Annotated in this window: 174 protein-coding genes, 2 tRNA genes and 4 pseudogenes (2 of these 180 cut by a window edge); 98 read left to right on the top strand and 82 right to left on the bottom strand. The window is 37.0% G+C overall.

The features are described from left to right. On the top strand, window positions 1-1166 hold the 3' portion of the coding sequence (locus tag IPK35_15675; GenBank protein ID MBK8054658.1) for a D-aminoacylase. 412 nt of this gene lie to the left of the window's left edge; 1166 of the gene's 1578 nt are visible here — the last part of the coding sequence; the start codon falls outside the window, past its left edge; it ends in the stop codon at window positions 1164-1166. Window positions 1167-1315: 149 nt separating this feature from the next. Here the strand turns inward: IPK35_15675 and IPK35_15680 are convergent. Continuing rightward, window positions 1316-3598: pseudogene (locus IPK35_15680) on the bottom strand (GH92 family glycosyl hydrolase). 500 nt (window positions 3599-4098) lie between these two features. Between IPK35_15680 and IPK35_15685 the strand changes: the two are divergent. The 3 genes from IPK35_15685 to IPK35_15695 are packed head-to-tail and all read left to right on the top strand — an operon-like array spanning window position 4099 to window position 6308. Next, the gene (locus IPK35_15685; GenBank protein MBK8054659.1) at window positions 4099-4920 is read left to right on the top strand and encodes a hypothetical protein; all 822 of its coding nucleotides are present in this window, start codon (window positions 4099-4101) and stop codon (window positions 4918-4920) included. Beyond that, on the top strand, window positions 4887-5177 hold the full coding sequence (locus tag IPK35_15690) for a hypothetical protein (GenBank protein ID MBK8054660.1): 291 nt from the start codon (window positions 4887-4889) through the stop codon (window positions 5175-5177). Before IPK35_15685 ends, IPK35_15690 begins: the two co-directional genes overlap by 34 nt. Before the next feature lie 9 nt (window positions 5178-5186). Continuing rightward, window positions 5187-6308: a hypothetical protein gene (locus tag IPK35_15695; protein MBK8054661.1), complete on the top strand. Its 1122-nt coding sequence runs from the start codon at window positions 5187-5189 to the stop codon at window positions 6306-6308. 283 nt (window positions 6309-6591) lie between these two features. Here IPK35_15695 and IPK35_15700 read toward each other — a convergent pair whose 3' ends face one another. The 11 genes and pseudogenes from IPK35_15700 to IPK35_15750 form a co-directional block, all read right to left on the bottom strand. Beyond that, window positions 6592-7437 (bottom strand): sterol desaturase family protein, encoded by an 846-nt coding sequence (locus IPK35_15700; protein ID MBK8054662.1) that lies wholly within the window; start codon window positions 7435-7437, stop codon window positions 6592-6594. A 565-nt stretch (window positions 7438-8002) separates the two neighbouring features. Beyond that, on the bottom strand, window positions 8003-9022 hold the full coding sequence (locus IPK35_15705; protein MBK8054663.1) for an acyl-CoA reductase: 1020 nt from the start codon (window positions 9020-9022) through the stop codon (window positions 8003-8005). Between the two features lie 16 nt (window positions 9023-9038). Then, window positions 9039-11902 (bottom strand): annotated as a pseudogene (uvrA, locus tag IPK35_15710) (excinuclease ABC subunit UvrA). Next, window positions 11877-12728: a purine-nucleoside phosphorylase gene (locus tag IPK35_15715; protein MBK8054664.1), complete on the bottom strand. Its 852-nt coding sequence runs from the start codon at window positions 12726-12728 to the stop codon at window positions 11877-11879. Before IPK35_15715 ends, uvrA begins: the two are co-directional and overlap by 26 nt. Window positions 12729-13548: 820 nt before the next feature. Continuing rightward, the gene (locus IPK35_15720; GenBank protein ID MBK8054665.1) at window positions 13549-19476 is read right to left on the bottom strand and encodes an HYR domain-containing protein; all 5928 of its coding nucleotides are present in this window, start codon (window positions 19474-19476) and stop codon (window positions 13549-13551) included. Window positions 19477-20124: 648 nt separating this feature from the next. Further along, entirely contained in the window at window positions 20125-20952 is an 828-nt protein-coding gene (prmA, locus tag IPK35_15725) for a 50S ribosomal protein L11 methyltransferase (protein MBK8054666.1), read from the bottom strand. Window positions 20953-20962: 10 nt separating this feature from the next. Then, the gene (locus IPK35_15730) at window positions 20963-21844 is read right to left on the bottom strand and encodes a bifunctional 5,10-methylene-tetrahydrofolate dehydrogenase/5,10-methylene-tetrahydrofolate cyclohydrolase (GenBank protein MBK8054667.1); all 882 of its coding nucleotides are present in this window, start codon (window positions 21842-21844) and stop codon (window positions 20963-20965) included. Between the two features lie 92 nt (window positions 21845-21936). After that, complete coding sequence (locus IPK35_15735) at window positions 21937-22083, bottom strand: hypothetical protein (GenBank protein MBK8054668.1); 147 nt, start codon at window positions 22081-22083, stop codon at window positions 21937-21939. Between the two features lie 91 nt (window positions 22084-22174). Further along, on the bottom strand, window positions 22175-22933 hold the full coding sequence (truB, locus tag IPK35_15740) for a tRNA pseudouridine(55) synthase TruB (GenBank protein MBK8054669.1): 759 nt from the start codon (window positions 22931-22933) through the stop codon (window positions 22175-22177). Beyond that, entirely contained in the window at window positions 22917-23714 is a 798-nt protein-coding gene (locus IPK35_15745; GenBank protein MBK8054670.1) for an undecaprenyl-diphosphate phosphatase, read from the bottom strand. The genes truB and IPK35_15745 overlap by 17 nt, the downstream gene beginning before the upstream one ends. A 36-nt stretch (window positions 23715-23750) precedes the next feature. Further along, window positions 23751-24059 carry a DUF3098 domain-containing protein gene (locus tag IPK35_15750; protein MBK8054671.1) on the bottom strand — a complete coding sequence of 103 codons (309 nt, stop codon included), beginning with the start codon at window positions 24057-24059 and terminating at the stop codon, window positions 23751-23753. 834 nt (window positions 24060-24893) lie between these two features. Between IPK35_15750 and IPK35_15755 the strand changes: the two genes are divergently transcribed. Beyond that, a complete protein-coding gene (locus IPK35_15755; protein MBK8054672.1) occupies window positions 24894-26429 on the top strand; it encodes a VCBS repeat-containing protein in 1536 nt (511 codons plus the stop codon). Between the two features lie 36 nt (window positions 26430-26465). Here the strand turns inward: IPK35_15755 and IPK35_15760 are convergent, their stop codons facing one another. Continuing rightward, a complete protein-coding gene (locus IPK35_15760; GenBank protein MBK8054673.1) occupies window positions 26466-27305 on the bottom strand; it encodes a hypothetical protein in 840 nt (279 codons plus the stop codon). A 196-nt stretch (window positions 27306-27501) separates the two neighbouring features. Beyond that, window positions 27502-30636 carry a hypothetical protein gene (locus tag IPK35_15765; protein MBK8054674.1) on the bottom strand — a complete coding sequence of 1045 codons (3135 nt, stop codon included), beginning with the start codon at window positions 30634-30636 and terminating at the stop codon, window positions 27502-27504. Window positions 30637-30899: 263 nt separating this feature from the next. Here IPK35_15765 and IPK35_15770 point away from each other — a divergent pair, with 263 nt between their 5' ends. Further along, window positions 30900-32252, top strand: coding sequence for a cytochrome-c peroxidase (locus IPK35_15770; protein ID MBK8054675.1), 1353 nt, complete (start codon window positions 30900-30902; stop codon window positions 32250-32252). A 123-nt stretch (window positions 32253-32375) separates the two neighbouring features. On the opposite strand, the gene IPK35_15775 is transcribed toward IPK35_15770, so the two are convergent. Together IPK35_15775 and IPK35_15780 are read right to left on the bottom strand one after the other, a co-directional pair. Then, on the bottom strand, window positions 32376-32840 hold the full coding sequence (locus IPK35_15775; protein ID MBK8054676.1) for a DUF1572 domain-containing protein: 465 nt from the start codon (window positions 32838-32840) through the stop codon (window positions 32376-32378). 28 nt (window positions 32841-32868) lie between these two features. Further along, the gene (locus IPK35_15780) at window positions 32869-36042 is read right to left on the bottom strand and encodes a glycosyl hydrolase (protein MBK8054677.1); all 3174 of its coding nucleotides are present in this window, start codon (window positions 36040-36042) and stop codon (window positions 32869-32871) included. 160 nt (window positions 36043-36202) lie between these two features. Here IPK35_15780 and IPK35_15785 point away from each other — a divergent pair, with 160 nt between their 5' ends. The 19 genes from IPK35_15785 (at window position 36203) to IPK35_15875 (ending at window position 52571) form a co-directional block, all read left to right on the top strand. Then, window positions 36203-37432, top strand: a complete 1230-nt coding sequence (locus IPK35_15785) for a DUF4403 family protein (protein ID MBK8054678.1) — start codon at window positions 36203-36205, stop codon at window positions 37430-37432. 154 nt (window positions 37433-37586) lie between these two features. Continuing rightward, on the top strand, window positions 37587-37916 hold the full coding sequence (locus IPK35_15790; GenBank protein MBK8054679.1) for a carboxymuconolactone decarboxylase family protein: 330 nt from the start codon (window positions 37587-37589) through the stop codon (window positions 37914-37916). 152 nt (window positions 37917-38068) lie between these two features. Further along, complete coding sequence (gene arsS, locus IPK35_15795; protein MBK8054680.1) at window positions 38069-39124, top strand: arsenosugar biosynthesis radical SAM protein ArsS; 1056 nt, start codon at window positions 38069-38071, stop codon at window positions 39122-39124. Between the two features lie 75 nt (window positions 39125-39199). After that, window positions 39200-39961, top strand: coding sequence for a TIGR02206 family membrane protein (locus IPK35_15800; GenBank protein MBK8054681.1), 762 nt, complete (start codon window positions 39200-39202; stop codon window positions 39959-39961). Between the two features lie 39 nt (window positions 39962-40000). Next, window positions 40001-40528, top strand: a complete 528-nt coding sequence (locus tag IPK35_15805) for a GNAT family N-acetyltransferase (GenBank protein MBK8054682.1) — start codon at window positions 40001-40003, stop codon at window positions 40526-40528. 157 nt (window positions 40529-40685) lie between these two features. Next, the gene (locus IPK35_15810; GenBank protein ID MBK8054683.1) at window positions 40686-42665 is read left to right on the top strand and encodes a tetratricopeptide repeat protein; all 1980 of its coding nucleotides are present in this window, start codon (window positions 40686-40688) and stop codon (window positions 42663-42665) included. Beyond that, entirely contained in the window at window positions 42662-43303 is a 642-nt protein-coding gene (locus IPK35_15815) for a hemolysin III family protein (protein ID MBK8054684.1), read from the top strand. Before IPK35_15810 ends, IPK35_15815 begins: the two co-directional genes overlap by 4 nt. A gap of 147 nt (window positions 43304-43450) precedes the next feature. Further along, complete coding sequence (locus IPK35_15820; GenBank protein ID MBK8054685.1) at window positions 43451-44116, top strand: FAD:protein FMN transferase; 666 nt, start codon at window positions 43451-43453, stop codon at window positions 44114-44116. Continuing rightward, window positions 44113-44502: an FAD:protein FMN transferase gene (locus IPK35_15825; protein ID MBK8054686.1), complete on the top strand. Its 390-nt coding sequence runs from the start codon at window positions 44113-44115 to the stop codon at window positions 44500-44502. The genes IPK35_15820 and IPK35_15825 overlap by 4 nt, the downstream gene beginning before the upstream one ends. A 281-nt stretch (window positions 44503-44783) precedes the next feature. Next, on the top strand, window positions 44784-45596 hold the full coding sequence (locus IPK35_15830; protein MBK8054687.1) for a 3'-5' exonuclease: 813 nt from the start codon (window positions 44784-44786) through the stop codon (window positions 45594-45596). Then, entirely contained in the window at window positions 45593-46390 is a 798-nt protein-coding gene (locus IPK35_15835; GenBank protein ID MBK8054688.1) for a hypothetical protein, read from the top strand. The genes IPK35_15830 and IPK35_15835 overlap by 4 nt, the downstream gene beginning before the upstream one ends. A 26-nt stretch (window positions 46391-46416) precedes the next feature. Beyond that, window positions 46417-47511, top strand: a complete 1095-nt coding sequence (locus IPK35_15840) for a cytochrome C peroxidase (protein ID MBK8054689.1) — start codon at window positions 46417-46419, stop codon at window positions 47509-47511. A gap of 92 nt (window positions 47512-47603) precedes the next feature. Then, window positions 47604-47676 (top strand) — tRNA-Met (locus IPK35_15845). An 873-nt stretch (window positions 47677-48549) separates the two neighbouring features. After that, window positions 48550-48626 (top strand) — tRNA-Arg (locus IPK35_15850). 61 nt (window positions 48627-48687) lie between these two features. Further along, on the top strand, window positions 48688-48936 hold the full coding sequence (gene rpmB / locus IPK35_15855; protein ID MBK8054690.1) for a 50S ribosomal protein L28: 249 nt from the start codon (window positions 48688-48690) through the stop codon (window positions 48934-48936). Window positions 48937-48971: 35 nt separating this feature from the next. Next, on the top strand, window positions 48972-49160 hold the full coding sequence (gene rpmG, locus IPK35_15860) for a 50S ribosomal protein L33 (GenBank protein MBK8054691.1): 189 nt from the start codon (window positions 48972-48974) through the stop codon (window positions 49158-49160). A gap of 2 nt (window positions 49161-49162) precedes the next feature. After that, window positions 49163-49339: a DUF4295 family protein gene (locus IPK35_15865; GenBank protein ID MBK8054692.1), complete on the top strand. Its 177-nt coding sequence runs from the start codon at window positions 49163-49165 to the stop codon at window positions 49337-49339. A gap of 309 nt (window positions 49340-49648) precedes the next feature. Then, window positions 49649-50602 (top strand): signal recognition particle-docking protein FtsY, encoded by a 954-nt coding sequence (ftsY, locus tag IPK35_15870; protein MBK8054693.1) that lies wholly within the window; start codon window positions 49649-49651, stop codon window positions 50600-50602. A gap of 43 nt (window positions 50603-50645) precedes the next feature. Next, window positions 50646-52571 carry a hypothetical protein gene (locus IPK35_15875; GenBank protein MBK8054694.1) on the top strand — a complete coding sequence of 642 codons (1926 nt, stop codon included), beginning with the start codon at window positions 50646-50648 and terminating at the stop codon, window positions 52569-52571. Window positions 52572-52576: 5 nt separating this feature from the next. On the opposite strand, the gene IPK35_15880 is transcribed toward IPK35_15875, so the two are convergent. After that, window positions 52577-53119 (bottom strand): hypothetical protein, encoded by a 543-nt coding sequence (locus IPK35_15880; protein MBK8054695.1) that lies wholly within the window; start codon window positions 53117-53119, stop codon window positions 52577-52579. Between the two features lie 121 nt (window positions 53120-53240). Here IPK35_15880 and IPK35_15885 point away from each other — a divergent pair, with 121 nt between their 5' ends. Together IPK35_15885 and IPK35_15890 are read left to right on the top strand one after the other, a co-directional pair. Further along, window positions 53241-53789, top strand: coding sequence for a GNAT family N-acetyltransferase (locus tag IPK35_15885; GenBank protein ID MBK8054696.1), 549 nt, complete (start codon window positions 53241-53243; stop codon window positions 53787-53789). A 68-nt stretch (window positions 53790-53857) separates the two neighbouring features. Beyond that, window positions 53858-55075: a dipeptidase gene (locus IPK35_15890; protein ID MBK8054697.1), complete on the top strand. Its 1218-nt coding sequence runs from the start codon at window positions 53858-53860 to the stop codon at window positions 55073-55075. 253 nt (window positions 55076-55328) lie between these two features. On the opposite strand, the gene IPK35_15895 is transcribed toward IPK35_15890, so the two are convergent. Beyond that, entirely contained in the window at window positions 55329-56618 is a 1290-nt protein-coding gene (locus IPK35_15895) for a paraquat-inducible protein A (GenBank protein MBK8054698.1), read from the bottom strand. Window positions 56619-57123: 505 nt separating this feature from the next. Between IPK35_15895 and IPK35_15900 the strand changes: the two genes are divergently transcribed. From IPK35_15900 to IPK35_15935, 8 genes are all read left to right on the top strand, one after another. Continuing rightward, on the top strand, window positions 57124-57912 hold the full coding sequence (locus IPK35_15900; GenBank protein ID MBK8054699.1) for a T9SS type A sorting domain-containing protein: 789 nt from the start codon (window positions 57124-57126) through the stop codon (window positions 57910-57912). After that, window positions 57909-59753, top strand: a complete 1845-nt coding sequence (locus IPK35_15905; GenBank protein ID MBK8054700.1) for a DUF1800 domain-containing protein — start codon at window positions 57909-57911, stop codon at window positions 59751-59753. Before IPK35_15900 ends, IPK35_15905 begins: the two co-directional genes overlap by 4 nt. Before the next feature lie 44 nt (window positions 59754-59797). Then, complete coding sequence (locus IPK35_15910) at window positions 59798-61216, top strand: DUF1501 domain-containing protein (protein MBK8054701.1); 1419 nt, start codon at window positions 59798-59800, stop codon at window positions 61214-61216. Window positions 61217-61488: 272 nt separating this feature from the next. Continuing rightward, a complete protein-coding gene (locus IPK35_15915) occupies window positions 61489-62901 on the top strand; it encodes an IS66 family transposase (protein ID MBK8054702.1) in 1413 nt (470 codons plus the stop codon). 139 nt (window positions 62902-63040) lie between these two features. Then, window positions 63041-64426: an alpha-amylase gene (locus IPK35_15920; GenBank protein ID MBK8054703.1), complete on the top strand. Its 1386-nt coding sequence runs from the start codon at window positions 63041-63043 to the stop codon at window positions 64424-64426. 21 nt (window positions 64427-64447) lie between these two features. Continuing rightward, the gene (locus IPK35_15925; protein MBK8054704.1) at window positions 64448-65797 is read left to right on the top strand and encodes an MFS transporter; all 1350 of its coding nucleotides are present in this window, start codon (window positions 64448-64450) and stop codon (window positions 65795-65797) included. Window positions 65798-65874: 77 nt separating this feature from the next. Further along, on the top strand, window positions 65875-67224 hold the full coding sequence (locus tag IPK35_15930; GenBank protein ID MBK8054705.1) for an IS4 family transposase: 1350 nt from the start codon (window positions 65875-65877) through the stop codon (window positions 67222-67224). A gap of 429 nt (window positions 67225-67653) precedes the next feature. After that, the gene (locus tag IPK35_15935) at window positions 67654-67998 is read left to right on the top strand and encodes a hypothetical protein (GenBank protein ID MBK8054706.1); all 345 of its coding nucleotides are present in this window, start codon (window positions 67654-67656) and stop codon (window positions 67996-67998) included. 44 nt (window positions 67999-68042) lie between these two features. Here the strand turns inward: IPK35_15935 and IPK35_15940 are convergent, their stop codons facing one another. The 3 genes from IPK35_15940 to IPK35_15950 all read right to left on the bottom strand — a co-directional run bounded on the left by IPK35_15940 (window position 68043) and on the right by IPK35_15950 (window position 71537). After that, on the bottom strand, window positions 68043-69716 hold the full coding sequence (locus IPK35_15940) for a formate--tetrahydrofolate ligase (GenBank protein MBK8054707.1): 1674 nt from the start codon (window positions 69714-69716) through the stop codon (window positions 68043-68045). A gap of 547 nt (window positions 69717-70263) precedes the next feature. Continuing rightward, entirely contained in the window at window positions 70264-70590 is a 327-nt protein-coding gene (locus IPK35_15945) for a multidrug efflux SMR transporter (protein MBK8054708.1), read from the bottom strand. Window positions 70591-70658: 68 nt separating this feature from the next. Next, on the bottom strand, window positions 70659-71537 hold the full coding sequence (locus tag IPK35_15950) for a thioredoxin family protein (GenBank protein ID MBK8054709.1): 879 nt from the start codon (window positions 71535-71537) through the stop codon (window positions 70659-70661). Window positions 71538-71840: 303 nt separating this feature from the next. Between IPK35_15950 and IPK35_15955 the strand changes: the two genes are divergently transcribed. From IPK35_15955 to IPK35_15970, 4 genes are all read left to right on the top strand, one after another. Further along, on the top strand, window positions 71841-73625 hold the full coding sequence (locus IPK35_15955) for a tetratricopeptide repeat protein (protein ID MBK8054710.1): 1785 nt from the start codon (window positions 71841-71843) through the stop codon (window positions 73623-73625). Window positions 73626-73739: 114 nt separating this feature from the next. Further along, window positions 73740-75596, top strand: coding sequence for a DUF3857 domain-containing protein (locus IPK35_15960; GenBank protein ID MBK8054711.1), 1857 nt, complete (start codon window positions 73740-73742; stop codon window positions 75594-75596). A gap of 6 nt (window positions 75597-75602) precedes the next feature. Continuing rightward, window positions 75603-77594 (top strand): DUF3857 domain-containing protein, encoded by a 1992-nt coding sequence (locus tag IPK35_15965; GenBank protein ID MBK8054712.1) that lies wholly within the window; start codon window positions 75603-75605, stop codon window positions 77592-77594. Window positions 77595-77812: 218 nt separating this feature from the next. Further along, window positions 77813-78778: an IS30 family transposase gene (locus IPK35_15970; protein ID MBK8054713.1), complete on the top strand. Its 966-nt coding sequence runs from the start codon at window positions 77813-77815 to the stop codon at window positions 78776-78778. A gap of 115 nt (window positions 78779-78893) precedes the next feature. Here the strand turns inward: IPK35_15970 and IPK35_15975 are convergent. Both IPK35_15975 and IPK35_15980 read right to left on the bottom strand, forming a co-directional pair. Then, window positions 78894-80104: pseudogene (locus IPK35_15975) on the bottom strand (IS256 family transposase). A 299-nt stretch (window positions 80105-80403) separates the two neighbouring features. After that, on the bottom strand, window positions 80404-81126 hold the full coding sequence (locus tag IPK35_15980; protein ID MBK8054714.1) for a T9SS type A sorting domain-containing protein: 723 nt from the start codon (window positions 81124-81126) through the stop codon (window positions 80404-80406). 210 nt (window positions 81127-81336) lie between these two features. On the opposite strand from IPK35_15980, the gene IPK35_15985 reads away from it, so the two are divergent. Both IPK35_15985 and IPK35_15990 read left to right on the top strand, forming a co-directional pair. Beyond that, window positions 81337-83940, top strand: coding sequence for a M1 family metallopeptidase (locus IPK35_15985; GenBank protein MBK8054715.1), 2604 nt, complete (start codon window positions 81337-81339; stop codon window positions 83938-83940). A 34-nt stretch (window positions 83941-83974) separates the two neighbouring features. Continuing rightward, complete coding sequence (locus tag IPK35_15990; protein MBK8054716.1) at window positions 83975-85045, top strand: DUF3810 domain-containing protein; 1071 nt, start codon at window positions 83975-83977, stop codon at window positions 85043-85045. Between the two features lie 461 nt (window positions 85046-85506). On the opposite strand, the gene IPK35_15995 is transcribed toward IPK35_15990, so the two are convergent. The 9 genes from IPK35_15995 to gyrA form a co-directional block, all read right to left on the bottom strand. After that, complete coding sequence (locus IPK35_15995) at window positions 85507-88545, bottom strand: T9SS type A sorting domain-containing protein (protein MBK8054717.1); 3039 nt, start codon at window positions 88543-88545, stop codon at window positions 85507-85509. Then, on the bottom strand, window positions 88542-90845 hold the full coding sequence (locus IPK35_16000) for a hypothetical protein (protein ID MBK8054718.1): 2304 nt from the start codon (window positions 90843-90845) through the stop codon (window positions 88542-88544). The genes IPK35_15995 and IPK35_16000 overlap by 4 nt, the downstream gene beginning before the upstream one ends. A gap of 86 nt (window positions 90846-90931) precedes the next feature. Then, window positions 90932-93100: a hypothetical protein gene (locus IPK35_16005; GenBank protein MBK8054719.1), complete on the bottom strand. Its 2169-nt coding sequence runs from the start codon at window positions 93098-93100 to the stop codon at window positions 90932-90934. 135 nt (window positions 93101-93235) lie between these two features. Next, window positions 93236-94144 (bottom strand): hypothetical protein, encoded by a 909-nt coding sequence (locus IPK35_16010; protein ID MBK8054720.1) that lies wholly within the window; start codon window positions 94142-94144, stop codon window positions 93236-93238. 57 nt (window positions 94145-94201) lie between these two features. Beyond that, window positions 94202-94876 (bottom strand): hypothetical protein, encoded by a 675-nt coding sequence (locus tag IPK35_16015; GenBank protein MBK8054721.1) that lies wholly within the window; start codon window positions 94874-94876, stop codon window positions 94202-94204. A gap of 1001 nt (window positions 94877-95877) precedes the next feature. Beyond that, window positions 95878-97059, bottom strand: a complete 1182-nt coding sequence (locus IPK35_16020; GenBank protein MBK8054722.1) for a glutamate-5-semialdehyde dehydrogenase — start codon at window positions 97057-97059, stop codon at window positions 95878-95880. Window positions 97060-97359: 300 nt separating this feature from the next. Continuing rightward, window positions 97360-98595, bottom strand: coding sequence for a group II intron reverse transcriptase/maturase (gene ltrA / locus IPK35_16025; GenBank protein MBK8054723.1), 1236 nt, complete (start codon window positions 98593-98595; stop codon window positions 97360-97362). A gap of 922 nt (window positions 98596-99517) precedes the next feature. After that, complete coding sequence (locus tag IPK35_16030) at window positions 99518-100807, bottom strand: hypothetical protein (GenBank protein MBK8054724.1); 1290 nt, start codon at window positions 100805-100807, stop codon at window positions 99518-99520. Between the two features lie 207 nt (window positions 100808-101014). Then, entirely contained in the window at window positions 101015-103486 is a 2472-nt protein-coding gene (gyrA, locus tag IPK35_16035; GenBank protein MBK8054725.1) for a DNA gyrase subunit A, read from the bottom strand. Between the two features lie 532 nt (window positions 103487-104018). Here gyrA and IPK35_16040 point away from each other — a divergent pair. The 4 genes from IPK35_16040 (at window position 104019) to murB (ending at window position 111977) form a co-directional block, all read left to right on the top strand. Continuing rightward, window positions 104019-107999 carry a fibronectin type III domain-containing protein gene (locus IPK35_16040; protein MBK8054726.1) on the top strand — a complete coding sequence of 1327 codons (3981 nt, stop codon included), beginning with the start codon at window positions 104019-104021 and terminating at the stop codon, window positions 107997-107999. Window positions 108000-108157: 158 nt separating this feature from the next. Continuing rightward, a complete protein-coding gene (locus IPK35_16045) occupies window positions 108158-109957 on the top strand; it encodes an ABC transporter ATP-binding protein (GenBank protein ID MBK8054727.1) in 1800 nt (599 codons plus the stop codon). A 366-nt stretch (window positions 109958-110323) separates the two neighbouring features. Beyond that, complete coding sequence (locus IPK35_16050; GenBank protein MBK8054728.1) at window positions 110324-110944, top strand: hypothetical protein; 621 nt, start codon at window positions 110324-110326, stop codon at window positions 110942-110944. A 22-nt stretch (window positions 110945-110966) separates the two neighbouring features. After that, window positions 110967-111977: a UDP-N-acetylmuramate dehydrogenase gene (murB, locus tag IPK35_16055; protein ID MBK8054729.1), complete on the top strand. Its 1011-nt coding sequence runs from the start codon at window positions 110967-110969 to the stop codon at window positions 111975-111977. Window positions 111978-112162: 185 nt separating this feature from the next. On the opposite strand, the gene IPK35_16060 is transcribed toward murB, so the two are convergent. Together IPK35_16060 and yidC are read right to left on the bottom strand one after the other, a co-directional pair. Next, on the bottom strand, window positions 112163-113209 hold the full coding sequence (locus tag IPK35_16060; GenBank protein ID MBK8054730.1) for an NAD(P)H-dependent glycerol-3-phosphate dehydrogenase: 1047 nt from the start codon (window positions 113207-113209) through the stop codon (window positions 112163-112165). 16 nt (window positions 113210-113225) lie between these two features. Further along, window positions 113226-115112, bottom strand: coding sequence for a membrane protein insertase YidC (gene yidC / locus IPK35_16065; GenBank protein ID MBK8054731.1), 1887 nt, complete (start codon window positions 115110-115112; stop codon window positions 113226-113228). A gap of 530 nt (window positions 115113-115642) precedes the next feature. Between yidC and IPK35_16070 the strand changes: the two genes are divergently transcribed. Continuing rightward, on the top strand, window positions 115643-116179 hold the full coding sequence (locus tag IPK35_16070) for a YdeI/OmpD-associated family protein (GenBank protein ID MBK8054732.1): 537 nt from the start codon (window positions 115643-115645) through the stop codon (window positions 116177-116179). Between the two features lie 15 nt (window positions 116180-116194). Here IPK35_16070 and IPK35_16075 read toward each other — a convergent pair whose 3' ends face one another. The 5 genes and pseudogenes from IPK35_16075 to IPK35_16095 form a co-directional block, all read right to left on the bottom strand. Next, window positions 116195-116998 (bottom strand): class I SAM-dependent methyltransferase, encoded by an 804-nt coding sequence (locus tag IPK35_16075; GenBank protein ID MBK8054733.1) that lies wholly within the window; start codon window positions 116996-116998, stop codon window positions 116195-116197. Window positions 116999-117001: 3 nt separating this feature from the next. Next, window positions 117002-117661, bottom strand: coding sequence for a CoA transferase subunit B (locus IPK35_16080; GenBank protein MBK8054734.1), 660 nt, complete (start codon window positions 117659-117661; stop codon window positions 117002-117004). 128 nt (window positions 117662-117789) lie between these two features. After that, entirely contained in the window at window positions 117790-119373 is a 1584-nt protein-coding gene (locus tag IPK35_16085; GenBank protein MBK8054735.1) for a SusD/RagB family nutrient-binding outer membrane lipoprotein, read from the bottom strand. Window positions 119374-119400: 27 nt separating this feature from the next. Continuing rightward, a pseudogene (locus IPK35_16090) lies at window positions 119401-122741 on the bottom strand (SusC/RagA family TonB-linked outer membrane protein). A 925-nt stretch (window positions 122742-123666) separates the two neighbouring features. Then, window positions 123667-123822 (bottom strand): hypothetical protein, encoded by a 156-nt coding sequence (locus IPK35_16095; GenBank protein ID MBK8054736.1) that lies wholly within the window; start codon window positions 123820-123822, stop codon window positions 123667-123669. 881 nt (window positions 123823-124703) lie between these two features. On the opposite strand from IPK35_16095, the gene IPK35_16100 reads away from it, so the two are divergent. Both IPK35_16100 and IPK35_16105 read left to right on the top strand, forming a co-directional pair. Next, window positions 124704-126884: a peptidase S41 gene (locus IPK35_16100; GenBank protein MBK8054737.1), complete on the top strand. Its 2181-nt coding sequence runs from the start codon at window positions 124704-124706 to the stop codon at window positions 126882-126884. Between the two features lie 96 nt (window positions 126885-126980). Continuing rightward, window positions 126981-129362, top strand: coding sequence for a TonB-dependent receptor (locus tag IPK35_16105; GenBank protein ID MBK8054738.1), 2382 nt, complete (start codon window positions 126981-126983; stop codon window positions 129360-129362). A 249-nt stretch (window positions 129363-129611) separates the two neighbouring features. Here IPK35_16105 and rny read toward each other — a convergent pair whose 3' ends face one another. The 4 genes from rny to IPK35_16125 all read right to left on the bottom strand — a co-directional run bounded on the left by rny (window position 129612) and on the right by IPK35_16125 (window position 134820). After that, the gene (gene rny / locus IPK35_16110; GenBank protein MBK8054739.1) at window positions 129612-131261 is read right to left on the bottom strand and encodes a ribonuclease Y; all 1650 of its coding nucleotides are present in this window, start codon (window positions 131259-131261) and stop codon (window positions 129612-129614) included. Window positions 131262-131702: 441 nt separating this feature from the next. Further along, window positions 131703-131999, bottom strand: a complete 297-nt coding sequence (locus IPK35_16115; GenBank protein MBK8054740.1) for a cell division protein ZapA — start codon at window positions 131997-131999, stop codon at window positions 131703-131705. Then, entirely contained in the window at window positions 131996-132349 is a 354-nt protein-coding gene (locus IPK35_16120) for a hypothetical protein (protein ID MBK8054741.1), read from the bottom strand. Before IPK35_16120 ends, IPK35_16115 begins: the two co-directional genes overlap by 4 nt. 26 nt (window positions 132350-132375) lie before the next feature. Then, the gene (locus IPK35_16125; protein ID MBK8054742.1) at window positions 132376-134820 is read right to left on the bottom strand and encodes a phenylalanine--tRNA ligase subunit beta; all 2445 of its coding nucleotides are present in this window, start codon (window positions 134818-134820) and stop codon (window positions 132376-132378) included. Window positions 134821-135078: 258 nt separating this feature from the next. On the opposite strand from IPK35_16125, the gene IPK35_16130 reads away from it, so the two are divergent. Further along, entirely contained in the window at window positions 135079-135771 is a 693-nt protein-coding gene (locus tag IPK35_16130) for an HAD family hydrolase (protein ID MBK8054743.1), read from the top strand. A gap of 269 nt (window positions 135772-136040) precedes the next feature. Here IPK35_16130 and IPK35_16135 read toward each other — a convergent pair whose 3' ends face one another. From IPK35_16135 to IPK35_16145, 3 genes are read right to left on the bottom strand one after another with little or no spacing between them, the layout of a single operon-like run. Continuing rightward, window positions 136041-136919 carry a hypothetical protein gene (locus IPK35_16135; protein ID MBK8054744.1) on the bottom strand — a complete coding sequence of 293 codons (879 nt, stop codon included), beginning with the start codon at window positions 136917-136919 and terminating at the stop codon, window positions 136041-136043. 33 nt (window positions 136920-136952) lie between these two features. Beyond that, window positions 136953-138182 (bottom strand): OmpA family protein, encoded by a 1230-nt coding sequence (locus IPK35_16140; GenBank protein ID MBK8054745.1) that lies wholly within the window; start codon window positions 138180-138182, stop codon window positions 136953-136955. Continuing rightward, window positions 138122-139510: a hypothetical protein gene (locus tag IPK35_16145; GenBank protein MBK8054746.1), complete on the bottom strand. Its 1389-nt coding sequence runs from the start codon at window positions 139508-139510 to the stop codon at window positions 138122-138124. Before IPK35_16145 ends, IPK35_16140 begins: the two co-directional genes overlap by 61 nt. A 290-nt stretch (window positions 139511-139800) precedes the next feature. Here IPK35_16145 and IPK35_16150 point away from each other — a divergent pair, with 290 nt between their 5' ends. The 4 genes from IPK35_16150 to IPK35_16165 all read left to right on the top strand — a co-directional run bounded on the left by IPK35_16150 (window position 139801) and on the right by IPK35_16165 (window position 144629). Next, window positions 139801-142698, top strand: a complete 2898-nt coding sequence (locus tag IPK35_16150) for an FAD-binding protein (GenBank protein MBK8054747.1) — start codon at window positions 139801-139803, stop codon at window positions 142696-142698. 363 nt (window positions 142699-143061) lie between these two features. Then, a complete protein-coding gene (locus tag IPK35_16155) occupies window positions 143062-143325 on the top strand; it encodes a hypothetical protein (protein ID MBK8054748.1) in 264 nt (87 codons plus the stop codon). A 9-nt stretch (window positions 143326-143334) separates the two neighbouring features. Continuing rightward, the gene (locus tag IPK35_16160) at window positions 143335-143766 is read left to right on the top strand and encodes a PIN domain-containing protein (GenBank protein ID MBK8054749.1); all 432 of its coding nucleotides are present in this window, start codon (window positions 143335-143337) and stop codon (window positions 143764-143766) included. A 59-nt stretch (window positions 143767-143825) separates the two neighbouring features. Next, on the top strand, window positions 143826-144629 hold the full coding sequence (locus IPK35_16165; GenBank protein ID MBK8054750.1) for a tryptophan-rich sensory protein: 804 nt from the start codon (window positions 143826-143828) through the stop codon (window positions 144627-144629). Between the two features lie 12 nt (window positions 144630-144641). Here IPK35_16165 and IPK35_16170 read toward each other — a convergent pair whose 3' ends face one another. The 3 genes from IPK35_16170 to IPK35_16180 form a co-directional block, all read right to left on the bottom strand. Further along, window positions 144642-145283 carry a hypothetical protein gene (locus IPK35_16170; protein ID MBK8054751.1) on the bottom strand — a complete coding sequence of 214 codons (642 nt, stop codon included), beginning with the start codon at window positions 145281-145283 and terminating at the stop codon, window positions 144642-144644. Then, entirely contained in the window at window positions 145280-145627 is a 348-nt protein-coding gene (locus IPK35_16175) for a PadR family transcriptional regulator (GenBank protein MBK8054752.1), read from the bottom strand. The genes IPK35_16170 and IPK35_16175 overlap by 4 nt, the downstream gene beginning before the upstream one ends. A gap of 81 nt (window positions 145628-145708) precedes the next feature. Further along, on the bottom strand, window positions 145709-146968 hold the full coding sequence (locus tag IPK35_16180; GenBank protein ID MBK8054753.1) for a cystathionine gamma-synthase family protein: 1260 nt from the start codon (window positions 146966-146968) through the stop codon (window positions 145709-145711). 155 nt (window positions 146969-147123) lie between these two features. Here IPK35_16180 and IPK35_16185 point away from each other — a divergent pair, with 155 nt between their 5' ends. Next, window positions 147124-147579, top strand: a complete 456-nt coding sequence (locus IPK35_16185) for an Lrp/AsnC family transcriptional regulator (protein ID MBK8054754.1) — start codon at window positions 147124-147126, stop codon at window positions 147577-147579. A gap of 10 nt (window positions 147580-147589) precedes the next feature. Here the strand turns inward: IPK35_16185 and IPK35_16190 are convergent, their stop codons facing one another. The 3 genes from IPK35_16190 to IPK35_16200 all read right to left on the bottom strand — a co-directional run bounded on the left by IPK35_16190 (window position 147590) and on the right by IPK35_16200 (window position 149873). After that, window positions 147590-148273 (bottom strand): HNH endonuclease, encoded by a 684-nt coding sequence (locus tag IPK35_16190; GenBank protein MBK8054755.1) that lies wholly within the window; start codon window positions 148271-148273, stop codon window positions 147590-147592. Next, window positions 148270-149373 (bottom strand): AAA family ATPase, encoded by a 1104-nt coding sequence (locus tag IPK35_16195; protein ID MBK8054756.1) that lies wholly within the window; start codon window positions 149371-149373, stop codon window positions 148270-148272. The genes IPK35_16190 and IPK35_16195 overlap by 4 nt, the downstream gene beginning before the upstream one ends. 209 nt (window positions 149374-149582) lie before the next feature. Beyond that, complete coding sequence (locus IPK35_16200) at window positions 149583-149873, bottom strand: thioredoxin family protein (GenBank protein ID MBK8054757.1); 291 nt, start codon at window positions 149871-149873, stop codon at window positions 149583-149585. A 234-nt stretch (window positions 149874-150107) separates the two neighbouring features. Between IPK35_16200 and IPK35_16205 the strand changes: the two genes are divergently transcribed. The 5 genes from IPK35_16205 (at window position 150108) to IPK35_16225 (ending at window position 152561) form a co-directional block, all read left to right on the top strand. Beyond that, window positions 150108-150431 carry a hypothetical protein gene (locus tag IPK35_16205; GenBank protein MBK8054758.1) on the top strand — a complete coding sequence of 108 codons (324 nt, stop codon included), beginning with the start codon at window positions 150108-150110 and terminating at the stop codon, window positions 150429-150431. A gap of 3 nt (window positions 150432-150434) precedes the next feature. Continuing rightward, window positions 150435-150824: a hypothetical protein gene (locus IPK35_16210; protein ID MBK8054759.1), complete on the top strand. Its 390-nt coding sequence runs from the start codon at window positions 150435-150437 to the stop codon at window positions 150822-150824. Window positions 150825-150832: 8 nt separating this feature from the next. Continuing rightward, window positions 150833-151084: a BPTI/Kunitz domain-containing protein gene (locus IPK35_16215; GenBank protein ID MBK8054760.1), complete on the top strand. Its 252-nt coding sequence runs from the start codon at window positions 150833-150835 to the stop codon at window positions 151082-151084. 121 nt (window positions 151085-151205) lie between these two features. Continuing rightward, window positions 151206-152066: a carboxylating nicotinate-nucleotide diphosphorylase gene (nadC, locus tag IPK35_16220; protein ID MBK8054761.1), complete on the top strand. Its 861-nt coding sequence runs from the start codon at window positions 151206-151208 to the stop codon at window positions 152064-152066. A 3-nt stretch (window positions 152067-152069) separates the two neighbouring features. Further along, window positions 152070-152561, top strand: coding sequence for a hypothetical protein (locus IPK35_16225; GenBank protein ID MBK8054762.1), 492 nt, complete (start codon window positions 152070-152072; stop codon window positions 152559-152561). Between the two features lie 725 nt (window positions 152562-153286). Here the strand turns inward: IPK35_16225 and IPK35_16230 are convergent. The 4 genes from IPK35_16230 to IPK35_16245 all read right to left on the bottom strand — a co-directional run bounded on the left by IPK35_16230 (window position 153287) and on the right by IPK35_16245 (window position 157488). Then, a complete protein-coding gene (locus IPK35_16230; GenBank protein MBK8054763.1) occupies window positions 153287-154789 on the bottom strand; it encodes a PH domain-containing protein in 1503 nt (500 codons plus the stop codon). Then, window positions 154773-155303: a PH domain-containing protein gene (locus IPK35_16235; protein ID MBK8054764.1), complete on the bottom strand. Its 531-nt coding sequence runs from the start codon at window positions 155301-155303 to the stop codon at window positions 154773-154775. Before IPK35_16235 ends, IPK35_16230 begins: the two co-directional genes overlap by 17 nt. A 938-nt stretch (window positions 155304-156241) precedes the next feature. After that, the gene (locus tag IPK35_16240) at window positions 156242-157138 is read right to left on the bottom strand and encodes an OmpA family protein (GenBank protein ID MBK8054765.1); all 897 of its coding nucleotides are present in this window, start codon (window positions 157136-157138) and stop codon (window positions 156242-156244) included. A 92-nt stretch (window positions 157139-157230) separates the two neighbouring features. Continuing rightward, window positions 157231-157488 (bottom strand): DUF937 domain-containing protein, encoded by a 258-nt coding sequence (locus IPK35_16245; GenBank protein ID MBK8054766.1) that lies wholly within the window; start codon window positions 157486-157488, stop codon window positions 157231-157233. Window positions 157489-157962: 474 nt separating this feature from the next. Here IPK35_16245 and IPK35_16250 point away from each other — a divergent pair, with 474 nt between their 5' ends. The 6 genes from IPK35_16250 to IPK35_16275 all read left to right on the top strand — a co-directional run bounded on the left by IPK35_16250 (window position 157963) and on the right by IPK35_16275 (window position 163176). Next, window positions 157963-158796, top strand: coding sequence for a LexA family transcriptional regulator (locus IPK35_16250; protein ID MBK8054767.1), 834 nt, complete (start codon window positions 157963-157965; stop codon window positions 158794-158796). Between the two features lie 241 nt (window positions 158797-159037). Then, window positions 159038-160546, top strand: a complete 1509-nt coding sequence (locus IPK35_16255; GenBank protein MBK8054768.1) for a GH3 auxin-responsive promoter family protein — start codon at window positions 159038-159040, stop codon at window positions 160544-160546. 57 nt (window positions 160547-160603) lie between these two features. Beyond that, complete coding sequence (locus tag IPK35_16260; protein ID MBK8054769.1) at window positions 160604-160909, top strand: hypothetical protein; 306 nt, start codon at window positions 160604-160606, stop codon at window positions 160907-160909. 17 nt (window positions 160910-160926) lie between these two features. Beyond that, window positions 160927-161658, top strand: coding sequence for a DNA repair protein RecO (recO, locus tag IPK35_16265; protein MBK8054770.1), 732 nt, complete (start codon window positions 160927-160929; stop codon window positions 161656-161658). 103 nt (window positions 161659-161761) lie between these two features. After that, complete coding sequence (locus IPK35_16270) at window positions 161762-162442, top strand: DUF5103 domain-containing protein (protein ID MBK8054771.1); 681 nt, start codon at window positions 161762-161764, stop codon at window positions 162440-162442. Then, the gene (locus tag IPK35_16275) at window positions 162391-163176 is read left to right on the top strand and encodes a DUF5103 domain-containing protein (protein MBK8054772.1); all 786 of its coding nucleotides are present in this window, start codon (window positions 162391-162393) and stop codon (window positions 163174-163176) included. Before IPK35_16270 ends, IPK35_16275 begins: the two co-directional genes overlap by 52 nt. Window positions 163177-163215: 39 nt before the next feature. Here IPK35_16275 and IPK35_16280 read toward each other — a convergent pair whose 3' ends face one another. Further along, window positions 163216-163353 (bottom strand): hypothetical protein, encoded by a 138-nt coding sequence (locus tag IPK35_16280; GenBank protein ID MBK8054773.1) that lies wholly within the window; start codon window positions 163351-163353, stop codon window positions 163216-163218. A 206-nt stretch (window positions 163354-163559) separates the two neighbouring features. Then, on the bottom strand, window positions 163560-166403 hold the full coding sequence (locus IPK35_16285; GenBank protein ID MBK8054774.1) for a leucine--tRNA ligase: 2844 nt from the start codon (window positions 166401-166403) through the stop codon (window positions 163560-163562). Window positions 166404-166572: 169 nt separating this feature from the next. Between IPK35_16285 and IPK35_16290 the strand changes: the two genes are divergently transcribed. Further along, entirely contained in the window at window positions 166573-167187 is a 615-nt protein-coding gene (locus IPK35_16290) for a threonylcarbamoyl-AMP synthase (protein ID MBK8054775.1), read from the top strand. Window positions 167188-167246: 59 nt separating this feature from the next. After that, a complete protein-coding gene (locus tag IPK35_16295) occupies window positions 167247-168074 on the top strand; it encodes an alpha/beta hydrolase (GenBank protein ID MBK8054776.1) in 828 nt (275 codons plus the stop codon). A gap of 12 nt (window positions 168075-168086) precedes the next feature. Here IPK35_16295 and IPK35_16300 read toward each other — a convergent pair whose 3' ends face one another. From IPK35_16300 to IPK35_16315, 4 genes are all read right to left on the bottom strand, one after another. Further along, complete coding sequence (locus tag IPK35_16300; GenBank protein MBK8054777.1) at window positions 168087-170363, bottom strand: DUF4091 domain-containing protein; 2277 nt, start codon at window positions 170361-170363, stop codon at window positions 168087-168089. 64 nt (window positions 170364-170427) lie between these two features. Then, on the bottom strand, window positions 170428-172671 hold the full coding sequence (locus IPK35_16305) for a hypothetical protein (protein ID MBK8054778.1): 2244 nt from the start codon (window positions 172669-172671) through the stop codon (window positions 170428-170430). Window positions 172672-172681: 10 nt separating this feature from the next. Further along, window positions 172682-173059, bottom strand: a complete 378-nt coding sequence (locus tag IPK35_16310) for a RidA family protein (GenBank protein ID MBK8054779.1) — start codon at window positions 173057-173059, stop codon at window positions 172682-172684. A gap of 16 nt (window positions 173060-173075) precedes the next feature. Beyond that, window positions 173076-174197, bottom strand: coding sequence for an alanine racemase (locus IPK35_16315; protein ID MBK8054780.1), 1122 nt, complete (start codon window positions 174195-174197; stop codon window positions 173076-173078). 137 nt (window positions 174198-174334) lie between these two features. Here IPK35_16315 and IPK35_16320 point away from each other — a divergent pair, with 137 nt between their 5' ends. Together IPK35_16320 and IPK35_16325 are read left to right on the top strand one after the other, a co-directional pair. Beyond that, entirely contained in the window at window positions 174335-175297 is a 963-nt protein-coding gene (locus IPK35_16320) for an Rpn family recombination-promoting nuclease/putative transposase (protein MBK8054781.1), read from the top strand. A 15-nt stretch (window positions 175298-175312) separates the two neighbouring features. Further along, window positions 175313-175501, top strand: a complete 189-nt coding sequence (locus tag IPK35_16325) for a hypothetical protein (GenBank protein ID MBK8054782.1) — start codon at window positions 175313-175315, stop codon at window positions 175499-175501. A 109-nt stretch (window positions 175502-175610) separates the two neighbouring features. Here IPK35_16325 and IPK35_16330 read toward each other — a convergent pair whose 3' ends face one another. Continuing rightward, complete coding sequence (locus IPK35_16330) at window positions 175611-177299, bottom strand: caspase family protein (GenBank protein ID MBK8054783.1); 1689 nt, start codon at window positions 177297-177299, stop codon at window positions 175611-175613. Between the two features lie 108 nt (window positions 177300-177407). Between IPK35_16330 and IPK35_16335 the strand changes: the two genes are divergently transcribed. Continuing rightward, complete coding sequence (locus tag IPK35_16335; GenBank protein ID MBK8054784.1) at window positions 177408-177896, top strand: DUF4920 domain-containing protein; 489 nt, start codon at window positions 177408-177410, stop codon at window positions 177894-177896. Here IPK35_16335 and IPK35_16340 read toward each other — a convergent pair whose 3' ends face one another. Further along, window positions 177897-178949, bottom strand: coding sequence for a galactose mutarotase (locus IPK35_16340; GenBank protein ID MBK8054785.1), 1053 nt, complete (start codon window positions 178947-178949; stop codon window positions 177897-177899). Between the two features lie 188 nt (window positions 178950-179137). On the opposite strand from IPK35_16340, the gene IPK35_16345 reads away from it, so the two are divergent. From IPK35_16345 to IPK35_16370, 6 genes are all read left to right on the top strand, one after another. Next, window positions 179138-179479, top strand: coding sequence for a T9SS type A sorting domain-containing protein (locus IPK35_16345; protein MBK8054786.1), 342 nt, complete (start codon window positions 179138-179140; stop codon window positions 179477-179479). A gap of 91 nt (window positions 179480-179570) precedes the next feature. After that, on the top strand, window positions 179571-180620 hold the full coding sequence (locus IPK35_16350) for a T9SS type A sorting domain-containing protein (protein MBK8054787.1): 1050 nt from the start codon (window positions 179571-179573) through the stop codon (window positions 180618-180620). Window positions 180621-181003: 383 nt separating this feature from the next. Continuing rightward, complete coding sequence (locus tag IPK35_16355; GenBank protein MBK8054788.1) at window positions 181004-182116, top strand: endonuclease/exonuclease/phosphatase family protein; 1113 nt, start codon at window positions 181004-181006, stop codon at window positions 182114-182116. A 4-nt stretch (window positions 182117-182120) separates the two neighbouring features. Continuing rightward, a complete protein-coding gene (locus tag IPK35_16360) occupies window positions 182121-182927 on the top strand; it encodes a hypothetical protein (GenBank protein ID MBK8054789.1) in 807 nt (268 codons plus the stop codon). Between the two features lie 402 nt (window positions 182928-183329). Further along, window positions 183330-184520, top strand: coding sequence for an aspartate aminotransferase family protein (locus IPK35_16365; GenBank protein MBK8054790.1), 1191 nt, complete (start codon window positions 183330-183332; stop codon window positions 184518-184520). Further along, window positions 184517-185197 carry a fused MFS/spermidine synthase gene (locus IPK35_16370; GenBank protein MBK8054791.1) on the top strand — a complete coding sequence of 227 codons (681 nt, stop codon included), beginning with the start codon at window positions 184517-184519 and terminating at the stop codon, window positions 185195-185197. The genes IPK35_16365 and IPK35_16370 overlap by 4 nt, the downstream gene beginning before the upstream one ends. A gap of 128 nt (window positions 185198-185325) precedes the next feature. Here the strand turns inward: IPK35_16370 and IPK35_16375 are convergent, their stop codons facing one another. After that, window positions 185326-186555, bottom strand: coding sequence for an IS4 family transposase (locus tag IPK35_16375; protein MBK8054792.1), 1230 nt, complete (start codon window positions 186553-186555; stop codon window positions 185326-185328). 176 nt (window positions 186556-186731) lie between these two features. Between IPK35_16375 and IPK35_16380 the strand changes: the two genes are divergently transcribed. The 4 genes from IPK35_16380 to IPK35_16395 all read left to right on the top strand — a co-directional run bounded on the left by IPK35_16380 (window position 186732) and on the right by IPK35_16395 (window position 191761). Continuing rightward, entirely contained in the window at window positions 186732-187550 is an 819-nt protein-coding gene (locus tag IPK35_16380) for a mechanosensitive ion channel family protein (GenBank protein ID MBK8054793.1), read from the top strand. 87 nt (window positions 187551-187637) lie between these two features. Continuing rightward, complete coding sequence (locus IPK35_16385; GenBank protein ID MBK8054794.1) at window positions 187638-189707, top strand: S46 family peptidase; 2070 nt, start codon at window positions 187638-187640, stop codon at window positions 189705-189707. Between the two features lie 567 nt (window positions 189708-190274). Then, window positions 190275-190706, top strand: a complete 432-nt coding sequence (locus tag IPK35_16390; GenBank protein MBK8054795.1) for a rhodanese-like domain-containing protein — start codon at window positions 190275-190277, stop codon at window positions 190704-190706. A gap of 35 nt (window positions 190707-190741) precedes the next feature. Next, entirely contained in the window at window positions 190742-191761 is a 1020-nt protein-coding gene (locus tag IPK35_16395; GenBank protein MBK8054796.1) for a sterol desaturase family protein, read from the top strand. Between the two features lie 102 nt (window positions 191762-191863). Here the strand turns inward: IPK35_16395 and IPK35_16400 are convergent, their stop codons facing one another. Next, the gene (locus IPK35_16400; GenBank protein ID MBK8054797.1) at window positions 191864-192931 is read right to left on the bottom strand and encodes a hypothetical protein; all 1068 of its coding nucleotides are present in this window, start codon (window positions 192929-192931) and stop codon (window positions 191864-191866) included. A gap of 105 nt (window positions 192932-193036) precedes the next feature. Further along, the gene (gene pdhA / locus IPK35_16405) at window positions 193037-194071 is read right to left on the bottom strand and encodes a pyruvate dehydrogenase (acetyl-transferring) E1 component subunit alpha (protein MBK8054798.1); all 1035 of its coding nucleotides are present in this window, start codon (window positions 194069-194071) and stop codon (window positions 193037-193039) included. A 455-nt stretch (window positions 194072-194526) separates the two neighbouring features. Between pdhA and IPK35_16410 the strand changes: the two genes are divergently transcribed. The 4 genes from IPK35_16410 to IPK35_16425 all read left to right on the top strand — a co-directional run bounded on the left by IPK35_16410 (window position 194527) and on the right by IPK35_16425 (window position 199586). Then, window positions 194527-195060 (top strand): hypothetical protein, encoded by a 534-nt coding sequence (locus IPK35_16410; protein MBK8054799.1) that lies wholly within the window; start codon window positions 194527-194529, stop codon window positions 195058-195060. A gap of 700 nt (window positions 195061-195760) precedes the next feature. Then, on the top strand, window positions 195761-195925 hold the full coding sequence (locus IPK35_16415) for a hypothetical protein (protein MBK8054800.1): 165 nt from the start codon (window positions 195761-195763) through the stop codon (window positions 195923-195925). Then, a complete protein-coding gene (locus tag IPK35_16420) occupies window positions 195912-196994 on the top strand; it encodes a transposase (GenBank protein MBK8054801.1) in 1083 nt (360 codons plus the stop codon). The genes IPK35_16415 and IPK35_16420 overlap by 14 nt, the downstream gene beginning before the upstream one ends. A 51-nt stretch (window positions 196995-197045) precedes the next feature. Next, complete coding sequence (locus tag IPK35_16425) at window positions 197046-199586, top strand: CHAT domain-containing protein (GenBank protein ID MBK8054802.1); 2541 nt, start codon at window positions 197046-197048, stop codon at window positions 199584-199586. A gap of 20 nt (window positions 199587-199606) precedes the next feature. On the opposite strand, the gene IPK35_16430 is transcribed toward IPK35_16425, so the two are convergent. Beyond that, complete coding sequence (locus tag IPK35_16430; protein ID MBK8054803.1) at window positions 199607-200533, bottom strand: hypothetical protein; 927 nt, start codon at window positions 200531-200533, stop codon at window positions 199607-199609. An 11-nt stretch (window positions 200534-200544) separates the two neighbouring features. Continuing rightward, window positions 200545-201087, bottom strand: a complete 543-nt coding sequence (locus IPK35_16435) for a sigma-70 family RNA polymerase sigma factor (protein ID MBK8054804.1) — start codon at window positions 201085-201087, stop codon at window positions 200545-200547. Window positions 201088-201200: 113 nt separating this feature from the next. Here IPK35_16435 and IPK35_16440 point away from each other — a divergent pair, with 113 nt between their 5' ends. The 6 genes from IPK35_16440 (at window position 201201) to IPK35_16465 (ending at window position 208161) form a co-directional block, all read left to right on the top strand. After that, window positions 201201-203033, top strand: a complete 1833-nt coding sequence (locus tag IPK35_16440; protein ID MBK8054805.1) for a DUF1800 family protein — start codon at window positions 201201-201203, stop codon at window positions 203031-203033. An 18-nt stretch (window positions 203034-203051) separates the two neighbouring features. Beyond that, on the top strand, window positions 203052-204731 hold the full coding sequence (locus IPK35_16445; protein MBK8054806.1) for a DUF1501 domain-containing protein: 1680 nt from the start codon (window positions 203052-203054) through the stop codon (window positions 204729-204731). A gap of 186 nt (window positions 204732-204917) precedes the next feature. After that, window positions 204918-205592 carry a hypothetical protein gene (locus IPK35_16450; protein MBK8054807.1) on the top strand — a complete coding sequence of 225 codons (675 nt, stop codon included), beginning with the start codon at window positions 204918-204920 and terminating at the stop codon, window positions 205590-205592. An 18-nt stretch (window positions 205593-205610) separates the two neighbouring features. Continuing rightward, the gene (locus IPK35_16455; GenBank protein MBK8054808.1) at window positions 205611-205754 is read left to right on the top strand and encodes a hypothetical protein; all 144 of its coding nucleotides are present in this window, start codon (window positions 205611-205613) and stop codon (window positions 205752-205754) included. Window positions 205755-205896: 142 nt separating this feature from the next. After that, window positions 205897-206754 carry a DUF2911 domain-containing protein gene (locus IPK35_16460; GenBank protein MBK8054809.1) on the top strand — a complete coding sequence of 286 codons (858 nt, stop codon included), beginning with the start codon at window positions 205897-205899 and terminating at the stop codon, window positions 206752-206754. 375 nt (window positions 206755-207129) lie between these two features. After that, window positions 207130-208161 carry a formylglycine-generating enzyme family protein gene (locus tag IPK35_16465; protein ID MBK8054810.1) on the top strand — a complete coding sequence of 344 codons (1032 nt, stop codon included), beginning with the start codon at window positions 207130-207132 and terminating at the stop codon, window positions 208159-208161. A gap of 255 nt (window positions 208162-208416) precedes the next feature. Here IPK35_16465 and IPK35_16470 read toward each other — a convergent pair whose 3' ends face one another. From IPK35_16470 to IPK35_16485, 4 genes are all read right to left on the bottom strand, one after another. Beyond that, a complete protein-coding gene (locus IPK35_16470) occupies window positions 208417-209007 on the bottom strand; it encodes a transferase hexapeptide repeat family protein (GenBank protein MBK8054811.1) in 591 nt (196 codons plus the stop codon). Beyond that, entirely contained in the window at window positions 209004-209504 is a 501-nt protein-coding gene (locus IPK35_16475; protein ID MBK8054812.1) for a YkgJ family cysteine cluster protein, read from the bottom strand. Before IPK35_16475 ends, IPK35_16470 begins: the two co-directional genes overlap by 4 nt. Window positions 209505-209527: 23 nt before the next feature. Beyond that, window positions 209528-210133, bottom strand: coding sequence for a hypothetical protein (locus IPK35_16480; protein MBK8054813.1), 606 nt, complete (start codon window positions 210131-210133; stop codon window positions 209528-209530). An 864-nt stretch (window positions 210134-210997) separates the two neighbouring features. After that, window positions 210998-213709: a TonB-dependent receptor gene (locus IPK35_16485; GenBank protein MBK8054814.1), complete on the bottom strand. Its 2712-nt coding sequence runs from the start codon at window positions 213707-213709 to the stop codon at window positions 210998-211000. Window positions 213710-213999: 290 nt separating this feature from the next. On the opposite strand from IPK35_16485, the gene IPK35_16490 reads away from it, so the two are divergent. Further along, entirely contained in the window at window positions 214000-214275 is a 276-nt protein-coding gene (locus IPK35_16490) for a hypothetical protein (GenBank protein MBK8054815.1), read from the top strand. Between the two features lie 196 nt (window positions 214276-214471). Here IPK35_16490 and IPK35_16495 read toward each other — a convergent pair whose 3' ends face one another. From IPK35_16495 to IPK35_16505, 3 genes are all read right to left on the bottom strand, one after another. Next, window positions 214472-215704, bottom strand: a complete 1233-nt coding sequence (locus IPK35_16495; GenBank protein MBK8054816.1) for a vanadium-dependent haloperoxidase — start codon at window positions 215702-215704, stop codon at window positions 214472-214474. Further along, a complete protein-coding gene (locus tag IPK35_16500) occupies window positions 215632-215955 on the bottom strand; it encodes a hypothetical protein (protein MBK8054817.1) in 324 nt (107 codons plus the stop codon). Before IPK35_16500 ends, IPK35_16495 begins: the two co-directional genes overlap by 73 nt. A gap of 324 nt (window positions 215956-216279) precedes the next feature. Further along, window positions 216280-216462 carry a hypothetical protein gene (locus IPK35_16505; protein MBK8054818.1) on the bottom strand — a complete coding sequence of 61 codons (183 nt, stop codon included), beginning with the start codon at window positions 216460-216462 and terminating at the stop codon, window positions 216280-216282. A 448-nt stretch (window positions 216463-216910) separates the two neighbouring features. Here IPK35_16505 and IPK35_16510 point away from each other — a divergent pair, with 448 nt between their 5' ends. Together IPK35_16510 and IPK35_16515 are read left to right on the top strand one after the other, a co-directional pair. Further along, a complete protein-coding gene (locus IPK35_16510; GenBank protein ID MBK8054819.1) occupies window positions 216911-218020 on the top strand; it encodes a 7TM-DISM domain-containing protein in 1110 nt (369 codons plus the stop codon). Window positions 218021-218058: 38 nt separating this feature from the next. After that, window positions 218059-218658, top strand: a complete 600-nt coding sequence (locus IPK35_16515; GenBank protein MBK8054820.1) for a histidine kinase — start codon at window positions 218059-218061, stop codon at window positions 218656-218658. Between the two features lie 16 nt (window positions 218659-218674). Here the strand turns inward: IPK35_16515 and IPK35_16520 are convergent, their stop codons facing one another. The 3 genes from IPK35_16520 to IPK35_16530 form a co-directional block, all read right to left on the bottom strand. Further along, the gene (locus tag IPK35_16520; protein ID MBK8054821.1) at window positions 218675-219448 is read right to left on the bottom strand and encodes a response regulator transcription factor; all 774 of its coding nucleotides are present in this window, start codon (window positions 219446-219448) and stop codon (window positions 218675-218677) included. Window positions 219449-219848: 400 nt separating this feature from the next. Further along, window positions 219849-220934, bottom strand: coding sequence for a histidine kinase (locus tag IPK35_16525; protein MBK8054822.1), 1086 nt, complete (start codon window positions 220932-220934; stop codon window positions 219849-219851). Beyond that, complete coding sequence (locus IPK35_16530) at window positions 220931-222523, bottom strand: hypothetical protein (GenBank protein MBK8054823.1); 1593 nt, start codon at window positions 222521-222523, stop codon at window positions 220931-220933. Before IPK35_16530 ends, IPK35_16525 begins: the two co-directional genes overlap by 4 nt. A 592-nt stretch (window positions 222524-223115) precedes the next feature. On the opposite strand from IPK35_16530, the gene IPK35_16535 reads away from it, so the two are divergent. The 4 genes from IPK35_16535 to IPK35_16550 all read left to right on the top strand — a co-directional run bounded on the left by IPK35_16535 (window position 223116) and on the right by IPK35_16550 (window position 226302). After that, window positions 223116-223454 (top strand): hypothetical protein, encoded by a 339-nt coding sequence (locus IPK35_16535; protein MBK8054824.1) that lies wholly within the window; start codon window positions 223116-223118, stop codon window positions 223452-223454. Next, on the top strand, window positions 223412-224362 hold the full coding sequence (locus tag IPK35_16540; GenBank protein MBK8054825.1) for a transposase: 951 nt from the start codon (window positions 223412-223414) through the stop codon (window positions 224360-224362). The genes IPK35_16535 and IPK35_16540 overlap by 43 nt, the downstream gene beginning before the upstream one ends. Before the next feature lie 830 nt (window positions 224363-225192). After that, window positions 225193-225438: a hypothetical protein gene (locus tag IPK35_16545; GenBank protein MBK8054826.1), complete on the top strand. Its 246-nt coding sequence runs from the start codon at window positions 225193-225195 to the stop codon at window positions 225436-225438. Window positions 225439-225453: 15 nt separating this feature from the next. After that, window positions 225454-226302, top strand: a complete 849-nt coding sequence (locus IPK35_16550; protein ID MBK8054827.1) for a hypothetical protein — start codon at window positions 225454-225456, stop codon at window positions 226300-226302. 178 nt (window positions 226303-226480) lie between these two features. Here IPK35_16550 and IPK35_16555 read toward each other — a convergent pair whose 3' ends face one another. The 3 genes from IPK35_16555 to IPK35_16565 all read right to left on the bottom strand — a co-directional run bounded on the left by IPK35_16555 (window position 226481) and on the right by IPK35_16565 (window position 230183). Continuing rightward, a complete protein-coding gene (locus IPK35_16555; protein ID MBK8054828.1) occupies window positions 226481-227416 on the bottom strand; it encodes a 1-aminocyclopropane-1-carboxylate deaminase/D-cysteine desulfhydrase in 936 nt (311 codons plus the stop codon). Next, window positions 227416-229185: a sensor histidine kinase gene (locus tag IPK35_16560; GenBank protein ID MBK8054829.1), complete on the bottom strand. Its 1770-nt coding sequence runs from the start codon at window positions 229183-229185 to the stop codon at window positions 227416-227418. The genes IPK35_16555 and IPK35_16560 overlap by 1 nt, the downstream gene beginning before the upstream one ends. An 836-nt stretch (window positions 229186-230021) precedes the next feature. Next, window positions 230022-230183, bottom strand: coding sequence for a hypothetical protein (locus IPK35_16565; GenBank protein ID MBK8054830.1), 162 nt, complete (start codon window positions 230181-230183; stop codon window positions 230022-230024). Window positions 230184-230364: 181 nt separating this feature from the next. Between IPK35_16565 and IPK35_16570 the strand changes: the two genes are divergently transcribed. Next, on the top strand, window positions 230365-230686 hold the start of the coding sequence (locus IPK35_16570; protein MBK8054831.1) for a response regulator transcription factor. Its footprint extends 326 nt past the window's final position; only the first 322 of its 648 coding nucleotides appear in the window; the start codon lies at window positions 230365-230367; its stop codon lies off the right edge, out of view.

Raw genomic sequence — 230686 nt, forward strand, 5'->3', positions numbered from 1 at the left:
GCCACAACACCATCAGAACCAATGTCATGAAGCTGGACAACAGGGAACCAAGTAAAGCTGAGCTATCAAAAATGAAAAATCAGGTAGCCCAAGCGATGGAAGAAGGTGCATTTGGACTTTCTACGGGTTTAAAATATTTGCCCGGTACTTTTTCAAAGGTGGATGAAGTCATTGAACTTTCCAAAGTTGCAGCTTCCTATGGAGGATTTTATACTTCACATTTGAGAGAAGAAGGACTGGGTCTGATCGATGCAGTAAAAGAAGCTATTCTGATAGGCAAAGAAGCAAAAATTCCGGTCGTACTTACACATCACAAGGCTATAGGAAAACCTTCCTGGGGAAAAAGTATCGAAACACTCAAAATGGTGGATGCTGCCAATGATTCTGGACTTGATATTCAGATAGATCAATATCCTTATACGGCCAGCTATACCAGTTTATCCGTACTTATACCATCATGGGCTCTGGAAGGAGGGTTGGAAGATTTCAGAAGCAGGATAAATGCACCATTTTATAGAGATAGCATCAAGCAAGGTATCATATTTAATATTCTGAATGATCGTGGTTCCGGTGAACTGAAAAGAATTCAATTTGGAAAAGTGGACTGGTATAAAGCCCTGGAAGGAAAGACACTCGAAGACTGGTGTCAAGAAAAAAAATTAGCACCAACACCGGAAAACGGTGCTGATCTTATCATCGAAGCACAGATGAAAGGTGGTGCAGGTGCGATTTTTCATGCGATAGATGACGGCGATGTGGACAGAATCATGCAACATCCCAAAACGATGATCGCTTCTGACGGAAGGTTATCAGTACCTGGCTTTGGTCATCCGCACCCACGCGCCTATGGCACATTTCCAAGGGTATTGGGCCATTATGTCAGAGACAGGAAACTGCTATCCTTGGAGAATGCCATCCAAAAAATGACTTCCATGCCGGCAAAACGGATGGGTCTGACTGATCGAGGTACTATTGAATCAGGTTATTATGCTGACATTGTCATTTTTGACCCTGTAACTATCAGGGACAAATCTACCTTTGAGAAACCTCATCAATATCCTGAGGGCATCAGATTTGTCATCGTAAATGGAGTAATCACCGTCGATGACAGTGTCTTTACTGAAAACAGGGCCGGCAAAGTGTTGTTCAAACCGGTTAAAAAATGATGATAATATTCTTAAAAAATTGCCATAGTTCTGCAAATCAAACTATTTTTTTAGAAATTATTGCAACATTCCAGAAAGAATGGTAATAGTAAACTTAGAGTATGTTTAAAGATTTAAGTAGAAGTAATGTAACTTTTAGCTCTACTCAATTATCTTCTTCCATTACTCATAGAGTATGGATAATCTTCCTGTTTGACCCCCTTCTGTTTGTTTGGCTCTGCAGACATTAACAATTCAAAAACTCCGCCCTTTGTGATGTCTTCGTGGTTAAGAAAATTTTTGGTATATGCTCTGTTTTTCAATTTTGCCTGTGAAACATACAAATTCTTCGCACTATTGTTTTTAGCATGGATTACAAAGGATTTTCCGTTTTCAAGGCGGAGTGTCATCTTTTTGAAAAGCGGAGCTCCAAGTACATACTGATTTGTCCCCGATGTCACAGGATACATACCCATTGCAGAAAAAACATACCAGGCTGAAGTCTGGCCATTGTCCTCATCTCCACAGAGACCATCCGGAGCCGGCGAGTACAATTTATTCATGATCTCTCTGACATGATATTGGGTTTTCCAGGGTTCGCCGGCGTAGTTGTACATATATGGCATGTGTTGTATCGGTTGATTTCCGTGAGCATATTGTCCCATATTCATGACCAGCATTTCGGTGATTTCATGGATCTGTGCGCCATAGTAGGAATAATCAAAAGTAGGAGCCACCACAAAAACTGAATCCATCTTATTGATAAATTGATCTTTGCCACCCATCAGGTTGATCAATCCCTGCACATCGTGAAATACACACCAGGTCCAATGCCATGAACATCCTTCCGTAAATGCATCACCCCATTTATCAGGGCGGAAAGGTGACTGAAATGTACCGTTGTTGTTTCTGCCTCGCATAAAATTGACAGTAGGATCAAAAACGTTTTTATAATAGGATGCCCGCTTCTCAAACGTATCTACTTCTGATTGGGGTCTTTTTAATGTTTTGGCAAGTTTCGAGATAGTAAAATCTGCAAAAGCATATTCTAATGTTCTGGCTACATTTTCATTTTTTCTGACATCATAGGGCACATAGCCCAATGTATTGTAATACTCCACACCATATCTGCCTACCGAACTTAATGGACCCTCATTTTTACTGTTTTTTAAGATGGCTTCATACAAGGTATTTATCTCTTTATTAGGTATGCCCTTTAAATAAGAATCTGCAATCAGTATGGCAGAATTGGACCCTACCATACAGTCTCTGTGCCCGGGACTTGCCCACTCAGGAAGCCAACCGCTTTCTTTATATGCATTGGCCAATCCTTCCATCATTTGGCTGTTGAGTTCTGGATACATAAGGGTAAAAAACGGAAACACTGCCCTGAAAGTATCCCAGAATCCATTGTCAGTAAACATGTAGCCATCCACGATCTTCCCATCCTAAGGTCCGTAATGAATGATTTTGTTTTCCTTACCGTATTCATAAAACTTTCTTGGAAAAAGCAGTGTGCCATACAAAGCAGTATAAAAGGTAGTGAGCTGTGCATCGGTACCACCTTCGATATTGATTCTATTCAATTGTTTGTTCCATTCAGATCGCCCTTTGGAGACTATCTGATCGAAAGTATATTGTCCGATTTCTCTTTGCAAATTCAACTCTGCCTGTTCGGGACTTATAAATGAAGATGCGATTTTCAAATGAACTTTTTCATTGGATTGGGTTTTAAAGCGGATGATGGCTCCGGAGTGTTTGCTCAGGGACTCCATTTTCCCTTCGGTAATGATACTGTCAGCTACTGTGTAGACTTGTTCAAAATCTTTATCTGCATATATGACAAAGTAGTTTTTGAAGTTATCAGGAACTCCTCCGGAATTATTGCTGGCATATCCGATGATTTTTCTTTCTTTCGGAAATACTTTGATATATGAGTTCTTAAAAAAACCATCAACAATCAAATAAGCTTTGTCTGTCTGAGGATAAGTGATCCTAAAAGATGCAGCCCTTTCGGTCGGAGCCAACTCAACGGTAGTGTTGTAATCCGCCAGATAAGCTTTATAATAAAACGGGGTGGCTGTTTCTGCTTTATGTGAATACCAGGATGCGCGTTTGTTTTCATCAAAAACCAATTTTTCTGTAGTAGCAAAAATCGAGAAAGCCCCATAATCATTGATCCAGGGAGATGGTTGATGAGTTTGTTTAAATCCCCTGATTTTATTTGATGCATATTGGTAACACCAACCATCGCCCATACGATTGGTCTGCGGTGTCCAAAAATTCATACCCCAGGGCATGGCGATCGCAGGATAGGTATTGCCGTTAGAAAATTCAAATTTTGAATCCGTACCCACCAAAGGATTTACATATTTTGTAAGATCCTGGAGACCCTGGCCTTTGACAAAGAGACTGGTTATCAGGATCATCAATGTGGAAAAAGTTGATTTCATGATGGATGATTCATTTTATGGTATAGTGAAGTTGCATGCTACGAGAAACAAAAATATGTATTTTATTAAGATAAATTGGTACTGTTGTGGGAAAATGTGCGGATATTTAATTATTGCATCTGTTAAAATTTAGGGCAAAATCACTTAAGCTCTTTATTTGCCCGGTATCGTATGTTTGGCTTGTTGCTCAAGCGGCGACTCGCTTTTACTTTATTTTTGCAATTTATTACACTACCAATAAAATCCAATTGTTCATAGATATTTTATGATTTTATAACTTTAAACCTAAAATAAGATGAAAAGAGAAACTTTCTAAAAAGCCTAAGCCGCGACGGTGGAATCATAACTTTAGCCTTGAAATTTAAGGTAGTAATGAAATATCATTTGAGATTTTTTAGTTATATATAAACAAATACTAATTCTGGATATTATTATCTGTATACAAAAAAAATATGACGCGGTGATTATTGACAATTGGTGTTTTTTTTCTTTTCAAAATATTGGTATCGGGGCAGGATTTAAACTATCTGAAAGATACACTGGTTGTAGGAAAACTGACAAGTCCTGTCATCTTCGATGGATTCAGTAATGAGGTTGCCTGGGACAATGCTTACAAAATGGATTTTATTACATCTCGTCCCGTTTGGGGAGCAGAACCTTCCGAAAAAACGGAGATGTTGGTTGGGTATGATGACCATTATTTTTATGTAGCTGGAAGATGTTATACCAAAGACAGTACAAGCCTCGTCATAAGAAACTTGGTTCGTGATGGCTGGAGAGGAGACGATTGGACTACTTTTCATATTGATAATACTTTTGACAAACAAAATGCATTGATTTTTTCAATATATCCTATGGGAAGCCGATATGATGCTGCCATTGGCAATGATGGTATAGATCTTGGCGTTTCGTCATTCAATCAGGATTTCAATATGTTTTGGGATGCACGTTCAGTGGTCAATCATAAGGGATGGTTTTTTGAAATGAAGATCCCATTGTACAATCTCAGACTCAGAAAAAATGAGAAAGGACAGGTGATAGTAGGCATCAGTGCTGCGCGGACTTTGCAAAACCCTCAGGAAATGCATATCTTCCCGGCTATCCCACAAAATATTCTGGACGGCATGAGCAAACCTTCTGTAAAAAAGCCAGTTGTACTTTCAGGTATTACTCCACGAAAATTGTTTTTAGCAACACCATACCTGGCAGCAGCTACTTCCAGATTTAATTCAGTCAATGCTGAAGAAAAAAAATTTTCCACCACATCTGATCAAAAGCACAATTGGGTATGGATATCAAAGCAGGTCTCAACCCATACCTGACCCTGGACGTGTCGTTAAACCCGGATTTTGCTCAGGTGGAAGCCGATGATCAATTACTGAATCTGACCCGGTTTTCTTTGTTTTTCCCTGAGAAGAGACAGTTTTTCCAGGAAGCAGCAGGACTCTTTGATTTCAATCTCGGTGGTAGGACACAAATGTTTTACAGCAGACGGATCGGCATCAATGACGGACAATTGACTTCTGTATATGGCGGCGCCAGAATGACAGGAAAACTTAATGCTGATACAGATATATGATTTCTAAGCATGCAGACCGCCCCTCTAATGGATGATGATGAAAACAGGCTAAGATCGAGTGAAAATTTTACCACATTGCGATTGCGACGCAAATTTTTCAATCAGCAATCTTTTGTAGGTCTGATGGCTACCAATCGTTGGGTGGAGCAAAAAATCAACACTGGCATAGGTCTGGATGTGCTCATCAATCCATCAGGAGATCACTACTTTGTGGGAGCTATGGCCACCACTTTTGATAGCGGCAAGCCGGTCAATCCGGAAGCATCCCGAATCAATCTGAGATATGAATTGCGTAAAACAGACGGGATCTTCAGCCAGTTTTCCTATACATATTCCGGTCGTGATTTTAATCCTGCATCCGGATTTTTGGACAGGTCCGATTTTCATCTTTTCAGAGGAAGGGTAAGCTGGGGAAAATTTGCTCAGGACAAAAACAGGAAATATCAATATGTCAGATGGCGGATACTGGATCTGGATGCTTATAGTGGTGCTACTCAACACAATTGGGAATCCATAGAACTGAAGTCCACGCTGCAACTCAATACTTTCAAAGGTGTGGAAACAACTATGGAAGCGACATACAATTACGAGTTTTTGGCATCACCGCTGACTTTTAGCAGCAAGACTACTGTATCACCCGGTACATACCGGTTCGGGCAGGTGTCTTTTGAATACCTTGAGCCGCGAGCCAAAAATTTCAGAAACTTTTTCAGTACGGCAGCCGGTACTTTTTTTGGCGGCCAACGGGTAAATATGACCTATAGTCCTATCTGGAATCTCGGTAAAAACTGGGAGATCCAGGGGCAGTACAGTCTCAACCAACTGCGCTTCGGACAAAACATCGAAACCATCCACATAGGTCGACTGAGATTGAATTATGCTATGAATCTGCATCTTTCTGTCAATTATGTGATTCAATTCAACAGTACCAACCGTCAGATATTCAATAATTTCAGACTAAGGTACAACTTCAACGACGGCCATGATTTATTTCTGGTTTGGAATGAAAATTTCTTTACCGAAAGAAGTACATCCTGGGGAGAGCTCAGACCCATATCCGGCAATCAAAACTTCATCCTGAAGTACAATGTTACCCTGGATTTGCTCAGGAGAAAGGGGAAGGTGTCGTGAGGGAAGGCTTTTCTTCAAATAATTTGATGGCTGTTTCTTTGGTCATTAGTAATTTTGCTTTGCTTTTTCAATAATTTTTATTTCTTCTTGCGTCAACTCGTGAAGGCCATAAACCAATTGGTCGATGACTCTTAAAGTCCAATGATTAAGGATTTTATGAGGTAATAGACAAAAATAATGTTAATTTTTTCTATTACTCTTAATTTTACTTGAAAGTAAAGTTAGCAACTACTAATGTCGCAAAAATTGCGTAAGCCCTTTTATTATCCCCCAAAATCATTTCTTATCTGTCAAAAGCTTTATAATCTATGGATGGATCATAATCGTTTTTGGTAGTCAGAGAGTGTAATTCGCTTTCAGGTCTTGAGTACCTAATGATAGGAAACAATAATTGGACATACCAGGGTTCTTTGATCTGATTCCAGGCCCCAAACTTCGTAGGATACTGCCTTGTGATCTTTGCAGTACCAAAAATAACATCCCATATAAAAAGTAAATTGCCGTAGTTACCGTTGGGATGTGATACCCCATCATCTGCGGTGAGTCCATGATGCGCAAAATGAGTACTTGGAGTTGAAATCAACCTTTCTATCACCCATGCTACAGGATGGAGCAATTTATACTTGTATAAAAACCTGTCCCATTTAGTTTCGCTATGCGCAAGCAAAATGACAGCCAATTTTATAGGAAGGTAAAAGAGATATGCATAACCCATACCCATATAAATCAAAATTGCAGAAAACCAAATACCGGGCATCAAAGCATAATATAGAATAGCGTTTCTGTATGTGACAAGAACGCCCATTTCTTCAACCACATGATGTGGTCGGTGTAGTTTCCACATCATACGATTGGAGTGTGATAATCTATGCCACCAATATTGTGTCATATCATCCAGCATCAGAAACGCCAAAATGTGCCAGCCGAAAGCAGCATTGACAAAATAGTCTTCATACTGATGAAACCAAGTATTACATATCCAAAAACTGAGTACAAATATCGTAGGTTGTACCAAAGTAGGCAATGTGAACAGGCTGATCAACTCTATAGTCCAGTCATTTTTTGACCTCCTGTCATCAAAATACAATCCTCCCATAGCTTCAAGAATACCTAAAACTAAAAGCATCATGACTGGAATTCCTTTACTGATCAACTCGTTTTCCATTATTACAGAGATCTTAACTTTATTAAAATAAACCGAAAAATTCGATATAAAAATAGCAAAAATAATATAACGGTCAGAAAATATTCTGCAAAAATTTTAAAATATTAATCATAATGTATTGTAAATTAAATAATTATGATTATAAATATGTGCAATCAATTTTCTGTTTGGTATAAAAACATCAGAAAAAATGCAAATATATTTTTGATTTCCAAAAACAGATGTAATAAATCAATTAATACTCAAAAAAAACTCGTCGGTATAACCTTGAATTTGCACTTGATCTGGAATGATTTTAATTGGGTGCTTCCATTTTTTTTTTCATTCAATCGCTACAAAATTATTTTTATCCCCCTTTAGTCCTGCCTTCCGATTAGGCATGGGATTTGGTAAAAAATACTTGATTATCATAAAATATTTGTATTCAGGGTGGGTTCACCGTTAGAATTATAACTCCAAATTACTGATACTTGTACAGAGTACACTATTAGAAATTTTTTATCAAATCAGGCTAAAGGCTCCCAATAGATTACAGTCTCAACAAAAAATTGACCGTATCCACCCCATCAGCAAAATCGTCAATTGCCGGGCATTGAGCCATCCCCAATCCAACAGTTTTTATTTGCGGCAAATTCATATCTGTCGCTATACATTGGATTTCGTTCTCTTTTGATCTCAGCCACCAGATAAGATCAGCCTGATTTTTGTAATACTGATAATGTAGTGATGCAATCCTGGATATAATCTGATCAGATTGCTTTAGGATCAGAAATTCACTCTGCAAAAATGTTTCTTTATTCAGCAGCATCAGGGCTTGATTATAGTCATAATTATTTTTGTACTTATTATGATACATCAGTTCTTTGAATGGTTCAAAAGCATCAATCACCAATGTGATATCATACCCTTCCGGAACAAGGATAAGGCTCACATTCCTGCATCCAAGACCAAAATAAGAAAAAACATCAACCCCAAGTCTTCTTAGCTGTTCCGGTGATTCATTTCCTGACAATACCGCAATGCTATTTCGGTTTCGTCTTATTATATATGGTACATGTCGGAAATAATATTCAAAGTGTACAGCTGATGCATTACTTCCCGTGGCAATAGCAGCATCGTAGTCCCTAAGTCTATCGACTTCAATGATATAAGCGGCAGTATCCTGATCAATTCGTATCATTTCTTCTGTAAACCATTTCATTAAGGTTTTATCCTTATCACTGTATTTGATCAATGAAATATGGCCGCAAAGGAAACAACATATCAGATCATGCACCCCTACCAATGGTATATTGCCAGCCAAAATTAAACCTATCCTTTTAGATTTTATATTGTCATCGAGATGATATTTACTAATGATTTTTTGCAAAGCAGAAACTGTAAGAAACTGATCCCTTACAGCTGCGAGTGACTTTCGAATATTTTCAGAAGTAAACCATGGATTTTCAATTTCAGCCTTATGTATCAACGCTTGAAATGCATCAGTTTCTAATGATTTCATTTGCTCTCCAAGCTTAGAAAGTACCTCTACCCTTTTAATTAAATTCATAACAAATGTATCGTAACTATATTTCAAACTCTTTTCTTAAGTAAAAAGACGTATGGCTTGTACACTTTTTTATCATATTTTCGGGTGTTCCTGAAAACAGCACCTTGCCTCCTTCTTTGCCTCCTTCAGGTCCCAGGTCTATGATATGATCAGCCACTTTAATGACATCCATGTTGTGTTCAATGACTATGACAGTATTGCCTTTCTCAACCAACTTGTCTATCACGCCCAATAGCTGTCTTATATCATCAAAATGTAATCCGGTGGTTGGTTCATCCAGGATGTATATTGTATTTCCGGTATCCTTTTTTGAAAGTTCTTCTGAGAGCTTGACCCTTTGAGCTTCACCACCAGACAAAGTAGTAGCCTGCTGTCCCAGCGTAATATAGCCCAAACCAACACTATCCAACGTTTTCAACTTGTGATGTATTGATGGAATATTTTCAAAAAAATGGACTGCTTCTTCTACAGCCATGTCTAATACATCAGAGATAGATTTTCCTTTATAAATGATTTCCAGTGTCTCCCTATTGTATCTTTTTCCCTGACACTGTTCACAATCTACCAATACATCAGGGAGAAAGTTCATTTCTATGAGTCTCTTTCCTGCACCTTCGCAAGTTTCACATCTGCCGCCCTGCACATTAAATGAAAATCTACCCGGTTGATAACCTCTGATCTTAGCTTCAGGCAAATCAGAAAATAGTTTTCTGATATCTGTAAATACACCTATGTATGTTGCAGGATTGGACCTGGGTGTTCTCCCGATAGGTGACTGGTCAATTTCTATCACCTTATCCAAATGTTCCAGACCGGAGACTTCTATATAAGGCAATGGTTTTTGTATACTATTATAAAAATGTTGTCTGAGTATCGGGTACACCGTTTCATTGATCAATGACGATTTACCACTACCTGAGACACCGGTGACACATACTAAAGTACCCAAAGGAATTTTTATTGCCTCATTCTTAAGATTATTTCCCGATGCACCTTTGATTTCCAGAAAATTTCCATTACCCTTTCTTCGTTTGGCAGGTATATCTATTTTCAGCCTGTTGCTAAGGTAGGAAGCAGTGGTCCCTCCGAGTTGCAGGAATTTTTCAGGAGTGCCTTGAGTGACAATTTCACCACCATGAATTCCGGCACCGGGTCCAAGATCTATGATATAATCTGAAGCAAGCATAATGTCTTTATCATGCTCTACCACTATAACAGAATTGCCGATTTCTGTAAGGTCTTTCAATGCATTGATCAATCGGTGATTATCACGCTGATGCAAGCCTATACTCGGTTCATCCATGATATACGTGATACCTGTAAGTTGACTTCCGATCTGACTTGCCAATCTGGTTCGTTGAGACTCGCCACCTGATAGCGTTCTCGTGGTACGATGGAGACTTAGATATCCAAGACCCACTTCAAGTAAAAATCCAAGCCTGAGCTTAATTTCTTTTAGTATTTCCTGGGCTACAGTATTTTGTTTCGTATCCAAATATTGCGGTAACTGCTGTATCCAGTCATAAAGCTCATCGATATTCATTTCACTGAGTTCACCGATGTGTTTTTCTCCCAATTTAAAATGCAGTGACTCTTTTTTCAGTCTAAAACCGTCACATGAAGGACAGGTCACTATACTTAAGAATTCTTCGGCCCAGGATCGAATTTTTTCAGATGAAGAATCCTTGTACCACCGTTCGACCATATTGATGATACCTTCGACAGCAAGATCATATACATAATCATTGGCCACTGTTCCATACTTAACACCATAGGATTTATTGCCACCGTTAAGTATGGTATCCAATGCTTCTGCAGGAATATCTTTGACCGGTGTATCAAAAGTAAAATGAAAGTCCTCGGCAATTTTTTTCAGTTGTTTAAATGTAGAATTATCCCTGACAGCACCAAATGGTTTGATACCTTCCTCGTTGATACTCTTGCTGTTATCAGGTATAATTTTGTTCATATCTGCTTTATGAATTTCACCCAATCCCGTGCAAGCCGGACACGATCCATACGGACTGTTGAACGAAAAATTATTGGGTGATGGTTCTTCATAAGAAATACCGGACACAGCATCCATTAGGCTTTTTGAATATGCCTTTACTTCTCCTCATCAGTATCCTGAATCATGATAAAGTCATCTCCCATTTTTAACGCCAACTGCAATGATGTCGAAAGTCTGTCTTTTTTATCCTGCTCCACTTTTAGCCTGTCAATGACGATTTCTATATCGTGGACTTTGTATCTGTCTAATTGCATACCCTTAGTGATGTCCACAATCTCACCATCCACTCGCACTTTTGTAAAACCCTTCTTCTGTGTCTGATCAAAGAGTTCACGATAATGTCCCTTTCGTCCACGAATGACAGGAGATAGTATGGCGATCCTTCTTCCGGCGAAATAGGTCAATACATGATCTATGATTTGATCTTCTGTATATTTTACCATTTTTTCACCAGTGATGTAGGAGTAGGCCTCTCCTACCCGAGCATAGAGTAATCTCAGAAAGTCATAAATTTCTGTCGTAGTGCCTACGGTTGATCTTGGATTCCAGCCTGTTGTCTTTTGCTCTATGGAAATGACGGGGCTTAGTCCGTCGATTTTTTCTACATCAGGTCTATCCATAGAACCAATAAATTGACGCGCATATGCAGAAAATGTTTCCATATAGCGGCGTTGGCCTTCTGCATACAATGTGTCAAAAGCAAGAGACGACTTTCCACTGCCGCTGAGACCCGTGATGACCACTAGTTTATTTCTTGGTATTCGGACACTTACATCTTTAAGGTTGTTTTCTCCCGCCCCTATGATATCGATAGAGCCATCTGCGAAAATAGCTTCTTCAGTTTCAGGATGGGTGGTTTGTTCGGTCATTCAAAAGTTTTTCAAAGTATTTATTAAATATTTTCTGGAGGTTGACTGCTGACTTATTGACCACTGCGATGACGTCCTCTACCGTAGTCACACTGATGTTTGATGACGGAAAACACACATTGGACACTATAGAAAACGCTGTTACAGTCATACCTTCATGCCGTGCCACTATCACTTCCGGCACTGACGACATACCTACCAGGTCTGCTCCCAGAATATGTGCCATCCTATACTCTGCGGGTGTCTCCAAACTTGGACCCTGCAGCCCAAGATAAACCCCATTTTTGATACTAATGTTTGCTTTTTTTCCAATATCCTGAAATTTTTTAATTTCTTCAGCATCATAGGCATTTAGCATATCCGGAAATCGCAAACCCAATCTGTCATCATTGGCACCACGTAAGGGGTGATCAGGCATCAGATTGATATGATCATTGATGATCACGATATCTCCTTCGGCGAAGTGAGGATTGATGCCTCCTGCGGCATTGGTAATGATCAGATGCTTTATCCCCAATGCTTTTAAGACCCTTACCGGGAAAGTCAATTCTTTGGCAGAATAGCCCTCGTAATAATGGAATCTGCCGGACATGATGACCAAAGGTATACCTGATTTGTACCCAAATATCAATTTTCCTGTATGGCTTTGGACTGTAGACACAGGAAAATTAGGAATATCCTTATATGGTATCTCCACCTGATCAGTCAATGAATCGGCATAGTCACCTAATCCGGTACCTAAGACAATGGCATGGTCAGCTCCTGTTTTTACCAAAGACCGGATATACTCTATACTCTCTGCCACACGATCATACAAATTTTCCATCATTCATATCTTTGTGACAAATGTAATAAGAAATAATAAGGCACGAAATAATAGTGAACAGAAAATATTGTGCGGAGAATTTAAATCACAAGTTATTAATTTTCAAATAATTGTGATTTTGCAATTTTGCAAATCATATTCTGTTGGGTATAATTCTACAAATGTCACAAGTTTTAAACTGTACAAATTACTAAAAGTCAATTACACTTTCATCAAAATGTAAATGACCTGTAACCTGATATTTTTACATAGTTAAGATACATGTATGGGTTAATTTGGGTCATAACTGTTGGGTTAACCTAACAGTTTCCAATAAATCTGAAAGTCCTTATTGTTTGACAAAGTACAATTTGTCTGCTTACCATATTTAATTGGATCATTTTTTTGACAATTGCGGTTATTTCAAGCGGTTTAAATCCTTTGGGAACTGAACTTTTCCCTTTAAACGTAGGTCACGCCACATTAATTCTACTTTGTCACCTTCAAAAATCTAAGTCAATTACACTTTCATTAAAATGTAATCAACCAGAAACCTTTATAGTTAAAGATAAATGTATGGGTAAATTAAGATCAAAACTTTGGGGTTAACCCCAAAGTTTTCCAACCAAACAGAAAGTCTAGCCAATTTGACTAAGAAGAATTAAATACCATAACTTTTTAATTTACAATGGATTATGATTTATAATTGTTCAGAATATTTTTCGTTCAGTATTCATAGATGGACCCGGCACTTTAAGGACAAGAAAGCTAAACCAGCATAAAACCAAAAAAGGCTTCCCATAACTGAGAAGCCTTTTATTAAAATTTCTTTTTGTATTAATTAATCTATTACTATCATCTTACCACTTAGGACTTTATCATTGTGACGCAATTCATAGAGATATACTCCAGTATTGCCTAAGTCTGATCGGTTGATGGTGATTGTATTGCTGCCAGCCTGATAATCGTTTGAAGAAGATAGGATGACACGACCTGTATAATCCATAATTCTCATTTTAACCTGACCAGCTGCAGGGAGTTGGAATGAAAGAACTGCCTGAGTATTCCATGGATTAGGAACCATACCAGACAAAACAAATTCCTGATTACCTTTGTCTCTCCACTGAAGGGTCAATTTCTTATTCTCAAGTCCTTCAGTATACATTTCAGATTTCATATTAGGATCCAGGGCCAACATTGTACTTAATAGGCCATCTTGCGTTGCTTCACCACGAAGTACAAGTAACGTTTCGCCTGATTGCACACGAAGCCCGTCTGCCGACACACTATTGAATCTGATGTCAGAACCTATTGCATCTGTATAGTTCCACTTGTGCCCACCATCAGCAATCTGCGTTATTTTAAGACCCGTAGCTACGAATTTTGTTTGTGTACCATGCAGTAATCCTGCATCATTGATCTTAACAGGAATATTCAGTTTATCACCTTTTTTGACAGCTATATCATCTATCACGACAGCATATGAAGATCTGGACTCAATTTCGTCAGAGAAGTTGGATCCTTTTGCATTGCCATTGACGTCTCCGATTTTGATTCCAACAAAATTTATGTTCATATCACGATCCAAATTATCAATATTGTATCTTTCAGCTATTACAGAATGCCATGGATTTGATGGAACAGGAAACTTATACGCCGCATCAACGAATCGCCAACTTGTATTATTCTGGAATGATGCATTGACTCCAAGCAACAGTTTTCTCAACTCTGTAATATCTGCTGCAGAAACAGAACCACTACCATTGGCATCAGCAGCTATCATTTGGTAAGGAGTCTTAAGTGTTTCAATGCCTAAGATATGTCTTTGAATCATTACTGCATCCAAAGTACTCACACCATTGATATCATCACCATCTTTGCCTAGAACTACCTGATATTTCCCACCACCAGGCATAGAACCAAACTTGAACACTCCACTCTTATCTGTACTGATCGGAGGCAACTCAGATCCATTAAGTGAAACAACTACACCTTCTATAGTTTCATTGTCTTCTTTTACAGCTCTTCCACTCACTGTAGCCGTAATTGTGCTGGTTCTTAATGTATCCTGTATATCAATAAAGGTTGAACAGTATGCTTGATTGTTGTATCTATCTGTTACATACATTGTAACTCTTCGTGTGCCAATACTATCGCGGTTGTAAGTTCTGATAGTATCATTTACACTCGGTGAAAAACTATATTTCAATATCATAGTACTGTCACATGGATGAACACTCTTATTATCAAAAAATTTGGCTGAAATTCTTGTCATATATGTGTCTCCTGAACCGTTACCATCTGTATCCATCAAGGTCACTCGCGATGCAAGACCATTTTTGCAAACCACTGATGCTGCTTTGATGGTCTTAATACTAAACTCCGTTGAATCAACAGATAAATTACCGCATCTGTCTTCAACACGCCAAATCAATTTGTAATCGCCTATAGCAAACTTAGCACTTAACACATTGGTACTACCAGTTCTAACTACTACTGAGCCCCTTCTAACTGCATAATTCCACTTTAACTCGTCCTGCGGAGTACAATCGTCAGCATTCGCAATGATTTCTACAAGGCTACTGTCACAATTAGAAGTTGTATAAGCAAGAGCTGCCGGTAAATCCAATTCAGGTGCGTCGGTATCCATCACTTTTATCTCTTGTTCATATTCCCAGGTTTTGGGACCTGCTACCGGAGAAGTAACTCTTTGACACCAGTCAATCACTTTCCAAGTCCTGATGATTTTGTAACACGCTCCATTGGTTGTAAATGGAAACACTGCATCTTTATAATTAACACCTATCATAGAGCATAATCCATCTCTCAATCTTGGTGCTTTGGTTCTGGTGGTGTCCAAACCCAGAAATGAACATTGACCACTAAGGATTGTGTCTCTTGGCCAGGAAATGATGGGATCAAAATCCGGAGCGGAATTTGTAAAATCTATTCTTTGAGTACAAGTACCTCCTGCATTTGGCAATGAAATCCTTCTTATGATGTGCCCGATTCCGCATTGATTCCTACCAGGTGTCTCCACAACATCGATCAGAGCTGAAGGCTCAACACATGAACTTCCTGTAATAATAGCAGGCCCAAAATAATCCTTCAAATTGGCTGGATCAAACGTAAAGTCACATGCTTTTGTCTGAGGGGCTGGACAAGTTATGGTAGGTGTCACTTTATTTTGTATCCTAACACTGACCATACAGAAATTTTCATTGCCTTTTAGGTCTCTGACTCTCAACTCAACCATGCGTGTCTGATCACCATCAAGGCAGCAGAATCCTACTTTGTCAAACCATGAAACATTCTGACCAAGTCCGCAAAGATTATCCATCCGTCTGATCTGAACAGTGACAGGACCACACTCATCGTAACTTCCATCATTGACTGCTGCAGCTGTGATTTCAGTATAACCATTGGCTTTAAGGCTAATAGTAGCAAGCTCATCACATAGTGCTACAGGGTCCGTCTTATCTTCTACCAATACTCTGAATCGCATAGTAGAATCATTGCCACATTTGTCAAGCGCTTTGTAAGTCACTATATGCCAACCAGTATCAAGTAACATAGTACCTCCATTGCCATTGATCACTCCGGTAGGTAATAGACTTCCTTCTCTGACGGCATTGATGATTACATTTTGTGATGGATTGCAATTGTCAGTAATATTTAGCGCATCGAGTACCAACCTTCCCTTGCAACTCTTACTTTCAGTAGAAATAGTCATATCAGAAAGTTGTGGTATAGATGGTTTGATATCGTCGATGATATCGATGATCTGCATACCTACAGGAATTTTGACAGAAGTATTGCACCACCACTCTGTGATGGTCCAAACCCTGAGTATTCTCTTTTTACAATCTGTCCAAAGAGCCTCCTGGTCTTCATAATCAATGATAGCACTGCAATAAAGCATATTCAATTGTGACGTAGGCCATATAGGTATTGTACCTAACTTAGGTACACCTGTCACATTTGGGTGTGGGTAGCCCTTGCCACGACCATCATCCTGATATGTGTCATTACATCTCAATGTAGCATTTGGTGCAGGAGTGATGCCCACAAACGTTGATCTTCTTAAATAAATGCTATCTGTACACAATGTATCTCCTACCAGGCCTCTGGAGTCAACAGCTCTCCAGGTACGCAATACTCTACCGATGTAATTTGGATCACATGAAAATGTTGTGTGTCTCAAATCTACCAATTCCACTCTTGCACCCGGGCAATTATCCCAAACCTGAGGTTTCTGTATCGTATCTATTTTGGCGAGGCAACTCACCTTGATGGAGTCAGTGCGACAAATCACCCTTGGCTTGATTTTGTCTTCTACTTTAACAGTCGAAGAACATGAAAATCCACTAGGGTGCGTGATGGTATATGTTAATGTTTTGTCTAATTCATTACTGGATACTACAGGTCCCAAGTTCTGACCATTGCTGGTTTTCACATTGATTTTATACAATGTATCGCATCCCAATAAATCCGGCAATGCGCCAGGCTGATCCCATCCTACCAGCACATCCCGTACAGTAAGTGTATCACGGCAGTCTCCTCCTAAAGAGGACTGGATAGGTTGGCAGGCGAGGGAATTGTTAATGAATTCATTAATCGTAATTCTAAATGAGCATGTATCTGTATTTGTGGCATTATCAGTAGCCAATAAAGTTACTATGTGGGTGCCAATGGGGAAAATGTCTCCTGATTGTAATGGAGTTAAATAGCTCAATGTCACTCCCGGGCAATTATCAGTAATTGTTGGAGTAAAATTTACAACCCTCCCACACTCAGTAGGATCGAGATTAATGATGATATCAGTCGGGCAGACGATCACAGGATCCTCATCATCTGTTACTACTACATCAAAGGTACACTCATCCGAATTTCCTCCTGAGTCTGTGGCCCTATACCTAACGGGTGTTGTGCCAACTGGAAAATTGGATCCACTCGGAAGACCGGAGACCAAAGTGACAGGAAAACCTTCAAATTCGACTATATATCTTCTATTTATAAGTCCCGGGCCATCAAACCATCCCAAATCCAAAGCGGCAATTTCCCAGGAATATACGTAGTCACCATTTAAAACACCTGGTTGACCTAATCCCCAATTAGTATATGATAATGGTTCACCTGATGTCCATTTAAATTGCTCCAGTGAAGGCGAATATCTCAATCCTATCCAATACCAATTGTTAGGTGTGTTTGCAAGAAGCCAATTCTTTTCAGCTAAACTATTGACACTTACCAAATGTCCACCTGCATTGACGGCATTTTGATTGGCTGTTTCCCAAGAAAAAGTACTATTAGATCTAAAATATGTGTGTCCATTAAAGGTACCTATAAATGTATGACCTGCTAAAGTATTTGGTAAATTTACAGGACATAAATCCATAGCTGATACAGGAAAACAAACTACAGCTGTGCATCTGTCAGTGTCTGCAGTCATAGTTACAGGAGATGTCGGACAGGTAATATCTGGTAATCCAACATCACGCAAATTGATGATGATCTCGTCCGTACCTGTACATCCAATGTTGTCTGTAACTGTATACCTTAAGGTGTACATGCCAATCGTATTATGGTTAAAAATAGGATTGACAATATTATTATTATTTAAAAAAGTCGAACCGACGCCAACTCTGGTCCATAAGTGGGTGGAATAAATACCAGATCCTCCTGCTGGATTACCATTCAACTGTAAATTTGTAAGAATACAAGCTTCCGCAGGGTCAGGTGTGATCGATGCTGTGGGATGATTAATGTTTACAGTGTATACAGCCCAGTCCCCTGGACATTCACCATCATCAAAAGTGCTATCACCATCCGCATCTACAAATGAGCGGAATCGAAGTATTACTGATCCAGGTAAAGCAGAATTTATTAAACTGAATGTGTTTGTAACTCCAGTAAATGCTGCTGCTGTTGCAACACAAGATGGTCCGGCAGTACACCAAGCTCCTGATTGCACGGTATTGGAAAATACTATTTCCTGTTGCACCTTTACTAATGGTCCACCAGTGATATTGAAAGAAGTTACATTGATGTTTGGAAGAGGTGTACCGTTGCAAACTGAAAATGACCCTAAATCATTATTACCATCATTATTTGTTGTAATAGAAATACCATTGATTAATGTAGTAAGCGTGGGTTGAACAGCCCGATAGCTAAATGTGGCCGAATGATATCTGCCTGTTGGACCACCATCAAGTGTACCAGGAACTCCCAAGGTTAAGGTACCATCATATCTATTTGTTCCGAATGTTATCAAGCCACCTCCTGTATTGGCAACAGCTGCCCCGGTAGGTAAACCATTGGTATTTCCATTTTGGTCATTGCTATTATATCCGTGTGCAACAATAAAGTAATTGGTTCCTGCGGTAAGTGTTACCGGAGAACCAAGTATCTTTGATCTGAAATTGCCACGAAGTGTACCCGGTGCTGCATTTGTGAAAGTCAGTGGCCCAGCTACTACAAGTCCAGTCACGCCATCTACAATACCCACAGTAATCGTGGTGCCAACAGCAAAACCAGGAGCTCCGGAATCAAAAGCACCTAAGCTATCAATAACTATGGGTGATGAAGGAGTAAAACCCAAACCCAACCTTCCATTCCATGACTGAAGGTCGATGGTAGCTGTACTTGATGTATAAGCGGGAAAACTTGTACATTGAGACCAAGCTGATGCTGCAGTTAGAACAACAAAGGCCCAAATAGAAAGATATCTGGTGATACCTTTTTCATTAAACTTGTGTAAAATCGACATAATTAACAATTTTTTACTTTGAGAAAAAAATAAACTATTAATTACTGCATTTGGGAATGCATGACACAGCAAATACCGAATCATCAGGCAAAGATATAACACTTAATACATATTACAAAATATTTTAATGCATAATTTACATTTTTTCTGCATTTTATTTATATTTATTTATTATAATATGTTTTGTCTTGTTATTTTGTTGTTTATAAATTTGATTTTTCAGGGTATAAAGATAGGTCCTTATGTCATGAACGAAAGGCTCTGACTATGAGCCTTGGACTTTGTATTTAAAGATGTATCTCTGAATATTAAAATAACGGAATTTGTACCCCCAACTTATTACTGTACCCCATTGTTCTATTCAATCGATGTTATTTTCGTTTAGTCTCACTATAGTACCTTCTAAAATCTAAGTCAATTACACTTTCATCAAATGTAATTAAACGGAAACCTGATATTTTTCATAGTTAAAGATACCTAATAATGGCGACAGAATTATTTTTATAATAAAGACATGTGTATCATCGTCTTTAGAAAAATAAATTCTCGTCGGTATAAATGTATGGGTAAATGAGGGTCACAACTGTTGGGTTAACCCAACAGTTTCCAATCAATCGGAAAGTCGGTATAATTTGACAAAGAATTAATCTATATACTGAGTGCGTTATAAAACGAAATACACACCCAACCATCTTTAAGGGACTGATTGATTGGGGTAAGATTTTCAGAAGTGAAGGTGTTGATAATTTGAGCGGCATCTTCTTCAAGGATACCGGAAAGCAAAAGGTAACTTCCTGCATTCATCATACTACAGATATTTGTGGCGTACCTCTGAAGGATATTGCGATTGATGTTGGCAAGTACTATGTCATAATGGTGCGATGGAGCTGCACTTAATTCTCCTTCTATTGATAAGATATTGTCTACATTATTTATATCGGCATTCTCCATAGTATTAAGGTAGGATTCATGTTCGATATCGATGGCATCAATTTCTGCTGCTCCTGATTTGGAAGCGAGGATCGCGAGGATTCCTGTACCACAACCGAAATCAAGTACTTTTTTCCCCGTGAAGTCTATGGTGGACATATGCTCTATCATCATATAAGTAGTGGCATGATGACCCGTGCCAAAAGCCATCTTAGGATTGATGATCAGGTCATACTTAATGTTGGGATCAGCAGGATGAAAATCCGCTCTGACCTGACAGTAGTCGCCAACTATCACGGGCTGAAAAGAAGCTTCCCAGATGGCATTCCAATTTTGTGGTACAATCTCCTGAATATTATATTTGGCGTTGTATGTTCTAATCAGTTTTTCAATCTCAGATTTGACATCATCAGTCAGAAAGGACGACTTTATATATATGACAAAGTGGTCATCATTTTCTTCGATTGAATCCAGATCAAATCGTGTAAGCAATGCCATCAAAATTTCATCAGTGCTGTACACTGTGATGCTGTGATATATCTCCATAATTGTAGGCTTATGGATAAATTTCTTTATTGGCTGATTTAAATGTGTTGAGCAATAGGCCCATGACTGTCATAGGGCCTACACCACCGGGAACTGGTGTGATAAAGCTACTGCGCCCTCTTACTCTATCGAAATCTACATCTCCGACTAATCTCGAGCCTTTTTGTGTCGACTCGTCCTCTACCCTATTTATACCTACATCAATGACTACAGCACCTTCCTTGACCATATCTTCAGTGATAAATCCCGGAACACCTATAGCAGCAACAATAATATCAGCCTGTGATACGATCTGTGTCAGATTTTTTGTACGACTATGTGTGAGCGTCACAGTGGCATCTCCTGTTTTTGACTTTCTGGACATGAGGATGCTCATCGGTGTTCCGACAATCTTCCTCCTGCCTAACATTACCACATGTTTGCCAGCTGTTTCGATATTGTATCTTTCTAAAAGTAACGTAATACCATACGGGGTAGCTGGGAGATAACATGGCAGCCCTTGTGCCATTCTGCCGAAATTGACAGGATGAAAGCCATCCACATCTTTTTTATAATCGATGGTCAATGTGACTTTTATATCATCTATGTGTTTTGGAAGAGGTAGTTGGACAATGAATCCATCAATATCAGGGTTTTCATTTAGTTCTCTTATATGCGTGAGAAGCTGTACTTCTGAGATGTCTTCATCCAGCTTGATAAGAGTTGAATTAAACCCAACTTGCTCACAGGACTTGACTTTATTGCTGACATAAGCCTTGCTCGCCGGATTATCACCTACCAGTATAGCTGCCAAGTGAGGAACACGTCCTGTTCTGTTCTTATAATCAATTACATCCTGTTTAAGCGTATTTTTAATCTCTTCTGATACAGCTTTTCCATCTATCAACTTCATAATTTCGGGGGGATTTTGTGGCTGCAAGATATGTATAAAACGGGAGAAAAACCACAATTAAATATAATTATTTTTATAAAATATTATTTAACCTAAAAGTCTATAATGACTTTCCTATTACAGCCCAAAAGCACTTCATTCTGACCTATGAAACAAGATGACCATGCCGTCAGGTGTACTGACGGTTCCTTCACTAAATTGAGCTCCCACTCAATTTTGCTATCGCACCGTTCAGTCATGCACCATAGCGATGCTATGATTTGTCGTCAAAAATGCTGATTTTATGGTGCTTTTGACCTTCATTACGGAACTCATTATAGATATTTAGGTTTAAATCTTTTCACTCCCGACACCGCACACCGTATCTATATAGGCAGAAGCATCTTCGACAGTAAGGGCGTCATCTACACTGAATTCCCCAATGGAGACACGTCTGAGACCATTCAGGTAAGCCCCGGAATTAAGTAATTCCCCAAAATCATAAACTAAAGATCTGATATATGTACCCTTGCTGCAGGATGCATAAAATGACATCGATTGCCGATCTTTGTTGAGAATATCAAATTTATAAATTTCAACCGGCCTTGGCTTCATTTCTACTTCTTTGCCCCTTCTGGCAAGTTCGTAGCTCGCTTTTCCCTCAATCTTTATGGCTGAGTAAACCGGCGGAATTTGCTGTAAAGGACCTGTAAGTGCAGCAACAGCTTTCTCTATATCATTGATTGAAATATGATCAGTCTGAAAAAATGCATCGGGCTCACTTTCAGCATCATAGGTGGGTGTGGTGGCTCCAAGAAACATGGTGCCGGTATATCCTTTGATTTCAGCCTGAAGCAAGTCTATTTCTTTTGTCAGTTTACCAGTACACACAAGCAAAAGACCTGTAGCCATAGGGTCGAGAGTGCCTGCATGGCCTACTTTAATTTTTTTGACCTTAAGTCCATGCTTGAGTTTAAACCTGAGCTTATTGACTACGTCAAAGGACGTCCATCCTTTGGGTTTATCGATCAGCATCACCACTCCTGAAATAAAATCCACTAAAGGCGGTTGATGCAACCTTGTGATGATCTGATTACTTAAAAATGGCATACAGTACTCCAATGACGCCTACAATAACACAATACCAGGCAAAATAACTCAATTGGCTCTTCCTGACTATCTTTATCATCCATGTACATGCAAAAACTCCGGTAATGAATGAAACCACAAATCCTATCAACAAAGGTCCTAATGATATATGAGATGCTGTAAAATCTCCTTCCAGAAGATCTTTGGCAATCTTACCAAAAATAAGGGGGACAACCATGAGAAATGAAAACTCTGCGGCTTTCGATCTGTCGATACCCAAAATTACCGAAGTAGCTATGGTGGCACCAGACCTGCTGATACCAGGAGTGATGGCGATGGCTTGGGCGATCCCTATTTTCAGTGCATTTCCATAGGTGACTTCTTTGTCAGTGTATGTTGCTTTATCGGCAATGAATAATAAGATACCTGTCAAAACAAGCATAGCACACACTAAAAGGATATTCTGAGTAAAAAGCGCCTCTAATTGCTTTTCAAAAAGTACTCCGATAATTGCTGCCGGAATCATAGAAATGATGATCTTCCATACAAATGATTTCTCTTCATGCCCGTCTTTTGCAAAAAACTTCCGGATGATGTTTAAAATTTCTTTTCTGAAGACATATACTGTAGCTAAAGCCGTTCCAAAGTGAAGCACCACCGTCATCATTAAGCTCTCAGATGGTATTTTGTCGTCTCCCAGAATGTATTTTGCCAATTCGAGATGACCACTGCTACTCACAGGTAAAAACTCAGTCAAACCCTGAATAATTCCAAGGATGATAGCACTTAAAATTTCATTCATAAATGAAGATGAAAGGATGTAAAGAGAATGGAATGGTTACTTTTTTACAAATATAGCATAAATATTGATCACCAATCCAATAAGGATAAGTATGGGCGCCAGTGTGATACGTCTGTGACTATATATCAGAGATTCATCCCAGACGTCTGGTGAAGGCATATGCCCGCCGGTCATTAGTATCATACCCAGAAAAATAAAACCAACCCCAATCAAAATAAATTTATAATTGTTTTTTCCAAAAAGTAAATCAGCTTTTAAAGCCGAGCTGGTGCTTGTAGAAGTTTTAGCTGTGGAAATGGTATTTTCTTCCGTGACTTTGCGAGTATATGCTTTTTCTTTAGCCATGATATTTTGAATATTATGAATTGATGGTACAAAATTACACTTAAAACGTAATTTTCATATTATTTATTAGATATATATTTGCTTTTATACTCAAAATAAATTGGTTTGAGAAAAACTCCTAAATCTTATTACTGATTTTGTGAAAAAACGAAGTTTATGGATACCCAAAGCGGTAAAACGAAGTTTATCTGTAGATGGATTGAAAATCAGGACATTTATCGTCATGAACATATACCGTATTTATAATGAAATCATAATTTTTCTTAAAGAAAATTATCTAAATCATAAGCATACGAAAGCGATTTAAACTACATTTGAGCAATTCTAAAATTAGAGATCTTACAACAAATTTAACGATAGTTGACTTTTGGTAAGAGAAGGATGAACAAATTTCTACCAGAAAGTTACACCAATTTGCACAAATTCGTATTTTCTTCCCCACTACCCCTATCTGACTACGTAGGCAGGCAGGCTCGTTCCCTAAAGAGCTTGTCAAGCTACGCTTGAGATGAGCCACCCAATCCAACCACGTTTTTACCGTATATTAAGATTAATACCTAAATATCTAAAATGAGTTCCGTAATGAAGATCAAAAGTACAATAAAATAAGCATTTTTGACGACAAATCATAGCATCGCTATGGTGCGAAGTCAAAAATGATCCGCCGCGGCGGAGACTTATTTTGCAGTAATTTTGGTCTGGAATAGGAAATTCATTTAAGATTTTTAGGTAATATTGAAAACGTGCAATTTGTATACACACCATTTGCCATTAAATAATAACTGAAAACCAAATTTAACGTATCTTTGAAGGTCAAATCAGCATAAATACTTAATGGTTATCAAATCAACATGTTTTATTGCTTTATTTTTTACTTCAGTGCTGATATACTCTTTCAAAACTATTGATGGAGAATATCAATCATTGACAACTCAAGTATCTGATACTACTTCTTTGGGTCGGACGCTGGCATTAAAATATTGTGAAGGATGTCATTTATTTACAGAACCGTATTTGCTGGACAAATCAACGTGGGTTGAAAATGTCCTGCCAAATATGGGCATGCGATTGGGCCAAAGAGATGTAGGAAATGATCCCTTTCAGGATTTAGCGCCCATTGATGCTGCTATTCTGAAAGAACTCAACATTTTTCCTGATTCTCCCTTGATAAAGCGGACAGACTGGGACGAAATTGTAAAATATTATGAGAAAAATGCTCCGGAAACTCCATTGATTCAAAAAAATGTACCAACAGCTTCATCTTTGACTCAATTTAGAGCATCTTTTGAGACTTTTACAAAAAAAACTTCACCCAAAACATCATTATTGAAATACAATCCAGCCACTTCTCAACTTTATATTGGCGATGCACATAATGAACTATTTATCTTAGACAGTACTTTTCAGTTGAAGGCCAATATCAGAACTCCATCACCACCGGTAGATATTGATTTTACAAAAAACGGCGGAGCACGACTTTTGACAATAGGTTCCATCACTCCTAATGACCAAAAACAAGGTCAGTTGATCCCATTAAATAAATCCGACACTTATTTTAAAGGCTTACCTCGCCCTGTTCACTTAGCTGTAAGTGACATCAACGGTGATAAAAAAGAAGATATTGTGATATGTGGATTTGGAAATCATACAGGAAAACTGGCATGGTATGATAATAGTGACCAATCTAAAGAGTATATCTTAAAAGCATTACCGGGGGCGAGAAAGGTAGAAATTAAAGACTTCAACAAAGATAATAAACCCGATATCATGGTACTGATGGCTCAGGCATATGAAGGAATATCGATTTTCTTTAATTTGGGAAATGGGAAGTTCAGAGAACGAAAAGTGGTGGATTTGCCTCCAGTCTATGGTGTCAGTTATTTTGAGCTGGCAGATTTCAATAATGATGGTCATGAAGACATATTACTAACCACAGGTGATAATTGGGACCTTTCATCCATTAGAAAAAACTATCACGGTATACGTATTTACCTGAATGATGGTAAAAACAAGTTTAATGAATCATGGTTTTATCCGTTTTACGGTACCAGTAAAGCTATGGCGCGTGATTTTGATAATGACGGACACATAGATATTGCTGCTATTTCCTTTTATGCTGATCTTGGCAATCCAGAAGAAAGTTTCATTTATCTGTCCGGAAGAGGCAACCTTACGTTTAAATCATTTTCTACTCCTGAAGCTGCCCATGGCAAATGGCTAACTATGGAAACGGGAGATTTTGATCAGGATGGTGATCTTGATATCGTCCTTGGGTCATACTTTCATAATATGACTGAAATGACAAAATTGATGTTTAATGGTATCACGACATTCCCCCAATTATTGGTTTTGACCAACAACTACAAATAAATTGCCCGATTTAGAATATCAGGATTCTTCTGAATATTAATTTATTTGCCGCAAATAATTATTGATAATGGAATTGGTAGCACCAAACTGAATAATAAAAGCAGAGATAAAGCTAATGACTATTGTGAGGGCCACAAATTCCCATTGTATGATTTCAGCAAAAACTGAGTTACTCTGTATAAGGATGGCACACAATGCTACTATAAAAATTAGAACTGCCAGACTTGCCTTAAGCACAATATTAAGTGCTGATCTTAAATATGGTTTTTTGATAAAGGATTTTTCCGCACCTACCATCTGCATGGTTTTTACGATCTTTGCGTCCGCGTGTAAGGTGAGTTTTACAGTATTAAATATAATGGCTAAGGCAAGAACAACAAAACATATTGCTAAAATAAGAATACCCAGTGAAATTTTTTCAAGATTTGCCTTTACTGCATTGATGCTTTCATTTTCATAATATAAGCCAGAAACTCCTTTTTCAAGTTCGATTTGTGTTTTGATGTCTTTGATGTTCTGATCAGAATAGGCATCATGGCGTAAATTAAATTTAATGATATCCCTGAAAGGGTTTTCGTCATCCGGAGATGATAACACCATATCTCCTGTCATCATTTTTTGGGCTTCATCCTTATCCACAAATACTACTGACTCTGCAATAACACCCTGCTGACTGATGAGTACTTTCTTGAGTTGATCTATCTGGCCGGCAGGAAGCTTATCCTCGAGTTCTACCAGTATATTGATATTTTCTGTGACGATGTTTGTAATATTGGAAGAGTGGAAAAACATCAGTAGAAACAATGAAATCAATACCAATACTATCGATGTGGAAATAGTAGCGTAAAAATGTGATGGTCTTGAATTTTTTGACATTTATACAAATAATGAAGAACAAAGATACAAATAAATCAGAAAATATATAAAAATATATTATATGAAATTCATGATTTTTTCCATTAAGTTAAATTATTTGGAAACAAAACAGGAATGGGTCACTTCCCATTCCTGCCATCAAATATTACATCATGTTGTGTCATATGAAAAAAATTCACATCGCACTCTTAAGTCGTTATTCCTTAAATATCTTTACTTCCAGGCTTTTGGCCTTTTCTTTATAGCTCTTCCAATCCTTATCATAAAATGCATTGACTTTAGCTGTCACAGATTCAGTCATAACTTTGGCTTTTTCCATAGCTAACATTGCGTTTGCTTTAGGAGCAGTCCATGACGATCTGATATAACTTAAAGCACCAAATAGGACACTGGAAAGTTGATCCGGATTCCTCTGGATACCTTTGACATTTTCAGGTTCCATAAATAGATTTGAAAGAGAATCTAACTTTCCATTAAGATTTTTATGCAAGTCCTTGAATTGCTTTTTGATTGTATCAGGCTGATTTTCAAGCAATTTTTCTACAATGGCTATGGACTTTCTGGCATCTAAGATTTTGTCATATGATGATTTGGCCTTTTTGACAAGGTCAGCATGTTCTTTATTGATATTTTCTTTGGCTTCCATGTCAGATTTTGATGTCATTGTCCTTGGATCGTCTTTGACTTCCACAGTAACTGAATCCTTTTTGCCATTAAATTCAATTACCGCTTTATACATTCCCGGCATTACACTTCCACCACCTGGCAGATCATCATCTTCTTTAGGTTCCATTCTGGAAGGAAATCTCTGTCCTTCATATTCAAGGCCCCAACTAAGTCTGTTGAGACCATCTTCCATCTTCCTTCTCAAGGTACGAATCACCTTGCCGTTGTTATCATATATGCTAATCTTAGCTCTGCTTGGTTTTTCATCCTTGGTTTCACTTTTTTCAGCATCTTTTTTCTCAGCAGGTTTTTTCCATACATTAAATCCTATACGATCATATGCCCTGTTATCACCCTTAAATTCGCCCTGACCAACAAATCTTACTCCATCTACCGATCTGTAACTCACCAAATACCCTGGAGCTGTAGCCATCACATCAAATTCTGAATTAAGCAATTCCGTACCTTTTGAAGCTATTTCTCTGAGTGGATTGATATCATCGAGCACGTAAAAGGCGCGGCCAAAAGTACCCACAACAAGATCATCCTCAATGGGATGAATTTTCATGTCATTCACCTGAACTTGCGGAAGTCCCTTGTTCCAGTGATGCCACTTTTTGCCTTTATCAAAAGACACATAAAGTCCCACATCTGTACCTAAAAACATAAGATTGGGCTCCTTATGGTCCTGAACAATACTCAGCACAAATCCCTTGATCTGACTATCATCAACTATACGTGTCCAGGATTTACCAAAGTCCAAAGTGTGATAAGCATACGCACTAAAATCATTCCTTCTGTAATTATTGGCCACAACCCAAGCTTCGCCTTCATTTTTTTCTGATACTTGAATTTGTGGGATCCAACTTGCCAAAGGCAACCCTTTCAAATTTTTATTATGATTGATCCAGCTCTTACCACCATCTGTTGTCAACTGCACGTTACCATCATCTGTACCAACCCAAATCACATTTTTATTGACAGGACTAGGGGCTATGGTCAGAATGGTCGTATGGTTTTCAGCATTGGTGGCGTCCATTGTTAGTCCACCGCTTATATCCGCTTTTTGTTTTGAAGTATCATTAGTTGTGAGGTCCGGAGATTTGATCACCCATGTTTCACCGCAATCATCAGAAAAATGCAGAAATTGACTACCAAAATAAACACCACAATCTGAAAATGGATCCTGTGCTATTCCGGCATTCCAATTGAACCTGAGTTCTGTTTTAAGGTCAGGATGATTAGGTTTTACAAAACGCGTTCTTCCTGTTTTTCTGTCATAAAAACCCACATTCCCACCTTGGGACATCGCGTATCCGTATCTGCTGTCTTTAGGATAAGGTACTACATCAAAACCATCACCAAAATACAACTCCTGATAATCATTATTTCTGATACCACCTCGCTTAAGAACGGAAGAAGGACCTACCCAACTTCCATTGTCCTGCATGCCACCATACACATTGTAAGGAAAATCCTTATCAATATTGACATGATAAAATTGTCCTACTGGTATATTTCCGGCAAAATACCAGTTGGCACCACCATCACGGGAGATTGCCAATCCACCATCATTGCCATCGATGATATAGTTGGGATCATCGGGATGAATCCATAATGCGTGATGATCCGGATGCACATCATTGCCATAGTCAGCAATGCTTCTGAATGTTTTGCCCCCATCTTCACTCATAGTGAGATAAGTGAAGACATTGATGATTCTGTTTTCATTTTTAGGATCTACGTAGAGTTCAGAGTAATAGAATGGTCTCTCCCCTATATTTTTTGTAGAAACCAGCGTCCATTTTTTTCCACCGTCTGTTGATTTATACAGTCCATTTTCTTTAGCCTCCACCAAGGCATATACAATATTTGGTTTGTTAGTTGCGCTGGCAAGACCTATCCTGCCAAGGTCGCCTTTGGGAAGTCCATCTTCCGTAGTCACTTTTTTAAAATTGTCCCCACCATCATAGGTTATGTACAATCCTGAACCCTTGCCACCTGAATTAAAATACCAGGGATCCCGTTTGTGCTCCCACATGGCCACATATAGTTTATTTGGGTTGGTCGGGTCAGCCACCATATCAGCAGCCCCAGTGAGATCATTGACAAAAAGAACATTTCTCCATGTTTTACCTCCATCAGTAGTTTTAAATACGCCTCTTTCTTTGTTTGGTCCCCAGGGAGAGCCCAATGATGCCACAAATACCACATCAGGATTGTCTCTGTGGATAATGATACGATGTATGGTTTTGGTATTTTCGAGTCCCATTTTGTTCCATGTTTTACCACCATCCAGAGATTTGTAGATACCATTACCTGTATTAAGAGAATTTCTGGGATTGCCTTCACCTGTTCCTACCCAAATTTCTGAAGTATTCTTTTGATTGATTTTGATAGAGCCTATCGCCAGCGTGGACTGTTCGTCAAAAACAGGTTTCCAGCTCGTTCCGCCATCTTCGGATAGCCACACACCTCCTGAAGCAGCTCCAGCGTATATCCGGTTTGGATTGGATAAGTCCACATCGATTGCCGTTATTCTGCCACTCATCCCAGCAGGACCGATGCTTCGGAATTTCATGCTTTTAAAGTGGTCGGGATTAAATTGACCATAAGAAACTTGAAGAAAAAATGATAAAAAGATAAAAATTAAAAAACGATTCATTGGTTAATTAGATTTAGAAAGTAAGGTATAAATTATTTGGTCATGATGTAAACAAAAATAAATAAAAAATAAATGATAAAGTTCATATTTAAACACAAATTCCCTCTGTATATGAGGCTATTGATGACTTAAAAAACCCACATTTTATATTCGATTTGTCAAATATAAGACATTATTATAATATCATAAATTTTATTTATTCATTTGGAACAATAATTGATTTATGAAAAATTAATTCCTAAATGTCTAAATAAAAACAATCAATGAAAACCAGTCTTCAACAACTAATTTTTGTAGCACTTGCAACTTTACTGTTTTCTTGTGCCCAAGATCAGCAGTCTCAGGAAAATCTTAACAAAATAGATTCTGACCTTATTGCAATTTTGAAAAGTCAATCTCCAGACTTAAATCTCAGTTATTTTGAACTCCCTGGTTCTCAGGAGTTTTCAAAAATACCCCAAGATCCAAAAAATCCCATTACAAAAGAAAAAGTGGCGTTGGGAGGATTTTTATTTCATGAAACAGCACTCGGTACAGATGGCAAAGACCAAACTTTGAAAGGTACATTTTCCTGTGCCTCTTGTCACCATGCAGGTGCTGGTTTTCAGGCTGGAACTTTTCAAGGCATTGGAGAAGGAGGTTTAGGATTTGGTGTAAGAGGTGAGATGCGCAAATCAAAGACAGGTTTTAATGAAGCCGACGTCCAACCATTAAGGTCCCCTACTGCCATGAATGGTGCATATCAGAAAAATCAATTGTGGAATGGTCAGTTTGGAGCAACACATCTCAATAATGGAACAGAAAAAAACTGGGGTAAAGGAACACCTATCGAAACCAACTTTCTGGGATTTGAAGGACTGGAAACACAAGCTATAGCTGGTATGGGGGTACATAGATTGAATATTAATAAGCAGATATTGGAAATGAAAGCTTATATTCAATTGTTTGATCTTGCTTTTCCAAATGTACCCGCAGCAGACAGATATAATAGAACTACAGCAGGTTTGGCTATTGCAGCCTATGAGAGGACAGTCATGTCAAGCGAGGCACCATTTCAGCAATATCTTAAAGGTGATATCAATGCCATGTCCAATATTGAAAAAGAAGGAGCAAAATTATTTTTCACCAAGGCTGAATGCGGAACTTGTCACACAGGACCTGCATTGAACAGTATGCAATTCAATGCAATTGGATTGAAAGATATGTTTGACTGCCCGGAGCCTACTTTAAACACAAAAGAAAATGACCCTGCCAATCTAGGTCGTGGAGGATTTACAAAAAATTCAGCCGATAATTATAAATTTAAGGTACCACAATTGTACAATCTCAAAGACTCACCATTTTATGGACATGGTTCAACTTTCAGAAAAATCAGGGATATCATTGTTTATAAAAATAATGCGGTAGCAGAAAACAAAAGAGTACCAACATCACAACTTGATCCTAATTTCAGACCACTCGGATTGACAAATGAAGAAATTAATGCAATTGAAGCTTTTATCACCAATGCGCTTTATGATAAAAACCTCAAAAGGTTTGTACCTCAGAGTCTTCCATCAGGACAATGTTTTCCAAATGCTGATATTCAGTCCAAAATCGATATGAACTGTTTTTAAAATCAACTACAAGCAAAGTACAACTCTATTCTCTCTTCAGTGATGAGGATAGAGTTTTTCATTTCATCATAAATGCCTGAATTGGAACAATTCAACTTTACAAGGCGCTATATTTTGAAAATTTTAGTCTAAAATTTTCTTAAGCAGTACGATTTGACCCATGTGGTAATAACTATGCTCAATCATGGCGTCAATATTCCTCTGATAACTTCCGTATTTTTCATCCACAAAAAAACTGTTCAATTGCTCATCAGACAACTTCTCGACATGTGATGCAAATTTTTCAGCATCAGCCCAAAGTTTTTGTTTCATATTTTCCCACTGGTTTTCTTCCGTAAGGTCCGGCATATCAAAGCTGTATTTATCTCTGATATCAAGTGTCCCACCTTCAAAAACCTGAAGTATCCCGGCAATATAATAATGTAAATGAAAAGTCAGCAAAGCTATTGAATTGCACCCTTGTACACGCTTTAATGCTTGCGAAAGCGGTAAATCTGATATTTGTTCATATATATTGGTATTGGCGATCCACTTTCCGGAAAGCAATACTTCTCTGAATCTGTTTGCCGTTTTTTGGGCTGTATTCATAATCGCTTAATTTGATGTTCAGACTCCCCTACTCCTTTTTCAAAATGATGACATCCAGTGCTTTGGCCTTTATCATTTTGTTCAACTCTGCCAGCATACTTCCTTTGACATCATACCATTTTTTCAATTCAATATCTATCAGGCTTGTCAATTCATCCCTGACTTCATACATTGATGCGGTAGGTGGAAAGTCATTGACACCCATACCCATCAGAGAATTCAGGTGTGCCAGTTTATTAGTAAGTCTGATAGGAAAATTGAGTGGATCCTGACCACTTTTATTTTTAGTCTGGTAAAGATTCTTCTCCACATCAGATGATATAGAATCCATTTTGGCTGCATAATCCTTTATGTCTTTATCAGTGATTTTATCTGTGTATGATTTGACCTGTGCCTTCATAGATCTGATATCTGTAATAGCCTGATGGGCTTCAGAAACTTTATCGTTCACTGATTTGATAAATTCAAACTGTTTTGCTATATCAGCTGCAGTTCCTTCTGAAACCGGGTTTGGAATAATCTTAAAGTTCTGGGACTGACCTTTTCCGTTGATATTTAATGCCACTTTGTACTCGCCTGTTTTTGCGATGGCACCATTGAGTGATCCCCACCACAAAATCATGCCATCAAATCTTTTAGCGGCAGGATAGTCCATGCGCCAGGTGAAGATGTTTCCACCTTTCTTGACCTTGATTTTGTCTCTGTCTTCTTTCGCATGGGTGGAATATGTCCTGATGGTATCACCATTTACGGTCAAATAGACTAATGCCACGGTATCTTTTTTCTCATCATAGGAAGGAAGATAAAAATGTGTCATCACTCCGCCGGGATGATTGGTTCCTTCTGTTTTACTACCTTTGCGCTGACCACCACCGATTCGATAGCTATCCATAGGTTTAAAAAGATAAGGTTCTGCAGATGATTTTTTAACCTTTGCCTGGTGCAGATGTGTAAGATCATCGATGATCCAAAGGCTTCTGCCCTGGGTAGCAGCTATCAGATTATTGTTTTTCAGAGCGAGATCAGTGATGGGAACAATAGGTAGATTCAACTGGAAAGATGACCAGCTTTCACCATCGTCATATGAGATAAACATCCCTTTTTCTGTACCGGCATACAACAATCCTCTGATTGTTTCATCTTCTCTTACTACCCTTGTAAAGTATTCATCGGGTATGCCATTGACTATTTTTTTCCAGGTTTTACCGTAATCATTGGTTTTATAAAGATAAGGCATATAGTCGCCCGACTTGTACATTGTGCCAGCTATGTAACACACTGCCGGATCATGTCTGCTTGGTTCGACACTATTGATCATGAGATATTTTGGCATTAATGGTGAAGTAACATCTGTCCAGTTTTGTCCTCCGTCCTGGGTTAGGTGTATCCTTCCATCATCACTCCCTGCCCAGATAAGTCCTTCTTTGACTGGTGACTCATTTACTGCAAAAATAGTAGCATAATACTCTACACTGGTATTGTCTTTGGTGATCGGACCTCCGGATGACACCAGTTTTTCTTTTTCATTTCTTGTAAGGTCGGGACTGACAATCTTCCAGGTTTGTCCCTCATCTTCAGTCACATGCAACTGGTTGGATGCCGCATATAGTCTTTTGGGATTATGTCTGGAAAAGAAAATCGGAAAATTCCATTGAAAACGATATTTTGCACCTTCAGCACCATGTCCCATAGGATTATCCGGCCATACATTGATCCCTCTCACGGAATTGATTTTATGATTGACCCGAGTTAAAAAACCATCATAACTACCTCCATAAACAATATCAGGATTCATAGGATCTACTGCAATGTGAGCGGATTCACCACCAGCTGTTTCTTCCCAGTCATCTTCAGTAATTGCTCCACCTGTTGTCCTGTGGGCAATCCGAAGTGTACTGTTATCCTGTTGCGCAACATAAATTCTGTATGGAAAATGATTATCAGTGACCACTCTGTAAAACTGCGCTGTAGGCTGGTTATGATAGGTACTCCATGTTTCTCCGCCATCATATGTCACCTGTGCACCACCATCATCTCCTATGATCATACGCTGAGGATTTTCAGGTGCTACCCACAGATCATGATGGTCACCATGTGGTGCGTCAAAATTCTTAAATGTTTTGCCTCCATCGGTTGACTTGTGATAATCTACATTGAGTATATAGAGTGAATTGTCATCCTTTGTGTCAGTGTATATCCTTGTGTAGTACCACGCTCTCTGTCGAAGCGAACGATCATCATTTTGCTTTTTCCAGGTTTTTCCGCCATCATCAGAACGGAATACACCTCCGTTTTCATTTTCAATGATCGCATATACTATTTGATTATTGTTATATGCTACAGCCACTCCGGCAATGCCCCATGCACCTTTTGGAAGTCCTTCTGCAGATGAAATATTGGTCCACGTCTCTCCGCTATCTGTACTCTTCCATAGTGCTGAACCATCCCCACCGCTGGAAAGACTATACGGTGTCCTTCGTACATTCCAGGTAGTGGCATATATGATTCGATGATTGGAAGGGTCAATACACAAGTCTACAGCGCCTGCTGCTGCATTAGCAAAAAGTGTTTTTTTCCATGTTCGACCACCGTCTATACTCTTGTACACACCTCTTTCGTCACTATCTTTAAAAAGATCACCCATGACAGCTACATAGACAATATCATGATTGGTCGGGTGCACCCTTACTCTTCCGATATGTCTTGAATTTTTAAGACCACACGATACCCAAGTTTTACCTGCATCTTCAGACTTATACACTCCTGAGCCTGATGAAACGTTGCCTCTGACTGTCTTTTCGCCGCCACCTACGTATATGACGTTATGATCCGATGGTGCCACAGTGATACTTCCTATAGAACCACCAAAAAATCCATCAGAGACATTTTCCCAGGTCCTGCCTCCGTCATACGTCTTCCAAACTCCACCGCCTGTAGCTCCGAAATAAAAAAGATTGGGTTTGCCCGCAACTCCTGCGACGGCACATGATCTCCCTCCTCTGAATGGCCCCAGATGTCGCCATTCCATCGAGCCTAAAAGCGCAGAGTCAGGGCCTGCATGAATTACAGAATTTGATGAAACGATAGTATTGTCTTGTTTTTTATTAGTTGTAGATTTCTTTTGTGCAATTAAGGTTTCTGTCCCTGTCAGCATCAAAAAAACTAATAAAAATTGGCTGAGTGAATAAAAGATAGATTTCATGTGTGGCTTAAAATACATTATTGAGTCAAATAATAAAACGCTAAAGTAAGGAGTCAACAATTATGATAATAGCATGTTGTAATATTAATATCTAAAAATTATTGTATTATAAAAATTATACATACGTTTGTCTCACAATAGCAGTTACTAATAAATAAAAATGAAAATACACGACAGCCACATTTTTATAGATATGAAGGTATCAAAACTGGGCTTAATCAGTTTGCTTACTCAATTTTTACAAAAATGGCCCGACAGGACAATTCATATTGATGGTTATGAATTAAAAATTACAGACCCTAATCCTCAGGAATTTAAGATCTCGGTTGCTGAAAGAACAATCAAAGCTGGTATTCCGGTAGATTTCGATTTCCTGAAAAAAGCAGGGTTATTTAGCATTGAAGGAGAAGGTCATATTTTTGCGGAATTGGATATTGATTTTGACATTTTACCGGACTTTACTATTCGTACAGACACAAAACTCATTGGACACAAGTGGAAAGAGGGCCCTGTATTAAAAATAGGAGTACTTGACATCCCTATAGAAACTCTGAGCAATTGTATCATACATTACATGAAAGAAAAATTGCTTGATAAGCTAGATGCTTTTCTGGTTGAAAATATCGATGTTACAAAATTGATCACTGATCAAGTAAGATCTTACGGGTACAACTATTGCATTTCTAAAAAACCACCTTTATATTTTAATCTTACAATTGATCAAATATTGGGTGGAAAAATCAAAGAAGACTCCGATGATCTGCATATAGATATATGGATAGATCTGACCGCCAGAATTTCTGACTCGCATCAACAATTTGAACCTGTGATCAAACCTCATTTCTCATGGATTGTAGATCTCCCGCACACTCACAGTCTGAATGGAGATATAGTATTGTCTTACTATGGGCTTTCCAAAATGATTATGGAATCTTTGAATGGCTCAGACATCGGCGGCAAAACATTTGACACAGAAAGTATTAATATAAGAAATACTTCGTTTATGGAGATCACTGCTATCATACGTGAGCCGGTCAAAGGTACCATTATTATCACAGGACACCCATATCTTGATAAGTCGGATAGTAAAATTCATGTTGATAACCTCAAAGTTGACATCGAAGCAAAAAATTTAATTTACAAATTATCGTCGCCGATAATTGAAAAAATTGTTTTCAATAAACTGGAAGCATTGTTTCCTTATGATATCGCATCGTTTTTCTTAAAGTATTTCGAAAATATACCTGCATTTACATTTTTTGACGAACGTGTTTCATTAAAACCTGAAATAGAAAGTACTCAATTGAGTGATGTAATTTTTGAAGAGCAGCAAATAATAATCACCATACAATTAGAAAACGCTGAAATAGGTGTTGTTTTAAGTAGCTAATGAAGTCAGCCACAATTTTTTATAATTTGTGACAGATGTGCTTACATCGCTTTGTCTGGCATATCATTTATAAAAAACTACTCTAATTTTTCACTCTAAATACAGAACAAATTCCTTATCATTGCCGTTCACTTTAAAAAAAATAAATATCATCATGAGTTATTTTAATCAGGAAGACCTAAAAAAGTTTGGAAACATTGTTGATCTGCAACCCGAAATGGGTAAAAAATTTTTTGAATGGTATGGAGAAGTATTTAAGGAAGGCGCTCTGACAGTTAGGGAAAAAAATTTGATAGCTCTTGCCGTTGCGCATACGGTGCAATGTCCTTATTGTATGGATGCGTACACACAAGGATGTCTCTCCGAAGGGGCTGATGAAGAGCAGATGATGGAAGCGGTACATGTAGCCGCAGCGATAAAAGGAGGAGCGACTTTAGTCAATGCCGTCCCTATGATGAATACTATCAAGGCAAAGCTGATGTAATAATCTTACTTCATAGTCGTAGCAATAACAAAAAAACAAGACAAAATCAGAGCAAGCTATTAAAGCTGTTTTCAGGTGATATACCAACTGAACATAGTTATGTTTGGTTTGTTAGTCCAAAATCAAACAATTAATCAGTCAATCTCTATTTTATGGGGGTAAAACAACGATCAAAGTCACTGAGTGTGACCCACAACAAACTGTCAGATACCTTCTTTCAGCTCAAGGTGTTGAATGGTGACGAAATCATGCATGATCATTTTGAACCATTTGCCAATAAAGTCGGGGCTCCTCTGCAACCTGTCAAACCGGAAATCTTTCAGGTCAACATAGGCAAACTGTGCAATCAAACCTGTGCACACTGTCATGTAGATGCCGGGCCGGATAAAAAAGTGGAGAATATGGATAAAGCAACACTCGAAAAATGCCTTGAAATATTGTCCAATCATGATATTACTACCGTGGACATCACTGGCGGAGCGCCTGAGATGAACCCTCACTTTCGCTGGTTTGTAGAAGAATGCCGTAAATTGGGCAAAAAAGTGATGAACAGGTGCAACCTAACGATCATCATGGCCAATCCTTCTTATCATGATTTACCGGAATTTTTTGCAAGGAATCAGGTAGAGGTGATTTCGTCGTTACCTTATTTCACCAAGTCAAGGACAGACAGTCAGAGAGGGGACGGAGTTTTTGAAGATAGTATAGAAGCACTTAAACGATTGAACGCTGTCGGCTATGGGATAGAAGGTTCCGGACTGATGCTTGATCTGGTATACAATCCGTCAGGTGCATTTTTACCCGGTCATCAGACTTCTTTGGAGCATGAGTTCAAACTTCAATTGAAACGTAGGTATGATATCTCCTTCAATAAACTGTTTGTGATCACCAATCTGCCCATCAGCCGGTTTCTCGACTATCTCATCGAATCCGGCAATTACACAGAATATATGACATCACTGGTCGAAGCTTTCAACCCCTCTACCGTTTCAGGCCTGATGTGCAGATATACCCTTTCGGTGAGCTGGGACGGATATATCTATGATTGCGATTTTAATCAGATGCTAGATTTGAAAGTAGATTCGTCATCCAGACATATCAATGATTTCGACCTGAACAGCCTGATGCAGCGCAACATTGTACTCAACCAACATTGTTATGGATGTACAGCAGGAGCCGGAAGCAGCTGTGGTGGTGAAATTGCCTGAAATTATGATTGAGATTTTTTTGATTTTATTTTGATCAAAATTAAAATATCGTACATTTGTCTTGTATAAATCGTCATGATGCTGGACCTTTTCTTAAAAGATAATGGCAATTTTATTAATTACAGGGTGGAGCATGCCATATGCTTTGTTGCATGTATAGCACTAATAGTTTTTATACCATTTTGGGCCAAAAAATATTGGAATACATCTCAGCAGCAATTATTTATAACACTTATTTGTGTTGCCGGAGCGTTTACACAATTATTTAAAGTATTATACAGATACTATGCCGGTGTTTTTGACCAAACAACTGATGTACCTTTGCATCTTTGCAATATCATGACCCTGGTCATGCCATTCATTATGTGGTTTAAATGGCGTAAACTCTGGGGAATCACATTTTTTCTTATCATAGCCGGATGTGCACAATCTATATTCACACCGACGCTGACCGAATCTTTGCCGCACTACGAAGCTATCAGATATTGGCTTGTTCATGCCGTGATCATTCTGGGAGCTTTTTATGGCTGGTATGTGTATGGTTACATACCTACCGTGAGTGATGCTATCAGGTCCGCAGTGGGTATCAATTTGCTTGCCGCTGTATTATACCCGATCAATGTTATGCTGGGAGCCAACTACATGTACCTCAATGCAAAACCACCCGGAGCTACTTTCTACGATTTATTGGGACCTTGGCCTGATTACATCCTGATGCTGGAGTTTATCCTTATTTTGTTTTTTGGAATGATTTTAATTCCTTTTCATTGGGAAAAGATTAAACCTTCATTAGTAAACATACGGATTCCAGGTCTCGGTCAAAAAGATGAGCACTGAAAGTTTCAAATATCACTTACTTCTCTACAAACATCACCGATGAAATTTTCAATCCAACCCAATTTAAAAAATGCAAAAGCTACTTTAAGACCATTGGAAGAAGATGATTTTGAAGCGCTTTATCAGACTGCATCAGACCCCCTTATCTGGTCACAACATCCCAATAAAACCCGGTATCAACGTGATGTATTTAAGGTTTTTTTTGAAGGTGCTATGAAAAGCAAAGGTGCTTTCATCATCAAAGATGCACATACACATGAAATAGCAGGTAGTACAAGATATTACGACTATGATCCTGTCAAAAAATTGATACTGATAGGTTATACCTTTTATGCCACAAAATATTGGGGTACCGGATTGAATCTATCTGTCAAAAAGACAATGCTGGATTATATTTTTCAGTTTGTAAACATAGTTCACTTCCATATAGGAGCCAATAATGTACGCTCTCAAATAGCCATAACAAAATTGGGTGCAAAAAAAATCGGGGAAATTAATGTTGCCTATTTTGGTGAGACGCCTGCAATCAACAATATATACCAAATAGAAAAAGGTGAATGGAAATAAAAAATTTTGGATGAGATATGATTATGAAAAGATATCATCCTTATCCCACATAAATTACCTTTTTAATTTTATAATGAGCGTTATATAAAAATAGAGAAGTTTATAAATATTTCTACTTATCTTTGCTGCAACAATTTACATATACAGATAAACCATTATGTCAAAGAAGAGAGTCAGGCAGGCTTCCCAACAAACCGCACCAAACAAACCAAAACAAAAGGAGTTATCAGTTGTATCATCGACACAAAATTCCTTTTCTTCATGGTGGCCGGCATTGATAGCAATTGTGATCACATTTTTATGTTTCTCCACAGCCATCAATAATGAATTTGTCAACTGGGATGATGACAGAAACTTTTATGAAAATCCACTCATTCAAAATATCAATAAAGAAAACTTTTGGGATAATACAAAACAGATATTTACTTCTGACGTCATAGGCAACTATAATCCATTGACAATCTGGACATTTGCATTAGAGAAAATTTATTTGGGGTTTGAAAAGACCCACCTCTGGCATCTGAATAATGTACTCCTGCACCTACTTTGTGTGTTTTTGGTATTCAGAATTTCAACTTTTCTGGGTATTGGCTGGCGTGGAGCGTTTTTCATAGCTTTATTGTTTGGCATTCATCCTTTGCGGGTTGAGTCTGTAGCCTGGGTGACTGAGCGCAAAGATGTTTTGTTTGGCGCATTTTATTTTGGTGCATTACTCCAATATGTAAAATACAAGCATGATGCATCATCTGTTAGGTGGGTATGGATTACCATATTTTTTATACTATCACTTTTTTCAAAGATTCAGGCCGTATCACTCCCATTGAGTTTGCTGGCAGTAGATTATTATCTGGATCAGAAGTTCTCATTTAAGGCGATATTCAATAAGATTCCATTTTTTCTGATGTCTCTGGGATTTGGCATTCTGGGCATCCTGATGCTGAAAGAGCAAGGATCTTTGGCTACCGTTGAAGATAATACTGATTTTAATTTTATTCAGAGGCTTTTTGTTGGATCATATAGCTTTGTAATATATCTGATCAAGCTTGTTTTACCATTCAGAATGTCTCCGTTATATCCATATCCCAATTATTTTCCATGGTATTTTTACCCAAGCATGCTGATAGCACCCTTGACCTTATATGTACTTTACAAAAGCCATATGAGTGGAAAAAAGGCCATATTTTTTGGTATAATATTTTTTATTGTCAACATCATATTTCTTCTTCAGATTCTTGGTGCCGGCCAGGGATTTATAGCAGACCGGTTTACATACATTGCATATTTTGGATTGTTTTTCACTGCAGGGTATTATTTTGACAAATGGACTTCACCAGGTTCAAACCACTCCGCTTATGCTTATGGACTCGCCGGTATATTTATGTTGGCATTTGCTTTCATGACATTTCAGCAAAATAAAGTATGGAAAAACAGTGCTACCCTTTGGACACATGTTTTGAAGTATTATCAGGCCACTACCCTACCATATGGCAACAGAGCCAATTACTACAGAGATAAAAAAATGTTTCGTGAAGCCCTCACAGATTATAATGCAACCATCAGCATGAAAGACAATCAGCCTCAGGCATACAACAGTCGGGCCAGATTGTTTTTTGAAATTGCAAAGGGCCCTGATACACTGCTATTGGCTTTGAATGATTACACTAAAGCCATAAGTTATGACAGTACCGATGGTGAGTTTTGGGTCAACAGAGGAGCCACTTATGCCAGACTCGGCAATATTGAAAAAGCAATAGAAGATCTGAATAAAGGTCTCAAACTAAAGCCTGACCATGCTGTGGGATATCTCAATCGCTCCATCATGTATCACAATATCAACAGAACTGATCTCGCACTGGCTGATATTGAGTCCTATCTCAAACTCAATCCATACAATGCTGACCTTTGGTTCGAAAAAGGACGTGCTTTGAGATTGTTAAACAGACCACAGGATGCAATATCTGCATACTCAGAAGCGTTGAAGTATCAAAGTAATAATACAGCTTTGTACTACCATGAAAGAGCCAGGACATATGCTGATCTGAAAATGCTGACAGAAGCAAAAAATGATCTGCAACAGGCCATAAATATGCAATACAAGGCTGTGGATCCGGCATTAAGATCTCAACTTGGATTATGACAGACGGACTAAATATAAAAGTTTTATTTCAAAACCTTCCCATCAATGAAAAGGTCAATGTAATCACACATGGGACAGGTCTTTTGCTTTCCTTACTGCTATGCCCTTTATTGCTATTTTCAGAAAGTCTGTCATTACAGTTTTTAGGGCTTTGTGTGTTTACTTTTGGGTTAATATTTATGTTCTTTAGTTCGACCTTTTATCATCTTGCCAATAAGGATGTGAGAAAAAACCGATGGAGGGTGGTAGATCATATTTCTATTTTTTTCCTGATAGGTGGTACATATACACCTTTTATACTTTTCTATTACAATACTAAGGAAGGACTCGCATTCTTATTGTTGCATTGGATGATTATTGCAGGTGGTGTTATATTTAAGCTTATTTTCAAAACCAAATATGAAATTATATCCTTAGTTCTATATCTGGTATTGGGATGGATGGTATTGTTTATATATGATGAAATCAGTAAAAACATGACCGGAGCAGTAAAATTCTGGCTTTTGGCTGGTGGGATAAGTTATACCATCGGCGTGTTCTTCTACGTAAAAACAAGCATCCAGTGGAATCATGCCATCTGGCACATTTTGGTAATTCTGGGTGGTGCCGGACATTTTATAGCTTTACTTTTGTCCTGATTACTTTGCATATTCTGTATCGATTCCTTGTTTTCTTATCAATACCTATTTTTTCATTTGATATTTAAAGCTACATTTGCGGTTTGAATGCATCATCAACCAAAAACATCTTAGAGTATGTTTAAATGAATAAAATTAAACACCAAAATGAAATACCTTCAATATATATTCTTTATCATATCATTTTCAGTATTATTTTCATGTAAAGAGCCGACAAAATCTTTTTTTAAGCTAACCGGCCCAAGCATGGGAACCAGATACAACATTACCGTACAAACTGATGAGCCTGCAAAAATTCAGAAAGCTGTTGACTCTATCCTGCAAAATTTTAATCTTTCCATGTCGTTGTATATAGACAACAGTACTTTGGTCAACTACAACAATGCCTCAGATACTTTTTGCTACGACCCTGTGGTGGATCCATATTTTGAACCCGTATTCACCAAAGCCAAAGAGATTTATACTTTGAGTGGTGGAGCCTTTAATCCTTCTATCGGACCTTTGGTCAACTACTATGGTTTCGGTTATAAAGAAAAGAAAAAACTGACCAATACTGACAGTTCTAAAGTAGCTGAACTACTGAAATTACTGGTATTTGATAGTATTTTTTTGAATAAAAATGCTCAAGGCCTCATTTGTATCAATAAGCCTGACAAAAATGTTGTCCTGGATTTCAACTCCCTTTCACCCGGATATGCTGTAGATATTATTTCAAAATATTTTGATAAACAGAAGATTCTCAACTACATGATAGAGTTGGGTGGAGAAATCAGCGCCAGAGGTGTCAACGATAAAGGAAAAATTGGGTCATAGGCATCAATAAACCCTCTGAAAACGTCACAGAAACAGAGATTGAATTACCCTTGATTATTTCAAACAAAGCATTGGCTACAAGTGGCAATTACCGTAATTCCTATGAATCCAAAGGTCAGAAATTCGCCCATATTATCAATCCTTTTACGGGCATCAGCGAACCTACTGACATATTGAGTGCTACTGTTATTGCAGATGATTGTATCACAGCAGATGCCTTTGCTACTGCATTTATGGTTTTAGGTCTCGAAAAAGCACTACGATTAGTAGAAGAAATCAATGGAGTGGACGCTTGTTTCATTTACGATCTCGAAGGAGATGGTATTTTTGAATTCAGAGCAAGCGAAGGATTTTCAAAATACTATTTAGATAACGAACAAAAATAATGACTTAGACACCAATAAACAAACTTAGAGTATGTGTAAATTTTTATTGCCTTAAAATCAATATATTATGAACCTGACTTCAAAATAATCGCCAGAACCATAATCTATTGATTTACAACTAAGAAAAATTTTAAACATACCCTTAAATCTTGCATTCACTTATCGGATGTAGCCTTTATGAGTTGTCTGTTTTCGGACCGAGCAGCGAGGTTCCGTTTAAAAAAAGTAGTAATCAAATTTAGTCAAATCATAAATAAAATAAAAATATAAAGATGTCTGATATAAAACTTAACATCGAAAAGGATATCATCTTTTTTGATATAGAATCTACCGGATTAAACATACTCAAAGACAGAATCCTTCAGATAGCATTGATAAAATACACCAGCCATGAAGACGATCCAAAGGAAATGTTCCTTTTGATCAATCCGGGCGTGCCCATCTCTGATGAAGCATATGCCGTTCATGGTATCAGCAACGAAATGGTGAGAAATAAACCAACATTTGCTCAGATCGGCAAAGAGATTTATGATTTTATTGGCCAGTCTGATCTGGCAGGCTATAACTCAGACAGATTTGACGTACCGATGCTTATGGAAGAATTTGACAGAATAGGTCTGAATTTTGATATCTCAAAAAGAAGGCTCATCGATGTGCAAAAGATATTTTACAAAATGGAGCCGAGGACACTAAAAGCCGCATACAGGCTGTATTGCAATAAAGATCTGTCGGATGCACACGATGCTTTGGCAGATGCAAGAGCCACAGTGGAAGTATTCAAAGGTCAGATCAAAAAATATGAAAATGTAGACTATATAGATGGTGATGGTTTCAATCACGGCGCACCCATAAAAAATGATATTGCGGCAATATCAAGCTTCATTTCTGATGATACTATGCTTGACGTAACCCAAAGGCTGAAGTATAATGCAAAAGGAGAAGTGATCTTCAATTTCGGTAAATACAGTGGCCAGACGGTAGCATCTGTGTTCAGGACTGAACCGAATTACTACCACTGGATCATAGAAAAAGACTTTTCAGCTCAGGTCAAACAAATGGTCAAAAAGATCTTTGATGAAATCAAAAAAACATGATGTTAACATTAAAGCTTTTATCGTTAGCATTCCTCGTGACATTACTTCTGTCAGGCTGTTATTCCAGAAAAGAAGCCTGTTTGGATAACTTTGCTGCCAATTTTGATGTGACAGCAGATGATCCGTGTATTGATGATTGTTGTACCTATCCGCCACTCATCATCGATATGACTATAAAAGCCGGAGATTCTCTCTTCAGAAGTGAAGATACCCTGACTAACAAAATGGGACAAAAATTTAGAATTATAGACCTGAGGTGCTATTTTTCAGAATTTACACTTTATCAGAACAATGGCAGTAAAATTAAAAACATAGAATTTCTCACCAGTGCAGACAACACCACCACCATAAATGATGACATCATACTTTGGAAATGGGCAGAAGCTAGTTTTAAGCCTGGTACCTACAAAAATTATGGCACATTTGACAGCCTTACTTTCCACTTGGGATTAAACTCAACAGTAAAGAGTACAACGTACAGCAATATTTCTTCTACTCACGGTCTGTCAGAGACATCGCGACTGAAAGGAAAAGATGGATCCATCACAGATATGACCATCAGGTGTATCCGTATGATCAATAAAGCAGATACTATCAGTCTGACTATCAATCTTGACAAAACCGTTAAAATCAAAACCACCCGACCCCTGAGCACCACACCGGGAAAAGAAATCAGATATGGTTTTACTGCAGACTTCCTTGCTTTGATGAACAGTACAGACCTCAGTAAATCCGTTTCAGATATTGAAAATCAAGTCAAAAGCAACATATCAACATCAGATTTCGTTAGATAAGTTATAAGCAATATTTCCATAGTCATATGAGCTTTAGATTTATATTGGTTTTTTTCATTTGGGGTCTTGTCATTTTTTTACCATCCTGCAATGATGATGAGGAGGATCAAGATTTGATGGCCATACAATACAGACCGGAACCTTACCCTGTCGTATTACCAAAACACTTTCCTCCATTAAATACAAATGCCGGTAATCCTTTGACAAAACAAGGAGTTCAGTTGGGCCGCCACCTTTTTTACGATCCGATTTTATCTGCAGACAGTTCTATGTCATGTGCTTCATGCCATTTGCCCCAACATGCATTTACAGATGCAAAAGCTGTCAGTACGGGTATAGATGGTATCGCAGGTACGAGAAGTTCTATGAGCCTCATCAATATTGGATTTGTTCAGTCAGGGTTGTTCTGGGATGGCAGATCAAAAACACTGGAAGAACAAGCCCTCCTGCCGGTAGAAGATCCTATAGAAATGCACAATACCTGGCCCAATGTCATAAAAAAATTAAAGTCACACTCTGTCTACCCCAAGCTCTTTCGGGCAGCATTTGGTATAGAAAAGAGCTCACAAATCACCAAAGAACTTGCAGCAAGAGCCATTGCACAGTTTGAGAGAATCATCATCTCCAAAGACTCTAAATGGGACAAGATACAAGAAGGTAAAGCTTTGTTTACAGACTTAGAGCTCATAGGTCAGGGATTATTTTTTGATGAAGATCCTGATTTGCCGGATGCTGAGTGTGGACATTGTCACAACACACCATTGGCTACATCTGATGACTTTTTCAATAATGGCCTGCAACAAACTTCCACACTCGACGGATTTCCTGATCCTGGCAGAGGCAAGGTCACGGGATCAAGAGCTGATAATGGAAAATTCCGTGCTCCTACATTGCGAAATATCAGTGCCACAGCACCATACATGCACGATGGCAGGTTCAAGACACTGGATGAAGTCCTCGCTCACTACAATTCCGGAGGTAAAAGTTCACCCAATGCTGACCCTTTGTTACATCCGCTGAAGTTGGATGCATTTTACCTGAAGGCCCTGAAAGCATACATTGAAACCTTCAATGATACGCTGATCTACCAAAACCCCGATCTCAAAAATCCATTTAAATAAAAAATAATCAGCTATACATTTGGTAGGTTAATAAAAAACAACTACCTTTGCAGTCCGTTATAAAAAACACAATTTTTTTATGATGTCATGGACGCGGGATGGAGCAGTTGGTAGCTCGTTGGGCTCATAACCCAAAGGTCGTAGGTTCGAGTCCTGCTCCCGCTACAAATAGAAAGGTAACTGATTGTTTTTCAGTTACCTTTTTTTATTGGTTGCCGTTTTGGTTGTCGTTTAAGAGTAGATAAATGATCACTCTTTATCAAAAAATCTTCTGAAGAAGTTTAATTTTCCCTAATTTTTGAACTTTGATTAAATCTAATTCGTTGTAGAAATTAATAAAAGTGTTAGATTTGATATTAATAAACGACTCATGTAGAATAAATTTCTATGATGAACAAGATGAAATTGTAAAAATTGTTAAAATAGATGATATAAAAGGAAAAATACATATTCCTAGAGCTTTGACTAATGACAGTATATTATTAATAAAAAGAAAATTGTCTCAAAGCAATAAAGCAAAAATACTCTAATATTCCTTATAGATGGTCTTGATATTGCAACCTTCACATAAAAAACTCTGAGATCTGCCCCGTTTGAGTTTAACGGCAATTTTGAACAGGTCGAAGTCATATTGACCTAAACTTTTAAACGGGCTGCATTGTGATTTACATTTTCGTCTTTCTTATCTTCATAAATATCAATTTCCCAAGTTACTAAGTTACTAAAATATCGCGACATGCGTTCGTTTTTCGAAATAAACATTAAAACGCGTTTATATTTTATCCACATCGTCTGTTTTTTATAAAAAAGAATTAGCTTGATCTTGAAGAGCAGCTTATTATTGTTATTCCGGACATTCCTGCCATATTCACAAAAGTCATATACTAAAAATATAAATATTTATTTTTGTCAAAAACTATTGTTTAAATTTAAAAATCCATTATCTTTGCAGCCTGTTAGGAAAGAGAAGATGACGATCTTCCTGTATACTTTTTGTAAAGTATTGACTTACAGAGATATAAGAAGGTTCAACCATTTGGCTTCGTAGCTTAATTGGATAGAGTCCCTGACTACGGATCAGGAGGTTGAAGGTTCGAATCCTTCCGAAGTCACCATAAACCAAATTCAAAAAATACGGAAATTCCGTAAGTTTTTAAGATTTTAAAATAGATCACAATGTCAAGAGTTTGCCAATTAACAGGTAAAAGACCCATGAAAGGTCACAAAGTTTCTCACTCAAATGTCAAAACCAACAGGAGGTTTTTACCAAATCTGTTCAAAAAGCGTTTTTTTATGCCTGAAACAGGTGAGTGGGTGACACTTAAAGTATGTTCTACAGCATTGCGTACCATAGACAAAAAAGGTCTGTATGCATACCTTAAAGAACTGAAGTATTCAGGTGTAAACACAGGTGTAAAAATCTGATTTTAATTGAAAAAATAAAGTAATCAAGGAGAGTCATGGCAAAAAAAGCAAAAGGAAACAGAATTCAGATCATTCTGGAATGCACAGAGCACAAAACTAGTGGTATGCCTGGTACATCAAGGTATGTCACTGAAAAAAACAGAAAAAACAATCCTGACAGATTGGAAATCAAAAAATTTAATCCGGTATTAAAGAAATATACACTTCACAAAGAAATTAAATAATCATGGCAAAAGTATCTAAAAACGCAAGAGTTGCTCAAAGGGCTGCCAATGCAGGCTCGGGTAGAGATCACGTGAAGGTGGTAAAATCTATCAAAGACCCTGTTTCCGGTAAGTATTCTTACAAAGAGTCCATCATACACAAGGACAAGGTTAAAGAGTTTTTTGAAGAAAGTAAATAATCAGCCAGGCTGATATAAAGTAATAAGGGTTTTTCTTTTTATACAGAAGGGAAACCCTTTTTGTATTTTGTCACTTTTGTAACTATTTAGGTATGATCAATTTCAATCAAAAAATGTTAATTTTCCGTGATATTTCAGCTCTTTTTGAGTTAATCCGCCATGGCGGATTAACTCAAAAAGTAGCTTCATCTGACGAAAAATTAACTGATTTTTGTGATTTGAAAGCATATACCTATATAATTACATAAAAACAATAATTTATAATGACCAGCTTTGCAAATTTTATTATGACACCGTAAATGATTTTTAATGAGTTTTTTTAGCAAGTTTTTTTCTAAAGATAAAGAGCAGGACCTTAATAAAGGCCTTGAGAAAACAAAAGAGAGTTTTTTCTCCCAAATAACAAAGGCTGTAGCCGGCAAATCTAAAGTTGACTTAGAGTTTTTGGATGAACTGGAAAGAATCCTGATATCTGCGGATGTAGGTCTGGAGACCACAGTCAAAATTATCGACAGGCTGGAACAGAAAGTAGCTGTCGACAAATACCTCAACACTGAACAGCACAATTCGATCCTAAACAATGTCATAGTCAGTATTCTGGACGAAAACAACACGAAAGATATCGAAGACTATGACCTTCCAGTAGACACAATGCCATTTGTCATCATGGTAGTCGGGGTCAATGGTGTAGGCAAAACTACAACCATCGGTAAACTATCACACCAGTACAAAAAACGCGGAAAAAATGTCGTACTCGGTGCAGGAGACACTTTCAGGGCTGCCGCAGTGGACCAACTCAAGATATGGGCAGAACGAAGTGGTGCTCAGTTTTTTTCAAAGGGCATGAACACTGATCCTGCTGCTGTGGCATATGAGACCACCCAATATGCTGTAAATAATAATTCGGATGTAGCCATCATAGATACAGCAGGAAGGCTACATACTAAAAAACAACTGATGGAGGAATTGACCAAAATCAAAAAATCTATAGAAAAAAAATTGCCAGGGGCACCACATGAAGTACTTTTGGTCCTGGATGCTACTACCGGCCAGAATGCCATAGAACAAGCCAAACACTTTACTGCCGCCACCAATGTAACAGCCATTGCGCTTACTAAACTGGATGGATCGGCAAAAGGTGGTGTTGTCCTCGGCATTTCTGATCAATTTAAGATTCCTATCAAATACATTGGAGTTGGTGAAGGTGTCGAACAACTGCAGGTTTTCAATAGAAAAGCATTTGTTGACATGCTTTTTGCCTGATTTTCGAAAATTTCATTTATCTTTAAGCTAGAAAGATTGCATTTTGGCATCAAAGGACAAATTAAAAATTTCTTTAAAATATGCAAAGTATCAAGGTACCTTACTTACCCTGATGTTTTTATATTGTACTATTTGTATGCAGCTTCATGCTCAAAGGTTGCCTGATTTTGGCCGAAGCGGTGGCCAACGTTCAGGATCCCCGCAGCCGCAAACTCAGGATACCGGTCCGGACAGCACTGTTTATAATTATGTCTATTTAGCAGATGTCTATACAACATTTAAGCGAACTGATACTATGGCAGATGTGACATTTATGCACAGTAATATGCTTTTAAACAGATCCGGAGATTACATCAACACAGGAAATTTCGGATCTTCGGCTTATCCGCTTTTGTTCAGCCCAAATACCAATACCAACTTCTATACAGGATACAATCAATACAAAATATATCACATCACTGCTGACAATTTCAGATTTTATGAGCAAAACCGCCCACTTTCAGATTTATACTTTTCGCAGGTAGGTAATCAGGAAAACATCAATGTGCGTGCAGATTTCTCCCGCAACTTCAGTGATGGTCTATCTTTGAGTCTCAATTATGCACGGATATCTCAAAAGGGATTTTTTGCCGGCCAAGAGGTCAAAAATACAGCTTTTGGTATAGGATTAAGATATAAATCAACATCCGGAAAATACAATGCCATCGCACTTATCACCCACAATGCCAACGAAGAATCACACATAGGAGGGATAACCAAGCCAGAAGAATTAAAAAATGAATTTAACAAAGACCTGACGGTAATCCTCTCACAGGCACGGACAAGAAACCAGGAAAAAGAATATGCCTTCATACAATTCCTGAAACTGACCGGAAAACACAAATCGGGCTTTAATCTTTATCTAAAAAATGATCTGATATTCAGACCTTCCTACTATAAATATTCAGACACCGGTATCAGTGATGCCAATGATACTCTATTCTATAAAGGTATCAACATCGATGACAGAGGATTGCGAAGATATCTTGATATAAATCATGTTTCCAATGGTTTTTCGATCAATGGTGAAAAAATCGGTGGTATCAAGGGAAGGTTAGGTCTGCTGACTGACTATTTCAAAATCAATGATGGAACCACATCCTTCGGACGTCTGGATCTGACAGCTACTTTCAATGGCATAGTACCTTTGTGGCGTACTATCTTTATTGAAACAAACGGAAGATTAGGTTTGGGAAAAAACATCGGTAACTTTGATTTTGGTGGTAAGCTCAAAATAAATGTAAAAAAAATAGGAACATTAAATGGTAAACTCAGATTTTTCAGATCCGAAAATCCATATAATATCAACAGATTAGCCATCAATAATGTACTACAATTTGAAAACAATTTTTCAAAACCCTTTGGTACAGAATTTGGTGGCGATATGTTTATAAAATCTCTGAATCTCAAAGTTGATGTTTCGCAAACTGTGATCAACAATCCGGTATACTTTAATAAGGATGGAAAGCCTGCTCAGTCAAGTGAAGTATTTTCGGCATCCAGATTGTCCCTCACCCATCGGTTAAGAGTTGGGCATTTTCATCTGGATAATGCGGGACATGCTCAACTATTCAGTACTGATCTGTATGGACTTCCTACTTTATACTCTACACATCAGCTATATTATAGTGGCGCCTGGTTTAAAAAAGAAATGCATGTCAACACTGGTTTTGATGTAAGGCTGATTCCTGATTACAATGGGCCTGGGTTCCATCCACTGTATGGAAATTTTCATGTTACTGATAAAAATCTTGGATTTTTTCCTGCTGCCCATTTCTTTTTTCTGGCCAGAATCAGCACTTTCAGAGTGATGCTGCTGATGGAAAATATATCACAACCTATCATCGATGACCATAACTTTGATGTAATAGGGCACCCACAAAATGAAATGAAACTCAGATTTGGGATACAATGGTTGCTGAAGGATTAAACCGTCTATTTCTTGCGTTTAATTTCAAAAGAATTCAGAAATTTATCCATATCCTGATTCAGACTCTTTTCTGATATAGTATATACCTGGAGGGCATAAAATCTGTCACCGGCCAATATCATCCTTGATTTGGCTACAGCCTTATTTTTATTGTATGAAACCCGATACATCATGCCCGGATAAGAATAATAACCCGCAGTAGTTTTGTAGACCAATTCGCCCTTGAGATCCTGGATGTGGGTATCCATACTGACTTTAAAAAACTCGTCAATCAATGCTGTGCTGTCAGGATGAAAAGATCCATCAGGATAGTCCACATAAGAGATAGAATATATGTAATTGGACTCCTTTTCAGCACCTTGGTACACCCACGTTACCGGATGCATCTCCCCTACTTCCGTCAATAGTTTTTTCTCTCCTTGTTTCATTATGCCGGGACATGCAATTTCGAATGGCTGTCCCGGAGGAGAAAATTTCACCCATGCCTGTGCATCAAGTGTTACCGACACAAAAGGAATCAATAAAAAAAAGCATACTAATTGCTTCATGATTTGAAATCAGAATTTTTAAGAATAACGTACAAATGTGCTGAGTTGTCTATAAAAAACTGAATTTTATGATTTAATTAGCTATCAAATTAATTATTATTGCACTTCAATAGAAGTATTAATGACTATGACATTTCAATTGTGCAAAAGTGAGGATGACTTGCGGCAGATTTTGGCTCTACAGCTCTTAAACCTGAGACACACTCAAAGTGATGAGGTGGAAGCCGAACAGGGTTTTGTCACTGTACAACATAATTTGCCTCTACTCGCTGAGATGAATTCAAAAGCAGCACATGTCATAGCAAAAGATGGCGATAAAGTGGTGGGCTATGCGCTTGCAATGACTCGGGAATTCCATCACAAAATCCCTTTATTGGAGCCTATGTTTGACTTACTCGACAGTCTTATAGTAGATGGATCAAAAGTGGGAGATGGAAATTATATCGTTATGGGTCAGATATGTATCGACTATCACTACAGAGGCAAAGGTGTTTTTCAGGGTATGTATGAGAAATACTTTGAAGTCTATAAACCATTATATCAAAATGTGATTACAGAGATAGCTGCGAGAAATACCAGATCGCTACGAGCGCATCTTAATGTTGGTTTCAGAGAGATTTATCGGTATGACGAACCTGGTATGGAGGATTGGATTGTAGTGATTTATTGACGTGATGTACATAATGTCTTAACGCCTTCATTATAGCGAATTTAACATCTTAACAAAAATTAGATTTTATGAAATACTGGATAGTTTTATTATTACTAACATCAGGAAACATATATAGCCAATCGATCAAAAATGATGATGCTCTTTTAATAAAAGCTAATAAACTGGCGCAAAAATTTATTATCGCAGATGGACATGTAGACCTGCCTTACAGACTCAAAGTGACCAACTTTAAACTTCAAAAAGAATATCTTGGTATTCCCTATCAGTCAAATTCGGGAGATTTTGACTATCTAAGGGCAAAAAAAGGCGGTCTTGATGCGCCATTTATGTCGATATACATACCAGCCAGTACTCAATTAGATGGCGGAGCAAAAGAGCTTGCAGATAGTCTCATCAATATGGTCAACTATATAGCTCAAAATCAGCCACAGTATTTCAGTATTGCATTTAGCCCCAAAGATGTTAAAAAAGCTAAAAAACAAGGAAAAATAGCCTTGCCTATGGGTATGGAAAATGGTGCTCCTGTAGAAAATGACTTAACACTCATACCCTATTTCAAAAAAAGGGGCATTTCATACATCACACTTACACACTCAAAAGACAATAAGATATGTGATTCGTCCTACGACACTACCAGAACCTGGAGAGGCCTCAGTCCTTATGGGTATAAGGTGCTCGACGAAATGCAAAAATCAGGTATCATGGTAGATATTTCTCATGTATCGGACAGTACATTCTATCAGACCTTAAGATATGTCAAAGTGCCCGTGATTGCGTCACACTCCAGTTGCAGGAAATTTACCCCGGGATTTGAAAGAAATATGGATGATGATATGATCAAAATGTTGCCAAAGAATGGCGGAGTCATTATGGTCAATTTCGGTACATCTTTTTTCGATAACAACATTGGGAAACGGAATGACAGCCTGCGGAACATCTATTTGACTCAACTCTCAGAAAAAGGTTGGAAAGATGGCTCAGAAGAAGCAAAAATGTTTGCTGAAACGTTTCAGAAACAACATCCAAAACTATATGCTGATGTCGAAACAGTAGCAGATCATATAGACCACATAGTAGCTCTTGCCGGTGTAGATTATGTTGGATTCGGGTCGGATTTTGATGGTGTGGGTGATTCCTTACCCACGGGATTGAAAGATGTGAGTCAATACCCAAATCTGATATATGTGCTCCTGAAAAGAGGATACTCAGAAAAAGATATCAAAAAAATGTGTAGCGGAAACTTGTTCAGAGTGTGGAGTAAAGTACTTAAAAGTAAAGGATAAGATACAAGTAGTTTTTTAAAAAAAATGAGACCGGTCTAATTCCCCTTGAACCGGTCTCGAGTAACAATTTGCTTAAGTATTCCTTAAATAAATCTGAACTGGACTATATAGAACCAATACCGTGCCAAAAATCAGATAAAATGAAATAAATTCCACTATTTTAATATTAATTTTATACTTTATGTATATCTAATTGACTATTATAAAATTACATTTTATAATATTGTTTAATGTATAAAAGGACCGAAATAGTTTATTCAATTTTAGAAATCCTCTTATTGACTACTATACCCAGGATGATAGACATAATGCAATAAGAAGTAAAAAATAAGGCACCCGGAGATAGTGATGAATTATTGATAGTTTCTACAGCAAAACCTCCCTTATTGTTTTCAATAGCTTGTAATTGAGAATTAAGGATACCATAAAATCCTATATATGCCATAAACAATGCGACCACAAATACGTCTGCCATACTCCATTTGCCCAAGTAAAAAATAATATTTTGTACCCATCTGTTATCACGTATTTGGGAGCTGAAAAGATATAAAACAGTAAGTATCAGTTTGACGAATGGAAATAACACGCTGAAACAAAGCACCATATACCCTACTATTTTCAGATCTATGCCACCACTACTTATCAGGGTTTCTGTCACATCAAGGATAGATTTACTTTGGTAATAGATATATTGTTTGTCAAAACCTATTGTTGTCCCGATAATGTTGATTTCAAAAGCATTCAGCAAAGCTTCAAGATCTATCATAGGCAATGACACACCCAATATCAGCATCACTACCGAAATAAATGTCATGGATGTGATATTAGAAAGGTAACCGTTATACATGAACAATGCCCAGAATAACAGAAAACCTGCAATTCCAATCCAAAAAACAAACTGAACATCTTTTTCGATATCACTTTTTATCACACTGATTTTTTCGTTCAATAATTCAGTTGCTGCTTTCTGTTCAGTCACACCATACTTTGAATATATCATTTCTCTAGGGTCATTTATAGTAGTGGAATCCGTATCAGTCAATATCTTTTTGAGTTCATTTCGCATGATATCCCTCAATTGTGGCTCTTGTTTTTTCAATTCGTCAGCAAGCTGAACAGCCATGCCCGGGATGTATCGTTTTATTTCCAGATTTTTAATCTGCGGAGCTGTATTATCCTTTATCAGTTTCAGAAATACTTTATTTACACTAGGATTTTTTTCTGCATCGGCAAAAATGTTGGTGAATATTTTACCACTTTCGATATATTCTTTATTGATTCCGTGCAGATATTTTTCAAGTTCTTTTTCTACCTGACTGTAAGCTTTTTCTGAAATTTCGAATTGCCCAATTCTGTTTTCAAATACCCGCATTGCTTCTTTTTTCCATAATTGCATATTAAAAAGCCCATAATTGACCCTATTGATTTCAGCCAGATCTTCCTTGAGTATGTGCAAAGCAGCATATGAACGAATCAAAGAGCCGCCATTTCGGAAAGCTAACATACCCAAAATTGCTAATAAAAAATAAACAAAATATTTCATAAAGGAGCGAATTGTCAAAGATTGTTATCTGTAATATTGAAATTGTCTTGATTTTCTGGCAGAATTTAATACCGAATTTATGTAGTATACTTAACTCAATATAAAGAAAAATGTTACACTCATCGTGGATTATTGCCGGATGAATATTTGTTTTCTATCGAAAAAGGTACTTCCATCCAGCAATAACCTGCGCATTAAATAAAATTAGAGAAACAGTACCACAATATGTAACCAAACAAATTTGTAATAAAAATTAGACATGACGATGACACTTGGAACATTTTGATGTTTTAAAGGGTAAATCATCAAATATTATTATACAATTGCAAATGTAATAACCCTAAGTAATAAATCGTTTATGATAAGGAGTAAACGTATCCAGCTTCAGTAAACATTGTTTTAAATAAATGCACTTAGGGTGAAATTAATTCAAATCGTTATAAGAATATATAAATCTGTTATATATCAGAAAAATTTTTAAATAAGTTGCGATAAATTCGGTTTTATGAGATACATTCTGTTAATTATATCCTTACAGTGGAATATTCCTATCTTTTCACAGGCATTTCCTGAAAGGCATTCAACCAACCTGTCTGATAGTTGGCTATCATGCCAGACAACAGCAAATCCAAATCCTGCAAGAAGCACCAGTCATTGGATCATGTACAATTTAGGTGATACATATAGCCTGAACAAATCTACCATCTGGAACCTGAATGTTCCTGAAAGAATCAATTCGTATGATAATCAGGCATGGAGCATTTCCAGATTGCCTGGCAGGACAGAGGACGGAATGAAAGACATCATAATTGCTATTTCTATCAATGGTACTACCTGGACAGAATGGGGAAGATTTACGATTCCCAAGGCTCCTGCTTCGGGATTTTACCAGGGAGTTTCGGGTCCGGATTTCCTTGGAAAAATAGCAAAATATATTTTAATTACCGGGGTTTCCAATCACGGGGGATCTTGTTATGGACTTAGTGAGATAAAATTTAATGGCACTGTAGCGACTGTCAATAGTATCCCTGATATTTTGGAAGGAGTGACTATGTCAGCATCTCCAAATCCATTTACCCAACAGACTGTGATCCTCCTTACCGGCCTTCCACCCGGAGAAATCTCAGTAGATATTTCAGACATTACCGGAAGACAAGTCAAAAGTTTTTTACATCAGGTTAAAAACATTACTGAGGAACTTATAGTACAAAGAGATGGACTACCATCTGGGCTATACACATTCAAAGTAATAAAAAATGATAGGGTAAAAACCATCAAAATACAAATACTATGATTTATAATATTTCAATATTTAATACAAAATTTTCTGTCAGGGTGGCTCCTGAAATTCAAAAAGGGGGGATAACCTTTATGCTGATAACTGCACTTACAGCTTTGCAAGGGCAGCAATACAAAGACTATATAGGCGCTGGCCACAATGTAGGAGTAAAAATCACAGCCAGTAGTCAATCAAACGGAACTACTGCGGCAAAAACAATGGATGCTTCAGGTCTTGAAGCAAAAATATTGGACGCATCAAGATTTCTCGGTCAGGCTACCTTTGGTGCCACAAATGGTCTCATAGATAGTGTTGCTTCTATGGGATATGAAGCCTGGATAGACAACCAATTTACCAAACCACCTCAGAGAATACTTCCTGAACTAACCAATATATGGAGACAAATTCATTCACTTGATAGTACTGCCTTTGGACCATATTCTTTGCATTTTAATTATGCCTGGTGGCAGACAAATATGACTAATCAGGATCTCCTGAGACAAAAAGTAGCTTATGCTCTCAGCCAGATTCTGGTCACATCTATCAATAGTGAATTGGGAACTTGGGGGGAGAGTGTTGCTTCGTATTATGATATTTTTATAAATCATGCTTTTGGCAATTACAAGGATATTCTACTTGCAGTAACAAAACATCCGGCAATGGGTTATTACCTCAGTCACCTCAATAACCACCCAGAAGACCCGGCAAACAATATACATCCTGATGAAAATTTTGCCAGAGAAATCATGCAACTGTTTACTATCGGCTTGTATCAACTCCGTCAGGATGGCACCAGAATGCTTGATGGCAATGGAAAACCTATTCCCACTTATAACAATAATGATATCAAACAGTTAGCAAGGGTTTTTACCGGATTGGGAGGCAGTCAGGTACTGAATATGATGTTTTGTCCAACTCAACCTGAATTTGGAACAGACATGTATTGCCTCGAAAAAACAAGCCCTATGAGAATGTTTGGATGGGCGCATCAGTCCGGATCCAAGTCCTTTTTAGGACATAATATAGCAGGTAGCAGTAGTTATACAGATGCTACAGCTATGGCGGAAGTAGACAATGCAGTTACCTTTCTTTTTAACCACCCTAATACAGCTCCTTTTGTATCCTACAGACTTATCCAAAGACTTGTCAAATCCAATCCTTCACCAGCTTATATAGGAAGAGTTTCTGCAATATTCGCCAATAACGGTACGGGTGTCAGAGGTGATATGAAGGCAATCCTTAAGGCCATTTTATTGGACCCGGAGGCATCATCTTTGTCTGCGTACAGCGTACCATATGCATCCAAACTAAGAGAACCATTTACAAGATACACTCATATATCCAGGGCTTTTCAAACCCAATCTGATAAAAATCGGTATTGGAATAATGGTTTCAGCTATTTGAATGAAACCAGGCAGCATGTGATGGCATCTCCCACCGTATTTAATTTTTATCTACCTGACTTCGAGCCTGTAGGAGAGATGGATGAGTTAAATCTGGTAGCACCGGAATTTAAATTACACAATACTGCAACTGCTGTCGGATACATAAATTCAGTCCATGCCTGGATGTTTTGGAATTCTCTAATGTACAGCTGGGAAGGCTCAGATGAAAATCCTGATGGGGTCAGATTAGTCACCAATGATTTGCAGGCAATTTGTGATGATACTGAAGTATTGATCAACAGATTGGATAAGCTTTTGACTCATGGTCAACTTACAGATCAGACCCGCCAACTTATGAGAAATGCCCTTAATCCTATGTATTGGACCTGGGACACTGAATGGAGATATTGGCGCACCAGACTGGCTTTATACTTATTTATGATATCTCCGGATTACAATTGTGTAAAATAAAATGATCAACCATTAATTATCAGCATCTTATGGATAATACAAAAATGACAGCACAATCGATTACACGAAGAAAATTTATCGGACAGGCCAGTTGTGTGGCTATAGGTGCAACTACTGTTTTCTCTACTCTATTCAATTTAAAAACAATGAATGCAGCTGCTTCATTCAATTCTGCAGTGGCAGGATCGAATGATTATAAAGCTTTGGTTTGCTTGCTGAATGCTGGAGGTATGGACTCATATAACATGTTGGTACCCAGAAACAATGCTGCCTATAATGTATACAAAGCATCACGATCCAATATGGCTCTTAATCAAAATGTATTAAGGCCTATCAATCCTATCATAAGTGATGGAAATCAATATGGATTACATCCATCAATGGTCAGGATGCAAGCAATGTTTGAAGCCGGAAAACTTGCATTTATTTCCAATGTGGGTACACTTATCCACCCCATCACAAAGCAACAGTTTTATGCAGGATCCGTAGAGGTTCCTTTAGGCTTGTATTCTCACTCAGACCAGGTGATGCATTGGCAGACTGGTGTACCTCAGGCACGCGTAGCCAAAGGCTGGGGTGGCAAGATGGCGGACCTGATGATTTCTGCCAATCAAAATCAAAATGTATCTATGAATATTTCACTCTCCGGTACAAATATATTTCAGACCGGAGAAAATTCTGTAGAATATTCTCTACACCCGGAGTATGGAAGTGTTGGCATCCTTGATTACGATAATCAGGATTGGGTTTTTAATAAAATGAAAAGAGCGTCCATAGACGGTATGGTCAACCCATCGTATCAGGATGTATTCAAGAACACTTATAAGAAGACAATAAAGACTTCTATCGATGGAAATACCATCCTGTCAAAAGTGCTCGAAAGTTCACCTACATTTACTGTACCCTTCACGCAGGATAGTGACTTAGCCAGAAGTTTTGAAATGATAGCCAAAACCATTGCAGGACGCGTACCACTCCAAATGAAAAGACAAATTTTCTTTATAGAATACGGAGGCTGGGATCACCATGACGAATTACTTCAAAATCAGGCAGGTATGCTGGCTGAAGTAGATAATGCACTCTACCAGTTTAACGCTGCGCTCGAACAGTTAGGTGTGGCTGATAAAGTGACAACATTTTCACTATCAGAATTTTCAAGAACACTAACATCAAACGGAAATGGAACAGATCATGCATGGGGAGGCAATGTATTTATCATGGGAGGCGCTGTGAATGGAAAAAAAATCTACGGCCAATATCCTTCTTTGGCATTAGGAAATGCAAATCCGCTTGAAATTGGTGGCGGATCACTCATACCAACTACATCTGCAGATAAATATTTTGCCGAATTGGCACTTTGGTATGGTGTACCATCATCAGAACTTGTGACTTTATTTCCAAATATCGGAAATTTTTACAACCCCATGTCCGGGCAATATCCTATTGGATTTTTAAATTCATAGTTGATATCTAGTGAATTATTTTCTATCAAAACAACTTTTATGTTGAAGTTAATACACACTGATCTAGCTGCCATCAAATTTTTTTATTCAATTTGATTGGTAATTCTTTGCTTTATTTTTTGCATTTAGTCTTAAAAGTACTAATTTAGGTGAGAAATCAGCAGGTTTTTTAATTTGATTTATTAAACTTGATTTGTAACTATTCAGGTGTAAAAAGTATAAAAAATCATATGTAATAAATAGAAATATGTATATTTGTGCTTCACTTGAGAATGATAACAAAGAATTTCACTATAAAATTCAAAGTTATCGCAACCTTAGAGGACATATTAAAAGAATTGGAGCGGCTTCAATTGCGAGTTGCTTATCTTGAGAAAGAGTTAGCATTGCGTGATGAGAAGATCAAAAGTTTAGAGAATAGATTAAACTTAAATAGTACCAATAGTCATGTGGCACCATCCAAAGATCCCGTACAGATAAAGGCTTCAAAGCAAAGGAAGAAAGGTGGTAAAATAGGCGGACAAGATAATCACACTGGTAGTACCTTACACAAAAGTGATTTTGTTGACTATGTTAAGACGCATGTTCCTGATGAATGTGTATGCGGTCAAACCCTCCAAAATGTTTGCTCTGAGATCTTTGACACAAGACAGGAATACGATATAGAGATAAGGCATATAATAACAGAACATCAGCGCCATATCAAAGTCTGTCCTTGTTGCAAGCAAACCAATATTGGTAACTACCCGATGCATATAAAGAGTGAGACCCAATATGGCCCTGCGATCAAAGCATTTTGTACGATGTTAAATGTAGAGTATAAAGTTCCTTATGAGAAGGTAGCAAATTTAACAAACGATTTATTTGGTCTGCCGATATCTAAAGGTAGTGTGTGTAATTTCATCACAAAAGGTTCGACATACTTAAAGGACTTTGAAGAAGAAATTAAACAAGCCTTACTTAAATCATCCGTATTGCACGCGGACGAGACTGGCATAATAGTAGATGTTTTATTGCATTGGATGCATGTATTGAGCACAGATAAATATACCTATTTGAGAGTGCACGCAAAGAGGGGAAGTCAGTCATTTGATGAAGTGATTGAAAAATATAGAGGGAACCTAATACATGATTTTTTTAAGAGCTATTTTGGCCTAAGTTCATCAAAACACAATCCGTGTGGAGCACACATAACAAGAGAATTAGATTCATTAGTTGATTACCAATCACGATGGGCTCACAAATTTAAGGAACTTTACTATGAATTATTACACCAAGACCATCATCACAATCAGTCGATAAAGCAACAAATATTCCAGAGATATAAAACTATACTAAATGAAGGGAAATTAGAAGAGCCCGAACCTAAAAGATCAGGTAAAAGAGGTCGGATGAAAAAATCAAAAGGACTAAATTTAATCCTAAGGCTAGAAGAATATATGCACCAAGTACTGGAATTTGCGTTTAATCCAATGATTCCATTTACAAACAACCAAGCTGAGAGAGATTTAAGACATTGTAAGATAAAGCAAAAAGTATCCGGATGTTTTAGATCACTAAATGGCGCACAATGTTATGCAACTATCATGTCTGCAATCTCAACAATGAAAAAACAATCTTGCGATGTTTTTCAGTCATTAATCACACTATTCACATATGAAAATTTGACCTTAAGTCCTGAATAGTTACCTTGATTTTTTATTTTTTTCAAGCTAATTGTCCTAAAGACACCTTATTTTATTTCAATCTTTTTGTACTTTCGAAAAATGTATTAGTTTTAGGCAAAATTTGTTTCAAATCATCAGTTGTCCTAAAAATATGTATATGAGAGCTTCGTGGTTTTTTCCCTTGGTCGTTATGTCATTATTTCTTATTACGTCATGTAAATCAGGATCAGAAAAGGCAACAAATATCACCAAAACAGAAAATATGTCAAATTTCGAATTGCCTGAATGGGCTAAAAATGCCAATATTTACGAAGTCAATGTCAGGCAATACACACCTGAAGGCACTTTTAATTCATTTAAAAATCATCTGCCACGACTTAAAGAAATGGGTGTGGATATTTTGTGGTTTATGCCTATATTCCCGATAAGTGAGACCAAAAAGAAAGGGAGTCTTGGTAGCTATTATGCAGTATCAGATTTTAGAACAACCAACCCCAAGTTTGGAACTATAACTGAATTTAAGGCCGTAATCGATGAAGCACACCAGCTTGGTATGAAGGTGATCCTGGATTGGGTGCCCAATCATACAGGTTGGGATCATGTATGGATAAAAAATCATCCCGACTACTATACCAAAGACTCTACGGGTAACATCATAGATCCGCTCAATGAACATGGTCAATCTATGGGATGGACTGACGTTGCGGATCTGGATTATAATAATCAAAACATGAGAAAAAATGCTGTAGAAGACATGTTATTCTGGATCAGGGACTATAAAATCGATGGATTTCGGCATGATATGGCACTTTTAGTACCTTTGGATTTCTGGTTGGAAACAACTCATCAGCTCAAAGCAGCCAAACCGGACTTGTTTATGCTTGCTGAATCAGAAGTACATGACCATCTCAATCGAGACTGTTTTCATGCTATATATGGATGGAGTTTACATCACACACTCAATGATATAGCAAAAGGCAAAAAGAGAGCTTCGGCTATCGATGAGTGGTATCAACATGAAAGACCAAAAGCTCAGAAAGGATTGTATATGCATTTTATATCCAATCATGATGAGAATTCTTGGTCGGGCTCTGAGATAGAAAGAATGGGTGAAGCGCATAAAGCCTTTGCTGTCTTGGTCAATACCATTGATGGCATCCCGCTTACCTATAGCGGTCAGGAAGAACCGATGCCCAAGAGACTTGAATTTTTTGAAAAAGATGATATAGGTTTTAAGGATTATGCTTATGCTGATTTTTATAAAACCCTTAATAAACTCAAGCACGATAATCCTGCATTGTGGAATGCGGCGTATGGCGGCAAGTTACAGCGAATTATGCATGATGAAGATGTGTATGCATTTTTGAGAGAGAAAGATGGAAATAAAATATTCGTCATCATCAATCTCAGTAAACATAAACAATTTGTTATTTCTGATGTAAACATATCAGGTACTGAAGTTTTCAGCAATAGTAAAAAAGAAATCAAGGCCGGAGATAAAGTCGAACTTGCACCTTGGTCATATCTGGTAGTCAAATCATAATAATAAATAAAAACAAGCCACATGAAGAAGCCATTATTATCCAGTGCTGCCATATGGAATATGTCCGTTGGTTTTCTTGGTATACAGGCAGGTTTTGCGCTGCAAAATGCCAACGCATCCAGAATTTTACAAACTCTTGGTGCCGATACCCACCAATTAGGTTGGTTCTGGTTGGTTGCTCCCATTACTGGTATGTTGGTCCAACCCCTGATCGGGCATTATTCAGATAAAACCTGGACAAAATTGGGCCGCAGGAAGCCTTATTTCCTGGTAGGTGCGATCATGGCATCTATTGGTCTCATGCTTATGCCAAATGCCGGCTTATTTACTGCATTCCTACCTGCCTTATGGGTAGGAGCAGGTATGCTCATGATCATGGATGCATCATTTAATGTTGCCATGGAGCCATTCAGAGCATTGGTGGCAGATAAATTATCAACAGATCAAAGAACGGCAGGCTTTGCCATTCAAACAGTATTGATTGGTCTTGGAGCTGTGATAGGTTCATGGTTGCCAACTATACTGGTGGATTGGTTCGGAGTTTCAGGTACTGCTCCTGATGGTTCTGTTCCGGCTAATGTTATATATGCATTTGTAGCCGGAGCTTTGGTACTCTTAGCAGCTATACTCTGGACTATTTTTACGACATCAGAATACAGCCCGGAAGAGTTGGCGAATTTTGATGATGCCGGCGAAGAGCATGATAATATTTCTACTTCAAATGTCATCACAGCGATAGTGAATGATTTTAGCAAGATGCCTGAGGCGATGAAGCAATTGGGTTTAGTGCAGTTTTGCTCCTGGTTTGCACTTTTTGGTATGTGGGTATATAGTACCCCAGCCATCGCCGAGCATGTTTATGGACTTGCAGCCAATGATACGACTTCCCCTCTATATCAGGAGGCTGGTAATAAAGTAGGTTATATTTTTGGTATTTATAACTTAGTATCTGCCATTTATGCATTTTTACTCCCGTCCATAGCTGCAAAAATTGGAAGGAAATATACCCATTCTCTATCCTTGGTTGCTGGTGGTTTAGGACTCATTTCAATTTATTTTATTGGAAATCCCGATCATCTGGTATATTCGATGATAGGTGTTGGAATGGCTTGGGCAAGTATTCTGGCTATGCCTTATGCTATGTTGGCAGGATCAATTCCTGCTCACAAAATGGGAATATACATGGGGATTTTCAACTTTTTCATCACGATACCGCAAATTACTAATGGATTGTTTGGAGGCCCTATATTACACAATTTGTATGGAGATCATGCCATCTTTGCATTAGTGATGTCCGGTGTATTTATGATATTAGGTGCTTTAGCGTCCACATTTGTTAAGGATCACGATGACCCTGCATTGAAGAGATAATCAAAATTTTATACATTAAAAGTCAATGTCATTAACTTAAGAGAAATAATAGGCAAAGATATAGAAAAGTAATATATTTGCACTATCCTATAGTAATAGGGGAAGTATTAAATGTAACACCATTAATTGACAACCTTGACATAACTTTAAAACATATAGATCATGAGCACTTTAAATGCGAACATAAGGGCGACAAAACGTCCTTTACAAGGGATAGAGTGTTCACTATCAAGAACTTAATAATATTTTTCTTGACACAACTGCAACGATCGATACGGAGAGAGCTCTTGGATTTTATAGAAGCGATAAGAGAAAACCGGGCAGATTTGGCAGGAGTCAGTGCCGCAGCTTTTAGTAAAGCCCGAAAAAAGTTAAAATATACCGCGTTTGTTGAGTTGAACGACGTTTACGTAACTAATCACTATAGGCTATCTGAAAACGTCTTGATTTGGAAAGATCATCGTTTATTTGCAGTAGATGGCTCAACAGCTGAGGTACCCAACTCTAAGGAGATGATCAATCTATGGGGCACATTTAAGCAAAGAGAAGATGGGAAGAAGATATGTATGTCACGAGCAATTCAAGTTTTTGATGTGCTTAATAAATTGACTATAAAGAGTGATATCGATAGCATTAATAAATCAGAGAGTGAATTATTTTGGAAAATGTTGCCACAATTAGCCAACTATCCCAAGCTAGAAACTCATGTAGATTTATATATATTTGACAGATATTACGCTTCACATGAACTGATATTCTATCTAGATTCGATCAATAAAGAATTTTGTTTTCGCATGAAGAAAAACTGGTGGAAAGTATCGGAATCATTTTATAACAGTGGGGAAAAGAGTAGGATTGTAACATTAACATTGCCAGCAAAATATAAGGAAAGAGCCAATGAATTGGGTATCATTCATAGGTCCATCAAAGTTAGATTGGTAAGAATTGAGCTTGAAAGTGGAGAAACAGAAATACTACTTACCAGCTTAGTAGATGAGCAGGATGTGACCATAGAAGATCTTAAGGAGCTGTATGGGCTAAGGTGGCCTGTAGAAACCACTTATCGCCATTTAAAACATAAAGTCAAATTAGAAAACTTCAGCGGAAAATCAGAGAATGGTATAAAACAAGACTTCTTTGTCAAAATAATGATACTAAATATTGCCGTTTCAGTTGCCAATCCAGTAGATGATCTATTAAGGCAACAACCCAAAGAAAAATTTACTCATCAAGTAAATCTCACAAACGTCATAGGTGCATTAAAAAAGGGTGTCGTTGATTGGTTTATAAGAGGTAGAATAAAAGAATCAATCAATTCAATCATAGAATTCTTGCTTAAAACAACTGAACCTATAAGAAAAGGGCGAAAATTTCCACGACCTAAAATCCCCAAAACAAAATATCATAGAATTTATGCCCAGGTTTAGCCTTAAGTTAATGACATTGAATTAAAAGTAAGCTATTCAAATTTTTCTGATGCTCAAATTACTTCAAAAAACAAAAGGTTTATTTTTTAAATGGATGCTGCATACCCTCTTTTCTCTTTTAGAAAGACCCATGGCTACGTTTTCAAATATTATAAGGCTATCTAAATGGGTGCACCAGCATCATAATTTATCATTTAATGATTTCTATAGTTCGGAGCGGGTATGAGCTAAAAGGAATGAATTGTACAAATACATTATTACAAAGGAACAATTGCAAAAGATGGTTTTCGTTACCTGGAGTTTGGAGTTGCCAATGGAGGTTCTTTCCGATGGTGGGTTGACCAAATAAAATCTCAGGATGTAATATTTTATGGCTTTGATACATTCACAGGATTGCCTGAAGATGGGGGACATTTCAAAAAAGGAGATATGTCTAATGGAAATAATCCTCCTATTATCGACAATGATCAGCGTCATCATTTTTTTCAAGGACTTTTCCAACAAACTTTACCGGGATTTATATCTACTCATAGACATGATTTGAATAAAAGGCTTGTAATACACATGGACGCAGATCTGTTTTCGTCCACATTGTATGTACTGACATCTCTGGCACCATTTCTGAAATCAGGAGACATCATCATCTTCGATGAGTTTAATGTGCCAAATCACGAATTCCTTGCATTCGAATCTTTTATAAATTCATATTATTTCGAATATGAAGTATTAGGGGCAGTAAATAATTACTATAATCTGGCGGTAAAAATCAAATAAACTGATTTTAGGTAATTTTTGAAAGAAAATGGAAGAACTTTTCCTTAAAACAAACCGGTAACCTTTCCATCTATACTTATATCAATATGTTCCGCACTTGGTATGGATGGCAATCCCGGCATACGCATCACATCTCCCAGCAATGGTACCACAAATCCGGCTCCTGCAGCGTATTCAAATTCTCGCACTGTCACTTTAAATCCTGTGGGTCTTCCTGTTTTTTTCTCATCATCAGAAAAACTCAAAGGTGTTTTTGCCATACAAACCGGAAACTCATTAAAGCCAAGTTTGTTGATCAATGCCAGCTGAGTCCTGGCTTTTGAAGCATATTCCACTCCTTCTGCTCCATATATTTTTGTGGCGACTGTTTTTAGTTTATGTTCGATGGTATCACTCAGTTGGTAAAGTGGATGATAGTGGTTGACTCCCGCATCGATAAGGCGGACAACTGCTTCTGCAAGTGCGGCAGAACCTTTACCACCATCAGAAAAAGCAGTACTCACTACAGCATCGGATCCTTTTTCTGAACATAGATCTTTGACCAATTGCAATTCTGCCGCTGTGTCAGAAGGAAAGGCATTGATACACACTATAGGATTGATGCCAAAATGTTGGATATTTTCAATATGTTTTTCAAGATTACAAAATCCCTTTCGTACTGCTGTCAAATCTTCCTTTGCAAGACTATCTTTACTCGCTCCGCCATGATGTTTTAAGGCACGTACAGTTGCCACCACAATTACAGCATTGGGTTTTAGTCCTGATTTGGTGCACTTAATATGGAAAAACTTTTCAGCACCCAGATCAGCGCCAAATCCTGCTTCAGTGACTACATAATCACCCAGTGATAAACCCATACGTGTAGCTATGACCGTATTGGTTCCCTGAGCTATACTGGCAAAAGGTCCGCCGTGAAGTATTGCAGGGTTAGCTTCCAGAGTTTGGACAAGATTCGGTTTGATGGCATCTTTTAATAGAACTGTCATAGCTCCTACCGCTTTGATGTCTCTTGCAAAAACCGGATTGCCGTCATATGTCTGGCCAACATAGATATTTCCTATCCTCTTTTTAAGGTCTTCCAGATCAGAAGAAAGGCACAGAATGGCCATGATTTCAGAGGCCGGTGTGATATTGAATCCGTCCTCGCGCATGATGCCATTGGCTTTTCCACCTATACCGATGATGATTTGCCGGAGTGCTCTGTCATTCATATCCATCACTCTCTTCCATAGTATGGTGCGAGGATCCAGATTAAGTGAAAATTGTTTGTTCTGAATATTGTTATCGATCATGGCAGATAATAGATTATTTGCTTTTTCGACGGCGGAAAAATCACCTGTAAAATGCAAATTGATATCTTCCATAGGTATGACTTGTGCATAACCACCTCCTGCGGCACCTCCTTTCACACCGAATACAGGACCTAAAGATGGCTCCCTGAGTACTGCAATGGCTTTTTTTCCTATGTGATTTAATCCATCAGCAAGGCCGATAGCCATCGTGGTTTTGCCTTCACCATATTTTGTCGGCGACATGGCAGTGACCAAAATGAGCTTACCTTCGGGATTTTTTTTCTGTAAGGAGAGTGGTAATTTTGCCTTATATTTTCCATAATACTCTAGATCATCTTCTGCGATCTGAAGTTTGGAAGCTATCTCACGGATGTGACTGATGTGTGCGGATTGTGCGATCTGGATATCGCTGGGAAATGTGGACATATGTGTTCAATGATTAGATGGTGCAAATATGGTACATATCAAATGACTAAAATATGATTTTGGTTGGTGTGATGTTGATTTTCAGATGATGTTAATCAGTCTCCTTGCGTCCTCTTAATTGGGTGTATCCCATTTTTGCACTAAAATTGTTTAAACTGCCCACTACCCTCATTCCCAAGCATAGCTTGGCAGGCACTGAAGAGCTTGTCAAGCTTCGCTTGAGACGACCCACCCTTTAACTCTTAACTACTATGATAAAACACTAAATTGGAAACTTAAAATAAATTATACCTAAATATCTAAAATGAGATTCGTAGTGAGAGCTTCAAATACAAGAAAATAAGCACTTTTAGCGACAAATCATAGTCACCACTATGGTGCGAAGCTAAAGTGATCCCTCAGGAGGCTGATTTTGAAGTATTTGGAGGTCGTAATAGATTATCATTTTAGATTTTTAGGTTATATAATATAGTGCAATTTTGGGGTACACCCTTTTAATTTAACACCTCGTCTCCTTTTATTTTTTTTACTTACTGGTAACTCTACGTTATTTTCCTTTTTGCAAATAGTTTAAGCCCACGATACCTGTGATGATACATGCCACAAAAAACATCTCTGTGAAGGAAGTTTTGTCCTTAAACCAGATTATGCCAGCCATATAAACTAAAAAAGTACTGGTGCCAGCCCAAACTGCATTGGTATAACCCATAGGCAGATATTTTAAGGCCATAGCAAGAAGGAAAAACGTCGCAGCATAACACACTCCACCGGTCATTAAGTACCATTTGTGGGTGACGCCATCCGCCTTTTTCATGAGTATGATGGCTATGGTTTCAAAGATGATGGTCAGGATAAGAAATATATACCCTTTCATTTTTTTTGTTTCATTATTTTATGTAAGCAGTTAGTTTTCTCAACAATTCTCATTGATTTAAGTAATTTTTAATTAGACAATTTCTGGAAACAATCTATTCCTTTTGATTTCAACTGTTTCAGTTTTTTATCCATTTCAGATTTTGGGTATGATTGGGAAGACACTAATTTAAACAGAGTTTTTATATTCCCTTCATTTATAATGGTAGTTTCTTCCAAACATTTTTTTGCAACGTTGTTTTTGTGTTCCTTCGCTTTATTTAATGTTGCAAATGCACCAAATTGAATATAATACTCTCCTTTGATATGGGAAGTGCTGTTTTTTATGACTTCAGCATCTGATTTTTCTGAATGAACGATTTTATCGGCTACAGGAACTGGCTGGTTTACGGTTGTGGATGTAGTGTTGCCAGGTGCAGAAGTAGTGACTACAGGTGGTTCGGGTTTTACAACTTCTTCCGGGCTGGGAGATACTTCTACAGTTTTTTGCTGCTTACCTGAAGCGCTGACATCTATAGCACTATTTATAAACTCTTTGAACAGTGCGGTACCCATACCACCTTCATAACGACTGACTTCGTCGCCGTCATCATCCAGGATCAGGCAAGTAGGCAAGCTTTTGATATAATATTCACTTTTCCATTCTTTTGCAATAGATTTATCCATGCTGACAATGACGGCAATCAGGTTTTTGTCTACCATTTCAGAAACCAACTCATCCCTGAAAACTCCATTTTTCATCATTGTACAAGCCATACAGTTGTCAGATGAAAAAAAGACATACACTTTTTTGTTTTGTTCTCTGGCTCTTTTAAGAGATTCGGTAACTGTCAAACTGCTAAAATTGATACCGAACATCTGGATATATGAAAATGTCAAAAATGCTGACAAAACAATCACTTTCACTGCTTTCTGATTTTTAAACACTATTAAATATGATATGCTCATTTCTAAAGTTAATAAACTCTTTGGATACAAATTTTATTTTAACGGATACTAACTTCAAAGTTATGAGATTTTTATGAATTGTAAAAGATAGTATAGGACTTTTTCTTTTTCCTCAAGTCGGTGTTAAATATTTTAAGGTAATTTTCTATAAAATTTGTACTAAATATTATATTTGTTCATCATTTGTAAATATAGATATAATGAGTAAATCCAAAGTTAAACAGCAAGTTTCGGAAAAGGCTTCGGTAAAGCTTTGGGATAGTGCACTTATCAAGGGATCAATGTTTTGTTTTCTAATAACTATTGTCACTTTTTTTCATATATAAAGAGTCCTTTGGAAATGAGTTTGTCAACTGGGACGATCAGGTTTATGTTGAAGAACAACCATTGGTACTGAAAAAAGAATATTCGAAGCTTTGGAAAACACCGGTTTCACTCAACTATCATCCCGTAACGATGACAACCCTCACATGGCAAGTTCCTAAAGATATTAAAAAACTGAAGCCTGCTCCATTTATTAAAATGAATGTTTGGCTTCATATCATCAATAGTTTACTTGTATTCGCTTTTATAGTACTGATAAGCAATAGTAGATGGCTTGTAGCTTTTTTCACAGCCATGGTTTTCGCATTGCACCCGATGCATGTAGAGTCGGTAGTGTGGATTTCGGAAAGGAAGGATGTGCTGTATACTTTTTTCCTTCTATTGTCATGTATCGCGTATTGGAAATATTTGGATAAGTTTACGATGAAATGGCTGGTTCTGGCCGGATTGTTTTTTATCTTAAGTGTGCTGTCCAAAGCTATGGCGGTCATCATTCCTGTTATATGGATATTGCTGGATATTTTGAAAGAAAGATCATTAAAAGAGTATAAGCCTTGGCTTGAGAAATTACCATTTTTCGTGGTATCCCTATTTTTTGGTCTGATGACTATCAGTGTTCAGAGTGGTGGAGATTTTGGTGGAATGCTGACATTAGCAGGGGAAAAATCAGTTGCGGTGGCTGAAGCTGATGTGTTTACTTTATGGCAGAGATTTCAGTTTGCCTCATATGGTTTTGTGCAATATATCATTAAGTTTTTTTATCCGCTGGAGATTTGTGCTTTCTATCCCTATCCAGATGACGATAAACTTTCTGGGGCAGGAAGCCTATTGTATCCTTTGGCTTTTATTTCGGTGATGGCAGTTGCTATATATAGCTTTATGAAAAGGAAAGTGGTCACTTTTGGGGTAGGATTTTACTTCGTTACAGTGGCTTTGGTCCTTCAGTTTATGTCTGTAGGTCTGGCTATCATGGCTGACAGGTATTCTTATGTTCCTTACATAGGCCTGGCATTTATGCTTTTTTCTTTGGTAGATGAGAGGATAAAGGAAAAAGGGAACTTATATATTTATGGATTTACGGCTATGGCAGGGGTATTTGTCATTTTTCTAACTTTCAAAACAAAATCCCAAATCGAAGTATGGAAGAATAGCGAAAATCTCTGGACTCAGGTTTTGCAATATTATCCTAAAGAAGATCTGGTACTTGCCAACCGTGGAAATAACAGGGGTAAAACAGGCAATATACCCGGAGCGATGGAAGATTTTGAAATAGCTATAGCTGATGGATGTCAACGTGCCGATGTGTACGAAGGTCTGGGAAACAGCTATGGTACCATGAGTGACCAGCAACCTGAAAAAAAACAGGAATTTGTCAATAAAGCCATCTCCATGTACAAAAAAGCACTCGAAATTGATCCGACAAAAGGCAATATCTTTTATAATCTGGGTATTGCGCAACTCCAAACCAATCCAGCAGAGAGTATGAAAGCTTTCACAGATGCATTAAAAATCATGCCCTACAAGGAAGGAGATATTCTGCCGGTCCTGGGCATGAGTCAACTCAATGCCGGTAGGTATCAGGATGCCATCACCACTTTGACAAAAGCCATTGAAATAGGAGTGGGTACGGACAACATTTATTATCACCGAGGCTTATCTTTCATCGGCGCAGGAGATAATACTAAAGCTATCGCCGATATTAAGAAGGCACTTGAAATCAATCCAAATAATGCAGATGCAAGGAAGCGACTGCTTGAGTTATGATGTATCCTAAACAGAAAAATTGAATGCGAAAATTATAACGCTGACCTGGCTGGGGACAAGGCAGGCTGGCTAAACTTTGTCATGAAAAATGTAAATTACTAATATCTGCCAACGATGAAAAAAATAAATGCCGTAAAACTGTACAATTTCATATTAAAAACAATTTTGATTATCATTCATCCCTTTTTGTTGGAAGGGCAGGTGCTATCTGATGATACTTACATAAAAATTGTAAAGAATCAAAAAATTAAAACGCAAAAAGCAGAAATAAGGATTAATAACAAAACTGAGGCTAAATTAGGACTCATCAGAGTGTATTTTCAAAAAGATGATAAAGTAGATATCTCTGAAGTCATCATTACAGATACATTGGGACATCTGCTTAGAAAAATTAGCAAAGACGAAATAATTACAAAACATGAAATTAGTGATGGAAGCTTCTATGAGGATAATTTTGTAAAAGAAATAATGATGGTCTGGAATAAGTACCCATATCATGTTAAATTTAGCTATACGATTGTAAAAAAAGAATTTATACAAATAGCAAATTGGTATCCGATACTGTTCTATAACGTACCAACTTTATCTGCTTCTTTGAGAGTGGAAACACCAGTAGACTTTAATATAATGTATTACAATGATCCCGACATTGAACACCGGGTAGAGGAAAAAAAAGATACTAAAGTATACACTTGGCATGCCAAAAACAAAGTTATATTTAGCGACGAAATCCTGGGTCAGCCCATTGATGGAATAGGGTCATCAGTTGTAGTCAACCCTGAATTATTTCATTACTATAAGGATGGCTCCAATGTATCATGGAAAGATTACGGCGCATGGGTACATTCACTTAATACTGGTTTGGATCAACTTACTGTAAATGAAAAGTCCACCGTAAGTGAACTGGTCGGGAGTACAAAGGATACATTAAAAATAATTGAGCTACTGCATGAACACAGACAAAAAAGTACCAGATATGTCAATGTGTCCGTTAAAGAAGGGAATCTCAAACCCTACCCTCCCGGATATGTATGTACTAACAGGTACGGGGACTGCAAAGCACTCACCATGTATATGAAAGCACTACTTAAGTATTTTGGTATTGAGTCATATTATACATTGGTTTACGCAGGAGTAAGCCCACCAAATCTTAATACCAGTATGCCGGGACATCAATTTAATCATGTCATATTGGGCATTCCTTTATCACATGACACGATTTGGTTGGAAAATACAGCAGAAAGTTTTCCTCCAAATTATTTAGGAACTTTCACTCAAGGTAGGAAAGCATTATGGGTGGACGGCGTTAACAGTAAACTCATTGATCTCCCGGAACTTAACTATTACAATACCGGAGAAATAACCAATCACAAATACACAATCGATACATCCCAAACTACTAAATTTGAAATTTCATCCATATTCAAAGGTGCAGAATTTGAAAAATTAACTGGTATTGAAAGACAACATAATGATGAAAAAAATGATTTAATATTAGACTTATTAAAGTTAAATAAATTGAAAACATTTGATTTGAAATACGAAATTTCACGATCAGGTATACCTTCGTATCATGTTAAAGCCTCCGGATACATACACAATTTAGTAAGAAAGATAAATAAAAACTTCTATTTCAAAGTGATGGAAACCGATCTCCCAAACCTTGAAAAACCCGAAAAAAGAAAAACTGACGTATGTCTCTCTTCTCCGTTGTATTCTCTCGACAGTATAGTTATTCATCCAATCATATCCGATAATATTGACATAAAATTTCCAAAAAATATTAATATTAGTTCTAAATTTGGTCAATTTAGTGAGGGTTATCAAGTGTTGGAAAATAGCGACATACTTTGCGTAAGGAAATTAATGATCCTTAAAAACAAAATCCCGTTGTCAGAATACCAAAGTTTTTTTACATTTGTAGAAGAAATACGAGAATCTATGAAAAAGTCAATTATACATATAAAATAATATTATATGAAGCACTTATTCATACTATTTATTACTACTTTATTGGTTGAAAACTCTCATTGTCAGCTTTATATTCCAGACTATGGAAAAATTGATGATAATGAATTGCTTATGACAATATATGATAATGATCCTGAAGCAGATGCAGTTGTACTTTATGATATAGGCAAATCAGAATTTGAGGAGTCAGCCTTAGGGAATTATTTTATTAGATTTACCAGAAAGACCCGTATTAAAATTCTAACAAAAGAAGGCATATCAGCATCAATCATAGAAATCCCCTTGTATAAAGAACATGAAAAAAACAAAGAAGAATTATTAAAGATCGAGGGCAATACTTATAATTTGACTAATGGCACTAAGACAATAAGACCAATAGATAAAAGTAAAATATTTGAAGAGATAATCAATGATAATTGGAGTGTTAAAAAAATTGCAATGCCTGACGTTCGTATAGGTTCGGTCATTGAGTACAGTTATACATTGGATATTCCGTTTATTTTCAATCTTCCTGATTGGAGGTTTCAAAGTTCAATCCCAACTGTCTATTCAGAATATACAGTATCCATGATCCCAACTTTCGAATATATATATCTCCTCAAAGGAGCAGATAAATTTGATTTTCAAAACTCATTTATTGAAAAATCCCCTGTTGGAAAATATAGAGAGTCAAATGCTATCGATAGAATCACAGGGCAGAATGTTATAATTAAGGTGATGGTGCATAATTATGTTATGAAAAACATTCCAGCGTTTAAAGACGAAGGCTACCTTTACAATAAAAAAGACCACATTGTCACGATAGATTTCCAACTGGCCAAGATAAATTCAAGTTCAGGTATGACCCGAAACATCATGTCCACATGGCTTGAGTTATCCTCCGATTTATTGAAAAATGACAATTTTGGCGATTATATTAAAGGAGCAAAAAATCAGGCAAAAAAAATACTTGAAACAGAGCTTATAATTGCAAGTCAATCAGAAACTGAAAAGTTAAAAACTATAATACAGTATATAAAAGAAAATTTCACTTGGGACGGATTTAATGGTATTTATGCTGATAAATCGGCCAAAGATTTCTTTAAAACTAAAATCGGAAATGCTGCGAATATCAATCTTTTTTTATTGGCCCTATTGAGAGAAGCAGGTTTTGATGCACAGCCCGTGATACTCAGTACAAGAAGGCATGGCAAGATTCATCTTGATTATCCATTTATAAATTCATTTAATTATGTGGCGGTCCTTGTAAACAGTACTAAGCCATTCTTGACTGATGGAACCAACCAATACCTGCCATATAATCGTATCCCATTGCAGTGTCAACACGAAAGTGGTTTAATAGTAAATGACAAGAACGAATGGGTTACTCTTGAAAATAAAATTTTATCAGACATCACCTATTTAATAAATATGCAAATTGATGTTGAAAAAAATATACTTCAACTAAGACTTGATATCAGCTGTACAGAATTGGAAGCCCAAAAACTGAAATCCTTATTCAAAGATGATACATTGGCCATTAAAGAGCATTTCGAAAAAGCAAATTTCAAAGGTATTAGCCAGCTAGGAACTAAAAATTTTGCAGTTATCGGAAAACCTTATAGTATTTCTTTTACTTGCTATACAGACCCCGATTATCTCGGAGATAGCTACATTTTGAATCCATTCAACCATTTACACCCTAAAGAAAATAGTCTTAAACAAAAAACCAGAAATTACCCAATAGATTTTGAATTTCCTAAGTCTGAAAAATATCAGATTAAAATTAATATTCCGCAAGGGTATAAAATTGATTCTACCCCTGAAGATTACATAGTATCAGATGACCTGGCTGAGATTAAAATAAAATATAAAATAGACGAATCAACTTTGTCAATCACTGGAAATTACATCATCAAAAAGCAACGGTACCAACCCAATGAATATAGCACTATAAAATCATATCTGGACATCCTGGCGACAAAATTGAACGATCAGTTGGTACTTGTCAAAAATTAAGGTAAAGCAATATAAAAATTTATACCAAAGATAACTCCGATATTTGTCATTTCGATGTTTAAAGAAATACAAATTAAACAAAACATAGATTCAAGTCGTAAATGCAACTTTTTGGGAGCATAAAAAGACATTATTAATTTTTTTCAAAGGAAAGGAGCAAAACTCCTTCCCCCTGAATGGTAAAGTCTTTATATTGTCTCCCGTCCAAAGTTGCCAATATGAAACACTTAACACAAGAACAAAGATACACAATAAGTGTAATGAATGAGCATGGTTATAGCCAAAAAGATATAGCCAAAGCTATAGAAAAAGACAAGCCGACCATTAGTCGCGAGTTACGTCGAAATTGCGACCAGCGAGGCGGGAAGTATACATTCGATTTAGCCCAACGCAAATATGAGAAAAGGCAGAAAACCAAGCCCAGAGCTATCAAGTTTACAGAAGATGTTAGAAAATATGTTGATTCAAAACTTGAACAAAAGTGGAGTCCAGAACAAATTAGTAAAACTCCGATAAGTAGTAAACTTCGCATGGTAAGCCACGAGCGTATCTATCAATACATCATCGAAGATAAGAAAAATGGTGGTGATAAATACAAACATTTGAGGCGTAAGAAGAAGTATAAAAAGCGTTGTATAGTTGAAGATCGGCGTGGGAAATTAGTGAATACCAAAAGTATACATGAGAGACCACAGGAAGTTGACCGTAGGTCGCGATATGGCGACTATGAAGTAGATTTAATAATTGGAGCCAATCATAAAGGAGGGCTATTAAGCATGAATGACCGAACAACTGGCAGAGTCAAAATCCGAAAGATTGAAGGTAAAAATTCAAAGCAAATCGCAAAGTTGATTGTGTCTGCCTTGCGAAAAGAAAAGGGTCGAATCCATACGATCACATCAGATAATGGACGTGAATTTGCAGACCATGAATATGTGAGTGAAAAATTAGGAATAGATTTTTATTTTGCAGACCCATACAGTTCATGGCAGAGAGGCTCAAATGAAAATTTAAATGGGCTAATAAGGCAATATTTTCTAAAGAAAACTAACTTTGACCAAGTAACAAAAGATCAAGTAAAAAAAGTAGAAAATCAACTTAATAAAAGACCAAGAAAACGATATGGGTTTAGATCACCAATTGAAGAATTTAATTTATTAACTAAAGTTGCATTTGCGGCTTGAATTCAGGAAATTTAATAAATTGGCTCATCCAATTACTTAAAATTATGAAAAAGTACTGCAAATGCCTATATATTCGAGGCTGTAAAATATTTTGTGTAAACAAAACTTCAAAGAATTATGGCTGAATCAAATTATCCTCAAAGATAATTAAAATTTCATTATGAGTAATATGCCAGTTATGAATTGGCATTGTCCATTTAACTTGAATTTGCTGAATAGCAAGATATACAGATTTCAAGGCTGCCTGATCATTTGGAAAAAGTGTTTTGGTTTTGGTAAATTTTCTGATGGCTCTGTTGAGGCCTTCAATGGTATTAGTGGTATACATAATTTTACGAATGTTAGTAGGATACTGAAACATGGGAGATAGATTTGACCAGTTTGCTTCCCAACTTTTAATGGCATAGGCATATTTAGACCCCCATTTTGCTTTAAAAGCTTCAAAAGCAATGAGAGCAGTTTCCATATTTAAAGCGGCATAAACAGTTTTTAAATCAGCCAGGAAGGCCCTTCTATCTTTCCATGGGACAAACTTCATAGAGTTTCTGATTTGATGAACGATACAAAGCTGGGATACGGTATCGGGGAAAGCAGTTTGAATGGCCTGAGTGAATCCTGTAAGATTGTCAGTGCATGCAATGAGCATCTTTTTAACGCCCCTGTCTTTGAGCTCATTTAAGACAGAAAGCCAAAACGCGGCAGACTCGTTGGCGCTCATCCAGATGCCCAAAACTTCTTTGATCCCATTGGTTTTCAGTCCTATAACGATATAAATACTCTTGTTGATGATTTTATTATCCTGCCGGATTTTAAAACAAATACAATCCATCCAAACGATGTAATAAGTATTATCCAAAGGTCTGTTTTGCCATTCCTGGATAGCCGGAATCATTTTGTTTGTAATATCTGAAACAAAGGTTTTAGAAACGTCTAAGCCATAAATTTCCTGAATTTGAGCTGTTATGTCATCGGTGCTCATACCTCTGCTGTAAAGAGATGTAATGACAGATTCTACTTTCTCAGTGGTAGTTTGGCCCTTGGGAACAATGATAGGCTCAAATTCACCGTTACGATCCCGTGGAATATCCAACTCTACCTGTCCTTGTGTAGTGCGTATCTTTTCTTATAAGACCCATTCCGGGAATTACCTGAATTAATCCCATCGGGCGAGTGTTTTGAATAGCCTAAATGATGACTTAGTTCAGCTTTTAAAAGTTCTTGAATGCCATCTTTGTAAAGGCCATTCATAACATTGTCAAAATCATTAAGAGACTTGACATCCTGAAGAAATTCAGAGAGATTAAGATTAAATTTGTTACTTTGCATAACTATTAAATTTGTTAGGTTAAAAAATGTGTCTGTACTTGGTCGCACAAACATATTAAAAAATTTTCCATCTGTGGGGGGTACCCCCCACAGATGGAAGCCTAACTCCTTGATACTAGTTTACACAATCTTTCTTACACTCCCATATATTCTACTTGTAAAGGATTAGTAATAGTCAAGGTTTCTGATGATAACTCCATATAACACAAAATTTCGTTCTCTTTTTTTTTTGCCCTTGCTACACACAGGATATTCTGCAGTATCCTTGAAGGCTATTCTAATTACTCCCGGATTGATTTCTACAACTTTACAAATCTTTTGATTATTTTTTTATGATCTGTCCATAGTACAATGATGTACACCCCTGGAAGAAAATCTTTTAATGGTATTGATAAAAAATTTGATTTACTGTCAATAGGTATGCTGACCACTTGATTCCCATATGAAATCAATCTGGCATCTAGCAAGTCGTGATCGGGACAAAATACATTCAATACATCATCTGCGGGATTGGGAAATACTATCAGGTTACTTCCTCTTGATATATCATCCGTACCGGTTATAAGACTTCTTATTTTGATTTTTATTTGTTCTATGGTGGTACCATCAGGTCCCTGTGTATTGAACAGTTGTAAGTGAGCACCACAACCGTGGAGATAAAAAGTATCCGGACCATATGTATAATACATTCTTTTTTCCACTGCAACCACTATATTTCTTGTGATCCACTGAGATGACATTGATTCTCCGCAATTTAATCCGTCCTGACCAGTGATGACTATTGTCTTTCCTGGGGCTGATTCGCATCCGGCTAGTGTATCGGTGACTTTGAGGTACATCGTATATGCTTTCAAGCCCTTATAGGAGTAGCTAAAATCTACATTTTCTACTGTTCCAAAATATACCTGATGGCTCTTTTTGACAACTTTGAAAAAATCTCTTTCATAAGGGCCGAAACAGCTGCATGACCAAAGATGGTGTGCAGAACTTAAAATCGCTATTAAAAAAACTGTCGTTTTCATATGTGTTACAATTTTAAAATCGGTCATGTCCTAAATTTATGGTTCAATCAGACTTCAAATATACGAAATTTACACAAATCGACCATTTTGTAATTATAAATAATAACATCTTTTCCAAGGAGGTTTAAGGTGTGCAAATTCAGAGAATTTTTTTTAAAATTAAACATCAAATATTCCATACATTTGCAGGTTTTATTACAAATAGTTTAAATGAGATCGTTTATTTTTAAAAATATTTGGCCGCTGGCTATGTTATTATTTGTATCCTGCGCCGCAAAAAAGGAGATCACATACACCGGGCAGGATGATGATCTGCTTCAGCAGGAGCTGTTAGATACCCTTGTCATCACGGATACAAAAGGGATCATTGACTCGCTTCCCAAAGAGTTCAGAGCTACAAAAACCATGTATTATGACATTTTGCACACAAAGTTGGATCTCAGATTTAATTGGGCAAAAAGACATGTACTCGGTGTCGCTGACCTCACCATAAAACCTTATTTTAAACCAATAAATAATATCGTTTTGGACGCTGTCGGCTTTGATATACACTCCGTCAGCAATGCCACAGATGGAAAAGCATACATCTATCAATATGATGGTGTCTCACTGAATATAGATCTTGGAAAAGAAATTAAAAGCTCTGAAAAAATCCAGGTAAGGATTCACTATACAGCAAAACCTGACGAAAATCAAGCATCAGGTAGTGATGCCATCACATCTGACAAAGGATTGTTTTTCATCGATCCGGATGAATCAGACCCAGACTTGCCGACACAAATCTGGACCCAGGGCGAAACCGAAAATAACAGCAGGTGGTTTCCTACATTTGACAAACCCACCGAAAGATTTTCACAGGAAATCATCCTCACTGTGGATAAAAAATTCAGCACTTTATCCAATGGTAAAAAAATATCTTCAAAACTGAATACTGATGGTACCAGAACCGATCACTGGAAACAGGACAGAGAGCACACACCCTATCTTGCTATGATAGCCATTGGCGAGTTTGATGAGGAGACTGATACATGGAATTCCATACCTCTTCATTATTACGTTGATAAAGGATTTGGCCGGCATGCCAAAAAAATATTTAACCATACTCCCGAAATGTTATCATTTTTTACAGAAAAGCTCAAATATCCATATCCTTGGGACAAATATAGTCAGGTAGTAGTAAGGGAATTTGTTTCGGGAGCAATGGAAAATACCGGAGCTGTAGTGTTTGGTGATTTTGTACAAAAAACAGACCGCGAACTCATAGATAATGACAATGACTACATCGTAGCGCACGAAATGATGCATCATTGGTTTGGCAATCTGGTCACTTGCGAAGATTGGTCCAACCTCACACTCAATGAAGGTTTTGCCAACTATGCTGAATACTTATGGTTTGAGCATAAATATGGTAAGGAGAGAGCAGAGTACCACAGAATGAATGAGCTGAACGGTTACTATGGCCAGGTGATGAGTGGTGGCGCGCACCCTTTGGTAGATTACTACTATCAGGACAAAGAAAATATGTTTGATGCCCATAGTTACAATAAAGGAGGCTTGGTCCTCCATATGCTTAGAAATTATCTTGGGGATGATGTTTTTTTTGCATCTCTCAATTATTATCTCAAAAAAAATGAAAACACAGCTGTAGAAGTAGATGAGTTGAGAATGGCTTTTGAGGATGTAAGTGGCGAAGATCTCAACTGGTTTTTTGACCAATGGTTTCTCTCAACCGGTCATCCGTATCTTGATGTCAAATACACCTATAATGACGAAAACAAAGTCCTGCTTGTAGAAGTGGATCAGTCTGGAACACCCAAAGGCTTTCATCAGAATTTCAAACTACCGGTAGATATTGCTATATACTATCCTGATGGAAGTGTACAGTTTCACCCTGTGGTCATCAACGAAAAAAAACAAAGAATCCTGATAGAAGACCTTAAAATGAAGCCGGCCACTTATGTATTTGACGGAAGAAATGTGCTTCTGGCGATGATCAATGAAAACAAAACAAATGAGCAGTATAAGGCGCAGTATAAGTTTTCGCCCAACTATATGGACAAGATGGTGGCTTTTTCAAGTGCGTCCGATGGCAATTACGATCTGATCGATCAGGGCCTTAACGAAAAACACCATACTTTACGATCGCTTGCTATAAATGCGATTCCGGATAGTCTGCTTTTTCAATATTTACCCATACTTCAGGAAAAAACACTCAGCGATCCTCATTCAGAAGTAAGACGTGATGCTTTGATGAGATTATCAGGCAGTGAGGATTTTGAGCCTGGAGCCTTGTGCAAATTGATCCTTGATACAGAAAAATCTTACCCAGTCATCTCACTGGCTTTGGAGTTGTTGTACTCTGTTCAACCTGATAAAGTGACTCCCTATGTCGTAAAATTAAAAAGTGAAGACGCAGACCAGCTGGCAGGAACCTTAGTCTCAATCATATCAGAAGATAGCCCTGAAAACTCAGAATACATCAGGAGAAAAGCAAAAAATATCAACATCTACCAATTATTTGATTTCTATGAACGCTTGCAAGAGTATTTTCAAGGCAAAAGTATGAAGACACTGACCGACGCATCAGAGTACCTTACGGAAATAGCCTCCAATAAAAACGGCAATATGTACAGAAAGTATATAGCCATGGTGACTCTCAATAAGATAGCTGAAGACATCAGTGCAAGATATGAAACATCAGCCAATGAAGATGAAAGAAAAACATTGGTCAATATCATCGATAAAATTAACTTCATCGCAAAGAATGAAACCAATCCTGTACTAAAAGAAAAGTACGAAGGGATGGAAAAGTAATCCTATCAACTTGAGATGTCCAAAAATACCTCTGATGAAAAGTCTGATGGAATACAAAGGTCTCTTAGCACTGGGAATCCTTATCTTGATTCACCTTGTCTCTGCATGGGGTCTGGCACATTGGGTCTATCAAATCTATGGAACATATATATTTCCACTGATACGTACCATATATGACTATACACTGGGCATGATACCCTTTGCTTCTATTTATATTTTGATTGTGGTGCTTCTTCTATTATTTTTTTTCAGGAAGTATAAAAAAGCAGGTAGTAAATCCAAAACCTGGGTATACCACATCTTAAGCACTTTCAATTTTTTGGGATGGGTAATTTTCCTTTTTTACTTTTTGTGGGGATTCAACTATTACAGACCATCGTGGATAGAAAAACATGGTCACACAGCTGTAAACCCTGATTCTGCAATGATAATACAAGAAATACAGACAGTCTCTGCAAGAGTAAACGAACTTAGAATCAAAATATCAGAGGATACATCAGCACTTTCATACCATCCTGATTGGTCGATCATGGAAAATGACATCCGTATAGAACAAAAACGATTTCTGACTTCCTATGGTGACAAAGCAATAGGAAGAGTAAGGATCAGACAATTGTATCCTAAAGGCGTTTTATTGTCATTATCTACTGCTGGCATATACATTCCATTAGTTTGTGAAGGTCATATAGATCCGGGTTTGAACCCCATTCAATGGCCATTTACTTTGGCTCACGAGATGGCTCATGGGTATGGATATACTGATGAAGGTGAGTGCAATTTTATAGGTTTTGTTACTTGTATCCTATCTGAAGATCCTCATATCCAGTATTCAGGCTGGTTGGGTTACTGGAGATATTTGTACCGTGAAGTGGATTATCTTTCTGAAGAAAAGGCCGACAGAGTGTATGCATCAATGTCTCCCGGAGTAAAAGCAGATCTTAAGGCAATCAGAAAAGACATCAACAGATACCCTGACATTCTGCCATGGTTTAGGGACGTCATTTATGATTTCTATCTTAAATCACATGGCATGTCAGATGGATTGGCGAGTTATGATGGGATTGTTTCACTGGTTTTGACGTGGAAAAAAGAAACAGCTTTTTAAGTCTGCTTTGCCACCTTCAAAAATTTAAATCAATTCCACTTTCATCAAAATTTAATCGCTTTAAAAGCTGTTATATTTTCATAGTTAAAGATAAATGTATGGGGAAATTAGGGTCACTGCTGTTGGGTTAACCCAACAGTTTCTAATAAATCATAAAGTCTGTATAATTTGACAAAGTTGAATTTAGTTATTAGATTATGCCTGAAGGATTTTTCATTGATTTCGTTCCATTGAGTTCTAAATCTATGGATCAAAAAAAAGGTGTATCCCAAAATTCCACTAAACCTAAATGATTTGAAGTCTGTGTTCAGTGGATTATCATACAAGTAAGGAAATTAAGGGTGGGCTGTTTAAAGCGTAGCTTGACAAACTCTTCTGGGATTGAGCCTGTCTGCCTACGTTATAAGTGACGAGTTCATATTTTTGCAAATCAATTTCTGGCTATTATATACAAAAAATAATCACTCAATTTTTACCATCTTCTTAGTCGCATTGAATGTACTGCCGTTCAATGTAAAGAAGTAGATACCTGCATACGGTATATCTTTTGCTTCCAAAGTAATGGTGTTCAGACCTTTGACAGATTTTACACTTCTCAACAGAACGATCTTCCCTTGGTCGTCTGTGATCACAAGTTTTACATTTTCTGATTTTGTACCCAACCATCGGATATTGGTTGTAGAAATGTATGGGTTGGGCTCGTTTTGTTGTAGTGCCATATTATTGACATCATTTCTAAATGACAGACTTAAGCCACTAACTTTCAAGTCGCTTGTATAGGATTCAGTCCTAGTGATCTCAGAGCTGAGTTTTAAGATATCTTCGAGTAGCACAGAGTTTTTAGGATCAATCACCAGAGTGAAAAGCTTTTTCTCTCTATCAATAGTTAGTGGTTGCTTTGCAGCAAAACTAAGAGTATAAGTGTCATCGCCCAGCTTACCAATATTGGTAGCGTCGATATCCAGTCCTTCCGGTATCAAATCAACAAATACTGCATCTTGGAGCTGGAATGTAGTCTGGAATCCAAAGATATCTTTGAAATTGGATGCATATACGGGTACATGTATGCGCTCATGTGGTTCCAATACTACATTGACCACTTCAAGATTAAGTTTTTTATTGGATCTTGGTTCTACGATGTTTTGTTGTATGACAGAAGCGTTGCCATTAATATCCCCTATTTTGACAGCTACAAAGTCCACTTTTTGCATAGGTGCTTTCAGTGGGTTTTCATGATAAGTTTCCGTATATGGGAATGGATACTTTAAGTCAAGATTTTGAAGCTTTTTGGGTAGTCTCCAGCTTTTATTATTAAATGCATTGGTCACACCAAGGATCAATTTTCTCAACTCCACAAGATCTGAAGCAGTGATCTTGCCGTCATCATTGGCATCGGATGCGATCATCTTATATACATTCTCATGACACTGCAGATCGATAATATGTCTTTGTATCAGCACTAAATCAAGTGTAGAAACTCCCTCAAGATAGTCACCTACATACTCCGATGATACTGTATAGTCCGCATTCAGTGGTACTTCAAAAAGGTATTCGCCCCGATCATCCGTAAGGGTAGTCTTCGAATGATCTTCCAGGCTGGAGATTAGGTTTACCTTTGTTCCTTTTTTGGCTACACCACTGATAGTCTCTACCCTTCCCGCTATAGAAGTGCGCATGTCAGTATTGATGACAGTGACCTTGGTCCGGCAGAAGTCATGATTACCTGCTGCATCCCAAACATAGACAGGCACTTCAAATACACCATGCGTATTCCATATTTTGCCTGATGTTTTAGTTGAAGGTATCCAGATGAAAGATAGACCTGATTCATATTCAGTCTTATTGGAAACTGAAGCAATTCCTCCCACTGGCTTGAAATAATGCTCCAAGTGACGCATACTGGACACTGGCCCGACGGAATCAAATGTATAGTACAATTCAGTATCCGGTGTACAATTGTCTTCGGCTTTGATAATAAAATCTTTAGCACACAATGCTACTGAAGGATTGGTATTGGAAGTGATACTTGTACTCAGCTCTATACAAATGGGAGTAGGAGGTTTTGCGTCCCTCACATTAAATTCATACATTCTCTCCGAGTTATTGCCACATTCGTCCTTGACCCTCCAGATGAGTTGATGAAGACGATCGCTTTGCTGCATAATCACAGGCAAGGTCTGTATGAGAGCAGCATCACTGGTCACGGCTGGCATATAGCTCACATAGATTTCATCAGCCAGGATAATGTTGCCCATAAGCGATTTCACCTGATGGTACTCACTTTGTCCAAGGTTCATTTTTGTCCATACACCAGAAGGTATTATTCCTTTCAATCCAGATGCAGCTATGTAATCTATCGTTTTGTCTCCATTGATATCCAGATAAAAGTCAATGGTTAGGATCTGCTGGTCACCACAGATTGTTTTGTCGGAGAGTTTTGCTTTGAGCACTACACCCGATGTACATGTACTGCCAATATCATTTACTTGATGTGACAAATCACTCCATAGTGGTGCGATAGTATCATTGCAGAAATAGCTGATCACTGGTGCATCTATAGTCTGTCCTGTACAATGATTGTGATAAGAATACTTTACTACCCATTTTTTGCATGCACTTCCGGAAAAATAGAAGGTGTCGATTTTTATATGCTGACCTATCTCATCACAAGGACTATGGCTTACTTTGGGACGATATGTGGCATTTTTGGCATGATCTATCGTAAAGTTGCATTGATCCCACTTATAGATGCCGGCTTCTGCAAAAGTCACCTCAAATTGTGTAGGATGCCGATGGACCGTTATCTTCTGGGCACATGAAATTGGTGAATCCATGATCCTGAATGTTCGTTCAAGTATTCCTATATTGCAGGTACCACCACTTGTCCATCTGTCAAGATACGTCATAGCAAAGGTATCTGTACATAGTGCTCTTACCGTAGGAATTCCTGTAGACATATTGCTACCAACTCGCAATGGGTTTTGGGTATTGAGACCAAAAGAATCATCACACTGGAGGACGATATCTTTAGGACAGGTCATCACCGGAGGAATCTTGTACTCGACTCTGACCTTAGCCCAACCATTATTGAAATTGTCACGCGAACCATTGATGATGAGTGTGTCACCTAAGATTCCATTTCCATTGGCATCATCCCATACCCTGACTTCCACATCGTGAAGGCCATACGTCATACCCGGCATGATGTCACTGCAGCAAAATGTCACAAATTGGCCGCCATCTGTATCTGCCATATCATTGTCTGTGTGTACCCAGGAATTGGTGGTGCCTGTAGCTGCAATGTTGCTGTAAGTAAGATTGTTGTTGAGACGATTGATGCCATCATTATCGCAGCTGTTGCCCATCTTGCGTCTGATCTCTACTCTGACACCACTACATGGATCATACGAGCCATTGTCTATCGATGTGTGGAACAATTTGGCATAACCGTCACTTCCTTGTGATGATCCTGAAAGACTGACAACAATATTTTGCTTCAAAATAACCGTCGGTGCCACCAAATCCTGTATATGGATTGTAGTCGTTTTTTTGTCTGATTGCCGGCACAGTCTTCTACTATGTAGGTGATATTATGCATACCTTTGACAAGGCCATTGATGATAAAATTAGGCATCGTACCGCTAACTATTGTGCCTAATGGCGCAATCACCGACCATCTTAGTTTTGAAGTTTCGGTACAATCATCCTGCATCATCACAGGCAAAGGCACTACTACACTTGCGGTACAGTCGAGTGTACCCAACGACTGCGTGACCGGAGCGATGGTAAATTGTGGCCCTGTAGTATCTCTCAGGATAATAATCTGGGTCAAATTTCTGAAAGCATTGGTACAATCATCTAATACTATCCATTTTCTAAGGATTTTTCTTTCTTTTATGCAGCTTGAAAAGCCTTCAATTAGGATTTCTTCATCAGTATATGAGGTATATATATTACACACATTGTTATCAATCCTTTGATTGTGTAAGGTTCCATCCGATCCTCTTGTCTTGTAAGTAAATCCACCAAAGACACTTCCTTCATTATTTTCGATGACATAAGGAGATGTGGAATCATCCATAGTCGTTTTATTATCAAAGGCTTGTTGGATATATTGTGGTGTGAATGCACTTTTACAATCCAGGACTACTTGCGCTACTGGATCAGTGATATCAGTCAATGACAATGGCGTGAAGTTCAATATTTGCTCACAACTGGCCTTATTGCCAGCTTTATCAGCAAATAACCAAGTTCTCCTTATCTGTTTCGCGCCACATGTACCTGTGGAAATGATGTCAACAAATGAGGCTTCTATAGCACTACAATTGTCCGTGACGTCTGGTTTTCTGCTCAGGACAAAAGATGGTGATCCGCCAAAATGGAGCTCAGAAGTTTCTGATTTTATAGTCTCAAACTCATGGCAAGCAAATGTTTGGCTCGAATGGCAATCAGTAATCTTCGGTGCCAGTTTATCTTCGAGCTTGATCGTACTCCAGCAAGAGTTTCCTGTACATTTCTCTTTGATTGATACCATAAATATCTCTCCGTTTTTTGGATTTTTCACAGGATTGGGCACTAATTTTCCCTTGCTATCGGTCACCACCACATCATAAAACTCTGAGGGATTGACAGCCTGAGTCAGAAAAATGCCGGCATGCAAAAATATCTCGCAATCCTGATTGACACTTGAATTGAGATTTCCCTGGCAAGCTAAGGTAGTGGACTTGTATGAATGTAATATGAATTCTTCACTGAGTCGTGTACAGGTGCCGAAATTGATCCTGATGCGATATCTGACATTGAGAACATTGGCTGGCAATCCTGTGAAAGTGAAGATACCATCAGTATTGGGACCACTTGATGACAGCCAAGCTGCACCGTCATACCTCTCCAAAATAAAATCAGGTATATAAGCAGCACCGCCAAGCATGACATTGACATCTATGGTCTCAGACTGTCCTTCACATAGATACAATCCTTCAGGCACACCTGAAAAAACGATATCTATCAGATCACAAGAAACCCCAAACGTATATGCTGTGTAAGTATTGGGTATTATGGCGGTATTGGTTGTTATTGTGCCTGTATTGATGTCAGCACCAGCATCTAGGGTACTTGGTATGTCTTCCCATTGGGAGCCATTCCATCCTACGATCCTGAGACCCATAAGCATTCCGTTGGTAAGTGTATTGATCTGAGATGCATTGTTCCAATGGAATCTGAGCCTGGTAGGGGCTGTACCATCTATGTCCCAGTATTCGATGGGGCTAACAGCTGATACACCTATCTGCCGCATCGTGCGTGGAAATGGCGCACCGACAGGCAGTGCTGGTTCATTTCCACCAAGAAGGGAAGTGGTAACAGCCACATCAGGATTGGCCCGAAAGTATGCCGCGCTAAAGGGTGCCAGCACTGTGACCGGAGATGTAGCTACCATAGACACAGGGCCATAGGCACCATTGTCACCAATAGGAAAGGTAAATGTCTGGTGTACATAATTTTTGACATATCCGTCTACATGTGCAGCATCTGATACAGCAGCTACACTCGATGTACCAGCAAACGAAAAATAGGTTGGTCCGTTTCTTTTAGTACCGACGATGCCAGGAAGGGCACCATTACCACCATTGATAAAGTGATGAGCTTTGAAAACTGACATCTCCCTCGTACTGTGTACAAAGGTGTTGCCTCTGGTTTTGCTTTGGGCAGATAAAGTAAATGTACATGTTGCAACCAGACTGAAAATGACAGTCAAAGTCAATTTTTGCAACCATATATTTTTACTTTTTTTATGCATCAAAAATTCTATGTAATTATGTTTTCACTGTAAAAAAAGGTGAAAATATTTGGACCAATTTGAATTATTTTGAATATTGGTCTTTGTACTTAATTGAGCTTTTCAATATTTAATCCTGTACATGATGGAACAGTATTCATATCTACTGTATTTACTCTTTGCATCCTTATTCGGATCACTTCATTTGCTGATATCTGTAAGATAATACTTCTGGAGCTACAAGAAGTAGATCCACCATATGCATGTATTATAATATTGGAATTAACTATCTCGGTGTTATTGTTTTCTAACCAAAATCTACTTGATATTTCATTGGTTGTCCCAATATTTACTCCGACATTGTAAGTAATTCTATATGTACCACTTTCGCTAACTGTTATTTGATTTGATGCAAGAGTATATATTGAACCTAAATTAATCCTTGTTGTATTTATATTTAGCGTACTTGTTGTGTTAGAAATAGTTTGTGCCGCCGTAGTTGAATATAAATCTACCACTTTCAATGTCTTACCTTGTGGTTCCCATTGGCTAGAAGAAGTAATATAAGTTAGCACTTGACTATTACTTGGGGCGGTCGTTGCTACATTTCTGCCTTGCAATTGATTGGCATTCCATAGAGGGGCCGTATTATTGACAGTCAGCGTGGCATTGGCTTCACCTACTATGGCATTGGTCGCACCTGCGTCGAGTATTAATGGCGAGGTAGCTACATTGGAGCTTGTGCCGCTGACTATATTATTTCTTGTGATGCCTATGGTTGTGGTGCCAGCTGCAGTACTTGCTGTGATAGGAGATGTGCCATTGATCGTTCCTATTTTATTGTTAAAAGTATTCCAATCGGTATTGCTAATGGCTCCTGTTGTGGTGGTATTGGCTGTTGCAATAGAAATAGCGGGTGTTGTGGTTCCTGTAGCTACAGAGATCGGTAAAGTTCCTGTGACATTGGTTACCGTTCCACCCGTTGCATTTAAAGTTGATCCTATTATTGAAAGTCCTGTACCCAATGTAAGCGGAGTGATATTCCCTGCTCCACGACCTAATAAGCTATTTGTTGTAATGGCTAAATCTGTGGGAGAAGCAGTTGCGGCTGTTGCATTTGTTTTAACTGTATTTGCGGCCATTGTTGCCAAATCAACATTTGCAACTGTTCCGTCCACTATTTTGGTAGAAGTCACTGCGTTGTCAGATAAATCAGCTGTGACAATCGTCCCATCAGGAATTTTAACAGAAGTTACGGCATTGTCTGCGAGTTTAGCAGTGGTAACGGCACTATTGGCAATGGTTAAAGCCCCAGCATTGGTTATGGTGGCATCACCAGTCATGGGCACTGCCGTGGCAACATTTGAACCGTTTCCAACAAAAATATTGCCATTGGCAAGCGTTGACGTCAATTTATTGTTAAAGGCGGTCCAATCGGTGAATGATAAAAATCCATTGGTAGTGGAATTTGCTTGATTGATAGTAAATACACCCGTAGTGTTATTATAAGTTAAAGGAGCTGTTGCAGATAATGCTGTTAAGCTAATCCCACCTAATCCTGATAAAGTATAATTAGGAATGTTAAAACCGCCTGTTACAGCATTATATGTTGCAACACCACTATTTCCAGTTGTTGTCAATGATACTGCATTTCTTGCTCTCGTATCCGTAAAATATATGTTACTTCCTTCCGGCACGACACCTGTATTTAGGGTTTGCCAAGTTTTGTCACCACGCCAGTATTGTGATGTTGTCCCTGCTGATATAGCATTTTCTTTATTGTTAAAAATGGTCCAATCTGCTGATGTTAGCAATCCTCTGTTTGAAGCAGAAGCATGTGGAATATTGAATGTATGAATTGATCCAGAAGATGTGATATTAAAATCAGTACCTCCTGTACCCGTTACAAGAGTTTGTATTGATTGAGTCAAACCATTGAGAGATGTGATCACATTATTGTTAAGTAAACTAGATAGTGTCCTGCTAGTTACATTACCATTCACATCAGTGGTTAGGATATTGGTGTTGGTAGTATTGGTGCCGAGACCATCAAATCTAATTGTACCTGAAGTATGTAGTTTTGCCATAGGGTTGATCAGACCAATACCCACATTACCACTGTTCTTATTAAAAATATGCGTGCCGCTGAGTGTCCATTTGCTACTATCTATTTGTCTGAAAGTACCTTTATGGTCGATGACCTTTACTTGGGCTTGCATATAACCCAAGACACAAAATAAAAAAATAGCAAGATGTATTATTTTGGATAAATTTGGCATCTGATAATTGTAATTGAAGACAAAAGATTATTTTGAATAAACTATTTTGATAAGACTTCCAAAATCAGTGTTTTACCGATTTTGGAAACCCTATCATTTATTTGGTTCAAAACGAAAAAGTAAAAAACTACGAGTTTATTTTACCCACTGGACTTCGATGATATCACCTGTTGCTAAACTCCATTCGGCATCAGGAACCAAGGTAACGACACTACCTGAAACTGTGTAGTCATCATTAGCCAATAACTTTGCTCCATTTCTATATACCCAAACTTTACTGTAAACCGGCAATGGAGTCGCAGTACCAGTGACCGTATAAGCAAGTGTTCCTGCGGTTGCTGTAAACACTTGTTCTCCACTCTTGAGTAGGCTCTCCTGTGTGATCTTTTTGAATGTGCCATCAGCACCTACTACTACAAGGCTGTCTGCTGCACTTCCAGATTGCAATCCGGTGACCTTCAATACATTGGTAGCATCCGTCCCGATGGTTGTGGGTTTTGTAAGGCTACCACCGAGTTCTACCAAATTACCTGTCTTCGTAAGACCATTACTAAATGTTAAAGCATTGAAGAGCGTAGATGCAGAGATTCTTTTTAAGGAACCCGAACTCGGGTCCACCACCACCAAACTATCTGTTGCTGCTGCTCCTGACCCAAGTCCTGTTACCTTTACAGATCCAGCTGTTGAAGCTAAAATCAGATCAAAGGCACTAGCAGAAATAGTTGTAGACTCAGTAAGCGCTCCACCCAATTTCACTGTTTGCCCGGCTTTTGTGAGTCCATTAGTCGCGTTGTTGAGATAATTCAAAAGCATCGCCATAGTATCTGAATACTGGACATAATTGTTGAGACTATCACCCAATTGTTTGGGAGTGACATAAAGCACAAGACTGTCTTTTTTTGTGATGATGGTGTTAGAATTTGACGCTTTAAGGACATATTTGATGGTACCCTTGTTGTCGATGACTTTGGTAGAATCAAGCTGTGCATTGGCGCTTGCTGCCATAAATAGTATGGCGACCAGTGGAAGATAATACTTTCTCATTTTGAATTGATTTAAAGATTTAAAAAATAATTTATAAAAATTTGTTATTAAAAAAAATTACTTGATTTGTACTATTCTGATTTCATCATCCGGTACACATATTACTCCTGCTTCCAGTGCTATTGTGGTCAAATTGACTATGGTAGCGCCTATCCTGGCCCCGTTTCTATACACATTGATTTTGTCGATATCAGTGATGGGCATCGGAGTAGGAAATTGGGTCTGGCCGCCAGCAGCTACATGTAACATTTGTTCTTCTATGATGAGTGATGAAATAGCCGTTTTTTTAATGAGCCCTGTCACAGGATCAATGGTAAGTATTTCATCTGTCAATGGATTGCCTGCTCCCAGTCCAGTGATAGATAGTGTATTGGTAGGACTGGTTCCTATCACCGTAGGTGTATTGAGTGGTCCCAATCCACTGGATAAAACTTTGACCCATTTGGTGCCATCGTTATAGTAGTATCCGGGAAGTACGTCATTTTGTGCTGTTGTATTATACACCGTCATACCTGCTATATGTGCGGTAAGTGGTGTTGCACTGGTGGTGGCAGTGAGCGAAACTCGCGGCATAAGCAAACCCTGATTGGGGCTTTCGAGTTCCAAAATAGAGTTGGGATCAATCACCGTAGGATTGTCACCTATTTTTGCCTGAGCCATGCCACTTACATAAGATAGTACCACAGTCAGTATAGGTATAACCCATCTAAAATAATCTGATATACTTTTCACTTATTTTACAAATTATCATTTTATATTTTCAATATGGCCGATTGTAATCAATTTTAGTTTTCATGGGGTAAAAATTCAATGGTTAAAAGAAAAGATTGCTCATGTCTATACGTGCTAATTCAAATTGAAATATGGTATCACCCACACGAAACATATTGTATAATTAGCCATATAAAAATGTATTTAAATTTTACTTATATATAATATTAAAAATATACTTCTTAAGCTATATAAAGCCAAAAATCTTAAATTTAATATTACATCGATAACTATTTAATTTACACCACCATACATAGTCAATAATTATCACAAATGTACTAAAAGTATTTATTTTTTATATCCAATTGTTCGATATTTTTTAAATAATTAAACATTACGATAAAAAATATAGGTAAAAATAGTGAAAATGCGTTTTTTTTTTTACAGAGTAGTAGATTATACGGTTTAAAATATGAAGGTTTGGAGTGTAATAAATATTAGATAGAAGTATGCAGATGCAAGGCAAGCTGATACTAATGTAATGCTAAAGGAAATTACAAAGTGGGTAGTTTATAAATGGATTGCAGAATTTTATAGGGAACAGAAAATATTCTGTATAAAAACTAAAGGCTCAAGTTTAATATTGCGTTGTAAACTTAAATGGTGTTTAAAATTTAGTTTTTGGCGCTTTTTAACAAAATACTTTAAAACTATAGGCATTAGTATACAATAAATCTTATAAATAAAAATTTAATGCAGACAAACAAAACAAAATGACCTTCTCAAATAACGATATTTTGACCTTGAAACTATATCGCTAAAAAATAAAAGATATTTAATGTTAATTACCACGCAAAAATTAAACTAGAGCCAAACTAAATCATAATTTATTGTAAATTAAATAATTATGTTGATAATTTTTTGTATTTACTTTTCTATTTATTAGTTTAAATGATAATGTAGTGAATTCTTCAAGGCAGAATCAACAAACTAAAGTAATTACCTTATTAGAGTAGAATCGATCACCTGATATGTCCATGGCCATATACCTTCCATTTGTTGGTCACCAACTGAGCCATACCCACGGGTCCTCTGAAATGCAATTTTTGTGTGCTGATGGCCATCTCGCCGCCAAAACCTACCTGACCTCCGTCTGTAAATCTTGTCGAAGCGTTATGATAGACTGCTGCACAATCCGTTTCATTCAGAAAATTTTCTGCGATATCGTGGTCTTTAGTAACTATGGACGCCGAATGTCCCCCTGAATATTTGTTGATCCTCCTGATAGCTTCATGTCCATCTTCTACTATACACAACATGATCTTGTGTGACAGAAACTCCTCATACATTACAGCTTCATTTGTCTCTATTGTGATTTGGTCAGATATGCCTTTAAGACTATGGTCACCATATACACTTATGCCCAAAAGAGCAAGCTTACCTACCAAAATATGAATAAAGTCATTCAATGCCGGCAATCTTTTGTCTATCAATACTTTATCTGTCGCATTACATACTGAAATCCTGTTTTTACCATTGCATATCAATTGGATAGCCATATCTGTATCAGCGGAATCATGTACGTAAACAAAGTTATTCCCTCTCCCGCTTACTATAACAGGTGCCACAGAATGCTGAATCACAAATTGGATCAAAGCATCTCCACCTCTTGGAATAACAAGGTCTATCTTTTCACTTTTTGAGGAAATAAACTGTTGAATTTCGCTTCTACTATAGTCCAGGTACCTGATCAAAGTCGGGTCAAAACCAAATTGAATCAAAGCTTCTTTCCATAGATTGACTAAAATCAAGTTTGTCATTCTGGCTTCTTTACCACCTTTCAGCAGAATTTTATTTCCTGACTTAAAGGCCATCGCCGCAGCTTCGATAGTCACATCCGGTCGGGATTCATATATGATGAGGATAGTCCCAAATGGTACAGTGAAATTTTTAAAAAGCAAACCCTCAGGATTTGTGTATTCATAGAGTAATTTGCCATCAGGGTCATCCTGATGTGCCGTATTGATGAGTGCATTTTTCATCTCATCAACTTTGTGATCATCCACTTTTAATCTGTCTACCAAAGCCGTATCATTGCTTTGTGTTGCCACCATATCTTTATGGTTGGCCTCTTTGATAGATCTTCTCTCCGTTTCAACACTGGAGGCAAGATAATGTAATACATCACATCTTTTGTCTTCCATATTTTCTAATTATTGTTTGCTGAATATATTATATGTTGCTGAATTTCAATATTTTATTCAATTATATTTTTATACAAGTGCAAGGTTTTTTGATGTATAATGAGTAAAACCTTTGCACTTTGATTTAACATTGTCCTATGCGGACGGCAGTCACTTTTTTGCATCTTTTGCTCTCACATATTCCTTTGGAATGCTTACCCAGAAGTCGAGTAGGCAAGCGGGAGTTTCACCCGCAAGCCTCTCACGGAACCGTGCTTGAAGATCTCCCTTCACACGGCTCTTGATGCGGTTAAAACCTTTTCAACAATACCCTTTTGACCAATGATAGAAAAGCTCTGGCTTTTCTTTTCTTATCATTTCATACATGTTCAACGCTTCTTTTGACCCTGTTTTATACTTCTTTCTAATCCACTTCAATATCCGTTTATTAAAATTATAAAAGCAGGTGTTTAGTCCACGTTTTGTGAAGAGACCATAATAATTTGTCCATCCAATCAATTTGCTATTTATTCTTGCTGCAATGTCCTGTATTTCTAAATCAGTATGTTTCATCGCTTTATTAATTCGAAACTCTTCCATTATCTTTTTCTTACTGCTTTTGCTGATGTCTCCTAAGAATCCTAACAAGATTTGTTTGTCTTTCATTATCATCTTGGAAGGTTTAAAGCTAAAGCCCAGAAAATCAAATGTTACATGTTCATGGTTTGCTTTCCGTCGATAATCTTTGCAATAGGCTATCTTTGTTTTGCTTTCTTTGATGCTTAGTTTCACTTCTCCGAGACGTTGCTTGATTTGTGTAAGTATATGTTGTGCTTGTCGTTCACTTTTACAGTGGACTACTACATCATCCGCATATCTTACAAATCTTACATCAGGATGGTTTTTGTCAAACCATTTATCTAATGTAAAGTGCAGATATAAGTTTGCTAATAAAGGGCTTATAACTCCGCCTTGTGGAGTGCCTTTGCCTTCCTTATTCCTTATACTTCCATCTTTGTCTTGGATTGGCATTTCTAACCATCTTTTAACATACATCAATACCCATTTCTCAGGCATAACATGTGCTACTGCCTTTAGCATGATTTCATGGTCTATCTCATCGAAGAATTTACTGATATCCATGTCTATCACCCAATCATATTGATAGCAATTCTTAATTACTGTTTGTAATGCTTGATGTGCGCTCTTTAATGGGCGATAACCATAACTATCTTGGTGAAAAATTCCATCTATGCGACTTTCCATATATTCCTTCACTACTTGTTGACTGATTCTGTCTCGTATTGTAGGAATACCCAACTTGCGCTTCGTTCCGTCTTTCTTTGGGATTTCTACTTCTCTAACTGCACTTGGATGGTAGCTTCCTGAAGCCAGTCGGCTCCATATACTATGGAGATTACTACTTAACTTCTTTTCGAATGCCTTCCAAGTTTCTTCATCTACTCCAACGGCTTTCCCGCCCTTACGCAGCTTTAAATATGCCTGCGTAACCCAATGACGTTCGATTGGTATGCTTTGGTTTACTCTTACTTCCATTTCAATCTTCCTCCTCTACGGAGTTGTTTAATGTTAAATAATATCCACATCCTAAGCCCTTCGCTATTACCAACTTTCATTGGCCTTTAAAGCACTACTATGGCTTAGTCCGACTACCACATAACGCATCTTCTGCGCTGCCATATGTGGTTCTCCCAAGTTTTATATTGAAGCCCAATATACAGTCATGTCGTCTTTACACCGATGGATACATTGCCAGTAATTAGGCGTCCGCAATGCTTATCTCTGAGTCCTTTTTACAACCCGATTTTATCCATATCTCTGTTTTTTCGATGTTTCATCAACGATTCATTCGCATTCATCTCTGTATATCATACCTGACGTTTTAATACGCCTTTTCTCTTTACGCTTTCTACATTTCAATTACTCGTTTTGCAGAAAAGAGCGGTTTGACAAGTTACCCTAAAATCCCTTGCCGATACTTCGCAACATGGTCACTCATGTTGTTGTATCATCTTCAATATAACATGGTAGGCTTTCACCAACCTACCTTCGTGGCACACAAAAAGTAAACAAAAAACGCTAGTTCAAAAAAAGGCGATTGCGAAGCAACGTTCTCTCTTATGTCAAAATGCTTTTTCTATTGCCTTGATTATCTGTCCTTTACATCAAATATTTATCATTGGCAATAGACGCACTTTTTCTGCCCATCCGCTAGCGGTTCACTTCGTCAAAGGCTTACACGCCTTTGGTGCTTTGCACTACACTACGTTCATGTTCACTATCGCTTGTTTTTTGAACAATTAACCACACCAATAGCTTTATAAAAATTGAGTGATGCTACTTTTTCAGCAGACCCTAATTAAAGAGATAGGTGTGGTATTTTAAAAACAAAAGCAGGTTTACAAAATGACTTGCAAACCTGCTTTTATTATTTCAATTTTAGAGTATATTTCAGCACTTACTTATTATTGAGTGCATCAATTTTTTCTTTGTATTTTGATGATTTATCGAGTTCGCCTTCTCTGGCATATATCTCCTTAAGGGCGATCATGGTATTCATGTCTTTTGGATCCAATTCTTCTGCTTTCAGGAAGTAAGGCAAAGCTTTTTTAAATTCAGCGTCCATTTCCGCCTTTATGGCGTTGTATTTTTTGGTTCCTGCACTTGAGAAGTCATTTCCCAATTCATTCAATTTGGCAGTCATGCTGGCAGCTTTATTGTAGTAAAGTGCTCCCTGACTATAGACGGCATCAAAGTTTTTGGGATCCTTTGTAAGCACCTGCTCAAAATAGCTAAAGGCCAGGTTGAAATACTCTTCTGCTTTTTCGACATTACCGGCTGTCCTTTCTTTTTGATTCAATTGGTCGTATACATTACCCAAGGTATTATACACAGAAACATTTTCAGGTTCTTTTGCTATTGCTGCTTTAAGTTTGTCAGTAAGAACATCAAGTTTACCATGTTTCAGATAGTAATTGATCTCAGCAAAGAGCAATCCACTATCGTCAGGGTTGGCAGCCCTGCCTGCTTCAAGGTATTGCGTTGCTTTGGTTATATCTTTTTCAGAATAATGTGTATAAAGTGCCTCATATACTAATGGCTGTGCTTTACCTGCGGCATACAACTCTTCAAAAAGAGGTAAGGCTCCTTCCTTATTTTTACCAAAATGTCCTGCAACAGCTGTATAAAATATTTGGTCACTTTTCACTGCAGCATCATCCAATCTGCTTGCTAATTTATTATCTTTCAATGTTTTATGAGCCTGGAGAGTACCGTTAAAATTGGTGTAAGCATTGTCATAATCCTGAGCCTGAAAGTAAGTGATGGCAATATTGTTAGTCAAATCTTCATTCGCTCTGATACCGTCAAGTGCATCCTTGGTATGCGATTTTTTAACAGCTTTTGTAATTGCATTATTGAATGCAGCAAGCGCATCAAGACCAGCATTCGGAGTTGCCAGAACATAAGCAGGGTCCAAGACTTTTTTATTCATTTCTGCTTTGGCTATTTCATTAAAAATTTGACCTTTGGTAAGCCATGCTTCGGGATCTGCGCTCGCATCGGCCGCTGAGAATATCTGATCGATACTAGCAATGGCTGTAGCCAGATCTGCTTTATTGGCAACAGGGTCTATAAAGTATTTGGCCAATGTTTTGTTGGCATTTTTAAGCTGCTTTTTATACTCCTGAGCGAAGGTCAGAGAAATAGTGAAAAGTACAAGTAAAGTACCTAATAAAAATCGTTTCATTGTTAATTGTTAAGTGTTAATAAATACTGTGACAAAATTAAAAATTTATTTTCAATCAAATAAATAATTCAGCATTAAGACGCAAAATTTTGTCAGGTTCTCTTTATTTTATGTTAAAATATGGTATTATTGAGTTAAAAATTTCTTATGAATTCCCTTTAAAAAGCATTTTGTAAATTTGACTATACTCTCTTTTCTCTTCCCAAATTATTCTTCTTCGTCATTTACTGTCTCTTCCCTTCTTATCACCGTCACATCTGCGATAGACTCTTTGTCATGAATCCTGATGACTTTTACACCCTGAGTAGCACGACCCATCAGTCTGATATCGGATACCGGAGTTCTTATGATAATACCTTCCTGGGTAGTGATCATCAGGTCATCAAATTCGCTAACCCATTTGATAGCTATAAGGTTACCGGTTTTTTCGGTGATATTGATCGTTTTGACACCTTTGCCGCCTCTATTGGTGATTCTGTAATCATCCAGTGGAGATCTTTTGCCATTTCCTTTTTCCGAAACTACAAATACAGAGTATTCAGGTTTTGTCGGATCAGCAGAAATCATTCCGATGATTTCATCATTTTGCGTACCCAATGTCATTGATTTGACTCCTGCTGCTGATCTGCCCATAGGTCTGACCTTTTGTTCGTTAAACCTAATGGCACGACCTTCTTTATTAGCTATGATGATTTCATTTTTACCATTGGACAGTCTTGCTTCCAGTAACTGGTCACCTTCATTGATGGTAATCGCATTGATACCATTGACTCTTGGGCGAGAAAATGCCTCAACTATGGTTTTTTTGATCATACCCTGTTTAGTACAGAAGACGATGTAATTATTATTGATAAATTCCTCATCATTGAGATTCTCTATCTTAATGTATGCTCTTACTTTATCATCAGCTGGTATGCCGAGGATGTTTTGTATGACGCGCCCCTGAGAGATTTTGCTGGCTTCAGGTATTTCAAATGCACGCAGCCAGAAACATCTGCCTTGTTCAGTAAAGAATAGCAGGTAATTATGATTGTGTGCTATAAACATATGCTCAACAAAATCGGTATCTCTGGTCTTGGCACCCCTTGAGCCTTTACCACCACGGCTTTGTTGTTTGAACTCGTCTGTTTTAGTTCTCTTGATGTAACCGAGATGTGAAATAGTAATAACCACTTCTTCATTGGCTATAAGGTCTTCGATCGAAATTTCGTCATCTGCATAAGAAATATCGGTTCTTCGTTTGTCGCCATACTTGTCATTAATTTCATCCAACTCTTGTTTGATGATCTCACGTTGCAAGTGTTCACTTGCCAGTATACTCCTGTAATACTCTATTTTTGCCAATACTTCATTGTACTCTTCCCGTACCTTATCAATCTCAAGACTTACCAACCGCTGCAGCCTCATATCAAGTATAGCTTTTGCCTGAATCTCACTCAAGGCAAAAGTAGACATGAGATTTTCGCGTGCTTCGTCAACAGTTTTTGACTGTCTTATGATTCTTATGACTTCATCTATATTGTCAAGTGCGATAAGCAAACCTTCCAGGATATGAGCCCTTTCCAGTGCTTTGTCGAGATCATATTGAGTTCTCCTGACGATGACTTCTATCCTGAATTTTATAAACTCAGTGATCATGTCTTTGAGATTCAAAACCTTGGGTCTGCCATTGACCAGAGCAATGTTGTTGACGCCATATGATGTCTGGAGCGGTGTAAACTTATAAAGTTTACTAAGAATCACACTGGCCATAGCATCTTTTCGGACTTCGACAACTATACGCAAGCCATTTCTGTCAGACTCATCCCGTATATCAGTGATGCCTTCTATCTTGCCCTCATTGGCCAATTCAGCAATTTTGGCCACCAATACCGCCTTATTTACCTGATACGGTATCTCAGTGATGATGATTGCTTCTTTACCGCTGTTGTTAGTTTCTATAGTAGATTTACCCCTTACAATGACACGTCCTCTACCTGTATGAAAAGCCTCTCTAACACCGGCATAGCCGTATATAGTACCGCCAGTAGGAAAGTCAGGAGCCTTTATATGTTCCATCAACTCATCTATAGTGATATCCGGATTATCCACTGTAGCCTTTACACCTGCCAAAACTTCAGAAAGATTGTGCGGAAGCATATTGGTAGCCATACCTACGGCTATGCCGGATGCTCCATTGATCAATAAGTTAGGTAATCGGGCAGGTAATACCGTGGGCTCCTCAAGTGAATCATCAAAATTCAGCTTAAAATCAACAGTATTTTTGTCAATGTCGGCCAGCATTTCATCGCTGATTCTCGCCAATCTGGCTTCTGTATATCGCATGGCAGCCGGCGGGTCTCCGTCCATGGAACCAAAGTTGCCTTGTCCATCTACTAAAGGATACCTAAGAGACCAGTCCTGAGCCATCCGCACCATAGAATCATACTCAGAACTGTCACCATGAGGGTGAAATTTTCCCAGTACTTCCCCTACGATTCTTGCAGATTTTTTATGCGCTCTTCCATATGACAAGCCCAATTCAGACATTCCGTAGAGCACTCTCCTATGCACTGGTTTCAATCCGTCACGTACATCAGGAAGTGCCCGTGCCACAATCACAGACATCGAATAATCAATGTACGATGATTTCATTTCGTCTTCGATATTTATTGGAATAATCCTCTGATCTTTAGACATTTATGTATTAAATTTTGGTTAAAAAAATCGAAGTGCAAAGGTAACAAAAATATTACAAATAAATATGATTTAAAAGATGATTTTTAGACTTTTTTGTAAGGCTCTGAAAATCTAAAAAAAGATACAAAATACTGCCTTACTCTCCCTCGTTCTGACTGTTTGGCCGCATGTTGATTATTACATAAAAATTTACAATGATAATCAATTACGACCACCAACTATTTCATTTTGCCCTATGAAACAACATGACCATGCCGTCAGTGTCCTGACGGTTCCTTCCTAAATTGTACTCCCATTCAATTTTGCTAAAGCACCGTTCAGTCATCCTCTGAATTTCAAAATATTGAATGATGATCTTGAGTTCGGATGATTGATGGCAGACAATATACCACTCTTTGAAAGAACATATAGTAATTATTTATCATGTTTTATTTATTGTATTACTGAGTATTACATTATTAGTTTTTTAAAATCAGTACTATCAGACTGCAAAATCCAAAAAATAACTTAATTTTGGCTAAAATTTTCAGTCTTGGAGCAACTGATTCACAAAACCATTATATTTTATATTTTAATATCACTCGGTCATTCTCACCTTGTAGCTCAGACTTGTAAAGTTCCATTCTCATTATCATTTTCAGAACGAACTACCACATCCGTAAAACTTAAATGGTTTGATTCTAATATAAATCCCTTGGGTTGGGAAATAGAAATAGTGAAAAGAGGTCAAGCCAGATCAGGCAATCCATCATTACCTATGTTACCATCACGCGAAGTGACCATTTCCAATCTGGCACCTGGTACTGCCTATGAATTGTACATCAGGACCGTTTGTAATTCTGCCTCCACCAGTATATGGAATGTAGCTATTCCATTTATCACCGTGCTGGACATACCTCTGAAATGCGGTTCAAATATACCACTTAAGGACAATGGCACGGAAGTACTTCTTCTGGATGTCAAACAAGAAGGTATATTAGGTGTAGATGTTTTTCTGGAAAGCGTAGATCTCATTGCAGAGCATGATTGGCCAGCCGACCTTCAACTCACACTTGAGACACCGCAAGGCCAACAAGTAGTATTGACAAATCACAACGGAATCAACACTGACGATTTTGGGGATATCTCTGATACCACATGTAAAAAGGTTACCACATTTGCTCCCAATGCATGTTTCAATTTAAAAGATAGTAAACCGCCTTATATTGGTGCTTTCAAAATGGATGGCAGTATTTCTGACTGGAAACCCGATACTTTGTCAAAAGGGTATTGGAGACTTATTAGTTTCGATAGAGCGCTGAAGGATATTGGCGCTTTGAAGTATCTGAATATAAAATTTAATACTGTAAATTGCCTTGTTCCGGAAGATTTTACCGTTACAAAAACAGATGTCAGTTCGATTACAGTTTCATGGAAACCACAGTCATCCTGCAATACTGTAAAAATATCAGTGTTCAGGCAAGGAGAATTTATAAATGGATTCTTTACAGAATGTGCTTCAGGTACTTTCAATATTTCTAAAAACCTTTTACCCAATGAAAACTATGAAATCACTATAGGTGCTGTATGTTCGTTTGGTAATGTATCACAAGAAAGCTGCAGGATACAGGCATCTACTACCTGTGAGCCTGTCACACTTTCTGAACGCTTTGATACTAAACCTTTATGCCAGGCCGGATGCTCAAGTCCTTGCCAACTTACAGAAAGCCTTTGGTACAATACTAAAGAAGATGGTGGACAGGATTGGATTGTCCAGTCAGGAAAAACAGATACCCCAAACTCAGGTCCATCAGGTGATGTCAACGGAAATGGAAAATACATCTATATAGAAAATAATCCTGCCATCTGCTCACCCGGAGTCGCTGTGAGACTGCAGTCCGAATGTATCCATGTCATGTCTAATGCTTCTGGGTGTGATATGTCATTTTACTACCATATGTATGGTGCTGATATCAGCTCACTTAAACTTGAAATAAGCACTGATAATGGTACATCATGGAATATATTGCATTCAGTCGTAGGAAATCAGGGTGACAAATGGCAACGGGTGACACTTTCGCTAAAGGCCTATCATAATCAGATAGTTTTATTCAGATTTGTGGCAGTAAGTTCCTCAGGTGTTCTGAATGACATAGCGATAGACCAGATTGAGTTTTATAAGTCAGTGAGACCCAGCATGCTTAATACCTATTTTGTAGATAATGACGGAGATGGTTATGGTGTTGAAGATAACAAAATACAGATTTGCAGCAATAATGCTCCTAAAGGATATGCTGCTAAAGCTGGGGATTGCAATGACCAAAGTTTTAATATCAATCCCGGAGTCAAAGAAATACAATGTAACGGAGTAGACGAAAATTGCAATGGAAATCAGGATGACAAAGCAACAACGAACCCTATAAACATCAGTTTTCAAGTTACAAAAACTTCATGCAATGGTTCAGCTGACGGTAACATAAGTCTGAATATCAATGGAGGTAATGCACCATATGACATCACATGGAATAATACCAAAAAAGGTATCACACTTGATAAGGTGAGTACCGGCACTTACTTTGCAGAGGTTAAAGATGTAGGAGGATGTATAGCAAAAAGTGACTTTATTGAAGTTACTCCAGCTTCTTTTCTCAATGTAGTAGCTGTCGAAAAAAAGGATGTCGCCTGTCTTGGAAAAAATGATGGTCATATCTTAGTGGAACACAGTACAGGAAATAGCCCTTATACATATCTGTGGTCAAACAATACTACGGCAAAAAACCTGATCAATATTGCCAAAGGTAAATATTCATTGACCGTAACGGACAGTCGTAAATGTCAGGCTGTGCTTGATAACATCAATGTAGATGCCAAACCCAAAGTGGTCACCGATGTCATTGAGGTAAATCAGCCTCTTTGCTCAGGCCAGAGCAATGGAAGTATCACCCTACAGACCATTAGTGGTTCAGCTCCTTATAAATACCTATGGAATACAGGATCGACATCTGATAAAATCTCCGGCTTGCCAAATGGTTTATACCACTGTACTGTCACAGACAACACAGGTTGCCAAAGCATCACTACCACCGAAATAAAATCGCCTCCTGATATAGTTGGAAAATTCATTAGCACTGAAAATGTACGTTGTCAGGGTGAAAGTAATGGTTCGATAAAAACGGATATTTCAGGTGGAAAACCACCCTACAGCTACCTTTGGAACAACTTTGGTCTTACAGATGATATTTTTGGACTAAAGTCAGGTGGATATGTATTGTCATTGACTGATGGTAATGGTTGCAAATTTACTTTAGATACAATACGGATAGAAGAACCAAAATATTTTGACATTACAGTTGACAGCATTTCGCCGTCCACATGTATTTTAGGTCAAAATGGCTTTATCAGAATAAGGACTACTGGTGGCAACGGCAACTACAACTACTCATGGAGTCACTCAGAAAAATCGGATTCTTTGTTTAATAATATCAGTTCAGGTAACTACAGTGTGACTTCCTACGACAAGTTGGGATGCAAAGCATCGATTCCAAGTATTTTTTTACCTTTTGTCAATGATGAAGTCAAAATACAAATTGATCTCTTGAAGGAAAATACTTGTTTTAATGAAAAAAATGGGGTCATAGCTGTGAATGTAAACAACGACAAACTTCCCTTTGATTATAACTGGAGCTATGGTGCACAATACTTCAGCTCCCTGAAAAAAGATACAATACGTTCAATTCCATCAGGAAGATACAATGTAACAGTCACTGATAACAAGGGTTGTACGGGAGTTTCAAATACCTTGATAATGGAAGAAAAGCCTCCGTTTTTTTATACAGTATCTTCCATCAGGAATAATATCTGTAATAATGATTCTGCGGGTTTCATAAAAATAAATGTATCAGGAGGTACACCACCTTATGGAATATTATGGAATGGTGGCTTATTTTCAGGGACCGAATTAACAAAATTACCAAGTGATATTTACAAAGGCATCATTTCTGACATCAAAGGATGCAGGATTGAAATTTTGCCCATAAAAATAGAATCTGAAGGAAATATTAAACTCAATTCTCAACTTTTTCACGATATCAACAACACTCAGTCTGGAAAAATATGCCTCTCACCCACTGGTGGTATACCACCATATCAGTACCTTTGGAGTAGTCAAAACAAAAAAGACTCTTGTCTGGTCAATATTAAAGGTGGTGATTACATTGTCACCATTACTGATGGTTCAGGTTGTATTTCCATTCATACTTTCAGGATAGAAAATGTAACATCTCTTGCTGATAGGGAAGATCTCAAAGTCCGGTTTTACCCCAATCCTGCAACTGATATTCTGACCATAGAATCAGATAAAAAAATTGGAAAAATAAGGCTGCATTCCATAGAAGGATTGTTGATGCATGATCTTGAATTTGTTCCCGATAATACCATAAATATCGACATCGGTCACTTAAAACCCGGAATTTACTCCATAACAATTTTTATTGAAGGTAAACAAAAGTCAAAGCCATTAGTTATACTTCGTTAGAGCCTCGTATCTGCAAAGAAACAAATCAGTATTAGCCACCCTCTCCAAAAATTTTTCGGCTTGACAAAAGCAGGAAAAATTTCGACTTGAGTCAAAAAAATTATATATTTTGGCAATTCTAATATTTACTTAATTTTGCACTTTTCAATATTAACCATATGTCATCCAAGACAGCACCCGCTCCTCCCTTAAAAAAACTTACCGTTAAAGATTTTAAAAAATCACTCCATATTTTTAAATATATCGGTCCATATAAAGGCTATTTTACTTTAGCCATGATATTTTTAATTTTAGGGAGTCTGATTTTTATGGCATTGATGGGACTACCTGGCGAAATGGCCAATACTGCAGTGGGAGAACCAAAATTTGATCTGGGTATCACAGTCAGAGATTATGGTTGGGTTTTTCTTATCATTTTGATCATTCAGGGCATACTCAGTTATTTCAGAACCATCTTTTTTGCCATAGTTTCGGAAAATGGCATGGCTGATCTCAGGAAGGATTTGTATGAAAAAATTATCACTCAGCCTGTAGCATTTTTTGAAGAAAAACGGGTCGGAGAACTCACCAGCAGGATAACAGCAGACATTGAACAGTTACAATCAGTATTTTCAATCACACTTGCGGAATTTATAAGACAGATAGTAATCCTGTTATCCGGCATTGCTATCATCATCTTCTGGACTCCCGGACTTTCGCTGATCATGCTGATGACCTTTCCTGCTATCGTGATAGTGGCCATGGTTTTTGGCAGATATATCAGAAAACTATCAAAAAAGCGACAAGATGAGCTTGCCCATACCAATACTATAGTGGAAGAAACCTTTCAGTCCTTTTATATTGTAAAATCTTTTGCCAATGAATGGTATGAGACTATCAGATATGCTAATTCAGTAGATCAGGTGGTAAGAATATCTCTTGATTATGCTAAAGTCAGGGGATTATTTTTTATTTTTATCATCACCATCCTGTTTGGAGGCATATTCTATATCTTATGGAGAGGCGCACTGATGGTGCAGGACGGAACTATGGAAGCAGGAGATTTATTTTCATTTATTATCTATACCGGTATCCTCGGAGGAGCCATAGCCAGTTTTGGTACACTGTATACCCAGATAGTAGGTGCCATTGGAGCCACGGAGCGTATCCAGGAAATCCTTGCAACACCTTCAGAGCTTTCTATTTCTAAAACCAATAAACCATCAGAACTAAATATAAATGGTGAGGTAACATATGAAGATGTCAGATTCTCTTATCCCAGCAGAAAAGACATGGAAATATTAAAAGGTATCAACATAAAAATACTGCCGGGCCAAAAAATTGCTTTGGTAGGACAGAGTGGCGGTGGAAAATCAACAGTGGTTCAATTACTCCTGAAGTTTTACAATACAGACTCCGGCCTTATCAAAATAGATGGTCAAAATATAGAAAAATACAATCTTTCAGCCTTGAGAAATAAAATTGGGATTGTACCGCAGGAAGTTATTCTTTTTGGTGGTACTATCAGAGAAAATATTTCTTATGGCAAACCCGGAGCTTCTGAAGATGAAATTATCCAGGCCGCAAAACAATCCAATAGTTGGGAATTTATTTCTACCTTTCCACAGGGATTGGATACAATAGTGGGCGACAGAGGGATCAAGTTGTCAGGAGGACAAAGGCAGCGCATCGCAATAGCAAGAGCCATATTGAAAGACCCTTCTATCCTCATTCTTGACGAAGCGACTTCATCGCTGGATGCCGAATCAGAAAAATTAGTTCAGGATGCTTTAAACAACCTGATGCAAAACAGGACATCTATCATCATTGCCCACAGGCTTTCTACTATCAGAGATGTAGACTGCATTTATGTACTGGATCAAGGACAAATAGTAGAAAAAGGTACACATAATGAACTCATTGAAATACATCAGGGTATTTACAGTTCTTTGGCAGCATTACAGTTTGAACATCAGTAGGTGTTAAGTTGTTATTGATATATAAGTATGTTTAAACCTTTATCATTTGGCTCCAAGTGGCAAATTTAATTTTATCCAGCGTTATATTTTTCGCCGTACCGTTTCAAGCTATGCTTGAGCTTTCGGGACGCTTCTGTCCCGATCAAGACATTTTTCTAAAAATCGTCTTGATCGGCTACGACTGCAAAATATGCCTTGTCCAAAATTAAATTACCTCGCTTTCGCTCAAAAATAAAAATTTAAACATACTCTAAATTACGAATTTTGGAAAACAAATTTCGAATGAAATTTTGCAAGTATTTTATGATAAAAGAATCCAAATGTTTTTTATTCAATGACTTTTTAAGGTAAATAAATAGACTTTTTATGACTAGATTATTATTAATATTTGGAATCTTAATTCTATTTTTTGGGTCATCTTCCGGGCAATTTGGTTATGGCTTTACTGCTTCCAATGACCTTTATCACAGGTATGTCAATCCTGAAGATGGAAAATCAAAGCCCAGTTCGGGAAGTGCACTACTGAATATAGGAATGGGACCTAAAATATGGCTTGGAGGTAAAACTATGTCTTTTTCTGCAGAAGCCCAGGCTGTATTAGGTATATTGGGCATGTCCACTTCTGAATATAAAGGTTTAGGTACTTTTTCAGTACCGATAGTAGCAAGACTCAATTTTAAGGGTCTTAGTACGTTTGATCGGGAAGGTAAATTAGGCTGGAGTATCGGTGGTGGAATCCAATATAATAAGACTGAATTGTACGGTGTTATAGATGAGTTTGCAAAAAAAGGAGTCAGCCGAAAATTTTTTACAACATATATTGTACAGGGTGCATTTGGATTTGGATTAAGTGGATTTACAGCACATGGTATCGTAAGATATGGTTTCAATCCTGATGATACATCAAGCACTATCAATATAGGTCTGCAGTATGACTTCAATGCCCCAATGATCAAAAAAATCACTAATGCTGAAAGTGAGCTATAAATCCTGATTCAAACTTAAAATAATGCCTGTAGAACAAAATTACAGCCTCAAGCCTTTTAACACTTTTGGTATTAATGCTTTCGCTGAAAAATTCATCCGTATCTCTGACGAAGACACTGTCATTGACATCATCCGACAAAAATTTGAACCAATATATATCCTGGGAGGCGGATCCAACATACTGTTAACTCAGGATATCGAGGGCTATGTACTTAAAAACGAAATCAAAGGCATCCATATCATCAGTGAAAATGCTGATGAACTGATCGTAGAAGTTGGCGCAGGTGAAGAATGGCACCAGTTTGTAATGTGGTCGCTTACTCATGAGTTGAGTGGTCTTGAAAATTTATCATTGATCCCCGGTACAATCGGGGCAGCACCTATGCAAAATATAGGTGCTTACGGTGTGGAGCAAGAATCGTGCTTTGTGAGCCTGAGAGCCGTCAATCTCAAAGATGCTTCAGTACAACACTTTGATAAAGCTTCATGTCACTTTGGGTATCGTGAGAGTGTTTTTAAAAATGTTTTTAAAAATATGTTTTTTATCACAAGAGTGCAATACAGACTCAAAAAAAGAAACCATGAACTCCATACCGACTACGGAGCTATACAAGATATACTAAAAACCAAAGGGATATTATCTCCAACTATAAAAGAAGTATCTGCCGCAATCATTGAAATAAGAAAATCAAAACTTCCGGATCCTGCACTGATAGGCAATGCAGGTAGTTTCTTCAAAAATCCTATAGTCGCCGACACGATTTTCCAATCATTAAAACTGCAATATCCTGAAATACCACATTACAGAATATCTGAAGATGATGTGAAAATTCCAGCTGGCTGGCTTATAGAACAAGCAGGATACAAAGGAAAAACTTTTGGCAACATCGGCGTACATAAAGATCAGGCCCTGGTCCTGGTTAATTATGGAGGAGGAAAAGGAAATGATATAAAAAAATTAGCTGCTGAAATCCAGAAAAGGATTGAAAGTCAATTTGGCATCAAAATCCATCCTGAAGTAAATTTTTGGTAAGCAAAAAAAGGAAAAACAGACCACTAAGCTGAGCGAAGCAAAGACTTGCGCATAGATGGCAAAGAGCATAGCGCATAGATCGTGAACAATCTATGCAATCTAAACAACCTAAGCGAACCTTCATCTCTGCCATTCTTTTCGCTTAAGAGTCGCCCTTCGGGACGCTTCTCAGTCGAAAAGGTAAATCACATCAAATAATCCACATCTACGGCATAGGTGTCATTCATGAGCAATTCAAGACCTCGCCGCATATCAAAGCCTTCGAAGACCACTTTGTACAACACCTGAACAATGGGAAGATTGAGCTTTTCATTGCGAGCTAACTGATTTGCAATCATTAAGGTACGAATACCTTCCACAGCTTCAGGCGATGTGGAAATGATATGATTGTAGTCTTCTCCGGAAGCAAATCGCTTCCCAAAAGTATAATTCCTACTGTCTTCACTGGTGGCCGTTGCGATCAGATCGCCGATCCCTGCTACACCCAGATAAGCAGTACTTGTGGTACCAAGGGCTGTGCCAAAGTATACCATTTCTCTCAAGCCTCTGGTAATGAGTAGTGATTGCATATTTTTACCCATGCCCAATCCTCCGAGTATTCCGGATGCCACCGCGATGATATTTTTAAAAGCACCTGCAATTTCTGCTGCTTTCAGGTCATGGGAACCAAAGACAAAAAACTTTTTGCTGGATAAAACCTCCTGACCCAATTTGATCACTTCATCAAATTCTGATGCAATCACCGTTGCTGCTGGCTGGCCAGCAAGAATTTCGCGAGCCAGATTGGGTCCCGACATACATCCTACCCGAATCACATTGCTCTCTTGTCGTATCACATCAGTCATAGTACACACGTCATCTCTGGTGAAGTTGTGTTTTTTCCAGTCTCCCTCATTGATCTTGGTTACATCAAGCCCTTTTGTAGCCTGTATGATGATATGAGAAGGCTTTAGATAGGGACTGAAAGCCTTGATCATTTGTCTGAAACTGGACGATGGAACCACAGCAAAAAGGAGTTCGCATTTTGATGAAATCTCAGCAATATCTGACGTAGCGCGGACATTGGGTCTCAATTTCATACCATTAGGAGCAAGACCCTGATTGACGCTTTTTATAACTTCTTCGTTCCTGCTGTACAGGATGACTTCTATATTTCTGGACAAAATCTTGACCAGCGTAAAGCCAAAACTTCCAGCTCCTATGACTCCAGCAACTTTCAAATCAGAAAATATTCACTTTTTTTTGAAATTATTTTTTTGGCTTGTTCTTATTCTTTTGTTCAGCAATGGCTTGTTGCTGCTTCATGGCTTCTTCAAGTCTCGCAGTAAATCCGCTTTTCTTTTTGGGCTTTTCTTTCTCCTTCATCAGCTGTGCCCTGATCTTCTCTTCGTCAAAAATATAATTTTTTGTAATCACAGTCTGTAATATATTGATGAGGTTGGAGAAGAACATATAGCAAGTCAATCCTGATGCATAATTATTGAAGAAAGCAAGAAACATGACCGGCATGAAGTACTGGACATATTTCATAGCAGGATTGGCGGACAAATCCATATTCTGCATATTGTAGTAAGTATAGACAATCGTGGATACTGCCCATAATAGTGTAAATAAACTCACGTGTGCTCCAAAAAATGGAATCTCAAACCCAAGGTTGAAAAGTACGTCATATGAGGAGAGGTCTGTTGCCCACAAAAATGGTTCCTGCCGGAAAGTGATGGAAGCTGGGAAAAATCTGAAGAGCGCATACCATATAGGCATCTGCAGGATCATAGGCATACAGCCTCCAAATGGGCTTACACCATACTCCCGATATATTTTCATGGTTTCTACTTGCTGCTTCTGCATGTCATCTTTATGTTTTTCCTTAAGATGAGCGAGCTCAGGCTTTAATGCTCCCATTTTGGCCTGTGAGTAAAGCATTTTGTACATCAAGGGATACAACAACATTTTGATCAAAAATATCAAAAGGATGATGACGATACCTTTGCTTCCTATATAACTTGACAGAAAATCGAAAAAAGGTCGGATAAACCACCTGTTGATGGTCCCAAAAATGCTGGAACCAAAAGGAATTATTTCTTCCAGATCAGTTGCGGTCGCTTTTAATCTTTTAAATTCATTGGGGCCGATGTACAAGGTCATATCAAATGTGCCCTGATTCACATTGGCAAGTGGAATTTGCAAATCAGAAGTAACAATTTTTGCATAATTACTCTTCTTTATGTCTGTCATTTTTGTGGATACTACCGCTTTTTCAAATGTACCGGTATTGCCTACAAGCGATGTATTAAAAAACTGGTTGACGTGAGATATCCATTCCAAAGGTTTTTCATTGAGCTCTTTGGAGTCATCCGATACACATGAACAATAGTCTCTTCGTTCGTCAGCTTCTTTAAAATATACTGTGGAATAACTTTGCTCAAACTGCTCTCCCTTCTCGTATTTCCCCAGATGGTTTTCCCAAAATAATGAAATAGACTTAGTCCCTGATGTCAAAACCGATCCAAGGTTTTGGGCTGAGACAGCATACTTCAAGGTATAATTGTCGGGGCTAAGTTCATATTTTTGTTCAAAATAGCCACCATTTGATGTTTTTGCTTTGAAGGATAGCACATTTCCTGATTTTTCTGATGTAAAATACAAATCAGAAGATTTTACAGTATTCGTACTTGTACCTGTTACAGGAAGGTTGTATTCAAATTTATTTTCAGGGGCATTTAGTAATTTGACAAGTTCTTTTGATTCTTTGCCAGTGCTATCCCTGATAGTTTTATAGTGTTTTTTAAGCAGCGCTTCCTTTATTCTTCCGCCTTTTGAAGAAAAAGTAATTCTGATTAAGTCATTTTCAAGTTTCTCTTCATTCTCTACACCGTTCGCAACTGGTGCAAACGCTCCGAATTTGAGCAAATTTAATTGTGAATTTAAAGTGTCACCTGAAGAATTTTGAACTGTCGAATCTACTTTTGATTCCTGAAGGATTGGGTTCCCTTTTTCAGTATGTTTAATAAGTGCTATGGAATCCTGTTCTTTTTTAGCTTTTTCAAGCTCTTCTTTAGAAGGTGAAGATGTGATCGTCCATAACATAAATGTCACCATGATCAACATGATCCCAATAAATTGTTTCCGTTCCATTATCTATTTTTGCAAAATTTGGCGCAAATGTACAATTTGAAATTGATATTTGCCGCAGAAATAAGATTAATTGATTCTAAACAAGGATGAATACTTCTATTTGAAGCAATTAAGTATAATATGTCATATTAAAGAAACCCTGAACTGTTAATTGCAAATACAAAAAGAAAAGTATAAATAGATTTTAATATAATTGTACTTTTATTTCGGGACTTATTTTAAATTATGTCATTCATGAAATACGCAAAAAGTGTAGATGATCTCGATTCATTGGAACAATGGAAGGAAGAAATATTACTTCTACGTGAGACAGTGCTCAAAACCGGACTTAAAGAAACTATAAAATGGGGTGTGTGTGTATAACAAATTGCACAAATTCATATTTTCCTCCCCGCTACCCTCATTCCCTAAAGAGCCTGTCAAGCTACGCTTGAGACGCCCCACCCTTTACCACTCTTCAGACATCTGATCTCCCCTTCAGGGGTCGGGGGTAAATTGATGAAATATTCCTTATAGACACATTCTCAAAAGTGCCGTTTGCTCGTTTTCATTCTTACCCTAAAAGAAGTGCAATATGTTATACACACAAATGGGGTATTCCTGTTTATACTTGGAATAACGAAAATATAACCGGACTTGCTGCTTTTAAGAGTTATGTTGGTCTGTGGTTTTCTCAGGGTGCCTTGCTTGGAGATGATCTGAAACTTTTGGTCAATGCCAATGAAAAAAATACCAAAGCAATGAGACAAATGAGGTTTACTTCCAAAAATGAAATCAATGTTGATATCATTGAACAATACGTATTCGAATCAGTAGAAAATTTTAAAGCCGGCTTAAAGATCAAACCAGATTTGCAAAAACCCCTCATAATTCCTGACATACTTTCGTCATTTTTGAGACAAAACTCAGTAATAAATGAAGCATGGAATGAGCTATCATTATCCAACAAACGTGAATATGCTGAGTTTATCAGCGAAGCAAAAAAAGAAGAAAAGCAACTGAAAAGGCTCGCAAAAATCAAACCTATGATACTTGAAAGAAAAGGCCTGAATGATAAATACAAATAGTGTTAACCAATAATTCTAAAGTTGTTTTCCGGCTTGCAAAGCATAAAGCATTGGTATTTTATTCCCAAAAGTTTTGATTATAAATTTGCCGGGAGAGCTTTCAAACATATTATTTAAACAATTGTAAGGTGAATAATCAAACTCACGAAATTGGTCAATTGACAACTCATGCTGTGTCAGACTTGTAAAAACTTCACTCAAAGAATGATTCCATGTGATGGTCGTGAATTCCGATGCATTATTCCTGTCAGCATAGCTGCCTTGTTCAGTTTCGACAATCGGATCATCTTTGAAGTAACTGTACTCCATCTTTTCAAAATCATTATCAAACATCCAGATGACAGGATGAAATTCTACCAAAATAAAGCTTCCGCCGGGGATTAGAAAATGATTGATAATCTCTGCCCATTTGTCAAGATCAGGAAGCCAACCTATCACTCCATAACTGGTAAAAACGATATCAAAATGACCATCAAGTTGGTTCTTAAGATCATAAATATCGGATAATACAAATTTTGTATCCAGACATAGCTCATTAGCAAGACTTTCAGCATAATTGATGGCATCTTCAGAAAAATCAACACCTGTAACCTTTGCTCCCATTCTGCTCAATGACATAGTATCCTGCCCAAAATGACATTGAAGATGCAAGATTGATTTTCCTTCAATATCACCCAGTAATTCCAGTTCAATTTCGTTTAATGAATTTTTTCCATTCTTAAATGATGGCAGGTCGTAAAAATCAGAATCGGTATGAATGGATGTTTTGTGATTCCATGCGTGTTTGTTGACGCTGATGTAATGTGTGCTATCTCCCATATTTTAAAATATTTCCATTTCAGGAATTTCACCCACTACAATCAGTTTTCCCTCAGTAACAGACTTTATATACTCTACACTTACACCGGGAGCTCTTTCAATCAGTTTAAATCCCTCAGGGGTAACATCTACAACAGCGAGTTCGGTGACGATTTTTTTGACGCATTTTACTCCGGTAAGCGGAAGTGTACATTTTTTCAGAAGCTTTGACTCACCGGCTTTATTGACATGCATCATGGCTACGATGATGTTTTCAGCTGATGCCACTAGATCCATAGCTCCGCCCATTCCTTTGACCATTTTGCCGGGTATTTTCCAGTTGGCGATATCACCTTCTTCAGAAACTTCCATCGCTCCCAGAATGGTCAAATCTACATGTTTACCCCGTATCATGCTGAAACTCATAGCAGAATCAAAAAAACTTGCCCCAGACAGTGTCGTGATGGTCTGTTTACCTGCATTGATAATATCTGCATCTTCATCGCCTTCATATGGGAATGGTCCCATACCCAATACTCCGTTTTCGCTTTGAAACTCTACATCCAATCCTGGAGGTACATGATTGGCCACAAGAGTTGGGATTCCGATGCCCAGATTGACATAATATCCATCTTTCACTTCCTGTGCGATTCTTTTGGCGATTCCTGTTTTATCTAAGGGCATGATACATTTGGTTTATTTTTTAAAAAAATACAAGTTAAAAATAAACTTATACGGCACAAAAACAATGAAGGCTGCCGTATGGGCAGCCTTCATTTTCTTAACATATAAAAATCATCAAAAGTTTAACATCACTTAAGGTCCCAAAACAATTTGTTGTTTGGTGTATCGTTCCCTTTCACCGTTGCGTAATTGGTTGAATTGTATACCTGCTCTGAGTTAGGATAAAACCATCTTACAGGTGGTTGTTTCTGTGTAGAGTTTGGGTCTGTCCAGAAAGTAAGCCCCAATACGTCCGTTCTTCTGTTTTCAGCCCAGTTTTCGTGAGGCTGAATGACATTCATGTGCAACCATTTTTGCGTGATGATCCTTTTGAGTTTATCAGCAGAAGTAGTGGCTTTGCTCCAGTCAACTCCATTTTCTTTCAGATAAGCGTCCATTTCTGCAGTTGCAATATCTTTCGGGGCAGGTACAGTATTGTCATTGCTGATTTTACGTACTGCCATATAGAATTCAGCAGACTGTCTGATCGCAGCTTCATAACTTGCTTTTGCCTTGGCGTCATCATTATTGCCCAGGTAGAATTCAGCAGCAAGCAGGCTTACTTCCGTTGCTCCAAACAACATACCAGGGAAAAACTGATTTCTGCTTAGTGTCGATCTATTGTAAATTGTCAAAGTGTTGGTCAGGATTGCTGCATCCTGTGCTGAAGGCGTTGCCAAAGGGTCCAAACCCTGAAATTTTCCTGCAGCCATGGTACCTGGTTCTAATATAAAATTAATTCTAGGATCTTTATTGGTAACCATATTGTCAACGATGATTTTTGACGCAAGATTGCCATTCCAGTCTTCGAGCCCTGTTCTGAAATTTTTGGAATGAATTGGGCTTCCAATATCATGAACAGTGATTTGTACATTTTCTGAATGTTTAGAGACAATCGGATACTTTGTAGGGTTATTGAGTATTTCCCCAACTTCAGATTTGTACCTAGCTGAGAATGCGGAAACCCCACTCACCCTGGTCAAAATTCTCATTCTTAATGAGTTGGCATATCTCCTCCAAGCCATCAAATCTCCTTTCAGAATAAAATCCTGTGTCTTGAAGCCACTTACAATACCACTTTTTATCTGGATGGTGGACATTTCGTCAGCTATACTCTTAAGATCATCCAGCATCACTTTATAAATAGCATCAGCTTTTTCATATTCAGGATATGAGTTATTATAATCGCCGCCGTTTCTTCCTAGTAATCCCGCTTTGGAAAACGGAATATCACCAAAGAGATCCACAATCTTTTGAGTATATTCATACAAATGAACTTTTGCAGCCATCATATATATTTTAAAATCAGCCTGGTCTGTGGTGCTTTTGGAGTTATATACATTTTCCAATTCTCTGTATTGAGCTAAAGTGGTAAAGTAATTATCCCAAAGAGCGGACACTGCGGCACCGCCTGGAAGGTATTGATTTTCTCCATTAACCCATCCTATTGTTTGATTATATCTATGATGGGTTATTCGCATAGCGACAAAATAGTGCCAGTAATCAGGCAGGATATATTCTGAATTGGCTTTCAAAAAACCGGTAAACTGTTTTTCAACACTAGTTTCTGCAATTTTTGAAGGGTCGGTATATGCATTTATAAATTCGTCTTTTTGACAGGAGATAAATCCAAGTGTTGAAATGATCGTTATAAATAATATTTTGCGTATCATATTTGTTTAATTTAAGATTATTAAAGATTAAAAACTGGTTCTAAGCATCAGACCTACCGTTCTCGTAGAAGGGTTAGTACCTGCATTAGAGACTGTCTGAGACCATCTTGATCCGGCTGTCAATACTTCAGGATCTATATGTCTGAGTTTCCTGTGCAAGAAAAAGAGATTACGACCAAAAACAGAAATATTTACCTTGCTGGCTCCTATTTTTTTAGTAAGTGAAGAAGGTAGGTTAAATCCTAATGCCATTTCCTCATTTTTACATAGGTTGCTTTTTCAACATACAAATCATATCTTGAAGATGAGTATTGAGGACCGCCCCAATTGTATGTATTCCAGAAATAAAAGGCTTGTGAAACCACATTTACATTTGGTTGCCCTTCTACGGTTACGCCTTCCAGCAACATGCCATCATTATAGACTTTCTCTCCTGCAGGGCCTTGGGCAGCATCCGTTTTGACACCTTTTCCATCTTTATTTACATAGTAAGAGATACCACCACTTTCCTTATCCATAAACTGGGTGCTTTCTTCCAGCAGTCCTCTACCCATCATCCAGTTGATCGCTGTAGGCATCACTACACCACCAAGACGAAAATCAATGTTTGCATCTAAAGTCAGATTTCCAAAAGTAAAGGAATTTATAATACCACCAACTCCAAATGGCTGAGTATTGCCTGATTTTTGCCATACAGTGGGACTGAGTTTATACAGACCATTGGCTTGAATGATTGGTTGTCCTGAAGTAGATAATTCAATCGGGTGTGTATAAAAATCGCCCATTGGTTGGCCTACAACTGATTTCAGCTGTGCTGCCTGTCCATCAAAATCAGCATGTAATAGTTCAGTGGCGTTGTTCGCAAGTTTTTCTACCACGTTTTTATTCCATGCATAGTTTACTATAAGATCCCACCGAAACTTGCCACTTGTGACAGGAGTAGTCTGTAATCCTACTTCGATACCTTTATTTCTCAATGTCCCTACATTAGATAGGATTGAACCTCCGCCAGTGGATATGGGAAGTGTCAAGCCCAAAATCTGATCACGAATTTGAGCATTGTAATAAGCTATATCAAGCCCGATTTTATTATTGAAAAATTTTGCTTCCAATCCAATCTCGTATTCATGCTTGCGTTCAGGTCGGATACCATCATTTCCAAATGAAGTAGGAAGTGTAGTAAACAATACAGAATTACCACCAGGTGTCTGTACACCCAGGGTGTTTTGATTGTATGCAATATTAGATGCATAAACGTCCGGATAATTCCCAACAATACCCCATGAAGCCCGCAATTTACCAAATGAAATAAAAGATGGAAGATCTATTCCTGCATCACTAAATATAAAAGCTGAATTGACGGAAGGATAAATAAAGTCATTATTATCGGGGTGCATGGTAGATGTGCGGTCCCGTCTTATAGTTCCTTCCACAAACAAAAATCCCTTATAATCAAGATTGGCTGTACCCACTATAGCATCAATAACCCTTGAGCTTCTCGATTGTCCACCACCCGGTGTATTGACTGATGCGCTTACATCAAAGCGGTTTTCAGTACTTAATCCACCGTTTGTACTTCTCGAAACTGAAGAGTTTGTTTCTTTATTTGCAGTATATCCCGTTCTAAGAGTCAAGTTTATGTCCTTAGTTAAAGATTTGGTGTAATCTAAAAATACATCACCGTACAAGATGGAGAATTGTTGATTTTGAATAGAATAAAATCCTGAATTACCAAAAATCAATGGTCTTTCAGTTGCCTGGCTGTTTTGAGCATTAAGCGAAGTCAGGTCAGTAGAAATTCTAGCTCGCAATTTCAACTCAGGTAAAATCTGGAAGGTGTTGGTAAGACTACCGATCATTCTATGGCTTGTTTCTTCCAATTTATGTTTGTTGACCCTCCACACATAGTCAGCCACATCACCCTTAAATCCATTATAAATGATGTTTTCATTTGGTGTTAGGCTTTGGCCACTTGCTCCGGTAACAAATCGGTACCCCTGACTTGTCTGATAAATATTTTTATACCAGTCGCCATTTTCAAATCTTGTCATCATTCCTGTAAAGTTATTCATCAACCTGTCAATAGAGTAAGGTCTGTTATTGACTTTCTGGTTGATATAATTGATCATAAGGTCTGTTCTCAACACCTTCGAAAAATTATAGGTAGTATTTAGGTTGGCAATATTTCTTGAACTAGCAGAGTTTAAACTGACTCCCTCATTGTCTTGTCTGGTCACAGAAAATCTCATTGACCCCTTATCATTGGATTGGGATATAGAGAGATTAACATTAGAATTTTGAGCATCCTGAAATAAATTCTTCCAGTTGTTTACTTGAGCTTCATAAGGCCTAATAACACCATCAAAAGCCATGATGGGTTTACCATCAAATCTTGGACCAAAGTTTATGCTTGCGCTGGGAAGACCTCTGGTCTCCTTCACCCCATCACCATCGGTATCATAATATATAAATCCTTCGGCGTCTGTTCCGAGATTGGCTACGTGGGGACCAGGCACCCCATTGGCGCGTACATTCTGAAATATGGGTGTATACGCCACTCTATCCACGGTGTAATTGGTAACAAAATCAATTTTAAATCCCTTTTTATCTTTTGAGCCTGTTTTTGAAGTGATCAGGAGCACACCATTTACTGCTTCTGACCCATACAGTGCAGCAGCAGACGCTCCTTTAAGGACTGTCACACTCTCTATGTCTTCCGGATTGATCTCGTTGAGACCACTACCTCTTAATCTTTGATCGCCCCAGTAATCATTATTTCTAACTTCACCGTCCCTGATCGGAACACCATCCAAAACGATGAGCGGCTGGTTACGACCAGTAATTGAGTTAACTCCTCTTACAGTAATGTTGGCTGCTCCTGTTGCTCCTCCTGGGGTCATAGCTATACGAACTCCTGGAGCCCTTCCGTAAAGAGAACTTGCAACATTGGTAGGAGCTACTCTTGTGATATCGGCCGCCTGGACTGATGCAGTAGCATATCCCAATGCTTTTTTCTCTTTAGTCATTCCAAACCCAGTAATGACCAGTTCTTCCAAAACTGCACCTTGGGATAATGAAATAACCAAACCCAAAGTAGCACCGGATACTTCTATATCCTTAGTTGAAAATCCTATGTAAGAAATTTCAAGGACAGCCGGTGCTTTCTGAAGTTTCAATGTAAACTTTCCGTCTACATCAGTAATGGTTCCGTTGGATGTGCCTTTTTCCATCACGGTGGCTCCAAGAAGGGGTGTTTGATCTGCATCTGCTAAGACAGTCCCCGACACTGTCTGTGCCTGCATGCTTCCGATGGTTACAATAGTGAATAAAAGGAGTAAAGATTTCTCTTTGATTTGCTCCCTGATCATCCTTTGTAACATTCTCAAGTTGTTGAAATTTGTCATCTTTTAATGAATTTTTTAATGATTAATTAAATGGGTTTAATAATTGTGGCATAATAATACATATGATTAAATTTAAAAAAGTCTACTAAAACTCGCTCGACACTGAAAATATCCAAAAGTTATATTTCTGAATATAAACAAAGCGAACTATTAACAAAACGTTAAATTTCCAAAAACGCTGCTTAAATTTAAGTCAAAATTAATATTTGTTATGAATAATATTAAATTTTTTAATAATTTTTTTTAATATTTATAAAAATTGTGTTTTTAGTCTGTTAACAGTGTAAAGCTTATCACCATATTTGGGTTGCCAAATTTATTTGCACCCAAGTGCATGTGGGTGTATTTCATTTTTTCGCCTCACATTATAAATCATGGGTGTATCCCATTTTTGCACTGAAATTGTTTAAACTGCCCACAACCCTCATTCCCTAAAGAGCCTGTCAAGCTATGCTTGAGACGTCCCACCCAAATCCTCCTAATAAAAGCGCTGAATTCCCCTTTAAGGGGCAGGGGTAAGAAGAGCCAAATTACCTTCCCACAACCCTCATTCCCTAAAGAGCCTGTCAAGCTACGCTTGAGACGTCCCACCCTTAAACTCCTTAACTATTAAGCTAATCCACTAAATTCAGAGCTTAGGAATTATATAATTTAGTGCAATTTTGGATACACCCAAAATCATCAATTTTTTTTTTTATTTAGTCAAGATGCCTTAGAGTATGTTTAAATTTTTATGTTTGAGTGAAAGTGATAAAATTTAATTTTGGACAAGGCATATTTTGCAGTCGTAGCCGGAAGCTACGGCGAAAAATATAACGCTGGCTAAAATTAAATTTTCCACTTGGAGCCAAATGATAAAAGTTTAAACTCTTAATATATTGCATCGAAGCTAAAAGCTACGACGAACAAACGAAACTTTAGAGACATGATCCTGAAGATAAATTACTCCCGCCTGTCGGGGCAGGAGCGTAGCTCTGTCATCTTTGTAGAAAACATTAGCACCTGAAACATAAGGGGCGTAGCCCTGACATCTTATATTTACCACATCTTTTAAGATCACAGGGCTACGCGCCTACGTGATGGTGTGAGGATATTTATGCTACCAAGATCACAGGACTACGTCCCTATATTAATCTCGGACATAAAGATTGGGGATAATAGAAGGGTGTATTTCATTTTTTTTGCATCACATTATAAATCATCATTTTATTCGCAATTCAGGCAAGATACCTTAATATATTGCATCGAAGCTAAAAGCTACGACGAACAAACGATGCTTTAGAGACATGATCCTGCAGATAAATTACTCCCGCCTATCGGGGCAGGAGCGTAGCTCTGTCGTCTTTGTAGAAAACATTAGCACCTGAAACATAAGGGGCGTAGCCCTGACATCTTATATTTACCACATCTTTTAAGATCACAGGGCTACGCCCCTACGTGATGGTGTGAGGATATTTATGCTACCAAGATCACAGGACTACGTCCCTATATTAATCTCGGACATAAAGATTGGGGATAATAGAAGGGTGTATTTCATTTTTTTTGCATCACATTATAAATCATCATTTTATTCGCAATTCAGGCAAGATACCTTAATATATTGCATCGAAGCTAAAAGCTACGACGAACAAACGAAACTTGATAAGAAATCGTGTACAGTGCGAAAAAATGAAATGCACCTCATAATATCCATCTTTCACTTCCTGTGCAATTCTTTTGGCAATTCCGGATTTATCTAGGGGCATGATATCATATTATTTGTGACAAAAATAAACAAACTTAGCTATTTTAGCACGTTTTATAGATCAGTTGCCTATACTTTATCTAAAAGTAATTTTTGGGTGCGAAGAAAAATGTAATTTTATGTCATAGTTTTGAAACTAAATTTTTTGACCATTAACAATTATTTTCCAAAAAAATGAAAAGATGTTTGCTTGTTTTTTTCTAACTTATTCATGTTGGTCTTTTGGGCAAAATAACACTGAGTATAACTTTAGCTTTGAAAATAAAGGAAAATTAGAAAAACTCCCTTCCGGCTGGAAAGTGTGGGGAGGATATGACATTGAAACGGACTCTGTTGTAGTGTACTCTGGGAAAAAATCTATAAGCATCGCTTCCGGAAAAAATAAAACTGATTTTGGCAGTACATTTTATAGCATACCCGCAGCCAAATATCAGGGAAACAAAATCAGACTGGAAGGGTATATGCGTACCTTGGATATCAAAGATGGTCATGCCGGTTTATTGCTTAGGATAGATGGCAAAAATGAATCACTGGTATTTGATAATATGGAAAACCAAAGTATTAATGGAACAACCAACTGGAAAAAATACACTATAAACCTGCCTTACCCCGATGGTGCAGAATTGATCATCATCGGTGGTATCATCGTAGGCACAGGGACGGCATGGTTTGATGATTTTACCCTAATGATAGATGGACAAAATATTAAAACGATGAAGGAAGTCAGGCTTGAATCTGAATCGGATAAGGAATTTGACAATGGTTCGGGTCTGATCGTGCATTCGATTGATCATGCTGAGTTGGAATTGGTAGGTCGGGTTTGGGGTTTTTTAAAATATCATCATCCGATAATTGCGTCTGGTAAGTATAACTGGGATTATGAACTTTTCAGGTTTTTTAGAAAGTATTTAGATAACAGGAATTCAATTAAAATAAGTGATGCTCTTTCCAATTGGGTAGATAGTATCGGAGTATTGAAAATATGTGATAAATGCGCCCAATCATCACCAGAAGCTTTACTTAAGCCTGATATGGAATGGATGCGATTAGTTAAAGAGCCATTACTATCGAAACTCAAATTTATATATACTAACAGAGTCAATGACAAAAATGTCTATATAAACTTAGCACCATATATAGGGAATCCTGAGTTTACTAATGAAAACAAATATGCAGAAATGCCCTTTCCTGATCAGGGTTTTCGTTTACTTGCACTATACAGGTATTGGAATATGATCCATTATTTTTTTCCTTACAAAAATCTGACCGATAAAAACTGGAATGAGGTTTTGAGAGAATATATTCCTGAATTTATCAATGCGAAAGATGAGCTGGACTATGAACTGGCAGCGCTCAGAATAATAGGTGAAGTCAACGATTCGCATGCCAACCTGTGGGGAGGAAATGAGAAGGTGAAAATATGGAAGGGTGATAATTATTGTCCTTTTAGAGTCGAATTTGTGGAAGGTAAACTTGTTGTGACAGATTATTATAATCCTGAACTCAAAACTGAAAATGGGCCTGAAGTAGGTGACATCATCACAACAATAAACGGAATCGCTATAGAAAATTTAACTGAAAGCATGAAAATGTATTTTCCTTCGTCCAATCCAGCGTCCAGAATGAGAGATATGGCAGAAGATATATTGAGGTCGGGGGATAGTTTATTGAATATATCATATATGTCAAACGGTAACACAAGATCAAAATACATAAAATTGCATAAAAAGGAAAAATTAAATATATACAGGTGGTATAAAGAAATATCAACACCTTCTTATAAATGGTTGAAAGCAGGCATAGGATATGTCACTTTGCAAAATATAAAGTTGAATGATATTGATAGTATAAAGACATTATTTAAAGATGCTAGGGGGATTGTAATTGATATCAGAAATTATCCTTCAACTTTTGTTCCTTTTGCATTGGGCAGTTATTTTGTGGCATCTACAACACCGTTTGTCAAATTTACAACAGGAAGCATCAGCAATCCGGGTGAATTTACTTTTGGTCCACCAATCAATATACCTAAAGGGGACAAGACTTTTAATGGTAAACTTGTGATATTATTGAACGAAAAATCACAAAGTCAGGCGGAATATACTGCAATGGCATTCAGAGCCGGTAAAAATACAACTATCATAGGTAGTGTTACAGCAGGGGCTGATGGCAATGTATCTTCTATCTATTTACCCGGCAATTTACGGACTATGATTTCTGGAATAGGTGTATTTTATCCTGATGGTAAAAAGACTCAAAGGGTTGGTATAATACCGGATATAATAATAAAACCTACTATCGCAGGTATTAAAACAGGTAAAGATGAAGTTCTCTTAGCTGCAATTGAGTTTATAAATCGTTAGTTGCAGTTTGAAAGAATAAAATACTAAATACCAGTCAAAAATTTTGCAACAGAATTTCTTTTATTCACGTTAATAAGTCTTTATAAATCCAAAGGTATGTTTAAATTTATTGTATTGTCAATGATTTGTTTGAACACATTTTCTTTTTTAAATAGCCAAACTATCATTTTTAAGATCAATGATAAGGATGGTTATTCTTTGCCAGGCGCCAATGTGACTTTGAGAAGGGCTGAAGATAGTTTAAAAATAATCGGGTCAGCAGAAATAGACGGCCTAGCTACCATCAAGGTTGAAAAACCCGGAAAATACACTTATGAAGTAAGCTACATAGGTTATGAAACCGTGGCCAATACAGTAGTAGTAAATGAACTCAATCCGCCAATCGAAATCACTATGAAGGAGGCTATTAATTTGCTTAATGAAGTACAGGTAGTCAGCAGGCGTCCCTTGATAAGGCAAGATGGAGAAAGGACTATTGTTGACCCTGAACCTTTATTGGGCTCAGTGACGAATACTTTAGAACTATTGACCTCCACGCCCGGTCTCTTTGTAGATGATCAAGGTGGAATTTTTCTTGGCAACTCCAACCCTGCGACTATTTACATCAATGGTCGTGAGCAAAGACTTAGTTCTTCTGATATTGCCAATATACTTAGAAGTTTACCACCGGACAATATTCAAAGGATAGAGATCATTCGCAATCCTTCTACTAAGTTTGATGCAGCCAGTACAGGTGGAGTAGTAAATGTAGTTCTGAAAAAAGGTGTTAAAATAGGAAGATTTGGAAGTACTAACATTGGTTTTAATCAAGGAAAAGCAGGGAACAGATTCGGAGGTATAAATATTTATGATACAGGATCAAAGAGTGGGTACTATATCAATCTAAGCGCTAACCAGAATGCCGGTCTGGACGATTTGAGTTCTGAAAGACGGTCAAATGCTCCATTTGTTTTGTTGCAAAAAGGCGATACAGAGCGCAAAGAACATAACGGGTTTCTGGGCTTTGGATTCAATCAGGAAGTGAATAGTAAATGGTCATGGACATTGGATTCGAGAATCAATGGCAGTGTATCTAAGTCAAATTCAACCTTTGAAAATAACACCACCACTTTTGAAGGAAAAGACTTGTCAAATATGCAAAATCTTGTGAATAATCGTACACCTTTTATAAGTCATAACAACGATTTGGGTCTCATTTATAAGTTGGATACTACCAATTCAGATGTCAATTTCAAATTGAGCTTCGGCCAATCCTGGAATGACAATACACAGGAGTATCAAAATAACTTCAGATTTCCTCAACTATCTCCTATCCTTGGATCGGGAGAATCGCATAGAAGGCGCACGTTTATTTTAGCTCAGATAGATGTGACTAAAGAGTTCAAAAAAGATTTTAGACTTGAAACAGGTATAAAATCCAATATTCAGAATTTTAAGAGTGATGTTGATTTTCTCATCAATGACGGACAAGGTGGAACAGTTTCAGACAAAGATCGAAATAATGCTTACAAGTTTGATGAGCATCTTTTTGCGGCTTATGGCCAAATATCTAAAAATTTTGCCAACAAAGTATCTCTTACAACAGGTGTCAGGTTAGAGTCCACCGATATGAAAGGTTTTCAGACAATTCCTTCCGATACCAGCTTTAAAGTAATTCGGGCCGACTTTTTCCCATATTTGTTTATAAGTAGAGATATTATGAAAATTGCTACCTATCCGATGAAAGGAACATTGACCTACAGGAGAACTTTAAGCAGACCAAGTTATCAAAATCTTAATCCGGCCATTACCATTCTGGATTTGTACAATTATCGCGCTGGCAATCCTGCCCTGAACCCACAATTTACTGATAATGTTGAATTTAAGATAGGATTTGATGATGTAGAAGTCCTGGCTTTCGGAAAGAATTATACAACGGGTATCATTTCAAACGTATTGTACAATGATCCGAACAATCCCAATCTTACTGTAAATACATTTGATAATATTGGAAAAACAGATGAATCGTATTTTAAATTTACTGGTGCTATACCGCCTGTTTTTAAGTACTTTTTTGTGGTGGGCGGGCAATATAATCATTTGAAATATGAAGGCCTTTATAATGGGTCGCCCATTAGTTTTACAAGAGGAAGCTGGCAGTTGTTTACTTTTCACAGATACAAATTTACGAGTAATACGTCCATTTCAATGCAAGGTTTTATGCTCATCAAAGGTCAGCGTAATCTCTTGGAGTTAGAAAATTTCGGACAATTGAACTTAAGTTTTAATCAGCAGCTTTTGAACAAGAAACTTATGATCTCAATATATGCCAGAGATGTGTTTAGGACTATGGAAAATTCATTCAAACTTCAACAAGGTAACATCCTGTTTCAAGGGCAGCAGTACAATGATAATCAGCGATTTGGAGCTACTGTAAGGTATAATTTCGGGATACCAACCAAGAAGAGAAATGATGATGAAAACACTACAGAGATATGATAATAATTAGCATTGTGACGAATGAGCATTAGCAAATCCGTTCATCAAAACCGTTGTTACATCTGGTTTATTTATGCATTACATCATTTGTACTTCTTCAAACTTTTCAACATTAAACCTAACTTTTGCTTTTAAGGCGTTCAATATTTTAGTCCGAATGTTTTGTAGATGGGAATTTGTTCTGTTATGCATAAAAAAGGTCAAAATCACATTTTTGACTTTGACCTTTTAAAAATGATATTCAATTTTCTACCTCGCAAATGCCGTAGCCCGCTTTTCCCTGATAACGGTGACTTTCACCTGACCCGGATATTGCATCTCATCCTGTATCTTTTGTGAAATGATAAATGCAAGGTCATCAGCATACTGATCTGTTACTTTTTCAGACTCCACTATCACTCTTAGTTCTCTGCCGGCTTGCAAAGCATAGGCTTTCTGAACTCCTTCATAAGCTAATGCAAGTTCTTCAAGTTCGCCTATTCTCTTTAGGTAACTCTCCAGAATTTCTCTTCTTGCTCCAGGTCTGGCACCAGAGATGGCATCACACGCCTGAACTATAGGAGAAATGATGTTGTTCATTTCTATTTCATCGTGGTGCGCACCTACTGCATTCAGTATCACAGGATGTTCTTTGTGTTTTTCACAGATCTCCATACCTAAGAGTGCGTGCGATAATTCTGACTCTTCTTCAGTCACTTTACCTATGTCATGCAGGAGTCCGGCACGTTTTGCCATCTTTATCTGCTTGGGATTGAGACCTAGCTCTGCTGCCATAGTAGCACATAGATTGGCAGTTTCGATAGAGTGTTTGAGCAGGTTTTGTCCATAAGAAGATCTGAATCTCAGGCGACCTACCATTTTGACTAAATAAGGTGCCAGTCCATGAATATCTAGATCAATGATAGTTCTCTCTCCTATCTCCACGATCTGTTCATCCAATTGTTTTTTGACTTTAGCCACGGTCTCTTCAATTTTTGCCGGGTGGATACGTCCATCAGCCACCAATTTTTTGAGTGCCAGACGGCACAGTTCACGTCTGATCGGGTCAAAACTGGAAATCACAATAGCTTCAGGTGTATCATCAACCACAATTTCGGCACCTGTAGCTGCTTCAAGTGCTCTGATGTTCCTGCCTTCTCTACCTATGATCTGACCTTTGATTTCATCAGATTCAAGATTGAACACAGAAACGGAGTTTTCGATTGTGATCTCAGCACACATCCTTTGAATCGTCTGTATAACAATTTTTTTAGCCTCCTTATTTGCATTGGTGTGTGCATTGGCTATCGCTTCTTTTTCTATTATCATTGCGTCATTCTGAGCTTTTGCTCTGACCGCTTCAATCAGTTGATCTTTCGCCTGACTTTCTGTAAGCTTGGAAATCGTTTCAAGTTCTTTGATGAACCTTTCGTTGGCCGAATCAAGTTCTTCTTTCTTTTTAGCAACGATTTTCATCTGCACATCCAGATTTTCTCTGATTGCAAGTATTTCCTGTTCCTTACTTTCAATGGTTTCCATTTCTGTAAGAATGGCATCTTGTTTGATTTTCAACTCTTTCTCCAATGAGATGGCTGTGAGTTCCCTTTCTTTGATTTCTACTTTTTGCTCAGCTTTCCAGGTTTCAAATTCAGATTTCAACTTTGAAAAGTTTTCTCTGGTCTCCTGTATTTTTTTCTGCTTAATAGCATCATTCGTTTGTTCAGCTTTAGAAAGAATTTTTTCAGCACGATTTTCTGCTTCATCAAGTTTTCTTTTGGCTGTCAGTTCCGCTTCTTTGATAGTGATATCTGCCTTATCATTGGCTTCCTTTACCTTATTTTTGTATAAGGTCTGTGAAACCAAATGATATAAACCGCCTCCTCCAATGAATGCTGCGATTGCCAATAATACTGTACTCATATATTCATAAAATTTTAAAAGTGTGAAATAATACTCACAAAACACCATTGTTTTATAACCTTAGCTGTATCATGAGTTGATATAATGAGAGTATGTTTAAAGTGCCTAATTTCTTTGAGGGAAGAGCACATTTAAATTTTTATTGCCTTAAAATCACTCTATTATGAACCTGACTTCAAAATAGTCGTGTAGCTCACCTACCAGCCTAAAAAACGGTTATCAAGCAGGATAATGCGTTGATTATTTTAGTGTCAGAGCCATAATCTCTTGATTTACAAATAATAAAAATTTTAAGCATACTCTAAAATTCCTATCCGAAACAGGAAAATCAGGTAAAGAATGGTGGGTAAGAAGTTAAATATTCTAAATGTTCCAATGTAATTTCTCATGAGCTGAGAAATTAAGAACGCATATCGTTTTTTTTTACTTGCCGTCAACATTTCAGTCAATATCCAATTCAGAAAGTGTCTGAATGATTTTTTCTGTTTTTAAGTCAATTTCTTCCTGACTATTGACGGGAAGTTGTTTTTTTAAATCAAATGTATAGGTCAGCAAAGTCATGATCACACAGTCCAACTTATCCCTGTTAGGGTAAGTTTTTTGAAAATTCATGATTTTAGCATTGATATCCTGCTCAATATCATGAACAAAGTCTTTTTCATCATTATCCAGTTTTACAGGAAAAGTTCTCCCTGCTATTGTGATAATTTTTGATTCCAACTCTTTTTCTTCTGTCATTCCTTTTTTTGCACTATTTGAATACATTGATCTATATCATCGATGAACATATCTAATTGTTTTTTTATCTCAGCATTTTTTATATTTTGTTTTTGCTTCAATATTTGTACTGCATCTTCAGACACATCATCCGTAATCGATAACATTGAATTTTTATCTTCCTTCACACGATTCTCCAACTCTCTTTGTAATAAATTTATTTGATTTTTATATTGATCAGCTTCTACTTTTAGATCGCTGAGTTGAACTTCCAATTCTACATTCTTTTTCCTTAGATCCTGATACTTAGACCTGACTTTACTGCTGATTTCCAGTATTTTATCCAGACTTTGTATCAAATTTTTCTCCAAAGGTAATAATTTTATTTAATATATAACTATTTTCTGATTAATGCTCCGGTTCCATCCTGTAAATGACTGATCAATTTATCCATTATCTGGTCAATTTCTCTGTCCTGCAAAGTCCTTTCCGTGTTTTCAAATATAAATGACACGGCATAGGATTTTTTGTCGGCACCGAGTTGATTATCATTTACATAAACATCAAAAAGCGAAATCTGTTTTAAAAGTTTTTTATCAGTTTTTCTGGCAATGTTTTCAATTTCTGAAAATTTCACTTTTTTATCCAGTATCAATGCAAGATCACGTCTCACGGTAGGGAATCTGCTGATCTCCTTCACCTGTACTTTTTCCTGACCTGCGAGCTTCAGCACGGCATCAAATGACACTTCACCATAATAGACCGGAACCTTAATTCCTAAGCGCAGACACACTGATTTTCTGACTTCACCCAATTGTGCCAATACCAGAGGACCTTTCTTAATCCTAATGCCATATGAAAGTCCCGGATGTGCCTGTAATTCTTCAATTTCAAAACCAGAAACTGAGACCCTATGCAATATAGAATAAATTGTTTTTTTGATATCATAAAATGATTTGTCTGCCTTATTGTCATTGAGCCAGGACTCTTCATTCTTTTTACCGGTGATGAAGATGGAAATGAATTCACTTTCCAGATATCCATCCTGAGACTTCCTGTAAGATTTCCCAAATTCATACATCATCAGGTTGTTCTGCTGTCTGTTGAGATTGTAACTTACAGAGATAAGACCACTGACCAGCATATCAGGCCGCAGGATATTGAGATGTACATTTGATGTATTGTTGATATATACATAATCCGAGGCATCCGCGATACCTAATCCATCATACCACCTAGACTCAATCAGCGACAAGCCCATCATTTCATTATAACCTGTAGAAGCAAGAAAATCGGAGATGAGTTCTTTTGTTTTGTGTTTATCAGGCTTGGATGTGTATGTGATGGTACTTCTGATCTGATCAGACACAGGTACTCTGTTGAGACCATAAATTCGTACAATTTCTTCTATCAGATCCACTTCTCGTGTCACATCAGACTTATTGGTGGGGACTAACACCAGGATACTCTCATCATCAAATGGAGTCACTTCCATGTCCATCGCCTGCAGTATATTATGAATCACCTCTTCATGGATAGGCATTCCTATCAGATTCTGTACATTCTTATAGTATAGTCGCACTTCCACACGGGATATTTCATATGGATAGACGTCTATCATCTTATCACTGATCTCTCCACCTGCCAGTCTCTTGATGAGAGCAGATGCTCTTTTAGCTGCCAAAACTGTCACATTTGGATCAGAGCCTTTCTCATAAATCTTTGCCGCATCGGTTCGGAGATTATGTCTTGTACTTGTCTTTCTTACGGATGATGGACTAAAACAAGCAGATTCAAGAAAGATATTTTTGGTAGATTCAGTCACACCACTACCCAAACCACCATATACACCAGCGATACACAATCCCTGAGAATTTCCATCGCAAATCATCAGATCCATGTTACCCAGTGTGCGCTTTACATTATCAAGGGTTACAAACTCCTGTCCCTCTGGCAAAGTTTTAATGATAACTTTTTTACCTTCAATTTTATCGGCATCAAATGCATGAAGTGGCTGACCCAACTCATTTAACACAAAGTTGGTGATATCGACTATATTGTTGATGGGTTTTACCCCGATGGCGGTAAGAAATTTTTTGAGCCACTCAGGAGATTCTTTTACTTCAACATTGGCAATGGTTATACCAGTGTACCGTAGACATGCATTTTTATCCTCAACTTCTACATCGATATTGTAAGTCACTCGCTCTGTGACAAAATCAGAAATATTAGGTTCGTTGATTTCGTCCGTATATCCTTCATTTACTTTCAGATATGCTAGTAAATCCCTTGCCACTCCCAGTTGTGAAGTTGCATCTGATCTGTTGGGAGTCAAGCCTACTTCAAACACGTAGTCATCCTGAATGTGATAATAGTCAGAAGCAGCGATACCCGGTTGAACATTTGCGGGTAAAACGATAATACCTGAATGATCAGTTCCAAGACCCAATTCATCCTGTGCACAAATCATACCTTGAGATTCGGCACCTCTTATTTTTCCTTTTTTTATGATAAGGGGTTCACCGCTGTCATTGTATAAATGAGTGCCAATAGTGGCCACCATCACTTTTTGTCCGGCGGCAACATTCGGAGCACCACATACGATCTGCAGATGCTCCCCGGTTCCTATGTCTACAGTAGTTAAAGAAAGTCGGTCTGCATCAGGATGTTTTTCACAAGTTATCACTTCTCCGGTCACCACACCTTTCAAACCACCCTTGATGGGCTCAACTTTTTCTATACCTTCAACTTCCAGACCTATCAAAGTGAGCATCTCAGCAATCTTTTCAGGACTGTATGAAATATCAAGATACTTTTTTAGCCAATTCAGCGACAATTTCATGCTTCACAAATTCTTTAATTTAATAATTCTTATTTCCCTATTGTTTGTAGCAGTAAAGATGATCACGCAAAAGTACAAAAACATGTCTGAAAAGACTAATAAAAATGAGATGTTTATGAAAGTCTATTTAAATTTTACTAATCTCCAATTTATTACTTATTTAAAATAAAATACTTATATATTAAATATTTAAAAATTCAATATTTCTTAAAATAGTAATATAATTTCTAATTTTGTGGCTAACAATTTAATAATAGGATGGATTTGAAGAATATAAAAGTGATAGGGCTTGATGCAGATGATACCCTTTGGAGCAACGAGCCATATTTCAGAGAAGGGGAAGAAAAATTTTGTGATCTTATGGAGACATACATGCCCAGACATAGTGCACACAGAGAGCTATTTGCCACGGAAATAGCAAATCTAAGTATCTATGGTTATGGCATAAAAGCTTTTGTGATATCAATGATTGAGACGGCGATAAAAATTGCAGGAAATACGCTGCCTGTAGATGTCATATCAAGAATAGTAGAAATTGGCAGAACGCAACTCAATCAACCGGTCATCCTTTTAGAAGGAGTTGAAGAAGTTTTGCTCGCTCTGAAAGACAAGTTCAGGTTGGTTGTCGTAACCAAGGGAGACCTCTTGGATCAGGAGAGTAAACTTGAAAAATCAGGGCTCGCACCATATTTTCACCATATCGAGATAGTTTCTGAAAAGCGAGTCTCGGACTATCAAAAACTCATAAGGCATCTGGATATCCAACCGGACGAATTTCTGATGATAGGCAATTCGCTCAAATCAGATGTCTTGCCCGTCCTGGAGTTGGGTTGCTTGGGAGTGCATGTGCCATTTCATACTACCTGGGAACATGAAAAAGTAGATGTTATCATCACCAATCCCGGATTCAGGCAGGTGGCACATGTCAACGAAATATTGAAGTGGATTTAGGGTCGCCAACTTTTAGTTAAGGATAAATTACTTGTGATATTCACTAAAATAATGTTTATATTACCAATGAAATTAAAATCTAAAACGATCTAAAACCTACAAAACAGCACTAATTAGAGTATGATTAAAATTTTTCTTAGTTGTAAATCAAGAGATTATGGTTCTGGCAATAAAATAATGAACGCATTTAGTGAACTAAATAAGGCGATTATTTTGAAGTCAGGTTCATAATACGTTGATTTTAAGGCAATAAAAATTCAAACATACTCTTAAGCTACGATCTCTTCCGGCCAGCTGGTAGCAATTTTGATTTTGTCAATATCAGATTGAACAGATAGGTTTATTTTTTTCATTTCAAAATGATAAATGTTAGCTGCAGATCTGAAGGCTTCGTTGGTAAGATGAATTTCATTGTCCCATTGAGCATCTTTTATGAAGAAGGATCTTAAATCAATGTGGTGAAAATGGCTCAACTCATCCGATAAACCCGCCAACATATCGTTAAAAATATCAACCATTTCCTTTATTATTTTTTCATGATCACTTGAAGAAAGAATGGCTTTTTGATGCATACCTGGTAATATCCATGGTCCTGCCCAATTGATCCAAATCTTTTTATATGCTTTCCCATTTGCTTTGGCATACGCATAACCATCCATTAAAATATGTATCTTGCTATCTACTTCCCATATTTTTGTGCAAAATAACTTGATCATACTCCTTACATAACCATTGATGTGGTTTGTAAACTCCTTTTTCCTGAGTAGAGGTAATCCAGATGATTGGTGATTAAGATATTGGATCATGTTTTCACCTACTACATCATTGCCACCTCCTGATAAAAGTACAAATGAAGGTTCATGTTTTTTAATAGCTGCTAGTGTTTTTTCCAGACTTTTTGACTTGTTTTCTTTATTTTCTGTGATGTCAGTGCCATAAACCATATTTTCAAGTATATCTCCATGTTTTGCTAAGTTTTTTATGGCATATCCTTCTATGGCTAGCCAATCGATAATATCTTTTGAAAGCGGATAATCAAACCATGAGTCTCCTTCAGCTACGATTTTGATGTTTCTTGAGGTAGCTGGATTATTGATTAATGTCTCGGTTTGGTGATGAATGAATTCTTTTTGTTCCTTGGTAGTCATTAAAATTGATTATAAAAATTGAATAAAAACTTGTTATAAAGTATCTATAGTGATGATACACTTCCTGTCATAAATGCGTTCAAAGATTCCTTCCTTAAAATTTGGATGTGCGCCGGAAGAAATTGAAATGCCTGCCGGATGGCCTTTCATAAATTTTTTCAAATAACTTTTGATTTCCTTTGCCCTGTTCAAAGATAATTGTGTATTATAAACAGCTTTTCCTCTGATATCAGAATAACCGACTATGTCAACACATTTATCATTGCAATCATTACTTATGTTTTTTAGTAATTCCTGAGCTTCTTTATCGGGTGTGGATCTACCAAAATCAAATAAAAAAGTATGTTTTGTTTTTTTAAATGCCCCATTGACAATTTTGGATTGAATCTCATCAATTGCCATATTTTTTAATGATTTTATTTCTTCTGAATGTAAATACCTGGACATCATGACTTTAGTTGAGTCCGGAGCATATTTAAACCAGTTGTTTTTAGCACGATTTTGGGGTTTACCATTGTGTGATTGCAATCCTTTGCTGAATATTTCTAACATTTCAATATGGTCACCGTTATCATTTAACTTCTGTTTTAGCAAGGTAAGATTGCGTGATGGATTGGAAATGAAGATCGAATTACTAACGGCTGTGAAGGTATTGATCAAATTGTTTTTATAATCTAACTGAAAACTGTCAGTATAGATGCTGCTATTCAATATGGGAATTATCAAAATAGACTTTTTAGGCGCCACTTTATATCTTAATTTGGAAACTATATCATACAAATCCAGTAATGTTTCAAAACCATAGTTGTCATAAACCCCACCATCTATGTAAGCACTATTTGACCCAACGATTGCGCTTGCATTAACGACAGGAAACAACTGACTCAAGAGTATACTTTCTCCTATGGATATAGATTGATTTTCGCCAAGACTATCTAAAATCGAATAAAAGTCATTGTTCGTTTTTTCCTTAAAAGGATATGGAGTGGATAAAGCCTTTAGAGAATAAGTAAAATTGTATGATGCTGGTATAAAAAGTGGAAGATCATTTGTTGTGCTAGCGTTTTCGTCTTGATAGACATCGGACCATGATTGTTCTGCTAGTGTTTTAGCATTATCGGAAATTTTAAACGCTTCTCTGGCAGCTTTTTCTTCCAGATTAGGAAGGAATTTATTACGACCAACCCAATTGAATTTTTTTGTTAATGGAGCAGGTAAGATAGCAATAAGTGGATCCCAGAACAATAATCTGAATAACAACATACTAATATAATCCCTTGTATAGAGTTGATCGGTCGCATCATATGAATGTAAGCTTTGCTGACCCATTTTTTGCCTGTAAGGTAGAATCCGGCTCCATTACTACTTCCGGAAATGGTCGTCATAGCCAAAATATTGTTTTTTGTTATCGAAAGTGTGTCCAGAACAGACATCGCTGAATAAAAAGCACACCCTGCTCTGGAGCCACCACCCTGACCTGAAATAAGGACAATCGGATCATTATTATCACTTCTTTCATTGATCCACTTGGTGATATAATCTTCCATAAACATCTTATTTCTTCCGGTATGATATGTCTGAACTTTATGAATGTCGGGGTTTTTACTGCGAAACACTAATACTAAAAAAATTAAGAAGGGTGTTACTTTGAGCAAATCATAGATACTATCACGTTTGATTGTAATGTTTTTATGATTTTTATCATTAAAATATCCTTTAAGTGTATCATTTATGCTCTTTATAAGTTGGAGTGTAAATCCTGATCCAAATATTACCATGCGCATAAACAATCCAAATATAAGAAGAATGTCCAATGTATTGATGGCCCCCTTCTGAGAAAATAGAAATAGAGAAATCACAAGTCCACCAGCAAGCCCCCAATACCTAATTTTATTATACAGCTCAGGAATCTGTGGAAGGATATAAAATAAACACAATATTCCTGCTACACCGGAAATGGTTCTGAAAGTGTGATTGTTTTGTGCTCTGTAATTGTTATCCAGGAAGTCGCAGTTAAATAAATATAAAAGTAGATTGTAACCCAAAATAAGGGCAACCAGAATCATCATTATGTGCATAAATTTTTCTGTATCAAACTCCTTTTTAAAATCATCGTCAGAAAATAGTCTCAAATTGGAAATTATGGCAATCACCGTTATAATTAATGAACCCCATTTAGACACCGGATCATTCCAGAGCAAAACTAACAACCATGTAAAAAGTGGTAAAACCGAAACCATCATTTGCATAAAGGTCAGGATAGAAGGAATCTCTATTGTATTAGATTTGTTTTTTAGGAGTTTTACTTCGTTAAGAAATATCGATGTCCCAAGCAAGGAATATACAATAATAATAGCTGTCGTTGATGTGGGGTCCGCATATGCAAAATCTCCCATAATGATATGTTTAGCTGGTCCCAGAATAATACATACACCTATTATCACTGCAATAATTAAAAATGATGCTAAAATAGTCGCAAATACCGGTGTCAAACCTGTATCAAATTTTATTTTATCTTTTAAATTACTGAATGATGCTACAATATGATGATTTACAGGAGAAAGAATTTTCGGAAATTTTATGTATTTCATGGTACCTATATTTTGTATTTTCAACTCATGAACACAAAAATAAGTCTATAGAAACGAATTGTCAATATAACTTTTGTTATATTGACTTCAAAACACTAAAAGAGACAAGTTTTATACCAAACAGAAAATTGATTGCGAAAATTTATAATCATAATTATTTAATTTACAATACATTATGATTTAAATTTTTCGCAGAATATTTTCTGTTCACTATAATTATTTGAAAGAATAATCAAGGATTAAAACTATTGTATCATTTTAATACCTTTGCAAAAAGAATAGTGCACCAGATGGCGACCATACAAATACCGAAAGGTTTTCAAGTATTCATTCAGGAATTAAATACCATTTCAACTTCAGAAATCAAAACCGATGACCTTTCGCTCGGTCTTTATGCAACAGATGCATCTTTATACCAATTGCAGCCCCTAGCAGTAGCCATACCATCACATGAAAGTGATCTAATCAAAATCATCCAGATAGCCAATAAATACAATATCCCTGTGATGCCACGTGGTAGTGCCACCAGTCTGGCAGGACAAACCACCAACCAAACACTGATCATAGACTTTACAAAATACTTTGATAAAATACTGGCAATCAACCCTGAAGAACGATATGCTATTGTCCAGCCAGGTGTAGTTCGCGACCAACTCAATGCTGCTCTCAAGAGCCACAACTTACATTATGCCCCGGATCCCGCTACTTCCAGCCGAGCTACTATAGGTGGTATGATAGCCAATAATTCTTCAGGTACAAAAAGTATCAAATATGGCAAAACAATTGACCATGTGTTGGAACTTAAAGTATTGCTGATGGATGGGACTGTACTAGAATTAGGGGAATTATCAGCAGAAGCCTACGAAACCAAATGCCAACAAATAGATCGTGAAGGAGAAATTTATCGCTCATTCCGAAAGATCATTTTTGAACATGCTACAGCTATCGAAGCCGCATATCCTAAAGTGATGCGTCGAGTCAATGGTTATCCACTGGACGAATACATTCACACAGATCGATGGAATATGGCTAAAATATTTGCCGGCTCAGAAGGTAGTCTCGGCATCATCCTTCAAGCCAAAGTCAATCTTGAACCCATTCCAAAATACAAGGCAGCTTTCACCGTCCACTATGATGACAGGATGCGAGCGATAAGAGAAGTCTATCAAATGATTGCCTTTGATCCTGCTGCCATAGAAATGCTTGATTTCATTGTATTTGAACAAAGTGTCAAAAACAATATGACCAAAGGTCTGCACCAAAGATTGATTGTTGGTACTCCGCAAGCTACGCTTTCAGTAGAGTTTTTCTGCTTGTCGCAAGAAGAACTTGATCAAAGAATCACAGAATTCTCAGATTGGCTCAAAGATAATAGTACTGCTTACGCCTACCCTATTCTTCGTACTGCTGCTGAATTGGATGATTCCTGGGCATTGCGCAAAAACGGACTAGGACTCATTATGGGCGACCCATCAGGCAGAAAACCCATTCCCTTTATTGAAGATCAGGCAATTCCCGTTGAAAATCTTGCTGATTACATAGAAGATATTCTGAAGATATGCAAAAAATATGACGTAGAAACCATCCTCTATGCACATGCGAGTGTTGGCGTCCTTCATGTGAGACCTGGACTGGACGTCACTAAACAGGAAGATATTGATCTGATGAAAAAAATATCGGATGATGTCTTCCAATTAGTTAAAAAATATAAAGGAGCCTGGTCCGGCGAACATGGTGACGGGCGTAATCGTGGGCACAGGCTGAGAGATTTTTTTGGAGACGAAGTATATCAATGTCTCAAGGATGTCAAGACTATTTTTGATCCGGAATACCTGCTCAATCCTGGTATCATCATCGACGTACCACCCATGGATCAGCACCTGCGGTATGGTGCCGGCTATAAAGACAAAAAGTACGATTTTGTATATAAATACCGAAAAGATCACTCATTCGAAGCCTTGGTGCACAACTGTTCGGGTGTGGGTGCTTGTCGCAATCACATAGGCGGTACGATGTGTCCAAGCTTCAAAGGAACGGCTGATGAAGATGCTTCTACCCGTGGCAGAGCAAATGCATTGAGATTAGCGATATCGGGACAGCTGGGTTTTGAAGGACTCACAGACCCGAAAGTATTGGAGACGCTTGATCTATGTCTATCCTGCAAAGCCTGCAAATCTGAGTGCCCATCTAATGTCGATCTGGCCAAACTCAAAAGTGAAGTACTTCAGAAAAAATATGATGAAGGTAAGATCACTTTTCGTGAAAAAGCCATCAGCTCCAATGTCAATATGGTGCCCATAATGGCTGGATGGAAAGCACCTTTTGTTAATTTTGTACAAGGAACTGCCATCTTCAAATATGCCGCTGAAAAAATACTCAAAGTAGATCGTCGCAGGACATTACCATCATATGCCAATGAATCTTTGGAGACATGGTATAAAAACAATTATAAATCTAATGGAAGCAAAAATAAAGTAGCGCTCTTTGCCGATACTTATATCAACTATCACGAACCGCAAGTAGGAAAAGCTGCTATCAAACTGCTCACTGATTGTGGATATGAAGTGTTGCTAGCATCTGTCGGATGCTGTCAGCGTCCGAGGATATCTAATGGTTTTCTAAAAGAAGCAAAATCAGATGGAACCCAAGTAGCCGAAAAACTTTTGCCATATATCAATCAAGGTATGAAGGTAGTCGTCTGCGAGCCGTCGTGTACCTCTGCGCTTACAGATGATCTTCCTGATCTGATAGAGGATATTGCACTCTCAGATGCGCTCAAAACTCATGTAATGACCATCGACGTTTTCTTATCTGATGCCTTATCTTCTGGTCAACTCAAAGGTAAATTTGTAGCCAAGTCCCAAGATATCCTGCTTCATGGGCATTGTCATCAGAAAGCATCTTTCGGCACGAGTGGCATGAAATCCATATATAAGTCATCCAGCACTAATTGTCACGAACCTGATAGTGGTTGCTGTGGCATGGCCGGCTCCTTCGGTTACGAATCAGAACATTACTATGTGTCCAAAAAAATCTCAGAGCTCGTATTAGTTCCAGCAATCAACAAGACAGACAAAAACACCCTAGTGGTAGCCAATGGCTTCTCATGTCGTCACCAAATCCATGATTTTGCAGGGAGGAAAGCGGTGCATTGGGTGGAGAGTGTGGAGTATGTTCACACCTTATAGGTTTGAGAAACCTATAAGGTGTGGTAAAGGGAATTTATTAAATATTCTTTTATTATACTTGTACTTATCTATGCATTTGTACGAGATTAGTACAAGTATAAATATTTATATCTGTACTAATCGTGTTAAATATACCACATAAGTACATGTATAAATAATTATATTTGTATTTATGTGGTAATTTTTGTGAGATAAATACAAATATAGGTGTATTCTCGAGATACAAACGAATGTCTATATTTTTATGATTTGCTATAGTCTCCAAAGTCCAAAACTTAAAAAAATAGCATTTCCTTTGAACTTTTGAAACCAAACAATTGTTTACGTATAAAATAAATAATGTTTACGTATAAAACACATGAAATGGATGCTAAACTTACCCTTTCTCTAAATAATGATGTCATCACTAAGGCAAAACTCTTTGCTAAAAAAAACAATATGAGTTTGTCTCGCCTTACAGAGTTTCTTTATAGTAGACTATCAGACAAGTCTTACCCAAATCTGGAAGCCTTACCCATCTCTGACTGGGTCATGATGGCCGCAGAAGGGCAAGCCGAGTACAAAACAAAACCAAAGTCTTCCAAAAAACTTCGCAGTGAGTATTTTGACTCAAAAAAGTCTAAGTAATCCAAACCAATGAAGCGAGTATTTATTGACGCCAATGTATTGGTAGCTGTGATGAATAAGGAATATCCATTATTTTCAGATGCAGCAAGGGTCTTAAGTTTGGCAGATAGACATGATTATGATTTATTTACTTCACCCTTTTGTCTGGCTATTGGTTTCTATTTTGAAGAAAAAAAAAGTGGCACTTCACTTGCAAAAAAGAAACTCAAATTGCTGATGGAACATATCAAAGTGACCACAGTTGATGATAAAATAGTTGGGCAGGCTCTTAATAATACTTCTATTCATGATATAGAAGATGGTATGCAGTATTATTCAGCTTTGGCTTCAGGTTGTACATATATAGTAACGGAAGATAAAGATGATTATTATTTTTCTGAAGTCCCTGTACATGATTGCAAAGAATTTTTATTGAGTCATTATATTTTAGGAAAAAACTAAACATTAACATCATATATTTGTAATGTTTCAGAATTTTTCTAATGTCCAAAATCAATTTTATGAACAAAGATAATAGCCGATTATACATCATATTCAATATACTTGGTGTGGTGCTGGCCATAACTTTCAATTTTCTTGCCGTTAGCCTCCCGATCAATAACAAAACAACCGGCGAACTGTCTGATGCCTTTCCCAATTATTTTGTGCCGGCTGGATTTACTTTCAGTATTTGGGGTATTATCTATGTGCTGATGATAGGCTTTGCACTGTTTCAACTGTGGAAATTTCAAAAAAAATCAGCCGAAACTACTGAAATCGTCAATGCTATAAGTCATTGGTTTTTTGCTAGTTGTGTTGCCAATGCAACATGGATCATTTTCTGGCACTACGAAAAAGTCGCTCTGTCATTGGCTACAATGTTTTTCCTTTTGTACAGCCTGATTCGCCTCTATCAGGCAGTAAGTAGCTTCAGACCAATGAACTTTAGTAATGCTGTGGGAATCCATCTTTTTATCAGTGTTTATCTGGGATGGATCAGTGTGGCAACTATTGCTAATGTGACCACGATGATCATCTCTACAGGATGGCAGTCAAATGCTTCTGTTCAGGGTACATGGACGATTGTGATGATAATCATTGCAGCCATACTTGGAATTATCATGATTTTCAGGAAGCAGGATATTCCATATGCTTTGGTCATTGTTTGGGCGTTATGGGGAATTTACTCCAAGAGAATATCCTTTCCGGAAGATGTTGTCTCCTTGCAGGTAGCCACCGTGGCAAAATACAGTATGGTGATGCTATCGATTTATGCCATTTTAAATCTGGTAGGCAGGAGAAGTTATTTTTTTGAGCATAAATAAAATTATGGCAAATCAAACCATTTTCAACTGTCTTTTATAGTTGAAATGTTTCCAAGCTGTATCAATATAAAATAGAGTCAAAATCATGAATAAAACGAACCACATCCATGGTAAAATGCCTTTCGTAATTTCCGACCCGATGAACATATAAAACATAAAAACCGACATCCACGGATTTAGTCCAGAAATAAAAAGAAATCGATAAACACTATGATAACGGCTAAACAACAGTTTAAACCATGTAATGAATGCTAAAATAACTATAAAAATATTTGAAATAACTATGATGTCAAATATTTGTGAAGTACTTAAAATGTTATTCTCTTCAATAAAATACATTATCGTACAAATAAGCAATGATACTAAAATTGTCTTGATGTATAAACTTTTCAAAATCTGGACTGACTTCAGAAGAACGACTCTGGGTCTAACCCAAATATAACCGATCCAATTAGATGTTTCTTTCCGCATCATTGGATTCCACCTTTGTTTTACAATTACAAATGCCCCATCAAATGAAAGACCTTTATGCATATGGTGTTCTATCTGAGAGCAAATATGATCAGTGATTTCATCCGCAATGTCAATGTAATCAATACCTGCATGATGGATATAGGATTTTACCTGATTTACCTGAATTTCGTTGAGTGTCATGATATTACTATAGATGGTTTTAATGAATTAAAGATATCCTGAATGTTTTTAATAAAAGACTTTAACTCTTCAAGTTTGTTTTGTCTTTCGCCAATACCTTTTTGAGTAAGTTTGTAGTATTTCCTCACGCGTGTACCTATGTACTCCAATTCAGCTTCCAATAAACCATCATCTTCCATCTTGTGCAGGGCCGGATAAAGCGCACCTTCTGATATTTTCATCTCACCTGAAGTAAGTTCCTTGACTTTTTGGGCTATTTCATAACCGTACATCCGATTTTCAGTACTCAATAGATGCAGAATGATCGTATTAAGGCTACCTTTATAATAAGCTGATGAATTCATAATGAGTATTTATGTATATCCAGGACAAATATACATAAATTATTTAGGTATACTATTTTTTCAATAATATTTTATAAATAATTACACCAACTCCAACGCCTGTCCAATATCCCAAATCAGGTCATTATGATTTTCTACACCTACAGAAAGCCTTATCAGTTTATCAGTGATTCCTATTTCTTTCCTGTGAGGCTCTGCAATCCCGGCATGCGTCATAGATGCAGGATGTTCTGCAAGGCTTTCTGTACTTCCGAGTGAAACAGCGAGTTGGATGAGCTTCAGATTGTTCAGAAACAGAAAAGCTTCCTTTTCACCGCCTTTGATATCAAAGGACAGCATGGCCCCTGAGGATTTATACTGCTTTTTATAGACTTCATAATTGGGTGATTGTTCGTGGATCAGTCCAAGGTAATACACTTTTTCCACCTTAGGATGAGATGCCAGAAATTGAGCTACTTTTTTGGCGTTTTTAACCTGCTTTTGCATCCTTACCTTGAGTGTTTCAAGACTGCGCATCAGCAACCAACCGGTGTTGGGACTGGCCATATTACCCAGGAATGTGCGTAGAGTCTTTACCCGCTTTATGATTTCTGCATTGCCAAGTACCGCGCCGGCGATGACGTCACTATGTCCGCCAATATACTTTGTTGCGGAATACATCACTATATCCGCTCCATGTTTTAAGGGATGTTGCCAGAGTGGTCCCATGTAAGTATTGTCTACAGCGACAAGGATATTTTGATCAGTTGTAGAGTGTACTTTGGCAAGCTGTACCAGCATTTCAATATCCACTATGCTATTGGTAGGATTTGCAGGTGTTTCGGTATAAATCATGGCCAGTTTATCAGCCTTACATGTTGAAGCCAATAATTTGCTGATATCATCTGCATTCATATCAGGTCGGAAACCTATGGCATCAATACCGATTTTCGGTAAAAAAGTATTGATAAAATGATCAGTACCACCATATACCGGCATACTATACAATAAAAGGTCACCTGGCTTTAAAAATTCGAGAAGGACTGTCGTGATGGCGGACATTCCGCTTTCAAATACAGCGCATGCTTCTGCGCCGTCCCAGAGACATAACCTGTTTTCAAGGATCTCGAGATCAGGGTTGTTGAGCCTGGAGTAGATAAGCCCGGGTTTTTCATGCTCATCGGGTTCGCGCAGTCCGTAAGCCAGCTCAAAAAAAGCCTTGCCTTCTTCCGCATTTCTGAATACAAATGTCGATGTTTGAAAAATGGGACACTTTATTGCTCCTTCGGACCATTCAGGTTTATAGCCATAAGACATCATAAGTGATTCAGGGCTAAACTGATGATTATTTACCTCTTTCATAATAGATGATTATTTTCTACTACAAAGATATGGCAATAATCAATTTGTCTGTCGATTTAAATATAATAAGATTATTTTTCTAAATTTCCTATCTATATTGGATTATTGTATTAATTTTGTTTGCCAAAATATGTAAAACCGGATATTTTTTCTTTATGACAGACACGTATGATATCGCTATACTCAGAGAGGTGCAGCAAAATGCCAAAATCACAGTAAAAGAATTGAGTGAAAAAGTCAATCTGAGTCCTACGCCCGTATTCGAAAGACTAAAAAAACTTGAAAAAGAAGGGTATATTTCTGGCTATCATGCCAGGTTAAATCCGAAAATGCTGAATTTAAACCTGACAGTGATGTGTTATGTATCCCTGCGATACCACCAAAAGGAAATGATTGAAATTTTTATTCGCGAGATCGTCCGCTTTTCGGAAGTCAGAGAATGTTTTCACATCGCCGGAATGTATGATTTCCTGCTACGAGTGATGGTGCCGGACATGGAAGTTTATCAGCATTTTGTCACCCACAAACTGGCATCCCTTGAAAATATCGGCAATGTCCAGAGTGCCTTTGTGATGTCTGAAATAAAATCTGAAGTAGGTATTCAAATCTGAACTTCAGATATTAGTTTTTTAAGAAAGATGGCAATAGCTCCATAAACTCGGTTCCAACATAATTACGCTTTATATACCATATTTTGAAGGCTGTATATGGGGATTCTACGGATAATGTATCTTTGATATCCAATAGGATTCTTTCTTTTTTTGTGCTAGAATGACTTCCAAAATCATATTCATGTAACAAATCCAATAAGTGTTTCATTTCAATTATAACTTCATCGGTCAGTGCTTTTGCATCAAATGCCAAGGATTCACTTTGGTAATTGAAAATATTGTCAAGTAAGAAAACAGTATCCAAAATACTTTGACTTGGCTCATCGATAGCTGGTGTGATGATGACTTTTTCTCTTGGCTTGCCTTCGCAGTAAAAATTGATTACGTCTGAAATAATAGTGGAAAAATCTGTACAATCCAATATATCTAAGGTAGGTTTCTTCTTATCTGACACATTATTTTTGACAGAATTACAATGATCACAAGCTAAAAAAAGATTTTCCCAAACAAACTGTAGTTCCACTCCACCATTATTTGTTGGTATAAAATGCTCAATTTGTGATGTATCTGGCGCATTTCTCTCGCACAGATAGCATTTATTGGCTTGCATATTTATCAAAGCTTCTTTTACTCCAACAAAAGATTGCTTAGCAAGAGAAGGCTGTGCAGGCATAGTTCTTTCTATATTGATCATACCAACATTGGTTTGATTTTTTCTCTATGTCGGATATCCATGTCTTTGATCCAATAACTAACTTCAATATCCGGTACTTCTAAAAATTTTTTGCGCATTTCGAGAATTTCAATTTTATTCTGACCATTCACACGCTGTAATAATGCTTCATACTTATCCATATCTTGTTTCATCAAGTCGCCAAACTTGTCCATATCATAAAATGTCTCCAATATGCTTTCTGATGAATAATTTGAAAAATCTTCATACCGCTTCTTTGTTTCCAAATCAAAGATCACAGCATTTTTGAGCGACTGTAAAATAAAAGGTGAATGAGTGGTCACGATAAACTGAACATTGGGAAAAAATGCTGTCAAAAAAGGCAATATCTTTTTTTGAAGTGATATATGCAAATGAGCTTCCACTTCATCAATTAAAGCAATACCTTCTTTGGTATAATCAAAACTTCCGCCATCATTTTGCATCTGTTGCATCATATCAAAAAGGATGAACAAAATAGAACTATATCCACTTGATAATGTATTAAAGTCAAATTCTTCCCGATGATCCGAAGTAAGATAAAAATTTAATTTGTCTTCTGTTCTTTTGCTAATCAACTTTAGGCTTTCATCTTCAAACAGAAATCGTAGGGAAGATTCTAATTTATCAAACCATTCTGAAATTAATTTGACTTCATTTTTGTTTTCTTTTTCAAAGGATAAAAAGGCTTGCTCTGTCCTTTTCTTTGCAAGAAATTTTTCAAAATCTTCGACTTTACTTGTTATTTTGTCTTTTACACCAGCAGATTTTTCCACTTTTAAGCTTCTTATTGCTGGAAAATTCCATTTTATTGTTTCATTAAATTTTTTTTGAAATAGCTGTTCTTCAGTATTGTATTTTAAAATAATTAATTCACTAAATAATCCAATATTAAAATTAGGTCCCATTAAGCGAGTATTCGTAAATAAAGAACCAATTGAGTTTAAAACCGATGTCTTCCCACTCCCATTTTTACCCGTAAGTATTAGATGCTTTCTGTCAGTGTCAGAAATATTTATTTTAAGATCCTTAAGATGTCGAATCTTTTTAATAGTGACATTTGTTACAAAAAGTGATTCCATGATACAAAAATAGTTATTTATATCATATTCAATACCATCTACACGATGATAAATATTTAGTTTCTACATATAAACCAATTATCAATGGCTCACTAAGCATTTTCAATCAGTGTCTGCAATTGGGTAAGTGACTGCATGCCGGATTGTCGCCATATGATTTCACCTTTTTTATAAAGGACAAAAGTGGGTACACCCTGGATTTTGGCTTACTAAGCATTTTCAATCAGGGATTGCAACTGTGTCAAGGACTGCATACCGGATTGACGCCATATGATTTCACCTTTTTTATAAAGGACAAAAGTGGGTACACCCTGGATTTTCATTTTTTCAGCGATTCCCGGATTTTTGTCCACGTCGATTTTGATAATCTTACCTTTTTCTCCGATATTGAGAGCCAATTGTTCGAGAATTGGAGCCATAGCTTTGCATGGTCCGCACCACGATGCTGTAAAATCCACTAAGGTTGGTGTATCACTATTGATAATTTCTGAATACTTCATTGTTTTTGATTAATTTAGCTTAATGAAAACAAAGGTATTGGTTTATAAGTTTCAGGATGGTGACTTAAGTTACTTATTGTGTGCGTCAACAAAAAAATGTATACATTGCCAAAAAAGACTGATCATTGTCCAACTATTATCTAAGAAACTACGTCTATACACTGAAAGGATTGTTTGATTTATGCATCTAATGAATACAAATGCCCATCCATCTAATGAATACAAATGCCCATCGTGAAAAAAATAAATAAATATTTGTTTCTGGCATTTATATTGTCATGTTTAATACCATCATGCACTAAAACTGAAGATGGCTTGACAGAAGCAACACTTATAGGGTTTGATCCCAAGCTTTGTCCTTGCTGTGGTGGAGTTTTGGTCAAACTGAATGAAAATCAGAATGAATACTATCAGTGGCAACAAAGACATGAGTCTCTCGGAGTGAAACCAACCGATACATTTCCCATGAAAGTAAAAATCAAATATCACTTTCTGGTCAACACCTGCGTAGCCTCAGCCGGAGAAATTGAAATTACAGAATTAATAAAAATCAAATAAGTGATGAAGCAAATTTTTATAATTTTTCTTTTTATAGTCATGTCTTGCTCTAAAGCAACTGACGATTGCCCTGACAACTTAGCTTGTACAGAAGTTTTTGTGAGCATCTGTACAAAAATCACTAAAGAAGGAACGCCATCATTTAAACCTTCAAAACTCGAAGTCATTTTTACTGATACAGGAGAGTCAAAGACCATAACCTCTGATTTCAACGAAACATACTGCTTCATCAATGACAATGAGATGAAAAGAGTAAAAAAAAGTGGTAGCCCTGTACAACTGATCGGAAAAGACGGATTTGACAAAGAACTATTTAATGAAAAATATATCATTGGCCACGATTGCTGTCACGTATTTAAAATTTCGGGTAAAGACTTTATAACCATTAAATGAAATTCGGGATGTATTATTTAATTTCCAAAATTGCTATTTCCATTGCTATTATAATTAGTCTCTCAGGTTGTTGCAAAGAACAACAACATAAAGATTGCAGTCTCCTGCCCGACCCAGGACCCTGCAAAGCATTATTTAAAAAATACTATTACGACCAAAATGAGAAAAAATGCAAACAATTCAATTGGGGTGGTTGTGATGGAGTAGTACCTTTTGAAACCCTTGAAGACTGTCAGAAGAAATGTTCTTGTGGAAATTAATCTAAATTAATCTTGTTTCCACTATCCAATAATACACGTGTTAAAAATTTGAAACTTCATTGGGACTTGTTCCCGCCAAAATAGCTTAACTTTGCAGCCTTAAAAAAAAGAATCAAGCAAAGTGGAACCAATAAAAGATAAAATTCAGTTAGAGAGATTTATTTTTGAAGGACTATATGAAGATGTGAAGCAAGGAGACCATACATCGCTTGCCTGTATTCCCGCAGATGACCGCAGCCGCGCAAAGCTATTGGTAAAAGCAGAAGGCGTCATAGCTGGAGTTCAGGTAGCGGAGGCTATTTTCCACCATGTAGATCCATCATCGGTTATTGATATCAAAATAGAAGACGGACAGGATGTGCAGTATGGAGATATAGCTTTTTATGTAGAATGCAATACCCGTGCACTACTAAAAGCAGAACGACTCGTACTCAATATCATGCAAAGATTGAGTGGCATAGCTACCCTTAGCAGCAGATTTGCCTTTGAAGTGGAAGGCTTGCCGGTCAAAATTCTTGACACCCGCAAGACTACACCTATTCTAAGATTTTTGGAAAAATGGGCTGTCAAAGTCGGTGGGTGCTACAACTACAGGACAGGCTTGTATGACTGGATTATGATCAAGGACAATCATGTAGATGCCTGCGGATCGCATACAGAAGCCATCAGACAAGTACACAAATATCTGAAAGTCAATAATTTGAATCTAAATATCACAGTGGAAGTCCGTAACCTGGTAGAGCTCCAGGAAGTGATCGAAGTTGGTGGTATCACACGGATCATGTTTGACAATTTCGAATTGCCCATTCTCGCAGAGGCAGTAGCCCATGTCAATGGAAGATTTGAAACCGAAGCATCAGGAGGAGTGACTTTAAACACGGTCAGAAAAATAGCAGAGACAGGAGTTAATTTTATTTCGGTCGGTGCACTGACACATTCTGCCGGCTGTCTGGATCTGAGCCTGAAAGTCATCAAGGATTGACCTATGAGCAAACTGGATAGGATATTGCACTATTTTCCTGAAACGGCACTGCCTGTGCTGATTTCAGAAGATCATCTGAGTGAGTATGAGGCCGAAAGCGAGCCATTTCCCCAATCCTTTGTTGAAGAAGTATTACTTGAGTGGGAGAAGGAAGCTGATGAATTTACGGAGTTCATTCCTTGTTTTCGATTGCCGAAAGAAGAAAAATTTGAAACAGTGATTTACTGGAAAGGCGGCTTACTGAGATATGATTTTATTATGGTCACGCTTGATAAAAACGGCGAACTCATCAATAAAAAATCGATAGCAAACACCATTGTCAATGACAATATCATTAAAAAATCAGTAGCTTCTATCGAACCCGACCTGATCATCAATATCATAGCAGGTCAGACACTGGATGGAGAAGAATATGATGCCAATATGTCCAAATCTTTCTCCATGGAGATCCTGCCTTCAGGTGAGATCATCTTTGCAATGGAAGGGTTGAACTGATACTTTATTATATCTTTACAAATTTATGGCCCACGATATCAGACCTGTTAAAATTCCATTGATTGTCATTGGGTTCTACTTGTTTCCAGTGGACATCGCCAAATGTCATTTGCCTTACAGATTTTGTTCCGCATTCATTCAATACGAGGTAATAGACAAAATTAATGTTAATAAAGGCTGAAAGCCTTATAAACATTAGCTTTGCGTCAAAATAATGTAAATGAATAAAAAAATTGCTTTTATTGTTCTAGTAAAATAGTTAGAAAAAATGGCAAATATAGAGGTAAGCAAAAGTATTTATGCTTGAGTTGTAACAAACAATTTCACCAAAGATCTCAAATAGATATAAAAGAATTATATGAGAATTACATTCAAAGGAAGCAAACCTATAGACAACTTTCAACCAAATATGGAGTAAGTGAGAAAACCATTCAAAGGAAACTAGATAAATATCAGTTTAGTCATCAAGCTAAAGAAACCAGAATAGTCACAATAGTAATGGACACAACCTATTGGGGTAGGAACTTTGGAGTAATGCTCTTTAGAGATTCAATAAAACGAGAAAACTTTTTTGTACTCATAATTTTTACATATTTTGAGCATCGGCCAAAACTTGACCATTTCATAAAATGGTATATTCTATGGGCTAAGCCAAGATAGTTCGAATTGGAAGAACCAACATTTGTCATAATAAAGACCAATATTTACTCTTAGTATTCAAACAGTTACATCCATTTCCTTTTGTCCGATTCGGATTTATATAGTAGTAAATCCATAAGTTCGATGCAGGTATTATGACCTATATATGGAATTCTAAGCTTACCTGATGCAGTATGTAGTGTGACAGAAGCTAGTCGATTTCTTGTTTGGTATGGACTCTGGTGCATTTCCACAGATTGAATCTTGAACATAGGCATCACTTCAGCTTTATCGCCAAAGACCCCACCGCGGATATAAATCATATCGTCATTGGTTCCGAATTGTAGTTTTTTATAATTCATATATCTCGTGGCACAAAAATAAAGATACAGCAAAACTGCCACTATTATCTTGTCATACTGGCTGGCAATAATGAGTCCGGTACACACCAAAGATAGCAACAAGAACGTCATTACTGCAAACCTCAGAAAGTATCTTTTATCAATACTGTGCAGCGTAATATCATTTTCAAAATCCTTTTGACCAAACAATGTTTCTGTCACCTGTCTGATATGTTGTACACTGCATCCCGGGATTTTAATATTGCTCTTAGAATTGACTTCATTGCTGGAAGCCTGATTTAGCGCCAGGTCTTTAAATCCCATCCATCGCTTCAGTAAATTGTCAGACCATGAGATGTGCTGAATTTTGTGATCGAGAGCAGATACTTCCTTTTTGGTAAACAGGCCACTTTCAATTTTGAATCCTGTGGCAGATCGGAGTAATTTTAAATCATAATGGCTGATCAATGTTCTGACAAGGGAGATCAGGACGGAAACTACAAGGAAAAAAGTCATCAACGCCAATACAACATAAAAACCAACTTCCCATTCCGGTATCTCATCTGAATATTCATCTACATCTACTCCGACTTCTTGCAGATTTTGATATATCCAAAAGAAAAACAACAAAATCAAACCGCCTGACTTAATGTGATTTTCAGTAAGACCTACTTTCAGGAGCTGCAATGGTAGAATACCCATGATAAGTTTATAGTTTTCCTGTGCAGTTTGCGACTTATCTATTGAATTTAACGGAGATTCAGAAAGCACCGCCACTTTCTTTTGCGACATGATCATTTCACGCAGTGCATAAGCTTTGTCCGCTTCTATGGCATGAAATTCAAACTCGTTTTTTTCTGAGCCTGCCGTATCAAGTTTTATTCTCAGGACTGAAAAAAACTGATGGATGATATTCTGTTCAAAATTGATGGTCTGGATTCTTTCAAAGGGTACAGATATTTTTTTCTTGGTAAAGACTCCTGTATGCAGGATGATTTCATTGTTTTGGATGATAAAATACGTCCTGAAAAAGTTGATAATGGAGTATATCATTGAAATCACAGATCCAACCACTAAAGCCCAAATAATATACTGACCTTTATTTTTTGAACCACCTACCAGAATCACTAGTATTGCCGGAAATATTTGGCGTACCACTACATTGACTGTCTTAAACAATATCATCACGATGGCGATGTATGACTGTCTTGTAGGGATAGAAAAATCATATTCATTTTTCTTCATCATCGCTTTTTGCCACTTTTTGGGTGATAAAGTTTTTTAATGCATTGGCCTTCTCCTGGGTCAGGCCTGGTATACTAAGGTCGCTTCCGCTGCCTCCCGCAGTAAACAATGACAATTGTGTCAACCCAAACCATCGCTCTATAGGACCTTGTTCTGTCTCGCAATGCTGCACCCTGTTAAATGGTATGACAAGCACGGAACGAAAGAAAATCCCTGATTTGTAAAGGATGTCTTTTTCTCTGATGGCATATCCTTCATAGTCATATGATTTTATGGCTAGTACACAAAATAAGCCTGTCAGTACGGACCAAAGTACACTGAACAGCAGTATCCAGGGAAACTGATAAAGTTCTGGCACTGCAAATTCAACTCCCAGATACACCAATAAAATAATCAGGCAGAAAAACAAGGTGATATATACATTGACTTTTTTGTATGCAGGATCAAGTTTTTCATATGAAATATGCTCTATAGAAGGCATAGTCTCGGAAGCTAATTGCGGGTTTTGAAATTGCATAAAAGGTTGCTTTCTTTTTTCAAATCACAAGGTAAAAACAAAATCCATTTAATTAGTTCTATTTGGGAGTATGTTTAGACTTTTATCATTTGGCTCCAAGTGGCAAATTTTATTTTGTCCTTCCTACCTTGCCGTAAGGAAGGCAGGCTTTAATTTTATTTCTCTTATCAAAGTCTTACCTGATTTTAACAGAACCTAAATTACGGTCTTTGCCCGATTGTGAACAATTTACTCCGGTTCAGAGTCCTATAGATAAAAGTTCATATTTCATTTCCTCACTTTCGTACAAACATAAAAATTTAAACATAACTCTAATTATTATTACGGCAGTTTTAATATGATACCTAAAAACCTAAAATGAATTTCCTATTGCATGACTAAACTGCTTCAAAATCAGTCTCTCGTCATAGGACGAGATCACTTTCTTTTCGTCACCATAGATGTCCACTATGATTCATCAAAGAAAGTGCTGATTTTATTGCATTTTAGCCATTCATAACGGAACTCATTTTAGATATTTAGGTGTTACTTGTATACTTCTGGTGGAGAGATATACTTGGGATTAAGAGTATGTTTTAATTTTTATTGCCTTAAAATCAAGGCATTATGAACCTGACTCCAAAATAATCGCCTTATTTAGGTCGCTAAATTCGTTGATTATTTTATTGCCAGAACCATAATCTATAGATTTACAACTAAGAAAAATTTTAAACATACTCTAAGTAGGATTACCTCCATGGACACAATATCTCCAGTAATTCCAATTTTTTTTAAAAGATATTTACCTGAATAGATGACTCCAAATTTCAAGAATCTATAATACTAAAAAAGCCGGTCATTGTAGAGACCGGCTTCGAAAATTATTTATTTAATATTTAATGCATTAAGATCAAAACGCTTCATTATATAGTTGCTTTTGACCATAAAAACCAAATATCTTACTTTTCAGTGATTCTTACTGCAATTCTTCTGTTTTGCTGACGTCCTTCTTCGGTAGTATTATCTCCTACAGGGAATTTATCACCATATCCTTCAGGAGCCAAACGTCCTTTTTCAACACCAAGCTTTTCAAGTTCTGCCACAACATTAAATGCTCTGTCTGTAGAAAGTCTCAGATTGGATTTTGAATCTCCCACATTGTCAGTATATCCTCCTACTTTAAGTTTTACCTTAGAGAAAGCTTTAAGTACTTCAGCTATATTTTTTAATTGCTCCTGACTGGAAGCCTGTAAAGTAGCTTTACCTGTATCAAAAAGAAGTCTGTCAAAATTGAACCAAGCTGTTGGATCATTTTTATCAGCGATCGGTCCTGCAGCTTCGATAGCTGAAATCAGTTTGCTCTCTATACCATCAGCAGCAGCTCCTACAAGCTCGAATCCGGATGATAATTTGTAAGAGAAAAGTTTACTGACTGCTGCTCCAAGCGAATCAGCAGCAGCACCTGCGGCATCCATGGCTTGATTTGCAGTTGAGTCAACAGCTTCAATAGCATCTGTGGTAGCATCAACAGCTTTTTTACCACATCCTTTTGTGCTCAGCCAGTAAAGTACTGCAGCACCCAAAAGTACAGGAAGCAACCATTTCAGCCAGTTATTGCCACCTGACGAAGGTACGCTTGTGTTGATATTAGTATTCACTTTTGGAGCAGAACCAAAATCAGCAAAATTGAGCAGACTACCTAAGCCTGATGGAAGAGCAGCATTCACAAAACTTTTTTGACCTCCTAATAAGTCAGTCAAAGCGGATAATCCTTTCCCTTTGATTTGATTTCCAATGATGCTCATCAAAAATGGTGCAGCCATTTTGAGTAATGAAGAAGTAGAACCACTCTTCATACCACTCAACCCAGTAATTAAATCAATTACTCCGCCTGATTTGTTTCCTAATAGTGCATCTACAATTCCACCTCCGGAATTGAGTAATCCATTCACATTGGAAGCTCCACCACCGAAAATCCTGCGATATTACCTAAACTTCCCAAATCGAGTTTTCCGATAATATCCATAAGGCCTTGAGCACCTGATGCAGTACTTGATTTTTGAATCGCCGAACCCAATAGGGCTGGCATAATACCACCTAAAGCTGATGTTACTGAAGATTCTGACTCACCCAGAAAAGAACTTGCTTGTTTTGCTAAGTGACCAGATACCTGATCTTTTACTAAGTCTAATAAGTTGATTGACATTTTTAATTTGTTTTTATGGTTAAAAAAATATAAGAACTGGCATATCAACAGCCGCAATTTAAGACTGCAATAAAACATTTAGTCACACTTAATTTATAACAAAGATAAACACTTATATTTATATCAATTTCATTTTCAAGGTTTTAATGTTCAAATAAAAACAATGATTAACATATAGTTTGCAAATAATGTATCTGGTTGGTTGGGTATAGGCGGATTTTTTATACTGAATGCCTTTATTTCTAAGTTCATCAAATCAAAATACTAAATAACGTGAATTCGGGTTAAGGTATTTTATAGTACTTCTTTAAATAATAGAATTCCAGGCAACTACTTGACTAAAATATAATAATTCAGCATACAATTTTTCATATTATATTTATTTTTAATAATTTCTATATATTATTTTAATTTTAAATATAATATTTTTTACATTTGTGGCGACGAAGTTCACCAACCTTCATTTTTGAGCCCATGTGTAATATTGTAACAGAAAGATATATCCATTGTATCGAAAAGCTTAAAGAACGCAATGAAATAAAGTCGATAAGACAGTTTGCGATTTCTGTAGATTATCATCCTCAAAATATGAATGATATCATGAAAGGCAAACGAGATGTTACCATAGATCTGCTGAAAAACACCATCGAAGTATATCAAATCAACCCCAGCTATATCTTTTCAGGTATCGGATCTCCATTCAATGAAGACGGTATTGTGCAGCAGCCATCAGTGAAAAATTATATTTCCAGAGAACGTATCCTTCATATACCAGTATCAGCATATGCAGGTTATACAGAGCAGTTTCATGATGAAGTTTTTTTGGAGGACTTAGTTAGTTTTTCACTCCCGGATTACAAATTCCAACATGGTACCTACAGGTGCTTTGATATCGCAGGAGATAGCATGGAGCCTTCTCTTTTTGCAGGTGATAAAGTAGTTTGCTCACAAGTAGATAACAACAATCTTTACAGCTCCGTCAGAAATAATCTGGTTTATGTTGTGGTCCTTGATAGATCTGTAGTGATCAAAAGAGTCATTAATAAAATCAGAGAATCCGGCATATTTACCTTAATATCTGACAACAACTTTTATGAACCATTTGACGTATCCGTAAATGAAGTCAGAGAAATCTGGCATGTAGAAGTAAAAATATCGCCATATCTCCCTTCTCCAAATAACATCAGAAATGCATTCCATGAAGAAATGGACGGTATGAAAAAAATCATAGATCACCAATCAAGATCAATTCAGTCATTGAATCAAACTGTAGAAAAACTTCTGAAACAACACAGGGCTTTAGTGTAGTAAATCAATATGAAAGAAACCAATCTGCAAGGGTAGTAAATCTTACGCTCATCTAAATGTAAGAATTATTCATGAGAAGCTATTTTTTTTGCACTTTTTCTGTTTATTAATCTAAAAGTTTATATTTTTCGCAGATTATTGAATTTAAGAAAATGGTTATTTCTGACTTGTCTTTTCTGATCACATTTTTTTTGATGACCCTTTTATATAGATTACTCTGATTTAATTTTAAGCGACATTTATGATTTATGGATTTTTCAATACTCTGATCAAAGGCTACCTGAAATTCAGAAAGTACCGCATTGAATCCATGTATAAAAATCCTTTTGAACTACAGGACGATGTATTTCTCAAACTTCTGGAACAATTGCATCAGACTTCTTACGGAAGATTGTACAAAAGTGAAGAAATAAAAAATTACAAACAATATGCACAAAGAATTCCTGTAGTAAAGTATGAAGACCTATTTCCTCGTATACAAAGGATGATGCAGGGTGAAAGTAATGTACTTTGGCCAGGCACCGTAAAGTGGTATGCCAAATCATCAGGAACAACCAACGACCGAAGCAAATTTATCCCCATCACAGAAGAAAATCTTTTTGAAAATCATGTAGCTGCAAGTTGGGATGCAATGGCAGTGCTATATGACAAGAAGCCTGATGCGCGCATATTTGACGGAAAAAACCTGATCATGGGTGGATCGTTGCACCACGTAAATGATGAACTCATTACGGGAGATGTGTCAGCTATCTTACTTTCGAGGATGCCGGCTATAGGAAGACCATTTTACACTCCTGACTTCGATACAGCATTACTACCGGATTGGGAAGAAAAGATTGAGAAGATGGTCCAAATTTGTGTGAAAGAAGATGTAGTAATGTTCGCGGGGGTACCTACATGGACCATTGTTCTGTTCAAAAAGATGCTTGAAGTCACAGGAAAATCTAATATACATGAAATATGGCCAAATGCAAAAACATATTTTCATGGTGGTGTAGGTTTTGATCCTTATATTGATCAATTCAAAAAATTTCTCCCTTCTCCGGATATGGAGTATTACGAAGTGTACAATGCTTCAGAAGGTTACTTTGCCGTTCAGGACAGAAAACATAAAAAAGGTATGTTATTGTTGCTGGATAATTCTATTTTTTACGAGTTTATAGCCGCTGAAAACATCGATCATCCGTATCCGCCGGTATTAACACTGAGAGACATAGAAGTCGATAAGGATTATTGTATTGTCATTACTACATCGTCCGGACTTTGGAGATATATACCAGGTGACCTGATCAGGTTTGTTACAGTACAGCCATATAGAATTTTAGTAAGTGGCCGTACTAAACATTTCATCAACGTATTTGGTGAGGAATTGATGGTGCACAATACAGACGAGGCGTTAAAAAAGACATGTGATCTGACATATTCAACTATTGCAGAATATACTGTGGCACCTATCTATATGGAAGACAATAATAAAGGAGGACATGAATGGCTTATTGAGTTTGAACAAAAACCGGTCAATCTTGAAAATTTTGAAAAAATACTGGATGACAATCTAAGGTCTTTAAACTCAGATTACGACGCCAAAAGATACAAAGATATGGCATTAATGCCACTGAAAATAAAGGTTGCTCCTAAAGATACTTTCCATAACTGGTTAAAATCAAAAGGGAAATTAGGTGGTCAGTCAAAAATTCCAAGACTTTCAAATCAACGAAAAATATTAGATGAATTGCTTGCGACCTGTTAGATGGTGTTTAGATTATGTTTAAATTTACATTTTAGAACAAAATCAGACAAATATAAAATGAATTTACCATCTCGACACAATCTCCATTTACTCCAGCCTGATCCTGAAGGACTTACTGATGAACAATGGTTGGAAATGATTGCAGAGCGAGTACAATGGTTTTTAGACAATGATAAAGATTTATTGCTCAGTTATATGTACAGGCTGGACATCGACGAATACAAAATCAATAATGCACTGACGCCTATACATGCGGAACCTGCATATATCCTCTTGGCTCAATTAATTTTTGAAAGACAAAAACAAAGAATAGCAACAAAAAAAGCCTACAAAGTAGATCCTATTGAAGGTTGGGAATATTAGCCCCGCCATCTAAAAGTATGAGTAGAATTTTCAACACCGAAGGTATCATTTTCAAAACTATCAAATACTCTGAAACGAGTGTCATTACCGACATCTATACTCGTGAAAAAGGACTTAAGACTTTCATAGTATCAGGTGTAAGAAGTTCAAAATCAAATAGTAAAGCGGCAATACTCAGACCTTGTAACTTTATAAATGTGATTGCATATGAGCAGGATGCAGAAAAGCTGTCCAGAATAAAGGAGCTCAACCTTTCAGTATTTTATAGAAATATTAATATCAATGTCCTTATCTCTTCCGTTTCCACCTTCATGCTGGAAGTATGTCGTAATGCTATCAAAGAAAAAGAAGCCAACCCTGAGATGTATGAGTTTCTAAAAGAATGGTTCATGTACATTGATGATGTTAGTCATTATACGAATCTGCTACATCTCAAATTTTTACTGGAATTTAGTTATTTACAAGGTTTTGGTCCTTTACAAAATCACTCGACTGACGCGCCGTATTTTGATATGATAGAAGGTTCCTTCTGTAATTATTATGATGAAAATTCCATGCATTTGATAAATGAAAATACAAGTCTTTCTATCGCCCAACTTTTGGCTGCAGATAGGAGTACACTGAAAGATACACACCTATCCAGAGCTGAAAGAAACGACATCACAGACCACCTATTGCAATACTTCAAATGGCACATCAGCGGCTTCAAAGACATCAATTCTTTAATGATACTGCGGAGTGTGTTGTAATCGGAAAATAGACCTAATATTTTGTTCTAAAAAAAAATTTAAACACTATTTTAACACTATTTAGACATCAAAAATCGTTGTATAAATCTTATTTATAAATAAAATGAAAAACCTTTTAACACTTTTACTACTCATCTTTTCATTACAAATATCTATTGCAAAAGATTACAATTTTAACTTCAGAAATGAAATATATGATGAGCAAATCAAGACAGTCACCTATGAAGTCAATAATTTACCTACCAATTTTCCGGTAATAACACTCAATAGTGCACAATACATCATGCTGAAATTTGATGATTTGCTCAATGAAGAAAGAAATCTTTTTTACAGGGTGATTCATTGTGACAAAGATTGGAAACCCTCGTCCATAAGTGAAATTGATGCTTTCCATGGATTCAATGACGAACGACTTCGCAATTACTCTTACTCTATTAATACCAGGATTCCATACATACATTATTGGCAACAATTTCCAAACAAAGACCTGCAATTTAAGATATCTGGTAACTATCTGCTGGTAATCTATGAAGATAATATCGAATACCCCATACTTACAAGGAGATTTGTTGTCAAGGAAAATAGAGTAGGTATAGAAATGAAGAGTGTGTTTCCGGCAGATGTAGAAAACATACGCTACAAACAAGAACTCAATGTCAACATCAACTTTGAAGGTTTTAAAATGAGGAATCCAATGGATGAAATCAGCCTTATTGTCATGCAAAATGAAAACTGGAATACAGCCATTACCTCAAAACCTTCTTTTTTACTAGCAACATCCTGAGATTTAACAAACTTAATACCTATGCTTGGTGGGGGCTTACAGAATTTCGGGATTTTGACACCCGCAGTCTGATGAGATTAGGACGAGGAGTAAAATTTATAGAGAGAAACAAAAATGAAACTGATGTCATCCTTATGACGGACCAGTCTCGCAGAAATAAAGTCCACATCGCCAATTTTGATTTTAACGGGAGATTTATTATTGAAAATTTTGAGAGATTAAGACAATCAACAACAGGCGATGTGCTGGACAGATTTATAAACAATACCAATGCAGACCAAAACCTGAGGCAGTCTCTCAGAGACTCCATCGTAGGAAGTATCATCAGACAAAACAGCCTTTTGGATGGTAATTATACAGCTGAAGAAAGAAATATCAGGTCAGATTATACCAATGTGACGTTTGTCCTCGACGATATGGTCCATCTTCAGGATGATGAAATATATGTACTCGGCGCTATGAACAACTGGCTTCCATCAGAAGAATTCAAAATGAAATATGACTCAAAGCGGGACCTATATGTAACGGAGGCTGTCCTGAAGCAAGGGTACTACAACTACATGTATGGCGTCCTCAATAAAAACAACGAAGTCAACTTTCCGGTGATGGAAGGGTCATGGAATGAAACAGAAAATGAATATCAGGCATTGGTCTATTACCGCGGCTTGGGTGATATTTACGATAGAGTGATAGGTTTTTCAGTATATAACACCAATTCGGAACGCTTAAGATAATGTGTTAGGTATATAATTTTTGGATTTCAACCTATAAATCTAAAATGATAATCTATTACGACCTCCAAATACTGTATTCTGACCTATGAAACAACATGACCATGCCGTCAGGTGTGCTGACGGTTCCTTCACTAAATTGAGCTCCCACTCAATTTTGCTGTCGCACCGTTCTGTCATGCGCCATACCGTGTGCAGCTATGCTGTAGTGGTGACTACAGCATAGCTGCACATAGTATGATTTGTCACTAAAAATCCTGATTTTCCGTGCCTCGCCTGATGATTAAGCAGACAGGTTGTATTTGAAGCTCTCACTATGAATCTGATTTTAGATATTTAGGTTTAAAAATATTCGAAATTTTAACCCACTTGTGATTTTTTAGGTATTACTCCTTCACCACCAGATTGATCATTCTGCCGGGTACAACGATGATCTTCATCAATTCCCTGCCTTCCACATATTTTTTGACATTGCCCAATGAGAGTGCAATGGATTGGATCTCCTGCTGAGACAGGTTGGCAGGTACCTCTACTAGATCGCGTTTTTTGCCATTGACACATACGGGATATTCCACCGTATCCTGCACCATATACTTTTCTTCAAACTTCGGATACTCAGACTTATGCACAGATTGCTTTTGACCCAGCAGCGACCACAATTCTTCAGTGATAAATGGTGCAAATGGAGCCAGTAATATATTTAATGGTTCAAGAATAATTCTTTTGCTGCATTCCAATCTTTTCAACTCATTGACACACATCATAAATGCACTCACACAGGTATTGAAGGAAAATCGCTCGATATCTTCGGTGACTTTTTTAATGGTAGTATGCAGGATTTTATACTCTTCGGCTGTAGGATTTTCCTCAGATAGATACCATCCTTTATCAGAAAAATACAAGCTCCAGTATTTGCGCAGGAAACGGTTGACACCATCGATACCTTTGGTATCCCATGGTTTGGACTGCTCTATCGGGCCAAGAAACATCTCATACATACGGAAACAATCGGCACCGTACCTGGCTACTACTTCATCAGGATTCTGAACGTTGTATTTGGACTTGGACATCTTTTCCTGAATAATATTGACAGTAAAATATTCAACTCCAATGTCATCTTTTACCCAATGGTATTTTGATTGATCACCGATAACATTGTATTGATGACCAATATTTTTGTAATACTCATCAAATTTATCTTTTGTAAGTCTATACTGCCCATCAAGATAGTCCAAAACATAAGCCAGCCTGATCGGACTTCCGGCATGAAACTGAACACTAGCTGTTAAATCCTTTTGATTACCAATATAAACCTGATCATCCTCTACCAATGTAAGGTTTTCAGCATAATACCCATATGCCGTAATCATACCCTGATTGATCAGGCGCTTAAATGGTTCTGTTGTCGGCACATATCCTAAATCATACAAAAACTTGTGCCATGTTCTGGAGTACATCAGGTGTCCCACGGCGTGCTCCGTGCCACCTACGTACAGATCAACATCCTGCCAATAGTCAATGGCTTCTTTTGATGCAAATGCCTGATCATTTCGGGCATCCATATATCTCAGAAAGTACCATGATGACCCGGCAAATCCAGGCATGGTATCTGTTTCCAATTGCATATCAGGGATTTGTTGCACCCACTCTTCTGCTCTGGCTACCGGTGACTTTCCACCCGATGCCGGTTGAAAGTTTTCAAGTTCGGGTAGTTCGAGCGGCAATTCAGCTATATCCAATGGATGTGAAACGCCTTCGCTGTCATAAGCTATTGGAAAAGGCTCTCCCCAGTATCTCTGGCGGGAGTAATTGGCATCCCTCAGCTTATAGTTGATCTTTTTTGAGCCTATGCCCATTTTTTCGATTCTGGAAAACATTTCCTTGATGGCGTCTTTGACTTCCATGCCATTTAGAAAATCAGAATTGATCATCTTACCCACTTTTTCATGAATGGTAGCACCCGGATAATCTGTCTTATCAACAACCGGAATGATCTCCAATCCAAATTTTGTGGCAAAAATCTGATCCCGCTCATCATCACTCGGTACGGCCATGATAGCTCCTGTACCATAATCTTTCAGCACATATTCTCCCAGCCATATAGGTATTCTTTTACCATTGAACGGATGGATACAATAAGCTCCTGTAAATACACCAGTGACTTCCTTGACCTCAGCCATACGATCTATTTCTGATCTTCCTGACACATAATCCAGATATGCATCAACAGAATCTTTTCTTTCAGGCGTTGTAATGATTGGTACCCAATCATGTTCAGGAGCAAGAACCATATAAGTAGCTCCGAAAATCGTATCGGGTCTGGTAGTAAATATCTCCAGTTGCAGATCATGTCCTTCTAGTTCAAAAAACACCTGAGCACCTTCTGATCTGCCAATCCAGTTGCGCTGCATGGCCTTAAGTGCATCAGACCACTCTAAGGTATCAAGATCGTTAAGCAACCTTTCTGCATAAGCCGTAATTCTAAGAGACCATTGCATCATCGCTTTTTTCTCCACCGGATGTCCACCTCTTTCTGAAAAACCATCCTTCACTTCATCATTGGCAAGTACGGTACCTAATGCTTCACACCAGTTGACAAATCCGGTCTTACGGTAGGCTAAGCGGTAATTCATCAATACATCATCCTTTTCTTTGGCAGACATAACATTCCACTCCCCTGCTGAAAATACAAAGTCCTGACTACTGGCCGCCTGCACAGCCCGATTTCCATCTTTTTCAAAAGTAGTGATCAATTGAGCAATGGGCAATCCTTTATCCGAAGATGTATCATAATAATGGTGAAAAAGCTGCAGGAAAATCCACTGTGTCCACTTGTAGTATGAAGGATCGGAGGTTTTGACTTCTCTGTCCCAGTCAAAACTAAAACCAATATTGTCCAATTGCTCCCTGTAGCGTTTGATATTATCATCTGTGGATTTTGCAGGGTGTACGCCCGTCTGGATAGCATATTGCTCTGCCGGAAGGCCAAAAGCATCATAACCCATAGGGTGTAGCACATTGAAGCCTTGCAGTCTTTTGTACCTTGCAAAAATATCAGAAGCTATATATCCAAGAGGATGTCCTACATGCAGTCCTGCTCCGGAGGGATAAGGAAACATATCGAGTACATAAAACTTGGGTTTTGTGGTATCATTGTCCACTTTATACAACTTAGTATCTGTCCAGTGTTTCCACCATTTGCCTTCTATATTTTCCGGATGATAATGCATATGAAATTTAATTTTCCTGATCTTATTTTTAACATCAATCCGCAAAATTAAATATTTATAGATGAAATTAAGATATGATTGTTAATTTTGATGCTTTTATAAAAAAAATCCGTCATAGACAAAGAATGGGTATTGAACACTACTATTATCAAACATATAAAATACAATCATGCAAAGAATATATTTTCATGAAAAAAACCCTAACAAACGGGATCTCAAAGAAGTAGCTGACAGAATTAATCAGGGAGAAATAGTGATTTTTCCTACAGATACCATTTATGCGATCGGATGTCTGATGACCAACCGAAACGGTATCGAAAAGATATGCCGCATCATGAATAAAAAAGAAAAGCAGGCCAAAATGTCATTGATCTGTCCTAATATCAGCGTCATCTCTCAATACACGATTCAGATCAGTAATGATGTATTTAAGACCATGAAACGTTATCTGCCCGGACCATACACTTTCATCCTTAAATCCAATAACTACGTTCAAAAATTCTTTAAAAACAGTAAGGAAGAAATCGGTGTCCGTATTCCAAATAATGATATCCTGATAGGATTGCAGGAATTCCTTAAGGCACCGCTCATCTCGACATCACTCAATAGTGAAGATGAAATACTAAAATACTACACTGATCCGGACGAAATCGAAGAAGTATTTGCCCATAAAGCAGATATGCTCATGGATGGTGGCATCGGAGACTATGCTGAATCCACAGTTTTGGACTGCACTGGTACTGAAATCGAACTGGTTAGAGAAGGTAAGGGGGAAGTGTATTGAAAAGGGAACCAAATTAATCCAAGACTAAAATTACATTCATCAAATCAGATAACTTCATCATGAAATTTATTGTCATTTTACTTTTAATAGTGCACTCATATTCAACCACTTGTCAACAGGAATATGTAATCCAAAAGGATCTACCCTACTATGCCATTACTGAAATAAAAGGTGATGCATACAAAACATCTCAGTGCCTGCTGGATATATATTACCCTAAAGATGGACGTAATTTTGCCACAATTATTTGGTTTCATGGGGGCGGGATCGCAGGTGGGCAAAAGGAAATTCCAAAGGCTTTGATGGAAAAAGGATATGCTGTTATTGGAGTGGGTTACAGGCTCTCTCCAAAGGTAAGTGCTCCCGTTTACATAGAAGATGCAGCCGCCGCTGTAGCCTGGACTTTTCAGAACATCCATAAATATGGCGGCAATACTGATCTTATTTTTGTTTCCGGCCATTCTGCAGGTGGTTATCTGGGCATGATGATAGGACTTGATAAAAAGTACCTTAACCACCATAGTATCAATGCTGATCAAATTGCTGGTATAATCCCTTTCAGTGGACAGGCCGTCACTCACTTTACTATCAGAAAAGAAAGAGGGATCAAAGATACTCAACCTACAATCGACGATATGGCTCCACTATATCACGTGAGAGCAGGTGCACCACCATTGCTGTTGATCACAGGAGATCGTGAGATGGAACTATTAGGCCGATATGAAGAAAACGCCTATTTGGCCAGAATGATGCAATTAACAGGCCATACTTCAACAAAATTGTATGAGCTCCAGGGTTTCGATCACGGAAACATGCCTGAACCAGCTTTTCCTTTGCTATTACGAGAAGTTCGTGACATTTCAAAGAAAATATTGAGCAAGAAATAAATAGGATTTAACCTACTCACCCAACCTGACAATCATCTCCGCCATCTTTTGCCGGTGTTGATACAGATGTAATGGGTTTTTAGTATATGTTTTTTCATCCTTGTATACAGATTCGGGTATTTCCAGAAGAGCCATTGCTTCATTGATCAGCTTTTCTTTCTTTTTATCAGCCTTTTGTACAGTTTTTTGAAGGATCACCATATACTCATAATCTTCGATACCATCCCGAAGCAACTCAAGTCGTAAAGACGGAATGGGTGTACCTGTATATGTCGATTTATCGATACCCGGCTTTCTGTTGTTGGGATAAAAATACCTTCCGTCACCGTTGCCCCAGATGGTTTGTTTTCCTGACGGCCATCCATATCCATTGACAAATGACATGGCTTCTTCCCAGGGATTCTGCAGGTATCCGGCCGGTGATGCCGCTTCAGAATTCCAGTAAGTGGTCTCCCACATCAGGATTCCTTTGAGCTGGTGTTTGTATGATGCCCACAACCACATGCGCATATTGATGGCATCGTGGTCGATAAATTCTGATATCCAGGGCGACTTTGGCCAGCAGCAAAGGTACGACCAGTGTTCGAGTCCTTTTTCATTCATCTTTCTGATCTTCTCATGGTCCAATTTGTGCCAGATAGTGCAGCTGATATCCGTCACATCAGAGATATCCTGCCCGGCGACATGTTCGGTCAGAAATGTTTTGATCTCTGGGGCATACTTTTTGATCAGGGCATTGGTTCCTTTGACAAACTCATAATCTGGTTCGTTGGGTTCGTCAAACCAATATATATATTCCTTACCCAACCATCCTTGTTTCTTAAGATTCTCCTGCATCTGTGACAAATATCTCTTCATCAACCTGTTGTATTCGGGAGTACCCTGCTCAAATCCTTCAAATCTGCCATACTCCCGTTCATAATAAGTACCGCTGCCCAATCCTTTCAACCGTAGATTGTAACCGGTGAATCCAAATTCATCAAAGTACTTCCGTCCTGCTTCATTAAACTTGCTGAAATCGAGCTTTATATCTATCATATCTGTTGCTACCTCAAAATCACCACCGGGCAACATATTTTTTCCTGTACCGATATGATTCAAAGCCATATCGTCAAACCATACCGTTCCTTTATTTTCTCCTGAAAGAGTTTTGTTGGTCGCGTACAACTTGATCCTGAGATATTTGATTTCAGGTTGTAACCTACCCATTCTGAGCGTATCGTTTTTCCAGGCATTACCGGTGGAAAATATGTCAAATCTGTTTTCAAATATTATCCATTTTTTATCAGCATCATAACACTCCATACCTACCACATATTCGTGATTATCTGCAGATGCACGTGTCACCCAAGTAAGCATATAGGATTCTCTGTAATCTACTGCAATAAAATCTGCATGAACTGCTTCAACATTGGCAGTGGGAGACTGGTCCGTGAGCTTGTATGAATAGTTGCCTTCATAAATGTTTTTACTATCAAACACCCCTCCTTTCCAATGTACTCCTGTCACCTTCTCTCCTATAGGTGCATATTCAAATGGATTATATGGAGAAATCTTGTAATCACTAAAAGTTTTCATATACTGATCAAACACTTTCAACTCATCTTCTGTATTATATATATTATCATATTTTTCAATATTATTCATACTGAAACCAAATCCTGAGCGCATGGTTGGACTTGTTGGCAAAGAAAAATTCCAGACGTGAAGCTTTAATAATACCTCATGTCTCCATTCACCACTGCTTAATGTCAGTTTTCCTGTATAACTTCCTGATTTGGCATCTCCAGGTATTTTGACAGTCACCCAAAATGGATGATTTTCTCCGGGAGTTAGTGTAGCAGGTACCACGTACTCAGGAAGAGGGTCGGGCCACCATCCTGTAAAACCGTAATTGTCAGTTGGTTTATTGACTTTTACGTATTCTACTCTTTTTATCTGAAATTGGGAATTAGAAATGCTTGTTTTTCCATCTGAATGGATGAGCACTCCGGGTTCTATCCTGACTTTATCCATTCTTACAGAAGGTCGGATACTGATGATAAATGACTCAAACTCGTTTTTTGCTGATTTGATATCAATGTTAGCAGATGTTTTGGAAGGCAATGAAACATCGCGCATCACTTTATATGCTCCTTCACACCACCAGATACCGGCAGTTTTATCCTGATGCAGTAAATAACCATACCCACCTGTTGAAACATGATTGGGGTCTACCTTTTCAGTTTGTTGTGCCTGCGTGAAAGAAACAACTAATACACAAATCAGGATGTAGATAATTTTATACATGGCTTAAATGAATTTTTAATTATGAAATCGAAAAAAAAATGTTGATAAACTAAAATTAAAATTATTATTTTCTACTCAGATGTACAACATCACCTTTTTCCAACTTTAATAAAATTGTATCACCTTCAAACTGAATATTATTGGTTTTAATTCCATTAATATCAAACATTGATTTCTGCAATGTCATCTTAATATTAACATCGACATCAGCCTTGATGGTGACACTTTTAATGTTTCCTTCAGATTTTTGTGCACTTACCATAACTCCTTCTTTTGTTCTGAATTGATCAAATCCGATATTTTTCCAATCATCGGGGACGGCTGGAAACAAATCTATAAAGCCCTCATGTGACTGCAACAACATTTCCTGAAGTCCTCTTGCAAAAGCAAAATTGCCTTCCAGCGTAAATGGTCTGTAAGTAAATGAGGAATATTGACCACCCTTTTGATCTCCATTGAGATGAAAACTGTTAGGCGATGTAAAATTAGTGGCAAACTTCCTGAGCATATCAGCTGCTTTTTCTGATTCCCTAGCTTTAGCATATACACATGCCATCCAACTAAAAGAATATCCGACCCAAGCTTTTGTTCCGAGTTTTTCGATATGTCGGATCGATTTTTCAAAAATCTCTTTATTTTCATTCAGGGTGATGATTTCCAAAGGAAAAATCGCCATGTAATTGGATAAATGTCGGTGAGAATCCTCAAGATTTTCAGTTGCTGAGACCATTAATCCCGTTTCATTTATACTCAATTCAGGAAGTCTTGTCAATATTTTTTCAATACGGGATATATCTGAATCATTTGTGATTTGATACAATTCTTTACAGGCAGTATAAAACCACTTCATCAAAGACAGATCATAGTTGGTGAAAGTTTGATACCACGCTTTTATACTGTTATCATGAATTTCAGGGGATGAACTCAATGGCAAAGTCAAATGACCATTTTTATCTAATTTTAAGATAGAAGAAAAATATTGTTCGGCTTCCCTAAAGTAAGGTAAGCATCTGTTAATCAAGAACACTTTGTCTTGTCCGTATTGATATTGCCAGTAAAAATGCTGAGCCAACCAAGCCACTGTAGTCGGACTCATGGAGTACTGTATCCATCCTCCCATTTCTTTGCCACTGATGGTAGTGACACCAGGGACATTCAATCCTTCTGCACCGAAATAACTTTTTGTCCACTTCCTGTTTACGTTTCGCGTACTCCACAACCAGTTGGTAAATCCTGCTGTGAGATCGGTGTGATTTGCAATATATCCCGGCCAATAACTCAACTGCGTATTTAAATCATGATGAAAATCTCCTTTCCAAGGCGGCAATCTGCCATTGTCAGCTGTCCAGACCGCTTGCAAAGATATAGGTGGAGTATGTGCCCTTGCTGTACACCCAAACTTATACATCTCAAGATAATACTGCTTTTCTAATATAGGGTCAGGAACTGACAATGAAGATTTGGACCAAAATGACTTCCACCAAGCTGTATGACTATTTTTATCTCTTTTGGGCATCCTGGCTTGTGTAGATCCGGAGCCATGATCGCTCCATATGATGGTCCATTGCCCTCTGAGCGATTTTCCGTTACTGGTAAAATTGATGATGACTTTATACCAACTCTTGCCATGACAAGGCTGAAAGTAGGTGTAGCTTTTTTCTGTTTTAATGATGGTTCCAGCAGGATATCCCAATTTTTCAAGCCCGGATCCTGAAACGGAGTTTTCGCCGGTACTTTTTATTACATTCTGATATTTGGGAGGAACAATCTCAAATTGAAGCACACTTGGTAAATTTTTGAATTCAAAGAACCCATAATTTTTTGATGCATGAATATAGCTTTCCATAGTCACACCATTTTCCCATCTGATATTGGCAACAGCAGATTTTATATCCAGATGAGAAGATGTTACTTTTCCAAAACTTTTTGTATCAAATTCAATTGCTGCAGCAGGAATTTTAGTTGGCGCCGCATTGGCTTCATAAGGTTCATCGCCCAGTTTCTGAACTGGTGCATAGTCATTTCTATTGACCTGATCTACTACCCAATCAAATTTCAGTTTATCGATTTCAGGCATGGGTCTGTCATCCCACAAGAAGACATTATCGAGTGCCATTCTCAATTTTTTATCTTTTTGCCATATCAAAACGCCCAATGAACCATTGCCAAGTGGAAGACCTTCGTCCCATTTATCAGGAATTCCATTAAAACTGAGATGATGGTGCCTGAACGGTTGAGACCATATTTGTTTTGGGGTTACAAACAAAAAGATGAAAATATTACAAAATATAGCTAATCTGATTTTCATCGTTTCCTTTCTATATTTCAGCAATAGCATCCAATTCAATCAAAAATCCATAATGCAGTTCCTGCACTGGTATCACTGTCCTTGCTGGTTTGTGATCACCCATAAATTCTGCGTACAGGGAGTTAAATGCTCCCCAGTTTTCTGCGTTTTTGATATATGCATTCACTTTGACCAAATGTGATGTGGTCAAACCACATTCATCCAGAATATCCTTCAGATTTTTGAAGACTTGACTGACTTGTATTTTGAATGACCCTGCTGAAAGTTTTTCGCCTGTCCCCTGATCTATAGGAAGGATGCCAGATAAGTACACAGAACCATTGCTGGATACAGCCTGACTATAGTGCCCTGTTGGGGCTGACTTTCCTGAAACATTTATTAATTTCATACTCTATCTTTATAAATTACAAATAATCCTTCCTGATATCAAAATAATCTATGGCATTTCCTGTCAAGGTGGTATATTTTCCGATCAAGTTTGCTGTCATACATGAATGTACAGGTAAAATGCCTACCATGTCACCTGTGTCTATCCGGTCAAATACTTGATCAGAAACCACAAGCGTTCCATGTTCCTGAGATAGTTTGCTCAAAAAGCAGCCTTCCATAGGTTTACTCCACCCATTTGACTCCAGAAAGACCAGATCACCATAATTTTTTTGATTATGGTCATTCACGATAAAATCTTTCGACAGGTGGATACCACCACCTATGATGATGATCTCGTTTCTATCTTTATGTTTTGCAACTACGGGACAAGCTACTGCGACTGCAATATCTTCAGGCTTACATGCCGATATCTGGACTTGCATAATATCATAAAATACAAAATTGCCTGGTCTGATCTCATCCACAAGGCTAAAATCATCAGCTACACTACAAGTCGGCGTATCGCCCACTGATATCTTTATATTCGGATATTGAGGTTTATATTTTTCTTTCAGATGAAACAATATTTGCATTGTGGTATGGTGCAATTCCAATATTTCATCTGTTGACCTGCAATAATAACTGTTTCCGGTATGGGTTAGAAATCCTGCAAAACAAAGTAATCTGCTTTTCTCTATAAGATTGATAATAGACATTAACATTACATCATCTTCGTACAATACACCCGTGCGGCGATATCCTGTATCAATTTTTATCCAGACATTGATAGGGTGTTCAACACTTTCAGCCAAACTCATGGTACCTGAGATGTCGGCAACCAAGAGATGTAAATTTACTTTTTGAGCAAGATCATTAATTCTGTGCTTTTCTCTTGTGTTGACAGGTATTGCTACAGTAATATCGTTCCAGCCATCTTCTGCAAAAAAAGAAGCCATCTTTAAAGAAGAGACAGTAATAGCATTTACACCTTCCTGCCTGAACCATCTGCCAATTTCGTGGCTTTGATGTGTTTTAAAGTGTGGTCTGAAAAGTACTTTACACTTCTGAGCCTTTTTGACCATTTGCTTTATGTTGTTTCTACATCTGACCTCGTCTAGTAGTAATGTGGGTTCGCAAAGGTCAGTAATGATATTCATGAACAGTAAAGGATCTGATTAAAGACCTAAATGTAATCATTTCCAAAGAAACCTGCATACGGTATTGCTATAAATATAGTTTATATAGTTTATAAAATGATTTGTACAATTTGAATTGATTTTTGTATTTTTGTGAAATGCAAGAGGGTGTCCACAATATCCACGACAAATTCGTTAGAGAATCTTTTTCTGATCCGGTCAGAGCTATTGCTTTTTTAGAGCGATTCTTGCCCGATGAAATGATTAATAATCTTGATTTGCCTACACTGCGAGTACTGCAAGAGTCCTATCTGAATGAAGCATTGAAAGAGCATTTTTCTGACTTGGTTTTTGAAGTTTCTTTAAAGAATAATGCTGATACTAAAACGGATATATCCATTCTTTTTGAACACAAATCTTCCAGTGACAAACATGTGTTAATACAGGTGGGCCACTATATGTTTGCACATTGGGTGAAGTGTCTGGCGGAGAAAAAGAAGTTAAAAGTCATCATACCATTGATTTACTACCAAGGAAAAAAGGAATGGATTTTAGCTGACCTTTCTTCTTTATTTCACTCGTACCCTGACTATATCAAAAACTATGTACCAAAGCTTAATTACTTGTTTTTTGCGCTCAATACTATCTCAGAAGATAAGATTGAAACTATCAGAGATACTATGATGGCGGCAGCGGTGATAGCCCAAAAGTGGCGCATAAACCCTGTAAAACTGCAAGCTGATTTTGAAAGGATATTCCGTCTATTTCCAATAAAAGACCCAAACTTGAACTTTTTGGAGAAGATAGTAGTTTATGCATTAAATGTATCTGACATTACGGAGGAAGTATTGGCAGAAACCATAAAATCTATACCACAACCCATTAAAAATAATATCATGACCACATATGACAGAATAGTCCAGAAAAACAGGAATGAAGGGAAGATCGAAGGGAAGATCGAAGGGAAGATCGAAGGGAAGATCGAAGGGAAGATCGAAGGGAAGATCGAGGTAGTTCTCAATTGTTTTGATCAGGATATAGCTATGGCTATGATTATAAATATTTCTGGCTTGTCAGAATCAGAAGTCATAAGCATACTCAAGGAGCACAAAAGGATCTAATAGAAGTACTATATCATGACTACATACGACAGAATAGTCCAAAAAAACAGGAATGAAGGGAAGATCGAAGGAAAAATCGAAGGGAAGATCGAGGTAGTTCTCAATTGTTTTGATCAGGATATACCTATGGCTATGATTACAAATATTTCTGGCTTGTCAGAATCAGAAGTTATAAGCATACTCAAGGAGCACAAAAGGATCTAATAGAGCAGGTTTGATCAAATAGATTGCCAAAAGAATGACACATTCAGTTTTCATCACTATGCAAGAGCCTTGGTAACCAATTAATTGTTAAAGCTCCCAAACATTATTACTACCGGATCATAGCAACCGGCATATTTTTATCATAATCACCTGTGATAGATGGAGTTTGAGCATGATTGGTATATGACTTAACCTGCGATGAAATATATTGATACAGTTCATTGATGGTGACAAGTTTATCTTTATTGGTATCTGCCATCCCTTTGAGTCCTTTGATGAGAAAGTGAGAAAAAATTCCTTGTCTCAGACCTCCGTATTCCAACGAAACTTCATCTTTTTTTGATGACATCAGTATTGCCGTCCCTGATTCGGCAGCATTGTACGCATTGTAAAAGTTTTCCATAGAAATATGGAGCGGGCTTCTTGCTGCAGCTATCATGGACCCCGAGTGACATGCATCAGCTATAAAAAGTTTGTGCTTGGCTTTTGATTTGTTGAGTTCAGCCAGTATGTCCTCATAAGGCAAGTGGTTTTTATACCCGTCAAAATCTCCTGGTGCATAGGCCCCATCTATCCCATGTCCGGAAAGGTATAGCAATATCACATCATTGGCATCTGCCAGAGAAGCAATGTATTTCAGTTCTTTTCTGATCGTTTGGTCTGTAGCTCCTTCATCTATCAGTATTTTTATCTGATGGTCAGGAATCGCCCCACCTTCGGGGCTCTTCAGAAAAGCATAAAGTTGATATGCATCATCGTCAGTATATTTAAGTGATGGCATATGCTGATAGCTTGCCACTCCTACTATGATAGCAAAAACTTTTGTTTCTCCAGCTCTTATATCTGTTTGCGGTCGAGAAATGTTGCTACCTGCAGCTAGATTTTGAGTTGTTGGTTTATTTACTAATTCTGTGATCTTTTGTTTTGGTTTTCCGTGCTCCCATATGGCTGAATAGGTATTGCCCGAACTAAAATATAAAGTGCCTTTGCCGTGAGGAGCATGATTTTTCCAACCACCTTCATATCTGTTGCCATTGGCATAATTACAACTGCCCGTGCCATCTCCCTGCCCGTTTAAAAACTGCCCACTGTATATACTTCCGTCGCCATACCTATATACTCCTTGCTCCTGATGACAATACTTGGTATTACAGTTATTTTCATGATTTTGATATTGGGTTGCGGTATATGCTTGTTGTGTTTGATTTTGTGAAGAAACTTCTTTTTCACTGGTCAACTTATTCATATCATAATACTGTACTCGTCTCCCTCTTTTGTCATAGGTGATACCTGAGCCATGTTTCTTATTTCTTAACCATTCTCCATCATAATATGAACCATCTTTTCTGGTAAATTTTCCAATCCCTGTAAATTCACCATCTAAAAAATCACCCTCGTACATTTCACCATCATTAAAGGTGTATTTCCCCTTGCCATTGGATTTGGAATTGATCCACTGACCCTCATATTTATCTCCGTTTCTGTATGTGATGACACCAAATCCGGACATGACATCATTTTCAAAATTTCCTTCATAAACATCTCCTGATTTATAAGACATCGTCCCCTTCCCATTTTTATATCCCTGAAAAAATGATCCATCAAAAACACTGCCGTCAGCGTTCTTTAGGACTCCTGACCCGTGAGGCTTACCATTCAAAAAACTTCCGGTGTATTGGGTGCTGTTTTTGTATAAAAATGTACCTTTGCCGTTGATACAGTTTCCTCGAAGGCAGTTGGCGTTTGCGGTTAAATGGCAAAGTGAAAATAAGAGTAAGATAAAGAATAACTTTTGCATAATTCGATACTTTAAGGGCAATTATGTATTTGTTATTCTGAAGGCGAAGGATTTGTTCTGACAGTAAACTTAATTCAATTACATTTTATTATTTCAAAATCGAGTTTTATGAAAAATTTATCTTTTTATTTTTTGATAGTATTCATTTCATTGTCAGCCTGCAAAAATTCAAAGTCCGGCGAGGACATGGTTGGTGATGGTATCCACTTTGGAGAAAAAATCGACACTTCCGGCATGATTACTTACGATGCTTTACTTCAAAAGATGTCAGTATCAGACTCAGTCAATGCCAAAGTAGTTGGTAAAGTTTCAGGAGTTTGTCAGACCAAAGGTTGCTGGATGAATATAGTCTCAGATGCAGATACAACTAATACAGAAATGTTTGTTCAGTTTGAAGATTATGGCTTTTTTATGCCCAAGGATCTTGCTGGCAAAGAAGTGGTCATGCTCGGAAAAGCATACAGAGAAATAACTTCCGTCGAAGATTTGAAACACTTTGCAGAAGATGAAGGTAAAACTCCTGAGGAAATTGAAAAAATTACTGAACCTGTTACAGAACTCAAGTTCATGGCATCAGGCGTCATGATTAAGAAATAGTCAAAAATTACTGACTTTGTATATCGTCTTTGAGTAATACTGCTCACCTGGTATCAATAAGGTTGTGGGAAAACTGCTATGATTGGGAGAATCCGGAAAATGCTGTGTTTCCAGACATAAACCTGCATATGGTTTATATTTGCCTTCTTTTCCATCAACATCACCAAGCCAATTACCAGTATAAAGCTGAACACCCGGTTGATCTGTAAACACTTCAAGCAAACGGCCTGAAGCTTCATGTTTTACTTGTGCGATAGGTACATCATGTTGATGATCATTTACTACATAATTGTGATCAAATCCGTTTGTATTCGAAAATATAGGATCATGTGCAAGTATACATTCGCTGAGTTTCCTGTAATTTCTCAAATCAAGGATCGATCCTTGCACAGATTGTATTCTTCCGGTTGGGATCAAAGTATCATCTACTTCTGTATAATTATCGGCCGCAATACGAACCTCATGGTCCAGAACATCGCCATTCTGACGACCTGACAGATTAAAATAACAATGGTTGGTAAGATTCACTATCGTTGGCTTATCTGTTTGAGCAAAATACTCTATAATCAATTCATTATTATTAAATGTATAACAAACTTCTATCATAAGATTGCCTGGATAGCCTTCTTCGAGGTGTGGACTTATGGTGCTCAACTGTACTGTACATACGTCTGTACCCTTTGATATCTTAAAATCCCATATTTTTTTATCAAAACCAACAACACCTCCATGCAGATGATGTGGGGCAAGATTTGTCTGAAGCTGATATTCCTCACTACCGATGTTAAACTTTCCAAAAGCGATCCTGTTGGCGTACCTGCCGACTATGGCACCAAAATAAGGATGATTGGTCAAATAACCCTCTAAATTTTCACGACCCAGCAAAATATCAGCTGGTTGTCCAAAACGATCAGGACAAACCCATCGATGCACGATACCACCAAGATTTGTGATACTCACCTTTTGCCCGTATCGATTACGCAGTGATATGAGTGTCACTTCATCGTCACCAACATATCCAAACCCTTCAATTTCTATCTCAAAACTTGACATTTCTATATTTAAATTAAATTATTTTATAATATATATTCATTTTGATATCAATTAATCCGTTGTATTTCTGCAAGTTATATGACAAATGTAAGGATAAGTCAAAATTTAACACATTTTTAAGAAGAATTATACAATAAACATGTTATATTTGCGGTACCAACGAATAGCTGATGTTCAAAAGTATACACTTGATAATAATATTACTTCTTTGTTCAGCTGTCATCTCAGCACAGAGTAATACTCCTGCAATCAACAATCCTACACAGGAGCAGATTAAAATTATTGAAGACATCAAAGTTTTTCCTAATCCGGCTGTTGATTACATACAAATTGCAAATGGTTCATTTGTTGTCAAAAAAATAGTAATACTAAATATCTTCAGTAAAGAGGTAAAATCTTTCCAGCATTACAATAATGCTCAGCATGATATCTCTGAACTCAAACCTGGTCTATATATCATTCGTATGGTGGATGATAAAAACAAAGTCATCCGATCGCTCAAGTTCAATAAAAACTATGACGGTGCATAATATTTTTGTATAGTGATTTCTTCAAAATATAATTAAAAGCTTTCAACATACCGGAAGCTTTTTTTATTTATAAAACCAAATTTTTAAGAAAATGAAACGATTTATACTTTTACTTTCCTTTTTTCTTTCATTTGTAGTAGTCAAGGCAGATATTACCTACAAACCATCTCACCTTGCAGTTGTTGCTGCACCCAATAGCGGTGATCAGCTTTTGGAAATATTAATTACCAATACTTTAAATACCCAATTGCCTGTCTACTGGAAACTGGTAAAGGACAACTCTTTCAAACAAAATTGGGAAACCTATATTTGTGATACGGAATTTTGCTATAGTGTCAATGTCGATCAAAGCAATACAAGTCTTCCAAACAACTTAAAACCCGGCACACACAAGTTTGAATTCCATTTCAATGCCAAAAATACTTTAGGCAATGCTAATGTTGCCCTAAAATTGTACTCAGACAAAACCTTCACTAAAGAAATTAAAACCCTGAATATCAACCTTAATGCAACATATCTTAAACAAACCCCAGCAGAGCTTGCGATCAATACGACACCATCAAGTGGAGACAACAAATTGAACATTACATATGTCAACAGTCATGATACAACATATACTGTGTTTTGGAAAGTGATAAAGGACAACACTACCTGGAAACCTCAATGGGAAACCTTCATTTGTGATCTTGAGTTTTGTTATGGTAATAATGTAGATCAAAGCATGCCAAATCTTCCCAACAAATTTAAAAAGGGTAACAGCTTGATAGAGTTCCACTTTTTTCCCAATAATGTTTCAGGAAACACATCCGTTACGTTAAAACTATATGCAGACAAAAACTTTACTCAGGAAATATTTAGCTCTGTAATTCAGATAAATAATGGCTTATCAGGTTCTCAAGAAATAGTGATAGAAAAACTTAATGTGTCACCCAGTCCAGCAACTGATTTTATTAACTTGCCTGAAAACCAAAATATTCGTTCTGTCGAGATCATCACTTCTAATGGACAATTCATCAGAACCGCACAAATCGAAAACTCCTCATCTATACAAATCAATGATCTATCAACCGGTGTTTACTTTATCAAAGCTTTTGATGCAAAATCACAGAATATAGGAATTTCAAAATTTGTAAAGCTCTAAAAAAGATATACTGCAACGATTTAAATAATGACTTATAATCTGGTTGATTTAGCTGTGGGTCTGTCATCAGTCCAAGAAATGCTATCAATTACAATAACTTAGGTTTTGATAAAATCGTCTTGATCGACTATATTCAGTATTCGTTCCGAGCTGTGGCTAGCATTTCCTTCACTTCGGCTACACTTAGTGCAACGCTTTATTGAGTAAAGTATTTTAGTGTTTGGTCAAACCATAAAAATATCTTAGGCTCAAAACACTACCTACATTATTTCAGGATTTTAGGATATGATGATTTAAATCATTGACAATACTATAAAAACAGTATAACTTAGGGCAATTAATTGGTTATTGTTTTATTTCTAACCAGCTAAATTTAGATTGTCATGAAAAAGATTTTTAGCAAAAATTATCCCTTTTATGTATTGATTTTGTTTTGGTTGTTGCAATCCGGATGTGAGCCGCTAGTAGATACAATTCCTGAAATAAGAGATTGTGAAACCTATACAAAACAAAATGCTCAAACTGTACCTGCAAAGGATACTGTACTTGTTATGACCTGGAATATCAGGTTTGGTTGTGGTGTAGATATCTTATGGTTTGGTGATGCCTGCGGAGACAGGACCGTACTTCTTAAGAAAGAAACTGAAAAAAGTCTTGAAAGTATTATCGCCCGTATCAATCAGCTTAAACCTGATATTCTATTGCTTCAGGAAGTTGATCTGTACTCTAAAAGATCTGCTTACATCGATCAAATGAAATATATCATGGATCGCACGTATTTTGGATATGGCTATTATGGCACCAACTGGAAAAGTCAGTTTATACCCAGTGATGGTATTGGCAGGCTCGATGAAGGCAATGCTATCCTTTCAGTGTGGCCTATGACAGAAGGTACCTTATACCCGTTACCTTTAAGAACTGATGTGGATGCTCTGACCAAGTATTTTTATGTAAGGGAGTCTGTACTCAGCGGACTGGTGACAATGCCTGACGGAAAGAGTTTTTATGCCATCAACACCCATTTGTCTGCATATTCGACTGATGATACAAAACTTCGTCAATTACAGAGATATATTGCTATATGTGATTCACTAAGTAAAACCGGAATCGCGATGGTGACCGGAGGTGATTACAACCTGATTCCTCCTAATTCAGATATTACAGATTATTGTCTTGCTGATGCATGTCCAGGAGAAAAATTTCATGAATCCGGTGTAGAGAAGTTTCACAAAGAAGGAAGCTATTTTACACCTGAAATCAATTGGATGAATGCGATGTATGAAAGGTATGAATCATCTCTTCCTCTCAGCGAATACAAATTGAATCAAAAAAAATATTATTCGCACTCATCTGATCCCAATATTGACTGGAACCGCACACTGGACTATCTTTTTACCAATCGCGCTTTCATCAAAAACTCCCATAAAACCTGGCAGGAATTCAGAAAAGAAGCCGATCACGCTGCGGTGACAGCATTACTGACCATTAAAAAATAATAAGATGAGAACACTAATAAAAATCTTCTTCCTTACATGGATACTAACTCTGAGTTTAAATGCACAGGAAGATACCCGATTTAAGCCTTACGGTCAAGATGCAGACATTCTGAATAACCGCAACCTGAGATATTCCTTATTTACAAAGGGAGAATATGGCATTTCAGATAAAGTTACTCTACGAGGACATCCACTTTGGATTTTTATGGCTCCATCCGTTGATGTAAAATGGCAATGGAAGAGGTCTGATAAACAATCTGTTGCATTCATTCACGGCATATCATCTCCTACACCTGTGATGAATATCTTTGCTATGGAAGGCACCGGTGGATTGATTTCACCTGAATTTGATATACCATTTATGTTGTCCCTAAAAAACGGGATGATTTCCACATGGCATCTGCAAAACACACATAGATTGACTGGGGAATTTGGGATAGAATTTGCACTTTTTAATAAGCAGTTGAATCCCGGCAGCTCCATCGATCTGCCTGTCATCAGTCCAAGAAATGCTGTCTATTACAAAAACTTTGGTATGGACTTAGCTATTGCTGCAGAAGGATCTATTATTGGGAAATTTGATTATTATTCAAAAATACAAGGATTTTTCTTTCCTTCCAACACCAAAAGGTATGAAACTGAATATGGTCAGACAGGAAGTTATTTTGGAGAAGGCACAGCAATGTTTTTTTGGAATACATCAAAAAAATGTAAACTTGGTTTAGGATCGAAACTCACCTTTGGTTCGTATCCTTTTGGAAATCAGTGGCATTTGTTACCTTTTATTGATTTTGTCAGATATTCATGGTGATGGACATAGTCGCTTAGTTCTACTTTGTCAAATTATACGGACTTTCCGATTGATTGGAAAACTGTTGGGTTAACCCAACAGTTGTGACCCTAATTTACCCATACATTTATCTTTAACTATCAAAAATTATCAGGTTTCCGGTTGATTACATTTTGATGAAAGTGTAATTGACTTAGATTTTTGAAGGTGACAAAGTAGAATTAGTTTCAATATTTCCTGATGCTTATCTATTGACAGGATTAAGGCTTTGGGTTGCTATAATTGGTGCTGTCATCGGTTGGTGGTTAGGTTGGAAAAAATGATGCTTTTGGCGATCCGAATTTATTGAATACCAATTTTGTCAATTTCTTACAAATAGCACTATCATGAAATAATTTCTTCTACTTTTGCAGAAAATATTTTATGTTTTCCAAAAGACAATTATTTCTGCAGCACGTAGCACAGACAAGTGATTTTCCTATGTGTCTGGAAGTAAGTCATGCTTCAGGTATGTATATCTATGGGACTGATGGAAAAAAATATCTTGATTTTGATTCCGGAATATCAGTCAGTTCAGTAGGGCACTGTCATCCTGCCGTAGTAAATGCGGTAAAAATGCAGGCAGAAACATATATGCATACTATGGTGTATGGAGAACATATTCAGGCACCACAGGTTGAATATGCCACATTATTATCCGAAGTTTTGAACAATGGTCTCAATAGTGTGTATTATGTAAATAGTGGATCTGAAGCTGTTGAAACAGCCATAAAACTGGCAAGAAAAGCTAGAGGAAGATATGAAATCATCAGTTGCGCCAACGCATATCACGGCAGTACCATCGCAGCAGAAAGCCTGAGAAGTGATACTGCTTTTACCAAACATTTTGTGCCCACCATGCCGGGAGTAAGACACATCAGATTCAACAATGAAACAGATTTAGCAAAGATAACCAACAACACAGCTTGTGTGATTCTGGAACCCGTACAAGCTGAAGCAGGTATAATTGTGCCTGAAAATGACTACCTGCAAAAAGTCCGAACCAGGTGTCAACAGACCGGGACATTGATGATTCTGGATGAAATCCAAACAGGTTTCGGTCGCACAGGGGAAATGTTTGCACATCAAAAATACGGTATTACTCCTGACATATTGCTTATAGCAAAAGGCATGGGCGGTGGAATGCCCATAGGTGGGGTGGTGGCATCCACGGACTTGATGATGCATTTTGCCCGCAATCCTGCACTGGGGCATATCACTACTTTCGGTGGCCATCCTGTATGTGTAGCTGCTGCATTGGCAACTATAAAACTACTTTTACATGAATCTCATATTGCTGAAATAGCAAAAAAAGAAGTACTCTTAAAAAGTTTGCTCAAGCATGACATGATCAAGGAAGTGCGCTCTTCCGGTCTGATGATGGCTGTAGAAATCCGTGATCCATCATTACTCACTCCTTTGATAGATCGAGTCATCAGCGATGGCGTCCTGATCGACTATTTCCTGTTCAATGCATCTTCCTTTCGAATAGCACCTCCTTTGATAATAACAGACCAGGAAATCGAATATGGAGTAAGGACGATTTTAAATGCTATGGATGCTATACTGAGATGAAGGAAAGCAAAATCACATCACTATTGAGCTATCTGACAGAGGTGCACTTAGAAAGTGTTCCTTCAGAGTATAATGATCAACTACATGTAGTTCTGAAAAACGGAAGATATCAGTTGTGTACAGAAAATGCGATCTACTCATATGGTGATAAATATTATAATTTCAGAAAATGCTTTAAAAAAATGGTGCTTCCGGATTCCGGTAAGACCGATGTTTTGTTGTTGGGTTTCGGGATGGGAAGTATACCATATATGCTCGAGAAAGTATTTATGAGAAATTACAGGTATACCGGTGTGGAAATCGATCCTATGATAATATATCTTGCTTCCAAATATGTCATGCCCGAATTGAGTTCTGAGATATCAATCATAGAGACCGATGCTGCCACATTTGTGAAACAAAATGACGAACTTTTTGATATCATCTGTATTGATATTTTTGTAGATGATAATATACCTGCTTATTTCCTGACAGAATCATTTCTAATACAAGTCAAAAATAGTATCAGTGAAAAAGGTATAATTTTGTTTAACCATCTTGGATATACTTCCATTGATGTTTCAAAAGCAAAACTGTATTATGAAACCGTATTTTCAAAGATATTTTTTGATTCAACAATGATAAAAGTGCATAAAAATATCATGATGATCAGCAAAAGAGACGTTATAAATGTATAATAAATCAGCCTGATATTAATAAATTTTATCACTATTAACCGACTTAAATTATAATTCATCAAATTTCACCTATAAACAACTGACTGTCAATGACCATTGTTTAAGACTTCCTTTAGTACCCCCATATTTTAAAAGATCGATAATTGAGGACAGGGTGATTTATTTTTTGTCTTTGTGGCTTTTACATAAGTTCTGCGGCTGTTTTCAACCATCCAGATTACATCTATGAGGCTTATCATATGGATCCTCACCAATGCTGCCACTGTAGAGAAGGCTTTTTTTGTTTCGGATTTTACTTTTAGTATCAGGAGTAGTAATTGTGCTATCAATGTGCACCATATTTGTGTCTTTATCCCGTTTTCTGTTTCTGAATAGAAAAAGTGCAATTGAAAATTTTGTTTCAATTTCTTGAACAGGAGCTCTATATTCCACCAGAGTTTATATATATAAGCTACTTCTTCTCTTTTTATTTCAAAGTTATTGGTGATAAACTCATATACCCTTCCTTTTACGTCTTTGTACGTGACTTTCCTCAAGCACAACGCTTTTTCTTCTCCGTTGTCCTTGTATTTAAGGTGTATGTGTTCTTCTTTCAAGACACCATATTCTGTGTCGTTCAGTTCTTTACAATATGTTTGTTCTATGATGTCATACACTGCATTTTTCTTCAATCTACATACAAAATTGATCTTCTTGCCTGTAAATTTAGCAAATTGGAGGTAATGGTTATAAGCCCTGTCAAACACCACCATACTATGCTCGGGAAGGTTTAGGTATTGAATAAAAGTTTTATCATGACATTTGGCTTCGCTGATCTTTACAAACGCAGGGGTATCAGCGTGTGCATCAATGAGCATATGGACTTTGAGCCCACCTTTCTTCCTGCCGTCATCCTTTGGATTGCGCCCCACACCTTTCATAATATCAGAAAATAGTCTAATGGTACTCGAATCAAAGATAAATAGGTCGCTGAATGATACATTATTAATGCGGCTGACCGACAAAATTGGCTTAAAATGTTGCAGAAGTTCAAAGTACAGCTTTTCAAAAAACACGTTGTCTCGTTCTCTCAATCCATCACCAGCAGTACTTCTGGCAGGTGACGATTTAAGTCCAAGATGATTTAATTTACCTTGCATTCCCATCATTCCATCACATATTTCACCCATAGAATCACATCTGCTAAATATTCCGAAAAGCATAGTGATCAGTTGCGTCCAAGCAGGGAATGACCTATAATGCTTATCTGTTTTGTGGGTTAGTGCTAATACTGCAAACTTATCTTTTGGTATAAAATCAATCAATTGTTTGAAAATTGGCTGACCGACTAATTTTTTTGAGTTATCTTTGACTGTCATACTTAGTGTGTTTGGTAGCCAAAAGGTATGACAAAAGGGTTAATCTTTGAGGTTAACCCGCTTTTTTATTTTTTAAGTCGGTTAGTAGTGAAATTTTACATCTTATTTGACTCATTTTCAACGTAATAATATTATTAAGTATATATTGTGAACTTTTGAATTTTTAAATAAATTACATGGATAATGTCGAAAAATATGCCACTCTTGCTTTTGACTGGCTGATCAAAGCCTTACCAAATATGGTACTGGCGATAGTAGTGTTGTGGCTCGGTCTGTGGGTGATAAAGAAGCTTACAGCTGTTTTTTTGGCTACTTTGCAAAGAGCAGGATTTACTCCGGAGATCGGCTCATTTCTGGGTACATTGGCAAATATTGCTCTCAAGGTTTTGTTGGTCATCAGTGTGGCGGGCATGGTTGGCGTCAATACTGCAGCTTTTGTGGGTGTGCTGGCTGCAGGAGGGCTCGCGGTAGGATTGGCATTGCAGGGAAGCTTAGGAAATTTTGCAGCCGGCATTATAATCGTAGTTTTTAAGCCTTATAAAAAAGGAGATTGGGTGGAGATCAAGGAAAAATTTGGGAAAGTCACAGACATTCAGATTTTTAATACGATACTGCAGACTCCCGGAAATAAAGTCCTCATCATACCCAATGGAGAGGTCATCAATGGTGTGATTACCAATTTTTCCGGAATCGGAAATATCCGACTTGAGCTCAAGGTTTTACTTCCATATTCAGAGGATTTTCCCAGAACTAAATCTTTAATTTTATATGTATTGAAACAAATGCCTGAAATCCTTGAAAATCCTGCTCCTGAGATTGGGATCGAAGAATTTGGAGAAACTAATCTGGTGATCAATATACGTCCATATGTCCGACCAGATGATTACTGGAAAGTGTATTACGAAGTGATGGCAAATGTCAAAAAAGTCTACAGCGATAACGGAATAGGAATCACCTTTTCTGAGGGTTACGAGACTGGAAAAGTTGGACCTTGATCTACAAATATTTTTGCTTTTTATAAGGATTTTGTTCGCGTCTTTTAATATATTTGACCTTTAATTCAATTATAAAAAAATAAAATAATGTGTAAAAAATTCTTGTTTGGATATTTGGCATTTGTCTTTGTTTTTTCTAATGCAGCAGCACAGCAAAAAGCAAGTCCATATGATTATGGTAAAATGTGGACTTTTGAAAATCCACCTAAGGAATGGCTGAAATCTACATATGGCATGGATGTTCAGGATGAGTGGTTTGATTTTGTCAGAAAATCATCATTAAGATTCGCATCCTGGTGTAGTGCATCATTTATTTCGCCCGACGGGTTGATCATGACCAATCATCATTGTTCCAGAGATGTGGTGACAGCCTTGCAAAAAGAAGGTGAAAACTTTGATAAACAAGGATTTTATGCCGTCAACCTGGAAGATGAACGTAAAGCAGAAGACCTTTTTGTAGAACAAATGATCATGGCAGAGGACATCACAGCTCAGGTTCTGAAAGCAGTAAAAAATGCTAAAACGGATGCAGATGTTGCAGCGATGAGAAAATCAGCATTGGATTCCCTTCAAAAAATATATGCACAAAAAGACGGCTGGAAAGGCTTGCGATTACAAATGGTTACATTTTATAGCGGTGGAAAATTTTCTATTTATGGCTACAAGAGATATAGCGATATCAGATTAGTATGGATTCCTGAACTCGATCTTGGTTTTTTCGGTGGTGATCCTGACAACTTTACTTATCCTCGATACAATCTGGATGCTACCTTCTGGCGAGCTTATGATGAAAATGGGAAACCACTCAATACTTCTGCCAACTATCTGAAATTCAACAAGAAAGGAGCTGTAGAAGGAGAACCGGTATTTGTAGTAGGTAACCCGGGAAGAACGGAAAGATACCGTACAGTGACACAATTGAAATTTGACAGAGACTACCGATATCCGCTTCAGTATAAGTTCATGAAAAACAGGAATGATCTTATGATGAAAAAATATAATATGATTAAAAATGACCCAAAAAAAGAGTTTGAAGCTCAGGAGTTATTAAACAATATAGCCAATGTGGCCAACTCAATGAAAGCGTTTGGTGGTATAGCCAAAGGCTTAAAAGACCCTGAACTTTTTGGAAGAAAGGAAGCTATGGAAAGTTATATCCGGTCCAAGTCACCTGGAGTGACTTACTGGGATGATCTGACCAAACACTATGATGTACTCAATCCGCAGGGTTGGGCATCTACACTGCTTCTTCCCAATCCTTTGAGAGGCAAAATTTATACTATGATGCATGATTTGGAAAATTACGCTGAAATGGTCAAAACATCAGCCCCACAAGACAAAAAAGATAAACTGAAAGCTGTGATCACAGAAAAAGCAAAATCTATCAAAGATGACGAAGAAATCGAGTTATTCACAGTTTTTCTTCAGGAAATCAAAGATGATATCTACCCTGGTGATATGACACTCCAAAAGGTTTTAGGTAAAAGAAATATTAAGGATTTTGTCGCCTACTTGGTTAAGGAAACAAAATTTACAGAGGATAAAAAAGTGGTAAAGTTTTTTGAGAAAGAAGACAAAATGGCTAAAGATGATGACGTTCTGCTTGAAACAGCCAGAATTTTGGTCAATAAATATAAAGAAGCCAATAAATTATTTGTTGATTCAAGCCCCGCAAGACAGGCATTGGAGGGAAAAATAGCCAATCAGGTCTTTAAGGTATATGGCGACAAACTACCACCTGATGCTACATTTACGCTCAGAATATCTGACGGAGTGGTCAAAGGATATGATTATAACGGAACCATAGCACCTGTAAATACTACTTTTTATGGCATGTATGACAGGTATTATAGCAATAAAGGTGTTTTCCCATTTTCACTTCCCCAAAGGTGGCTCGATCCGACTCCGGAACTGCTCAAATCCCCCTTTAACACTGTATCTACCAATGATATCATCGGCGGCAACAGCGGAAGTCCGCTCATCAATAAAAATAAAGAAGCCGTAGGTTTGATATTTGACGGAAATATCGAATCACTTCCCGGCAATTTTATCTTTGATGAAAAGGTCAACAGAACAGTCTCGGTTCATGCAGGAGGTATTTACGCAGCCCTGAAGTATATTTTTAAAGCTGACAGGATCATCAGGGAGATAGAGTAGTGATGTTGTATAAGTTTAACCCGCATTAAGCATTAGAAAATCTATTACATGCCGAAATTCCTGCAAAATAAGGCGCTCCGCTAATTTTCACTCACTCACCATAGTGGTAACTATGATTCGCTCGTGAAAATTCTTATTTTATTGGACTTTCGACCTTCATGACGAAGTTCTAACGCATAATCCGGGTTTAAAGGACTACCCCTTAATAACATACGTTATTAGTATAAGTATCAGGCTTTTTAAGCCCGATAAATGCAACTTATGCCCCGTAATTAATACAAAAGCCACATAGCTGATCAAAAGTTCTGTGGCTTTTCTTTATCTTTTGTGCTGAAGTGTCCTGCCACGTAACTGTGTGTAAAACAAATTGCACAAAATCGTAAAATGCCTGTCTTTACCCTCATTCCCTTAAGGGACGACCCACCCAATTCAAGCACACTACCGTTTATTAAAATGACCATTGATAAAAAATGCAATATGTTATACACACCACGTAACTTAGGTTACATTGCTGATATTAAAACATTTGTACTTTTGTACTGTTTTCTACAAAAAAATTAATTTTATATGGTGAAATATTTTATTGTAATCATTTTGGGATTTACCATTATGGCATGCAAAGGACAAAATAACGGAGCAGCAAATACAGCTAATAACTCAAATCAAGCGGCAGTGAAATCAGCTGAAACCCTTACATCAAAAATCAATATCGACATAGTTGAAGCTAAAAAAATGATGGAAGCCAACAAGGACATCGTGTTGATAGATGTCAGAACACCGGGAGAAATTGCCAGGGGCAAAATCAATAATGCTCTGGAAATGAATATCTCTTCACCAGAATTTACAGATAATATCAACAATCTGGACAAAAGCAAAGAGTACATAGTGTACTGTGCAGTTGGTGGCAGGAGTGCTACCGCAGTATCTATAATGCAGCAAATGGGTTTTACTAAAGTACACAACCTCACTCCCGGATATTCAGGTTGGTCCAGACAATAATTATTCAGAATAATACAATTTCAATAAATTTCAATATGGAAAACCTTCTGAACACCTTCCTGAATGGGTACGGTGGCTACGCTTCTTATCTTTGGTCTGAGATCACACATCCTTCATGGCACAACTATTTTTACTGGTTACTGCTAGTCAGTGCTTTCTTTTTCGGTCTAGAGATACTGAAACCCTGGAGAGAAAACCAAGCTATGTTCAGAAAAGATTTCTGGTTGGACTTTTTTTATATGTTCTTCAATTTTTTTCTTTTTTCATTGGTGATTTACAATGCAGCATCTGATGTTGTCGTCAATTTGTTTAACAATGGTATTAAATCTCTATTCTCCTTAGACCTGCAGGCTTCCAATCCATTGAGATCTTTTCCACTTTGGGCTGTACTCCTGATCGGGTTTGTAGTAAGAGATTTTGTTCAGTGGTGGGTGCATAGATTGCTGCACAGAGTAGGGTGGCTGTGGCAATTTCATAAAGTTCATCATAGTGTAGAGGAAATGGGATTTGCGGCACATCTCAGATATCACTGGATGGAGACCATCGTGTACCGAACCATTGAATATATACCCTTAGCTTTATTGGGTATCGGGCTTTATGACTTCTTTATCATACATATATTTACATTGGCTATCGGTCATTACAACCACAGTAATTTCCGCATTGATGGTAAAATCACTGCCGGAGCAGTGGGTTTTTTGGCAGGTTTTGTGATGGTGATGGGACTCGCAGATATCACTTTTCTCAACGAGTCAGATTTGCTTATAAAAACTGTGGCCATATTAGGAAGTACTGTGGCCGGATATATAGTTTTAGGGCCATTTATGAAAAAAATATTTAACAGTCCTGAGATGCACATCTGGCACCATGCTTATGAACTTCCGGCTAATCGTAAATTTGGAATCAACTTTGGAATTTCATTGGCGATATGGGATTATCTTTTTGGTACTGCCGAAATCCCACATGATGGCAGAGATATACGGCTGGGATTTCCAGGAGTTGAAAAATTTCCGCATTCGTTTGGAGGACAAATAGTCTATGGAATAAAAGAATGAAGCTTTTAGATAAATAAAATTACAATTTCAGTGATTTGTATCATATTTTTATCTCAGTATTGAAATTTTAAAAAGGTTAAATTTTAATAATGCTATTTCTTTTTATTTGACAGTTAGTGATTGTGTATGATAAGTCTCATAATTTCTTTCTACAAATTCAATAATGTACTCAAAGCCTTTAAATAGAGACAATTTCAATTTTTTTAAATCCTTTGAGGTATTTATTTCGGCTATATCCACAGGAACAGCCAAAAGGCCCTCATTTTTTATTTTGGCAAGTACCAAGGAAGGAAAAGGAATTTTCATCTTAGGAGCTTTTATCTTGATAAGTACCTGACCTTGTATAACCAATGCGTCATCCACATCCTTTTTACCGCAAAACAATGCCACATCTACATCTTCTGTTTCACCTCTATATACCTCATCATTTTTATTTGTAAGAATATAACTTAATCCGGAGGTTGGCGGATTGTACTTCATCAAAAGGGATAAGTATTTTGTCTGAGAAATTGTAAACGGATCAGTATTTAAACATTCTTTTAAATACATCATCATGGATTTTTTTTGATTGATCTCTTTTTCTGAAATATTATCAAATCCTGCAAATATTACAAGTTTATTGATTTGCTTTACCGTCAAATGATTACATATAGCTTCAGCAGCCAATTGAGCCCGAAGTGGTCCTCTTTGATCATATGGGATCAAAGTAAAGCCCAATTTCAGTGCATACCTCACCATATTGCCAAATTCAGGATCTTTGATATAGTTTCCTGACCAAACAAATTTTGGAAATTTTCTGATATTAATGTCATGATCATCTGAGCTAAGAGCTTCTATTGCAAGATGTCTGTACCCATTTCTATAAAGTCGCTCCAACATCGAGTGCATGACGATTCGATGCTCACTTGCATGATGGGCCTCATTGATGGCCACTATCCTAGGTTGATGTTTTTTGATGTAGTCAAAAATAAATGTGGCGCTGTTAGTCGATTGATAGTTTTGCTTTTCTATAAAGTGTACCGGTCCATAAATATTTTGATAACACTCCTTAGCTTTGATATCCTTACCTATGCAGCAATAATCAAAACATGCTGATTCTGTATTTTGCGCTTTGATATCATGGCTAAACTTATAATAAAGTTTCAATAATGGACTGTAATAACAATTCATCTGATTGCGAACATAAATACCACTGGGTCACATAAGATAGAACAAGAGAAAGTATCACTCTAAAAAAAATAATCTTATTCTTATTTCCACTCATTACCTTTCTTCCTAATCCGTAATATATGGATAGTCCTTCTGTGAATAATTATCTTCGTACAACTCTGAAGGCAGTGGATAAGGTGAATTTTCAGCAAATTCCATAGCATCATCTATTTCTTTGTTGATAGCTTCTATGATATCATCCACTTCTTTTTGAGAAGCTATTTTTTGTTTTACTATTCTATCCTGAATCACGACCAATGGATCTTTTTCTTTGTAGGCTTCCAGCTCTTCTTTGGTACGGTACTTTGCCGGATCTGAGACGGAGTGTCCACGGTATCTGTAAGTTTCTATTTCCAGATAATATGGGCCTTTACCTGCTCTGATATGCGCTGCTGCTCTGGTGAGTGCTTCATGTACAGACTCAGGATTCATACCATCCACGCTTTCACTGGGTATGTCGAAGGACAAACCTAGCTTCGCAAGATCGTGGACATTACTTGTTCTTGTCACTGAAGTACCCATGGCGTACATATTATTTTCGCAGATATACAGAACAGGCAGTTTCCATGTCATAGCCATGTTGAATGACTCATATAGCGCTCCCTGACGAGCAGCTCCATCTCCAAACATGGTGACGCACAAGTTGTCTGTTCCTTTATATTTTTCTGCAAAAGCGATACCCGTACCGATAGGAATCTGAGCGCCTACGATACCATTTCCACCGAAATAATTATGTTCTGCAGAGAAAAAGTGCATACTTCCTCCCTTACCTTTTACACAACCAGTAGCTTTACCATATAGCTCAGCCATACATGATGCGGCGCTCAGCCCTCGGGATAGAGCTATTCCGTGTTGGCGATAAGCTGTCACAATTTTATCTTCCTTTCTCAGTGCTGATACCAATCCGCCTGCAATAGCTTCCTGGCCAATATACACATGGAAGAACCCTCTGATTTTCTGCTGAGAGTATGCAAATAATCCCTTCTCTTCAAATCTTCTGATTCTGTACATCGTCTCCAGCCATTTCAGATAAGTAGCTTTGTCATAATTTTGTGCAGCTGATTTTTTATCTGATTTTTTTTTCTCCAATACTTCTGCCATGAGGTAATATTTGTCTTAAAATTAAATTTTTTTAATTGAATGATTTTAAACCGTAAAATTAGTGGTTTGTTTACTATTAGTAGTCTTGTTAGGTAAATAATTTTAGCTCAGATGCATTTTAAGGTTAAGCAGAAGTTAAAAATATTTGATTTAGAAACAATTATATCACTTTTTTCCGTTTAAAGTATGTTTGGGGTGGATAACAAATTGCACTTTTTATTAAATCGATAATGACTGTTAGGCTAACCACGAAATGAAATTAGTTTACGACATTTCCCTCCACATACCCCTGGCCCCTAAAGGGGAGATCAGCCCTCTGATGAGAGCTATTGGGTGGGGTGTCTCAAGCTTGCTTGACAGGCTATTTAGGGAGTGAGGGTAGCGAAGCATTTAAGTAATTGTGCAATTTGTTATACACCCGTATGTTTAAACTTGTATCATAATTATATTGACCTATGGATTTAATCAGGATGTTTTGTATACTGCTGTGTGTTGTACTTATTCAAAATATATCTTTTGGACAAGACAAAAAAAACAAACAAGTTATACCCAATGACTCAACATATCAGGATAATATAAAAAAATCCAGACTATACGGAATTTATATTCCCAGAGATATTGATGATGCGCTATCCAAACTCATGGAATTAACAGATGAAGATGCCAGAAAACCACTTAAGGAAGTGTCTGAAGATATCATGGTAAAAAAACTCTATTTCGGATTGGGGCGATGGATGGAATACAATTGGAATTTTGAAGAAGGATCCAGATTTTCGCATTATCTCAGATTAAAAGGTTTGTATTACACCGAAGATATGACAAGATTTATGCTCACTCTTTTCCACCGCCATATCAATCAAAGACCACTTGAATCAGAAAAGCTTATCAAAACCTTAATAGACCAAAGAAGTCTAAAAATCAAAGAAGCTCAGTCCAAAATGGAGATTATACATTCTGAAAAGAGTAAAAAATCAAATATCAAACAATGAATTATTAGTTTTATAGGTTCAAGCTTTTCTTGAAGGATGAATAACCTATAAGAAATTATGAATTCTTGCTATTAACACCCACGTATATCAATAGTTATATACTCTTACAGTATACATATTTTATTTTTACACGGAAATTTGACAGTTTTATTTGATGTAAACCTTTTCAAAAAATAGGTCGGGAAAGTTTTATTATTTCAGTGCAAAAAAACATTACTTTTGCAAACCCCTAGCTTTTAAATTCATTATATACTTTTAATCCAATCTATGTGATTATGATGAAACAAACATTTGTATTTCATAAGGTAAGTTTATATTTTATACTTTTACTAGTTGGGGCAAGATGTTTTGCTCAGGAAAATTTGTATGCACCTTGTACTAAATTAAATCAGGAATATAGTGCCACACTCAAAATCAGGCAAGAATTACAAGCTAAACAATTATAACAATGAAGTCACTTCACTCACTAGCTGACAAAAGCCTTCTAAGCAAGTTTAATACAATTGGACATATGAGAACCGTAAAGTTAAGTATTATTAAATTCTATCAGATGTCTATAAGGTTTACTATGCATTTATTAAAATTATCTTTGTAGCAATACTCCGATAACTTTTAAAATACATTAGGATAAAAAAATATATAAAAAGTAAATGCGTAAATTGGCCCTTGAGCCAACCTGTAATCACAATCTCTCACAAAAATGATTACACAAGACGCATTTACTTCCGGCAAAAGCCTTATAGGTACAATATTAGATAAAATGGTTGGCATCAACAAATGGCAGAAAGTATTTTTTATGGAAGTAACCATGTTATTTCTTACCATCAAAAGGAAAAATCAATTTTACTCAGATGGGAAGATATAGTTCGTCGCCTGAAGTGAGGTTTCGCAACATGTTCAAGAAGGCATTTGATTTTGTATCAATCAATTCTTTATTTATCACCCAACAATGTGGCGATGAATTGATAGTGGGGTTTGATCCTTCATATCTTTCAAAGAGTGGGAAACATACACCTAATGTAGGCTATTTTTACTCTGGTGTAGCAGGCATGATCAAGCGAGGTATGGAATTTGGATGCTTGGCCATCATAGATGTCAAGCAAAATACAGCCTATCATCTTGATGCCGTACAGACACCACCGGTGAAGAAAGAAGATGCAGAAACTGGTCTGATCAAACACTATTGTAAGATATTTGTCGAAAGGATTAATACAATAAAGAAACATAGTGAAATCCTAGTAGTAGATGGTTGGTTTAACAAACAAAAATTTGTAGGATCAATGACCAAATTGGGGTTAGAAGTGATCTGTAGATTACGCCCCGATGCAAACTTAAAGTATCTTTACAATGGTCCGAAGATGGAAGGAAGAGGTCGCCCTAAGAAATACTCATGCAAAGTAGATCTCAAAAATATAGATAAGAGTGTATTCAAAAAGACAGTTGATGATGGGAGCAAGGTTATATACGAAGCAGTGGTGTATTCCATAAGTCTAAAGATAAATATCAAAGTGGCCTATACAGAATATTTAAATGAGAAAGGTGAAGTTACAAACACCATTCTTTATTTTAGCACCAACACGTCTAGGGATTCCATCGACATAGTCAGATATTACAAAGCCAGATTTCAAATGGAATTTATATTCAGAGACGGTAAACAGTTTACCGGATTTGACAACTGTCAGGCAAGGTCAGTGGAGAAAATCCATAATCATGTAAATTATGCCATGACGGCAGTCAATGTAGCTAAAGCAATCATACGGCAAGGCATAGAAAAAGATCAGCCCTGCAGTTGCTCCATTCAAGATATCAAAACAGAGTTATTTAATCAATTTCTGCTGGAAAGAATATTTATCAACTATGGTATTGAACCAGAGTTGCAAAAAAATAATGAATTAAAACGCAAAATATTAGATTTTGGGAAAGTCGCAGCTTAAATTTGTTATCGGAGTATTGTGTAAATAAAATTTAAAAAATAGTTGATTAAAATGGAGAAAAAGTATAGGAAAATAATGCTTGCAGTTGCAATTGTTTTTGGGTCTTGTATGTGTAATAGGGCAATATTATTAGCACAAACTAAAGATTGCTCAATAATTAAGCAACAATACAAAAATATTGAACCATTAGTGGATAGTCTTAGAAAGCAAAGAAAACATGTTGAAAGAGACTCTTTGTACAATGTTTACATAAATAGAATGGACCTTGCATGTCCTTGCGACTATTGGGCAGTTGCGAATTTGTATCTCGGAAAATATAGTTTTACCTTTCATTCTCTAAATCGAAGAAATGAAGCCTTGGAAATGTTTACAAAAAAAATTGAAGAGTGTACCAATAAAAATGACTCAACAACTTTGTTTTTGAATGGAAGTAAAGCCATTTATCATCTCCGGAATGATGAGTTTTACAAAATGAAAAAACACTTAGATGAAGCTATTAGAATTGGGGTAGAAAAATTTCATCCAGCCTATAGAGATCTATTTGTAGCTCGCATGAATTTAGGTTTGTACTATCACTACAAAGGCGATGATTTGACGGCATTAGATATCCATATCAATAATGAAAAAAACATAGAAAATGTCATTTTTAGAGACACCCTTGCTCACATTGACAATCTTGATTGGTGCGTTACACATGCTCTGACCCTTGATGATGATATAACAGCAGAAGTTTATTTGGATCGTTTTATCAAATTGGTAAAGGGGACCAGGTTTGAAAAGAAAGCAATGATTGGAATGCAAGAAACATTATTTGACCATTACATTAACACTGAAAATTATGCAAAAGCGAAAGAATACTTTGATATATTAGATAAAACGGATGCTTACAATGATTATTTCAGAGCATTGCCTTTTATTAGGTATTTAATATATGAAGGTAAGCATGATGAAGCAGCCCAAAGATTGCAGAAGGTAGATAGCTTATTTAATAAAAACAATGTACCCTTACATCATTTTGCAAGGATCAATGTAACACTTGAGAAAATGAGAAACAAAAAATTGTCAGAACAATCCTTTAAAAAATTATCAGAGCAAGTCATTACATCCATCCATAATAACTATCTCAATTTAGTCAATGAAAGTCCTTCTAATCTAGCTAAAAATATACAAAAGTTATCTTCAAAGTATGTGGCCGTTATAAGTAGAATGTTGAATTATGGAAATCCTAACGATGTACCTACTATATACAACCATATGAATAATGTCAAAAATGCATCGAGTGCTTATTATGTAAATCTGCAATCATTTATTAATAATACATCCAATGAAAAACTAAAGAATGACTTTACTTTGTATAAAAAACTAACGAAAAGAGTCAATGAAAGCAATGTTTCTGATTCTCTTAGGCTCTTATCATCAAGCATTCACGATGCATTGATCAATGCTGCAGGCGTAAAATGGCACAACGATATAAAGATCAAAGAAATCCAACAAAAATTGGGGCCATCAGAAGTCTTTCTTGATTTTTATCAGACTGACAAAATCAAAGGAAAGGAAGAACTTTACCTCTTCATCGTATCTGATGAATCGGTAGTATTTCATAATTATAAGAATATTGTTGATACGCTAGAGCTTCAGCTTTCTTCTACTAATTATACCAATAATGGAAAAATGAATAAGGCACTTTATCATTACCTGATCAAACCAATAGAGGTTTACCTCAAAGACAAACGCAAATTATACATCTCACCCGATGGAAAGCTAAATCAGATTGCCATAGAAATATTAAGCCCTACAGGAAGTAAACAAAGTATTTTGGAAGATTATTATCAAATTGTTTATGTAGAAAATTCAAGAACCATAGTAGAAAGCAACGTTGAAAAGACCGATAAGTTCAAGAATAATTTTTTGTTAGTAGGTGGTATTAATTATCAATGTCATGCCAGTAATGATGGGCTATTAGCCACAGTGGCGCAAGATATACAAAAGATCAGGTCTGATATTCAGTACTTGGAAGGTTCAAAAAAAGAAGTAGATAAAATCAGCGAAAAACTCAAAGTTCAAAATTTGCCATTTATGGCTTTGATGGATTGTGATGCCACTAAAGAGAAACTAATAACTGCAGCCAATTCATCAGATGTGACACACATACACATCTCCACACATGGATTGTCAAAATCATCAACAGGAGCAAATATCAATAAATACTTCACTTCTAACAGTAGCGCCCAGTTAATACTTGCCCAGTCCTATGCCAATGATGACGCATACTTATCTGCTTTAGAAGTCATCAACCAAAACGTATCGAACAAGGAATTGGTATTCCTTTCGGCATGCAATACTGGTCAAGGTACATATATGTCAGGTTTTGGCAATGCCAGTGTGGCCAATGCCTTTAAGAAAGCAGGAGCCAAAAAGGTAGTAGCAACACTGTGGCCTATACCTGATGACGTGACCGTAGAGCTTTGTGACCATTTTTATACTCATTATCTAAAATCATATGATGCCAATGCTGCCATGCAACATGCCAAAAAGATACTCAGAAGTAGATACAGCCCTGAGCAATGGGCAGCATTTAGAGTGATGAATTAAGTAGAGGTAATGAGTTAACGTTATTTCAATTGACTTTTAATTTTGTCCACCTGATTACCATATTTTGCTGTTTGCTTCAGATCGGATAGAATTGTATTTAACTCATTTTTGGACTCAGGGTATTGAGCCAATAGGCATATAGAGAGATACCACTTTGCGTCATCGTAAAACATCGAAAAATCGTCAGATGCCATAGGGCGTAAAATAGGAATGGCTTGATCAGGTCGACCAGACAACAAGTAGGCATGTGCTACAAGATATTGACTTTTCTCATCTTTTTTATCTTTTAATTGACTTATGACATCAGTATATTTTTTGCCTGCAAAGAGTGCTACTGCCTTTTTGTACTCCTCTTGATTGGCTTCAGGATTGTCTCTAAGTATCATGGCAAAGCTTTCGGGTCTTTGATAGACTGACATCGCTTTTTGCCAGAAAGTTTTCGTACCGGCATCTGCTAACACTTCACTTTTTTTGCTGGATAGTTTTATGTTTTTATTGACTGCATTATCATTTTTAGGCACATAAGGTATAGCAGTATTTTTAATCAAAGTATCAGTAGATTCTTTTTGAGTATGATCACTTTTGATTGCTGGAGTATTTTGTGGCACCACGCTATGCTGAGTTGGAGCAAAATCACTTTTTGAAATATAGATTATAATAATACTTATAAATAAAAGCAGAATTAAAGATTTCCCCCAATTTTTAGAATTTGTTCTTAAGGGTGATTGTTTGACATCATCTACTGATGATATATCCATTTCTTTGAGCATCTGAAGTTTTTCTTGTAGGACATTGAGTCGGATGCCAGCATGTAGTGCTTTGAAAGCATTGTACTCCTTTTGGAGGGTTACATCAGTCTGAAGATCGCGCTCCAAAGCTTTTTTTTCTGCTTCTGAAAGCTGATTATTTAAATACCTTTCAAATAAATCTATGTATTGATCGTCCATGGTTGGGTATGCTATTGTATATCTATATATCCAAAAAATATCTTTTGTAACCTTTTCATACACTTATATTTTAAATTTTTTGTCGTATCGTTGTTTTTATACTTGAGAAGAGCTGTGATATCGTCCAATTTCATCTGCTGATAGTAAGAGAGTTCGAGTAGTGATTTACAAGGCTCACCGATATCCAGGAGTGCTTTTGCAGCTTTGTCTAAATCTTCTTTGCTGGTCTCTTGATATTCTTCGTCCACTGTATCCCGAATGATCTCATTAGCATCGTAGGAAATGGTCTTTGACTTCGCTCTATTGTGATGGATGATTTTATTCTTGATGATGCTAAAGATATAAGTCTTTATATCTACTGTAAGTGTAGAGAGTTTGCCTGTGACTATATTGTCATAAAGCAATACGATACTAGTCTGAAAGATCTCTTCAGCATCTTCTTTATCCAGTTGATAGGTCGTTTTGGCCCAGTTAACTGCATCTGCTTTATGATTTTGATACAACATCGTTAAGGTTTTATCGGGGTCTGATTTTATCCTTTCGATCCAGTCCATTTACAAAATATATTTACGCCGTCAAAGGTAGTTTTATTTTTATTTTAAAAAAAAGTATTATTATTGGGTTACTTTTTCCCGCTTTTGGATTTATAATCATAAATAATAAAAATATGAAAAATGTGTTCAAATTCTTTATGTTCTTTTTAATGCTTAATTGTGCAAATGCACAAAACACTGTACCAAAATACAATGGTAACTTTGGTGAATATCAATTGAAGCACTTATTAAGAAGGACTCTTTTTGGGGCAACATTGGATGATATGAATTACTTCAAGGGAAAAAGCATGGATGTTGTGGTGGATGAATTACTTAATGTCAATACGGTAGCTCAACTACCAGTTTGGTCTTTCCAATATGATAACGGTGATTCTATAACTTTTAAGGCTGGGCAACCTTGGCTAGGAAAACCCGGTGAAAAAAATTGGACTGAATCTATCATTCAAAATAATGTGAACTACTGGTGGCATCATCTCATGATCACACAAGATAGAAGCATTCGTGAAAAGATGGTATTGTTTTATGAAAATCATCTTCCTTCCAATAATGGTAAAAACAATGAAGGCCAAGGTTTCTATTATTACAATAGAGTCAAACTACTACGAGATCTTTCTTTAGGTAATTACAAAGAATTGGTAAAAAAGATTACTTTGGATCCGTCTATGATGTATTATCTTGATTTAAATCAAAGTTATGCGTATAATTGGTATGACTTGAGAGGCGGCAAAATAGTACCAACGAATCCTAATGAAAACTTTGCCAGAGAACTTCAGGAATTATACACCATCGGAAAAGGGAGAAATAATAATGATCAATTTTTTACAGAAAATGATGTAAAAGCTGCAGCAAAAGTCCTGAGCGGATGGAACGTTTGTAACAACTATGATGGAGCTATAAAAAACTTTTTATGTAATGATAAAGTCGATTATAAGATAAGATACAATGAAAAGTTGCACGCTCCCGAAGATAAAGTTTTTTCATCATTTTATGATAACAAGACGATCAAAACCAAAAAAGGACCTGTTGGAGGATTACAGGAAATAGATGAATTTTTTGATATGTTGTTCGCTAATGAAGAAAGCTCAAGAAATCTTGTCAGGAAACTTTATAGATTTTTTGTTTATGCCTATATTACAGATGAGACAGAACGAGATATTATCGTACCATTGTCTAAACTTCTTAGGGATGGAGGTAATGGATATGCACCATATGATGTAAAGCCGGTACTGAAAGCCTTATTTACAAGTAGTCATTTTTATAATAAAGAGCAGATAGGTTGCATGATAAAAAATCCTTACGACCTTATGGTTGGGGCAACAAGAATGATGGGTGCAAAAATTTATCCTTTGACCAAAGTGGATACTGTTCCTTTGTCAGTTTATTTATCGTGGAAGGTTGAAGATAGACCAAATTATGTTGCAGTTGCAGCACATAGGCAGGCTCAGTATGTAAGAGGTCTTTGTTTTGGTGCGGGAATGCTAGTAAGTAATGTACCTGACGTGGCTGGATTTCCTGCTTATTATCAAGGACCTGGTTACCATAGATTATGGATTAATGCTGATTTCTTAAGAGAAAGAAAGAAACTCATTACTAATAGAATTGGACCAGAAATAAGTGATATAACTGGAATGGTAAGGTTATCAAATGACTTGTCCAATTCTGGTAATATTCAAAGTATGGTGATAACAATGTACAAAATGTTTACTAATCAGCGAGATGTGGATGATTTTATACGTCAAAATATAGACTATTTCTTTGTAAACGATATCTCAGCGGAAGAAAAAAACAAACTCAAATATATTTTGGAAACACACTGGATTCCTACAAGTAGCTGGCTAAAGACCTGCGATGAATATAATTCTGGCAATAGCAACAATGCAATTCATAGAAGGCTTCTCGCTTTTTATGATGCACTTTTTAGCTACGCAGAATTTCAATTAATGTAAAATTAAAAAAAACAGATCATGCAAAGACGTAATTTTCTTAAAAATATAATGCCGTTGGCAGCTTTTCCTCTAGTTTCAAATCAGTTGTTTGCTAATGTAATTAACCCTGCAGGTCTAAGTCCCGAGACTTTAGCACTCTTAGAGGGCGACATAGACAGAATATTAGTGTTGGTGAGATTAGATGGTGGAAATGATGGATTAAACACTTTAATTCCCTTGGACCAATATGCAAAATTGGCTCACGAAAAGGTACGAAAAAATATTATCGTTTCTGAAAACCAAATTTTAACCTTGAAGGATAATCCTCCACTGGGAATGCATCCTTCGCTAAATGGCTTCAGGGAATTATACAACAATGATCAATTGACCATCATTCAAGGTGTGGCAAATACAGCTGGGGTTTTCTCTGATTTCCACGGAATAGATCAATGGGAAACTGCTTCTGATAAAAATAACACTTACTCGTCAGGTTGGATAGGTCGATATCTGGAAAAAACTTATGCCAAGGTGACAACACATTATCCAAATATTTGTATGCCAGATCCATTGGCTATAGAAGTGGGTGCAAGTACCTTACTTGGAAGGGCTAGTGGAGCTATTTTATCCCAAAAGATAAACTCCCAATTTAATGGCAAACTTACTGAATTGATAGATAATTATAGTGAAGAAGTAGAGACTAGTCAAAATATGCAGAGAGAATTGGCATTTCTCAGAGGCGAACAATTTAAGACCAATGATTATGGTAAAAAGATCATAAATTCGTGGAATGCAGGTAATAACAGTAGTGTGGCTTATCCTCCTAGTTTGATACCCAATAATCACCCAAATATCAAACCTACAACATTGGCCCAACAATTTAAAATTGTGGCAAGATTAATAAAAGGAGGCTTGAAAACAAGAATTTATGTCGTTTCTATTGGCAATTTTGACACACATGCAAAACAGGTTTCAGCTGGTACTCATTCTCTATTGTTGCAAGATCTAAGTGGTGCAATAACTGCTTTCCAAAAAGATCTTATTCAGCTTGGTTTAGCTCAAAGAGTTTTGGGTATGACGTATTCAGAATTTGGAAGAAGGGTAGCTGAAAATGGATTATTAGGTACTGAACATGGATATGCAGCACCAATGTTCTTGTTTGGAGACAGTGTCAAAGGAGGGATCATTGGAAACAACTATCAAATAGATAATGTGAACATCATCAACGAAGGAACTAATGTTCCTTCCCAATATGACTATAAACAAGTTTATAAATCAGTGCTTCAAAATTGGTTTGGTGCATGTGACCAGGATGCCAACGATATCATCAAAACCAATGTACAGTCAGTACCAGGTTTGTTTAAGAGTGGCATTGCTCTTAATCCTTGTATAATGGGACCACTTGTCGACCCTGAGTCTGAGCCTTGTCGGGGTACTGTGTCAGTGGTAGATGTTACAGGAGACGATCACCATTTATATGCCCGAATATTTCCTAATCCATCTTCAGGAAGTTTTACCATTGAGCCAAAAGTTGGTTTTGACACTTCTAGTCCTATCTTCTTATCTATTTCAGATATCAGAGGGAATGAGATGATGAGGGAAGAAATCAAAATTAACACAGGAGAAACCATCAATATCAATAAAACCTTAAGTCCAGGCATGTACATCGTAAATCTTAAAAATAAAAACCGCGCTATCAATCAAAAGATCATAGTACATTAATTATCTATCAAATGTAATTGAATTTCCCCCATTTACAAATACCCATGAATATTCGCTCAGCCACTTGGATTCAGTTCCAAGTGGCTTTTTTGTTTTTATGGAAAAAATAAAAAAAAATATCTTAATAATTGGGTTACTTATGCTAGATCATGGATATATGAATGTAGACCAAATAAATATTTATCTATGATACAATTAAATAAATGTATAATAATCTTAGTAATGATGGCGATGTGTTCGTTGTACAGTTGTGTCAAAGACGAACCGAACGAAGTACCTGAATCAAACATATCAGAATCAGCTTCTCAGTATCTTCCAATAAAGAAAGGGAACTATTGGCTGGCTCAAAAGAAAATTCAATTTCTTCAAAGTAACAATTTTACAGCTTTTCCAAGTTATGATTCCATCTATGTTTCAGAAGATACATTGATCAATGGGGTACCACACATCAAGCTACTGACATATCGATATGAAATCAGCAACGGTCAAAAAACAAATGAAAAAACTAATATTTTTGCTCTTTTAAAAGTAAAAGACAATAAATATTTATATTCATCTGGTGATCTATATTTTACTACAGACACTATAACCAAAGCCATATATTCTAATGAAGTTCAAAATAATGTAACTCTAACTTCTATCACGGGAAAGGCTTATAAATCTGGACCGTCACTAAAATGGGAAGTAAAAACAGTATTTGATAAATCCGTATTCAACACATCATCAAACCTAAGTCGAGAAGATGGATCATTTTATCTGGAAAAAAACAGAGGATTTACCAAAAGGATCATCCATGGAGATCTCTCCAATCCTACTAGAGATCGGGTAGAGTATCACGTTTTTAAATCTCAGATTCATTAATTTTTATGGGTGCTGAAAATGAAATCAAAGAAATTGTCCACTATATTTAGATATGTACTACTAATCATCCTTGTAGGGCTTAGTATGCTTGCAGACGCCCAGTCACACTATCCATGTGGAGCCGTAGGAGGCTCAGTCCAAAATGGAGATTATACATTCTGAAAAAAAGAAAAACTCCAACAATTGACATTTATTTTTGATATCAATTGAACATTTTAAGATTATTTACTATTTAATATTCTGATCAGTATAAAATACTGAAAATGAAATATTTTTAATTAGTAAATTGTAAACATTTTAATCGATGAAAAACATTTTTAATCTTTTAGTTGCAGGAGCATTCCTGATGATATTTTCTAATGCAAATGCTCAGGTAAAAACTCCTGCTGCCAGTCCGGGAGCCAAAATTGAGCAGTCTGTGGGTTTGTCCACTATTAGTGTTGATTATAGTCGACCAAGTGCCAAGGGTCGTAAAGTGATGGGAGATCTTGTTCCATATGGTCAACTGTGGCGCACCGCTGCTAATCAAGGTACTAAAGTTACTTTTAGCGATGACGTAAAAGTCAATGGAGTAGATTTGAAAAAAGGCAAGTATTCTCTATTTACACTACCAGGAGCCACAGAATGGAAAGTTATTTTCCATAAAGACGTTACAATGAGCACTCCAGGTGGCGATAACTACAAAGAAGCAGATGAAGCTGCAAGAATATCTGTTGTTCCTAACAATGCTTTACCTAATCCAGTAGAAACTTTTACTGTTGGGTTTTCTAATTTGACTGACAATACTACTGAAATGTATATTGCTTGGGAAAAAACCAGAGTAGGATTTACTGTAGATGTTATGTCTGATGCTAAAGTTGTTGCGAGCATCAACTCAACATTAGCAGGTCCAACTGGCGGTGATTATATGGCAGCTGCCAACTATTATTCTAACAGCGGAAAAGATATCAATAAAGCTTTAGAATGGGGTGCAAAAGCTGTAAGTATGGGTGCAAACCAATTCTGGAATCTTAGAGGATACAGTCTTATATTGGCTAAAGCTGGAAAGTATACAGAGGCTATTGCTGTTGCAAAAGAGTCTTTGGCAAAAGCGACTGAAGCTAAAAACAACGACTACATCAAAATGAATAATGAATCGATCGCGATGTGGTCAAAAAAATAATTGAATTCATTTAATCTTTAAAAAAAAGCCGGATGAACCATACTTTGTTCATCCGGCTTTTTTTTAATGGTTTCATTTTTCACCTTGTGATATCTTCAAAGTGAATTGGTATGATCATCCTTCAGACCAATAGACTTACCTAACTTCAAATACAATATAATCTTAAAAATAATGTTTTCAGAATATAAAATAATTGTTTGACTAAAGGGCCTGTCAAGCTAGGCTTAAGACAAGCCACTCTTGAACGCCTAATTATTAGGATAATCCACCAAATTTGAAACTTAAAAAATATATGCATTTACTTTGCCAAAAAAAAAACAAAGGGTGGGTTGATCCTATTGGGTGTTGATGCATATAATTTTCTAATAAAATACAATGAAAAATACATTTGTCATTGGTCTCTCTTTAATTCTTTATACTTTCTCAGGATGTAAATCAGATCAAAGTTCCGCTACATCAGCCACTGGAAATAGAGATGGTATGGTGCTCATCCCGGCAGGCACCTTGAGTATGGGTGGTGACAATGATCAAGCTGACCCCAATGAATACCCGAAACATCCGGTACTTATCGATGCCTTCTACATGGATGCCACAGAAGTCACCAATGCTCAATTTTCAGATTTTATTCAGACCACAGGCTACAAAACTGTTGCCGAAAGGGCCATTGACTGGGAAGAAATGAAAAAAAACCTTCCAGCAAACACACCCAGGCCGCATGACACTATCATGCAACCCGGAGCGTTGGTATTTACAAAAACATCAAGACAAGTAGCGCTCAATGATCCGTCGCAGTGGTGGCGCTGGACATTAGGTGCCAACTGGAAACATCCCGCCGGACCTGCCACAGATATCTCCAGTATCATGGATCATCCTGTGGTTCAGATCGCATGGGAAGATGCTGATTCCTATTGCAAATGGGCGGGAAAACGTTTGCCAACAGAAGCAGAATGGGAATGGGCAGCTCGCGGAGGAAAAGAAAATATGGTTTATCCATGGGGCAATGATGCCGCAAATGAGGGTGCTCCAAAAGCGAATTTTTTCCAAGGGTTGTTTCCTTTTGAGAATACTATTAAAGATGGTTTTGAGACGACATCACCTGTCAAAAGCTTCCCTCCCAATGCCTATGGACTTTACGACATGGCTGGCAATGTATGGGAATGGTGCAGTGACTGGTTTGATTTTGAATATTATAAAAAAACTGACACAAAAATAGCAAGAGATACCGGGCCTGCATCGGCATACAACCCATATATGCCTTTCCAGCAGGAAAAAGTGATACGCGGCGGCTCATTTTTGTGCAATGATGACTATTGTTCAGGATATCGCAATGCGCGACGTATGGGCTCCACTACCGACACTGGATTGAATCATACAGGATGCCGATGTGTCAAAGAAGTCAAAAAATAAAGAACCAAAATGTCGGTCTGGGTAGTTTAATTTCCTTAATCGCTTTTATTCGAAATCAAAAGTTCTAATGAATTTAGAGTATGTTTAAATTTTTTTTCCCCTAAAACCCAGGGTATTGATTCGGGCTTTAAAAAAATCCCCCCTTTTTTTTTCCCAAAATGGGGGTTTTTTTTTTTCCCGGAACCCCATTTTTTTTTTTTTTAACAAAAAAAAAAAAAAAAAATACTCCAAAAAAAATGATTCTAAGACTACATGTTATTGTTTTTTCCCAAAATATTTAAAAACTTCCTGTTGCTGAGGTCTGAAGTCAGGCACTTTCCGTAACGGTTCACAAGGCTCGAGGGACTCATAGCATTCTTTTGGCAATAATTGATACAACTTTGTACCTTCTGTTTTCCATTCAATCATTTCCTCACTGGCGTCTTTGATGACTTTTCCAGGATTACCTGCCACTATTTTGCGTGGTTCAATGATGGTACCTGCTTTTATAAATGTTAGTGCCCCAATGATACATTCGTCACCAATGATCACTTCATCCATAATGACACTATTCATTCCTACAAGTACATTGCGCCCAATGTGGGCACCATGGATAATGGCACCGTGTCCAATGTGTGCCGCATCTGCCAGGATAACGGTCTTACCCGGAAACATATGGATAGTACAGTTTTCCTGAACATTGCATCCGTCTTTGATGATGATGGCACCCCAGTCACCCCTGATGGCTGCTCCGGGTCCTATATATACGTTTTGGCCTATTATGACATTGCCTGTTACTGATGCCATCGGATGCACAAACGAAGTTTCATCCACAACTGGAATGTAGCCATTAAATTTATATATCATATCGACAAAGGTATAGCTTTTTTCAATCTTTCAAGTATCATGGCAGCAGCAGGGCAGATTGTTGTATTTGTGATATTCAACGATATTCTTTGTGGATATTCTTTTTCATCTGTATGGGGATATCGTCTGCATGATTCTGGTCTGACTTCGTATATGGCACAATTGTTTTCTGAGTTAAGGAATACACATGGTACATTTTTCATCATCATTTCACCATCAAAATCTGTAATGACATATAGTTTCAAAAACTGAGAAGCTGGCATGTGAAGAAACCTGGCAATACGTTTTACGTCTTGACGGGTGATCAAAGCAGGTGTAGTCTTACAACAGTTGCCGCATGAAAGACAATCGGTAATTTGGAACACCTCATGGTGAATTTTCCTTAATATCGGGATTGTATTTTCTGAGTCAGAACTTTTAAGTTTTCTCAGATATATTTCATTGATCTTTTTAGATTCTTTGGCATTTTGGAGAGAGATGCTGTCTTCAGGATTCATCTTATACTGTGCCTTGTTAGTGACTATTCGTCTTTTATCATTATGATTTCACTTATATTATTATGTTCTTCATCCGGAACCTTAATTTTTATAAGATACTTACCATTGGAAAATTTATATGCCGGTATACACTGATATTCTGATGCAGAATTTCTCTCGAGTACTTTTTCGAAACTGTCGAGATGATGTATGGATACTGTGTAAAGTTTGAAATCAGGATTATCAATATACAATAGAGGTAATTCTCCTACAGAAGTGGGAATAAGATTCAGGCAACAAAATGTATTATATTCTATCTTGAGTGCAGAAGTACTGAAAAAACTGTATTGTCCGGACTTCTCACTATTTTCATTTGTCAATACACGCCAGAAGTATTCTTTCGATTTTGCAAGTGAAGGCATATTAAGAGCGGTACCACTTATCATCGTGTCAAGGATGATATGGCTGAAATCTCTGTTTTCGGAAATTTGCAAAGTTACCATAGGCTGAAGCCTACTGATTGACCATTTCAAAGTGATGTCTTTGTAAAAGACCGTTTGATTCTCCTGTGGGAAAACATATCTAAGTCGGGATGAAGAAGTAACCGCATCATCTTTGAATCCATACAAACATGAGAAACTCCATGCCATAAATAACAAGGTCAAACAAAAACCTCTACACAACAAAATACTCACAAGTAACCGAAGATTAAAATATTCCGATAAAGATATTAAGATTCTACATATATTAACTATTTCTGTATGACATTTTATGATTTTAATTAAAAAGAATTGTTATTAAGTTTTCTCCAAAAAAAATAACTCAATGATATTCAATTAATATTCAAGCTCAATAAAAATGAAAACGTTTAACGATCAATGTAGTAAAATACATCATTTTATGATTTTCTGTATCGAAAATTATTAAAAGTTGTTGCATTTTTTAAAATGAATAATTTTATAAGAGGACATTAATATATATAACCTAAAAATCTAAAATGAATTTCCAATTACGGCCCAAAATTACTGCAAAATCATTCACTGCGAACACCTTTGACTTCGCACCATAGTGATGACTACAGCATAGCTGCACACAGTATGATTTGTCGTCAAAAGTGTTGATTTTATTGTAATTTTGGCCTTCATAACGGAATCATTTTAGATATTTAGGTATAACAATACCCGAAAGCCATGATAACTTTCGGGCATTGTAATATTTCAATTTCAATGTTGTTTAGTTAAGACTTCTTTATGAAGCCTTTCCCTTGTAAGGGAAAGGCTTAGATAGGGTAAAAAACAGAAAAATTCCTTATCTAAATGACATTGATTTCAATTTTGTGTCTCCTCCGAAAACAAATGTTATATCATGATTAAAAGTTTTGCAACCATGCCATGCCTTATCAGCAAGCAGAGCTAAATCGAAACATTTGATTATCAATGCAGTAGAAATCAATTTTATTTTGTTTCGCTTCATCAAAGACTTTTCGGAGCGGATGGAATTTTAAAATTTAAAAATCAGAATTTAAAATTAATTGCTAGATTAAGTAAAGTGCCCAACTGGCTGAAATGACTACCATCATACGCAGTTACAGGATATCTTCCATTGAATGTGATATTTGACATTTCACTTTTTAGTTTTGCAGCATCTTTTACGATGGCCTCACCAGCTGGTGTCAAACCTACCACTTTAAATTCAGGTAATACGTTGAATATATTACCAATATTAAAATTGATGGTAGTCTTGTCACTTACCTTATAAATAATCCCCAAATCGGTAACCACTTTTGGTATAAATTGTTGTTCCAGATCAGTTGTGGATGAAAAATCAGCCAATCTGAACTTAGTCGGACCGAATAAAGTATTATTCAGCGAGAAACCAAACTTACCTACATTATAGTCCAGCCCTAAAATGGCTTTGTACTGAGGTCTGGAAGTCAGCATCAAGGCTTCTTGTGTTGGGTCAAAAATTGATTTTTTGGCGTCGGAAATGATTTTAGGCTCTTTTAATTCTAATTTTTCATTTGAAAGCATATAGTTACCTGACAGGTTGATACCTATTTGATTACCTCCAAATTGCAATCCTCTGTAACCCAATACTAAGTCTATCCCTGAAGTTCTGGTATTTATACCATTGGTAAAAAATTGAATACCTGCCACTTCATTGGTTGTCAAAATTTTATCTAAGGGATTATTTGCATTTCCGGTTGGCCTGATGACCGACGAAAGAAGTATTCTGTCATTCACCGTGATATTAAAGTAATCAAAAGTCAATGAAAAATCAGAACTTGGCTTCAATCCTATCCCCGCGGTAAAGTTGAATGATTTCTCAGGTGCTAAAGTCGGAACACCCAATTGTTTTATCTGAGCGGATCCATTTCTAAAGATACCTGTCTCTTTGATGACACCATCTACAAATGATGCCTGAGTTGTTTGCAGGTTGATCTGATGCAATGTAGGAGCTCTGAAACCTGTAGAAGCTGATGCTCTCAGGGTAACTTTATCATCATTAAACTTATATCTTGTAGATGCCTTCCATACAAATGCATTACCAAAGTCAGAATAATTTTCTAATCGACCAGTCATAGCCACTAAGAAGTCATCAGTAAGATCAAAATTGAAGTCGGCATATGCGCCTAAATTAAATCTAGTAAATAATCCAGAATTTTCAGGTCTGGTGCCTGGAAATGAGTTGGCTCCTGCAGGGGCATCCAAAGGTCCTTTAATCCAGGAAGCTTCGTCTCCTTCCAATATTTCGAAATTTTCTACTCTAACTTCTGATCCGACTGCAAAAGAGATTTTTTCAGTCAAAACTTTGGAGATATCTATATTCCCTACATTATGATTAAACTTATATCCCCCTGGCCTAAACTGTATAGGAGATGCAGCACCCAGTGATCTGTTATAAGTGTTTAAAACCGTATAAATCTGTACATTACCACCTGTAGTAAAACTGACATCGGTTTTCCAGCCATTTTTTTCATTGATAAATCCAAGTGTACCGTTGTAATCATTAAGATCGCCATCGAAAGTCGGTACATACCCAATGTACTCCTGGCCAGCTGGTGTGAGAAGACCAAAGTCCGTAGTAATCCAATAAGGTGCTCTGTAGTTAGCAAAACTATTGACTCTCTTATAGACATAAGCAGCATTGGCATATAGTCTGGTCGACGAGGTCAAATCCACGCCTGCGTTGGCTGAAAATTTGGCTGATTTGGTCTCAGGAGCTCCGTTGACGTGACCTCCATCAGGAAATTTATCCAAAAACTTCTTAGTCACTGCTTCTGACACTCCCCAATATTCGGCTTCGTCTTTTACACTCAATATGCCAGGTCTGTTGGCCAGTCCTACTCTTCCAAAATTAGCAGTATAATTTATGAAGCCCTTGTTTCCAATTTTTGCACCTTGGTTTAGAGTGATTCCTAATGCTTCGCCATCACCTTTGTGCGTGATGCCGGTGTTTATAGTGACAGATCCACCATCATAATCATCCTTTAGGATCACGTTCATGACCCCTGCGATAGCATCTGAACCATACTGAGCAGATGCACCATCACGCAGAATTTCAACTCTTTTAATCGCATCTGCAGGAATTGCTGAGATATCTGCACCAGTCTCACCGCGTCCAGGAGCTGTCTGAGTATAAACAAGTGCAGACATGTTTTTTCTTTTACCATTGATAAGAATCAAAGTTCGGCTTGGTCCCATGTTTCTGATTTCATAAGGGTCGAGGAGTGATGTGGCATCATTGACCGGTGTCTGTACAGTATTAAATGAAGGTACTCTGTACTGTAGTGCTTTGTCAAAAGTGGTTTGACCAGTTGTCAAAAGGTCTTTGCCTGAAAATACATCAACAGGAAGTGGACTTGTCGTATTTGATCTAGGTGCAGCTCTTGTACCGACTACAACTACATCACTTAATGTCACTGCGTCATCGGACAAAGTAAAGTCCAAAGTCTTTATTTCTCCCTGATCAACAAAAACATTCAAAACTTGAGATGTGTAACCGACAAATGATACTTTGATACTATAAGTGCCGGAAACTACACTGATTGAATAAGATCCATCTACTTCGGTGATAGTACCTACATTGCCCGGACTTGTAGAAATATTAGCCCCAATGATGGCATTGCCTTCGTTATCTTTTACCAGCCCTTTGATTGTACCTTTTTGTGCATTTGCAAGATTAATTGCACATATACACAATAGTAAGAAAATGAGTTTTTGCATAAAAAAATAATTTAAAAATTGTTAGATAAAAATTTTGTTTTGAAAATAATAGGAATAAACAGAGACAAATATATAAATACATCTTTAATATATCATATTTATCTATATAAAGCGTGTAAAACAAAATGCACAAGTTCTTAATTTTTTCCTCACTAAATCTGTCTTTCTGGTTTTTTGGGTAGATTCATTCCATCTATAGCCTGTCTTGTTAGGAATGAGACTAGTAAGGTTCATAGCTTTTATTGATGAGTGGCATGACATTTATAAAAGGAAAGTAAGAAAATCCAGAGATGTCGAAAAAATGTCCAGATCCGAAGGATATATGTTTAGTGGTATCAGCACAAGTTGCAAACTTGGTCCAGCAGGGTGGAATTTCAAAACCAACACTGGAAAATATAGAATCTCATGTATGTCAAGTGTCAGATGCCAATACGGAATTATCATCAACCAATCTAGACTCCAAACGCACTCAACTTAACGCCAAAATCGAGTATCTTGAATCCAAGATTGATGAGTTGGTGTGTGAAGTGTATTGTATAAGTTATGAGCAGCTTTTTCACATATAATAACACAAAAGAGAAGAGGCTGGGTATATTCCTGCCTCATTCTCTTATATTATCATAAGTTGCATATTAACAATTGTGCCTAATTCAACAGATTATGGTTCTGTAAAAAAGCAAAGCGAATGACTGCGGAGTTTTAAATTGTGACAAAGTCACCAAAAATGACATGTACATGAGTAGTAAACAATTTTAAATAAAACTATATAGTATGCGCTGTTGATAATTTTATTCCGTTATTAAATATATCTCTGGCAATTGCGATGCCCAGAGGTACTCCACCGACTCCAACCGATGTAGCTCCGGATGGCTCCATCATCGCTTCATTGATGGTGATTTCTTTACCTCCATCGCTCGCATTTCCAAATGCCCCAGGATGAACCCCAAAAGCATCATAATACCAATGCACTCCCAAAAACACTCTGCTTAGTCCATTTTCAAATATCATTTGTTTGATACCTCCAGGAAAATTACGAACATGTCGTGGTCTTGTGGTACCTTTATTATCTTTAGATACTCCATTAAATTCGTCTGAAATAAAATCTATTCCATTGACTACATTTATACCAGCAGGATCCGCTGGTGCTGCATAAATCAATCTTGCTATTTCTAAGGCAGCTGCTCCAAATGTAGCATGACCCGAAGGATATGCAGGAAAATCAGGAGTAAAATTTCTGCCATCTTTTACATTTGTTTTTGGGGCTCCCAATGGCAACCAGTTGATACGGCACAAATTATCAATGTCATTGTTAGCCGTATCGGAATAACCCATAGAAATGTCATGTTCCCTGACCCCGACGACTGGTCTCCAGTGGTTGTAAACATACTTTTGTTCCCAAGCCAAAATACCTGCATCACCCATTGCCACATTTGCCATAGTAAATAATAATACATTTGTATCTATATTGCTACTCATCTTGCAGGAAATTTCTCTAAGCAACTGGTTATATAATCGTGGAGGCGTGCCTAGGTCTACAGCACCATCATATCCCCAGAATATGCCAATCAGTTCTTCTTCCATTGTCCGCCTTCTATTTGCTAGTGTTTGAGGCAAGGTTCCAATCAATTCAGGAGCAATACCTTTAGCGATTACCTGTTTTAATGCATTTTGGTAGTCCCCGGAACTCAGTGTAGGATGTGGGTCAAGTGCCCATGATTGTGTCACGGCAAAACACTTTGATTCTTTACCATAAAATGGAGCATGTGATCCTTGATCGTTGCTGGGATCATTTCTGTGATAACCCTTGGCCACGGATTGAATGTAACTATCATCATTAGCATTTGGATCATTTTTACGATCTTTCCAAAGTTCGTGAGTGACAAATACTCCAAATGTATGCCCTCCGATTCCTATTGAGTCATCTAACTTGGCTTCCGAATACTTTTTCTTAAAAAAGCAGTTTGGGAAGGATACAGTTTGGATAGCATGGTGCACGCTGCTGTAGCTATCGCTGTATCTCTATCTGATATTCCTAATGGACTAACAGGACCTGTAAGGTAAACTGGTAGCGTCGTACCTGGTGTAGTTCCAACATATGCATCATACATGGCTAAATGCACCATGGCTAAGGCTCTGGAACTCAGTGGTGGGCCTGTTTGCTCATTCATGCCATTGGAGTGACTAACTTTGTTTGCTTCTAAAGCGACTTCATTCCAATACAAAATTTGATCTGTGTTGTTTGCCATTTTTGTTAAATTAAATTGTTAAAAAATTGATTATTTAAAGACTTAGTTTTAAAAAACTTTACATCATAAGTGGGACAAACAATTGTTATGTTGAAAATACCCAATTGCTGCTCCAGTACTTATTTTGAATCTATTACCTAAATAGTTTCCAACTGCACTTTTTTCTTCGTCCTTTACCCCACAAAGATACGCCACTGATACACCTAAAGCAATATAACTTTTGTTATATATTTCGATGACAGGTATATTATTTTAATAAATATCTCCTTGTAAAATATAACAAATGTTATACTCTATAATAGCAAAATATAATTACGAGATATATTAGCCTTTCTTTCGTATATACTCCAGCCCTTCCCTACCCTGTAGCCCACCGGTATGGATATAAACAATAGTGGCACCGGGAGCAATGAAGTCCTTCTTTATCAGGTCGAAGAGACCGAAAAGTGCCTTGCCATTATAGACATGGTCAAGAGGTATCAGGTAGTCTGACTCAAATTGTACCATAAAGTCCAGCAGTGATTGATCCCACTTGCCATATCCACCGAAGTGATAGTCCGTGTTTACGGTCAGAATAGAATGTTAGATTTTCAGCGATGACTTTAGCTCCTTCATCACCGATTTGGTTTGACTTTTAATTCTATAGCTATGATATTTTCCTATTTGCAATTGTACAATTAGCAATTGTATGCTGATAGCCTTACCTACTTTTTGAGAGTAAGGCTTGTAAGTAGCAAAATAAAATATTACTTTTACCTATATTTCTGAAAATCTAATTTAACCTAATTACATGATGTACGTGCTACCTGCACAAACTTTAATCATTATTTTTCAAAGTAATTAACACTTATTAATAAAATAGTTAATTTTGGTTCGAAACTTACTTTTCATCATTTTATTCTTGTCTTATAAACACTCCTGTGAGGCACAAGATACATTGCGAATAAAATCCAATATGTATCGAGTACTACCATCATTTCCAATCATACAAGATCAGAATTACGACAAATTTGAAGCTAAGAATCTTATTTTTAAAAAGAACGTAGTAGGTTATAAAGATAGGGGAAGGATATTTAGATCGTATAGCAATTATTGGACCGGAGGTATTTTATTAAATGAGTCTTCCGGTCCCATACCAATATTATTAGAAGGAAACTTTAAAGAGATTTGGGTTGATGGAAAACCCATTTCTTTTTGTGGTTACAAAGAGTGTGAAGATCCCGATGGAATTATAAAGCAACCACAATTATTATCAGCATATGTTGAAGTAGGAGTCGGCTCACATTTATTTGTAGCTAAACTTGGCGATTTCCATTTGAAAAAAAAATTCAATGTAGCTTTTAGTGACAGAACTCATTTCGAGGGTAATACTTTCAGTAATCATGGATCTTATTTTTATATATTAGCCTTCTTTAGTGGTATTTTTTTTGTTTTAATGCTTTTGTCTATCCTAATGTATTTTCTCATAAAAGATAAATCCTTTTTTTACTATTCTATTTTTTGCTTTAGTCTTTGGATTCATGTAAATCGAACTTTGGGAGAAAACTTTGAATATTTCTATTTTATTGATGATCTACTGCCCTGGCTTTATTGGAAATACATTTGGTTTAGCATTTTGTTTATCAGTTACTTCTTATTTGGTACTAGTTATATAAAAGAGTATAAAAACTATGCTGAGATTGATAAGTTGATTTCTAAATATATCAAAGTTTTACTATTATGCTTGGTGCCAGAATTGATATTCCTCTCATTAGGGTTTTATGAAATTTCATACACATATTATTTTATAGTCAGATATATTTCCGGTTTGTTTGGAATTTACATTTTGTTCTTACTTTATAAAGAACGAGAGAATGTATTCGTGAAATTTGTTATTGTTGGTGGAAGTCTCTTGTTGTCTTCAGAATTAATTACATCAACTTTTCAAAATCAGGTAAGTAGAATAATAGGATTGTTGGGTTTATTGTTTGAGATTATTGTATTTTCAGCCGCATTGGCATACAAAGTATATTACGAGTATTATCATGTAGTGGTTTTGGAAAAGAAAATGCAAACAAAGAATTGACAATTGAAAAGTTAGAGAAAGAAAAATTAAAATTGAGTATGAGCACATTACAGACCCAACTAAATCCACATTTCATATTTAACTCTATGAACTCCATTAAAGAATTTATAATGTCGAATCAAACAAATATTGCCTCTGATTACTTGACCAAATTTTCTGTCTTGATGAGGAAGGTTTTAGATTATAGCTCAAAAGAGAGCATAATTTTGGATGAGGAAATTTTAGTTACCAAGCAATACATTGAGTTTTTACAACTGATGAGTTCAAACCAAGTTACTTATGAAATTCAAGTGCAAGACGATCTCGAATCTGATTTAATTTTGGTTCCTCCTTTATTGCTTCAGCCTTACATTGAAAACATTTTTAAACATGCTTTTACAAAGAAAACGCTTAACAATAGATTTATCATTAAAATATTTGAAGAAGAATTCAAACTTATAATAGAAATTACAGACAATGGTATCGGAATGCACACTTCAAATCACGACAGAAGAATACATACACCAAAGGGCATGGAAATTACCAAAAGCAGGATAAAGACATGGGGTATTTTTTATAATAAAAAATGTAATGTAACAATTTTCGATATCCGTAAAGATAATATCCAAAATGGCACAAGAGTTAAAATTGAGATATAAACCTACTGATAAGATACTAAGAACTACTTTCGTCTTTAAATATTTTTTTTATTCTGTTTACAAATTCATCCTTTTTTCTCCTGCTTATCTCCAGTTCTGCACCATTATCCATAATCACTGAACCACCTAAACCTTTACGGTATTCCTTGATTCTTGACAAGTTTATAATAAATGATCTATGTATTCTTAAAAACAAACCAGGGTCAAGAATTGATTCATACTCTGCCATAGTCTTTGAACTGACAATTTGCTTATTCCCTGCCATCTTAAAAATTGTATAGCAAGTATCAGCTTCGCAATATATGATATCTTGCGAATCGATAATATTAAAACCATTCATATGCTGTATACAGATCTTCATAGCCATAGGATCCTTGATACTTGTTACATTGTGAATCAAAGTTTTCAAATCTGTCTTAATATTTGTTTGGTTTATTTGCTCAACGACTTTTTTAATCGCATCAGAAAAGAGTACTTCGTCCAAAGGTTTTAGTAAATAATCTATGGCGCTATACTTAAAGGACTTAATAGCATATTCATTGTAAGCAGTGACAAATATTGTTTTGAATTCCCGAAAATTTACTCTTTCCAATATTTCAAATCCATTGAATTTTGGGATGTGAATATCCAGTATGATTAATTGGGGCTTCATCTTATTTATAACTTCAATCGCCTCTTCAGCATCGCTTATAGATGCTATGATTTCAATATCATTATTTGAAGATACAAAGTGCTCTATGATTTTTAAGCCTCTGACTTCATCGTCAATAATTATTGTTCTTATTTTCATTCATTTGTGTATTACATAGGTATTCTACAAATATGATTTATCCCAAAAATGCTGATTCACCGTGCAGGAAAGATTTCCAAATAAGGCAAATTGCGTTTCATAGACTCATTACAAATCTCATTATTGAAATTCAGGTAAAAGTAAAACGCATAAAATTGGTATTGTCGGTCATGTTCAGAACTTCCAGACTGTACTGTTTTTTAAACTTTTTGTTTATAAGTCTTATTCTTTTCATGATCATCGAAATATTTTTTATATGCAATAAATTTGTATCATTATCAAATTTTATTTCGTTGCTATTGTCGTAAATATCACAATACACGGTATTATCCTCCTTGATTAATATGATTTTCAAAGCTTTAGTACCGCTCACTCCTGCTAACTTATACCAAACGATGTTTTAAATTAATAGCTCAAAAATAAATGAAGGAAGTGTTATATTTACATCAATATTATGATCCTTTTCTATAGAAAATGTAAAATCTTTTATTCTTAACTTTTCAATCTCTAAGTACTTTGTCAACAAATCCAGTTCAGAATGTAGCTGCACCAGAGACGATTTCGAATTTTCGATTCTAGCTCTCAATATAGTTGCAAATTTGCTTAAATACTTTCTTGCACTTTCATTTTCATTATAGATGATCATTTGCAAGATTGTGTTTATACTGTTGAAGATAAAATGAGAGTTCATTTGTGAATATAAGGCTTCTTGTTCGAGGTTGGCCATTTGCAGTTCGTTTTCGAATTTTTGATTTAACTTTGTAATTCGATCAGATAATGCAAATCCTGATAAAAGAAGTAGAGACAAGATAATAAGAGTGACAAACCAAGTCTCCAGCCAAAAGGGTTTTTTGATTAAAATATTAAATGGAGAAGAGCTTTCGCTTATGTTATGACCATTGTCATAACTTCTAATATTAAAAACATATTCTCCGGGTTTCAGTTGAGTATAGTTTGCAAAAGGTCTTTTTCCGGCATCTACCCACCCTTCATCTACACCTGTAAGTTTATACTGATAATTGATGTTTTGTGCATTAGCAGGATTTGGTACAACAAAGTCAAATGAAATAAAATTTTGTGTTGACTCCAGGGTAACGTGGTCTTTGTATTCAGCAAAAACGTTAGCGCTATGTTCTCTATTCATAACCTTAAACTGAGTAATGATTGGTTTTCTTACTTCATTTGTATGATTTAGCTTTTTGATATCTACACTATTTACTCCATTGATACCTCCAAAATAAAAAATGCCATTTTTTGACTTAAAACAACTCCCGGTATTAAACTCATAATCTTGCAGGCCATCTGCCGGGGTATAATTTTTAATATTAAAATTCATTAATGAAATCATACTCAAACCTTTGTTGTGAGATACCCAAATGTTGTTTTCTTCATCCTTGAGTACTGCATAAATAAAATCATCAGATAAACCGGTTTTTTTATCCCATAATTTGATTATTTGTTTTTTATTAAAATCAAATTCTATCAACCCTTTGTCAGTAGCAATCCACCAAGTACTCGAATCTTTAAAAAATGACGAGCTGAAACAGATATGTGTTGCAATGCACTAAATTCCTCCATTTGATTTGATACTAAATCATACGTTACGAAATTTTTAGATGTAGTAGCAAAACCTACAACATGTTTAGATAAATATTGAATACTTCTGGCGGTCAAGTCCTCCAGAGTAAATCGTTTCAACTTTTGTTGACAATTTTGCCATTTATTTTTGTTGATATCAAAACACATAGTGCCATATTCGCCACTCACCATTATGTTTTCTTGATTTTCATTTATATTTAGAGCATAGAGTTTTTGAGACTTTGTGTCATTATTATTGGCATGAAGTTCAATTTTTTTTGTTTTCTTATCAAATGAACATAGCCCTGCCCATGTAGCAAGCCATAACCGATTTTTATACTCTTTGATGTCGTAAATATTTCTTGATTCTACAGGCAATCGAGGATTGAAATAATATTTGTATGATTTATTTATTAAATTATACTCCAATAGTCCACCAATCAATGTTCCCATGTACAAAAAATGATCTTCGACATTGTTAATGCAAAGAATCATTCTATCTGAATCTCCATTAGGTGCTCGGATTTTTTCAAAAGTATTGAGTCGGGAAGAAAATTTTGCCAAACCACCACCACTTTGACCTATCCAAACATCATTATTATGGTCTTCAAATATCGACAATATAAAGTTTTTTTTCAAACTATTGACAGAATTACCTGCAAAACCCGTTTCATATCTGCCGGAAAAAATTTGATACTGCAAAACACCTTTGCTTCTGCTCCCTAGCCAAATTTCATTATTTTGCAAAACAGCTATTTTGTTTATATCTTTAAATTTTTTATCAATTTTATTTATTGAAATCAGATTAATAAGATCTCCACTATATACAATTTCATAAATGATCAGACCATGTTTAGCACAGGCTGCAAACAATGTATCACCTTTTGTGGATATCGCTTTGATGTCTAAATTTTGGGCTGAAATGGCCGGTTTTGTAAAGTTAATTTGGTTGTTTGTATGTATAAAATATAAATTTGCAGGTGAAGAAACAACTACCCCATCTTTGGTCGCAGCCATATCCGTCAACAATAAGGCTGTATTGTCTTCATTTATGAATCGTTGTACCCTATGTTCCTTAAAATTGTATTTAAAAACTCCATGTGAAAAAGTCAAAATCCAGAAATCCTGTTTATTTACAAGGATTTTTTTGGGATTTATTTTGTTGGGTAATTTCAGATTATAAAATAAATGTAAATGCGGATGAAATTTTCTGGAATAAAGGTCAAAAAGCAACAGTTCGTTTTCAGTGCCTATCAGCAAATACTGAACATTAAAAACCAGAATTGACTTAATTATGGATGATCTTGGGATGTTATCCGATGTACTGGGTCTATACACATTAAATGTTTTCCCATCAAAACTATTGAGACCGTCATTAGTAGCAATCCAAAGCATGCCATCTTTAGTTTGTACTATATCATAGACTGAGTTCTGTGACAGGCCATTGTCTATAGTATAGGTCTCAAAACTAAGTTGCGACATTAGATCAAAAGACAATAGTAGGAGTTGTAATATGAAAAACCATTTATTGATAACTACTGATTTTACTTAACTTTGAAAAGATTCGCTAACAAAATTACATTTATTTTTGGTTGTACAATGTTACCATTTGAAAAAAAAATATAGCATTGCAGTTCATGGGTAAATACATACCGTATATTTAAAATATACTTCCATTTAATAATTATATCACCTCAAATTTTTTTAATCAAAAATGCCTTCACTATTTAGTTTTTGTAATGTTTAAAATAAGTGTTACCAATTCTCCTCGCCTTTTAATTGAAATGAAGAATCTAAAAACGTGTGTATATCATATTGCACTTTTGTGAAAAAAATTAACTTGCTACATTTGCCTATACTTACCCCCAGCCCCTTATATGTTTGCATTTTAAAAATTAATGGTTTCAAGATAAACAAATAATTTATAACTTGGCGGTTGAAGGGGAACACCCCTTGATACTTAGATATCGTCCTTTAGTGTCCCTTTCGCCAAGCTTAATCATGAGGTATAACTTGATACATTGATATCGTATAATATAAGGGAATGTAAGGCTTGACATTTTTTAACACATTTTAAAGTAATTTATGTATGAAAGTTGGATTTGGAGGACTGGACGCAAGTAAAGGTTATTGTGATTTCAGTTTAATTTCGAAGGGTAATGAATTTACTAATCGCAGGATGAATTTTATTGATAATCAATCCGGTCTTGATGAACTCAAAAAAGTCTTATCACAGGCACTTTTGTCTATTGATAAAATCTATTTGGCTATTGAAAGTACCGGTGGGTATGAAAACAATTGGTATAATCAATTGGTAAGTTTTGATAAGCGAATCATCATGTTCAGGATTAATCCGTTGCGGACACATCATGAGTCAAAAAGAATATGCATCGCAATATTAATGACGCCATCAGTAGTGAAATTATAGCTAGGCATGTATCTGAAAATTATGAGGAACTAGAGAAAGCCAAGCCTAGATCCTTACATTTTTATACTGCGAAACAGATGCACAAAACTATACAAGGATTTATTAAACAAAAGACGAGAAATATCAACCAACTTGAGAAAGTAGTGTATAGTTGTATTCCTGGTCTTTTAACTTTTAGTAAAAATGGCATGCCAAAATACATGTATAAAGTACTTCAAAAGTATCCATCAAAGGCAAAGATATTAAATGCGAAAACAGCTTCATTGGCTAAAATCAAAGGGTTAACCATGGAGAAGGCTGAGGCCATCCAAAAAGCGGTGAAGCTAGATTCAGGGTCGGGTAATACGATACTTACTGAGCTGAATATTAAAACATTGGCCCAAACTATTAACTTATTCTCCACCCAGATCAAAGAACTTCAATCAGAACTTGCTAAACACGGAGCCAACGACTTAGCGGATTTATTAGTCACAATTCCTGGTTGCGGCATCGAGTCAGCAGTGTCATTAAGCATAGAAATAGAAGATATAAATCGATTTAACAGTGCCGCATCACTTTGTTGCTATTTTGGAGTACACCCAGAAAACCATACAAGTGGTGATATATCAAAGAAACCTAAAATGAGCAAAAAAGGAAGTAGTTCATATAGGGGTACAATATACATGGTAGCTAAAAATGCGATTATGTATGACCCTTATTTTAAAGAGGTATATTCAAATCAAAGAGCGAAAGGTAAGACCTATAACGATGCTTTAGGTGTAATAATGAACAAGTTAACAAGAGTGATCTATGGTATGCTTACAAACAAAGAGGCATACGATTCATCAAAACCTAAAACACAAAAAAAACAAACCAGTAGACGCAGATCAGCAAATAGAGAAGTTGGAAAAAGAAACCGCAGATTATAAGGCAGAGCTAGAAAAGATGCAAAACGCCCCCAGTTTCTCGAAGAGCAGAAAATAAAATAAAAAAGGCAATGGAAGAGTCTCAAAACTCAATTGAAGAGTTGCGCACGAGATCAAAACCATTACCAAGTGCAAACATATAAATTTGTTTGAACTTGGTAATAAAAAACACCGCCAAATATTATAAAATCAACGGTATAACTAAAGGGGAGACCAGCACTAATATTGAAAGCATTGGCGTGGGTCGTCTCAAGCGTAGCTTGACAGGCTCTTTAGGGAATGAGGGTAGCGAGGGAATTTAAGTATTTGTGCAGTTTGTTATACACACTCTAAAAACGTAATTAACAGACTCAGTCATAGTTTAATTATCTTAAAAAAACAAAGCATGAAGTACCCTTTCAATTGATCATTGGCTATGATTATTTATCCTATCTATGAAAAGTCAAAATCGACACTATATCTCATCAATAAAGCTTGCAGATATTTCAGAAAAAATTGATTTTAGTTCTAATATTTGAATGTATTAAAACTCGAATTATTTATCATATCATTTCATCTGCAAATTGATATACTGATTTTTATTCTGCAGAGTAAATTCATTGTTTTGCTCTTCTCCATCTATGTTAATGCTGGATTTCAATTTTTCCTGTGAAGTGGAATGGGAATAAAAGATCCGAAAGTAAAAACCGCTTAACAACACATTCAGACCACTCAATGACAATGTACAGCCATTCAAAGGAATCACCAAATTCAAATCAATCTTTGTCCATAATTTTAAGCTCAATTAAGTAATTAAAACACACTTTATTATTATAACCTTAAAATTTTTAATCATGAAACAACTTGAAGTACAATTGAATCACAATGAAATTTCACAACCAAAGACTCAAAAAGTGGTAAGTCCAAAGATAACAAAACAATATTTGAGTAGTATTATTCTCGCATTGATATGTGGCATATTGATGTATTGGATGAGCGAGTCATTTAAAGTATCTTCGATCTTTGCTATCGTTGGCTTTGTTGTGCCATTTGCAATTAAATGGATAAAGGACTTATTAGACTTTGATTTAAAATTTTAATTATTGCCATTAATTATGAAAAATACAGATTCCATATTGAAAATTATTGGCGATTTTGAAAATGGTGTGGTCACAAACAGAGTCATCAAATATGTAAACACGTCTTCCAAAAACAATTGCATTTTTGTGCCCAATTGGAGAGCTAAACCGCATCATTGGGATGGATTTTGCAATTTTTTGGCTCAATTTAGTAATCTTGATTACTTTGAGACCAGAGAAAAACCTTCAACCAAATGTGTCGGTTTCTCTTTTGACCAATCTAATGAAAAAACGGCATCCGATGTGGTGTGTTATATTAATTCCATAAACAATATGGAGTACCACTTGATCTTATGTTCGTTTTCAGCTCCTCTGGTATTCAGTCAATGGGACAAAATCCATAACAAACCGAAGAGTTTAATTCTGATTTGCCCCATCCAAAGAGTGATGCTGCCATGGCCGGTGCGATTGTTTTCTTCATTGCCCCAATATGCATTTCCACTATTGTATAAAATGACATTTAATCTTGCAAACAGAACAAAAGCCGTGAAAGCCATCTGCAATAATCATCAAGACTTGTTCAGAGAAGGAAATATGGACAAACTAATCAAATTTCAATCATCCGTAAAGGAAGTACTGAAGTTAAGAGTCTCTTTTGCTGCGTTTGAAAAAACAGCAATTCCAACCCTCGTTTTCAAACCCTTGAATGACAAGGTTCATTGCCCTAAAGTTTGCCAAAAAATCCATAATTCAATAAAGGATTCCAAGCTCCTCGAAGTGGAAAATTTCAGGCTTGCACACAGCGTAGATGTAGCCAAAAAAATAAATGAGTTTATTCATGAACAAAACTTGACAGATGCAAAATCATTGTTGACCCCAATTTAAATAATCCATTTTTTAATGAAAACAATATTTTGAAATCCTATTTTGTATTTAAAATAAAGATGATAAATTCTCAGTGAGATACTATAGTAAAACAAGGTGGTAAGACTCAAATTTTGGTAAGAATGGTGACTTATTTGGTTACGGTTGGACGTTATAATAATACCAAATTTCATTCATTTTACCTCTTTGTTTCTTTCTTTCGTATATACTCCAGCCCTTCCCTACCCTGTAGCCCACCGGTATGGATATAAACAATAGTGGCACCGGGAGCAAAGAAGTCCTTCTTTATCAGGTCGAAGAGACCGAACAACGCCTTGGCATTATAGACATGGTCAAGAGGTATCAGGTAGTCTGACTCAAATTGTACCATAAAGTCCAGCAGTGATTGATCCCACTTCCCGTATCCACCGAAGTGATAGTCCGTGTTTACGGTCAGTAAGTGTTTGTTTCTGTACTGTGCAAGCGACAGAATTTCATCATACAGGTGGTCACTTTTCAATGATGAAAATGTAAGAACATTTGACTGCACCTCCGGGTGTACCAGAATACCTGCCGATGTACCACCGGTCCCACATGGCAGTATGATAGTATCAGGACCCGCTTCCATCTGACTGTACAGCTCCGTGACCATCTCCTGAACACCTTCCAGCGCCAGCAGATTTGTACCGCCTTCCGGCACGATATAGGCATCCTGATACTCTTCCAGGATGGCGCCGACCTCCGGTGAAGCTTCCTTGAGCCTGTAGTCATGTCTCGATACCGGGATCAGGTGCATACCCATCTGCCGGCAAAACCTAATGGTTGGGTTATCTTCGTCGATCTCTCCGCGGATAATACCGATAGTACTAAATCCAAATAATTTTCCTGCACCGGCGGTCGCATGGATATGATTGGAGAAGGCACCTCCGAATGTCAATATCTCTTTTTTCCCCTCAGATTGTGCTTTGAGCAGATTGTATTTCAGCTTTCGGTATTTATTGCCGGAGAGCCACGGATGGATCAGGTCCTCGCGTTTGACAATAAGTGTTATGTTTTTCTCATTCAGCCACGGAGCACTGATTTGAATCAGGGGGCTAGGTAGGTAATAATCTTGAACTGTGAGCAAAGCCTGCATTACTGATATCTGATTCTGATGAGGACAGACATGCCTTCGTCCTGTTTGCTGTCCATGATGAGACTGCCATGCATGTAGTTGACCCGGGATTTGATATTTTCCAATCCCATACCTTTGCGTTTCAGATTATTCTGATCAAAGCCCACTCCGTCATCTTCGTATTGGATGACGAGTTCATTGTCTTCAGTATTTATCTGGATCAGGATTTCTTTGGCCTGGGCGTGTTTGAGACTATTGTTCAGCAGTTCCTGGATGATCCTGTACACCAACAAAGAGATCATCTTGTCCATTTTTTCAGGCATTTCGTAGTACTGAAAATCTATTTCTGGATATCCGTCACCTTCAAACCTGTTGATCAGATCCTTGATGGCAGATACCAGGCCCAGATCATGGAGCGAACCCGGCTGAAGATTTCTGGATATCGTTCTTACTTCATCTACGGCTGTATCAAGTAGCTTATGGGCGTGATTATACTCCTTCAGGTCAGCGAGTTCCTGCTTTTTTGACCTTACATTGTCAAACTGCAGTTTTATGGTACTTAGCAAACCACCGAGGCTGTCATGAAGGTCTTTGGCTATCCTTTCGCGTTCTATCTCCTGACCAGTGATGACAGATCTCATTGAGTTCATCTTGAGATTGTCTTCCAACTCTCTGATCTTCTGATGATTGATTTCTTCTTTTTGTTCAGAAATTATCCTTGCGGTACTGATGCGCTGATCATAAAATTTTACTATAAAATATATGGAGATCGTAACTACAAAAAGTCCGATAGCAAGGATGTAAAGAGTACGTCGCTGGGCTCTATTTCTTTCGTCTGCAAATTCTTTTTCTATTTTCAGTAGTTCTATATTGGATTTTATATCCTTGGTACCATACTTCATCGCAAGATTAGTGAGAGATTCGTGCCTGCTTTTGTTCAGTATAGAGTCGTTTAAAGCCGTATACTTTTTGAGGTACAAAAAACCCTCTCTGTGCCTTCCTGATAGTGCGTAGACTTCAGCAAGTTCACGGTACAGACTTTTTCGTGTCTCACTGTAAGGCTGAAATGGTATGATCATTTCACAATCTGTCATATATTTTATTGCCCGCTCAAAGTTCCTCCCCAGCTTGTTGATATGTCCGATATGATAGAGGCTTTTGGCTATCAAATCTCTGTTTCCTGTGATGTTGCTCAGTTTGAAGGCTTCAAATGATTGGTACAAAGCGCTATCCAGTTCATTTTGTTCCTCATAATTCTGAATCTTTTCGAAAATAATTTTCAATTCAAAAATTTCATCTTTGTGCGTCTTGCTAAGTACCACAGCTTTGTTCAGGTATTCGGTTGCTTTAGAAATATCACCCCTTGCCTTATATAATCTTCCCAGATCAAAATATACGTATGCAAGTTGAAGGCCCTGATTGTCTGATTTATATATAGAAATAAGGTTCTCAAGAATGCCTGAAGCCTCTGTGTAGAATTCAGCATCTATGTATCTTCTGGCAATTGCATGATTGGCTTTATGAATACCATCACTATCTTTTTTTACCTTAAAGTATTCCAATGATCGCTGATAATACTCCAGTGATTTTTCATACTTAGAAAAAATATCTCCTTCATAATCACCGAGTTTGATATATACTTCTGCCAATGTATTCTGGTCATTGTTTTTTCTGGCAAATTCCAAAATCCTTTGTAAATCACCATAAGAGTAGAGACTATCTTTATTGAATTGGCCAAACAGTAATGCCGGCAAAAAAGATAAAACAAGCAATGTAATAACTCCTTTCAATTTAAATATTAATGCTTTTAAGTAAATTTGGAATAAAGTACGGATTAATAATATGATACAAAAATGCAAATCTCAAGCAAAAAATTGTGAAATTCATCAATCCGCAGAAAAAATTGCATATTCCTTTAAATTTACCCACCCTAAATGTGTCCAAAAGCCGACGTTTGTGGTTCCTTCATTATTGAGTGAAATCGTTCACTCAATTTGCTTTGGAACCATTAAGTTACCCTTAAAATGGAGGGGACAAGTTCGTTCTTTGAATACTAGAGGTATGATGTTATCAAAAATCAACAATTTCGGCTTATACTAATTTTGGCCGCCTGTTTATTCAAGCAACTTTTTTATAGAATTTAATTTAAAAAAGAAAAGCCCTCAACTTTTTGAGAGCTTTTACTTTTAATGCAACAGTCAAATCCCAATGAGTATTTACATCTTTATATATCATGCGGCATATAACCGCAAATATCTTCATTTTATCATGACAATAATGGAGTCAGGATGGTATTTTGGGGGTTATTTTGTGTAAGGAAAACAGTGCTGTAATATTATGAAATTATATTTATTATCATTCATAACTGGTTTTTTCCCAAATAGCCACCCCGACTCACATATTGTTCATTCCGTAAACCTAAAAAGAGAATAATTTATACTAAAAGAAGAGATTTGTCTCAAACCAACAGTTTCCACCATGGATCAGAGCGAAAATCGCTGGTACTTAAAACAATTCCTATCTTCTGATATACTATGTCCTATTCTTTAACAGAACACGTTATTTTTAAAAAAGAGTGCAAACATGCCGATTCCAAAACCAGAAACATTTACACTCCGCCCAAGACTTACTTCAAACTCACCACATCTTTGATGGGTGCAGAGATGAATTTGAGATTTTGGGTACCAGTTTGTTTATTGGAAAGTTCTGAAAACCTTTGCCCTGAAAGTGTAAGAACCACCAATATGATGGTAACAAAAGTCCTGATATCCAAAATCTCTCTCTTCATCACTTATATTTTAAATTACATTTATTTAATGATGTTTGACGATACAAAGATGCGGTCATAATAACTCTCAAACATCGCAGTAAACACCCATTTTTATTTTTAGGGGTTTACCCCGGTTTTTATAGGTAAAAACACAGTAACTTTGTATCAATTTAGATCTTACTATATAATATTATAATATATGACAAATATCCTTATAGCTGACGACCATACCATGTTTGTAGATGGAATGGAATCAATACTAAAAGACGAGGTTGATTTTTTTGTGATAGGTCGCAGTTATGACGGGCCTTCAGTTATACAGTTTATCAATTCTCATACTGTAGATGTCGTATTGCTCGATGTCAATCTACCCGGTATGAATGGCATAGAAGTGTGCAAAGAAATCACTCAACATCATCCTGAGGTCAAGGTACTCGCCATCTCCATGTTCAACGAAGAGAGTTTTGTCTCCGAGATCCTGAATAATGGTGCCAAAGGGTATATCTTAAAAAATACAGGCA

Source organism: Saprospiraceae bacterium (assembly GCA_016713025.1).
Classification (GTDB): domain Bacteria; phylum Bacteroidota; class Bacteroidia; order Chitinophagales; family Saprospiraceae; genus OLB9.

Excerpts from the sequence above, each read along its gene's own strand:
- IPK35_15820 (MBK8054685.1), top strand. The coding sequence starts at position 43,451 with ATGAAATACCTTCAATATATATTCTTTATCATATCATTTTCAGTATTA.
- IPK35_16210 (MBK8054759.1), top strand. The coding sequence starts at position 150,435 with ATGAAGCAAATTTTTATAATTTTTCTTTTTATAGTCATGTCTTGCTCT.
- recO (MBK8054770.1), top strand. The coding sequence starts at position 160,927 with ATGAGTAGAATTTTCAACACCGAAGGTATCATTTTCAAAACTATCAAA.
- IPK35_16245 (MBK8054766.1), bottom strand. The coding sequence starts at position 157,488 with ATGTCAATCAACTTATTAGACTTAGTAAAAGATCAGGTATCTGGTCAC.
- IPK35_15940 (MBK8054707.1), bottom strand. The coding sequence starts at position 69,716 with ATGTCCACATTTCCCAGCGATATCCAGATCGCACAATCCGCACACATC.
- rny (MBK8054739.1), bottom strand. The coding sequence starts at position 131,261 with ATGAGTACAGTATTATTGGCAATCGCAGCATTCATTGGAGGAGGCGGT.
- IPK35_16425 (MBK8054802.1), top strand. The coding sequence starts at position 197,046 with ATGGAGAAAAAGTATAGGAAAATAATGCTTGCAGTTGCAATTGTTTTT.
- IPK35_16535 (MBK8054824.1), top strand. The coding sequence starts at position 223,116 with ATGAAAGTTGGATTTGGAGGACTGGACGCAAGTAAAGGTTATTGTGAT.
- IPK35_15805 (MBK8054682.1), top strand. The coding sequence starts at position 40,001 with ATGAAATTTTCAATCCAACCCAATTTAAAAAATGCAAAAGCTACTTTA.
- IPK35_15750 (MBK8054671.1), bottom strand. The coding sequence starts at position 24,059 with ATGGCTAAAGAAAAAGCATATACTCGCAAAGTCACGGAAGAAAATACC.
- IPK35_16445 (MBK8054806.1), top strand. The coding sequence starts at position 203,052 with ATGCAAAGACGTAATTTTCTTAAAAATATAATGCCGTTGGCAGCTTTT.
- IPK35_16020 (MBK8054722.1), bottom strand. The coding sequence starts at position 97,059 with ATGGAAGACAAAAGATGTGATGTATTACATTATCTTGCCTCCAGTGTT.
- IPK35_15770 (MBK8054675.1), top strand. The coding sequence starts at position 30,900 with ATGAAAACCAGTCTTCAACAACTAATTTTTGTAGCACTTGCAACTTTA.
- IPK35_16540 (MBK8054825.1), top strand. The coding sequence starts at position 223,412 with ATGCATCGCAATATTAATGACGCCATCAGTAGTGAAATTATAGCTAGG.
- IPK35_16370 (MBK8054791.1), top strand. The coding sequence starts at position 184,517 with ATGAAGGAAAGCAAAATCACATCACTATTGAGCTATCTGACAGAGGTG.
- IPK35_16140 (MBK8054745.1), bottom strand. The coding sequence starts at position 138,182 with ATGTTGTTATTCAGATTATTGTTCTGGGATCCACTTATTGCTATCTTA.
- IPK35_15700 (MBK8054662.1), bottom strand. The coding sequence starts at position 7,437 with ATGATGCTTTTAGTTTTAGGTATTCTTGAAGCTATGGGAGGATTGTAT.
- IPK35_16545 (MBK8054826.1), top strand. The coding sequence starts at position 225,193 with ATGAAACAACTTGAAGTACAATTGAATCACAATGAAATTTCACAACCA.
- gyrA (MBK8054725.1), bottom strand. The coding sequence starts at position 103,486 with ATGTCTAAAGATCAGAGGATTATTCCAATAAATATCGAAGACGAAATG.
- IPK35_16350 (MBK8054787.1), top strand. The coding sequence starts at position 179,571 with ATGAAACGATTTATACTTTTACTTTCCTTTTTTCTTTCATTTGTAGTA.
- IPK35_16285 (MBK8054774.1), bottom strand. The coding sequence starts at position 166,403 with ATGCATTATCATCCGGAAAATATAGAAGGCAAATGGTGGAAACACTGG.
- IPK35_16255 (MBK8054768.1), top strand. The coding sequence starts at position 159,038 with ATGATTTATGGATTTTTCAATACTCTGATCAAAGGCTACCTGAAATTC.
- IPK35_15990 (MBK8054716.1), top strand. The coding sequence starts at position 83,975 with ATGAAAAGTCTGATGGAATACAAAGGTCTCTTAGCACTGGGAATCCTT.
- IPK35_16520 (MBK8054821.1), bottom strand. The coding sequence starts at position 219,448 with ATGAAAATAAGAACAATAATTATTGACGATGAAGTCAGAGGCTTAAAA.
- IPK35_15925 (MBK8054704.1), top strand. The coding sequence starts at position 64,448 with ATGAAGAAGCCATTATTATCCAGTGCTGCCATATGGAATATGTCCGTT.
- IPK35_16550 (MBK8054827.1), top strand. The coding sequence starts at position 225,454 with ATGAAAAATACAGATTCCATATTGAAAATTATTGGCGATTTTGAAAAT.
- IPK35_15695 (MBK8054661.1), top strand. The coding sequence starts at position 5,187 with ATGCAGACCGCCCCTCTAATGGATGATGATGAAAACAGGCTAAGATCG.
- IPK35_16180 (MBK8054753.1), bottom strand. The coding sequence starts at position 146,968 with ATGAAAGAGGTAAATAATCATCAGTTTAGCCCTGAATCACTTATGATG.
- IPK35_16105 (MBK8054738.1), top strand. The coding sequence starts at position 126,981 with ATGTTTAAATTTATTGTATTGTCAATGATTTGTTTGAACACATTTTCT.
- IPK35_16410 (MBK8054799.1), top strand. The coding sequence starts at position 194,527 with ATGGATTTAATCAGGATGTTTTGTATACTGCTGTGTGTTGTACTTATT.
- IPK35_15755 (MBK8054672.1), top strand. The coding sequence starts at position 24,894 with ATGGTTATCAAATCAACATGTTTTATTGCTTTATTTTTTACTTCAGTG.
- IPK35_16395 (MBK8054796.1), top strand. The coding sequence starts at position 190,742 with ATGGAAAACCTTCTGAACACCTTCCTGAATGGGTACGGTGGCTACGCT.
- IPK35_16490 (MBK8054815.1), top strand. The coding sequence starts at position 214,000 with ATGTCGAAAAAATGTCCAGATCCGAAGGATATATGTTTAGTGGTATCA.
- IPK35_16250 (MBK8054767.1), top strand. The coding sequence starts at position 157,963 with ATGTGTAATATTGTAACAGAAAGATATATCCATTGTATCGAAAAGCTT.
- IPK35_16460 (MBK8054809.1), top strand. The coding sequence starts at position 205,897 with ATGAAAAACATTTTTAATCTTTTAGTTGCAGGAGCATTCCTGATGATA.
- IPK35_16045 (MBK8054727.1), top strand. The coding sequence starts at position 108,158 with ATGTCATCCAAGACAGCACCCGCTCCTCCCTTAAAAAAACTTACCGTT.
- IPK35_16310 (MBK8054779.1), bottom strand. The coding sequence starts at position 173,059 with ATGAAATTAATAAATGTTTCAGGAAAGTCAGCCCCAACAGGGCACTAT.
- truB (MBK8054669.1), bottom strand. The coding sequence starts at position 22,933 with ATGCCATTTTTAAGTAATCAGATCATCACAAGGTTGCATCAACCGCCT.
- IPK35_15730 (MBK8054667.1), bottom strand. The coding sequence starts at position 21,844 with ATGAAGTTGATAGATGGAAAAGCTGTATCAGAAGAGATTAAAAATACG.
- IPK35_16385 (MBK8054794.1), top strand. The coding sequence starts at position 187,638 with ATGTGTAAAAAATTCTTGTTTGGATATTTGGCATTTGTCTTTGTTTTT.
- IPK35_16505 (MBK8054818.1), bottom strand. The coding sequence starts at position 216,462 with ATGGTACAATTTGAGTCAGACTACCTGATACCTCTTGACCATGTCTAT.
- IPK35_16315 (MBK8054780.1), bottom strand. The coding sequence starts at position 174,197 with ATGAATATCATTACTGACCTTTGCGAACCCACATTACTACTAGACGAG.
- IPK35_15800 (MBK8054681.1), top strand. The coding sequence starts at position 39,200 with ATGATGCTGGACCTTTTCTTAAAAGATAATGGCAATTTTATTAATTAC.
- IPK35_15895 (MBK8054698.1), bottom strand. The coding sequence starts at position 56,618 with ATGAAATATTTTGTTTATTTTTTATTAGCAATTTTGGGTATGTTAGCT.
- IPK35_16050 (MBK8054728.1), top strand. The coding sequence starts at position 110,324 with ATGACTAGATTATTATTAATATTTGGAATCTTAATTCTATTTTTTGGG.
- IPK35_16485 (MBK8054814.1), bottom strand. The coding sequence starts at position 213,709 with ATGCAAAAACTCATTTTCTTACTATTGTGTATATGTGCAATTAATCTT.
- IPK35_16145 (MBK8054746.1), bottom strand. The coding sequence starts at position 139,510 with ATGAAATACATAAAATTTCCGAAAATTCTTTCTCCTGTAAATCATCAT.
- IPK35_16215 (MBK8054760.1), top strand. The coding sequence starts at position 150,833 with ATGTATTATTTAATTTCCAAAATTGCTATTTCCATTGCTATTATAATT.
- IPK35_16355 (MBK8054788.1), top strand. The coding sequence starts at position 181,004 with ATGAAAAAGATTTTTAGCAAAAATTATCCCTTTTATGTATTGATTTTG.
- IPK35_16260 (MBK8054769.1), top strand. The coding sequence starts at position 160,604 with ATGAATTTACCATCTCGACACAATCTCCATTTACTCCAGCCTGATCCT.
- IPK35_15890 (MBK8054697.1), top strand. The coding sequence starts at position 53,858 with ATGAAATACTGGATAGTTTTATTATTACTAACATCAGGAAACATATAT.
- IPK35_16280 (MBK8054773.1), bottom strand. The coding sequence starts at position 163,353 with ATGACAGAACGGTGCGACAGCAAAATTGAGTGGGAGCTCAATTTAGTG.
- murB (MBK8054729.1), top strand. The coding sequence starts at position 110,967 with ATGCCTGTAGAACAAAATTACAGCCTCAAGCCTTTTAACACTTTTGGT.
- IPK35_16115 (MBK8054740.1), bottom strand. The coding sequence starts at position 131,999 with ATGACAGAAGAAAAAGAGTTGGAATCAAAAATTATCACAATAGCAGGG.
- IPK35_15880 (MBK8054695.1), bottom strand. The coding sequence starts at position 53,119 with ATGAAGCAATTAGTATGCTTTTTTTTATTGATTCCTTTTGTGTCGGTA.
- IPK35_16155 (MBK8054748.1), top strand. The coding sequence starts at position 143,062 with ATGGATGCTAAACTTACCCTTTCTCTAAATAATGATGTCATCACTAAG.
- IPK35_16305 (MBK8054778.1), bottom strand. The coding sequence starts at position 172,671 with ATGAAAATCAGATTAGCTATATTTTGTAATATTTTCATCTTTTTGTTT.
- IPK35_16165 (MBK8054750.1), top strand. The coding sequence starts at position 143,826 with ATGAACAAAGATAATAGCCGATTATACATCATATTCAATATACTTGGT.
- IPK35_16400 (MBK8054797.1), bottom strand. The coding sequence starts at position 192,931 with ATGAATTGTTATTACAGTCCATTATTGAAACTTTATTATAAGTTTAGC.
- IPK35_16390 (MBK8054795.1), top strand. The coding sequence starts at position 190,275 with ATGGTGAAATATTTTATTGTAATCATTTTGGGATTTACCATTATGGCA.
- IPK35_15865 (MBK8054692.1), top strand. The coding sequence starts at position 49,163 with ATGGCAAAAGTATCTAAAAACGCAAGAGTTGCTCAAAGGGCTGCCAAT.
- IPK35_16430 (MBK8054803.1), bottom strand. The coding sequence starts at position 200,533 with ATGGACGATCAATACATAGATTTATTTGAAAGGTATTTAAATAATCAG.
- ltrA (MBK8054723.1), bottom strand. The coding sequence starts at position 98,595 with ATGGAAGTAAGAGTAAACCAAAGCATACCAATCGAACGTCATTGGGTT.
- IPK35_16320 (MBK8054781.1), top strand. The coding sequence starts at position 174,335 with ATGCAAGAGGGTGTCCACAATATCCACGACAAATTCGTTAGAGAATCT.
- IPK35_15885 (MBK8054696.1), top strand. The coding sequence starts at position 53,241 with ATGACTATGACATTTCAATTGTGCAAAAGTGAGGATGACTTGCGGCAG.
- IPK35_15910 (MBK8054701.1), top strand. The coding sequence starts at position 59,798 with ATGACAGCACAATCGATTACACGAAGAAAATTTATCGGACAGGCCAGT.
- IPK35_16480 (MBK8054813.1), bottom strand. The coding sequence starts at position 210,133 with ATGGCATGGAGTTTCTCATGTTTGTATGGATTCAAAGATGATGCGGTT.
- IPK35_16330 (MBK8054783.1), bottom strand. The coding sequence starts at position 177,299 with ATGCAAAAGTTATTCTTTATCTTACTCTTATTTTCACTTTGCCATTTA.
- IPK35_15960 (MBK8054711.1), top strand. The coding sequence starts at position 73,740 with ATGAAAAAAATAAATGCCGTAAAACTGTACAATTTCATATTAAAAACA.
- IPK35_15815 (MBK8054684.1), top strand. The coding sequence starts at position 42,662 with ATGACAGACGGACTAAATATAAAAGTTTTATTTCAAAACCTTCCCATC.
- IPK35_16340 (MBK8054785.1), bottom strand. The coding sequence starts at position 178,949 with ATGTCAAGTTTTGAGATAGAAATTGAAGGGTTTGGATATGTTGGTGAC.
- IPK35_16295 (MBK8054776.1), top strand. The coding sequence starts at position 167,247 with ATGAAATTTATTGTCATTTTACTTTTAATAGTGCACTCATATTCAACC.
- IPK35_15835 (MBK8054688.1), top strand. The coding sequence starts at position 45,593 with ATGATGTTAACATTAAAGCTTTTATCGTTAGCATTCCTCGTGACATTA.
- IPK35_16160 (MBK8054749.1), top strand. The coding sequence starts at position 143,335 with ATGAAGCGAGTATTTATTGACGCCAATGTATTGGTAGCTGTGATGAAT.
- IPK35_15965 (MBK8054712.1), top strand. The coding sequence starts at position 75,603 with ATGAAGCACTTATTCATACTATTTATTACTACTTTATTGGTTGAAAAC.
- IPK35_15985 (MBK8054715.1), top strand. The coding sequence starts at position 81,337 with ATGAGATCGTTTATTTTTAAAAATATTTGGCCGCTGGCTATGTTATTA.
- yidC (MBK8054731.1), bottom strand. The coding sequence starts at position 115,112 with ATGGAACGGAAACAATTTATTGGGATCATGTTGATCATGGTGACATTT.
- IPK35_16185 (MBK8054754.1), top strand. The coding sequence starts at position 147,124 with ATGACAGACACGTATGATATCGCTATACTCAGAGAGGTGCAGCAAAAT.
- IPK35_15715 (MBK8054664.1), bottom strand. The coding sequence starts at position 12,728 with ATGGAAAATTTGTATGATCGTGTGGCAGAGAGTATAGAGTATATCCGG.
- IPK35_16475 (MBK8054812.1), bottom strand. The coding sequence starts at position 209,504 with ATGAATCCTGAAGACAGCATCTCTCTCCAAAATGCCAAAGAATCTAAA.
- IPK35_16500 (MBK8054817.1), bottom strand. The coding sequence starts at position 215,955 with ATGGCAAACAACACAGATCAAATTTTGTATTGGAATGAAGTCGCTTTA.
- IPK35_16380 (MBK8054793.1), top strand. The coding sequence starts at position 186,732 with ATGGATAATGTCGAAAAATATGCCACTCTTGCTTTTGACTGGCTGATC.
- prmA (MBK8054666.1), bottom strand. The coding sequence starts at position 20,952 with ATGGAGATATATCACAGCATCACAGTGTACAGCACTGATGAAATTTTG.
- IPK35_16290 (MBK8054775.1), top strand. The coding sequence starts at position 166,573 with ATGCAAAGAATATATTTTCATGAAAAAAACCCTAACAAACGGGATCTC.
- IPK35_16325 (MBK8054782.1), top strand. The coding sequence starts at position 175,313 with ATGACTACATACGACAGAATAGTCCAAAAAAACAGGAATGAAGGGAAG.
- IPK35_16195 (MBK8054756.1), bottom strand. The coding sequence starts at position 149,373 with ATGGAATCACTTTTTGTAACAAATGTCACTATTAAAAAGATTCGACAT.
- IPK35_16030 (MBK8054724.1), bottom strand. The coding sequence starts at position 100,807 with ATGAAACGATTTTTATTAGGTACTTTACTTGTACTTTTCACTATTTCT.
- IPK35_16420 (MBK8054801.1), top strand. The coding sequence starts at position 195,912 with ATGGGAAGATATAGTTCGTCGCCTGAAGTGAGGTTTCGCAACATGTTC.
- IPK35_16010 (MBK8054720.1), bottom strand. The coding sequence starts at position 94,144 with ATGAGAAAGTATTATCTTCCACTGGTCGCCATACTATTTATGGCAGCA.
- IPK35_16435 (MBK8054804.1), bottom strand. The coding sequence starts at position 201,087 with ATGGACTGGATCGAAAGGATAAAATCAGACCCCGATAAAACCTTAACG.
- IPK35_15765 (MBK8054674.1), bottom strand. The coding sequence starts at position 30,636 with ATGAATCGTTTTTTAATTTTTATCTTTTTATCATTTTTTCTTCAAGTT.
- IPK35_15780 (MBK8054677.1), bottom strand. The coding sequence starts at position 36,042 with ATGAAATCTATCTTTTATTCACTCAGCCAATTTTTATTAGTTTTTTTG.
- IPK35_15840 (MBK8054689.1), top strand. The coding sequence starts at position 46,417 with ATGAGCTTTAGATTTATATTGGTTTTTTTCATTTGGGGTCTTGTCATT.
- IPK35_16515 (MBK8054820.1), top strand. The coding sequence starts at position 218,059 with ATGAGCACATTACAGACCCAACTAAATCCACATTTCATATTTAACTCT.
- IPK35_16170 (MBK8054751.1), bottom strand. The coding sequence starts at position 145,283 with ATGACACTCAACGAAATTCAGGTAAATCAGGTAAAATCCTATATCCAT.
- IPK35_16365 (MBK8054790.1), top strand. The coding sequence starts at position 183,330 with ATGTTTTCCAAAAGACAATTATTTCTGCAGCACGTAGCACAGACAAGT.
- IPK35_16440 (MBK8054805.1), top strand. The coding sequence starts at position 201,201 with ATGAAAAATGTGTTCAAATTCTTTATGTTCTTTTTAATGCTTAATTGT.
- IPK35_15950 (MBK8054709.1), bottom strand. The coding sequence starts at position 71,537 with ATGAGCATATCATATTTAATAGTGTTTAAAAATCAGAAAGCAGTGAAA.
- IPK35_15915 (MBK8054702.1), top strand. The coding sequence starts at position 61,489 with ATGATAACAAAGAATTTCACTATAAAATTCAAAGTTATCGCAACCTTA.
- rpmB (MBK8054690.1), top strand. The coding sequence starts at position 48,688 with ATGTCAAGAGTTTGCCAATTAACAGGTAAAAGACCCATGAAAGGTCAC.
- IPK35_15745 (MBK8054670.1), bottom strand. The coding sequence starts at position 23,714 with ATGAATGAAATTTTAAGTGCTATCATCCTTGGAATTATTCAGGGTTTG.
- IPK35_16225 (MBK8054762.1), top strand. The coding sequence starts at position 152,070 with ATGAGCAAACTGGATAGGATATTGCACTATTTTCCTGAAACGGCACTG.
- IPK35_15775 (MBK8054676.1), bottom strand. The coding sequence starts at position 32,840 with ATGAATACAGCCCAAAAAACGGCAAACAGATTCAGAGAAGTATTGCTT.
- IPK35_15945 (MBK8054708.1), bottom strand. The coding sequence starts at position 70,590 with ATGAAAGGGTATATATTTCTTATCCTGACCATCATCTTTGAAACCATA.
- IPK35_16455 (MBK8054808.1), top strand. The coding sequence starts at position 205,611 with ATGAAATCAAAGAAATTGTCCACTATATTTAGATATGTACTACTAATC.
- rpmG (MBK8054691.1), top strand. The coding sequence starts at position 48,972 with ATGGCAAAAAAAGCAAAAGGAAACAGAATTCAGATCATTCTGGAATGC.
- IPK35_16080 (MBK8054734.1), bottom strand. The coding sequence starts at position 117,661 with ATGCCCTTAGATAAAACAGGAATCGCCAAAAGAATCGCACAGGAAGTG.
- IPK35_16230 (MBK8054763.1), bottom strand. The coding sequence starts at position 154,789 with ATGATGAAGAAAAATGAATATGATTTTTCTATCCCTACAAGACAGTCA.
- IPK35_16465 (MBK8054810.1), top strand. The coding sequence starts at position 207,130 with ATGAAAAATACATTTGTCATTGGTCTCTCTTTAATTCTTTATACTTTC.
- IPK35_16150 (MBK8054747.1), top strand. The coding sequence starts at position 139,801 with ATGGCGACCATACAAATACCGAAAGGTTTTCAAGTATTCATTCAGGAA.
- IPK35_15970 (MBK8054713.1), top strand. The coding sequence starts at position 77,813 with ATGAAACACTTAACACAAGAACAAAGATACACAATAAGTGTAATGAAT.
- IPK35_15790 (MBK8054679.1), top strand. The coding sequence starts at position 37,587 with ATGAGTTATTTTAATCAGGAAGACCTAAAAAAGTTTGGAAACATTGTT.
- IPK35_15690 (MBK8054660.1), top strand. The coding sequence starts at position 4,887 with ATGGATATCAAAGCAGGTCTCAACCCATACCTGACCCTGGACGTGTCG.
- IPK35_15720 (MBK8054665.1), bottom strand. The coding sequence starts at position 19,476 with ATGTCGATTTTACACAAGTTTAATGAAAAAGGTATCACCAGATATCTT.
- IPK35_16375 (MBK8054792.1), bottom strand. The coding sequence starts at position 186,555 with ATGACAGTCAAAGATAACTCAAAAAAATTAGTCGGTCAGCCAATTTTC.
- IPK35_15735 (MBK8054668.1), bottom strand. The coding sequence starts at position 22,083 with ATGACTGAACGGTGCGATAGCAAAATTGAGTGGGAGCTCAATTTAGTG.
- IPK35_16075 (MBK8054733.1), bottom strand. The coding sequence starts at position 116,998 with ATGGGAGATAGCACACATTACATCAGCGTCAACAAACACGCATGGAAT.
- IPK35_16235 (MBK8054764.1), bottom strand. The coding sequence starts at position 155,303 with ATGCAATTTCAAAACCCGCAATTAGCTTCCGAGACTATGCCTTCTATA.
- IPK35_16130 (MBK8054743.1), top strand. The coding sequence starts at position 135,079 with ATGGATTTGAAGAATATAAAAGTGATAGGGCTTGATGCAGATGATACC.
- IPK35_16135 (MBK8054744.1), bottom strand. The coding sequence starts at position 136,919 with ATGACTACCAAGGAACAAAAAGAATTCATTCATCACCAAACCGAGACA.
- IPK35_16085 (MBK8054735.1), bottom strand. The coding sequence starts at position 119,373 with ATGATACGCAAAATATTATTTATAACGATCATTTCAACACTTGGATTT.
- IPK35_15920 (MBK8054703.1), top strand. The coding sequence starts at position 63,041 with ATGAGAGCTTCGTGGTTTTTTCCCTTGGTCGTTATGTCATTATTTCTT.
- IPK35_16175 (MBK8054752.1), bottom strand. The coding sequence starts at position 145,627 with ATGAATTCATCAGCTTATTATAAAGGTAGCCTTAATACGATCATTCTG.
- pdhA (MBK8054798.1), bottom strand. The coding sequence starts at position 194,071 with ATGGCAGAAGTATTGGAGAAAAAAAAATCAGATAAAAAATCAGCTGCA.
- IPK35_16360 (MBK8054789.1), top strand. The coding sequence starts at position 182,121 with ATGAGAACACTAATAAAAATCTTCTTCCTTACATGGATACTAACTCTG.
- IPK35_16415 (MBK8054800.1), top strand. The coding sequence starts at position 195,761 with ATGATTACACAAGACGCATTTACTTCCGGCAAAAGCCTTATAGGTACA.
- IPK35_16565 (MBK8054830.1), bottom strand. The coding sequence starts at position 230,183 with ATGAAGAGAGAGATTTTGGATATCAGGACTTTTGTTACCATCATATTG.
- IPK35_16555 (MBK8054828.1), bottom strand. The coding sequence starts at position 227,416 with ATGCAGGCTTTGCTCACAGTTCAAGATTATTACCTACCTAGCCCCCTG.
- IPK35_16240 (MBK8054765.1), bottom strand. The coding sequence starts at position 157,138 with ATGAAGAGTGGTTCTACTTCTTCATTACTCAAAATGGCTGCACCATTT.
- ftsY (MBK8054693.1), top strand. The coding sequence starts at position 49,649 with ATGAGTTTTTTTAGCAAGTTTTTTTCTAAAGATAAAGAGCAGGACCTT.
- IPK35_16100 (MBK8054737.1), top strand. The coding sequence starts at position 124,704 with ATGTTTGCTTGTTTTTTTCTAACTTATTCATGTTGGTCTTTTGGGCAA.
- IPK35_16300 (MBK8054777.1), bottom strand. The coding sequence starts at position 170,363 with ATGTATAAAATTATCTACATCCTGATTTGTGTATTAGTTGTTTCTTTC.
- IPK35_16470 (MBK8054811.1), bottom strand. The coding sequence starts at position 209,007 with ATGATATATAAATTTAATGGCTACATTCCAGTTGTGGATGAAACTTCG.
- IPK35_16200 (MBK8054757.1), bottom strand. The coding sequence starts at position 149,873 with ATGAAGTATTCAGAAATTATCAATAGTGATACACCAACCTTAGTGGAT.
- IPK35_16450 (MBK8054807.1), top strand. The coding sequence starts at position 204,918 with ATGATACAATTAAATAAATGTATAATAATCTTAGTAATGATGGCGATG.
- IPK35_16190 (MBK8054755.1), bottom strand. The coding sequence starts at position 148,273 with ATGATCAATATAGAAAGAACTATGCCTGCACAGCCTTCTCTTGCTAAG.
- arsS (MBK8054680.1), top strand. The coding sequence starts at position 38,069 with ATGGGGGTAAAACAACGATCAAAGTCACTGAGTGTGACCCACAACAAA.
- IPK35_15935 (MBK8054706.1), top strand. The coding sequence starts at position 67,654 with ATGTCTAATGGAAATAATCCTCCTATTATCGACAATGATCAGCGTCAT.
- IPK35_16125 (MBK8054742.1), bottom strand. The coding sequence starts at position 134,820 with ATGAAATTGTCGCTGAATTGGCTAAAAAAGTATCTTGATATTTCATAC.
- IPK35_16510 (MBK8054819.1), top strand. The coding sequence starts at position 216,911 with ATGTATCGAGTACTACCATCATTTCCAATCATACAAGATCAGAATTAC.
- IPK35_15810 (MBK8054683.1), top strand. The coding sequence starts at position 40,686 with ATGTCAAAGAAGAGAGTCAGGCAGGCTTCCCAACAAACCGCACCAAAC.
- IPK35_16005 (MBK8054719.1), bottom strand. The coding sequence starts at position 93,100 with ATGCCAAATTTATCCAAAATAATACATCTTGCTATTTTTTTATTTTGT.
- IPK35_15980 (MBK8054714.1), bottom strand. The coding sequence starts at position 81,126 with ATGAAAACGACAGTTTTTTTAATAGCGATTTTAAGTTCTGCACACCAT.
- IPK35_15785 (MBK8054678.1), top strand. The coding sequence starts at position 36,203 with ATGAAAATACACGACAGCCACATTTTTATAGATATGAAGGTATCAAAA.
- IPK35_15900 (MBK8054699.1), top strand. The coding sequence starts at position 57,124 with ATGAGATACATTCTGTTAATTATATCCTTACAGTGGAATATTCCTATC.
- IPK35_15905 (MBK8054700.1), top strand. The coding sequence starts at position 57,909 with ATGATTTATAATATTTCAATATTTAATACAAAATTTTCTGTCAGGGTG.
- IPK35_16270 (MBK8054771.1), top strand. The coding sequence starts at position 161,762 with ATGAAAAACCTTTTAACACTTTTACTACTCATCTTTTCATTACAAATA.
- IPK35_15705 (MBK8054663.1), bottom strand. The coding sequence starts at position 9,022 with ATGAATTTAATTAAAAGGGTAGAGGTACTTTCTAAGCTTGGAGAGCAA.
- IPK35_15760 (MBK8054673.1), bottom strand. The coding sequence starts at position 27,305 with ATGTCAAAAAATTCAAGACCATCACATTTTTACGCTACTATTTCCACA.
- IPK35_16335 (MBK8054784.1), top strand. The coding sequence starts at position 177,408 with ATGAAAAATTTATCTTTTTATTTTTTGATAGTATTCATTTCATTGTCA.